Here is a 230686-nt window from a genome sequence, read left to right as displayed (position 1 = left end):
AAGAATAAGAAGAAGTCCGTAGTAAAGTCCCCAAAGTACAAAGTTGTATGCCGCACCGTGCCAAAGTCCTGTAAGTCCCCACACGATGAGAAGGTTGAGAATCTGCCTTTTAACGCCCTTTCTGTTGCCGCCGAGGGGGATATAAACATACTCTTTGAACCATGTTGAAAGTGAAATGTGCCATCTTCTCCAAAAGTCTGTAATCGACTTTGCAATGTAGGGATAGTTAAAGTTTTTAAGAAACTCGAATCCCAACATATTGCCAAGACCGCAAGCCATATCGGAGTAGCCCGAAAAATCAAAGTAAATCTGGAATGTGTAGGCTATCATACCCACCCATGTTCCGACAACGCCGTTTTCATCGGTTGTTGCAAAAATGTTTGTTGTGAGCGTTCCCATGGTGTTTGCGATAATTACCTTTTTGGCAAGACCGACCATAAAGAGCTTCACGCCCCTTGTGAACATTTCAAGAGTTTCACGGCGGTTTACAAGCTGTTCGGCAACATCACGGTAGCGGACAATCGGACCTGCAATAAGCTGCGGAAAGAGTGCAACATATGTACCGAAGTTGATAAAATTCTTCGACACGGGCGCATCATCACGGTAAACATCAATAACATAACTCATTGTCTGGAATGTGTAGAAGCTGATACCGATTGGCAGGCTGATTTGAAGCTCGGGAATATTGAGAAACGGCAGCATATTGAGCGTTTCGGTTATCATTCCCGTGTACTTGAACACCGCAAGAATACCAATATCAAGCACGCAGGTCAGAATCAGAAACAGCTTTTTCTTTTTGGTGTCGGCTCTGTATTTGTCAACAAGCCAACCGCCTATGTAGTTGAAGAAAATGTTGAATACCATAAGCAGAACAAGCTTTGGTTCACCCCAGCCGTAGAATATGAGGTTTACGATAAAAAGAAAAATATTGCGTCCCTGTCTTGGCACAAGATAATAGGCAAGCAGGGTTATCGGAAGATACGCAAATAAAAACACAAGGCTTGAAAATACCACTCGTTTTTACCTCCCACAAACATAATTTCAAAATCATTTTTTAAATATCATCCTACATATTTTAACTTATTGAAGATTTGCCGTCAACATACAAATTATATGATTTTTTGCCCAAACAGAATAAAAGTAATGTTAATGATTTTGTACTATTAACGGAAGAGGTCGTTCTGTACGGTTCAGTTGACATTTCGTGACGCGTTTCGACTTAGAGGCAAAAAAACAGACTGCCGTATGACAGTCTGCGGTTTTGGTGTAAAGTGATTGGATATTATGAAAACTGCATATGATTTTGCGTCAGTCACTTTGTTAAGAATCAGTATTGCCGACAATTGCTGAAGCATCTATCCTTCTGCACCTGTTTGTAAATCATTATTAACCGAAAATTTGAATTTTCTTGTAAATTCCTTTGTTTCGTTATTGCGCACTGCTTCGCTCTGATTTTGCCCGACAACGCTTGTTATCGCTCCCACATCAATCCATATTTCGTTATTGCTCTCTTTTTGGCTCTCATCAAACACAAGCTCAAGCCCCAGATGCAAATGACTTTCGGTTATTCCGTTTGTATTTTCGGTATCGCTGTAACCCGTTCTTCCCACATAACCGATTACATCGCCTGCACAAACCTTGTCGCCCTCTTTAAGATTTTCGGCAAAGGGACGGTTCTGTCTTAGGTGGGCATAGTACCAATAGCGTTTTTTGTCGGCAGAACGGATTCCGATTCGCCAGCCGCCGTATCTGTTCCAGCCCATAATTTCAACCGTTCCCGACTCAACCGCAGTGACAGGTGTGCCGACCGCCGCCATAAGGTCGTGACCGAGGTGCGGTCTTGTGTAGCCATAGGTTCTGACAGCCCCGAAATCATCATAGCAGGAATACGGAAAAGTTTTGGCAATCGGCGAAAACCAACACAAGCCGTAGCCTTTTTCAGTACCTTTTGAGGTTTCTTTTTCGTAATTGCCTACAATTCCGGAAAGTGCCGCACCGTATGCCTGAGAGTAGTAGCTGAAATATTTCATATCCTTTGTCAGGTTTTCAACGGTTTCGCCGTTTTTGATTTTGTCGGCAAAAGCGGTCATATCGCTGTATTTGTACTTTGTAAAATCACCGCCGTATTTTGCGCCGAGATACGCAAGCACAGTTACGCAGTCGGTGTGCCTGTCGTCATCGTGAGTTTGTATATCGAGGTCAACGGCATTTTGCAGAGCGTCCTTCGTAACATTAAATTCAACATATTTTATGTAGCCTGACGGGGTTTCTTTTCCGCCCAAAAATATCACTGCCGACAATGCCGCAAGCATTACGCACAAGAACGCACAGAACAATTTTTTCATATCAATCACCGATAATATGTATGAAAAGACGGTGCGGATTATGACGGTGTAAAATCGGCAGCGGCAACCTGCCGTTAATTCTTTTCGCTGTAATTCTTCAGCTCCGCAGGGGTTCTGCCGTATTCGGACTTACAGGATAAAATAAGAGAATTAACATTCGGAAAACCGTTTTCAATCGCCGCCTGTCTGACAGTGATTTTTTTATTTCTCAAATCATCAATTGCATGCTCAAGGCGAACCCTGCGAAGATACCTTGAAAAGGTTTCCTCTGTTTTTTCCTTGAAATATTTTGAAAAATGTGCCGGCGTCATTCCCACATAATTGGCAATTTCACCGAGCGTTATTTCGTGCTTATAGTTGTCGTGCATATATCGGATGGCACTTTTTGCACAGTCAAAATCATCGGCCTGTGAGCCGTGAACATACTCAATGTTATTATCAATGCAGTCGCGGATAAGGTAGTACGCAACGCTGTACATTACTGCTCTGACCTTCATACTGATGAGCTTGCTTTTGTATTCCTCAAAACCGTATAATGTGTTCATTGTTTCCCTGATAAATTCCAACGCTTCGCCTTGGGGCTGTTTAAATTTCGGTACAATATGCGGGTCATCAACATACGGTGCAATGGCTTTGGGGATTATATTGAGCATAATAACTTGAGTATCGTCACCGATATCTTCGTAGGAATGAACCTCCTGACTGTTCAGCACATAAACATCGCCCTCGTTAAGAATTATTTCGCAGTCGAGCTTATTAAGCCTTACCTTTCCTTTTTTTACATAGGCAATTTCATACGACACATGCCAGCGAAGACCTGCCTCAAAAGGCACCTTCCTGTCGGGGTATCTTGTAACCCGTCCGCTGTAATACGGTTCGGGCGGTAACAACGCCTTTTTGTACTTCATAGTTTCACCTTCACTGTCAGTTATTTATTACATAGTCTGCGCAAAAATAAATATATTTAAGATCCGCAATTACCGCAGAATGGTCTGTTTTTACAACAACTGTTCTGCGTTCTTTTTTGCTGATTTCCTCAACACAGCGTGCAACATTGCATTTTGAAGGCTCGTAGCCGTATTTTTCAAAAAACTCCTCGGTTGTCATAACAAGTGAGCCGTAGCCCTCAAACATATGCAGGAGAGAATAATCAATCAGCTTGTACTCTTCTTCAATAAGATTGATTCCTATATCGCAATTCGTCATTGACCCGATATAGTACGGTGCGTCATTCAAAAACATTCCTGTCTTAAATGAACCGATTGAAACGGTAAGGTCTGAATTTACCGCCGTACCGCACACACCGGTATCGCCGTTGATTCCGCTGTTTATATCGGCGCTTATAACATAGGCATTTGTCATATTTATCTGCTCAACGGCATCAAGCATTTCGCCCGTTAATTCACCCGAAAACCCTGTTCCGAGCAAGCAGTCTGTGACAATGTCAAAGCCTGTAAAGGCAGCCGCCTGTGACATCGGTAATTCTTCCGCACCAAGTGACATTGCTTTTTTATAATAGTAAAGACCGTCCTTTGAAAAGCCGTCGCCTACTCTGAAAATTGTCGGAGTAAAGCCGTTTTGGCACAAAATGCAGGCGAGCGCATAACCGTCGCCGCCGTTATTCCCCTTTCCGCAAACCACGGCAACCTTACCGACAAATTTTGCCGATTCAAAAATCCCCTTTGCGGCTCTGTACATAAGCTCTGCCGAGGGGGTATGCTCCGCAATTGTTTTTGCGTCGCTCTTTCTCATATTTTCAACTGAAACAACCTGAGCAAATTCCATAATATATCTCCGTTCTCCGAAAAATCCGATAACTCTATTTATCCTTGCCGTTTGCGGCATTATAAGCCGTGATGACGGCACTGTCTTCCATATTACAGCCGAGCAGAAACAATGGCGTTACACTGAAACACCCGTCGAACAATTCAAGCAGTCTTTCCATTCTGCTCCGTTCAACATCAATAACAGCTGCTTCAAACAACTGCCTTAAAACTTGTGACGGCAAAACCCTTGCCGCCCTGTTTTCCTTTGCTCTTTCAAGTATATATACAGCCTTAAGCGGAGCCTTTGTGTTTGTTCCTATGTTAGCCTTTCCCATCCAGGGTGTTCCGTAAACATAAAACCTTCCGCCACACCTTCGTATAATCGGCTTGTCGTCGTTAATCATCGTCACCCTGTCGCCAAAATGCTTCTGCCAAAGTGCCGTGTGGGTTGACTTGCCTGTTCCGCTGACAGCCGAAAAAGCATAGCCCTCACCGTCAAGCTCTAAACACGATGAATGAAAAAAGAAACCGTCAAACCCGTCAAGCACCGCATTGCAAAATTTTGTGAGTATCAGAACATCCTCCGCTTCCTGCCTGTCGATATTGTTGCCAAGCATACAACGCTGAGTAATTTCACCGTCGGTAACAGACACAGTTATATCAACCTTATCCGATTTATCCGACTGAATGATATACGGCTCAAGACGCTGTCCTGCAAGTTTATATTTTGGGTTTATTTCAACATTTAAGTCTGCAATTCTGTATATCGGCATAAGCTCTCCGTTAATCACATAATATCATTAAAAAATGACATCATAATTGTAACACAAATTAACAATTATTGCTACGGCGAAATGTATAAATATAAATTTAGCTTTTAGTGCAAATTGTTCAGGCAGGCAGTATTGCGGCTGAATTATGCACAATTTTTGCCATATTATTTTGTCACAATAAACATATTGAAAATTTTTATTATTGATTGTGCCTGTATAAAACCGCATAATTTTATATATTCGTATTTACCCGTATTTTTTGTTGCAGGATTAACTTTGACACAAAATAGGTTGACAGATATAAGTTCCACAGCAGGAGTAGGAAAGAGGCAAACTTTACTATGGGAATTAACTAAAAAGAAAAAATTTTAAAAAACTATTGACATAATCCATGCACAGTGCTATAATAAAAAAGCTGTAAAAAACAGCAAGCATCCATATCGCGGGATAGAGCAGCTAGGTAGCTCGTCGGGCTCATAACCCGAAGGTCGTCGGTTCAAATCCGGCTCCCGCAACCACTAAGAAACGGCTTAACCACTAAGGTTTTGCCGTTTTTCTTTTTATATTCCGAACGCCTGTTTTTACGAGTTGGTGTTTATTTTTGGGGGTATGCCCTCTAAAAATGCTAAAATTGAACAGAACCGATTATAAAAAACAGTCGGGCAACAGAAATTTTGCATTTTGCAAACCTGCTGCCCGACTGTGAGTTTCTATTTTCAATTTGCTGACAATTTGCTGACTGCTTGCCGTTATATAAGTCCTACAATGTAACTCTGAATTGTGGTTGCGTCAATGACGGTGATATCGGAATCAAAGTTCACATCGGAGTTTATACTCTCAATTTCGCTCTGATTGACAAGACCCACAATTGCCTTCTGAATTGCGGTTGCATCGGCAATATTTATTTCGCCGTCACCGTTTACATCACCGTAATATGCTTTTTCAATTGAATTTGTGCTTGAAATCATAATATAGTTTGTCATACCGATTGCAAGACTGTCTTTGTCAACCCTTTTTATATACTTCAAAGTCGCTTTGTTGTTCGGAGAATCCGACACGGCGGCATACATTGCGTCACCCTTGAGAACCATACCGTAGCAAAGCTTGCCTGATGATGCGGACACACCGCTGATATCAGATGCGACAACTGCCTGTCTGCCTGTTTTAACATCGTATGAATACACGGTGTCGGAGGTGTTGAAATACAGGACACCGTTGTATTTTTCAAGGCTCATAAATGTATTTATCCAGTAGGAATTACCGCCGGCACTCCATTTTTCGTCTACTGTCAGCTTTTTCTCATATGTATTGCTGTCAAGCTTGTATTTTAACAATGCACCCTTGTTAGCTGAAGAATTGTTGTTGACAAAGCCGTAAAATTCGCCGTTGATCTCACAAAGCCTTGTGTCGAAATTATGGATTTCGTAATTATCGTATTTTGTCGAATTTGCGCTGTTGCTTATTGTGTAATCATAGTGCTTTGACGGAAGATTCTGAATGGCTTTGTCGCTTAAAAGAAAGTATGTATGCTGAGCGTGTCCCGGTCGGTCATTAATAGGATCATCCCATGTAACATCAACATTATACCAAGCGTTGCCGATATGAACCTTGTTCCACATATGGTTCATTGAGTTTGACTCAACAAGTTCGGAGTCTATTCCGGCAAGCGAAAGAATGTAGGAATACGCAAGTGCATAGCCCTGACATACGGAAGTCTTTTCAACAAGTGAATTGTATATATCGGCCTTGCTGTAATCTGATGTGCTGTACTCGCTCATAATGGCAAGCTCATCGTGGATTACAAGAGCCTTTTCGGAATCGGTCATATCCTCTTTCACAAGTGAAAGTATTCTCTCGGTTTCTTTATCAAGCAACTTTTTCTGTGTTGCATACTCGCTCTTGCTGATTGTGTACTCGGGATGGATTGATGCAATCGTGTCCTCTGACGGATAGTAGGAGTACGAAAATCCCTGATTCACATAATAAAGCTCAGGATGAGTCAATGTCAGCACCCTAAAAATTTCCGAAATATCACTTCTCGGCACATTTAGACTGCTGATATCAATTTTCTCGTCAAAATTTTTAAGGCTGTCAAGAATCGTATTCTCGACCTTGCTGTATTTATTGTGTATTGCTTTGTTGTAAACAATTTTGCCTTTTTTCGGCGCTGTGTATGCCGAGGCTGTGAAAATGCCCGTTGACACCACACAGGATACTGCAACCGATACCGTGAGAATCATTGCAAATAATTTACCTGTTAATTTTTTCATGTATATTTCCCCTTCTTGAGTCAAAGAAGCAAAATGCACAAAAAATTTTGATTTTCTCTGACTGTTATGATTAAATTATACCATTGGTAACCGTGATAATTCAATCCGCATAAATACCGAAATTATAAGCATTTATTTGTCTGTTTATACAAAAATTTAGTTTAATTACAGATAAAACGCAATAAAACGGCAGCAAAACGCAATAAAACATACTAAGCTATACCGTCATACAATCTGCTGTCTGCACATACAATCTATTACAGATGTCCCCCTAAGGAGGACAGACAGGAGGGCTGTATGTGAAAGGTATCGTAGAAGAAAGAGCGGCAATGCTCGGCGAATACATAATCGAAAGCAAGGCAACCGTCAGAAGTACGGCGAAAAAATTCGGTGTGAGCAAAAGCACCGTACATAAGGATGTCAGCCAACGGCTAAAGGTGCTTAACCCTGCGCTTTACCGACAGGTGAGGAAAATTCTTGACACCAACAAAAGCGAAAGGCATATAAGAGGCGGTCTTGCAACAAAAAATAAATATCTGCAAAAGAAAGCCTCCGAAAGCGAAAAAAGCTGAAAATCAACTGCAATACGGCTCATATACCATACGAAATCGCCTTTTTAAAGCATATTTTGGATATTTTGAAACTTTACTTTTTATGACTTGCGTTGTATAATGGAGTGTAAATATTTTCAGATTTGTCTATAGTTTGTGTACGGCAGTGGTTAATGCACGGCTGTACCTGAGGAGAAATTAAAAATGAGAAAAATTCCGTTTTCACCGCCTGACCTTTCTCAGGCAGAAATTGACGAAGTTATAAAGGTTCTGAAATCGGGCTGGATTACAACAGGTCCCGAAACAAAGCTTTTTGAAAGCCGTATTGCAGAAAGATGTCACACAGAAAAGGCTGTCTGCCTTTCATCGCAGACCTCTTGTGCCGAGCTTACTCTGCGTATTCTCGGCATCGGTCCCGGAGATGAGGTCATAGTTCCTGCGTACACCTACACGGCAACTGCATCAATTATCTACCATGTGGGCGCAAAGCCTGTTATGATTGACTGCAAAAGCGGCAGCTTCGAGATGGACTACGATAAAATGGAGGCGGCAATCAACCACAACACAAAGGTTATCATTCCTGTTGACCTTGCAGGCGTTGTGTGCGATTATGACCGTATTTTTGAGGCTGTTGAAAGAAAGAAAAGCGTTTTCAATCCGCGCAACGAGCTTCAGGAAAAGTTCGGCAGAGTTATTGTTATGGCTGACGGCGCTCACGCATTCGGTGCGCAATGGCACGGTAAAATGTGCGGTGAAATTGCCGACTTCACAAACTTCAGCTTTCACGCTGTAAAGAATATGACAACCGCCGAGGGCGGTGCGGCTGTTCACCGTTCACATGACGGAATTGATGAGGAAGATATGTACAAGCAGTATATGCTTCTTTCGCTTCACGGTCAGACCAAGGACGCATATCAGAAAAATAAGGTCGCATCGTGGGAATATGATGTTGTTGACACTCAGTATAAGTGTAATATGACCGATGTGCTTGCCGCAATCGGTGTGGCTCAGCTTGAACGCTACGATAAAATTCTCGACCGCAGACATCAGCTTATAAAGCTTTACAACGAAGAATTTAAGGATTTGCCCGTTCAGGTGCTTAATCACTGCGATGAAAACCACCGCAGCAGCGGTCACCTTTACTTTGTAAGATTTATCGGCAAAGACGCAGAATACCGTAATAAGTTCTATAATATGATGGCTGACCACGGAGTGATGTGCAATGTCCACTTCAAGCCGTTGCCGTTGCTTTCGGCATACAGCAAGCGTGGCTTCAAAATTACCGATTACCCGAATGCGTACAATATGCACAAAAACCAGCTCACCCTCCCGATGAACTCAACCCTCACCGATGATGAGGCATGGTATGTTATCGAAACATTCAAGCAATGTATGAAAACTCTTAAATAATGCACGGCGCACCGCCGGCAGCGTGTCGCTGCGCCCTGTTCGTGTAGACAGTTTGCGATAGTTCAAACATTATCGCCCGAGCGTTATTTTTTAATTGAAAGTTGAAAATGGAAAACGGCGAGTCGCTGCGCCCTGTTCGTGAAGACAGTTTGCGATAGTTCAAACATTATCGCCCGAGCGTTATTTTCAAATTGAAAGTTGAAAATGGAAAATGAAAAATTGTAGGGGTGTTCATCGGACACCCGCTCGTGTGCAACGTACACAATTGCGCGCATTGCGTACAAATTTGAATACACATTTTTCATCACATAAAAAAATATGTGTTTAAACAAATTCTATCATTAAGGCGAGCGCCCAATGAGCGCCCCTACAATTAAACAGTTAAATTCATATAAAATAAAAATTGCATCAATGCCGTTTCGGGCATCAATGCAATTCATTTATCTCAACTATCTTCTCGAAAGGTCTGCGGTGGCACACCGCCGACCATAATTTTCCATTTTCAATTTTCCATTTTACATTAACTACTAAATCCGCTCATCATACCGGTAAGCATAACAACTAAGGGCATTGCTGCAAGCGAAAATACTGTTGTTGCGGCAACAATACTGACTGACAATTCAACATCCTTGTTAAATTTTGTTGCAAACATAGTTGTTGTTGCGGCAGTAGGCGCTGATGTAGCGATTACGCAAGCCATGGTAATAATCGGAGTGACACGGCACAATGACATTACAACCGCTGTAAGCATCGGCAAAACAATCAAACGAACCGCCGATGAAAAATATACGCCCTTGTCGGTGAATGCCTTTTTAAAGTCAGCCTGTGAAAGGTAAAAACCGATAATAAGCATCGGGAGCGGAGTGTTCAGAACTGCAAGATATTCAACCGGCTGACTGATTATGTACGGAAGCTTAAAACCTGTAATAAACAGGATAATTGCAAGAAGAACACCGATAAGACCGGGGTTGAGAACAAGCTTTTTGAACGAAAGCTGTTTTTTGTCACCGCTCATCGAAACAAGTCCGTGCGTCCAGACAAAGATATTGAATACGGCAACAAAAATTGAGCCGTAGAACCAACCGTCATCACCGAGAATTGCTTTTTGAAGCGGCAGGGACATAAACGCGCAGTTTGAATAAATTGTTGCAAAGCGGATAACCGCCTTACGGCTTTCATCTTTATCATGAAAAATCAGGTTACAGATAAGTATTGACACAGCGAAAATAAGTGCAGAGCAGGTAACGCAAATTATAAGTCCGCTTAAAAGCTCAAACGAGAACTCCCGCTGAAAAGCAGAAATCATAACGCAGGGCGTCACAACATACAACACTATATCGGTCATGTGACGGGCGGAAAAATCGGTGATAATTTTCTTCTTACCGCAAATAAAACCAACTGCAATCAAAATGAACAGTACAAGCACCTGTTGTGCAATAATAATGAAATTCTCTCCCATAAATCATTCTTCTCTCTTACATTAATTGGCTACTATTTTAGCACAGTTGCAAGGGGTTTTCAAATGATGATGTGCTTTTTTTCGTTTTTTTGACAAGAAAAAACGACATAGTTCACAAATATGAGGCAATAACATTGTGCATTTCAACTAACAGGAATTTTATTTTTTCGCAAATATGTATTAACCGCCGAATTTTTGTACAGTTTATTGACATTTTTTACTCTGAAATGTATAATATTTACAAAAGATAAAACTTTTATTCCTGCAATATTTTATTACTTTGAAAGAAGGATTTGTTATGGCAACAACTAAGAAAACAACTGCAAAAGCAACTGCTGCAAAGGCTGCGGATGTTAAAGAAGAGCCTGCAAAAAAGGCTGTTGAAGTAAAGGCTGAGCCTGCTAAGACTGTTGCTGCAGCTGCAAAGAAGGCTGAACCCGCAAAGACAGAAACCGTAAAGGTTGAAACTGTTAAGAAAGCAGAGCCCGTTAAAAAGGCTCCTGTTAAGAAAGCAGCTCCAAAGAAGGTTGCTCCAAAGAAGCCCGTTCCGGTTGAAACAAAGGTTAATTTCTTCGTAGAATATGCAGGCGCACAGGTTCCTGTTGAAGAAGTAATCAAAAATGTTAAGGCTACATACGGCAAGGAAGCAAAGGAAATTTCAATTTATCTCAAGCCGGAGGAGAGCAAGGCTTACTTTGTTGCCGACGGCAACGCAGAAGAAATGGATGTATTCTTCTGCTGATTGCAATAAATTTTAATAAAACCGATTAACACACAGCATTTTATGCTGTAAGAAGGCACATAACCGAAAACAATGACGGTTATGTGCCTTTTGCGGTTTTGTATTCATATATAAATAATGTTGCAAGGTTTCTGTAGTACCCCGACACAATAACGCACGGCTTTTATTGTGTCGGGGTACTTGAGCATAAACATAAAATTTCATCAAGCGGGCGGATAATATCCGCCACTACAGAATTGTGTGAACGGTTGCAATGTCATGCTCGGGCATAGTATGTTTTTTGACATCTCAAACTATCTACACGAATTGGGTACGGCGGCTCGCCGTGCGGGCGGATAATATCCGCCACTACAGAATTGTGCGAACGGTTGCAAAACGGCTGATTTGTTTTGAAAATTTATACAGCTATGCAATATGCACAAAAGAATGTTAAAAATTTCACAATTATTTAGTTAAAAGTTTAACAAAAAATTATGCACTTCATATAAAATATTTTGCTCTTTTTGTAGGAAATGTAAAAAACTCTTTATTTGTATTTGCTAAATGCACAAAGAAAATTCCGATTATTTTGTTATTTTTACACTATACTAACCCCTTAATTTGTTGTATAATATAACCGAAGCAATGAAAGATTGCTCAATAAAAAATAAATATTTTAAAGCGAAAGGGGCTTTATTATGAAATTAGATACAGTTCTTGCAAAAAGAGAGAACAAGGTAGTTTATAAAGACGGCGCGCTTGCAGCAAAAGTTTTTGACGAGTGCTATCCGAAATCAGATATTCTTAACGAGGCTCTTAATCAGGCGAGAGTTGAAGAAACAGGCCTTAATATTCCGAAAATCGAAGAAGTTACAAAGATTGACGGCAAGTGGGCTATTATTTCAACCTTTATTGAAGGCAAGACTCTTGCTGAGCTTATGGCAGAGCATCCTGAAAAGGAGGATGAATATCTTAATCTCTTTGTTGACATTCAGGTTAAAATCCTCAGTCAGAAAGCACCGTTGCTTAACAAGCTGAAAGATAAGATGAAACGCAAAATCAGCGAAACAGACCTTGATGCAACAACAAGATATGAGCTTGAAACACGCCTTAACGGTATGCCGAACCACACAAAGGTTTGTCACGGCGATTTCAACCCGAGCAATATTATTATTGACGAGTCGGGCACACCGTATGTAATCGACTGGTCGCACGCAACACAGGGTAACGGTTCAGCCGATGCAGCGAGAACATATCTGCTGTTCCGTTTGAATCATCAGGAAGAGCTTGCTGAAAAGTATATGAAGCTTTATTGCACAAAGACGGACACAGCCCGTCAGTATGTTGACCGTTGGCTCCCAATCGTAGCCGCATCGCAGTCTGTTAAGGGCAAACCCGAAGAAAGAGAATTTCTCCTAAAATGGGCAAGTGTTTGTGAATATCAGTAATGCGACGCTTTTTAAAGGTATTTTAACATTACTGACCGTTGATTGATTTCCAAATTTCATATTGAAATTTTCTCTCCTCTATTTTTTCATATTTTCATAATTGTATTACGGAAACCGAATAAAAGCGCTCCCACTCCACACGCTTGGAGTGGGAGTGCTTTTTTGTACACTGTGTTTGTTACTCCGTTTTTATATAGAGCCAATTTTTGTTACACCGAAGCAACTTAAATATTACAAAATATTACAAATTTTGTAATATTTGCTCTATTTGAGTGTGTGAAATAAAGATTTTGTGAGTGAAACTGCATCGAAATTTCCGAATTAGCAAAAAATACAGGCTTTGGGGTTGATTTTTTAAAAATATGATGCTATAATAGTTACAAATTTGTTATCAAGGTGTAACCTTAATTGTAATTAACAGTCAGATTTGGTAACAATTAAGATGGAGGTAATTAACGATGCAGAGAATAAAAAAGATTACTGCAATCATACTGAGTGTTCTCACACTTTCAAGTGTATGCGTGTTCAGTTCTTCTTTTTCTGCCGGTGCAAAAGGCACGGGTGCCGGTCTTGCAGAGTGGGCGCTTAATGCCTATAACAGCGGATGGTCATATGTTTACGGCGGTTCAACCCCCGGTGCGGTAGACTGTTCAGGTCTTATCTATTCATATGCCGGCGGTGAAAGATGCGGTAATCCTCAGCTTGAAACAGCTACCGAAACAGGTTCGGTAAGCGCAGGTATCCCAAATGTTCACGGTCTTGGACTTTGGCGTCCCGGTCATGTGGGCGTTTATGTCGGCAACGGTATGGAGGTTGACGCAAGAGGCGATGAATACGGTGTTTGCTACGAGGCAATCGGCGGTTACAACAATTGGACATACTGGTTCAAGCTTGCCGCAGTTTCCTATGTAACAAACGGTTGGGAAAGCTTTAACGGCAGCTATTACTATTATGAAAACGGCGAGTACATTGTAAATACTTCAAGAACAATTGACGGTACTACATATTACTTTGATTCACAGGGTCGATCGAGCAAGACTCCTTCCGATACTTCATCAAGCAGTTCTTCAAGCAGTTCGTCAGGTTCGGATAATTCATCAGGTTCAAGCTCATCAAGCGCTTCTGATTCATCCGGCAATCAGTCATCTTCAAGCAACGCACCGAGCGTGTACAAGAACGGTTCATCGGGTGCAGAGGTAAAGAAGATTCAGCAAAGACTGGCTGACCTCGGTTACTATAACGGTGCGATTGACGGAAACTTCGGCGATGCAACAGAAGAGGCTTACAAGGCATTCCAGAAGGCTGCGGGTCTTACGGTTGACGGTATCGCAGGCGACTCAAGAAATACGCTTTATTCAGAGGACGCTCCTGAAGCCCCAAAGGCAGATACAACTGCAAAGGTTGAGGAGGACAAGCCCGAAGAAGAAACAACTGCTCCCACAGAGCCTGCGACAGAGCCTACAACAGAAGCAGTTCAGTATCAGAACGGTGACGAAGGTGAGAAAATAACTGCAATTCAGCAGCAGCTCATCAAGCTCGGCTACTTTGCAATGGAAGCAACAGGCTATTACGGCGAGTACACAGCACAGACTGTTGCGAACTTCCAGAATCAGAACTCACTCGATTCAACAGGTATCGTTGACGAGAAGACATACAACGCACTCTTCAGCGATAAAGCAGTTGCAAATCCTGATACAGAGGTTGTAAGCGGTGAGGTTTCACCGGCAGTTTCAGCCGCTCCGATTGAAATGCCCTCGTCAACAGGTGCATCGCAGTTCATTCTTTCAAACGAAAAGAATCAGAACTATTCAGACACAGCGTCAAGCGTTGCGGTTCAGTCTGTAAAATCAGCTGACAGGGCTCTTGCAAAATCAAAAGCCGCAACTACTCCGACACTTGTTGCCGCAGTTCAGAGATCGGCAAATGTGGGTCTTTGGTTTGCGCTTGTTGCAGTTATCCTCGGTGCAATCGCTTTCGTATTTTTCCTTCGTGACAGAAAGCTTTCAAGATATTCAAGATATGTCGCAAGAAAGAAGAAGAGAGCCACAAAGGACGAGCTTAACACAAGATGGTAATCAATACATAATCTAATTTATTAAACAGCCGATTGAAAGATATCGGCTGTTTTTGTTTAATTGAAAATTAAAAACGCATAATTGAAAATTTCGGTCGGAAATAAAGTCTTGTTAAGTGCAAAGCTTATTGTTTCCGACCATATTATTGCAACCGCTGCGACCTTTAATTTTTGCTTGACAAACTGTACGAACAAATGTACTATAGATAGAAGAGCCGAGGTTCGCAGCCTTAAAATAACGACCGGCGAGGACTAAGCCGAGGAAATCACGGAGCGATTGGAACGGATTAGACGAGTGGGAGATATTTTAAGGAAAGCGGAGAACAACGAGGCTTGACAGGAAGAAGAGCCGAGGTTCACAGCCTTAAAATAACGACCGGCGAGGACTAAGCCGAGGAAATCACGGAATGATTGGAAGGGATTAGACGAGTGGGAGATATTTTAAGGAAAGCGGAGAACAACGAGGCTTGACAGAAAGAAGAGCCGAGGTTCGCAGCCTTAAAATAACGACCGGCGAGGACTAAGCCGAGAATGATAACTTTGAAATATGCAGAAAATATGCAACTTAAAAATCACAAGGGGAAAAAACTATGAACAAACCGCTTGCGGACAGAATCCGCCCGAAAACTCTTGATGATATAGTGGGACAAAAGCATCTTATTGCACCCGAAAAGCCATTGCGGAAAATTATTGACAGCGGAGATATTCCGAATCTTATTTTTTACGGACCCTCGGGTGTGGGCAAGACTACACTTGCAACATATATTGCAAGAAAAACAAACCGTACTCTCAAAAAGCTGAACGGCACAACTGCGTCAACCGCCGATATAAAGGAAATTGTTTCGCAGCTCAACACATTTTCAGGAGTAAACGGTATTCTTCTCTATCTTGATGAGATTCAGTATTTTAACAAAAAGCAACAGCAAACCCTGCTTGAATACATCGAAAACGGAAGTATAACCCTGATTGCTTCAACAACCGAAAATCCGTACTTTTATGTATATAACGCAATACTCAGCCGTTCAACGGTTTTTGAATTTAAGCCGGTTACTCCCGACGAGGTTGAAAGGGCGGTTTACCGTGCATGTGATTTTCTTGTCGAAGAGAGCGGCATTGATATTGAAATGTCGGAGGAGTGTGCAAAAAAAATTGCAACGGGCTGTGGCGGAGATGTTCGCAAGGCTATGAATGCGGTTGAGCTTTCCGTGATTGCAACAGATGAAATTGACGGAAAAAAGGTTGTAAGACTTGAAACCGTTGAACAGCTTGTGCAGAAAAGTGCAGTAAGATATGACCGTGAGGGCGATGAGCATTACGATATTATTTCAGCATATCAAAAAAGTATGCGCGGCAGTGACCCCGATGCGGCGCTTCATTATCTTGCAAGACTTCTTGAGGCAGGCGATTTGCCCAGTGCATGCCGCAGACTTATGGTGTGTGCGTGTGAGGATGTGGGGCTTGCGTATCCGCAGCTTTTGCCGATTGTAAAGTCGTGCGTGGATATGGCGCAGGCTGTAGGGCTTCCCGAGGCGAGAATACCCCTTGCAGACGCGGTGGTGATGGTGTGCAATGCTCCAAAATCCAATTCGGCATATATGGGAATAAACAGAGCCTTGGCAGATATTCACACAGGTAATTCGGGACCGGTGCCCAGACAACTGCAGAATAAGCACTGCGACGGAGAAGACAACCCGAATAAGGGTCAGTTTTATCTGTATCCCCACGATTTTCCGAACCACTATGTTGAACAGCAATATCTGCCCGACGCATTAAAGGATAAAAAGTATTATGAGTACGGCAAAAACAAGAACGAACAGGCGTTCAAAGCCTACTGGGACAAAATCAAGGGGAAGTAATCCGATTTAATGAATTTTGATTTTAAAAAAACAAGTTAATATAAAAGTCGTTTATGAGTCGGTCAAAAAAGCTCGAAAATTATAAGTACACATCTGATTTGTTGCGTTTTATATTTTCATTTCTTGCTATTTATTTTCTTATTGTTTAATATGCACAATTTGAATGTGAATATTTTGTGACACAAGATATTTTATTATTCTAAAAAAGAAAATAAAAACCGATTCGATAATGTAAAATTAAGGAGTAATTGTGGAGTAGTGTTGAGTAGCTTCACACATGCAACAAAAAATAATTTTGGAGGAAATCAAAATGGTAAAAAGACAACACAAAATCATTTGCCTTGTGCTTTGCCTTATGCTGGCGGTTTCAACCGTATTCGTCGGTGCAGTAAGCGCTTCTGCTGCAACAGGCGATACTGTTTACGTTAAGGTAAACAACGGCTGGTCAAATGTTAACTGCTATATGTGGACTGACGGTCTCGGCAGCAACGCATCTTGGCCGGGTAAAGCAATGACAAAGGTTGAAGACGGTGTATATTCCTACACTCTTGACAAGGATTATACAATGGTAATCTTCAACAACGGCTCAGATCAGACAGGCGACCTTGCATACCCGGGTCACGGCAAAATCTATGACCTTTCAAAGAAAACATGGTCGGATTATGCAGGTGCTCCTTCACAGGGTCCAACTGTTCAGACACCTACAAGCGCAACAACAGCAACAACAGCAACAACTCCCACACAGGGCAGTGAAGGCACAACTATTTTCCTCAATAACGAGGCAGGTTGGGCAACACCTGTTGCTTATATGTGGAACAGCAATTCTGACAGCAACGGCGCATGGCCGGGCGTAAAGATGACAAACATCGGCGGCAATGTCTATCAGTATACTGCATCAAAGACATTTACAAGCTGCATCTTCAGCAACAGCGGTCAGTCACAGACAGGAGACCTTACTGCAAAGGACGGCTATATATACAACAACAAGACTAATCAGTGGTCTGTTTATGATACAAGCCCTCTCCAGGTTAAGGAATTTACTGCTGATCCTGCATCAAACATCTACACAGGTACAGATGTACAGCTTTCTGCAACTGCTGCCAATAAGAGCGGTGCAGCAGTAAGCTACAAGTTCTCTGTTACTAACGCACAGGGCGGAACATCAACACTTTCCGACTTCTCTTCAGCAAAATCAGTAACATGGACTCCTACAGTTGCAGGTGAATACACAATTACATTTGACTTTAAGGATACAGACGGCAACACAAACAGCCGTACAATGACTCTTGAAGTTAAGGACGACTCAGCACTTGTTAAGCCAATCATCAAGAGTGTTACTCCTGCAAACCTTAACCTCATTAAGGTTAACTCAACTGCTACTGTAACAGTTAAGGCAGGCGGCGGTAAGACAGGTACAAACCTTCTTTTCTACAAGTATGTTGTAACTGATCCTAACGGCGCTCAGAACACTCCTTACTACACACTCAACAACATTTACACATTCGTTCCTACAATGAAGGGTGAATACAAGGTTAATGTTTATGTTCAGGGCTCTGACAACAGCACAATAAACAAGACTTATACTTACACAGCAGCAGATGATGTTACTGAGCCGACAACAGTTGTTGTTCCTACAACAGCTCCTCAGCCAACTACTGTTCCGCAGCCTACAACAGCTCCACAGCCTGCAACAAAGCCACAGCCAACTACTTCACCGGTTCAGCCGACTACAGCAGTTCAGCCTACAACTGCTCCCGAAAGACTCCGCGGTGATGTTAACGGTGACGGTACTGTAACTGTTGTTGACACAACATATCTCCAGAAGTCACTTGTTCATATCGCAGGTGTTCCTTCGCTCGATCAGCTTGATCTTGCAATATGTGATCTTGACGGTGACGGCATAATCAGTATTAAAGACGCAACTATTATCCAGACAATTGTTCTAAATCTTAAATAATCTAAATTAAATAATAAAGATTGGAGATATACTTATGACAGGAATCAAGAAGCTGTGTGCGCTTGTTCTTGCTGTAATGATGGTTGTAACCGTAGGCGTGATTTCTGTAAATGCAGCTCAGAGTTCCGACTCTGATGCTGTTGCTGCGGATACAACAAATACAGGCATTACAATTCATGTAAGAATGAAGGACAGCACTCAGCCATATGTATATTTGTGGAACTCGCTTCCTACAAATAGCGCTATGTCAAAGTCTTACCCCGGTGAGAAGATGACAAAGGGCGACAAATGGTACAACTACCATGTAGCTGATGTTACAAAAGTAAACGCAATTATCACAGACGCAGACGGCAAGCAGTACTCTACAGAGAAAAAGCTTGAGTCAGGAGCAAGCTCAGACTGGTACTTTGAGAACGGTAAGTGGTCAAAATACAACCCTGACGAGCCGGATCCGATTGGCAGCGTTGATATGCGTGAAGAAACAATCTACTTCGTTATGACAACCCGTTTCTATGACGGAGATACAGGCAACGATGTTCACTGCTGGGATGACGGCACAGCCGGCAACGGTGATGACGACCCTGCATGGCGTGGTGACTTCAAGGGTCTTGGCGAAAAGCTCGACTACATCAAGGCTCTCGGCTTCAGCGCAATCTGGGTAACACCTGTTGTTACAAACGGATCAGGCTATGACTACCACGGCTATCATGCTATGGATTTGTCAACAGTTGATGCTCGTTATGAAAGCTCAGACTACACATACGAGGATCTTATTCACGATGCTCACCAGAAGGGCATGAAGATTATTCAGGACGTAGTTCTTCAGCACACAGGTAACTTTGGTGAAGCACACTTCTGTGATCTTTTCACAAAGGATACAACTAAAGACCTTGGCAACCTTCAGGAGTCATTGATTCCTACACAGTATCTTCTTGATACATACGGCCTTAAGTCACCTGAGGAATACTGGGCTCAGAAGCCGGGTGTTCAGTATCAGCAGAGACTTAATCTTATGAAGAATGTTACTTACTCAGGCGACAACGGTAACTCAACAGGACCTCAGCCCGCAGCTAAGGACTTCTCTATGGATAAGATTTCACAGAGTGATACTTACAACCCGAACAACTACTATCATACAGGCTATTTCCAGAGTCCTAACTATGATGACTGGACAACAAAGTTCAGCCAGATTGCAGGCGACTGCGTTGACCTTAACACAGAGAACCCTGCAGTTGCAGAATATGTTGTAGATTCATATTCAAAGTATATGGATATGGGCGTTGACGGCTTCCGTGTTGATACTGTTCGTCACATTCCGAGAGTATCTCTCAACATTATGTTCAATGATCAGCTTATGGACGCTGCTAAGGCAGCAGGCAAGCCTAACTTCTATATGTTCGGCGAAATCTGCACAAGATACACATCAGTTTGGTATCGTGGCCATGCCGAGGAGTCAACTCCTTACTACACATGGAAAGAGTCTAACTCTAAGTGGGCAGACAGCTGGAACTGGGGCACATCAGCTTCAGAAATCAACGACAACATGAACCTCGTTCTTCAGCATTATCTTGAAGAAGATAATTACAACGGTGATATGGATTCTACACAGCCAAAGAGCGACAACGCTTACCTTGACGGTATTACATATCACGGTTCCGACCGTTCTATGGCATCAGGCATGGATGCAATTGACTTCCAGATGCACAGAATGTTCGGTAGCGCTAAGAACGCTTATAACTTCGCTGTTAACAACGACCAGTATTACAATGATGCAACATACAGCGTAATGTATGTTGATTCACACGACTATGCTCCTGAACAGCCGGATGAAACAACTCGTTTCACAGGCGGTACACAGACATGGGCAGAGAATATGGATCTTATGTTCACATTCCGTGGTATTCCTTGCGTATACTATGGTTCAGAAGTTGAGTTCAAGAAGGGTGAGCTTATTGATAAGGGTACACTTATTTCTCTTGAAAACTCAGGTCGTGCATACTTCGGTGATTATCTTGAGGGTACTGTAAACGCTACTGACTTCAGTGAGTACACAGCATCAGGCACTGTTGCTGACACTCTTGCAAGCCCGCTCAGTAAGCACCTTTCAAAGGTTAATGCTATTCGTCGTGCTATCCCCGCTCTCCAGAAGGGTCAGTACACAGCATCAAACACATATGTAACAGGTGGAGATATGTCTTATGTTCGCCGTTATACTGACGACAACACAGACAGCCTTGCACTCGTTTCAATTTCTTCAGGTGCAACATTTAAGAACATTCCTAACGGCAAGTATGTTGACGCTGTTACAGGTGATGTTAAGTATGTTACAGACGGTACACTTACAGTTCCGGAACTTGCTAAGGCTAACATGAGAGTTTATGTATGCTGCGCAAGCGGATTTACAGGTATCGACGGTCAGATCGGCGGAGATTCAGCTTACGCTAAATAATTCCGACTCGGTTTATTCCTGAATCTGTAATTAAACAAAATAATTACGGCACTCCGATATTTTTCGGAGTGTCGTTTTTTTGCGCTTGTTTTGAGAATGCATTTTGTATATTTGAGCGTAGTTGAGGATAATATTATATTTTGTGTATTTGAAGGCTTTGTAACATTTTGTATGTTAAAAGTGAGTTTTACGGCAACAATTTACTGATACATAATAAAAAGCTCTAAGAGAATAAAACATAAAAAATTTCACATTGCAAAAATTATCGCGGTATATCATATTAAAGTGATAAATTGTAAAAACTATTTATTATAGTTCTTTGAAATTGCAGACTTCTTATGCAATTTGCTAAAAAACAGCGTATGATATTCGTGAAATTTACTTATGGAAATGGTTTTTGCAAAGTGCTATAATCTTGTAAATATATATAAGAAGGGCGGTGCTTTTATGCAGGAAATATTCGAACAGAGAATAAACAGACAGCTTGCAGCAAAGCAGAGAATAATTGCGGTTGCGGCAGGCAGGGAAAAGGCAGACCTTGTTTTGAAAAACGCAAAGTATCTTAATGTGTTTTCAAATGAATTTTTGTGCGGTGACATAGCCGTTGCAAACGGACTGATTGCCGGCGTCGGAAAATATGACGGTAAAACAGAGATTGATGTCAGCGGAAAACTCGTTCTCCCGGGTTTTATTGACGCACATATTCACCTTGAAAGTTCAATGGTGACTCCTGCTGAATTTGCAAAGGCAGTTGTTGCCCACGGTACAACCACAGTCATAACCGACCCTCACGAAATCACAAATGTAATGGGCATTGACGGAGTTGAATATATGATTCAGGCATCGCAAAATTTGCCGATTGATGTTCATTTTATGATGCCGTCATGTGTGCCTGCCACAGAAATTGACGAGAGCGGTGCGGAGCTTGACCGCAAGGATATTGACTTGTACTTGGATAATAATAAAAAGGTACTCGGACTTGCAGAGATGATGAACTATGTCGGTGTTATCAACGGCGATAAAAATGTGCTTTCAAAAATTGTCACCTCGCAGGCTCATCACAAGAAGATTGACGGCCACGCTCCTGAGCTTTCGGGCAATGACCTCAACGCATACATTGCCGCAGGTGTCTATTCCGACCACGAGTGTTCCACCTTTGAAAATGCCCTTGAAAAGCTGAGAAAAGGTCAGTTTATTATGATAAGAGAGGGTACTGCCGCTCATAATCTCAAGGCGCTTATGCCGCTTTTGACTCAGCAGTATTACTCAAGGTGTATGTTTGCAACAGATGATAAGCATCCAAGCGATTTGCTTTACGGCGGTCATATTGACTACATCGTAAAACAGGCGCTGAAAAACGGTGCAGATCCGATTGTTGCTCTCAAAACAGCAACCCACCATGCCGCAAGATACTTTTTGCTCAATAACAAAGGTGCGATTGCTTCGGGTTATCTTGCCGATATTGTTGTTGTCGATAATCTTGAAGATTTCAATGTTGAAACTGTTTTCAAGCGTGGCAAGCTTGTTTTTGACGGCGAAGTTAAGGACTTTTCTGCTCCCACAGTTGATGAAAAGCTTGCCGAAGAATGCTTTGACACTTTCCACCTTGACAGCGTAACTCCGAGCAGTTTCAAGGTTGACGGAAAACTCGGGCTTATCGGTCTTGTCGGCGGTGAATTGCTCACACGCAATCTCGGCACAGCAGATAAAATTGATGTGGAAAACGATATTCTGAAAATTGCCTGCATTGAGCGTCACAAAGGCACAAATCATATCGGTGTCGGCTATGTTAAAGGATATTCGCTGAAATCGGGTGCAGTCGCAACCTCTGTTGCCCACGATTCGCACAACATTATCGCAGTCGGCTGTAATGATGATGATATTGCCGTTGCCGTGAACGCAATCAAGGACAGCAAGGGCGGTATCGCAGTTGTTGAAAACGGCAAAATCAAGGCTCTGCTCGAACTCCCGATTGCAGGCTTGATGTCTGATGAACCGCTTACAACCGTAAACGAAAAGCTCGAAAATGCAAAGTTATCTGCATATGAACTTGGTGCGGACAAAAGCATTGATCCGTTTATGACTCTCTCGTTTCTAAGCCTGCCCGTTATTCCAAGCTTGAGAATAACCACCAAAGGTGTGTTTGATGCAGAAAATTGGAAAATGCTCTGATGTACGGAAGCTATTAACAATACAATAAAATATCAAATAAATAAAACAGGAAAACAAAATGCGTATTTGTCGCTTTGTTTTCCTGTTTTATTTTGTAAAAAGGTTATAGTCATTTTACAGTCACTTTGCATTTGTATAATTTGAATATAAAAGGAATCGGTTGATTAAAACAAATAGCAAATAAATTAACAAATCGGCATATTCATTGTAATTGTTCAAATCAAAAAATGTGTTTAGTAAAAATTGAGGTGAAAATTATGTCATATTATATTACCCGAATATTTAATAACAAACTTAAATTAGGCGTTATACTGTATATTTTTATTGCTCCTATACTTGATATACTGTTGACTCTGATTGATCTAAGTAAAGGAGCTTCTGTTCCTGCACCGTATTTGGCGACCTTTTTAGGAGGTTTCTCAATTGGAGGGTTAAGAAAATTACTAAAGTGGTATTTACCACTGCTTTTAGCAATCGTTGTTGCGGATGATTGCATTGAGGATTACAGAATAGGATACAAAAATATTCTTATCACAAAAAGAGGTAAGAATAAATATTTTGCATTAAATATGCTTAAAAGTTTTGTTATTTCTTTTTTGATTATTATAATTCCTCTTTTGCTTAATCTCCTTATGGTGTATATTGTTTTTGCAGGAGGTACATATTTATTTATGGATCCGGAATCTATAAAAGCAATTCCAAGTATGGCGGAGTATTATAGCCACCCAATGTTTTATAACCTGCTTTGTATTCTTCTGCTTTCGCTCACCGGTGGCGTTGTGGGAAGCGGTGCAACGGCACTTGCAATGGCATTTCCAAACAGATTTATCCTTTATCCGTTAATATTTATATTGTGGTATATACCGTCAATTGCTAAACAGTCTATTATGATGGCTTTTCAGCCTTTTACCGAATATCCATTGTCATATGCACTTCCTTCAGTTATTTTCGTATTAGCTACAAATGTGGTTGCTGTTTTGTTTTCGTTCTTTAAGGTGACTAAGTATGATCAGGTGTAAATTAAGAAAATATGCAATCGTACTTCCGCTTTGCGCAGTGTTTTTTATTTCGCTTTGCACATACACATATTTACGATTTTATAATTATTTGAATTCGGATTATTCTGAGAAGTTAAGCCAAAAAAATATTTTTTATAATGTTGCGGGCGGTGATGGTGACTTTATCACATCTGGCAATGTTATCGGTTTTTATATAATATTGTTCGTTTTGTTTTTGTTTTACATATTTACCGATGAGAATGAAAGCTACATTGTAAGACTGAAATCGAGAGCCTCTTTTGTGACAGGAAGAATTGCTGATTGTGCGGTATTTGCTTTTTTGTTTTCATTTTTGATAGAAGCAGTCAACGTAGTTGCGGCACTCATCTGCTTTGACATTAACCTGATTTTAGAATTGAATTTTCTGCAATATTCGGCACTTGAACTTTTGACTTTGTTTTTGTTTTATTTCAGAGCAGGACTCGTTATGCTCTCATTCGGAATAATAATTTCTCCCAAAGTTGCTCCGTTCATTACTATTGCATTATATCTTATAGAGTTATTTGCGACTATTATTTTCATGATAAGTAAAGTATGGTTGCCGTTCAGAGATTCCGTAGTGGTGTCAAAACTTATGCACGGCGAAATGGTTCTGTCGGATATGTGGGGCATTATATTAAGAGCATTGCTTATGATGTTTTTGCTTATCTTCTCTTCCTACTTTTTGTATCAGAAAAAGGATGTTTTGAGTAATGTTAAAAAGTAAGCTTGTTTTGTCGATAATACTGATTGTTGCGTGCTTTGCTCAATTGTTCAGTTGTGTATTTCAGGGAGATTTTCAAAATGCCTTTATGATTGGTTTAGCCCCAAGCGATTACGGCTTTGAAATTACAAAATTTCTGCCGCTTTTGCTGCCTGTGTGTTTTATTCTCTTCTTTACGAGCGGATCAATTGAGAACCTTAAACAAGGCTACGGCAAGATGTTGATTGTACGCAATTATTCAAAAACAGTGCTGATTTTAAAGCGTTGTCTTAACAATTTTATAGCATTGATTTGCATTGTTTTGTTCCAGTTCATAATCTTTTTTGTTGCAAGAGAAAGTATGACTCCCGTTGAAAGCGGAACTCTTAAATCTTTGATTATGTACTTTTTGACAATTTTTTCGCTGATAGTTATTCAGTCTTTGCTTGAAATCAGTATTCCTGCACACATTGTGAACATAGGAATTTTCACCTATTGCTTTATTGCGTACTATTTGGTTCAGAATTTCGTTGACGCACCGATTTGGAAAATGATTCTCTTCCCGAGTTTGATGTTCGGAATGCAGAACGGTGCTGTGTCGGGCGAGAGCATTTACTACGGATACCTGTTATTCATAGTTGCGTTAAATGCTTTGTGCATTTTCATTCTGAATTTGAGATTTAAGAAAACCGATATTTTTTGAGGTGATATTATGGTAGAAATAAAAAATTATTGTAAAAGTATCAAATCAAGACCGATTTTAAATAATGTAAGTTACAATTTTGAGTACGGCAAAATCTACGGAATTTACGGACACAACGGTTCGGGCAAAACTATGCTTTTGAGAGCAATTGCAGGCTTGCTTGTTCCCGACAGCGGCTCTGTTGTGATTGACGGAAAGGTTTTGCACAAGGATATGTCGTTTCCTCCGAGCATAGGCATCGTGATTGAAAATATGAACCTGTTGCCCCAGTACAATGCTTTTGACAATCTGAAAATCCTCGGCAAAATCAAGAAAACCGCCACCGATGAGGATATAAAAACAGCGCTTGAGCGTGTTGGATTAAAGTCTGATTTAAAGGTGAAAAAGTTTTCGCTTGGTATGAAACAGAGGCTGAACATTGCTCAGGCTGTGTTTGAAAAGCAGAAAATCATCCTGCTTGATGAACCGACAAATGCACTTGATAATGACGGTGTACAGCTGATTTACAAGCTTCTTAAAGAAGAAAAAGAAAGAGGTGCGCTCGTAGTTATCACAACTCATCACAAAGAGGATTTGGAAGAAGTTTGTGATGTTGTTTTGGAAATGACAGAAGGTGAGCTGCATGAAAAGTAAACTGTTTATTCATAAATTTTTCGTTGTTCTTTGCATCTCGGTTGCCGCTTTGCTCGGATTGTCTTTCCTTGCCAGAGCGACAATCGTAAATAACAGATTTGAACAAATGGCTGTTGATGAAAAATATCGCCTAAAGTTTTCTGCCGACGGTCAGTTTGTAATTCAGTTTCAAGACGATGAAAACGGAAATTTTTATGCCACTGTCGGCTTGTTTCAGGGCGGATATTACGGCTTGGACGATGCGTATATTCCTACTTCATATGATGAAAATACAAAAATAACCGCTATTGAAAAGGAAGCTTTCAGCGAATTTGATTGTCTTAAAAAAGTTGTTATCCCCAACGGCATTTGTGAAATCAAGGATGACGCATTTAAGGATTCAAAAAATATAACGGAAATTTATATTGCGCCCTCCGTAAATAAGATTGCAAAAACCGCTTTTGACGGCATTGACAACCTTACGATATATGCCGAAAAGGGTTCTTATGCTGAAAAATTTGCGGTTGAAAATAAAATCAATTATAAAAACTATACGACCGAGCCTGAAAATCCGGAGGCTAAAAATACCGATTATTCAAAAATCAGAAACGGTGCGTATTACGGCGAATATTATAATTATGATGTTATCTATGATGACGGCAAGCCCGTGTGCGTAATAACTAACTATAACACAATGTCGTCAGAGGAAAAGCTTGAAATTCCTGCACATATTGACGGCTTGGATGTGATTTCAATTGCAGATGATGCAATAAATTACGGCGGTGCAAAGGAAACAGTCGTTCCCGACACAGTAAGATTCATCGCCGATAATGCGTTCAAAGAATCCTACTCCCTTGAGGATATCTACCTGACCAAAAATGTGTCCTACATAGGAAAATCTGCCTTCAAAGATTCAGAAGACCTAACAATCCACGCTCCGACGGATTCCTATGCACACACCTTTGCGACCGAAAATAAAATAAATTTCAAAGCCACAGACGATTAAATCCGATAAGCAATGAATAAATCTTTAAATTTACAGCCTCCTATGGCAGAACTAAAAACTGCCATAGGAGATTTTATTATATCGCGGTTTGTAAAATTCGTTACACAAAAGCCGCTGATTTTAATTTCTTGATTGGAACTATTGACAAATTCTCAAAACAATAGTATAATAACATATTCCACAACAGAAGGGAGGATGTGCGGTGGCAAATATGAAAACAATTGCTCAGAACAAAAAGGCAAGACACGACTATTTTGTCGAGGAAACCTATGAAGCAGGAATTGAGCTTTGCGGTACGGAAGTAAAATCCTTGCGTGCAGGCAGAGTGAATCTCAAGGACAGCTGGTGTTCGATTGTTGACGGCGAAATTTTTGTCAACGGAATGCACATTTCTCCTTATGAGCAGGGAAACATCTTTAACCGTGACCCTATGCGTGTGAGAAAACTTCTTATGCACAAAAAAGAGATTTTAAAGCTCTACGGCACGGTTAAGCAGACGGGATATTCACTTATCCCAATCAGCCTTTATTTTAAAGACAGCAAGGTCAAACTTCAGGTCGGACTCTGTAAAGGCAAAAAGCTCTATGACAAGCGTGCAGATATGGCAGAACGCTCCGCAAAGCGTGATATGGAACGCGCCGTTAAAGAACAGAGAAGATAGTTTGGTGTTATTATGAGTTTGCGTAGCCTGTACGAAAAGATTTCGGAATACAGCGATTTTGCTTTAATCGGACGGGACTTTTCCGCCTTTGATACCGATTATTCTGTACTCGGTTTTGCAAATTCATCCGATAAAACCGAACTTGTTCTGCTGAATTTCAATTGTGCCGAAGAGGATATTTGCTGTGAAGATTTGACTTTCAGAGAAAATATTATGCTTGAAAAGAAAAATCAATCTGATTTATCCGATGATTTTTCCGCAATTGTAATTGACGGACAGCGTTTTGACTTTGACTCAGTATGCGGTGAAACGCTTGAATGTTGCGAATTAACAAAGTCATATATCATCTCAGAGTTTATGAAACTCGGTTGGAAGAGCGACAGGCTTTTGGACGCTCCTCTTGATTCTCTGTTCATAAGCTTTATTGAACTTGAGAATAAAATTGATGATTTGTCTTCGCTTGATTTGACAAAGAATGTTGAAATAATATTTTCAAAATATCAAAAGACAGATTATCCGTTAGCAAAACTCAGTCTTGAAGTTGGCAAGGAAGTAAATATTCCGATTGGAATTTTTGACGGTGAAAATCAGATTGTGATTAAAAATCTTAAACTTTTGTATTCAGCCGATAATTCCGAAATGAAAGAATTTGTTGAAAATGATATTGTGCTTCCGTATGTTGAGTATTCGTGTGATGATGAAATCTCAGTGATATTCTGCCTTTTTGATGAGCTTGACAAACCTTTCAAGGGTATGGGCGGATTGGCAACCGATGACGGAGTTGTTGCTTTAGCAGTAGATGATTCAAGCGAAAGCAATTTGAAATCGGCTGTGATATATTCACCGATTGAGCCGAATACAAAGCACATTGAATGTTGTCTTGTCTGCTGTGAAAAATGCTTGATAAGCCTGCCGCTGAATACAGGTTTTCAATATAAAATTTTTAAATTGAATATGGGGATGTAAAGGTTTCGACGGGGATTTCAAACCTTGGTAAGCGAGCGGCGGTGCGGAACCGCCATAAAATCCGCAACTTTAAAATTAACTGACAACAAAACAGTTGCTTTAGCAGCCTGAGTGCTGCTCGTTCCTGCACAGAGTACCTCGGCTGTGTAAGGGGCGTCGATTAGAGGTAAATGTGAACAGGGGAGCGCTCCGAACCCTGTCACAGCTTAGGAGCTGCCAAAGTGCATAGCCTGTTGATGGGCGATGCACCGAGGGAGATTTAAAACACCAACTGCGCTCGGAGAAAACCTTGGCAAGATTTTTTCGGACAGGGGTTCGATTCCCCTCATCTCCACCATAACAAAAAGCCGTCAAACAACCGATAAACACTGAACAAGGCTCGTTTGACGGCTTTTGAAAAATGTTTTAACAGCAAGTTTAAACTGTTTTTTAATATCATATCCATTGAAACTATAGCTATAGTTGTAACACCCCGACACAATATGGTATAATCTGAGGAGAAATGCGGCGTGTTACAGATGAACCGATATTATGAATCGGGATTTAAGAGGATTGTCCGCCTATACGGAATAACAATATTGTAAAAGACGGATATTGCAGTCGGAACGCAGCTTGTCTGCCCGACCGAAAAAAGAAAAACAAAAGGGAGAATTACCATGGCATTTGACAGACTTATCGAAAACATTGTAAAAATGCAGAATCCTACGGTTGCAGGTCTTGACCCTAAGCTTGACTATGTTCCCGAATCAATCAAAACAAAATGCTTTGAAAAGTACGGCAAGACGCTTGAGGGTGCGGCTGCTGCACTTTTTGAGTTCAACAAGGCGCTTATTGACGCACTTTATGATATTGTTCCTGCCGTAAAGCCACAGGCTGCATATTATGAAATGTACGGCTGGCAGGGCGTTAAGGCTCTTTGCGACACAATCGCTTATGCAAAGTCAAAGGGTATGTTTGTTATCACAGACGGCAAGCGTAACGATATCGGCACAACTATGGAGGCATATGCTACGGCACATCTCGGTCATACAGATGTTGCAGGCGAAAGCATTGACGCATTCGGTGCAGACGCACTCACGGTAAACGGCTACCTCGGAACAGACGGTATCAAGCCGCTTGCAAAAATTTGCGATTCGGACGACAAGGGCATTTTTGTTCTTGTAAAAACTTCAAACCCAAGCTCGGGCGAACTTCAGGATATGAAGCTTGAAACAAATGAGAGCGTTTATGAGCATATGGGCAAGATGTGCGAAGGCTGGGGCGAAGACCTTATGGGTAAGCATGGCTATTCGGCAGTAGGTGCAGTTGTGGGTGCAACATATCCCGAACAGCTTGGTGAAATGAGAGCAAAACTTCCGCACACATTCTTCCTTGTTCCCGGTTACGGCGCTCAGGGCGGCGGTGCCGATGATGTTAAAAACGCATTTGACGAAAACGGTCTTGGTGCAATCATCAACTCAAGCCGCGGCATTATGTGTGCTTGGAAAAAGCAGGGACTTACAGAAGAAGATTTTGCCGTTGCCGCTCGCAAAGAAGCAGAGCGTATGAGAGATGAAATCGTTGGTTGCATCGGCAAAATTAAGCTTGGCTGATTCATTTGCACAACAGAATCACGAAATTTTTCGTTTTTTTATGCTTTATCGCTTTGAATTTATTGACTTTAGCGTGCTAAAAGCGTATAATTTAAATGTATTTATTTTTACAACTATATTTTTAAATTTTCTTTAAAAAGGGAGATATCAGAAATGGCAAGAGTATATAATTTTTCGGCAGGTCCTTCAATGCTGCCTGAGTCTGTGCTTAAAAAAGCTGCGGCAGAAATGCTCGATTATGAGGGCAGCGGTCAGAGCGTTATGGAAATGTCACACCGTTCAAAAATTTACGGTACAATCATCGAGGGTGCCGAGGCTCTTCTCAGGGAGGTTATGAACATTCCCGACAACTACAAGGTTCTTTTCCTTCAGGGCGGTGCGTCAACACAGTTTGCGGCTATCCCTATGAACCTTATGACAAAGAGCGGTAAGGCTGATTATGTTATTACAGGTCAGTGGGCTAAAAAGGCTCATGCAGAGGCTGCCCGTTACGGTCAGGCTAATGTTGTTGCTTCATCGGCTGACAAGACCTTCACATACATTCCAAAGCTTGATCCTTCAACATTCACAAAGGACGCTGACTATTTCTACATCTGTATGAACAACACAATTTACGGTACTGTTTATCACGAGCTTCCCGACACAGGCGATGTTCCGCTCGTTGCAGATATTTCTTCCTGTATTCTTTCAAGACCGATTGATGTTTCAAAGTTCGGCGTTCTCTACGCAGGCGCACAGAAGAACATGGCTCCGGCAGGTCTTACGGTTGTTATCGTTCGTGAGGATCTTATCGGCAACGCTATGGATATCACTCCTACAATGCTTAACTGGAAAACTCACGCTGACAACGGTTCAATGTTCAACACACCGCCTTGCTACACAATCTACATTGCAAAGCTTGTTCTTGAGTGGATTAAGAACGAGGTTGGCGGTCTTGATAAGATGTATGAAATCAACAAGAAGAAGGCTGACCTTCTCTACGGTTTCCTCGATTCTTCAGAGCTTTTCAAGGGTACTGTTGTTCCCGAGGATCGTTCGCTTATGAATGTTCCGTTCGTTACAGGTGACGCTGACCTTGACGCTAAATTCGTTAAAGAGGCTACTGAAAACGGTCTTGTTAATATCAAGGGCCATCGCACAGTCGGCGGTATGAGAGCTTCAATTTACAACGCTATGCCTTATGAGGGCGTTGAAAAACTCGTTGAGTTTATGAAGAAGTTTGAGGCTGAAAACAAGTAATTATTGAATATTATGATATAACGGGCGAACGCTGTTCGCCTGTTATTGTAAATTCTTAAAATAAAAAATTAAAAAGGATTGATTTTGATGTATAACATTCTTACATTAAACAAAATCGCCGCTATCGGCACAAGCCGTCTCGGTGATAACTATAAATACGGTGACGATGTTCAGAACCCTGACGCAGTTCTTGTAAGAAGTGCCGCAATGCACGATATGGAATTTGCCGACAACCTTCTTGCAATTGCAAGAGCAGGCGCAGGCACAAACAATATTCCAAAGGATAAGTGCAGCGAGCAGGGCATTGTTGTTTTCAATACACCGGGTGCTAACGCAAATGCTGTTAAGGAGCTTGTTATCGCAGGACTTCTTATTTCAAATCGTAAGGTTATTGAGGGTTATGAATGGGCAAAGACTCTCAAGGGCAACGGTGCAGCTGTCGGTAAGATGGTTGAAAAGGGCAAGAGTCAGTTCGTCGGCCCCGAAATCAAGGGTAAGACTCTCGGTGTTATCGGTCTTGGAGCAATCGGTATTCTTGTTGCAAATGCTGCTGTTGCTCTCGGTATGAATGTAATCGGCTTTGACCCGTTTATGTCTGTGGGCAACGCTCTCAAGCTTGCTCCTACAGTTAAGCTCCAAAAGAGCGCAGAAGATGTTATGGTAAATTGCGACTACCTCACAATCCATGTTCCGCTTACTGACGACACAAGAGATATGGTTGACGCCGATATGATTGCCAAGATGAAAGACGGCGTTCGTATCCTCAACTTCAGCCGTGACGGTCTTGTTAATTCAACAGCAGTTCTTGAGGCTGTTAAGAGCGGCAAGGTTGCTAAGTATGTTACAGACTTCGGAACAGACGATATCCTCGGTGAAGAGAATATTATCTGCCTCCCGCACCTCGGTGCATCAACTCCCGAAAGTGAAGAAAACTGTGCTGTTATGGCTTGTGATCAGGTTAAGGAGTATCTCGAGAACGGTAACATCATCAACTCCGTAAACTATCCTGCAATTTCACTTGCAAGAACAAACGCTGACGATACCCGTTTCTGCGTTGCTCACAAGAATGTTCCTGAGCTTCTTAAGAAGGTTCTTTCTCAGATAAGCGGCAATGTTGAAAATATGCTTTCAAAGAGCCGCGGCGACTATGCTTACACAATTATTGATGTTGCAGGCGCCGGTGCAGATGACCTTGCAAAAATCGCAGCAGTTGACGGCGTAATCAGAGTTCGTGCAATCTGATTTTGATTTTTAATTAAAAATTGAAAATTTAATTGTTGTAAAAAATTATCCGAACATCGTTTTTTGATGTTCGGATTTTTTGTGTGTGAATATAATTTTATGTTGTGATACTGTATTGCACAAACAATAGCAATTTTACGCTCGGGCATAATATGGTTTGCATTGCGGAAACTATGTATATAAATATGGTGCGAGGCACACCGCCATACATAGGGCAATATTAGCACAAAGCAAATCTCGGGAGTCATAGTTTTGATTATATCAAACTATCTACACGAATAGGGTGCGAGGCACTCGCTATACATAGGGGAATATTAGCACAAAGCAAATCTCGGGAGTCGTAACTTTGGTTATATTAAACTGTCTACACGAATAGGGTGCGAGGCACTCGCTATGCATAGGGCAATATTAGCACAAAGTTAATCTCGGGAGTCATAGTTTTGATTATATCAAACTATCTACACGAACGGGGTGCGGTGACACACCGCCGCTTGACAAGATTGAGATTTGAATATATAGTATAGGCAAGGGAAGAGATTAACGGCAAACGCCGAAAAATTGTGGGGTGAGCAGATGAAAATAACACTTAATCCCGACAAAGAAGTAGTAAAAACAGTTAAAGAGGGCTTAAAGAGGACAGGCGGTTACTGCCCGTGCAGAATTCAGCGTACAGAGGAATACAAGTGTATGTGCAAGGAATTCAAAGAGCAAATTGCCGATCCCGATTTTGAAGGCTTTTGTCATTGTATGCTTTACTACAAATCTAAAGATTAAAATAACCGAACAGGAGGATTGTTATGGAAATAGAGCTTTACAAAGAAACTTTTGAGCAGGAGGTTTTGCAGTCGGATATTCCCGTGCTTGTAGACTTTTGGGCAACATGGTGCGGTCCGTGCAAGATGATTGCACCGATTGTGAAAGAAATCGCTGACGAATATGACGGCAAAATTCTTGTCGGCAAGGTTAATGTTGACGAAGAACCCGACCTTACAATGCAGTATAATGTGTCGAGTATCCCGACTCTTATGGTGTTCAAAAACGGTCAGCTTGTCAATAAGGCAGTAGGCTATCGTGAAAAGGACGAAATTCTTAAAATGCTCAAGTAAATATACCGACTAAAACACAAAACCGTGTGTACAGAAAAGTACACACGGTTTTTTTATTACCTGATTCGGAAAAGACGGCTTGCTGTTAGGGGAGCAGGTGAAGGTCTTTGCTGAATGATTTTAGGAGAAGAATTATCTTTTGAAAAATATTTTTGAAAATTGCATTAAAGTATGCATTTTTTTGAGATTTCACGGGTATAAGTGAGGGGCGTTGATAAAGCCTCTCGAAAAACGGAGGTGACGAGATATCAGAAAATTGACAGGTAGGGAAAAAAAGTTTTGCAGTTTATTTCTCAGTTCGGGAAATTCCGAGCTTGCCGCAGAAAAGGCAGGCTACACGGGGGATTGTGAGCAGAAGGGGGAAGAGCTTATCTGCCGTCCCGAAATTTCAGCCGAGCTTGAACGGCTGTCACGGCTAAGAGAAAAATCCCTTGCCAACATGGCGGCTGCAGGGTATCAGCGGTTGGCTTTCGGGAGCATTTGCGATGCAATTTCTTTGCTTTACAAAAGTGATCCGAGCAAGGAGGACCTTGAAGGAATGGATTTGTTCCTTGTGTCGGAGATTAAAAGACCGAAGGACGGTTCAATGGAAATCAAGTTTTTTGACAGGCTAAAGGCACTTGAAAAACTCGGTGCAGGCGGTGAGCATGAAACAGGCGCAAAACAGCTTTTTGACGCCATTTCAAACAGTGCAAGGGCGGTGAATGACAAGGAAAATGGAAATTAAAACTTTTTCTAAAAAACAGCTTACCGTGCTTTCGTGGTGGAACAGGGAGTCGGCTTTTCGTGACAGGGACGCAATCATCTGTGACGGTGCTGTGCGTAGCGGAAAGACTTTTTGTATGTCGCTGTCGTTCATTCTGTGGAGCTTTTACGATTTTGCAAATTCGGACTTTGCACTTTGCGGAAAGACAATCCGTTCTTTAAGGCGAAATATGATTACGCCCGTGATTCCGATTTTGAAATCACTCGGTTTTAAGTGTGAAGAAAAGCTGTCGCAGAATATTCTGACCGTGAGCGTTAACGGAGTTATGAACAGGTTTTATCTTTTCGGAGGCAAGGACGAGTCATCCGCTTCGCTCATTCAGGGCATGACGCTTTCGGGTGTGCTTTTTGACGAGGTTGCGTTGATGCCGAGGTCGTTCGTTGAACAGGCATTGGCGAGATGTTCCGTGTCGGGTTCAAGATTTTGGTTTAACTGCAATCCCGAATTTCCTGAGCATTGGTTCTACCGTGAGTGGATTAAAAAGTGCGGCGACAAAAATGCGTTGTATCTGCACTTTACAATGCAGGACAATCCGTCTTTGAAGCCTGAGGTTATCAAGCGGTATGAAAGTCTGTATTCGGGTGTGTTTTACGAGAGGTTCGTAAAGGGCAGATGGGTAGCCGTTTTCGGTGCGGTTTATCCGTTTATGGACGATGAAAAGATGTACTGCGATATTCCGTCAGATATTGAAAGCTGGGCGGTATCGTGCGATTACGGTACTGTGAATCCCGCATCATTCGGTTTGTGGGGCAGAAAAAACGGTGTGTGGTACAGGGTTGACGAATACTACTTCAACTCACGCACTCAGGGCTTTCAAAAGACCGACGAGGAGCATTATGACGGACTTGAAAAGCTGATTGACGGGCGGAAAATCGAATGTGTGATTGTCGATCCGTCTGCCGCAAGCTTTATTGAGGTTATAAGGAGACACGGAAAATACACGGTTGTGTCGGCTGAAAACAATGTTATCAACGGCATAAGACAGACTTCGCAGGCTTTGAAGGACAGAAAAATCAGAATCTGCAAAAATTGCAGAGCCGCAAGAAGGGAGTTTTCGCTTTACCGTTGGGACGGTTCGGGGCGTAGTGACGCACCTGTTAAGGAAAACGACCATGCAATGGACGACATAAGATATTTTGTCGCTACGAAAATTTACGGTTGTGACGGATTTTTTGCCGTTGCAGCCAAAAGACAGGAGGAAACAGCTTGAGGCTTGGCAGAAAAAATAAAAAGACCGAGAGCATAAAGACGGTGCAGACCGTTTTGAGAGAAACGAGAAATAATTCGCCGATTTTCTCACGATTTGCCGTTCAGACGAGAACGGAAAGGCAGTTGTACACAACTTTGCGTGAGTCTGTGCCGATTATTGACGCGGCACTCTGCAAAATTATCAGACTTATCGGCGGATTCAAAATTGTGACTTCATCGGCTGAAAGTCAGAAGATTGCCGACAGCTTTGTTAAAAATGTCCGCACAAACGGTGAAATGATGGGACTTGAAAGCTTTGTGCTTTGCTATCTTGATTCGCTTCTCACCTACGGACAGGCGGTCGGTGAGATTGTTCCCGATAGTGATGGTGAAGGGATTTGCGCATTGTACAATGCAAGCCTTGACGATGTTGAAATCAGAGCGGATTCTTCTCCGCTGAAGCTTGCGGTTTACACACTCGGCAACGGTACAGCCGAAGAACCGAAGCATCCGGAAAGGATTTTTGCAACCCTGCTTAATCCAAAGCCGGGTACTGTGTGCGGTACTTCCATACTCAGCGGTCTGCCGTTTGTCAGCTCAATACTTTTGAGGATTTTTGAGTCGGTAAAAACAAACTGGGAGAGGGTTGGTGATATCCGTTTTGCGGTTACTCTCAATCCCGATTCAAACGGTTCGGCTGTGAGCAGAGAAAATGCACAGGCGGTTGCCGATGAGTGGAAAAAGGCGATGAGAAGCGACAGTGTGTGTGATTTTGTGTCGGTCGGCGATGTCAGCATTAAGGTTATCGGCGCTGAAAGCGATATGCCCGACTGTGACATTCCAGTAAGGCATATTCTTGAGCAGATTATTGCAAAGCTTGGTATTCCGCCGTTTTTGCTCGGCATTTCGTGGTCGAGTACGGAGAGAATGAGCGAACAGCAGGCGGATATCCTCACAAGCGAGCTTGCCTACTACCGCACAGTGCTTGAACCCGTGATTACAAAAATTGTGTCGGCTCATCTTAAAATGTGCGGTTATAACGACAGCTTTAAGATTGAGTGGGATAAGATCAATCTTCAGGATGCGGTTGAGCTTTCTCAGGCAAGACTTAACAATGCAAATGCGATGAACATTGAAAGACAGATTGGAGCGGAGGTGCAGAATGAAGGATAACAAACTTATTAAAAGCGGTGTTTCGGGTGTTGTTGACGGTGAAAATCAGACTGTCGGTGATGATGAACTCGAACTGATTAACCGCTTTACAAGGCGAAATCTTGCAAAAAATGAGGTGTATGCGTTTTCGGTTGTGCTGTGTGACAACGATGTTGACCGTGACGGCGAACGCTTTACAACAGATTCGCTTTATGAGCTTGAAAAGCTTTTTGTCGGCAAGACAGGAATTATTGACCACAATCCGAGTGCCAAAAATCAGACGGCGAGAATTTTCAGCTGTAAGGTTGAGAAAATTGACGGTCAGAAAACGACCTTGGGTGACGATTACTACAGGCTCAAGGCAAGGGCATATCTTCCCGTTTGTGAGAGCAACAGGGATATTATCCTTGCGATTGACAGCGGAATTATCAAGGAAGTAAGCGTTGGCTGTGCCGTTGGCAGAGTTGTGTGCAATGTGTGCGGTGAGGACATCTCGATGTGTACTCACAAAAAGGGCGAGGTTTATGGCTCAAAGCTTTGTTGCGGTGAACTTGTGAACCCGTATGACGCATACGAATGGAGCTTTGTTGCCGTGCCGTCACAAAAGAGGGCAGGCATTACGAAAGGTCACAAAATTTTTGGAAAGGAAAATGATATGGAGAAAATTCTTAAAGCCATTGAAAACAAAAAGGCTTTTACACTTGATGAGAGCGACAGCAGAAAGCTGTGCGAATATATTGACGGGCTTAAAAAGTCGGCTAAGGACGGTGTGCTGTACCGTGAAAGCCTTACCCGTGATGTTGTGGGACTTGCCGCTTTTGTTCAGCCTGACATTTCGGGCGAAACTATGGAGAGCGTTGCAAAGAGCATGACAATTGAACAGCTCAGAGAATTTAAGTCAGCATTTGAAAAGAAAAAGAAAGCAGCTTTTGAGCCTGTTCCGCAGCTTTACTGCAAGCAGGACAAGAGAAATAACACCGTGGAAAACGGTCAGTTCAGTATTTAACGGAGGTATTATTATGAATGTAAATTTTAACGGTTATGGCGAAAATGCCGCAACATTTATTGCAGACGAAACACTTACAGAGGCAGGCGTGCCTGTTAAGATGAAGGACAACGGCACTGTTGCGAAATGTGACGCAAGCGAGAACTTTTGCGGTGTGTGCGTAAGCGTGAGAGGCGGTTATGCGGTTGTTCAGCTTTCGGGCTATGTAAAGGTTAAGAGCGACAAGAAAATCGCCGTCGGCTACAAAAAGCTTTCTGCAACGGCAGCCGGCGGCGTGTCGGTTACAACAACCGGCAGAGAGTACCTTGTGCTTGACTCAACAGACACTTCGGTAGGATTTATTCTTTGATAAGGGGAGGAAGATATTATGGCAAATTTTGAAAATATTACAATTGAAAAGGGTATGTATCAGACAAAGGGCGGAATTTCGGGCGCACTTGAAAAGCTTGATCCGTCAGAAAATTACAGAGGTACTGCACTTGAGGGACTTGACGCATTTTCTCGTCAGCTCAAACGCTTTGACATTAAGGTTAAGGGCAGAAACAGCGACTGTGTTGAAAAGTTTTTTCAGAGTTCAAACTCTGCGGCACTTTTCCCCGAATATGTGAGCAGAGCCGTTATGCAGGGCATGGAGAGAGCGGATATTCTCCCGAATCTTGTGGCAACCGTGACAGACATTGAGGGTATGGATTACCGCAGTATTGCATCTGTTCCGAGTGAAGATGACAAGAGTCTTAAACTCGTCGGCGAGGGTGCAAAGATTCCGCAGACTGAGGTTAAGACAAGAGAAAATCTTGTTAAGCTTCACAAGCGTGGCAGAATGCTTGTTGCATCATATGAGGCACTTCGCTTTCAGCGTCTTGATCTCTTTACCGTAACACTCAATCAGATTGGCGCATATATTGCAAGAGCACAGCTTAAAGATGCGATTGATGTGCTTGTGAACGGTGACGGCAATGAAAATCCCGCCGGCACACTTAATGTTGCAACAGGCGGCAAGGTTACATATGAGGACCTTTTAAAGCTTTGGACAGAGCTTGCCCCGTATGAACTCAACACAATTCTTGCGTCAACTCCCGAAATGCAGAAGATTCTTTCGCTCTCTCAGCTTCAGGATTCAAACGCAGGTCTTGATTTTCAGGCTACGGGCAGAATGATTACACCTCTCGGTGCAAGCCTTCTTCACACTCCTGAGCTTGAGGGTGGTAAGATTATCGGTCTTGACAAAAACTGTGCGCTTGAAATGGTTCAGGCAGGCGGTGTTGTTACAGATTACGACAAGCTTATTGACCGTCAGCTTGAAAGAGCCGCAGTTACCTGTACCGCCGGTTTTTCAAAAATCTTTACAGAGGCGTCAAAGGTGATGAGCTGTTAAGGAGGGATTGCCTTGAACATTGCAAACATTACAAAGCGTTTTGCATTATACAGCGGTATTGACGGTGCTGAAGCATACAAATGGAAGAGCATTATTGACGATGCCGTGGTGTATGTTAATTCAATTGTTACGAAGGAAAATCTTTCGGAGGATGACGAATTAAGACTTGAAAACCTGTGTGCCGTTTACGCTTTTAAGTTGTATTCCCTTTGCAATGATGACAGCATTTCTTCTTTTTCCGCAGGTGATTTGAAAATTTCATCATCTGCGGACGGTGAAAGCCGAGCCGAAAAGCTGTGGAGGGAATATGCCGACAAGTCGCAGGATCTTATAGGCAGAGAAAAATTTTTGCTTGGGGTGATATGATGAATATTTCACCGTCTATCGGGAAAATATTAAACAGATACGGCTGTGATGTTACCGTTAAAAACGGAGATGAAACGGTTAAGACAAAGGCTTTTATTTCACCTTTGAGATACAACTTCAATCAGAATTATGAAAGTGTGCGGCATAAGTTAGGTATGAGAAAAACGAAGCTGTTTTTGTTTATTGCACCGCCCGATGTTTTGCTTAATTCGGAAAAAAGCGTAATAGAAAGTGAAAACGGTAAATATACTGTTAAAAGGTGCGAAAAATATTATGTGCAGGATAATCCGATTTATGTCAGGGCTGTTCTGTGTGCGTACAGAGAAGAAACGAGGGATGATTTTGAATAGAATTGAGAAACAGGTTGACCGTATTATTGCAGGCTTAAAGGTAAATGAGGCTTTGAAAAATGTCAGGTTTATAAGAGAGTACGGTTCTGATGAAGCACCGTCGCCGGTGAACGGAATGACTGCCGTTGTGTCGGTGAGAGATATGTCAACGGAGAAGAGCTATATCGGCGGATACCTTTCACCGTCTATCAAGGGCGAAAGCTACAGCGCAGATGTTGAAATCAGGGTGTATGCTCCTGCAACCGAGAACGGAAGCGGTCTTTCGGAGGTTGTCAGTGAAATTCTTCTCGGACTTAAAACTGCCGACGCTGAAAAGACGATTACCCACAGTGAGGCGGCTTCAATTGAATTTGACCCCGATATGAACGCAATTTACAGAACGGTGAGTTTTAATATGGAATTCTGTCTTTGCGAGGAGGTTTAAATGGACGGCTTTGAATTTGAAAATTGCGGAAATGCCATGTTGAAATGTGAGGGGAAAATTCTCGGCGGCGTTGAAAAGGCAACCTGTACAAGAAAGAACTCCTTCACGGAAATCAAGGAATTTCTCAATGACAAGCCCGTTGAGAGGATTGTTTCAAATGAATGGGAACTTACCTTTGTGATGAAGATTACGGATGAAACTCCGTTTTTGGAGCGTGACAGCTTTAAAAACCTTGAGCTTGACCTTGCAAAGAAGAAAATTATTTACACGGATTGCAAAGTGCTTGAATTTTCAAGCGTTACTCAGGGCAGCGGAAGTATTCTTGCAACCGTGAAAATCAGTGCCGACGAGAGGAAAATTATATGAATGATAAAAATTCAGACGAACTTTACAGGCTTGCGGAGTCTGAGAACGGCGGTAAAGATACCGAGATGTTGGGTGAATTTCTTGAAAGAGAAAGCCGCCGTTACAGCCGCAGACTTGACGAAGAAGAGGAGGCGAAAAGCCGATGAAACCGGTGCCGATGAAATTCGGTGAATATGTGTGGCATCATAATCCGCAGAATATCAGCTTTGAATGTGACAAGAGCGTTGCAGAAATGAAAAGTCCGTTCGGCGAATCCGCTGTTCAGGATATGGGGCGGAAGAATATGAAAATCAGCGGTTCGGGACAGCTGTACGGCGAGGATTGTGCCGAACAGTTTGAAAGGCTGTTTGAGGTGTTCAGAAACAGCGGAAAGGAAGTGCTTTCCGTGCCGAGCCTGCCGAGCATTTATGCTGTGTTTGAAAAGCTTGAAATAAAGGGAGAGCCAAAGCCGAATGTGCTTGAATACAGCTTTGTGTTCCGTGAGGTTATGGAGAAAAAGCAGAAAACGGAAACTACATATTTTGACTGTGAAAGCGGACAAACCCTGTGGGATGTTGCATACAAAACAGAGGTGAAAATTGACGAGCTTGTGCGACTGAATCCCGATGTTAAGTTCCCCGATGAAAACCTTGGAACAAGGAGGGTGAGGCTGTGCTGAGTTACTTTTTTACGGACAAAAACGGCAAAAGGTGTGAATTTAAAAATGTCCTTACTGTTGAAATTTCGGCAGATGTCGATGTGCCTGCCGATGAGCTTGTGCTGACTGTGCCGTATGACAGAAAATACAGGAATGTTGATATGCTTGAGGCTTATGACGGCAAGTCGCTTGTATTTGTTGGGCAGGCGGACGAGATTGTCAGCATTGTGAGAACCGACGGTGCGATTGTAAGGCTGAGTGCAAGGAGTCTTGCCGGAAGGCTTCTCGACAATGAGGCGGAGCCTGTTACATATATAAATCCTGCGGCAAAGTTCATTTTTGAAAGGCATTTAAAGCCGTTCGGAATTGTCGGTTATGACGGTGACGAACATCCGTTTATGGGCACAATCAAAATTGAAAAGGGTATGACCGAGTGGCAGGTGCTTGAAAAATTCTGCAACGGCAGATACGGCAAAGGTCCGAGAATTACGGGTGCGGGATTTGCCTTGATGTGCGGCACTTACGGCGGTGCAGAGCCGATTGTGTTCGGCAGAAACGGAGTAGGCTACACATCTCTGCGTGAGTACATAAAGCCGTGCAAGGTGATTTCGCAGGTCAAACTACGCACCGAGGAATACGGCGGTTACAAGAGTGTTGTCGGCAACGGCAGTGCTGCCGACAGAATTAAGAGAGTTAGATATGTAAACGCTTTTCTCGACAACAACGCGGTTAAAACAGCCGACAGAATGATTGAAAACGGCAACAGGCAGAGCTTTGAAATAATGCTTGAATGTGCAGAATGTCTGTGCGGAGTTGTCGGCAGAAGGGCTGTGATTGATGACTCTCTCCTTGGAAAAAGAGAGGGCTTGGTTGTGAAAAGCATTAAATATTCACTTGGGAAAAACGGTGAAAGCACAACGGTTGTGCTTGGAAAGGAGAACGGCGATGTGGCTGATGAATTACATAACTAAAAATTCGATTACCGCTCCTAAGGCGGAAAGAGGCGGTGTGAAAAGTTCGGGAAACACCGTTTCGGTTGACTCTTCGGAAGAACACAGGGGGATAAAATGTTGCGTGCCATACGGCTTTGCAAGCGTTGTTCCCGTGGGAGAGTCGGCGGTTGTATTGCCGCTTGCCAACGGTGAAGTGAGCCTTGGTGTGCTTGCGAAAAATGTTGAGCTTGATGAGGGCGAGGTTATGCTCTCGTCAAAGGGCGGAGCGAGTATTGTGCTGAAAAATGACGGCAGGGTTCTTATCAACGGCAAGGCGGTGTAGAATGAGGGATATAATGATAAAAAACGGTGACACAGTTATCAATTCTTCGGGCAGTACGGTGCTGCTTGAGGGGCTTGACGCAAAATTTCAGCAGGCTGTGATTTGTATTTCGGCAAAGCTCGGCGGATTTGTTTATGACCGAGAACTCGGTTCGACTGTTGCTTTACAGAGCAAAACGCTTTCGGCAAAACAACTTGAACTGCTTGCCAATGAATCACTTGCCGAAATGGAAAACGTCTTTGCAAGCATTAAGGATGTCGGCAGAAAAATTACAATTGACCTTACGGTTGACGGAATTACAAGGGAGGTACAGATAAATGGATACATATGACGAAATTTACGGCAGAATGAAGAATGTATATGAGCAGGAAACAGGCGACAGTTTTAATGAAAAAAGCGATATTGCAATCAGGCTCAAGGTGCTTGCGGGCGAGATTTTCAAGGTGCAGACAAACCTTGAGTGGTGGAAAAGACAGATGTTTGCAGTGAGCGCAAGCGGTGAATGCCTTGATAAACTCGCATCGCAGAGAGGTATTGAACGCAAAAAGGCGATGAAGTCAACGGGCGAAATTACATTCTATATTTCTCAGCCGTGCAGTCACGATATTATAATTCCAAAGGGCTGTGTTGTGGCAACGGCAGACCCTGTGCCTGTGAGATATGTTACAACGGAAGATGAAGAAATCAGCGCAGGCAACACGCTTGTGAGTGTTTATGCCGAGGCTGAACAGGCGGGGAGCAACGGTAATATCGGGCTTGGTTGTGCGGTTGTTCCCGTGAGTGTGCCGACAGAGATTGAAACGGTTACAAACCGTGAGAAATTTACGGGTGGTTGTGACGCAGAAACGGATGACGAACTTCGCAAACGCATAAGGGATACATATGTCAACACCTCTAACGGTACAAATGCGGCATATTACGAACAGCTTGCACTCTCGGTTGACGGTGTGGCTAAGGTCTGTGCCGTCGGTAAGGTGAGAGGCTTTGGCACGGTAAATATTTATGTTACAGGTTCGGATGCCGCTGTCAGTACTGATGTTGTTGCAAAAGTTCAGGAAATTGTTGCAAAGCAGAGAGAGCTGAATGTGGATGTTCTTGTTGTCAATGCTCAGCGTACTGCTTGTAATATGAGTGTGACGGTTTATGCCGAGGACGGCTATTCTTCATCGGAGGTGAAAGCTCTGCTTTCAAAGGCTTTTGCGGATTATGTTAATTCAATTCCGATTGGCGGAACTTTTCATCTTGCGGAGCTGGGAGCAAAGCTCGTTGCAACGGGATGCATAAATAACTACACTTGGAATACCGATATGCAGGATGTGACAGCGGCAAAATCGCAGTGCTTCACAGTTGGTACGGTTACGATTGGGGTGCAATAATGAACAGCTTTGAGTCGATGAAAACAAAATTAGAAGGCACGGGGCTTTATGATATTACGGCAAAATCAAATATCGGCGCGGAGCTTTTGGCATATGCAGAGGGACTGGATTCGGTGTTTAATATGCTTGAAATGATGGAACGGGAGCTGTTTATTGATACGGCAGAGGATTTCGGAATTGCAGAAAGAGAAAGGTTTGTCGGCAAGGTGCGTGATGGGTATTCTATTGAAAAACGCAGAGATATGCTCAAAATTGCGGAGCAGAAAGTCGGCGGAAGGTGTACTCTCAATGATTTTAAACAGTTTGTCAGGGGCTACGGTGTGGAAAACTTTACAATAAAGGAAATTGCACTCAAAAACCGTGTAAATTTGAAAATTTTTGACACAAAAACAGACGCAGAGAAAAAATATATTGAAAAATGTGTAAATGCAGATTTTCCTTTACATCTCAATGTTGTAGTTTCATATGAAAAACCGTAAAAATATAATCATGCTTTGTCCGCACGGTTTTAATAAATTTTGCAATTTAATAAAACCCATTAAGATAACTAAATAACGGTTATCAAAAATGAAAATGACAGGTTGAAAATTTCAGCCTGTTATTTTTTGCGTTACAACCGTTGCTTTCTCAACCTAAGCGGTTGTTTGTTTTGCTTTTCTTGCGTAAATATCAATATCGTGGTACAATGTAGATTATACTTGTGTGAATGATGGGGATGGGAATTTACTGCAAAGGATGATGACAATGAAAAATCTCTTACAAAGAGCGGGAAAGGCAATCAAAATCAAAAATATGCTTTTTCTCACAATTGCCGGAATTATCAATGCGTTCGGAATTACAATATTTCTTAACCCCGTAAACCTTTATGACAGCGGAATTTCAGGTACGGCTATGCTTGCCGCACAGCTTACCCCCGAGAGCCTGTCGCTTTCACTTTTTCTTATAATTTTTAACCTGCCGCTGTTTTTGTTCGGACTTAAAAAGCAGGGAAAGAAGTTTACATTTTACGCAATTTATACGGTTGCGGTTTATTCGTTTGTTTCGTGGCTGATAACCGATGTTCTGCCCGTTGATGTCAGTATGGCATCTCCGCTTGCAGGAACCGATTTGCTCCTTTGTGCCGTATTCGGCGGTGTGATTTCGGGTATAGGCAGCGGTCTTGCAATCAAATTCGGCGGTGCAATGGACGGCATCGAGGTTATGGCGGTAATCTTTGCGAAAAAAATCGGTGTATCGGTTGGCTCGTTCGTTATGGCGTACAACATTGTTCTTTATGTTGTATGCGGCTTCATTCTTCAAAGCTGGATTCTTCCGCTTTATTCGATTGTTACATATTTTGCCGCACTTAAAACGATTGACTTTATTGTTGAAGGTTTTGACAGGGCAAAGGCGGCAACGATTATTGCGTCTGTAAGCCGTTGCGATGAAATTTGTAACGCACTTTCGGAGGAATTTCAAAGCGGCGTTACCGTAATGCAGGCTCAGGGCGGATATTCAGGCAAGGACAAGGTGATGATTTACTTTGTTGTCAACCGTTTCCAGATTGGCAAGCTGAAGGAAATTGTGCGTGAAATTGACAAGAAAGCGTACATTTCAATTACAGAGGTTGCCGATGTTTTCAGCCGAAACGATTCGCTGTAAATAAATTTTAGTTGGTGTTTTATTTGACAAAATTACTTGTAAAGCTGTTCGTTAAAGACAGCGACAACTGTGATAATCCAAAGGTTAGAACTGCCTATGGCAACCTTTCGGGTATTTGCGGAATAATTCTTAATCTGGTACTGTTCGGAGGAAAATTGTTTGCCGGAATTGTTTCGGCATCGGTTTCCGTCATTGCCGACGCACTTAACAACCTTTCGGACGCAGGCAGTTCGGTTGTTACATTCCTCGGATTTAAGCTTGCAAGCCGTCCTGCCGACAGAGAGCATCCGTTCGGTCACGGCCGATATGAGTATGTGGCGGGAATGGGTATTTCCGTTGTGATTCTTTTAATGGGCATTGAACTTATCAAAAGCTCAGTCGAAAAGATAATCTGTCCCGAGAGCGGTACGGCATTTTCAACGCTTTCGCTTGCAATAATGATTGCGTCAATTTTCGTAAAATTATGGATGTACTTTTTTAATTCGGGATTGTCGAGAAAAATAAATTCAACCGCACTCAAGGCGGCGGCACTCGATTCGTTGACCGACTGCATTGCAACCTCGGTTGTAATAATAGGACTGCTTATTTCAGCCTCAACAGGAGTTCAGATTGACGGATGGCTCGGCGTGTGTGTTTCGCTGTTCATACTTTTTACGGGTGTCAGCACATTCAGAGAGAGCCTCTCTCCGCTCCTCGGCAAAGCGCCCGACCCTGAATTTGTTGATGAAATCAAGGAAACAGTGTTGAAAAATGATATGATTGTGGGTATCCACGATTTGATTATTCACGATTACGGTCCGGGCAGATGCTTTATTTCACTCCACGCAGAGGTACCGTGTGACGAGGATATCCTTGAAGCTCACGACGCAATTGACCTGACGGAAAAACAGCTTGAAAACAGGTACAACTGTTTTGCAACCATACATATGGATCCGATTGCGTCAAACGACGCGTTCACAAATGAGCTGAAAATGAAAATTTCCGAGGGCTTGTGTGAGCTTAATCCCGAATATTCAATCCACGATTTCAGGATTGTAAAGGGCAGTACGCATACAAATGTTGTTTTCGATATGGTTATTCCGTATGGACTTGACCTTACAGAAAGACAGATAAAACAGAGTGCAATCGAGAAAATCAAGTCGATTAACAATAAGCTCTATCCTATAATAAATGTTGAGAAATCTCTTTCGGATTAAATTGCCGGCAATAAAAAACAGAGACCATCGCTTTTGGCTGATGGCCTCTGTTTGCATATATCGGATATTTTGTATTTTTGCCTGCACACGGATTATATGCCGCTTGTTAGATAACTTAAAAATTATATTTTTTCGGGAAATTCAGGTTAAATTATTATCTGCCGAACTGCCGAAAATTTGCAAAACTACTGTGTGAATTAAAATTCTACGCCGATTCTGCCTGTGATGCCTCGGTCGTAGGGGTGCTTGATTTTCTTGAACTCGGTCACATAATCGCAAAGGTCAATCATCTTTTGCGACGGGTTGTGACCTGTCATAACAATTTCCATACTTGACGGAGCGTTGGTGATAAATTCAACAACCTCGGATTCTGTGAGCATTTCAGCATTGATTGCGTCAATGATTTCGTCAAATACGACCATATCATACTTTTCTGTTAATGCAAGTGTGACGCTGCGGTCAAAAATACCCTTAAAAATTTTTGCCGCCTGAGCCTTCTCCTTTTCGTTCATCTGAAATGTAAACTTGAGGTCGGCGGGGCAGAAGGTGAGCGTTACATTCTCGGTGTGGCTGAGAACATGGCGTTCTCCCGAAAATTCCGTCTTTAAAAATTGCACAAACAGCACCTTGAGGTTACTGCCTGCCGCCCTGACGGCAATTCCTATGGCGGCTGTGGTTTTGCCCTTACCGTCACCAAAATACAAATGCTTCATTGTCTGTCATTCCTTTTCATAAAACTGCACAATTGACAAAATGGAATCCCTTATATACAATAGTATAGAAAAAACATTTTCGTCTGCATAATTATAACATAAAATCGGCAAACGGGAGTATGTACAAATTAAACAAAATTAATTAAAAATATTTCAAAAACTTCTATACCGCTTATTTTGCCGAAAAGGTTGAAATAATGCGGTATTTCGTTTATAATAATGCTTGTGTGACTGCACAAGATATGCGATGAAGCGGGAGGTTGCGGCATTAAGCCGGTTTTTCCGTGGAGTATGTCCGATTTTAAACCGGGCGATTAAATTGAAACACAGAGCGATTGAGTGGCAATGGGGTTGCTTTGCCATAACTGCGCTCAAACGCTTTCAGAACTTCCCGGTTAACTGAATAGTTAAACGGGTTTTTTAATGCGGGGTGAGGAAACACCCGGCAGAGTTTCAAAAAAGTTTTGAAAAGCAACGCCCGCCAACTAACATTTTTAAGGAGGCGACGATAATGGCAGTCAAGGAAAAGATTAGAATAAGATTAAAGGGTTATGATCATCAGCTCGTTGATCAGTCTGCAGAGAGAATCGTGGCAACAGCTAAGCGCACAGGCGCAAGAGTTTCAGGTCCCGTTCCGCTCCCGACTGAGAAGCAGGTTGTAACAATTCTCCGTGCTGTTCATAAGTACAAGGACAGCCGTGAGCAGTTTGAAATCAGAACTCACAAGCGTCTTATCGACATCTTAAGACCGTCAAACAAGACAGTCGAGGCTCTTATGAGCTTAGAGCTCCCTGCCGGCGTTGATATCGAGATTAAGTTATAATCGGATACCAACCTACAAGCAGACAGGGTCATGTTGGGAAACCAACCAATAACCTATAAGGAGGATACAATTTATGCAGAAAGCAATCATCGGTAAGAAAATCGGTATGACACAGATTTTCGATGAAAAGGGAATCATGATTCCCGTAACTGTTGTTGAGGCAGGCCCTTGCGTGGTAACAGCCAAGAAAACAGTTGAAAACGACGGCTACGCTTCGGTACAGCTCGGCTACGGCGATGTTAAACCTCACAAGGTAAACAAGCCAATGAAGGGCTTCTTTGATAAGGCCGGTGTAGCACCAAAGAAAACTCTCAAAGAGTTCCGCTTTACAGACACAGACGCTTACAGCATCGGTGATCTCGTTAAAGCAGACGTATTCACCCCCGGCGACAAGATTGACGTAACAGGCAAGAGCAAAGGTAAGGGTACAGCAGGTGTTATTAAGAGATGGAACTTCCACCGTCTTAAGGAATCACACGGTACAGGTCCTTGCGTACGCCACGGCGGTTCAATCGGTGCCTGCTCATCACCTTCAAGAGTTTGGAAGGGTAAGAGAATGGCAGGTCACCTCGGCGCAGAACAGGTAACGGTTCAGAACCTCACAGTTGTTAAGGTTGACGCAGAAAACAACCTCATCGCTGTTAAGGGTGCTATTCCGGGTCCTAACAAGGGAATCGTTGTAATCAAAGATTCCGTAAAGGCTTAAGGAAGGGGGATTATAAATGCCAAATTTAGCAGTAGTAGATATGGAAGGCAAGAGCGTTGGCACAATCGAGCTTGCTGAGTCCGTATTCGGTATCGAACCAAATGCAGCTGTTATGCATCAGATGGTAGTTAGCTACCTTGCAGCACAGCGTCAGGGCACACAGTCCGCTCTTACAAGATCAGAGGTTTCAGGCGGCGGTAAAAAGCCGTGGAGACAGAAGGGTACAGGCCGTGCAAGACAGGGTTCAACAAGAGCTCCGCAGTGGACACACGGCGGCGTTGTATTCGCTCCGAAGCCAAGAGATTACAGATTTTCTGTAAACAAGAAGGTAAGAAGACTTGCTATGAAGTCAGCTTTCTCTTCAAAGGTTATGGAGAACGAGCTCATCGTTGTTGATTCAATCAGCATGGACGAGTACAAGACAAAGAAGATTGTTGCAATGCTCAGCGCAATCGGAGCTGAAAAGAAGGCTCTCATTGTTCTTCCTGAGGTTGACAGCAAGGTTATTAAATCAGCTAACAACATCCCCGGTGTTAAGACAGCTCAGGTAAACACTCTTAATGTTTATGACATTTTGAATGCTGACAAGCTTATCATCGTTAAGGATGCAGTAAGCAAGATTGAGGAGGTATATGCATGATAGCTCATGATATTGTAATCCGCCCTGTTATTACTGAAAAAAGTATGCTCGGCGCAGTTAACAAAATTTATACCTTTGAAGTTGCTAAGTCAGCAAACAAGATTGAAATTGCAAAAGCTTGTGAAGAAATCTTCAAGGTTAAGGTTGCTAAGGTAAACACAGTAAGCGTAAGAGGAAAGTTCCGTCGTCAGGGCAGAAACAACGGCGGCTACTCAAAAAGCTGGAAGAAAGCAATCGTAAAACTTACAGAAGACAGCAAGCCTATCGAATTTTTTGAAGGCATGATGTAATACTGACTCAGGTTCAGTATTGAGTCTGAAAACAATAATTCAGGCAGAATGTATGGGAAATGCCATATTCCCGCAAAGCCATCATGAGGAGAGTGAAACCAAATGGCCATTAAAGTATATAAGCCGACCATTAACTCAAGAAGAAATATGTCGGTTACAGATTATTCAGGTCTTTCAAAGGTTGAGCCGGAAAAAAGCTTGCTTGCTTCTTTAAATAAAAAGGCAGGTCGTAACAGCTACGGCAGAATCACCGTTCGTCACAGAGGCGGCGGCAACCGCAGAAAGTACCGTATTATTGACTTCAAGCGTCAGAAATTTGATGTTGAAGGTACAGTTAAAACATTAGAGTACGATCCAAACCGTTCTGCATTCATCGCTCTTGTAGAGTACACAGACGGCGAGAAGGCTTACATTATTGCTCCGGAAGGACTTAAGGTAGGCGACAAGGTAACAGCAGGTGCAAACGCTGATATTAAGCCCGGTAACGCACTTCCGCTTACAGCAATCCCTGTTGGTACATTTATCCACAATGTAGAGCTTTATCCCGGCAGAGGCGCTCAGCTCGCTCGTTCAGCCGGCAACATGGCTCAGCTCATGGCTAAGGAAAACGGTCTTGCACTTTTAAGACTTCCTTCAGGCGAGCTCAGAAACGTTCCTGAAAACTGCATGGCTACAATCGGTCAGGTAGGTAACACCGATCACGAAAATGTTAAGATCGGTAAAGCAGGTCGTAAGAGAAACATGGGTTGGCGTCCTACTGTTCGTGGTTCTGTAATGAACCCTAACGACCATCCGCACGGCGGTGGTGAGGGTAAGTCACCTGTTGGTCGTCCGGGCCCTGTAACCCCATGGGGTAAGCCCGCACTCGGCTACAAGACTCGTAAGAACAACAAGAGCAGCGACAAGCTTATCGTAAGAAGAAGAAACGGTAAGTAAGGCGGAAAGGAGCTAAAACATGAGTAGAAGTACTAAAAAGGGCCCTTATGTTCAGCCTGTACTGCTCAAAAGGGTTATCGAAATGAACGAAGCAGGCGAAAAGAGAATTCTCAAGACTTGGTCAAGAAGTTCAACAATTTTCCCTGAGTTCGTTGGTCACACATTTGCCGTTCATGACGGCAGAAAACATGTTCCTGTATATGTAACCGAAGATATGGTTGGTCACAAGCTCGGCGAGTTTGCTCCGACAAGAACATTCAAGGGTCACGCAGGATCAAAGACAAGCAAATAAGCGGAAGGAGAGTATTGCAGATGGAAGCAAAGGCAAATGCAAAATTTGTTCGTATTTCACCCCGCAAGGTTAATGTTGTTCTTGACCTCGTAAGAGGCAAAGATGTTAAGTATGCGGAAGCTGTTCTTAAGCACACTCCCAAGGCCGCTTGCGAGCCGCTTTTAAAGCTGCTCAATTCAGCTATGGCAAATGCTGAGAACAACCATGACATGGATGTATCCAAGCTTTACATTGCTCAGTGCAATGCAACAGCAGGCCCCATCCTTAAAAGAATTCGTCCGAGAGCACAGGGCAGAGCGTTCAGAATCAACAAGAGAACTTCTCACATTTCCCTCGTACTCAAGGAAAGAGAAGACGACTAAGGGGAGGTTAGATTATGGGTCAGAAAGTTAATCCGCACGGTCTCCGTGTCGGCGTTATTAAAGATTGGGATTCCCGTTGGTTTGCAAATAAGAAGGACTTCGGTGCTACACTCGTTGAGGACTATAACCTCCGTAAGACTCTGAAGGCTCAGCTTTACAACTTCGGTATCTCAAAAATTGAAATTGAGCGTGACGGCAAAAAGGTTAAAATCAGCATCCACTGCGCTAAGCCCGGTCTTGTAATCGGTAAGGGCGGTTCTGAGATTGAAAAGCTCAGAGCACAGTGCGAAAAGATGCTCTCAAAGCCCGTTGCAATCAATATTGTAGAAGTTAAGGCTCCTGAACTTGATGCACAGCTCGTTGCAGAAAGCATCGCTCAGCAGCTTGAAAAGAGAATCTCTTTCCGCCGTGCAATGAAGATGTCAATCGGCAACGCAATGCGTCGCGGCGCTAAGGGTATCAAGATTATGTGTTCAGGCCGTCTTGGCGGTGCTGAAATTGCTCGTTCAGAGCAGTACCACGAAGGTACTATTCCGCTTCAGACACTTCGTGCCGACATCGACTACGGCTTTGCAGAAGCTAACACAACCTACGGTAAAGTAGGCGTTAAGGTTTGGCTTTACAAGGGCGAGGTTCTTAACGAAGTTAAGTCAAGAAAGCCCCGCAGAGAAGGAGGCAGAAAGTAATGTTATTACCTAAGAGAGTAAAATACAGAAGAGTTCACAGAGGTCGTATGACAGGTAAGGCTCTTCGTGGTAACAAGGTTACTTACGGCGATTTCGGTCTTCAGGCTACAGAGCCTGCATGGATTACCTCAAACCAGATTGAGGCTGCCCGTGTCGCTATGACTCGTTACTGCAAAAGATTCGGTAAAGTATGGATCAAAATTTTCCCTGACAAGCCTGTTACAGCAAAGCCTGCTGAAACACGAATGGGTTCAGGTAAAGGTTCACCCGAGTATTGGGTAGCCGTAGTAAAGCCCGGCAGAGTTATGTTTGAACTCGGCGGCGTAGATGAAGCTACTGCAAGAGAGGCTCTTCGCCTTGCTGCAAATAAGCTTCCTATCAAGTGCAAGTTTGTTAAGAAAGAGGAGGGTGAGCAGTAATGAAAGCATCAGAACTCAGAGATATGTCAGTAGAAGAGCTTCAGACAAAGCTCACTGAACTCAAAGAAGAATTATTCAATCTTCGTTTCCAGCTTGCTGTTAATCAGCTCGAAAACTCATCCAGAATCGGTGCTGTTAAAAAGGACATCGCAAGAATTTCAACAGTTCTTCGTCAGATGGAACTTAACGGCGCTGAAGCTTAAGAGAGGAGGACTTAACAGTGAGTGAAAGAAATATGAGAAAAACTGTTGTCGGAAAAGTTGTAAGCGACAAGATGGACAAGACAATTGTCGTTGCAGTTGAAGACAGCGTAAAGCACAAGCTTTACAACAAAATTGTTAAGCGTACAGTTCGTTTCAAGGTACACGACGAAAACAACGAGTGTGGCATTGGCGACCGTGTAAAGATTATGGAGACCCGTCCTCTTTCTAAAGACAAAAGATGGAGACTCGTCGAGATTATAGAGAAAGCTAAATAAGTTTATTTTAGCGGCTTTGAGTAAAGGAGGAATTACACTGTGATTCAGCAGCAAACTATCCTCAAGGTTGCCGACAACACCGGCGCAAAGGAACTTATGTGCATTCGTGTACTCGGCGGTACCAGAAGGAGATATGCCAACATTGGCGATGTAATCGTAGCCTCGGTTAAAAAGGCAGCACCCGGCGGTGTTGTTAAAAAAGGCGACGTTGTAAAGGCTGTAGTTGTTCGTTCTGCAAAGGGCGTCAGAAGAGAAGACGGCACTTATATCCGTTTTGATGAAAATGCAGCTGTTATTATTAAGGAAGATAAGAACCCGAAGGGTACTCGTATCTTCGGACCGGTAGCAAGAGAGCTTCGTGATAAAGATTATATGAAGATTCTTTCTCTCGCTCCCGAAGTACTTTAATTGGAGGTGTCACAATGAGTAAAGTTCATGTTAAAACAGGCGACACCGTTATCGTATTAAGCGGTAAGGACAAGGGCAAGACAGGTCAGGTTATGGCTGTAAGCCCTAAAGAAGGCAAAGTTATCGTAGAAAAGGTAAATATGGTTTCAAAGCATGTTAAACCCAAGAAGATGGGCGAGCAGGGCGGTATCATTAAGGCTGAGGGTGCTATGTACGCATCTAAGGTTCAGATCGTTTGCCCAAGATGCAAAAAGCCTACAAGAGTTGCTCATAAGTTCTATGAGGACGGCTCTAAGGGCAGAGTTTGCGCTAAATGCGGCGAAGCACTTTAAGGAGGAAATAAGATATGGCAAGACTTAAAGAATACTATTCAAAAGAAGTTGCACCTGCTCTTATGTCAAAGTTCTCCTACAAGAGCACAATGCAGATTCCTAAGCTTGATAAAATCGTTATCAATGTAGGCGCAGGCGAAGCTAAAGATAACTCAAAAGTAATTGACGCTATCTGTACAGACCTTTCTGCTATTACAGGTCAGAAGCCTCTCATCTGTAGGGCAAGAAAGTCAGTTGCTAACTTCAAAATCAGAGAAGGCATGGCAATCGGCTGCAAGGTTACATTAAGAGGCGAGAGAATGTATGAATTTCTCGACAGATTCTTCAATGTAGCACTTCCCCGTGTTCGTGACTTCAGAGGTATCAACCCTGATTCATTTGACGGCCGCGGCAACTACAACATGGGTCTTAAGGAACAGCTTATTTTCCCTGAGATTGACTATGACAAGATTGACAAGGTTCGTGGTATGGACATTTGCTTCGTTACCACTGCAGCAACAGACGAAGAAGCTCGCGAGCTTTTAAAGCTTATGGGCGCACCGTTTTCAAAGTAAGGAGGGATTGTTGTGGCTAAAACTTCGATGAAAGTAAAGCAGCAGAGAAAGCAGAAATTCTCTACAAGAGAGTACACAAGATGTAACATCTGTGGTAGACCACACGCCTACCTCCGTAAGTATGGCATTTGTCGTATTTGCTTCCGTGAACTCGCTTACAAGGGCGAAATTCCGGGTGTAAAGAAAGCAAGCTGGTAAGCAAGGGAGGTAAAGCATAATGCAGATTACAGATACAATTGCTGATTTACTTACAAGAATCCGTAACGCAAATTCAGCAAAGCATGATTCTGTTGAAATTCCCGCTTCAAACCTCAAGAAGTCAATTTGTCAGATTCTTGTTGACGAGGGTTATGTAAAGAATTTCACAGTTATTGAAGACGGCAAGCAGGGCGTTATTAAGGTAACACTCAAGTATACAGACGGCAAGACTCCTGTTATCACAGGTCTTCGCCGTGTATCAAAGCCCGGTCTTAGAATTTACAGTAATGCAGAAGATATGCCAAAGGTAATGAAGGGTCTTGGTATCGCCATCATTTCAACCTCAAAGGGTGTTATGACAGACCGTGAGGCAAGAAAGCAGCACATTGGCGGCGAGGTTCTCGCTTACATTTGGTAAGAGGAGGTGCGATAAATGTCTCGAATTGGAAGAAAACCTATAAATATTCCCGCCGGCGTTACAGCTTCAATTGACAACGGCGTTATCACAGTTAAAGGTCCTAAGGGTACACTTGATTTCAAGTTCAATCCTGCAATGACTGTTGAGATTAAGGGCGATGTAATTGAGGTTACCCGTCCAAACGACGCAAAAGAAAACCGTTCACTTCACGGTCTTACAAGAACACTTATCCACAATATGATTATAGGTGTTACAGAGGGTTATTCAAAGACTCTCGAAGTAAACGGCGTTGGCTACCGTGTTCAGAAGCAGGGCAGCAAGTGCGTTATGAACCTTGGTTATTCACACCAGGTTATCGTTGAGGATACAGAGGACATCAAGATTGAAGTTCCCGATCCGAACAAAATCATCATCACCGGCATTGATAAGCAAAAGGTTGGTCAGTTTGCTGCCGAAGTTAGAGAAAAGCGTCCTCCGGAGCCATATAAGGGCAAGGGAATTAAGTACGCTGATGAAGTTATCCGCCGCAAGGAAGGCAAGGCCGGTAAGGGCAAATAATTAAGGAGTGAATAACAAATGGTAAGCAGACCAGATACAAAAAAGGCACGCGCAAAACGCCATAAGAGAGTCCGCAGCAAAATCAGCGGTACAGCTTCTTGTCCCCGTCTTTGCGTATTCCGCTCCACAAGCAACATCTATGCTCAGATTATTGACGATGTAGCAGGTGTTACACTTGCTCAGGCTTCAAGCCTTGATAAAGAAATCACAGGCAATGGCGGAAACAAAGAGGCAGCTAAGGCTGTTGGCAAGCTCGTTGCAGAGCGTGCAAAAGAAAAGAATATCGTTGATGTTGTATTTGACAGAGGCGGTAATATATATCACGGCCGTGTTAAGGAATTGGCCGAAGGCGCCCGTGAGGGCGGCCTCAATTTCTAAGGATTGGAGGAATAACTTTGGCTAAAACAGTAGAAGTAACAGGCGAATTAAAAGAAAGAGTAGTTACTATTAACCGTGTTTCTAAAACAGTTAAGGGCGGTCGTATTTTCAAGTTTGCAGCTCTCGTAGTTGTAGGCGACGGTAACGGAACAGTTGGTTTCGGTATCGGCAAAGCAGGCGAAGTACCTGATGCTATCCGTAAGGGTATTGAGGACGCTAAGAAGAACCTTATGAAGGTTTCTCTCAGAGGCACAACAATTCCACACGAAGTAATCGGCGAGTTCGGTGCGGGCAGAGTTCTTATGAAACCGGCTGCACCCGGTACAGGTGTTATCGCAGGCGGTCCCGTTCGTGCCGTTGTTGAGGCAGTCGGCATTAAGGACATCAGAACTAAGGCTCTTCGTTCCAATAATCCGTGCAATGTAGTTAGAGCTACTCTTGCAGGTCTTGGCGCATTGAGAAATGCTGAAGAAGTTGCTGCAATCCGCGGTAAATCCGTTAAGGAAATTCTTTAATAGGGAGGTTGTAAATTATGACAATTAAGTTAGTTAAGAGCCTTATCGGCTCTAAGAAAAATCAGATTGCAACCGCCCATGCTCTCGGTCTTAAGAAAATCGGTGATGTTACTACACAGCCCGATAACGCTCAGACTAAGGGTAAGGTAGCGAAAATCATTCACCTCGTAGAGGTTAGTGAAGCATAAGCAAGGAGGTGCGAACTAATGAAGTTACATGAACTTTCTCCTGTTGAGGGTTCTAAAAAGGACTCAAAAAGAATCGGCAGAGGCCACGGCTCAGGCTGGGGCAAAACTTCCGGTAAAGGTCATAAGGGCCAGAAGGCTCGTTCAGGCGGCAGCATCCGTCCCGGATTTGAGGGCGGTCAGATGCCTTTACAGCGTCGTATCCCTAAAAGAGGTTTCAACAACATTTTTGCAAAGAGCTGTAGTAGCAGTAAACCTCAGCACTTTGAACAGAAAGTTTGAAGACGGTGCGACAGTAGATATTGAGGCTCTTGTTAATGCAGGCGTTGTTAAGAACGGCTTTGATGCTGTTAAGGTTCTTGGCAACGGTAAGCTTGACAAAAAACTTACAGTAAAGGTTTCTGCTTTTTCCGAATCAGCTAAAGCTGCAATTGAGGCTGCGGGCGGAAAGGCAGAGGTGATCTAAGTGTTTAAAACAATTAAAAATGCTTGGTCACTCCCCGATTTAAGAAAGAAAATTTTATTTACTCTCTTAATCATTGTTGTATTCAGAATCGGCTCGGTTATTCAGGTTCCGTTCCTGGATACTGCGGCTCTCAGAAGTGTTATGAATCCGGATGACTGGTCAAACACAATGCTTTCTTATATGAATACGCTCTCAGGCGGTGCATTCTCAAACGCAACATTGTTTGCAATGGGTATCACCCCTTACATCAACAGCTCAATCATTGTCCAGCTCCTCTGTGTTGCTATTCCTCCGCTTGAGAGATTAGCAAGAGAAGGCGAAGCCGGCAGACGCAAAATCAGTGCAATCACTCGTTATGTAACTGTCGGTCTCGGTATTATTCAGGGTACTGCATATTACTTCTATCTTCTCAACAGCAAGGTAACTCTTTACAACAGCGGTTTTGAACTTTGGTTCTCAGCTATTGTAATTATCCTTGTTTTCACGGCAGGTACAGCCGTAATGATGTGGCTCGGTGAACAGATCAACAGCCACGGCATAGGAAACGGTATTTCCATTCTCCTTTTTGCAGGTATCGTTGCTCAGTTCCCACAGATTATCAACACACTCGGTCAGTATTGGGGTCTTGCTTTAAACGGCAGCACACAGTACTTCTTCCTTGTACCGCTTTGGGTTATTCTCTTTGTTGCAGTTGTATGGGTTATCACATTCATGCAGGACAGTGAAAGAAGAATCCCGATTCAGTACGCAAAGCGTGTTGTGGGCAGAAAGATGTACGGCGGTCAGTCAAGCCACCTTCCTATCAAGGTAGCACTCGGCGGCGTACTTCCAATCATCTTTGCAAGCTCAATTCTTTCAATTCCAAGTACAATCAACCTCTTCCTCAAGATTCCGGCAGGAGATGGTTTCTGGGGTGCATTCTTTGCAGCATTCAGCACTTCAGGCTGGCTGTACATGGTACTTTATTTCTTGTTCATTATAATGTTCGCTTATTTCTATACATCAATTCAGTACAACCCTGTTGAGATGGCTAACAATCTTAAGGCAAATAACGGTACGGTTCCCGGTATCCGTCCGGGTGCTCCGACAGCCGATTACATCAGAAAGATTTTGTCAAGAATCACTTTAATCGGTGCAATGTTCCTTGCTGTTATTGCTATGATTCCGCTTATCTACGGCGCTGCTTCAGGAATGGGTCAGATGTCAATCGGTGGTACATCAATCATCATCGTAGTTGGTGTTGCTCTTGAAACTGTTAAACAGCTCGAGTCACAAATGATGATGCGTCATTACAAAGGTTTTCTTGACTAATTGAGAAAAAAGGAGTATAATAGATGAACATTATCATGTTAGGTGCTCCGGGTGCAGGTAAAGGCACACAGGCTGCTGTACTTTGTGAACACTTTGGTATTCCCACAATTTCAACCGGAAACATGATCCGTGAAGCGCTGAAAAACGGCACTGAGATGGGCTTGAAGGCTAAATCCTTTATGGATGAAGGCAAGCTTGTTCCCGACGAAGTAGTAATTGGTATTGTAAAGGAAAGACTTTCTGCCGATGACTGCAAGAAGGGTTTCATTCTTGACGGTTTTCCAAGAACTATTCCTCAGGCTGAGGCTCTGGATAACATGGGTGTTGAGATTCAGCATGTCATCAACATCGACATTTCTGATGAAAAAATCATCAACCGTATGTCCGGACGCCGTGTTTGCGAAAATTGTGGCAGACCTTTCCACATTGTGACTTTAAAGCCCAAGAAGGAAGGCATCTGCGACGATTGCGGCGGCACCCTTGTTCAGCGCAAGGACGACCACCCCGATACCGTGCTTGCTCGTCTCGAAACATATCACAAAGAGACTGAGCCCCTCGTTTCTTACTATGAGAAGCAGGGTAAGCTTGTTACTGTAAAAGGACAGGATGATGTAGAAGCTACTACAAAGGCTATCCTTGAAGGTATAGAGGCTTAATTCATGGTTGTAGTTAAGACAGCACGGGAACTTTCAAAAATGAAAGACGCCTGCAGAATTTCTGCCGAGGCGTTGCGTGTTGCGGGAGAGGCTGTAAAGCCCGGCGTTACTACTTATGAAATAGATAACATTGTCCGCTCATACATCGAGAAACAGGGAGCAGTTCCCTCGTTTCTCGGTTACGGCGGCTTTCCTGCGAGTGCGTGCATTTCCGTTAACAATGTGGTTATCCATGGCATACCCAGCAAAGAACTCGTTTTAAAAGAGGGCGACATAGTAAGCGTTGATGTTGGCGCTTTCTACGGGGGATTTCACGGCGACAACGCCTTCACTTTCCCCTGCGGCAAAATCAGTGCTGAGGCACAGGCTTTGCTTGACGCCACAAAAGAGAGTCTGTATGAGGGAATTAAACAGGCTCTTGCCTTCAACCGTGTCGGTGACATAGGCAGCGCAGTTCAAAAGTATGTCGAAGCTCGCAGTTACTCGGTGGTACGAGATTTTGTCGGCCACGGCGTAGGTGCGAAACTGCACGAAGACCCAAGCGTACCCAATTACGGCACTCCGCACAGAGGAGTAAGGCTTATTCCGGGTATGACTATTGCCATTGAACCCATGGTAAACCAGGGCAGGTGCAATGTGCGTGTTCTTGATGACAAGTGGACTACCGTCACTGCTGACGGAAAGCTCTCTGCTCATTTTGAACATACTGTTGCAATAACTCCTGACGGGCCTAAAATTATGACTTTGTGCGATTAAAGGTGATTTTATGAACACAGTAAAAGGTAGTATTGTAAAGGCTGTGGCAGGAAGGGAAAAGAACGGCTTTTTTGTTGTTCTCAGCTGTGACTCCGTGTTTGCTTACATTGCAGACGGAAAGCGAAGAAAGGTTGAGAAACCAAAAAAGAAAAAGCTGATTCATATTTCTCCTACAAGAACCGTGATAGAGGGTTCAATCAAGACCAATCCGCAGATAAGAAAAATTTTAAACGATTTTAGAAAAAGCGAGGGTTGACAATATGTCAAAACAGGATGTAATTGAAATTGAAGGTATTGTTAAGGAAGCTTTACCGAACGCACAGTTCAAGGTAGAGCTGCCGAACGGTCACGTGATATTAGCTGTTATTTCAGGCAAGCTGAGAATGAACTTCATTCGCATTTTGCCGGGCGATAAGGTAAAGGTGGAAATGTCCCCCTATGACCTGACAAGAGGCAGAATTACTTGGAGAACTAAATAATCCAAAGTAAAAACACGACTTTTTAGAAAGGAATGATTATACATGAAAGTCAGACCTTCAGTAAAGAAAATGTGCGATAAGTGCAAAGTTATCAAAAGAAAAGGTAAGATTTTAGTTATTTGCGAAAACCCCAAGCACAAGCAGCGTCAGGGTTAATTTACCTAAGAAAAACAAAACTATATTTTAGAATTTATATGGAGGTGCAACTATATGGCTCGTATAGCAGGTGTTGACTTACCGAGAGATAAAAGAGTTGAGATTGGTTTAACCTATATCTACGGTATCGGCCGTAAGACTGCAGACGACATTATTGCTGCAACAGGTGTTAATCCCGACACTCGTGTCAGAGATTTGACAGAAGAAGATATTGCAAAGCTCAGAGAATACATCGAGCATCACTGCCGCGTTGAAGGTGACCTTCGCCGTGACATCGCTTATGATATTAAAAGACTTATTGATATTGGTTGTTACCGTGGCGTTCGCCACAGAAAAGGACTTCCTGTAAGAGGTCAGCGTTCTAAGACTAACGCTCGTACTCGTAAGGGTCCCCGTAAGACCATGGCTAATAAGAAGAAGTAAGGAGGGCAAAGGACTATGGCAGCACCAAAGGGTGGTAAGAAGGTTATTCGCCGTCGCCGTGAACGCAAGCACATTGAAAAAGGCGCAGCGCATATCCAGTCAACATTTAACAACACAATTGTTACTATTTCCGATACACAGGGCAACGCTGTTTCATGGGCAAGCGCAGGCGAGCTCGGTTTCAGAGGTTCAAAGAAGTCAACTCCGTTTGCCGCTCAGTCAGCAGCCGAGACAGCTGCAAAGGCAGCAATGGAACACGGCATGAAATATGTTGAAGTTTATGTAAAGGGCCCCGGTCAGGGTCGTGAAGCTGCAATCCGTGCATTGCAGACTGCAGGTCTTGAAGTAACTATGATTAAGGATGTTACTCCGATTCCGCACAACGGATGCCGTCCTCCAAAGAGAAGACGTGTATAGTATTTTAAAAGGAGGAAAATTCTACTATGGCTAAAAATATGCAGCCTATCGCTAAGCGTTGCAGAGCTCTTGGTATTTCACCTGCAGTTATGGGTTATTCCAAGAAGACTTCCAACAGAAATCCCGGCGGTAAGATGAGAAGAAAAAAGAGCGAGTACAGCATGCAGCTCACTGAGAAGCAGAAGGTAAAATTTATCTACGGCATCATGGAGAAGCAGTTCAGAGCTTACTACGAAAAAGCTGAACAGGCTGAGGGTAAGACAGGTGCTGTATTGCTCACACTTATTGAAAGAAGACTTGACAATGTTATCTTCAGACTCGGTCTTGCAGCAACAAGAAGAGAAGCAAGACAGCTTGTCAGTCACAGCCACTTTACCGTAAACGGCAAGAAGGTAAACATTCCTTCATACCTTGTTAAGGTTGGCGATGTAATCGAAGTTAAGGAGAAGAGCCGTTCAACTGCAAGATTCAAGGCAATCGCAGATGGCGAAACATCTTCAATTGTAACACCAAAGTGGCTTGAGAAGAACGAAAACCTTCTTGGCGGCAAGGTTGTTGCAGCTCCTCAGAGAGAAGACATCGACTTTCCTGTTGAAGAACACCTCATCGTTGAGTTGTACTCCAAGTAATCTTATATTTCACACGCAGATTACACACAGATGGGCTGCTTTTGCAGTCGCATAATGTTTAGGAGGATTCGCGAATGATAGAAATTGAAAAGCCAAGAATTGAAACCGAGGAATTAACCGAGGATGGAAAGTACGGCAAGTTTGTTGTTGAACCGCTCGAGCGCGGCTTCGGCAACACACTCGGCAACAGTTTGCGCCGTGTGCTGCTTTCCTCTCTTGAAGGCTGTGCTGTTACATCAATCAAGATTGACGGCGTTCTTCACGAATTTTCAACTATTCCCGGCGTAAAGGAAGACGTTACGGAAATTGTTCTTAATATGAAAAGTCTTGTTGCAAAGCTCCATGAAACAAGCCCAAAGGTTATCGAAATTGCAGCCGAGGGTCCCTGTGAGGTAAAGGCTGCCGACATCAAATGTGATGATGAGGTTGAAATTCTCAACCCTGAACTCCATATTGCTACACTCGGTGAGGGTGCTAAGCTCAATATGGAAATCACAGTTGACAAGGGCAGAGGATATATTCCTTCAGAGCGCAACAAGCAGTTAAGCGGCAACAATGTTATTGGCGTTTTGCCGATTGATTCAATTTATACTCCCGTGTTAAAGGTAAACTATACAGTTGATAACACTCGTGTAGGTCAGATTACCGACTATGACAAGCTCACTTTGGATGTTTGGACAAACGGAGTTATCAATGCTCAGGAGGCTGTTTCTCTTGCAGCAAAGGTTCTTACCGAGCACCTTAACCTTTTTGTAAACCTCTCCGACAAGGCTTCAAGTGCCGAGGTTATGGTTGAGAAGGATGACAAGGGCAAGGAAAAGATTCTTGAAATGACAATTGAAGATCTTGATCTTTCAGTTCGTTCTTTCAACTGTCTCAAGCGTGCAGGCATTAACACGGTAGAGGATTTGATCAACAAGTCCGAAGAGGATATGATGAAAGTGCGTAACCTCGGTAGAAAATCTCTCGAGGAAGTAGTACAGAAGCTCAATTCTCTCGGTTTTAGTCTTCAGAAGGAAGACGAATAAACTTCCCAAGTCTTTGACAGTTGTTCTGTCAAATTCTTACCAATAAACTCAACGGTAAAGGAGTGAAAGAAATGCCAGGTACAAGAAAATTAGGAAGAACTACTGCACAGAGAACTGCAATGCTTCGTGCTATGGTTACTTTCCTTTTGGAAAACGGCAAAATTGAAACAACTCTTACTCGTGCCAAGGAAGTTCAGGCTATGGCAGAGAAGATGATTACTACAGCTAAAGAAGATACTCTTCACAACAGACGCCTTGTTTTGGCTTTTGTTACCAAGGAAGATGTTACAAGCAAGCTCTTTAAGGAAATTGCTCCAAAATACAGCGACAGAAACGGTGGCTATACAAGAGTTACTAAAATCGGTCCCCGTCGCGGTGACGCAGCTGAAATGGCAATTATCGAGCTCGTTTAATTCTTTTTAAGTTTATACAAGTTCAATTTCAGGGACTGTGAAGAGATGAAGTCCAAGGCTTCGTTCTTCGCAGTTCCTTTTAATTTTTGCGTAAAAGTACGGGCGGATATTATATAATGATATATAAAACCCAAAAAAGGCACATAACCGTCATCATTTTCGGTTATGTGCCTTTTTTTGTTAGACTGTGCTTTCACACTTCGGGAGGATAAAACAGATTGCCGCTGAGTTACTGCTTTGCAAACTGACTGTTATAGAGTTTGTTATAGAATCCGCCTTTGGCAAGCAACTCCTCGTGTGTGCCTTGTTCAATGATGTTGCCGTCCTTCATAACAAGGATAACATCGCTTTCCTTGATTGTTGAAAGTCTGTGGGCAACAACAAAGCTCGTCTTGCCCTTCATCATCTTGGCAAAAGCCTTTTGAACACGGATTTCGGTAAGGGTATCAATTGATGAAGTTGCCTCGTCAAGAATAAGAATTGATGGGTTTGTAAGCATCGCCCTTGCAATACACAAAAGCTGTTTCTGTCCCTGACTGAGATTACCGCCGTCCTCGCTGATTACGGTGTTGTAGCCGTCAGACATACGGCGGATGAATGAGTGCGCATATGCTGCCTTTGCGGCGGCAATAACTTCTTCTTCGGTTGCGTTTTCGTTGCCGTAACGCAGATTTTCCATAATCGTTCCGTTGAACAGCCAGCTGTCCTGAAGAACCATTCCGTAGCATTTTCTGAGGTTGTCACGGGTGATGTCCATAATGTCAACACCGTCAATGCTGATTTTGCCGCTGTCCGTGTCATAAAATCTCATAAGAAGATTGATGAATGTTGTCTTGCCACAACCTGTCGGACCGACAATGGCAATGTGACTGCCGCTCTTGACATCAAGCGAAAAGTTTGTGATGAGCGGTTTTTCTTTTGTGTAGGAGAAGTTTACATTCTGAATCTTGACATTGCCTTTGCAATGCTCAAGCTCTTTTGTACTGTTGTCGGGAATTTCGTTATCTGCCTCAAGAACCTCAAAAACTCGTCCTGCCGCCGCAATGCCTGTCTGCAACTGCGTGAGTACGCCTGTAACCTCGTTAAACGGCTTTGTGTACTGATTTGCGTAGGTGAGAAAGCATGATAACTGTCCGACCGAAAGTGTGCCTGCAACGGCAAACAGAGCACCCATAATGCCTACTGCGGCATAAACCAATGCGTTTACGAATCTTGTTGACGGGTTGGCAAGTGCGCCTGCAAACTGCGCCTTGAATCCCACTTCAAGAAGTTCATCGTTGTACTTTTCAAATTCTTCAAAGGCTCTGTCCTCATATGAAAAAGCCTTTACAATTCTCTGATTGCCGATATGCTCTTCGACATATGACGAGATGTCACCGTTGAGTGCCTGTTGACGGGTAAAGCGGTTGTGCGTCATCTTGCCGATAAATGCCGCAACAAAGAGCGAAAGCGGTGTGAGAACAACAACCACAAGGGCGATTTTCCAGTTGATTGTCAGCATAAATACAAGCGTGCCGACAATGGTAACAATGCCCGAAAAAAGCTGTAGGAACATCTGTGTAAGACCGTCACCAACTGCGTCAACATCGTTGATTACTCGGCTGATAAGGTCGCCGTGAGGTGTTGTGTCAATGTAGGAGAGGGGAACTGTGTTGAATTTTTCAAAAACCTCTCTTCTGAGGTCACGAACAGTGCGGTAGCTGACAATGTTGGTAAAGTAGGTCATAATCCACTGGAAAAGTGCCACACCGCCGATGCCTGCACCGATGTACACAAGAATCTGAATAACGCTTGCAAAGTCAACATTGCCCTTGTCAATGATGTTGTCGATTGCGTTACCTGTGAGAACAGGAATATAGAGCGTGAGCGAAACGCTGATGATTGCGCTCACAAGAGCTAAAATCAGATAAAACGAATACGGCTTTATTTTTTTGAGTACCTTTTTTACAGAGGAGGGTTTTTTTGCTGAATTTTTCATCTTTTTGCCTCCTCTTCACTAAGCTGTGAAAGACAGATTTCACGGTAGGTTTCGCAGCTTTCAAACAGTTCATCGTGCTGACCTTTGCCTACAATTCTGCCGTCATCAAGCACAAGAATAAGGTCTGCGTTCTTGATTGTTGAGCAACGCTGTGTAACGATTATTACGGTCATATCCTTTGTGTTTTCACGCAAAGCCTTTCTGAGTGCCGCATCTGTTGCAAAGTCAAGAGCCGAAAAGCTGTCGTCAAGAATGAGAAGCTTCGGTGAGCCTGTGAGTGCTCTGGCAATGCAAAGTCGCTGACGCTGACCTCCGCTGAAGTTCTTACCGCCCTGTTCAACAAAGCTGTCAAGCCCTTTGTTCAGCTTGCTTACAAACTCGTATGCCTGTGCAATTTTGAGAGCCTTTATAATATCCTCGTCAGTTGCATTTTCGTTTTGCCATTTCATATTGTCACGGATTGTTCCCTTGAAAAGAATTGACTGCTGAGGAACAATACCAATCTGTGAACGGAGCTGTAAGAACGGATAGTCCTTGACATTTCTGCCGTCAACGCTTACAGTACCCTGTGTTGCATCGTAAAAACGGGGGATAAGGTTGACAAGCGTACTTTTACCGCAACCCGTACCGCCGATAAGACCGACCGTCTGACCACGCTTGATTTTAAAGCTGATGTCCTCAAGCTCATCATCACCCGTGCCGTATGTGAAGTTTACATTGTCAAATTCGATTTTCGGAGTGCTTTCGCTCTCTGAAATTTCAATGTTCTCGGTAGTGCTTTCACACACACTCGGCTGAGTTTCAAACACTTCGTTAAGTCTTGCCGCACTTGCACTTGCCTTCGTGAGAAGTACAACAAGGTTTGCAACAACAATCATTGCAAGCAAAATCTGCGTCATATAGTTTACAAGGGCAATGATATCACCCGAAAGCATTCCGCTGCCTGCGTTGACATTCTGAGCACCAAACCAAATGATGAGAATAATTGCAGCATTGGTGATGATGTAGGTGACAGGGCTTAAAAGTGCCGAAAGAATGCTTACTCTGATCGAAGTTTTAGCCAAATCCTCGGTTGAATCGTCAATACGCTTTTTCTCATTTTTCTGCTTTGAAAAGGCTCTGATAACCCTGTTGCCCGAAAGATTTTCACGGCAGATAAGGCTGATTTTGTCGAGCTTTTTCTGCATTTTTTCAAAAATAGGAATACTCTTTGTCATAATGAGGTAAAGAGTAACGGCAATCAATATAGCCGCAATGAAGAAAATAATTGACATTTCAAGGTTGATTGTCATTGCCATAACCATTGAACCGATAACAATAAACGGTGCTCTTGTCAGCAGGCGGATAGCCATTGCAACAGATTGCTGAACCTGATTGGTGTCATATGTGATTCGTGTTATAAGTGACGGAGTGCCGAGCTTGTCCAACTCTGCGTGAGAGAGTTTGTTGATGTGCAAAAACAAATCTCGGCGCAGTCTTGTTCCCACACCCTGAGATGCCTTTGATGCAAGATACTGACACACGAGCGCACTGCAAAGTCCTACAGTTGCAAGAATAACGAGCAGACCGCCCATTCTCCAAATGTATGCCGTGTCGCCGTTTCGCACACCGTTGTCGATGATTCCTGCCATAACAAGCGGAACGAGCAACTCCAAAATTGCCTCAAACAGCTTGCAAAGCGGACCGATGATACATTCCTTTTTGTAGTATGCAAGATATCTTCGTAGCTTAATCAAATTTTCCCCTTCTCTGCCATATAATTAACAATACATAAGTAATATTATTTTACACCGATTAACGATATTTTACAACTTAAATTTTGCGTTGCGGGAATTTGCGGCGGTCGCAAGGCTACCCCTACAGTTTTGTGCTAACACAAAAAAGCCACCGATAAAACATCGGTGGCTCTGTATATAAGCTCTGTATATAATTAGTAAAATAAATTACTTAATAAGGCTTGTGCCGTCCATTTCTTCGGGCTGCTCGAGTCCCATAATTTGGAGCATTGTCGGAGCAATATCGGCAAGTCTGCCGCCCTCACGAAGCTCGCAGTCGTAGTTTACTACGCAGAAAGGAACAGGGTTTGTTGTGTGAGCAGTAAACGGTGAACCGTCCTCTGCAACCATCTTATCTGCATTGCCGTGGTCGGCTGTGATAAGAGCAACACCGCCCATTTCTTTGATTGCGTCAACAACCTTGCCAACGCAGGTGTCAACAGCCTCAACAGCCTTTACGGCTGCCTCGAATACGCCTGTGTGACCAACCATATCGCAGTTAGCGTAGTTGAGAATAATCATATCGTACTTACCGCTCTTGATTGCCGGAACAAGCTTGTCTGTAACCTCGTAAGCACTCATTTCAGGCTGAAGGTCATATGTTGCAACAGCAGGTGACTTAACAAGGATTCTGTCTTCGCCGGGATACTGCTTTTCAACACCGCCGTTGAAGAAGAATGTTACATGAGCATACTTTTCTGTTTCTGCAATTCTGAGCTGTGTCATGCCCTTGTCGGATACATACTCGCCGAGTGTGTTCTTGAGAACCTCTGGCTTGAATGCAACTTCAACATTAGGCATTGTTGCATCATACTGAGTCATGCAAACAAAGTTTACGGGGAAGAAACCGTTCTTTCTCTCAAAGCCCTTAAAATCAGGGTCAACAAATGTTCTTGTAATCTCTCTTGCTCTGTCAGGACGGAAGTTGAAGAAGATGATGCTGTCGTTAGGCTTAACTTGAGCACCGCCCTCAATAACACAAGGAACAACAAATTCGTCTGTTACGCCGTCATTGTAAGAGTTCTTAATTGCGCAAACAGGGCACTCTGCCTTGTTGCCCTCACCATATACCATAGCGGCATATGCCTTTTCAACTCTGTCCCAGTTGTTATCTCTGTCCATTGCGTAGTATCTGCCCTCAACTGTGGCAACCTTGCCTATGCCGATTTCTTTGAGCTTGTTAAGAAGCTTGTCAGCATATTCAGCGGCACTTGAAGGCGGAACATCACGGCCGTCAAGGAATGCGTGAATGTAAACATCCTTAAGACCCTTTTTCTTAGCAAGTTCAAGAATACCGTAGAGATGCTCAATGTGGCTGTGAACACCGCCGTCTGAGAGAAGTCCCATAAGGTGAAGTGCCGTGCCGTTCTTGAGAGCCTTGTCCATTGCATCAACAATAGCCTCGTTATCTTTGAGCTTGTCCTCGTTGATAGTCTTTGTAATTCTTGTGAGTTCCTGATAAACGATTCTGCCGGCACCCATATTTGTGTGACCGACCTCAGAGTTACCCATCTGACCGTCAGGAAGACCTACATCCATACCCGACGCACCAATCTGTGTGAGCGGATTAGATGCAAAAAGCTTGTCAATGTTTGGCTTTTTAGCAGCCTTGATAGCGTTGCCTTTTTCTGGAGCAATACCAAAGCCGTCAAGAATCATTAAAATTACCGGTTTTTTCATTTTGCGTGTCCTTTCCATAAAGCATACACAATCTTGTTATGCAAAAAACAAAATCCAAAAGCCGATTACAGACTTTTGTGCCGTGCCCAAAAGGACACGGCATTGTGTTTGAATATACTGTTTAAATTACTTGCTTGCAGCCTTTACGATTGCGGCAAACTTCTCGGCAACGAGTGATGCACCGCCGATAAGACCACCGTCAACATTTGTCTTTGAGAGAAGCTCGTCAGCATTGCCGTCATTCATTGAACCGCCGTACTGAATTGTAACAGCGTCGGCAGCAGCCTGATTGTAAAGCTTAGCGATTGTAGCACGGATGAAAGAGCAAACTTCTTCAGCCTGATCAGCTGTTGCAGTTTTGCCTGTGCCGATAGCCCATACAGGCTCATAAGCGATAACAACATTTTTGAGTTCTTCTTCTGTTACATTGAAGAGGTCAAGCTTAATCTGTCTTGCGATAACTTCTTCTGTGATGTCGCACTCACGCTCCCAGAGGAGTTCGCCGACGCAAACGATTGGCTTAAGACCTGCGGCAAGAGCAGCCTTTGTTCTCTTGTTTACAGTTTCGTCTGTTTCGCCGAAATACTGTCTTCTCTCGCTGTGACCGAGAACTACATATTCAACGCCCATTTCCTTGAGCATACCTGTTGAGATTTCGCCAGTGAAAGCACCGCTTTCAGCCCAGTGACAGTTTTCTGCACCGATTTTAACATTTGTGCCTTCTGTAGCCTCAAGTGCTGTTGCAAGGTCAACATAAGGAACACAAGCGATTACTTCACAACCTGCATCTTTTACGAGGGGAGTAATAGCGTTGAGGAGCTCTTTAGCTTCCTTTGGAGTTTTGTTCATTTTCCAGTTGCCTGCAATAATTGCCTTTCTCTTTGACTTATCCATGATAATTTTCCTTTCAGAATATGTTTTTAATATAATAAAATAACAGGGTTAAATCAGTAAGGGCGGAAAAATCCGCCCTTTTATTTGATTAAATTATTTGTCAGCGATTGCTGCGATACCCGGAAGAACCTTGCCCTCAAGATATTCAAGAGATGCACCGCCGCCTGTTGAGATGTGGCTCATCTTATCAGCAAAACCAAGCTGAATAACAGCAGCTGCGCTGTCGCCGCCGCCGATGATTGTTGTTGCGTCTGTGTCGGCAAGAGCCTTAGCAACAGCAATTGTACCCTTTGCAAGAGTCGGGTTCTCAAATACGCCCATAGGACCGTTCCAAACAACAGTCTTTGCGCTCTTTACAGCGTCGGCAAAGAGTTCCTGTGTCTTTGTGCCGATGTCAAGACCTTCCATATCAGCAGGAATCTTGTCTGAATCAACAACCTTAACTTCGATTTCAGCGTCGATAGGATCAGGGAAGCCTGCAGCGATTGTTGTGTCGATTGGGAGAAGGAGCTTCTTGCCGAGCTTTTCAGCCTTAGCCATCATTTCCTTACAGTAGTCAATCTTTGTATCGTCAACGAGTGAAAGACCGACTTCCTTGCCCTGAGCCTTGAGGAATGTGTAAGCCATACCGCCGCCGATGATGAGTGTGTCGCACTTTTCGAGGAGGTTTGAAATAACATTGAGCTTGTCAGCAACCTTAGCACCGCCGAGGATTGCAACGAACGGACGAACAGGAGTTTCAACGGCATTGCCGAGGTAGTTAATTTCCTTCTGCATGAGGTAACCTACTGCTGTGTCCTTGATGTGGTCTGTAACACCTACTGTTGAGCAGTGTGCACGGTGAGCCGAACCGAATGCATCCATTACGAATACATCAGCGAGTGAAGCAAGTTCTGATGAGAACGGCTCAAGATTCTTTGTTTCTTCTTTTCTGAAACGAGTGTTCTGGAGAAGAACAACATCGCCGTCTTTCATTTCTGCAACAGCCTTTTTAGCATTTTCGCCTACAACCTCGTCATCGTTAGCGAAAACAACATCCTGACCGAGGAGTTCCGAAAGTCTTACTGCTACGGGAGCAAGTGAGAACTTCTCTTCGGGACCGTTCTTCGGCTTGCCGAGATGTGAGCAAAGGATAACCTTGCCGCCGTCAGCGATGAGCTTCTTGATTGTAGGAAGAGCTGCTGTAATTCTGTTGTCGTTTGTGATTACGCCGTCCTTGAGCGGTACATTGAAGTCACAACGAACAAGTACTTTTTTACCTTTTACATTGATGTCATCAACAGATACTTTGTTGAGCTGCATAATATACATTCCTTTCGTGTAAGAAGAAATTTGTAAAAATTTAGTATTTTTACAGTCACCATTATTATATATCAAAAACCCCTTTTTATCAATAGAAAACTTTAAAAATTTCGCCTGTCGGGGTATTTTTTGCACTGTCTTTACAAATACTGATTTTAAGGAAGTTTATGAATATTATTTTTGTTCTTATGTCATATTGTTGAGGTCGCTCCACTTGTGATTGTGAAGCTCGCCCTTGTTCTGCAAAGCAGGATAATCCCATTGTCTTAAAACTTCATAAGCTGCAATTGCAACCGAGTTCGAAAGATTAAGACTTCTTGCCTCGTCAATCATAGGCAGTCTTAAAGTGTCATCGGGATGCTGCATTAAAAGCTCCTCGGGCAAGCCTTTTGTTTCTTTGCCAAAGAGAAGATAGCAGTTGTCGGGATATTCAACATCGCTGTGGCGGTGAGTTCCTTTTGTTGAAAAGAAAAAGTATTTTCCGCCCTTTGTTTTTTCAAAAAAATCGTCAATGTTTTCATAATATGTGATGTCAAGCAAGTGCCAGTAGTCAAGTCCCGCTCTTTTGAGTTTTTTATCGTCGGGTTCAAAGCCCATAGGCTTGACAAGATGAAGTCTTGTTCCCGTTGCAGCACAGGTTCGTGCCACATTGCCCGTGTTCTGCGGAATTTCGGGTTCAACAAGCACAAGGTTGAGAGTTGCCAAAAGTTATCACTCCAATTTTTATTATTCCATTCTTTTTCTGTTTAAATACATTTTAAATCGTAAACAATAATAATGCAAGTTTTTTTGACAAAGCCGTGTGACAAAGATGAAAAAACACACATTTTGTCAATGAATTTGCAGGATGGGGAGGTGTGATTATGAATACAAGTCCAATGATGAATGTGATGAAAGGCGTTGCAATAGGAATGACGGCAGGCGTCTGCATGGGTATTGTCGGCAAAAATATGGTAGACAGCAACCCAAAACTCAAGAAAAAGGCAAACAAAGCCTTTAAGACAATGGAGTCAGTCCTCGACACCGCACAGTATATGTTCAGATAAAATCATATTCATCATAAACAAAACCCCGATTCAAACGAATCGGGGTGTAATTTTATACTCTCTTGTATGTGCTTTTCCTGAAAATCAATGTGTCGCCCGAAATATAATATTTGTGATAATCATTCAGGGCTTCCTCTTCGCTTTGAGCAAGGTCAAATGATGATGTGCCGTCCCATTCCATTGTGAATACAAGTTTTCCATCACTCATGACCTTGTATGACACAGGGTCAGCACTTGTCGGACCATGATAATCAATATCATTGCAAGAACCGTCATCATTAAAATACATTTTTGAATTTTCGCTAATTTGCCCATCGTCGTCAACAAATGCCCATATTCCGGTTATGCTGTTGTTACTGCAACCGCTTAATGACATAACCGCAAACAACATCGTAATTATACATAACACCATTGATATTTTTCTTAATTTTATCATATTGTTACCTCTGTTTACAGACTTGCCTTAATCTGTTCAATGACCTTCATAACAGATTTTTTTGGTACAGCGGCAACAATACCGTTAAGTGCCATTTCGTTTCCGCCAACACTACCGACACCTGCTTGTACCCAACCAGATACAATGAGCGTTGTATCTGTAAATTCAATTTTTATGTATTGCATAGCAGTCAAAAGTCCTGTACCTTTTTTCCATACAGTTTCGCCGTTGTAGGAAACTTCTTTAAAACCGTTTGCCTGCAAAATGTTTACAGCAGTGTTGTATGATTCATCAACACTGTTTCGCAGTGGCAGGTTAATAATTGTTCTTGCCATTATAAAAACCTCCGTCAATATTATTAAGTTTTTGGTGGCATCGTGGACATTCGTTAATACCTGCGGTAACATTAAGACCGCAATTTGGACATTTATTGTTATTTCCTAAATTTTTAAGTGAATTAAGCTTATCCTCATTTTTCTTTTTAACAAAAGAAAATATAACCATAATAATTCCTACAAGCAGAATAATAAATGAAATTATAGCAACTGCAATAATTGTTTTTTCAAATGAAGAAAATGGAGATGTCCACGAATATCTTTTGTTTGTATTCACAGTAAATAACGAATATGCAAGTCCGCCAAAGCCGAGAGTTGTCAGAATATACCCAATAACAGTAATCACTTATTGCCTCCTTATTAAATTTTTTAGATATGAAGCTTCATTGATTCAATTATAACATTGCGTAATACAAAATGCAAGACAAAAGTAATACGCAATTTTTGTGTAAATTGCATACAATAGTAATATATAATGTAATACAGGAGCGGTTCACGCAATGAAAAAGTTTAAAATTCCGCAAATTCCCCAAACAACAAGCAAAAGTATACGATTTCCAAACGATGTGATTGATGAAGTGGAATCTGTCCTTGTCGGTACGGATTGCACATTTTCTGCCTTTGTTGTGGAAGCAGTAAGAGTAGCTCTTGAAAATTTAAAAGAAGAATCAGCCGAAGATGAGTAAACAAAACCCCCTATTCAAGTGAATAGGGGGTTATAATTTTGCATTTTATATTTAATTAAATCAGCTTGTGTAGCCGAGGGGATCCATTTTTTCACCGTTGAGGCGGATTTCAAAATGGAGGTGAGGACCTGTTGAGTTGCCTGTTGAACCGACATAACCGATGAGGTCGCCCTGATTTACATACTGACCTGTTACTGCAACAAGTGAACTGCAATGGCCGTAAAGTGTTGTGTAGCCACTGCCGTGGTCAATGATAACATAGTTGCCGTAGCCGCTGTTGTCACCGCCAGAGAATGTTACGGTACCGCTTGCGGATGCATAAATAGGCTGTCCGTAAACACCGCCGGCTGAAATGTCAAGTCCGCCGTGAAGTCTGCCCCAGCGTGTGCCGAAGGTACTTGTCAATGTATGTGTGTAGGGGAGTGGCCATGCAAACATACCCGATGAACCTGTTGTGTAGCTTGAAGATGAATCTGAACTTGATGAAGAACTGCTGTCTGATGAGGTTGATGATGAACCTGAGCTTGATGAAGTATCCTCAGCCTTGCCTTTTACGACAACTTCGTCAACTGCCTCTTTAATAGTTTTTGCGTCAGTCTGAACCGCATCGGTCTGAACACCGTCAACAAATGTAGTTCTTACCGTTACTTCTTCTTCGCCCTTAACGCCTTCGGTAGTTACCTTTTTGTATGAAGAAGACTTGTCCTCGTCATACTTAACCTTTGTGTCATAAGCTACATCTCTTGTGTAAACAATGTCTGTTGAAAGTGAGATTGAAAACTTGCCGTCTGCAAGTGCCATAACATCTTCTGCCGACACAAGGTCTGTACCGCTTGGGTTGCCTGTTACAACCTCCACCGAATTTGCAAATTCGGTTGTTGTTTCGTTATCGTAATCCTTGCGGTAATCAACAAGAACCTGATCAAGGTCTGCCTTAAGCTCGTCAATCTCTTCTGTCGCACCGATAAAGTTGCCGTCAATATAAAGACTTGCACATGACGGTGAAATTGTGTTGAGGTCAGCATATTCACCGCTGATTTCTGTGTAATCGGGAACTGCTTCATCACTTGTAGCTGCAGCAACAACTGCAGCAGCTTCTGTTCCGGTTCCGTTAGTATTTGTTTCTTGCACATCAAGAGCACTTGCAACAGTAACGCACGAAAGTGTGATTGCGCTGAAACACGCAACAACCGCAAGCACAGCCTTCTTTTTAATCAATTTCTGTGAACGGACTGTTGACGGTGCAAGGTGCGCGTACTGCTTTTCACTCTTGAACGAAAGTCCGGATACAATTTCTCTTGCACTTTTGGTTGTGCCGCTTCTTGATTCTCTGAAGGCTCTGTCAATTGCCAACGCTTGTGTTTTTGCCGTTTTTGTCTTTTTCGGCACATTAACTGATTTGACTGTTGCAGACTTAAAGGAACCCTTCCTGTTCTTTATCGTCTGAGCAAGCTTTGCAGCGGAATTTTTTGAAACTCTTACAACCGATTTTGCACAAAATGTTGTTGCTCTTTTTACAAAGCGAACGGTTTTCTGTGCGGTTGTAAGCTCACGCTTGCAGGCTTTGCGTTTTTTTGTCGGAAGACTCTCGATTTCATTGAAACCTTCCAAACCAATGAACTTTGTCTCCAAAATAATTTCTCCTATCTCATTAACCGTTACATTTCTGTAACAAACACGATACCTTTATTATACCAAATAGTTACGAAATTGCAATATGAGAATTAAAAAATGTCACAATCAATAATATAATAGGGGAGAAGGTTACAAAAAACAGGGAAAAATCAACAATAATTCTCTATGTTAATTATACTTTAAGTTATCAACAGTGTAATTTCTTAACAGAGAGTAATATTTATTCAACTCTTTCAGAGCGCCGTCAAGGTCATGTTCAAGGTAGTTTCCACATTCAATTGCTGTTGTTCCGGGTATTTCTCCCTTGTGCTCCGCACACTGCTTTATTGTGTCTTTTATAAGCTGTAATGCGTCCTCTTCCGACATATCACGAACAAGAAAATAAAAACCCGTTCTGCATCCCATAGGTCCAAAGTAGATTACATTGTCGGCAAATTTGCTGTTGCGGGCATATGTTGCAAAAAGGTGTTCAATTGTGTGCATAACGGGATTTGGAAGATACGGCGGTGTGTTCGGCTTTACAAAACGCATATCATATGTTGTAATGTCGCCGTCAATTCTTGAAATGTAAACACCCGGCATAAGTGTGTTGTGGTTGATTGTAAAGCTTGCTATCTTTTTCATATATATTATCCTTTCTTAATCGTAATCGGCTATGTTTGTGAAACAGATGTTCATATCAACATCGCCCTCAATTCCGTCAACCTTGCCCGATGAGGAATATTGCCACATAGAAAACTGATAATAGAATGTCGGAACATTTGCGTATTCGCAGTACCAGATGTCAAAATCCGCAAGCTGGGTGAGGTCATATTTAAAGTAAAGCTCTTTGCTCGGAGAATAGATAATCGGTGTGTAGCCAAGCTCCTTTACACGGTTGCAGAATGCCTTTGCACAGGCTGTTGCCTGAGCAGCCGAAACGCCGTCGGTTCTTGCGTCATCATCTTTTATGATTTCCCAGTCATATGCAACGGGGAAGTCGATTGTTTCATCGCCGAGAAGTGACTTTATATAGTCAGCCTCTTCAATTGCCTCATCGTTATTGACCGCCTGCGAGAAGAAATACACGCCGACTTTAATACCTGCCGCTTTGGCACCCTTTATATATGAAAGGGCAGAGTCATCCGAGTACATTTTTCCGTCAGAACCGTAACCTCTTCCGCCGATGCGAACCATAGCAAAATCCACGCCGGACTTTTTAACCTTGTCCCAGTCGATTGTTCCGCTGTATGATGAAATGTCAATTCCCTCCATTGACGCAGGCTTGCCGTTTTCGCTGTAGTATTTGAATGTGTCGTCAGAGGAGAAGCTGTCATTGTTGAGTGTGTTTTTCGGCACACCGTCAAGCTCGGTAATCCAAATTTCTCCGAGAGTGCTGTCGTTTATATGTATTTTTTCGCCTGTTGTCTTGACCGTTGTGTCTGTGGCAACAGTTGCCGAGGTCGTACTGCCCGACTGCGAACTGCTTTCAGCGTTGTTTGAACAACCGCACAAAACCGAGGTAAGTGCAAGCATGGCAGCCGTTACGGCACAAATAGTTTTTTTCATTATTCTGCTCCTGTTAAAAGATTTTTAACGCTGAAAAATGTCGATTATACGGGCATTTTGCGTATCTGTTAGTCAGCATATCATAAAAAAGAGTTGATGTAAACAAAGAAACCGAAAATAAATGTTGAAAATTTTGTGAAAATTAAGTATAATCTAAGGTATAAGTGTCACTCGCTCAAAAGGCGATGGCAGTCATTTGAGAATTTAATGATTACAGTGTTTTGCAGGAGCGATAAAGGGCGGTGAGCGAAATTGAAGGAAACAAAGGTGCATGGGTACCGTCACAAAACAACGGAAGAACTCGTCAAGGCAATTGACGAATGTACCTCTCTAAGTCAGCTTTTCGCTCTCATTCAGCACGAGCATATTACGATTCAGATGCTTACCCGTCCCGGTGCTTCAAACCTTGCACCCAAAATTTTAAGCCCGAAAGAGATAACAGGCAACCGTGACACCCCTTTTGAAAGACTGCAAAGGCAGGTTCGTGAGTCTGTTCTTGAGGACGAAAGACGGCTTAAACAAAGTAAGCTGATTGCCGAGTGTGAACGCATTTCAAAACTGAATAAAAATGACAAGATAAAGTAAGAGTAATTAGTGGAAGATTTTTGAATTTTTTTACTAAATACTCTTTATTTTTTCCAAAAAAACATATATAATCTAATTATCAAATACGATTGGAGATGGAATATATGACATTCAAATTTAAACACGCTTTGGCTGTAATGCTCGCAGCAATCACCGTAGCTTGTTCCATTGTCGGAACAATAGCTGTTTCTGCCGCAGAAACAGGCACTCGGTATTCAACAGAAAACACCGTTTCATCTGATGTAGCGGATATGGATACTGAATCCACCAAGGCAACGGAAACTACCAAGCCCTCACAGCCGTCAACAAAACCCACTTCAAAGCCTTCCGTAGTTCCTCCGACTAAGCCTATCAAGCCGAGCGTCGGTGCAATTAAGAACCTCACAAGAACGAAATCTACAACAAACTCACTTTCGTTCAAGTGGAATAAGGTAAAAGGTGCAACGGGCTATGTAATCTATTACCGCAACAATGACGCACACAAGAATTTTTCAAGACTTACATATATAAAGTCAAATGCCTGTACAGTCAAAAAGCTTAAGTCAGGCACATGGTATGATGTTAAAATTGCCGCTTATGTTAAACAGGGCGGCGTAAAGTATGAGGGCAAGAGCCAAACATACAGAACAGCAACATTGCCGAACTCCGTAAGCGTTTCGCTCAAAGAATCAGGCTCTGCCATCAAGCTTTCGTGGAATAAGATTCCGCAGGCAACAGGCTACAAGATTTACCGTATGAGCAGGAACACAAACGGAAAATATGTTCTTTATAAGACAATCACTTCAAACTCAAAAACATCATACAGGGATACCGGCGTCAAGCAGGGCAAGGCTTATTATTATCAGATTAAGGCTTACCGTGCAATCAAAAAGAACACTTACTATTCGTCACCGTCAACAATAAGATGTATGGCAGGCCTCAGCGCCCCTTCCATTTCAATCGGTTCAAAGCTTTCAAGGGCAAATCTCACATGGAAAAAGACGCCTGTTACTCCTACAGCCTATGAGATTTTCTATTCAACCTCAAAGAACGGCAAATATAAGAAACTCGGTGAAACAAAGAATGCATTTTATAACACAAAAAAGCTCACAGCAGGCAAAACCTACTACTTCCGTGTTCGTGCTTACAGATATGTCGGTTCAGGCAGCAATCCAAAGAAATACAAGATACTCGGAACATATCAAACAAAGGGTGTAAAAATCAGTAAGAATGCCTACGGTGTTTCAGTCGGCGGTACATATGTTGAAATCAGCATCAATCAGCAGCATATGTGGTACTACAAGAACGGTAAGCTCGTTGTTGAAACAGATGTTGTAACCGGCAACTACGGTACAAACGATACGCCAAAGGGTGCATATTCAATCATCTACAAGGCATCGCCTGCAACTTTGATGAATAACTCTCATGTAACATTCTGGCTACCGTTCACATCTGACGGTTGCGGAATCCATGACGCATCATGGCGTTCAAGCTGGGAATACGGCGGAACAAGGTACAAGGGTCACGGCTCACACGGCTGTGTAAACACACCGTACAACGCAGTTAAGAAAATCTATAACAACATTTCCTCAGGAACCCGTGTTGTTGTTTATTGATTTTAATCCGTAGTGAAAACTTGATAAAATAATTAAGGCTGACAGATTTTTAATAACCTGTCAGCCTTATTTTATGATGTAGCGGTTTAATAATAAATTATGATTTTGATATAAATTAATATAATTTCTGCACCGAAAAAGTTGTTCTTTGTTTGTATTAGAGAATAATATTTTAACTTATTGACAAAATTTTGTTTTAATAATATAATAGCCTTGCTGTATTAAGTGGTGATATAAAGCAAACATGACGAGAGTAAAAATGAAAAGAATATTTATAGTTGCACTTTTGGCTTTGACGGTTGCGCTTGGTGCGGTTGCAACGGGTTGTTCGGGCGGTAACAATTCATCTTCAACCGACAAATCTTCAAGCAAGGTTGAGTCCGTGAACGATTCATCGGCTGATGATTCAAGTACTGCTGAAGTCGGAAATACAGTTATCGGCGACTTCGTGTGGGATGAAAACAGTTGCATTGTCAATCTTACAAAAGATGCAGCAAAGAAGAGGGAAATTGTAATTCCTGAAAATTGTATTGATTTAAGAATTGATGATTGGGCAAACGATGAGGATAACTATTTTTTAGAAAACGATAACCTTGAAAGCGTAGTGGCAAAGCTTGCTTACGAATCCGCTAAACATTCAGCTAACTCGACCTGCCATATGGTAGTGCAAAAATATATCATTAACAGGAGTTATTATTAAAATGACTCGTAAAATGAATAGTAAATTTATAAAAACAATATTTGCTTTATATTGTCTCGCTCTTGCATACATTTTGTTTTTCTACAGAATGGGATCGGACATCGGCTGCACATATATCGAGTGGATAACAAATATGATCAGCCCGATACCCTTTTGGAGTTTTTATGATTTTTTCACCACTCCCATAATTACCGCAGAATATACATTGTCATTCATCAAAAACATCATAGGAAATCTCATGCTGTTTATGCCAATGGGATTTTTCCTGCCGCACCTACTGAAAAAAACAAGGCAATTTAAGTATTACATTATTTTGATTTGTATTATTGTGCTTTCAGTTGAAATCATACAGTTGTTTACAACCTTGGGAATGTTTGACATTGATGATGTTATTATTAATGTCGCAGGTGCGGCACTGGGGTTTTGCTTGTCAAAAAGAATAGAATCCGCAGTAAAAAGGCATCGTGTGAATAAGTGAACGACTTAATAAGGCGGTAATTTGAAAAAACTTCGGTATTTATAAAATTTGTTTTAACATATAGTTTGCACTATTACTTGCGGGCGAACGAGGTTCGCCCTACAGATTACACATTGCTTTCATCATACCAAAACATAAAATTTTTGAGTTATTACGGTTAAATATGCCTTACTCACGAACTCGGTTGTGTGGCGGTTTTACTGCACATTTTGCCGTCAACATCTGTGTAGTATTCGCCTTTGAGCAGAATTTGCGAAATCGGAACGATTTCGTAGCCCTCGGACTTGATTGCCTCGATTACCGTCGGCAATGCTTCGGGGGTATTTTTTGCACCGTTATGCATCAATATAATACTGCCGTTTTTGATTTTTTTCATAATATTCTGCTTTATCTGCTCGGGAGTAGGATCTTTCCAGTCGAGCGAATCGACATCCCATTGCACGCAATACATATTACATCCGTTGACCGACTTTACAACATCATTGTTGTAATCGCCGTAGGGGGCTCGGAACAGGGTGGGAGTTTTGCCCGTAAGCTCCTTGATTTTTTCGTTGCAGGACTGAATCTGACCGACCATATCGGACGACGACATCTGCGTCATATGCGGATGGGTGTTGCTGTGATTGCCAACATCGTGACCGTGCTTTGCAATATCCCTTACGCTGTCGGGATAATTCTTAACCCAGTCGCCCACAAGGAAAAATGTTGATTTCACCTTGTATTTGTCGAGAATTTCAAGCAGTTGTTCTGTCTGTTCATTGCCCCATGCCGCATCAAACGACAGGGCAACCTGCTTTTTGTCCGTGTCAACATAGTAAATGGGAATTTCACGCTGAGCAGCCGCACTTTGAACGGCTCGAACGGTTGATGTGACTGCAATTGCCCCTGCAAGAACTCCGATTAAAAGACAGAATCCGATTGATATTAGATTTCGTTTTGTTATGATATACAAACGCATAAAATCCCCTCCATACCAAATTTATATGAAGGGGATTTTTATTTATTCATATTTTGTTTTAATTAGGTGCGTTCATTGGGCGATAGCAGTCAAGTTAACCCTCAACATGCCATTCAATGCCGTCTTTTGTGTCCTTGACAACAACCTTCATCTCTTTAAGCTTGTCACGGATAGCGTCGGCTGTCGCCCAATCCTTTTCGGCACGGGCTTTTGTACGCTGTGCAATAAGCTCTTCAACTTCCTTGGCAAAGTCATCGTCAGCGTCCGCTTTGTTGCTTTCGGGAACTTTTGTAAGGTCGAGTGAAAGCACCTTGTCAAATTCGCCGATTACATAAAGCTTTGTCGCATCGTCTGCGTCAGCCTTGAGAACATCATAAACGCAGGTGAGAGCAAGAGAAGTGTTGAGGTCGTTGTCGAGTGCCTCGCAAAATCCCTTTGTAAGCTCCTCAGCCTTTGCCATATCAGGCTCACCGTCCCTTGAAAGAGCGGAAATTCTCTTTACAAGTTTGTTGTAGGCTGTAGCTGTGTTGTCGAGGTTGTCATATGAGAATGTGAGCGGCTTGCGGTAGTGGCTCTGGAGGCAGAACATTCTGTAAACAAGCGGATTGTACCCCTTTTCTTCAAGAAGTGAAACTGTAAGGAAACCGCCCTTTGACTTGCTCATTTTGCCCCTTGCATCATTGAGATGAAGTACATGGAACCAGTACGGACACCACTTGTGACCGAGAAAAGCCTCGCTCTGTGCAATTTCGTTTGTGTGATGGGGGAAAGCGTTGTCAATGCCGCCGCAGTGAATGTCAAGATATTCACCGCAGTGCTTGTAGCTGATGCATGAGCATTCAATGTGCCAGCCCGGATAACCTACACCCCACGGACTCTCCCACTTGAGCTCCTGTGAATCAAATTTTGACTTTGTGAACCAGAGAACAAAGTCAGCCTTGTTACGCTTGTTTTCGTCCTCTTCAACGCTGTCACGAACGCCGACAGCAAGGTCATCCTCGTTCATATTGCCGAACACATAGTAGTTGTCGAGCTTTGAAGTGTCAAAGTAAACATTGCCGCCTGCAATGTAGGCATAGCCCTTTTCAAGCAGAACGGAAATCATATTGATAAAATCGTCAATGCAGTTTGTTGCAGGCTCTACAACATCGGGACGCTTGATGTTGAGCTTTTCGCAGTCGGCAAAAAATGCGTCTGTGTAGAACTTTGCAATCTCCATAACAGTCTTATGCTCACGCTTTGCGCCTGAAAGCATCTTATCCTCGCCTGTGTCGGCATCGCTTGAAAGATGACCTACATCTGTGATGTTCATTACACGGTTTACATCATAACCCGAAAAACGAAGATACTTTTCAAGAACATCTTCCATAATATAGGTGCGAAGATTGCCGATGTGGGCATAGTGATAAACAGTAGGACCGCAGGTGTACATATTAACCTTGCCGGGTGTGTGCGGTACAAATTCCTGCTTTGTCTGTCCGAGAGAATTATATAAAATCATTTGCTATTCCTCACTTTTTACATTTTCCTTTTTCAGCTCATCAAGCTGTTTTTGAAGTTCAAAAATTTTATGTTCAAGGTTGCACAATGCAAGCGCAACCGGATCCGATACATGAATCTGGTCAAGGGTTTCACTGCGGACACCGTTGACTTTTACTACTCTTGCCGGAACTCCGACAGCCGTTGCATTCGGCGGAACTTCGCTTAAAACAACCGCACCTGCGGCAATTCTTGCGTTGTCACCGACCTTGAACGGACCGAGAACCTTTGCCCCCGAGCCGACAAGCACATTATTGCCGAGTGTGGGGTGTCTTTTTCCCGTTTCTTTGCCTGTTCCTCCGAGAGTAACATTCTGATAGATGGTGCAGTTGTCACCGATTACTGTAGTTTCGCCTATGACAACGCCCATTCCGTGATCTATAAAAAGTCCCTTACCGATTGTTGCGCCGGGATGAATCTCAATTCCCGTCTTGTGACGACTGCGTTGAGAAATCCACCTTGCAAGAAACTTGAGGTTGTGCCGCAAACACCAGTTGGCTTTTCGGTGAGAACGCACCGCCTTGAAACCCGAGTAGAGAAAAAACACCTCTGCTCTGCTCCTTGCGGCAGGGTCACGCTCCATAACCGCATCAATATCCGCTTTCAGGTTTTTAAACACGCAATCACCCTCCTGTCAAGACCGTGAGAGTATGTTCTCAGGTCTGAGAAATAAACTGTCTGTTCTGAACTATATATACAACGCCCGAAATGATTGTGAATACAACCGAAATCCAGATGAGAATTTCTCCCACCACAAAGAAAATCGGTTCAAATGTTGCCGTGTTTATAAAATTAAGTCCGACTTCGGGCAGTTCAAGCACGATTTGCATTGCAATTACTGCAATTATAGCAATCATCTGTGAAACCGTCTTTGCTTTGCCCCACATATTAGCGGCGACAACCTTGCCTTTTGAGGCGGCAATCAGCCGTATTGAGGTGACGGAAAATTCACGGAAAAGCACGATTATGACCGCAACACAGTCACATATTCCAAGCTGTACAAAGCACAGAAAGGCGGCAAGTACAAGAATTTTGTCTGCAAGCGGATCGGCAAATTTTCCGAAGTCGGTTACAAGACCGTTTTTTCTTGCAATTTTTCCGTCAAACATATCTGTGAGTGATGCCATTACAAAAATAATCATAGCAACTGCATTGTTGAGCGGAAAATCCGCAAGAAGTGCCGCCACAAAGAACGGAACAAGAATTATTCGTCCTACTGTCAGTTTATTTGGTAAGTTCATTTTATGTGCCTTTCAAAGTTTAATATTATGAAATTGCTGAGTCTTTTAGCCACTTAGGCGATTTTGCCGACAAATTCACCGATAGGATCGCAGCCTGTGTAATCGGTTACACGCACCTTGACAAAATCTCCTGCCTTTGGCTTTTCACCGTCACAGGTGAAGAATACACAGCCGTCAACCTCGGGGGCGTCGGCATAACTTCTGCCGAAGAAACATTCGGCAAGCTTGTCAAAGCCTTCAACAAGAACTTCAATCTCTTTGCCAACAAGGCTTTCGCAGTATTCAGCCATAACCTGCTGTTGATGCTCCATAATAATATCGGCACGCTTTTGCTTGATTTCATCGTCAATCTGGTCGGGCATTTCAGCCGCCTTTGTGTCTTCCTCGGCAGAGTAGGCAAAACAGCCGAGTCGCTGAAACTTCATCTCAGCGGCAAACTCTGCAAGCTCATTGAACTGCTCCTCGGTTTCACCGGGGAAACCTGTAATAAAGGTTGAGCGGAAGATTACATTCGGAATTTTATCCTTAATCTTGTTCATGAGTGCAGTAAGGCTTTCTCTGTCACCGTGACGGTTCATTCTGCGAAGAACATCCCCGTCACAATGCTGGAGCGGAATATCCATATATTTCACAATCTTATCTTCACTTGCAATTGTGTCAATAAGTTCGTCTGTAATTCTGTCGGGATAGCAGTAGAGAACCCTTATCCATTTAAAGCCGTCAATTTTACAAAGTCTTCTGAGAAGCTCTGCAAGCATCGGTTTGCCGTATTTATCCTCACCGAAACGGGTTGTGTCCTGAGCAATTACATTGAGTTCCCTGACTCCGCGCTCAGCAAGACCTTCCGCCTCTTTTACAACATCTTCAATATCTCTGCTGCGGAATCTGCCTCTGATCATCGGGATTGCACAGTAGGAACAACGGTTGTCACAACCCTCGGCAATTTTGAGATAAGCGGTGTAGGGGGGAGTTGAAAGGATTCTTCCGCCCTCAAGCGGCAGACAAACCTTGTCGGGGAAGCTTTCGCACTTCTGTCCGTCAAGTGTTTTCAAAACGATGTCTGCGATAGTTTCGTTGGCACCTATTCCGATAACCGAGTCAACCTCGTAAAGCTGTTCGGAAATCTCCGATTTATATCTTTGAGCAAGACAGCCTGTTACGATGATTGCCTTGATTTTGCCCTCGTCCTTGAGCTTGCCGAGTTCAATAATTTCGTTAATGCTTTCCTGCTTTGCACTTTCGATAAATCCGCAGGTGTTTACAATTACTGCGTCCGCATCTGCCGGATCGTTCACAATAATAAATCCTCTGTTCTTGAGTGTGTACAAAAGCATCTCGGCGTCAACCTGATTTTTTGCACAACCGAGTGATACAATGCCTACTTTATAATTCATAATCAGTCTTCCTCTGTGTATTCTCTGAGGACGGTCTTAATGTCATCCCATCCGTATCCGAGCCTTTGCAGAGCGGCAACGGCTCTTCGCCTTATTTTTTCATCATTTATGTTTTTATATTTTCTGTCGATAACCGCCCTTATTCCGTCACATGGATCAAAGTCGATTTCTTCGATAATCTCTTCTGCAAGTTCACGGTCAATTCCTTTTTGAACAAGCTGTCTTACCGCACTTCTCGGAGCATTATGTTTTGAAAACAAAAGCTGTTCGGCATATCGTCTTGCAAAGTTTTCGTCATTTACAAGACCGAGTTCTTCCATTCGCTCAACAGCCTTTTCCGCCGATTCTTCATCACAGGTGCGTTTGATTTTGTCGGTGAGTTCTTTTTTTGAGTGGTCACGATAGGAAATAAGCCACAAAGCCTTTTCCTTTGCACGGCGCTCATTGCTTAGCCTGATAATCTCGTGCAGCTCCTCGTCATCAATCTCTCTGCCGACATCAAATCTGTTTTCAATAACTGTGCGTGCGTCAAGATTCATAACATATTCGCCGTCAATGTAGAGCGCACACATCGCCTTTCTTCGTGGTTCAACTGCGGTTATAAGCATCAGTCGTCAACCAGAACATCAATTTTTGCACCGCTCTTTTTGTCTGTCTTATCCGCAGAATCAGGCTTGATTTCTTGGTTTGCAGACGGAACTTCGGTAATTTTTACCTTTGGAGCAGGCTTTTTGCGTTCATAAAGCTTGTCAATATTTTCCCAGAGTTTCTTCTCAATTTCAGCAGCAAGCTCCTTGTCGGTTTTGAGAAGCTCCTTGACCTTGTCGCGTCCCTGTCCGAGTCGTCTGCCGTCATAGCTGAACCATGCTCCTGCTTTTTGAACAATCTCAGCCTTTACGGCAAGGTCAAGAAGCTCGCCCTCACGGGAAATGCCTTCACCGTACATAATATCAAATTCAGCTTCGCGGAACGGAGGAGCAATCTTGTTTTTTACAACCTTTGCTCTTGTATGTGAACCGACCATTTCACCGCCTGATTTAAGGGTTTCAACCCTTCTTATATCAATACGAACGGAGCTGTAGAACTTGAGCGCACGACCGCCGGTTGTAACCTCGGGGTTACCGTAGGTTACACCTACTTTTTCACGCAACTGGTTAATGAAGATTGCAACGCAGTTTGACTTTGAAATTGCACCTGCGAGTTTACGCAGTGCCTGTGACATAAGTCTTGCGTGCAGACCTACATGGCTGTCACCCATTTCGCCCTCAATTTCAGCCTTTGGAACAAGAGCGGCAACGGAGTCGATTACGATAACATCAATCGCACCGCTTCGGATAAGCGCCTCTGCAATTTCAAGAGCGTCTTCACCTGTGTCCGGCTGTGAAACGAGGAGTGAATCAACATCAACACCGAGAGCTGCCGCATATGTCGGATCGAGTGCATGCTCAACATCAATAAATGCAACATTGCCGCCGTTTTTCTGTCCCTCTGCAATGCAGTGGAGAGAAAGTGTTGTTTTACCCGAAGATTCAGGTCCGTAAATTTCAACAATTCTTCCGCGGGGAAGTCCGCCGATTCCGAGTGCAATATCAAGCGAAAGCGAACCTGTTGAGATGTGTTCAATGTTCATATGTTTATTTTCGCCAAGACGCATTACAGCACCCTTGCCGAACTGTTTTTCAATTTGTGTGAGCGCAGTTTCAAGCGCTTTGTTTTTATCTACTGCCATTTCATATACCTCCGTACTCCGCAAAGGGAGCTGATGTTTTTCAGTCTGTAACATAACCGTTACTTCAACGGCGGTTATGTTCGCACTAAGATTATAAAATATGTGAGGGAAAAATGCAATAATTTGGCGGTAATTTCATCGAACAAATTTTCTAAAATCAGAGCAAAGTCCCAATAATCGCCCTCTGCACACCGCCAAAGTCGAGCGAAATTTTAAAATCCGAAAAGCCTTTGTCAGTCATAAGTGCCTTTACTGCGTCAGCCTGACCTTCTCCGAGTTCAAATGCAAGCGCACCGCCCTTTTTGAGTTTTCTGCTCCAACGGTTCACTATTTCACGGTAAAAATCACAGCCGTCCTCGCCGCCGTCAAGTGCAAGTCTTGGTTCAAGCTGAACCTCTTTTTGAAGTGTTTCTATGTCGGCTGATTTTATATAAGGCGGATTTGAAACGATGAGGTCAAGCTCACCGTCTGCAAATGTATCGCAGATTTTGAGAGCGTCAGCCATAACAGGCTTTACTGACGAATTGTTTTCTTTTACATTTGTTTCAAGATATGAAAAAGCGGTTTCGTCAATTTCAACTGCCGTAACCTTTGCACCCGAAATTTTATCAAGTGCAACGGCAATTGCACCGCTGCCCGAACAGAGGTCAACCGTTTTTTTATCGGCTCTGTTTTTGAGAAAATCAATGCAGAGATTGACAACCACTTCCGTGTCATCACGGGGTATAAGCACGCCTCTGCCCACCTTAAAATCGAATCCCATAAAGCTCCATTCGCCGAGAATATACTGCAACGGCTCGCCTGAAATTCGTCTTTCTATAAAATTTAAAAAGTTATGCGAACAGTTTTCATCGGCTTTATCAGTTTTGTGAATGATAAAGCCGACTCTGTCAAGCGAAAAAGCCTTTTGTAAAAGACTTTGCGCCTCAAATTTTGAATTTTCAATATTATTATTTTCAAGCAGTTTAAGTCCGCTTTGATAAATTTCGTTTACAGTCATTACTTGCTTACAATGTCCGAGCCGTCCTCGGGGATAACAGCCTTGATAGCCTCAATTGCAACTTCAATCATAGTGTCGTCAGGCTCTTTTGTTGTGATTCTCTGCGCCCAAAGTCCGGGAGCGGCAATGATTCTTGTTGCGGCATTGTCGTGCTTACCGCAGATTTTGATAAGCTCGTAACCGATTCCGCATGAAACGGGGAGAAGAAGAATCTTGAATACAGGTCTTAAAAATCCGATGCCGAAGGGTGCAACAGGAACGAAAAGACCGACAAGAATGCCGACAATCAGCATAAGAACCATAAAGCTTGTTCCGCATCTCGGGTGAAAACGGCTCTGCTTTTTAACATTTTCAACTGTGAGTTCTTCTTCGTTTTCGTAGCAGAAAATTGTCTTGTGCTCGGCACCGTGGTACATAAACACCCTTTTCATTTCTGTCATTTGTGAACATACTATAATATAAAGTAAGAAAAGAATAATCTTGAGAACACCCTCAAAAACAGACTTCCAGAAAACAGCGTTTCCGCCGTCACCCTTGAAAGCCGGCACAACATTTGCACTGAGGTCAAACAGGAAAGAGGGGACAAAGAAGAAAAGTCCCACGGCAAGCGCAACACCGAGGATTGACGCAATTACCATCATAACCTTAACAAGCTTGTCGCCGAATTTATCATCAAGCCATTTTTCAAACTTTGACGGTTCTTCTTCAATTTCGGTTGATTCAATTGCCTTATCGGCAGAGAGCATAAGCGCTTTGTAGGAAAGTCGCATTGAGTCAATAAGACCTGCAATTCCTCTGAGAAACGGAAGCTTGAAAAGCTTACATTTTGAGGGAATTGTGTTTATGCTTATATCCTCGCTGTAAATCTTGTCGGGTGCGGTACGAACACACACGGTTGTGCGTTTCGGACCTCTCATCATAATGCCCTCAATCAAAGCACTGCCGCCGATTGAGGTGATTTTTTTAGTAGTATTTTTAGCCATTAGCTGTTCCTTTCTGTATTAGGCTGCACAGAGAAATAAGATTAAAGCTTAATATTTTCGGGAAGTGAGTTTTCACTGCCCTCTTTATATACAGGGAAGGTTAGTGTTACGGTTGTGCCAACGCCCTCTCCGCTTTCGATATTAAGCGAACCGTTGTGGAGGTTCATAATCTCATCGGCAACCGCAAGTCCGATTCCCGAACCGCCGACAGTCTGGTTTGCTTTGTAGAATTTTTCCTTAACCTTTGGAAGGTCTTCGGCAGAAATTCCGCAGCCTGTGTCGGTTATTACAATCTTGATAATATCGGGTTCATCTTTGCTGTAGATTACCTGAGCGGCAACAACACCGCCCTTTGGTGTGTATTTTAACGCATTGTCAAGCACATTGAGGAAAACCTGCTTGAGCCTGTTTTTATCGCCGTAAACGGCAGGATAAACAGCCTCGGGTTCATCATAGAGAAGATGCTTGCCCTCTGTAACGGCTCTTTCCTTTAAGAAGTAAACCGCATCGTCAAATTCTGCAAGAATGTCAAGCTTTTCCTTGATGAGCTTCATTCTTCCGCTCTGAATACGGCTGAAGTCAAGAAGCTCTTCTACAATGCTTGTAAGGCGTGAACTTTCATTGATAATAACTCCCATACCGCGGTCAAAGGTTTTGCGGTCAAGCTTTCCTCTTTCGGAAAGCTGCATTGTTTCAGCCCAGCCCTTAATCGCCGTAAGCGGAGTACGCAGTTCGTGTGATACTCGTGAAATAAAATCGTTTTTCATCTGATCGGCTGTTTGAAGATCCAGCGCCATATCGCTGATTGCGTCACAGAGGTCGCCGATTTCATCGTCATATTTGTACTCGATTTTTTTAGCCTGCGAAAAGTCGCCGTGGGCAATCTTGCTTGAAATCTCCGAAAGCTTTCTTATCGGGGTAACGATTGAACGGATAAACATAAGTCCCGACAAAATTACAAGTGCAATTATAACAATACCGCTTATGATAATCCCTGCAGATACAAGCACGATTGCAGTATTTACCTGTTCCATAGAAACAATATATCTTACCGCACCGACGCAGGTTCCGTTTTCGTTGGTGATAATTCTCGTCTGGCTCATAGCACTTTCGCCCGATGAAAGCTTGCCGTTCCAGTAGGCATATCCGCTTTCATCAGAGAGAGCCTCGTTAAAGTCGGGAATCTGTTCGTTTTCATCGGGAGTGAATCCTGTTGAAGTCATAACAACTCTGCCGGAAGAATTGATTACGATAACTTCCATTTCTTCCTTTTTGTCAAAGTTTTCAACATAGTCACGGGCAGACGCCACAAATGAGGTTGAACTGTCGCTTTGAAATCCCGAGAAAACAAGAGAAAGCTCACTGCTTGTTGTATTTAAATTTTGTTCAACGCTGTTTTGAAAAATATATGTAACAATAAAAATAAGGCTGACAACAATAAGTATTATGATTGTCAGTACGACGCTCAATGTGTTGAGCATCCATCTTTTTGAAATGCCCTTAAAAATTGTTGCCGTCCTCCTTTGTATAGATTATGTGCGGAATTTTGTCGGAATTATTCGCCTGAATCCCACTTGTAGCCGAGTCCCCAAACGGTGATGATGTGCTTGGGATTTGACGGCTCGTCCTCAACCTTCATTCTGAGCCTGCGGATATTAACATCGACAATTTTATCCTCACCGACATAAGCGTCACCCCATACATGATTGAGAATGTCGATTCTGTCAAGAGCAACACCCGGATTCGAGAAGAAGTACTCCATAATCTGAAATTCAACCTGTGTCAGTTCAATCATCTTGCCGCTTTTCATAAGAGCACGGTTGCGAAGATTAAGTGTAAATTCACCTGATTTAAGTTCTTCCTTAAAGTTGTTTTCTGAATGTGACTGTGCAAGCGCAACCCTTCTGTAGAGTGAGTCAACTCTCGCAAGAAGCTCACTCGGTGAGAATGGCTTTGTAACATAGTCGTCTGCACCGAGCATAAGACCTGTTACCTTGTCCATTTCCTGTGTTTTTGCGGAAAGCATAATAATTCCGATTCCGCCGTTGCGGTTTCTCAGCTCCTTACAAACCTGAAAACCGTCAATGCCCGGCATCATAACATCAAGAATTGCAACATCAAAGTCACCGTTATTATCTTCATATTTTTGCAAAGCCGCTTCGCCGCAGTCTGCCTCAACTACTTCGTAGCCTGCTCTTGTAAGATTGATAACGACAAAGTCACGAATTGCCGCCTCGTCCTCACAAACAAGAATTTTTTTCATACCAAAACCTCCGTTACTATGGTTAGATTCCCGATTGAACAAGTGTCATAAAACCGGTTTTAATTTCGTCATCACTGAGCGAAATCTGTGTGTCGGGATTTATATTATTAAATGTGTATGCATATTTATCGTCTTTTGTAATAAGTGTAAAATTGTTTGATTTTCCGGATTCCCATTCGTTTATCGGCAGCACCTTTATTTCAAAAAGCTCCGTGTCAAGCTTTGAGCCGTTCCATGCGAAAAATGAGGTAGTTCCTTTTTTTAGGTCTGTAATTGCCGTAACCTTGTTTTCGTCCCACTTATCGGGATAGCTCATCATAAACATAAAATCATAGTTTATAACGGCTGTCTGCTTTTTTATAAGATTTTCTTTTACGGTATCAAAGCTGTTCCAGATAATTTTGTCTGCATAGATGTTTTTGGTGTCGCCCTTTTGTTTTGGAAGAGCAAGTGTAACCGGAATCTCAAGACTGCCGTCTTTGTCAATGTCGGAACAAATAACAGACGAGGTGCGTTCGGAAAGGTTCTTTGTCTTTTCCTTAAACATAGGATTACGCAGAATTGCAAGGTCACGGCTGTAAAAGATAACCTGTGTGTTCGTAATCTCACTTGCCGAGGTTCCGTCAACGACAATTCCCGTAATATCGTTATCAAGCTTTGTAACGGCAATGTTCTTGTACTTTACAACATTCGGATCCATGTTTGCCATTGCTTTGGCATACAGGCTTTTGCTGTCCTCGTTGTAATCAAGCATTGACGCAAGAGCCTCGTTCTCGGTTGTGTAGAGAACAAGTGATATAATTTCGTTTGTTCCGTCACCGTCAAAATCTCCGGTAACAAAGCTTGAACAGCTCTGTCCGGACCCGATGTCGCTTGTTTTTCCGTCTGAGTAGGAATAGCAGGAAAGCTTGCCGACATTCGGAGTGTAGGTTGTTGAGTTGACAATGATTTCAGCCTTTCCGTTGCCGGTTAAATCCGCAAAATCGACGCTGTCAATATCCGTTGTTTCAAAGATGTTGTCGGATGCAATCTTCCACGAATTATCCTTTGAATACATAACGAGCATATGTACCGAAGAGGTTTCGGCACTGTTGCGGAAAAAAGCAACAGCCTCGTTGCTTTCGTTGCCGTCAAGGTCAGTCATAATTATCGCACTGCGGAATTTTCCGTTTTTCGGATACTTAAGCGTATAACCGCTGTCGGCGGTTTTTGCAATCAGCTGTTCAATTTCAGCCTCATCGCCGACTGCCTTGGGAGGTCGGAGAAGATTGTCGGCACTGAAATCGGAAATATTGCAGCCGCTCATGCATAAAAGCATTGAGCCGAAAAGCACAGCCGAAATCAGTTTTTTAATCTTCACAAAAAATCCCCCTGCCATTTATTTTGATTCTTTAAGTCTTTTGCCTTGCAATAAGATACTTGATTTTTATGCCCTCCTCGGAGAACATTTTTTCATGCTCCGTTTCAATATTGTCCGTAACATTGCTTGCGTGCAAATCACGGGTAAGGTACAAAATCTCATATCCGCTCTGCTCAAAATATTCAAGACTTTCGTCAAACAGCTCGTCATCGTCCGTTTTAAAACGGATTTCGCTGTCAGGCTTCAAAAATGTTTTGTACATTTCAAGCTTTTTGTAGTATGTAAGTCTGCGCTTTTTGTGCTTTGCTCTCGGCCACGGATTACAGAAGTTGATGAAAAGTCTGTCAATCTTATCGTCAGCCGTAATAATTTTGTCAAGCATTTCAACATTGTACTTTACAAGTAAAAGATTTGTAATATCATCCTGCGTTTTGCCTGCGTCCTCAAAAAGCTTTACAATTGTTCTTCTGCCGACGCCGAGCATATCAACCTTGATGTCAAGTGCGATAATGTTTTTGTCGGGATTTTTAAGTGCAAGCTGTCCCGCAAAGCCACCCTTGCCGCAGCCGATTTCAAGATACAACGGCTGTTCTTTTTTGAAAGCCTGCATCCATTTTCCTGCGTATTCCTCAGGATTTTTTACATAAAAGTCGCAAACGGAAAGCTCCGGTTCTGCCCATTTCTTTTTTCTGATTCTCATAATACCTCATTTTGCGGTGCGTACAGACGGCGCACTACCACATATAGTAATTTACCGTATCATTATATCAAATTGTAACAAATTATGCAACAAATATTTTGATAATGATGCTTACAGGTTAAATAAATTTAATCATATCGTCACAGGATTGCGATTTTGTAAAAATAATGTCGGAAAATTTCTCTGAAAGCCTGTTTACAAGCGGCAAAATTACAACATCTTCACTTTTGAAGTGACCTGCATCAATAATGTCAATTCCGAGTGAATTTGCGGCGATAATCTCATGGTGCTTGATTTCTCCCGTGACAAGCACATCAACACCCGCCAAAGCTGCATCAAACACATTTGAACCGCCTGCACCCGACGATACGGCAACCTTTTTAACCCTGTCTTTAATGTCGGTGTAGCGAAGTCCTTTGCAGTCAAGATTTTTCTTTGCAAGCTTTGCAAAATCGTGAATATCGGTTTCGCTTTCAAGCTCGCCCGTGAACATACACTCTCCAAACTCCGACAGCACGGGCTTTTTGACTCCGAGTGCGTCTGCAAGGCAGATGTTCACTCCGAACTTTTCTCCGAGATCAAGGTTGGTGTGCATACAAACGGCGGAAATTCCCTTTTGTGCAAGCATATAGGGAACGGAAGAAGGCGAAAGCCTTTTTATAGGGGCAAAAATTACGGGATGATGACTGATAATCAGCTCACATCCCAGACTTTCCGCCTCATTCACAACATCCTCCGTAATGTCAAGAGCGACAAGCACACGGCTTACGGCTGTGCATTTGTCGCCCACAATAAGCCCTGCGTTGTCAAAACTCATCTGAGTTGCACAGGGCGCAAATTCTTCAAAAAAATTAAGTATATCGTTTATGGTTTTCACTTAAAGCTCTCCTCAAGAATGCGTGCGGTTTCGGCACAGACAGGGTTGCCCTTAGCCTGTTTTAAAAGTCTGCGCACACAGCCTTCAATAAATCTGCGGTGCATGGGGTTGTTTTTCGGATCAAGTCCGTAAAGGAAAAGGTCGCTTTCGGATACCGTGCGAACCTTACCGCTGTATTCGGCAAGAATTACCGTGTAGCACTTGTTTGCGGCAGTACAGCAGTCACGCTTGATAACGCTGAAACCGTTTGCAAACAGCCAACGCATAAGCTCTTCACTTTTGGTCATAGGCTGAAGAATAAAGTGCTTTGACCTGTCCTTTGAAAACTCCCAGTTTTCGATAATCTGCGAAATGAGTTCTCCGCCCATTCCTGCAATTACTATGTCATCAGCCTCATCGCCCGAAATTTTTTCAAGACCGTTTGAAAGCCTTGCTTCAATTCGATTGTTAAGACCGCTGTTGTTAATTGTTTCAATTCCCCGTTCAAGGGGCAGGGGGTTGATGTCTGCGGCAATCGCTGTGTCGCATCTGCCAATACGGCACAGCCACACCGGAAGATAGGCATGGTCTGTGCCGATATCGGCAACCTTTGCTCCGTCACGCACAAAGTCTGCACAAAGCGCAAGACGGTTATCAAGCGAAAAATCAGATGCGCCGTTCATTATGCAATTGCTTTGTTAAGGTCTGCAACGAGTGCGTCTGCGTCTGCACCGTGTACCATACAAGCTTCTTCAATCGTTTCGCCTCGTGATGCAGGACAGCCAAGGCAGTGCATACCGATGCTGAAGAAAAGCTCTGCTGTGTCGGGGTACTGATCAAGAACATCACCGATTATTGAATTCTTTGTAATTTCCATTATAAAAACCTCCTGTGTCATGAAACTGCAACATCGCTTTGATGTCACACTATAATAGTATAGCATAAAGCCGTGATTTTTAAAAGTAATATTTTTAAATTCTTGTGTAGTGCATTAAGTTCTATTTTGCCCAATATTTGCGGTCAAGACTGCGGTATTGAACCGCCTCAAGAACATGCTCGGAGCGGATTATTTCCGACTCGTCCAAATCGGCAATGGTTCTTGCAACTTTCAAAACCCTGTCATACGCTCTTGCGGTAAGTCCAAGACTTTCAAAAGCGTCTTTGAGCGTCTTTTCAGCCTCTTTATCAATTATGCAGACCTTTTCAAACTGCTCTGCGTTAATTTTTGCGTTGCAGGTTGTTTTACTGCCCTTAAATCTTTCACGCTGAATTTCTCTTGCTCTGTCGGCTCTCTTTTTGATGTCGGCTGAACATTCGGCAGATGAAGCGTCACGCAGTTCTTCAAATTTCACGGCAGGCACTTCTACATGGATATCAAAACGGTCGAGAAGCGGTCCCGAAATGCGGTTGAGGTAGCGTTTTATCTTCTGTTCCGAACAGGTGCATTTTCTTGTCGGATCACCGTAATATCCGCACGGACAGGGGTTCATTGCGGCAACCACCATAATCGAACACGGATAGGTGCATTTCTGACCTGCTCTTGAAATTGTGATAGAGCCGTCCTCAATCGGCTGACGGAGTACCTCAAGCGCCGTCCTTGAAAATTCGGGCAGCTCGTCAAGGAACAGCACACCGTTGTTTGCAAGTGAAACCTCACCCGGTCTGATAGTTCCCGTACCTCCTCCGCCGAGTCCTACGGGCGTTACCGTGTGGTGAGGCGAACGGAACGGCCGTGTTGTGATAAGTCCGTCATGCTTTAGCGTTCCTGCAATTGAGTGGATTTTTGTCGTTTCAATCATTTCGTCAAAGCTCATATCGGGCAGAATTGACGGAACCCGTTTTGCAAGCATACTTTTGCCCGAACCCGGAGGGCCTATGAGCAGAATATTGTGACCGCCGGCAGCGGCAATTTCAAGCGCACGCTTCACCTCAAGCTGACCTTTAACCTGTGAAAAATCCGGAATGTAGTCCTGCTCCTCCTTCGGTGAGTGTGTATTCGGCTTTGCGGGTGCGGGTTCAAGAATGCTGTTGAGATAATCTTTCAGTTGAAGAATGTTGTCAACACCGTACACTTCAATTCCGTCAACAACAGCGCCCTCGCTTGCGTTGGCTTTCGGAACATAAATTTTCTTTATACCGCATTCCTTCGCCTTGATAACCATGGGCAGAACTCCGTTGATTCCTCTGACTTCTCCCGAAAGCGAAAGCTCGCCGATGAATGCGCAGTCGGAGATGTTGCTCTTAATCTGATTGAGCAGTACAAGAATTGCAACCGCAATAGGCAAATCGTAAATCGGTCCCTCTTTTTTTATGTCGGCAGGAGCAAGGTTTACTGTTGTGTGTGCGGCAGGATATTTAAAACCGCAGTTTTTTAATGCACTCAAAACCCTGTCCTTGCTCTCACGCACGGCGGTGTCGGGCAGACCTACCATATCAAATTCCCGTGTGCCGTAATACATTGACGCTTCAAGCTCAACCTTGTAGCCGTCCATACCGCTCACACCAAAGCTGTTGCAGGTAACAACCATCAAAATTCCTCCAGACCGTTAATTTGAAATTAAGTAAAACATATTTTATTATACCATTTTCCTTTTCTCTTAACAAGTTTCATAATGTATGTAATTTCGACTTTATTTCAGCTATTTTGCACAATTATTTTCAATATCATAATGCAATATTACAGAAATTGCTTTTAAGTTGTTGACATTTATGCGATTTTGTTATATTATTAAGCGTATAAGAATAAGTATTAGGGGCAGGTTATGACCGAATTGCAAAAATCCTACGGTGTTTTATCCGACGCACAGCTTGCGCATTTTGTGAGCCTCGGTGATGACCGTGCTTTTGATGAACTTGCGGTGAGGTATCTTGACACAATCAGCATAATTGCACGAAAGTTTTCGGCAGAGGGCTATGAACACAATGACTTTGTTCAGGAAGGTCTTGTGGGACTGCTTTGTTCCTGCAAAGCCTTTGACCAAAACGGCGGTGCAAGCTTTAAAAGCTATATGTCGGTTGTTGTTGAGAGAAGATTTATTTCGATAATCAGACGGGGAGAACAGAAAAAAGCCATTCCCTCATCAAGCATTGTTCCGATGGACGATGTGGGCGAGTCAATTGAAGATTCCGCCAAAACTCCCGAGGAGCTTTTGATGTGCAGGGAACAGCTTAATCAGCTGTTGTCACGCCTTCAAGGCATTTTGTCAAAATCCGAGTACGATGTTCTTATGCTTTACGGCAACGGCTTGAGCTATAAAGAGATTGCCGAAAGGCTTTCCGTAACCGAAAAGGCGGTTGATAATGCACTCCAAAGAGCAAGAAAAAAGGTTCGTGTCGGATTGCAAAAATAGCATATGTCCTTAAACAGTATTGCGGTGCAACTCCGCACAGGGCAACAAACTAACCTCCGAGAGGTAGAAAAAGAGAGGTAAATACCAATGTACGAAGATAAAACACTTGTCTGCAAAGAATGCGGAAACGAATTTGTTTTTACTGCAGGAGAGCAGGAATTTTACGCTGAAAAGGGTTTCACAAACGAACCACAGCGTTGCAAGGCTTGCAGACAGGCTCGTAAAAATGCTGCCAAGACAGAGAGAGAATTCTTTGAAACCGTTTGCGCTGAATGCGGCGGAATTGCAAAGATTCCTTTCAAGCCTGTTGAAGGCAAAAGCTACTATTGCAGCGAATGTTTTGCAAAAAGAAAAGCAGCTGAATAATTAATTAAATTTTTATTGTTTTAGTTTAATTTCTCGTAACTGAGGTTAAATATTTTAATTTTAAAAGCTTGATTATCTTCAGACTAATTTCAAATTTAAAAAGCTAAACACAAAAAACGGTGGGCATCTGCTCACCGTTTTTTTATATTTTTAAGATAGTATTGCAATTTATGCAATTATTTGATATTATTATCAAATGAGAATAAATGTATGAACCATGAGTAGTTAAAGTACATATATTTTATGGAGGCTAAGATGATTAAACAATTTTTAAAACATAAGTGCAATTCAAAAATAAAGCTTTTTATTGCTGTTATTTGTATGTTTGCTCTTGTGATGTCCGTGTCGGGTTGCGGCAACGGCAATTCGGGAAGTGACAATGCAAATGCCACACAGGACACCGTTGCAACCTATAAGGTCAACAGGGGTGAATTTGACTGGAGTGGCAATGAATATACATCTGTTTTGCCAAATCAGAAAGAGTGGAATGTCAGCCAATATCTGGTTGATGACAGTCGAAAATGCTATTCGGTTATTATTGATAATTCTGATTTGAAAAGCACAAAGCAGTATGTTAAATCATTGGAAAAAACAGGTGTTTCTACCGTAAAATCTCAAGTTACTGACGATAAGAAAAATCCAACTCTTAACTACCTTGGTGAATCAGACAGTTACGATATATCAATTTCATATACCGGCGGCATTACAACTATATCAATTACCAAAACTAAATAATTCCAAAAACGGTGGGCATCTGCTCACCGTTTTTTATGTTTTTCATAATATCACTTCGTTACAATCAGCAGGGGTCGAGTGTGAAAGCAATTGGGTATAAAAATAACGGTGCATTGACAATAAAAATATAGTACGGTGCGCAAATGCAAATAAAGGATAAAGCTCGTTTATTCTTTTCTTTTTTATCAAACGAAAACTTTTTGAATACTACGGTTCTTGCAATGAAATATTCAACCAAAGCGGATAAAACTGTAAAAATCAAACAAACAGGTATGTATGTAAAATAATAAGTAGCATACATAGCCATAAATGAGGCAAATGAAGCAATACAGTTTATAACTGAAAAAATCAGAACTACTGTTATGTAATTTTTCCCTGTTATAAGTGTTATGTTTTCCATACAGGCTTTTCTTTTTGCATAATTCATAGCAATGAAAACTGTAACAGATGTAAAAAGTACAGATGCAATTATGTTAATAAACAGGATAACAAAAGTATATTGCGGATCAAAGGTTGTGTTGAACATAAATGTCGAGTTAAACATAAACCAAACCTCCTTAACATTAAATCATAAAATCGAACTCTTGAAAATCATTGCTCTAAACTGACCGTAGGGTATTAATAATTCATACGGTGCATTCGCAAGTGCTGTGAAAAATGAAAGTTTCATTCTTTTACTTTTAGAAACTTCAAAATCTTTATAAACAAATTTGTAATTGACGAAAAACAGAATGAGAATGTTTGCAATAATCAGAAAAGTATAGGGTATTGCAAAGAGTAACCACAAACCGAAATCACATTCTGTACCAAGAACAACGATTGCAAATACGGTAACAGCTGTCGAGAAAAATTCAGGCAACAGTTCATCAAAAAATGCATTTGTGTAAATTGTATTTATGGTGCATAAACTGATGAAAAGTGCAATTATTGCTATCGAAACATATTCAACACCAAGTGAAATAAATGTTGTTTTTACTGTTTTAAAATTGCCGCTATATGACTTTTTAGCAAGATATTTTGAAATGCCGTGATTTATGGCAAACAGTTTTCCTGTGCTTATTCCGGTGGCACCGATGCAGAGTATAGCATATAAAACTGTTCTTAATGCAAAGTCGCTGTACATAAAATCACGCTCCTTATCAAGCAATTGAACTAATTCATTAGTACAATTATATAATACAGCATCTTTGTACAATTGTCAATCGGAAAGCACAAAATTTTTGTTTAATTTCAAATGCTTTTTTGCGAAAATTGTATTAAACCGCCCGAATAACATACTTGTTGTCAAATTTGCACATATAATGTATAATAATAAAAGTAACGATACCGAGAAGGTGATTGCCGTGACGATTGAAAAAATTAAGAGAATTTATGCATCTACCGCAATTTACAAGTTTTCGCAGGGACTAAAGAACGCTGAAACCGATGACTTTGATTCAGCGTTTGACAATGTGCTTGATTTTTTCGGAAACAAAATCGAGGAAGACGCTCTTAAAATTGAATGTTCGGGCGATGAGGTTAATATGATGTTCCTTGACTTTGTAAGAATGTTATCGTCAACCCGTCACCTTGCAATGTGTGTGTTTGTAAACGGCAATGCCGATGTTGATACAGTCAAAAGACTTGAACGCTTTTCGGGTTGGTCGGAGTGCTTTAAGGTTGTTCGTGATATGAATAAACATGATGACAAAATCTGCATCTACATAGGTTTTATAAATTGGTTTGACGGTGAAATTTACGATGTTGATTACACGGTTAATGTGATTATGTAAGGTCAAATTGCTTGAAAAGTCAGACTTTATCGGATAAAATTCGAAAGTCAGAAAAAGTCAAAAATATTTTAAAATATTAGGAAACGAGAGCATAAGCGAGGATTCGTGAGAATTTCAAAGCTTATGCTTTAATTTTTGACTTTAATTGACTTTGACTTTCTCTGACCTTGATATTATAATGTAGTCAAACAAATGAAAAGAGGCGACCAAAATGAGAATGAGCGATTTGGTGGCACAGTACATTATAGAGATGCTTGACCGTGAAAACGGCAGTGCGGAGATTCAGCGAAACGAACTCGCCGGCAACCTCGGTTGTGTACCGAGCCAAATCAATTATGTTATAACCTCCCGATTCACTCCCGAAAAAGGCTACATTGTAGAGAGCCGTAGGGGCGGCGGCGGATTTATCCGAATAAGCCGTGTGAAGATGGATAGAGGTACGGCGCTTATGCATATAATAAATTCGATTGGAACAACACTTGACAAGGCAAGTGCAGAGGCAATGCTCAAAAATATGTTGCAAAGAGATATGATTGAGCTTACATCGGCAAAGCTGATAGCCTCGGCGTTGTCCGACAGAACGCTTACAAATGTTGAACAGAGTAAACGAGATGCCGTGCGAGCGGACTTGTTCAAGAATATGTTGCTCACATTAAGTTGATTTTGAACGGAGGCAGTTATTATGAAATGTCAAAAATGCGGTGCTAACAATGCAAATACTCATGTAAAGACCGTTATCAACGGTGAAATTAAGGAATATGATTTGTGCAGTGAATGTGCAAAGAAAATGGGATACACAAACATCTTCGGTAACTTTGAGGACGAATTTTCTGGACTTCTCGGAAGTTTCTTCGGCAACAGCCTTCCCGCAAGAACTCAGGCAACACGCTGTGACTTCTGCGGAAGCTCATATTCCGATATCGCAAAGTCGGGTCATGTAGGCTGTGCAAAATGTTACGAAATTTTCGGCGACCAGCTTCTTCCTTCAATCAGAAGAATCCACGGCAACACAACCCATTGCGGTAAGAACAGCCGTTTTGGTACAAAGAAAGCCGAAAAGAGTGCCGAGATGACAAAGAAAGATAAAATCAAGGCACTTAAAAAGGAACTCGACAAGGCAATTTCGGAACAGAATTTTGAACATGCCGCAGAGTTAAGAGATCAGATTAAGGAAATGGAGGCTTAATTATGAGTAACGAAGTAATTTCCACCAGAGTAAGACTTGCAAGAAACCTGAAAGATTACCCGTTTCCGTGCCGACTGTCCGAACAGGGCAGAAAAAAGGTTATTGAAAAGGTTACAAGTGCAATCAGGGACAGCAACAGCTCAATTGCCTCGGATTTCAATCTGATTAAGCTTGATGATTTGACAGAGGCACAGGGTGTGTCGCTTGTTGAAAGACATCTTGTAAGTCCCGAATTCATCAGCGAAACAGAGGGCAGAGCATTGCTGTTGAGCAAGGATGAAAGCATGAGCATTATGATTAACGAGGAAGATCACATAAGACTTCAGGTTATCACAGACGGCTTGTCGCTTGAACAGGCATATGATACAGCCGATAAGCTTGATACCCTGCTTGATGAAAACCTTGAATTTGCTTTTGATGACAAGCTCGGTTATCTTACACAATGCCCTACAAATCTCGGCACAGGCATGAGAGCCTCTGTTATGCTCCATCTGCCGGCACTTGAAAAGAGCCGTACAATCGGCAGAATTGCAGGCAACCTTTCAAAGCTCGGACTTACAATCCGCGGTGCTTACGGTGAAGGCTCAGAACCCAGCGGTTCGCTTTATCAGCTTTCAAATCAGGTAACGCTCGGTATCTCAGAAAAAGCCGCAATTGAAAATCTTGAGAACATCACAAAACAGCTTGTTTCTCAGGAACAACAGGCAAGAGAAAGACTTGCAAAGAGTATTGATATTCAGGACAGCGTGAGCAGAAGCTTAGGCTTGTTGAAATCGGCAATGGTTATGACTCATGACGAGGCTTTAAAGCTGTTGTCAAATGTTCGTTTCGGCATTTTGTCGGGACAGATAAAAGATGTTACCGCAGAGGTTGTTGACTCTCTTATGGAAAAAATTGAGCCTGCAACGCTTATGGTAAACTCAGGAAAAAATCTTTCTGCACAGGAAAGAGATATTGAAAGGGCAAAAATTTTAAGAGAGGCTCTTTCATAGAAAATAAGCAGTTAATACATTATCCACAAGGAAGGGTGATGATTTTATGTATCAGTTCAAAGGTTTTACAGAAAAAGCAAACAAGGCGCTTAATCTTGCGATTGAAAGTGCAGAGGAGATGCGCCACAACTATGTCGGTACAGAACACATTCTCTACGGACTCGTAAAAGAGGGCAGCGGTGTTGCCGCAACCGCTCTTAATGAGTGCGGAGTAACGGAAGATGCTCTCCGTGAAAAGCTTGAATCCATTAACGGTACAATGTCGCTCGTTGAGCTTACTCCCGATGATTTTACTCCCCGTACAAAGAGAGTTCTGAGAGCCGCAGTTATCATTTCTTCAAAAACAGGCTACACCTATGTAGGCACAGAGCATTTGCTCCTTGCAATCCTTTCGGAGAGCGACAGCTACGCAGTTGCTTTTCTTGAAGAACTCGGTGTATCTGTTGAAAGACTTGCACAGGCTGTGTCAAAAGGTATGCAGGGCGGTGCAGATGACGGTTTCGGCGGTTTTGAAAACGAATCCGCTCCGAACGGTTCACAGAAAGGCGGTTCTGCTCTTGATAAATTCGGCAGAGATCTTACTCAAGCCGCAAAGAACGGCGAAATTGATCCTGTAATCGGCAGAGAAAAGGAAATCCAGAGGGTTATCCAGATTCTTTCCCGCCGTACAAAGAACAATCCTGTTCTTATCGGTGAACCAGGTGTAGGTAAAACTGCGGTTGCAGAGGGACTTGCACTTGAAATTGCAAAGGGCAATGTGCCTGAAATTCTTAAAGACAAGCGAGTTGTCAGCCTTGACCTCACAGGTATGGTAGCAGGTGCGAAGTACAGAGGTGACTTTGAGGAGAGAATTAAGGCGGCTATTGACGAGGTTAAAAAGTCAAAGAACACTATCCTCTTCATTGATGAACTTCATACTATCGTTGGTGCAGGTGCCGCAGAGGGCAGTGCAGACGCCGCAAATATCCTTAAACCGTCACTTGCAAGAGGCGATTTTCAGGTTATCGGTGCAACAACTCTTAACGAGTACAGAAAATATATTGAAAAAGATGCCGCTTTGGAGCGTCGTTTCCAGCCCGTAAAGGTTGGCGAGCCTACTCCCGAACAGGCTGTACAGATTCTTAAAGGCTTGCGTGACAGCTACGAGGCACACCATAAGGTTAAGATTACCGATGAGGCAATCAATGCCGCAGTAACATTGTCATCAAGATATATCGCAGACCGTTACCTCCCCGATAAGGCAATTGACCTTATTGATGAGGGTGCGTCAAAGGTAAGGCTTGCATCTCTTACTTCTCCTGATAATGTAAAGGAGCTTGAAGATGAAATTGCAGACTATGAAAAAGAAAAGGCAAGCGCAATTAACGAGCAGGACTTTGAAAGGGCTGCACGACTTCGTGATGAGCAGAAGGAACTTCAGACAAAGCTTGACGATGCAAAGAAGAAGTGGCAGGAACAGCAGAAGGGCAACAGCGGTGAGGTAACTGCCGAGGATATCGCAAAGATTGTTTCCGAATGGACAGGTATCCCTGTTGTTCAGCTTACTAAGGAAGAAAGCGAAAGACTTCTTAACATGGAGAATGTTCTCCACGAAAGAGTTATCGGTCAGAGCGAGGCTGTAACTGCAATCGCAAAGGCTATCAGACGAGGCAGAGTAGGTCTTAAAGACCCGAAAAGACCTGTAGGTTCGTTTATCTTCCTCGGTCCGACGGGTGTCGGCAAAACAGAACTTTGCAAGGCTCTTGCAGAGGCAATGTTCGGCGATGAAAATGCAATGCTCCGTCTTGATATGAGTGAATATATGGAGAAACACACCGTGTCAAAGCTTATCGGTTCACCGCCCGGATATGTAGGCTTTGAGGAGGGCGGTCAGCTCACCGAAAAGGTAAGAAGAAAACCGTATTCGGTTGTACTTTTTGATGAGATTGAAAAGGCTCACCCCGATGTATTCAATATGCTCCTCCAGATTCTTGAGGACGGCAGACTTACCGACTCACAGGGCAGAACGGTTGACTTTAAGAATACCATTATCATAATGACCTCTAATGTCGGCGCAAGACTTATCACCGAAAAGCAGAGCTCACTCGGTTTTAATTCCGAAAATGAGAATGCCGAAGAGAGCGAGAAAAAGGACATCAAGGAGCTTGTAACAGGCGAACTCCGCAAGGTATTCCGTCCTGAATTCTTGAACCGTGTTGACGATATTATCGTGTTCAACAAGCTCAACAAGGACGAAATTAAGCAGATTGCCGTTAAGATGCTCAAAACTCTTGAAAACCGTCTTGATAAGATGAATATTAAAATCAGCTTTACAGACAACGCAATCAGCGAGATTGCCGACAAGGGCTTTGACGAAAACTACGGTGCAAGACCTCTCCGCCGTGCAATACAGAACGAGATTGAAGACCCGCTTTCAGAGCAGATGCTTGAGGGCAAGGTCAAGGACGGCGCAGTAGTTACCTGCGATTTCGCAGACGGTCAGTTTACCTTTACAACAGCAAACGCCAATTAAGCGTAATCCTTAATAAAAATAAAATCAACCGCAGAGCGAAAAACTTTGCGGTTGATTTTTTTGCTTTGAATATCTTGACAAAATAAATTTAAGGTGTATAATTAAGCCTACAAAAACACAAGAGGGTGTTAATTATGAAAAAAATTATCTCGATTATGTTATTAGCAGTTGTTATTTCAACTTCAATTTTGTTTACAGGTTGTGGTGGTGAAGTTGCGTCAAATAACGCTCAAACTTCTGATGAAGCCGATACAACTGCTTTATCAGATACTACTCCGACCGCAGATCCAAACCAATTTTCAGTTGAATTTTATGACTACAAAACTAATGAACTCATTTCAAAATCAAACAAAAACAACCTTAACGAAAAGTTGAAGGCATCTGACGATTTGATATATATGACATCTGATAATAAGGTGGATTCGATAGATGTTGAACCGAGTTATGTACTTCTTTTATCATACCTGAAAGATACCAGTCGAGATATTTGGGCTTTGATATATGTCAAGGGTGATGATGTCTATGTTCAGGCTGACAAAAGACACGCAAACATAAACCTTGACACGGCAGGCTATGACATCTATAAGAGTAAATATAATAAGTCACAGCTTGAAGAACTGATAAAATAATCACAGCATAGAGCTGCCTACATTTAAACAATTTTACAAAACACGGTGTAACCCAAATGCATAAGGTTGCACCGTGTTTTTTATATCAAATTTCTGTTCATAATTTGAAAAGTGTAGCTTTTGCCCCTCAATTTGCATTGAAAAGTGTATTTTTTAGCTGTTCCTATTGAGGTGAAATCGGGCAAGGATTACACGGTTCACAGCGCCTTGAACACATTTGTAAGCAACGAAGATTATCACATTAAAAAAGCCTTTGTCCTTTCAAACGAGAGAACAGTAACTTCCGACGGAAAGACTAACTATAAAAATCAATGCCAAAACAGAAATAACCCTTTGAGAAAAGGATTTCTCCTCTCTCAAAGGGCAAGTTCGATAAACTGGAAGTTAACTAATTGATGCCATTTTATCAGTCGGCCATGATCTCCTGAGAGCCACATAGGAGATTAAAAAGTTTGCAAGCCAACCAGCCGGTACAGCAAGCCAGACAAAGGCAATGCCGAAACGCGGTGCACAGATCAGGGCAACGGACAGACGAATCGCAAGGTTCACCATGTTTGCAACGAGGAACGGACGCATAATTCCGAGGCCGCGAAGAACTCCATCGGTTGCCATCTTGATACCCATGAAGATGAAAAAGTAACCAATCCACCTCATATAATCACCGGACACCTGATAGGCAAACGCCGTTCCGTCTTTTCCTAAGAACAGCGAGGAGATCTGCGTGTGTAGCGTTTCAATGACGAGAAAGGCAAGAACGGCAAAGCACACATCCAGCACCAGTGCAGCATGGTAGCCTTTTTTGATACGATCAATTTTCTTTGCGCCAAGATTCTGGGAAACAAACGGCGAAACCGCATTGCCGATGGATACAAAGATCAATGAAAAAACATTTTCCACCCTCATCGTTGCTGTATACCCGGCGAGTGCCTGTGTACCGAAAGGATTTACCACTGCCTGCACAATCATCATACCGATGGACACTGTGGACTGCTGTAAAACCGACGGCACCGCAATGCGAAGCATGGAATACAGCTCCTGCCGTTCAAACCTGTTAAAGGGGCTTTTATATTGCTGCATCCGTGCAAAGAAAATCAAAAACGAAAATACTGCGGAAATTCCCTGAGCAATCAGGGTTGCAATAGCCGCACCGAACACACCGAGACCTAGCCCGGCTACCATCCAAAGATCCATTAAAATATTCAGGATGGACGAAAAAATCAGCAGTCCCAGCGGAATTTTGGATTCGCCGATTGAGGTGAACATGGTAGAAAGAATGTTATACATAAACAGAAACGGAAAGCCCACAAAATAGACCCGCAGATACAGTACTGCATCATCCAGTATGTCGGCAGGGGTTTGCAGTCCACTCATCATCGAGCCGGCGAAGAAAAAGCCAAAAACACCAAGGACTATACTTAGAAGCAAAAAGCTAATCAAGGAGGTTGACACGATTGTTTTCATTTTGCCATACTCCCTGGCTCCGAAATAACGGCTCACAAGCACACCGGCTCCGACACCGGCTCCCAGTGCCACACAAATGAACACATTGGTCAATGCTGCACATGCACCGACAGCTGCAAGTGCGGAAGGACCAACAAACTGGCCGACAATAATAGAGTCGGCCATATTGTATATTTGCTGAAAAAAACTTCCAAGAATCATTGGCATTGCAAAAACCGTCAACGCTTTGAGGGGCGTATCGGTTATCAAATACTCATCTTTCGACATTATCATATTCCTCCATGGTATCCCATTCACTTACCTTCTCAAATTCCGATTTGTCTTTTTCTTTCTGAAAATGGGCAATCCCGATTGGAATTGCCCACTCATTGCACTAATTATGCGATTTTTCCTTGCTTGCACCGATTTCTGCATCAATCTATTTTGTAAACGGTACATTTTTACATCATATTTTAATAAAGCTTTGCACCTGCGGGAATATGGTTATCGACCATGAGGAGGTGGAGCTTTTCTTCGCCTTCTTCCTCGTGAACTGCACTGAGGAGCATACCGCAGGAGTCAATGCCCATCATTGCTCTCGGCGGAAGATTTGTGATAGCGATAAGAGTCTTTCCAACCAGCTCTTCAGGCTCATAATAAGCGTGGATACCGCTTAAAATTGTGCGGTCTGTGCCTGTGCCGTCATCAAGAGTGAACTGTAAAAGCTTCTTCGACTTCTTAACAGCCTCGCAAGCCTTAACCTTTACTGCACGGAAATCTGACTTTGAAAATGTTTCAAAATCAACATATTCTTCAAACAAAGGCTCAACTTTTACCTTTGAGAAGTCAATCTTTTCTTCAACAACAGCATCCTTTGTTTTCGGAATACCCGACGGCTTTTTGTCGGAATCCAAGCTCTTCATTGTCGGGAAGAGGAGAACATCACGGATTGCGGCTGAATCTGTGAGGAGCATACACATTCTGTCGATACCAAAGCCGATACCGCCTGTCGGAGGCATACCGATTTCAAGTGCGTTGAGGAAATCCTCATCGGTTGTGTTAGCCTCATCATCGCCCTGTGCGAGAAGTGCCTCCTGAGCCTTAAAACGCTCTCTCTGGTCAATCGGATCGTTAAGCTCTGAATACGCATTAGCCATTTCCCAGCCGTTCATAAAGAACTCGAATCTCTCAACATAATCGGGATTTTCGGGTTTCTTCTTTGTAAGCGGAGAAATCTCAATCGGATGATCCATAACGAAAGTAGGCTGAATCATATGCTCTTCTGCAAATTCTTCAAAGAAAAGGTTGAGGATGTCGCCCTTCTTGTGGCGTTCTTCAAACTCAACACCCTTTTCCTTAGCAATTGCCTTAGCCTCTTCGTCAGAATGAATTTCGTTGAAATCAACACCTGAATACTTTTTAACAGCGTCAAGCATTGTAATTCTCTCAAACGGCTTGCCAAGATCCATTTCAATGCCGTTGTATGTGATTGTTGTTGTGCCGAGAACCTCCTGTGCAACATGGCGATAGAGGTTTTCGGTAAGATCCATCATACCGTTGTAGTCTGTATATGCCTGATAAAGCTCCATAAGAGTAAACTCAGGGTTGTGACGGGTGTCAACACCCTCGTTACGGAATACTCTGCCGATTTCGTAAACCTTTTCAAGTCCGCCTACGATAAGTCTTTTGAGGTAAAGTTCAAGAGAAATTCTGAGCTTTAAATCCTCGTCAAGAGCGTTGAAGTGAGTAAGGAACGGACGAGCCGACGCACCGCCGGCATTGGCAACGAGCATAGGAGTTTCAACCTCCATAAAGCCCTGATTGTCAAGGTAACGGCGGATACTGCCGATAATTTTTGAACGCTTTACAAAGGTATCCTTTACCTCGGGATTCATAATAAGGTCAACATAACGCTGACGGTAACGAAGGTCTGTATTTGTAAGACCGTGATACTTTTCGGGGAGGGGTTTGAGTGATTTGGAAAGGAGCTTAACCTCTTTTGCATGAACAGAAATTTCGCCCATTTGCGTTTTGAAAACAAAGCCCTTTACTTCAACGATATCGCCGATATCCCACTTTTTAAGGAAACCGTATTCTTCTTCACCGAGATCGTCAAACTTTGCAAAAATCTGGATTTTGCCCGAACGATCCCAAAGGTCCATAAACGAAACCTTGCCCTTGCCTCTTTTTGAAAGCAAACGGCCTGCAACGCATACATCTTTGTTTTCGTACTCTTCAAAATTGTTTTTAATTGTTTCCGTGAGAACATCACGGGCACTTGTTGTAATTACAAACGGATCTCTGCCTGCTTCTTTGAGGGCGGCAAGCTTTTCGTATCTGACCTTGATAACATCGCTTGTGCCGGTCTGCTGTGGCTTCTGACTCATTTCCAATCATTCCTCTCTTTTCAACATCAATAAATCTGACGGATTGCAAAAGCAGAATCCGTCAGCTAAAATTCAATAGATAAACAAATTACTTTGAGATTTCAAGAATCTTAAATGCCTTTACGCCGCCGGGAGTTTCAACCTCAACAACATCACCGACACATCTGTCCATAAGAGCCTTGCCGACAGGTGATTCGTCTGAAATTTTGCCCTGTGCGGGATTTGTTTCGTTAGAACCCGAACCAACAATTTTGTATGTCATCTGTCTGTCTGTGCCAACCATTTCGATTGTAACAACAGAAGTGAGGTGTACCTTATCGTTAGATGTTTCGGACTCATCAATAATCTGAGCAGTTTTGAGGATAGACTCGATAGTAGCGATTCTTGCCTCCATAATAGCCTGCTCGTTCTTTGCATCATCATATTCACTGTTCTCGGACAAGTCGCCGTAGGAACGGGCTACCTTGATTTTCTCTGCAATTTCTTTACGCTTGACATTTTTTAATTCTGCAAGTTCCTCTTCAAGATTTTTAAGACCTTCCGCAGTAAGCATTGTTGGTTTAGCTGCCATTTTATATCGTTCCTTTCAGTTAATACCGCACCTGCACAAGCGTGCATACGGTATAAAATTCTTTCATATCAGCAAAAAACTGCATATAGATTTATTATAATTTTTTTCGCACCGATTGTCAAGCAAAACGGGCAAGATAACTGCAAAGAGATTTCACTGTCTGCGCCTCATTGTCATTACGGCACAAATCGGGAACAATTGAGCCGAGTTCGTACTGTGAACCGAGTGTGTAGAGTGCTGAGCAGAAGTATTCCTCCGACAATCCCTCAGGCCGCAAAAGTGCGAATCCGTTCGGCATTTTAAAGCAATAGCGAAAATACACAAAGCCCTTTATATTTTCCTTTGGTCTGCCGTTTGTGAGGATGACCGCGTCATTTCTTACAGGCAGATTTTCTTCAATTTCAAACGGTGCAATGACAAGGTCACAATTTGAAAGCTGTTCACGGTGATGGGTAACAACGGCACACGCACCCGTTTCTTCGGCAATGGTATTCAGTTCATCATAGAACACATCTTCGTTGTCTGTGATAATACAGGCATTGCCCGTATATTTCAACACAAATGAAACAAGGTCGGTGCATTGAGCGTCGGGGTCATAAATTCCGACCGTCAGCCTTTCGGGAGTATCAAATTTGCTGAGGGCATAAAGCGCCATATTTGTACAAAGTCTTGCCGAAAAAAACGGCGAGTAAAAACGCTTGTAACCGCTGTCATTTGGGAAAGTCATTTCTTCGCAACACAAAAGTCTTGTGCGCTGATTGCCGATTGCCCTGTCAATTTTATTGAGATTGACCTTTTGTCTGCGACAGATGTATGTAAGCTGTTTTACGCTTACGCCCCTTGCCCTTTTGATTTCAACGCACACCTTGTCCCCTCTCAGCCTGTTAAAAAATCCCCTTATTTTCCCGCACTTTTCGGGAAACACAACATTCAATGAAGTAATCAAAACAAAAACCTCCGCATATTTACTTATTTAAGTATATGCGAAGGCTTTTAAATTAATTATCAAATTGTGTATGTATCAAAGAAATTATCACATGTACGGATACTCAGACATCGGGTTGTATCTTACACCGTTAAGACGGCATTCGTAGTGGAGGTGAGGTCCTGTTGAGTTACCTGTTGAACCGACATAGCCGATAATCTGTCCTCTTGAAACAGACTGACCTGTACTTACTGTAAGACTTGTAAGGTGACCGTAAACTGTCATCTTACCGCCCGCGTGGCTGATCATTACATAGTTACCATAACCGCCGCCACAGCCGCAGCTGTAGCTCTTGCCCCAGTTGTGTGTACAACTGCTGTTGGTTGCGATAACAGTACCGTCGGCAGCCGCAACAACAGGAGTTCCCATAATGCCTGCGCCGGCAATATCAATTCCGCCGTGGTTATAAACTTCTCTGTCCTCAAACCATTCTGATGAAAGGCTTACAAAGCCCGGTGTAGGCCATGCAAAGCCCGAACCCGACGGAACAATTACAGATGATGAACCTGAGCTTGATGAACCCGAACCGCTTGAGCCGCTTGATGAACTGCTTGAAGAGCTGCTTGATGAACTGCTTGAGCTTGAACTCTGTGAAGCCTGAGCAGCCTGTTCCGCAGCCGCCTTCTGAGCGGCATAGTACTCGCTGATTTTGGATTCAATCTCATCACTCTTCAAAGCCGCACTTTCAAGAGAATTTTGCGCCTTGGAATTTGATGCGTACAGATTTTTAAGAATCTCGTCATTATCTGAAATGAGTTTATTAAACTCGTCCTGATCCGACTTCAATGACGACTGCTGAGTTTCAAGGTCTTTCTTGTCGGCCTCAAGGGATTCCTTCTGGGTGCTGAGCTCGTCCAGCTTTGTCTGGATTTCGCTGATAAGCTCCTTGTCGCTGTTTGCAAGGCTCTTTACAAGCTCCATCTTATCAATAAGGTCAGAAAAATCCTTTGCACCGAAAATGATTTCAAGGTCTGTTGCGTTGCCCGACATATAGAGAATTCTGAGTCTGTTTGCAAGTGCGTCAAACTGATCCTCAACTTCCGAAAGTCCCTTGTCATAAGCGTCCTGCTTTTCCTTAATATCATCGTTAAGGCTTGAAATTTTCTCACGGGTTACTGCAATTTTTTCATCAAGAACCTGAACCTTGCTTACAAGGGCGCTCTTGTATTCTTCCTTTTCTGCGATGTCAGACTTTGTATCATCAAGAATCTTCTGATACTTCTGATTTTCCTGTTCAAGCTGCTGAAGCTGTTGTTCAAGGTCTGAGATGCTGTCCTCAGCAGAAACAACAGTCGGAATTGCCATAGGAATTGAAATCATACATACGCAGAGCATTGCACATAAAATTCTTTTTAATTTGTTCATTGTAATCTCCTCCTTTAAGATTTCTGTCGGGATTACCAACCGAGTATTTCGTTACCTTCCATTTTAAGGTATTTTCTTATTGAGATAAAGCTGCCGAAGAAGCCGATAACAACACCCGCAACTGCAAACAAGCCGCCTGTAATCCAGATGACATTGTTAATCGGAATGAAATCAATCGGAACAATCTGATAAACAAGAGCCTGTGCAGTTTCATAGAGAATTGCAATTGCACCTGTTGAAAGAATTGCGGAAATAAGTCCGATTATCATACCTTCAATAAGGAAAGGCCAGCGGACAAACGAATTCGTTGCGCCAACCGATTTCATAATGCTGATTTCAAATCTTCGTGAGTACATTGTCGCACGAATTGTGTTGGCAATGATGAAGATTGAAATGATTGTCAGCGCACAAACAACCGCAATACAAATCATATTGACAAGATTGCTGATGTCCGTAAGCTTTTTGGCAAGTTCACGGTGACTGCTGAAACTGTCAACACCGTCAATTTTCTTGATTTGTGCAATAGTTTCATCGTACTTTGACAAATCCTTCATCACTACAATAAATGAATCAGGAAGTTTGTTTCTGCCTTTCATCTCGGCAAAAAGGTCGTCGCCAAGGGTTGATTTATACTGCTTTATCGCATCTTCCTTTGAAAGGAAGGTTGCAGACTCAACATTGTCAAGCTTTTCAATTGCTTTTCCTACATAAACAGCCTCAAGCTGTGAATATCCGTCTTTAATGTATACAGAGGTTTCATTTGACTTGCCGACAGATTCAACAACCTTGTCAACATTCAATGAAAAAAGTGCCGCCGCACCTGTGAGAACAAGACAGCTTATAAGTACGCAGACGGAAGCGATACTCATAATACGGTTGTTCCACACATTTTTGAAACCTTCTTTTGCCAAATAACCAAATCCGGTCATATCAAAAATCCTTTCAAAATCCTATTTGCGCAAACGCATTATTCCGGAACAACCACTGCATTATCGGGATAATCCGGTGTATTTTCTTCTTCACCGCTGTCATCACCGTAATCGTCAGTATAGTCATCTTTAACAAACAAATCCTTGGTGTCGCTCTTAATTTTTCCGTGGTCAAGAACAACAACTCGTCTGTCAAACTCACGAACAAGGTCATGTTCATGCGTTACAACAATAACGGTTGTGCCTGTTGCGTTAATTTCATTGAGAAGCTCAATGATTTCGTGTGACATCTCGGGGTCAACATTACCTGTCGGCTCATCGGCAATAATAATTTCGGGATTATTCACAAGTGCTCTTGCAAGGCTTACACGCTGTTGCTCACCGCCCGAGAGTTCACTCGGTCTGTTTTTCATCTTATCTTTAAGACCGACAAGCTCAAGCACATACGGAACACGCTTTTTAATTACTGCCGAAGGTTTTCCGACAGCACGCATCGCAAACGCAACATTGTCGAAAACATTCATCTTGTCAATAAGTCTGAAATCCTGAAAAACAATGCCCATATGACGGCGCATATAAGGAACCTTGCTCCTTCTCAGCTTTGTAACATCAGTGTCGTTGATAACGATTTTGCCCGATGTCGGAGTCTCCTCATGCATAATGAGTTTAAGAAATGTACTCTTGCCTGCGCCCGATGCACCGACAATAAATACAAACTCGCCCTTATCAATACTCAGCGTAATACCGTAGAGAGCATGAGTGCCGTTAGGGTATGTTTTAGACACATTTATAAAATCAATCATAAAGTCACCTTTGTTTTGTAGTTATTGTACAAATACTCATAAAAAGTCAAAACGCCCAGAGCACAGCGAACGCACTATGCTCGGGCACACTTTAACTAAATCAGTATTTTGTAGGACTTGCGTTGAGGTATTTCTTAACCATAAGAGCTACCTTGAACACAATTGCATCCTCAAACTCACGAAGGTCAAGACCTGTGAGCTTTTTAATTTTTTCAAGTCTGTACACAAGAGTATTTCTGTGTACGAAGAGCTTTCTTGATGTTTCGGAAACATTGAGGTTGTTTTCAAAAAATCTCTGAATTGTAAAGAGAGTTTCCTGATCAAGGCTTTCAATTGAACCTCTCTTGAAAACTTCCTTGAGGAACATCTCGCATAAGGTTGTGGGAAGCTGATAGATAAGACGGGCAATGCCGAGGTTATCATAGCTTACGATTGTACGGTCAGTGTCAAATACCTTTGCAACCTCAAGCGCCGACTGAGCCTCCTTAAAGCTTCTTGCAAGATCCTTGATGCCTGTAACCGTTGTACCGATACCGACAACGCAATGCGTGTAGAACTCGCTCGAAAGTGTGTCTGAAATCGAGCTTGCCAACTTTTCAAGGTCACGGCTCTCTGTGTCAGGCTTGATTTCCTTAACAAGTGCAATTTCAACCTCGTTAATGTTGATAACAAAGTCCTTTGACTTGTCCGGAAAAAGGTTCTGAATTATATCATAAGCGGAAACATCTGTTTTAGAAACAATTTTAATAAGCAGGCAAACACGGGAAACCTCGCTGTTAAAGTGAAGCTCTCTTGCTTTAAGGTAAATGTCACCCGGAAGAATGTTATCAAGAATAACATTCTTAATAAAGTTTGAACGATCATACTTTTCGTCATAATACTGCTTGATGCTTGCAAAGGAAACCGACAAAAGCTGAGCATACTTCTGAGCATACTCATCGGTACCCTGAACAAACACTGCATAATCATACTTTGCATTGCTGCCGAAAGATCTGTATGTATAGCCGTTCACAACAAACGGTGCTGTCGAGCTGAGTGTTTCGGAATTAACGCTCTCGTTTACCTCGCCGATTTTTCCAAGCTCGGAGCAGGCAATAACAACCGAAGTCTCGTCAATTACGCCAATCGTTCTGTCGATTGCGTCTTTCATCTGGTGTACAATACCTTGAAATAATCTGTTTGACATAAATTTTTACCTCGTTTTCTCCGCAGTTATATATTGTGATTGTAAAAGAGTTCAATAAAATACAATCTGTCTCATATACATATTACACAAAAACGAGAAAAAAATCAACCTCTATTTACAATTTTTCTTGAATTTTTTTAGAGAATTTGCATAATCAGCAACAAGTTACAGTTTTGAAAGCAAAATTAAACAATTGTTACATAACTTTATTACTTTTTTAATATATCACAACATTGTGTTGATTTTGTGACAAAATACGAAAAATTGTTCATTCGTCACAGTAAAACGAATTTAAAAAGGCTATACAATAAGGCTCTATAATAAAAGTTGGAGCAGAAAAAGAGCCTGTAAATAAAAAGTAAAAAAGCAGAGCATATTTTGCCAAAATCCGTTAAAATAGAATTGCCTAAAAAGCCGAAACGGCGGAGCATAACGCTCCGCCGTGAAATACAAATTAAATTATAATCAGTTTGTGATTGTCTTCTCAGTGTCCTTATCAAAGATATGGAGTTTGCTGAGGTCGAAAGCAATCTCAATGTCGTCGCCCGGCTTAGCTGTTGAAGTCGGTTCAACACGAGCTGTAATAGGTGTACCGTTGATGTTTACATAGAGATAAATCTCAGCGCCCATAAGCTCGGTAACATCAACATTGGCTTTGAGAAGGCACTCAGCCTTAGCAATTTCTTCAGGCTCATCGTGAACATGCTCAGGACGGATACCGAAAACAACTTCCTTGCCAACATAGTTGTCGAGGTCAGCATTGACCTTTGACTCGGGAACAGGAACGTGATACTTGTCAAAATCAAGAGTGTACTTGCCGCCGTTCTTAGAGAGAACAGCGTTGATGAAGTTCATCTGAGGTGAACCGATAAATCCGGCAACAAACATATTGCAAGGCATATCATAAAGATGCTGAGGAGTATCAACCTGCTGAATGAAACCGTCTTTCATAACAACAATTCTTGTACCCATTGTCATAGCCTCTGTCTGGTCATGGGTTACATAGATAAATGTTGTGCCGAGACGCTGATAAATTTTTGAAATCTCTGTTCTCATCTGAGCACGGAGCTTAGCGTCAAGGTTTGAAAGCGGTTCGTCAAGAAGGAATACCTTCGGGTTACGAACGATAGCACGGCCGAGAGCAACACGCTGTCTCTGACCGCCTGAAAGAGCCTTTGGCTTTCTGTCAAGATACTGCTCGATACCGAGGATTCTTGCAGCCTCTTCAACTCTTCTCTTAATATCTTCCTTAGGGAACTTACGGAGTTTAAGACCGAATGCCATATTATCATATACTGTCATATGAGGATAAAGAGCATAGTTCTGGAATACCATCGCAATATCTCTGTCCTTAGGTGCAACATCGTTTGCGAGTGTATCGCCGATATAAAGCTCACCCTTTGAAATATCCTCAAGTCCTGCAATCATTCTGAGAGTTGTTGATTTACCGCAGCCTGAAGGACCAACGAGAATGATAAATTCTTTGTCGGCAATCTCAAGGTTGAAGTCTGTAACAGCAGTTACACCGCCGTCATAAATCTTGTAAACATGTCTTAATGAAACATTTGCCATTGTGTATAAACCTCCAATTAGTCGATAACTATAAAGTCCTTAGCTTTATTACTACAATAATATACCACTTTTCGCACAATTTGACCATACCGAAATTGACCAAAGATATATGCATTATTTTATTTAAAACTGACACAGGATAAAATTCAGATGCATTTTTTAGTGTATATTGCCGATAAAGACCGACTTTTTATCCAAATCCGTCAACAATTTACACTCACCTATGTGCAAATTGCTATCAAGATACAAACCGCCTATTGAAATTCGTTGAAGATGCACAACTTTTAATCCACAACACAAAAACATTTTTTTAACCTGATGATATTTACCCTCACAAATTGTGACAATTCCTGTTTTTTTATCATTTTCGTCACATTCAAGCACGGCACTGCGGCACTTCGTACCGTCAGAGAACTCAATTCCGTCAGAAAAAGCCTTTACGGTATCTTCTGTGATTTCTCCGTCAAGCTTTGCAATATATTTCTTGTCCACATGCTTTTTAGGCGAGGTTATGCTGTGCGCAAAGTCACCGTCATCTGTAATAAGAAGCAGTCCCTCCGTATCACGGTCAAGTCTGCCGACGGGGAAAAGTCCCTTTCGTTTCATATCCTCGGGGATAATGTCAATAACAGTTTTAAACTGCCTGTCCTCGGTTGCCGAAACAACTCCCGCAGGTTTGTTCATCATTATATATGTGTATTTGCTGTAATTCAAAGCCTGTCCGTCCACAACAATTTCATCCTTGTCGGGGTCAACCTTTGTATCAGGCTTTTTGCAGATTTTTCCGTTCACAAGAACCGCACCGCTTTTAATCAGCTTTTGAACCTCTTTTCTGCCGTCGGCTCTTTGTGACGAAATAAGCTTATCAAGTCTTTCCATCTTATTCAACAAGCGGCAGATTTTTACTGCCGTATTCTCCGTTTGTAATGTGTCCGCCGATTACCCTGTTTTTGTAAACAAGCAAAACGGCATTGTTATCCTTTGGCTTTTCCAGGGGAACGGTAATCTCCGTAACCTCTTTGCCCTTGAATTTTCCGAGGTCAAGTCCGAATTTCTTCTGAAGTTCGTTGTATTCCTCGTAATATTCATTAAAATCCGACGGAATTACAACCGAGCGTTTCTCAGGCTTTGCATCGGCGGTTTCAATTCCGAACTGTTCAAGGAATTTTTTCTCCTCACCGTCATTAAGCACAAGAGAATACTCCCCTGTTTTATCACTCACGGCTGTATCGGGCAACCGTGAATTTATTGCAACCGTGACGGCTGTACATATTATTGCCGCTGTTACGGACAGCACCGCCGCCAAAATTACTGTTTTTTTAGCCTTAATTTTTAAATTAAAAACGAACATTATAAATCCTCCGCACATTTTATTCTCTGATAAAATGTATGCGAAAAATCTTCGGATAATTCCGTTTGTCCGATTTCAAATTATTTACTTTGTAAGAACATCCAAGAGTTCAGCCGTTGTTTTCACAAACACCCTGCCGCCCTCTTTTTTCATACTTTCAAGGTCGCCGTAGCCGTATTCAACACCGACAAAATCAACACCGCAAAGTCTTGCACCCTTTGTGTCAAACCAAGTGTCGCCAATCATAACGGTATCTTTTCTGTCATTTTCAAGACTGCCGCCTAATCTTTCAACTGCATACGGAATGAGGTCTTTTTTATCTTTTCTGCTGCCGTCAAGTGTTGAACCGCAGATCGCGTCAAACATATCATGCACACCGAGAAGTTCTGTAATTTCTTCGGCAAACTTTTCATACTTTGACGAACACACGGCAAGCTTTGCACCGCTGTTTTTAAGCTCTGCAAGAACCCTGTCAATGCCGTCATAAAGCTTGTTCACAAGCTTGCCCTTGGTGTTGTAGTATTCACGATAAATTTCAACGCCTCTTGCCGATTCTTCCTCATTGAAACGGCAGATATTGCGGAATGTATCGAGCAGCGGCGGTCCGATATACAATGTGTAATCGTCAAGATTCGGCAACGGCTTGCCCATACTTTTAATTGCGTTTTCAAGTGACTCTCTTATGCCCAATGCGCTCTCGCTGATTGTGCCGTCAAGGTCAAACAGATAATATTTGTACTTATTCATCAAACTTGCTGTCCGCCTTCATCTGAAATTTTTCTGATTTTACGCTTACTCTTGTGTGAGTGCCTCTTGCAATTTCACCCTTTTTATCTTCGGCAAAAACTTCAAAATTAAACATTCTGCCGTCAACGCTTTTGAGAACGGCTGTTGCCGTAACCTCAGCACCGAGAGGAGTGGGGCTTGTGTGCTCAATTGAAATCATCGTGCCGACAGTTGTAAGTTCTTCGTTGTCAAGAACCTTGTCTGCAAGAGCTGCGGCGGCATTTTCCATAAGAGCCACAACGCAAGGAGTTGCAAGCACACAAAGACTGCCGCTGCCCATTGAAACGGCAAGATTTTCTTCTTCAACCTTAATTGTTACAGAATATGTATTTATTTCGCTCATAAAAATTTCCTTTCTTATTGTTTAAAGCAATTTTATGTGATATACTTAACAAAGTGTGCATTACTCGTCTGTGAATTGACAGAGTAAGTATCCATACGATATAATAATACAATATTCAGTGAAAATAGGCAAGCATTGCCCGAATATTATTTGAGGTGAAAATAAATGAAACTCGGAATCGTCGGACTTCCAAATGTCGGCAAAAGTACTCTTTTTAACGCAATTACAGACGCAGGTGCTCAGAGTGCAAACTATCCTTTCTGCACAATTGAACCGAATATCGGTGTTGTTGCAGTTCCGGACAAAAGACTTGATAAACTTGCGGAAATGTATGATCCTGACAAATATACTCCTGCGTCAATTGAATTTGTAGATATCGCAGGTCTTGTAAAGGGTGCGTCAAAGGGCGAGGGACTCGGCAACAAGTTCCTTTCAAACATCCGTGAATGTGACGCTATCGTTCATGTTGTTCGTTGCTTTGAAAACGACGACATTATCCATGTTGAAGGCAACATCAACCCTGCCCGTGACATTGAAACAATCAATCTTGAGCTTATTCTCTCCGATGTTGAAATGCTCGAACGCAGAATTGACAAGACAAAGAAAATGCTCAAGGGCGATAAAAAGTATCAGAAAGACATCGACCTTTTTGAAAGAGTTCTTGACGCACTCAACGAGGGCAAACCCGCGAGAAGTGTTGAATGTGACGATGACGAAAAAGCAATTCTTTCAGAGGTTGCGCTTCTCACAAACAAGCCTGTTATCTATGCCGCAAATATGAGTGACGAGGATTTCTCAAACGGCATCGACTCAAACGAGGGCTACAAGGCTGTTCAGAAGATTGCCGCCGAGGAGCACGCCGGCGTTCTTCCAATCTGCGCTCAGATTGAGGAAGAAATCGTTGAGATGGACAAGGAAGAAAAGGAAATGTTCCTTGCCGATATGGGACTTGAAGAAAGCGGTCTTGACAGACTTATCAAGGAATGTTATGCACTTCTCGGACTTATCTCCTACCTTACGGCAGGCAAACAGGAGGTTCGTGCATGGACAATCAAAAAAGGAACAAAAGCACCTCAGGCAGCGGGCAAAATTCACTCGGATTTTGAGCGTGGATTTATCAGAGCCGAGGTTATCGCATATGACGACCTTATCGCCTGCGGAAGTATGACAGCCGCAAAAGAAAAAGGTCTTGTCCGCAGTGAGGGCAAGGACTATGTTATGAAAGACGGCGATGTCGTTCTTTTCAGGTTCAATGTTTAATTAAATCATTACAGTTGATGACGGTTACGAAGATTTTCGCAGCCGTCATTTTTTGATGTCACACATTTCTCCTTTTGCAATAATATGTAGTGTAAACGAAAGGAGGTAAGCGTATGTGTAACTTTGGTAACGGCAACGGCTGCTGCTCATGGATTATTCTTCTTATCATCGTTCTCTGCTGCTGCGGCGGAAATAACGGCGGCTGCGGTTGTGACAACAACAGCTGTGGTTGCGGCTGCTGATAAAGCACGCTGACTAAGACCCCATTCGGCTTATTGCTGAGGATGTTTTAATATAGAAAAGGGCGGATACCGTATTTTGCGATATCCGCCCTTTGTTAATGCGGCTCAATTTCAATATTTGGGATACCCCCAAAAAACGGAAAGGTAACGGAAGAAGGTTAAAAATGCATTACAACAATAATTAAACACACATAAGTTTGATTTGTAAGCACTAAAAAATTTATTATAAAACCTAAATACATACTAATAGTATTCAAAAATAACCGTAAATACTATTGAAAATAACCAAATAAGTGATATAATAGTGTTATAATTATCTTTGGGAGTGATGCTTTTGCGATATTTGGCACATAAACGAAATGATACGGACGGAAAAGAAGAATTGTTGATTGATCATCTGAATCAAACTGCCGAAATGGCGGCTGAATTTGCAAAAAGTTTTGGTTATGAAAAAATTGCTTATGAAATGGGTAAACTTCACGATATAGGCAAATACAGCGAAAAATTTCAAAGGCGTATCAACGGCGAAAATATTACCGTAAATCATTCAACGGCAGGTGCAATAACCGCATGTAAACATAAATTGGTTATGACAGCGTTTTGCATTTCGGGTCATCACGGAGGATTGCCTGATTTTGGAAGCAGTTGTGATATGCCTGACTCCGGTACATTTCTCGGAAAAGTAAATGACAAAAGCATTGAAAATTATTCTGCGTGGGAAACCGAACAGCCTGATTTTGAAAAGCAAATTGTTCCCGAAGTCTTAAAAACCGATGAATTTAAAAATGCGTTTTTGATACATATGCTGTTTTCCTGCCTTGTTGACTCGGATTTTATATGCACTGAGCGTTTTATGCTTGACGATACGGTTAGCCGTGGAGGATATGATGATATCCCTGTTTTGCTTGAAAGACTTAACGCTTATACTGCCAAATGGGGAACACCTACAAAAGAACTGAATATACTTCGTTCTGAAATTCAAAAGCAATGTATAGCCGCCAAAGACAGCGACGAAAATCTTTTGTCACTTACAGTCCCTACAGGCGGCGGAAAGACGATATCTTCGCTTGCTTTTGCACTGAATTATGCGGTTCAGGACAAGCACAAGCGAAAGCGTGTGATTTATGTAATTCCTTACACGAGCATTATTGAGCAAAATGCCGCCGTTTTTAAGGACGCACTCGGCGCAGAAAATGTTGTTGAACACCATTCCAATGTTACTTTTGATCCTAAAAAAACTTCGTCAGAAACGGTTCAAAGACAACAACTTGCCTGCGAAAACTGGGACGCTCCGGTTATAGTGACGACTGCGGTTCAGTTTTTTGAATCCTTATTCAGCAACAAGCCCTCAAAAAGCAGAAAATTGCATAATATTTCCGACAGCGTAATTATTTTTGACGAGGCGCAGATGTTGCCGATACAGTATCTTGTGCCGTGTGTAAAAGTTTATTAAGGTGTGGATTGAAATGTGATAGTAGCGTCTACTTTATAGCCAAGTTTATGTCACCTTCCGCGAGGAAGGTGACTGTGTGGAGCTGCGAAGAATGAAGTCTTAAACTTTATTTTTTCACAGCCCCCTTTCCTGAAATTATCTACATAGTATGTAGACAATCAGATGTGCTGCTTTCGCGCTCGCATTATAGAACATTATTACAAGTCAAAGACCCTGAAGCCCGTAACCGGCATGATAAAAAAGCCGCAGAAAAGAAAATAAATCAAAAACTTATTTTTATATTACATATTAAACCACAATCTGACCGTTATAACACTCATGATTGCAGCGGTTAGGTCGGCGGTTATGGCGGCAAAGAGGGTGTGGCGAATTTTTTTGACACGGATACAGCCAAAGTACATTGCGATTGCGTAGAAGGTTGTTTCGCTTGAACCTGCGAGTACGGATGCGGTTCTTCCTGCAAAGCTGTCGGGTCCGCAGGTTTTGTAAAGGGCTGTGAGGAGTGCGGTTGAACCGCTTCCCGAAACAGGGCGGAGGAGTACGAGCGGAACGATTTCTTTCGGAAACCCCAAAAATTCCGCTGTCGGCTGAATCAGTGCGCATATTGCGTCAATTGCTCCGCTTGACTGCAAAAGGTCAACGGCAAACACAAGTCCCATAATTGTAGGGGCAATGTTGTACAGAAGTTTTACTCCCTCTTTTGCACCCGAGATGAATACATCGAATACGGGAACTTTTTTTATCAGCCCGAATACCACAACAATACACGCAAATGCCGGCATTACAAATTCCATTTGCTCACCACATTTCTCAAATTTTACCTTGCCTGATATTCAGCGTACAGGCAATCAGCAATGCCACCGTCAACGCACACGCAGAGCTTATCCAGACGGGAACGATAATTTCAAAAGGCGCAGAGCTTCCGTAGGATTGGCGGAGTGCGGCAAGCGTTGTTGGTAACAGCTGGAGTGACGCTGTGTTCATAACTACAAAAACAACCATTTCGTTGCTCGCAATGTCACGGCGGTCATTGAGCGTGTGCAGCTGTTCCATTGCTTTTAGCCCGAAAGGTGTCGCGGCATTGCCGAGTCCGAGCAGATTTGCACTGATATTCATGGTGATGCTTTGAAAGGCGTCACTTTTTTTATCAAGCCTCGGAAAAAGCGGACGGAGCAACGGTGCAAAGATTTTTGCAAAAATGTTTGTCAAACCGCTTTCGACTGCGATTTTCATAATTCCCGACCAAAGGCAGATTATGCCTGCCATTGTGAGAATAAGCTGTATTGATGACGCTCCGCTTTCGATGAGTGCGTTTGAAATGTCGGCGGTGTTGCCCATAAACAACGCACACAATACGCTCACGGCAATGAGTCCGCTCCAGATATAATTCAGCATTTTTACTCCTTTTGCTGCAATTAACGACAAAATGTACAATATTGTCATTTTTGTAATCAAATTATTTAATAAAATCGTTGACAAAAATCCCGAAAAATGGTAGTATAGGTAAAAATAGGGATTATGGTGAATTAAAAAATAGGGATTATGGTGAATTAAAATGATTTATACAAACTTTAGGGAAATTGATAAAGCAGGCAGAATTGTAATATCAAAGGATATCCGCAACCACCTCAACATTAAGCCGGGTGACATTCTTCACATTGAGGCTGACGATGAGTGCGTTACGATAAAAAAGGCAGAGAGCAAGTGCGTTTTTTGCAATACTCTTGATAATCTGATTGCATTCGGCGGAAAATATGTATGCAGAGATTGTGTTGAAAAGCTCAAAGGCTGATACTGCTTTCGACTACTCTAAAATATACTTGACCGAATTTGAAATTATGATAACGGACGGTGTTTTTATATGGACAGAATTGACAAAATTAATTATTATCTTGACATTGCCGAAACTGTGCTTGAAAGGGGAACTTGCCTGCGCAGAAATTTTGGTGCGATTATCGTGAACAACGACCAGATTGTTTCAACAGGCTATACAGGCGCTCCGAGAGGCAGAAAAAATTGCTGTGATTTGGGATTTTGTATCCGTCAGGAACGCAACATTCCCCGTGGTGAGCGTTACGAACTTTGCAGAAGCGTTCATGCCGAGGCAAACGCTATTATCCACGCTTCAAGAGAACAGATGATTGGCGCAACGCTTTATCTTGTCGGCAAGGAGATGCCAAACGGCGAGTATGTTCAGAACACATCTTCGTGTGCAATGTGCAAGCGTATGGTTATCAACGCAGGTATTGACAAGGTTATTGTCAGAAATGATAAAACCGATTTTACGGAAATTGATGTGAACGATTGGATTATGTCCGATGATTCGCTTGACGCACTTCGTGGCTATTGATATGAAAACACGGCTTTTTATAACCGATATCCGCAAAATTTCTTTTGACAGAGTCGGTGAGCTTTCTCCCGAAAGAGCGGAGCGTGTTCAAAGATGCCGCAGAGCTGACGATAAACTGCGTTGCATTGCAGGCGGCTTGTTTATGAACAAATTTCTTGGCGGTGCAAAAATCACCGTGAATGAATTCGGCAAACCCGAATGTGACAACGGGCTTTGTTTCAATATTTCGCACAGCGGAAGTTATGTGCTTTTTGCGTTGTCGGATTCCGAAGTCGGTTGTGATATTGAAGAAATTCGATTTCTCAAGGGTATAAGGCTCGGCAAAATTGTTTTCTGCGACAACGAGATGAAATTGCTCGACAACGCTTTTGACAGGCTCGGCACATTTTTTGAATTGTGGACAAAAAAAGAGGCGCTCCTAAAATGTATGGGTGACGGATTTCACCGTGGCGCCAAAAGTGTTGATGTCAGCAGCGGAAAATTCTCTGAAAATCAAACTGAATATTATATGAAACAATATAAATTTTCGGACTATGAAATCAGCCTTTGCAGTGTGCAAAATGATTTCCCGAAAGATATTGAATTTATCACTTTATAACTATAAAGCCACGATTTTGAATCAACCTCCAAAATTATTAGATTTTTGGTCTGACTTTTTTGGGGTAACATCAATTTCGGGGCTTTTTTACATAGGAAATACAAAACAAACCCCTGATTTTGTTAATATGCTTGTTATTGCTATTTTTAAATAATTGTGATACAATTTACTTTAATTAGTGCAGCAATCGGCTGCATATATTGTGTATGAAAAAATTCGGAACGGAAATATCCGTCTGCACACGGATGTTTTGCAATTTTCAGGGGGGACACTATGCCGACATTTACAAAGGCGGCTATCAAGGCGACATTTATTTCGCTCTTGAATAAAAAGCCGTTGAATAAAATTACAGTCAAGGAAATTGTTGAAGAATGCGGAATTAACCGTAATTCTTTCTACTACCATTTTGACGACATTCCGTCGCTTCTTGAGGAAATTCTCGTTGAAGAGGCTGACAGATTTGTTGCGACCGAAACCGACAACAATACTTCTGTTTATGAAAGCCTGATTTCTGTAATTGACTATGCTTTTTCAAACAAGTCGGTGATTCAGCACATTTACAATTCTGCGAACAGAACTACATTTGATGTGTATCTCAACAGGATTTGTACTCACGCTATAAAAAGCTATTTTGACAAGCTTGAAATTACAAAAAATATTGCCGAAGATGACCTTGACGCAATGATTATGTATTACAAGTGTCAGCTTGTCGGTTTTATTATCGACTGGCTCGGCGGAGGTATGAAATATGACCTCAGAATTAAGATGAAACGCATTTGTGAGCTGTTTGAGGGTTCAATGGAGTCTGCATTGGACAGATGTGCCAAAATCAACGCCTGATTGCTGTTTTATTGGTTAAAAGTGAATATTTGCGTTTATTTGCGTGTCTGAAATGCAGACGAATTTAACAAAATGTCTGATTTCCGTACAAATTTATTGCCGTGTCTAAATTCCTGACACGGCATTTTTTGTGTCTGTTTAAATTTTAACAAAGTCGTAATAGAATATATTACGGACAAAGGAAATACGGTTCACCTCTCGGATCGTTCCTTTGAATGCAGAGTGCAGTCTGCAAATCATATATGAAGGAGTATGAAATATGAAGTTAGGGAAAGCGGTTGTTAAAAGCCGTTTCGTAATCCTTATACTTGCCGTTGCGCTGATGATTCCGTCAGCCTTGGGAATGGCATTTACAAGGGTTAATTACGACATTCTTAGTTATCTTCCCGATAACCTCGACACAATCAAGGGTCAGGATTATCTGCTTGATGACTTTGGAAAGGGTGCTTTTTCATTCCTCATCTTTGAGAATATGGATGATAAGGATGTTGCGGCAACAGAGGAAAAAATCAAAGAAATCGACCATGTTGATACGGTTCTTTGGTATGACGATTTTGCCGACATCTCAATTCCAAAGGAAATGTTGCCCGACAAAATTTATGATGCGTTCAATTCGGGAAATGCAACAATGATGGCGGTATTCTTCGATACCTCAACATCAGCTGATGAAACAATGAACGCTATCGAAGAAATCCGTTCGGTTGCTGGTAAGCAATGCTTTGTTTCGGGTATGTCGGCAATGATTACGGATATGAAGGATATGTTTGAGGAACAGGAAATGACTTATGTTGCAATCGCTGTTGTCCTTGCGGTAATTGCAATGATGATCTTTATGGATAACTGGATTATCCCGTTTGTGTTCCTTGCAAGTATAGCGGTTGCTATCCTCGTAAATATGGGCAGTAACTACTTTATGGGTGAGGTTTCATTCATTACCAAAGCGTTGGCGGCAGTTCTTCAGCTTGCGGTAACAATGGACTACTCAATCTTCCTGTGGCACAGCTACGAAGAGCAAAAGGGCATTTGTGAAAACCACAAGCAGGCAATGGCCGTTGCAATTCACGAAACCGTCCGTTCCGTAATCGGAAGTTCAATCACAACGGTTGCAGGCTTTATCGCACTTTGCTTTATGACATTCACACTCGGTCTTGACCTCGGTATTGTAATGGCAAAGGGTGTTATCCTCGGTGTTATCTCCTGTGTAACGGTTCTTCCGTCACTCATTCTTGTTCTTGACAAGCCTCTTGAAAAGACAATGCACAAGTCACTTATTCCGTCAACAAAGAAGCTTGCAACAGGACTTGTTAAAATTTTCCCCGTATTTCTCGTGATGTTTGCGGCTCTAATTTATCCGTTCTATTCGGCATACAGCCAGACAAACAATGAGATTTACTACGATTTGTCGGAAAGTCTTCCCGAAGATATGGCAAATGTAATTGCCAACACTAAGCTTAAAGATGAATTCGGTGTCGGTACAACACATATGGTTCTTGTTGATTCTTCGCTTTCTGCAAAGGATGCAAGAAATATGACAAACGAGCTTGAAAAGGTTGACGGCGTAAAATATGTTCTCGGTCTTGAAAGCGTTGTAGGTTCGCTTGTTCCGGAAGAAGTTCTTCCCGATTCAATCACAAGCGTTCTCAAAAATGATAAATGGGAGCTTATGCTTATCAACTCTGAGTACAAAACAGCCACAGATCCTATGGCAAAGCAGATTGACGAGTTGAATAAAATCATTACAAAGTATGATAAGGACGGACTTCTCATCGGTGAAGCCGCTTGTACAAACGACCTTGTAAATATCACGACAGTTGACTTTCAGGTTGTAAATGCAATTTCTATTGTTGCAATCTTTATTATCATTGCGATTGTTGAAAAGAGTATCACACTTCCGATTATTCTTGTTGCGGTTATTGAGCTTGCTATCTTTATCAACCTCGGTATTCCGCATCTTATGGGCGAGTCGCTCCCGTTCATCACACCTATCTGTATAAGTACAATTCAGCTTGGTGCAACGGTTGACTACGCAATTTTGATGACGACACGATATAAGAAGGAAAGGTATCTCGGAAACGATAAACGCACCTCGGTTATTACGGCTCTTGAAACTTCAATTCCGTCAATTATCGTTAGTGCAATGGGACTCTTTGCCGCTACAATCGGCGTCGCATTTTACTCGGATGTTGACCTTATTTCATCAATCTGTAAGCTCCTTGCAAGAGGTGCTGTCATCAGTATGTTCTGCGTAACGCTTATTTTGCCGGCAATGTTTATGCTGTTCGACAAGGTAATTGCAAAGACAACTCTCGGTTTTAAGCCGAAAAAAACATCAATTTCGGAGGCTGCTGTATAATGAAAAAGACTAACAAAAATAATAATCACAAAATTTTAAATAAAAACTACATTAAGGGCGCTCTTTCAGGTGCACTTGCACTCACAATTCTTTGCAGCGGAGTAGGCGTTGCCGCTTATTCCGCCGGTGCAGACAATACTGCACAGGCTCTCGGTGTTCAGACAGAAAGTACGGTTGAGGCTGTTAAGAAGGCAAGCACAACTAAAGAGGCTCTCAAAAAGCTCAGCAAAAATGAAACCGTTTATGTTATTGCCGACGCAAGCGGTGCGGCTAAGAAAATCATTGTAAGCGACTGGCTCAAGGGTGTAGATACAAAAGGCAAGGTTAAGGATGTTTCAAAGCTCAAGGATGTTAAAAATGTTAAGGGTGACGAAACATACACGGTAAACGAAGACAACGCTTATGAGTGGGCTGCAAATGGCGATGACATCTACTATCAGGGAACAGGCACAACCGAACTTCCCGTAAAGCTCAAATTAAGCTACAAGCTCAACGGCAAAACTGTTTCTGCCGATGAAATTGCAGGCAAGAGCGGCAAGGTTACAATCCGCATTGACTACGAAAACACACAGAAGGAAAAGGTTAAGATTAACGGTAAGACAGAAGAAGTTAATGTTCCGTTCCTTATGCTTTCGGGTATGATTCTTGACGATGACAAATTCAAAAATGTTGAGGTTTCAAACGGCAAGGCTATCAATGACGGTACAAGAACAATCGTTGCCGGTTTTGCTCTTCCGGGTATGCAGGACAGCCTTGACATTGACAAGGATGAAATGGAAATCCCTGATTATGTTGAAATCACAGCAGATACAACCGATTTTGAACTTTCAACAACAATGACAGTTGCAATGAATGATATTTTCAACGATGTTGATTTTTCAAAGGTTGACGATAAGGTTGACGAGCTTAAGGATTCTCTTGATGAACTCGAAGACGCCGCTGAACAGCTTGTTGACGGTTCTTCGCAGCTTTATGACGGTATCGGCACACTTCTTGACAAGTCAGGCACACTCATTGAAGGTATCGACAAGCTTTATGACGGTGCAGAACAGGTAAACAGCGGTGCAAAAAAACTTGACAGCGGTGCAGACGGTCTTTCGAGCGGTGCAAAAACGCTTGATGACGGTGCGTCAAAGCTCAAAAACGGTGCGTCACAGCTTGATGGCGGTGCATCACAGCTTGACAGCGGTCTTGCAACACTTGCAGGCGGTGCGTCACAGGTTGACAACGGTGCGGCAAGTCTCAGCAGTTATGTTGCAACACTTGCGGGCGGTCTCGGCAAGCTTTCATCCAACAGTGCAACTCTAAACGGCGGTGCAGAACAGGTGTTTAACACACTTCTTTCAACTGCCGACACTCAGATTGCCGCCGCAGGTCTTACAGCCGACAAGCTTACAATTAAAAACTATGACAGCGTTCTTGAAGGACTTATTTCATCACTCAGCGATGAAAATGCTCAGAAGCTCGCTTACAATACAGCACTCGAAACAGTAACGGCAACTGTAAACAGCCAGAAGGATGTTATCAGAACTGCCGTTGAGGCAACGGTAAGAAAGTCTGTTACAGAACAGGTTCTCGCAGCCGCAGGTCTTGGTATGACGGCAGATCAGTATGATGCCGCTGTTGCTGCAGGTCAGGTCAGCGAAGAAGTTCAGGCTCAGGTTTCTACTGCAGTTTCTACACAGATGAGTACATCTGCGGTTCAGGCTACAATTGACAGCAATACAGAGGCACAGATTCAGAGCCTTATCGAAACAAATATGAACAGCGAAGAGGTTCAGAGTCAGATTCAGGCAGGTGTTGCAAAAGCTCAGGCAGGCAGAAAGTCACTTCAGGCTCTCAAAACTCAGCTTGACAGCTACAACACATTCTATAAGGGTGTGCTTTCATACACAGCGGGTGTTGATCAGGCTAACGAGGGCGCTCAGCAGATTCTTGCCGGCACATACACACTCAAGGACGGCACAGGTTCACTTGTAAGCGGTGCCGGTCAGCTCAAGAACGGTTCTTCAAGTCTTAAGAGCGGTACAAGCGAACTCAAGAGCGGTACTTCAACCCTCAAGGACGGTACATCAAGCCTTAAGAGCGGTGTAAAGACTCTCAAAAACGGTACAGGCTCACTTTCAAACGGTACAACAACACTTCTTGACGGCATTGCAACGCTTAAGAACGGCGGCAAAACACTTGTTGACGGTGTACAACAGCTCAATGACGGTGCAATGACATTGTCCAAGGGTATGAAGAAGTTCAAAGAAGAGGGCATTGACAGCATTGTTGATGCCGCAAACGGTGATGTCAAGGATATCATCGACCGTTTCAAGGCTGTTCAGAAAGCATCAAAGAAGTACAACAACTACAGCGGTATTTCCGATGATATGGACGGTAAGGTTGACTTCATCTACAAGACCGATTCAATTGAGAAAAAGTAACTCAATATATTTAACAGCAAGACGAAAGGCTTATTTCCCTAACCCTTTCATACACAATATAAAAAGCAGTTATGTCGTTTGGCATAGCTGCTTTTTGCTTTGTATGATGTTTTTTGTGAATTTCAAAACTTGAAAAAATTACAAATAATAAAACGAATTTCATCGCTAACAATACTATTGCGGCGATGAAAACGGGATGCCGAAACGCCGCTTTATTGATAAATTTAACGAGATTTAAAAGTTTTGAAAAGGAGAAAACAAATTATGTCAAGCAATAACAATCAGATTAATGTACCTCAGGCAAAGGAAGCCATGGAACGCTTTAAGATGGAATGTGCCAACGAAGTAGGCGTAAACCTCAAACAGGGATATAACGGCGACATTTCCGCAAGAGAAGCAGGTTCTGTAGGCGGTCAGATGGTTAAAAAGATGATCGAGTCTTACGAAAACAGTATGAAATAAGCTTTAAAACCGATTTTCAGGGGCATATAGCTGTGTGTTAGCTGTATGTCCCTATTTTTCGCTCACAGGCTTATTATGGACGATTCAGAGCATAAAAAACAGGACTGCACATAAGCACAGTCCTGCAATTGCAGATTATCAAATATTTACAATATCAACATTAACTTTCAGATGTTCGGGAAGTGTTTCCTGTTTGAAAAACATTGACATATACCATGGATAATATGTTATGCCGTTTTCAATTTCCAAATTGCCCTTGCAGAACACAATACCGCTGTTTATGTTCCAACTCTGCTTTGCAATCAAGTTATCCAATGCCTTGTGTTTTGTGTAGTCATTGCCCGACTTAATTTCAATCGGTACGGCTGACTTACCTTTTTGAACGATAAAATCAATTTCACCGATATTCTTCTTATTGAAATATCTTAAAAGAAAACCGTTTGAAACAAGCTCCTGAGCAAATACATTTTCGAGAATGCTTCCCATATTAACGGACAAATCTCCCGACAGTATGTCAAACTGAATGTTTCCCATTGATGCGGCACAAAGCAGTCCCGTATCACACAAGAACAGTTTAAAAAGATTGTTCTGTAGGTTGAGCTCAAGCGGCAGTACGGGTTCGGTTATGTTGTAACAGGGGAGAGCAACTCCTGCGTCTGCAAGCCAGTTGAAACTTGTTTCGTATCTCAACATTCGTGCAGAATTTTTAATATCGGAAAGTGTAAATCTTCTGTTCCTGTCATTAAGCTGAGCGGGAATTAAATCAAAAATGCTCTTTATCTTCTCTTTGTTGTTGTCGGAATATTTTGAAATATCCTGTCTGTACAAGTCGAGAATATCTTTTTGAATTTTCAAGACCTCGCTGATGTCTTTTGTATCAACAAATTTCTGTACAACCGCAGGCATTCCGCCGACAATAATATAGTATTGAAAAAGCTTCAACATTGATTGATGAACTGCTTCCGTAACCATTTCTTTATTGTCGTAACATTTCTTTAAATATTCTATCGTTTGTGGCTGAATACCGTTTGCAGTTGCAAATTCTTCAAAATCAAGCGGATACATACGGTAGTTTTCTTCGTAACCGACGGGATAGGACTTTACTTCTTTATATCTTACTCCAAGCAGTGAACCCGATTCAATGTAATCAAACTGCCCGTCATCTACAAGAAATTTAATTGCCGTTCTTGCAGACGGACATTCCTGTATCTCGTCAAAGAAAATCAAAGTATCTCCCTTTACCAAGGGCTTTTGTGTGTATGCGGTTAGATTAATCAGTATCGTTTCAGCATTCAAATCTCCGTTGAAAATCTTTGCGGCATCGGGATTTGTGATGAAATTTATCTCGATAAAGTTTGAATAATTTTCTTCTGCAAATTTTCTTATAATATATGTTTTGCCGATTTGCCTTGCTCCTGTAATGAGCAGAGCTTTTTTATCGGGTGTATTTTTCCATTTTACTAAATGTTCATAGGCTTTTCTTTGAAGCATAAAATCACCTCTTAATTGTAGTGTAACATTATTCTTGAAAATATTCAATCATTTGTAACGAAATTCTTGATTTTTAAAGGTGATTTGTAACATTTTTCTAAACAGAGTGATTTAGAGCATAAAAAACAGGACTGCACATTCGCACAGCCCTGAAAATTGAATTGTTAAATTGATTAAGCCTCGGCTCTGTTGATTGCGTTGAGAACACCGAGTACCGATGCAACATTGACATTTGAATCAATGCCGATGCCGAAGATATTCTTTCCGTCAGGCTTTTTGAGTTCGATATATGAAACAGCCTTTGAGTCAGAACCCTGAGAAATTGCGTGCTGACTGTATGAGATGAACTCATACTTGTCAAGACCGACCTTTTTGATTGCATTGAAGAATGCGTCAATAGGACCGTTGCCGACACCACTGAGAGAAACCTCTTCGTTGCCGTTAATCTTCATCTTGCCCTTGAAGTGAACATAATCATTGCCGTTTTCGCTCTCTTCGTAAATCTTTCTGCTTGAGAGAACATATTTCTGCTTATGCTCAAGATAATTCTTCTCGAATACCTCAAACAACTCTTTCGGAATAAGCTCTCTGCCAAGCTCCTCGCATTTTGCCTGAACAAGCTTTGAAAATTCGGGATGCATTCTCTTCGGAAGGTCATAACCGAAGTTGTTGTTCATAACAAAGGCCGCACCGCCCTTACCGGACTGTGAGTTGATTCTGATAATCGGCTCATACTCTCTGCCGACATCGGCAGGGTCAATCGGAAGATACGGAATTTCCCAGTAATCTGTTCCGCTCTCTTTCATATACTTCATACCCTTGTTGATAGCGTCCTGATGTGAGCCCGAGAATGCAGTAAATACAAGCTCGCCGATATATGGCTGACGAGGATCAATCTTCATGTTTGTGCAACGCTCATAGATTTCACGGAGCTTTGGAAGATTTGAGAAGTCAAGCTTAGGATCAACGCCCTGTGTGAACATATTAAGTCCCATTGTAACGATATCCATATTACCTGTACGCTCACCGTTGCCGAAGAGTGTACCCTCAACTCTCTCAGCGCCTGCAAGCAATGCAAGTTCGCCTGCGGCAACACCGCATCCACGGTCATTGTGTGGGTGAATACTGATGATAGCGGCGTCACGATGTTTAAGATTTCTTACAAAGTATTCAATCTGATCTGCATATGTGTTCGGTGTACACATCTCAACAGTATTAGGAAGATTGACAATCAACTTGTTTTCGGCAGTCGAACCGAGTGCCTCGATAACCCTGTCGCAGATTTCAACAGCGTTTTCAGGCTCAGTACCGCTGAAGCTTTCGGGAGAATATTCAAATCTGAAGTTTGTATCTCCGTCATATTCATCCGTAAGCTGTTTAATAAGCTTTGCACCGTCAACGGCAATTTTGATTACGCCGTCCATATCTGTTTTGAAAACAACTTTTCTTTGGAGAGTTGAAGTTGAGTTGTAGAAATGAACGATAACATTCTTAGCACCCTTAACAGCCTCAAAAGTTTTTCTGATAAGATGCTCTCTTGCCTGAACAAGAACCTGAATTGTTACATCATCGGGAATGTGGTTGTTTTCGATAAGCTCACGGCAGATTTCGTATTCTGTTTCTGACGCACTCGGAAAACCGATTTCGATTTCCTTAAAGCCCATATCGCAAAGTGCATGGAAAAATTCGAGCTTTTCTTCAAGGTTCATAGGATCGACAAGTGCCTGATTACCGTCACGAAGGTCAACACTGCACCAGATAGGTGCTTTTGTTATAGTATTGTTTGGCCACTGTCTGTCCGGCAGATTGATCTGCTTAAAGGGAATGTACTTTTCAAATGATGGTTTCATATAATAACCTCCTGTTAAATAGCACAAAAAAATCGCCCCCCTAAACAAAGGGACGAATAAAATCCGTGGTACCACCCGTATTCAAGAACACATCACTGTGTTCTCCTTAAAGACTTCTGACAAAGTCCCGACCGATAACGCAGTCTTGCGTTTCGCATTACATATATATAGTATATACACTTCACACGAAAAACTCGGGGATGAGCTATCCATACAATGTTCCATGCTGACTCACACCAACCGTCAGCTCTCTTTGCCGGTTCATTTGCATCTTGTTCCCGTCAATGTTTTTAAGGGGATTCATTTGTTAATACTATTATATATATATATCCATTCTTTGTCAAGAAAATTGTTTTGAAAATCTGTCGAATAAAGTATTTAAAAAAAAGGGTGTATATAGTGAATTTTGGGATAAAATAAACAACAAGTGAGTTTAAAATGTAGAATTTGCTGATAATGTAAAAAAGATAAAAAAATTGTAAAAAAGGGGTTTACAAAAGAGGGAAGTGCTGATATAATATCAACTGTTGCGCTGAGAGGCGAGGCAGACAAGAGAAAACACAGACGGTGAAAGAGTGTGGAACGCACGGAAGTGGATAGTCAACATTCAGAAAGTAATCGAAAGTGTTGCTCGGTTTTGATTTTAAAAGCTGAAAAACTTTTTAAAAAACTTTTAAAAAGTGCTTGACAAAATCAAAACAGCGTAGTATAATAGCTCTTGCACTGCTGAGGTGTGCGACTTCAAATGAAGAAAGCAAACAAGCCTTGAAAGTGCGTAGGACCTTGAAAATTGAACAACGAGAAAATAGTAAAGAAACCCGTAATGACTTTGAGGAAAGCTCAAAGAATTACAGTGAGATGTACACTAAAAAGCATCAGGAATTACGGATATAGTCAGTGACATATTCGTCAATGAGCGATTAAAGCTCTGAAATTGATTTGAACAGTCGAAAGGCTGTTGAGATACAAATTTTAGAGAGTTTGATCCTGGCTCAGGACGAACGCTGGCGGCGTGCCTAACACATGCAAGTCGAACGGAACTGTTTTGAAAGATTTCTTCGGAATGAATTTGATTTAGTTTAGTGGCGGACGGGTGAGTAACGCGTGAGTAACCTGCCTTCAAGAGGGGGATAACATTCTGAAAAGAATGCTAATACCGCATGACATATCGGAATCACATGGTTTTGATATCAAAGATTTTATCGCTTGAAGATGGACTCGCGTCCGATTAGTTAGTTGGTGAGGTAACGGCTCACCAAGACCGCGATCGGTAGCCGGACTGAGAGGTTGAACGGCCACATTGGGACTGAGACACGGCCCAGACTCCTACGGGAGGCAGCAGTGGGGGATATTGCGCAATGGGGGCAACCCTGACGCAGCAACGCCGCGTGAAGGATGAAGGTTTTCGGATTGTAAACTTCTTTTATTAAGGACGAAAAATGACGGTACTTAATGAATAAGCTCCGGCTAACTACGTGCCAGCAGCCGCGGTAATACGTAGGGAGCAAGCGTTGTCCGGATTTACTGGGTGTAAAGGGTGCGTAGGCGGCTTTGCAAGTCAGATGTGAAATCTATGGGCTCAACCCATAAACTGCATTTGAAACTGTAGAGCTTGAGTGAAGTAGAGGCAGGCGGAATTCCCCGTGTAGCGGTGAAATGCGTAGAGATGGGGAGGAACACCAGTGGCGAAGGCGGCCTGCTGGGCTTTAACTGACGCTGAGGCACGAAAGCGTGGGTAGCAAACAGGATTAGATACCCTGGTAGTCCACGCTGTAAACGATGATTACTAGGTGTGGGGGGTCTGACCCCTTCCGTGCCGGAGTTAACACAATAAGTAATCCACCTGGGGAGTACGGCCGCAAGGTTGAAACTCAAAGGAATTGACGGGGGCCCGCACAAGCAGTGGAGTATGTGGTTTAATTCGAAGCAACGCGAAGAACCTTACCAGGTCTTGACATCCAACTAACGAAGTAGAGATACATTAGGTGCCCTTCGGGGAAAGTTGAGACAGGTGGTGCATGGTTGTCGTCAGCTCGTGTCGTGAGATGTTGGGTTAAGTCCCGCAACGAGCGCAACCCTTGCTATTAGTTGCTACGCAAGAGCACTCTAATAGGACTGCCGTTGACAAAACGGAGGAAGGTGGGGACGACGTCAAATCATCATGCCCCTTATGACCTGGGCTACACACGTACTACAATGGATGTTAACAGAGGGAAGCAAGACAGTGATGTGGAGCAAACCCCTAAAAACATTCTCAGTTCAGATTGCAGGCTGCAACCCGCCTGCATGAAGATGGAATTGCTAGTAATCGCGGATCAGAATGCCGCGGTGAATACGTTCCCGGGCCTTGTACACACCGCCCGTCACACCATGGGAGCCGGTAATACCCGAAGTCAGTAGTCCAACCTCGTGAGGACGCTGCCGAAGGTAGGATTGGCGACTGGGGTGAAGTCGTAACAAGGTAGCCGTATCGGAAGGTGCGGCTGGATCACCTCCTTTCTATGGAGACCAAACCAGATGAAACAAGCTGGTTTAAATTCCAAGGTCAGCATTACGAAAGATTTCTTTCAAAACTCGTTGTTTAATTTTCAGGGTCCTGCCCGAGATATACGGGGGTATAGCTCAGCTGGGAGAGCACCTGCTTTGCAAGCAGGGGGTCAGCGGTTCGATCCCGCTTATCTCCACCATGAAAAGCAACAGCTTTTCAACAACGGCTTAAGAAATAACGAGCCAAACCAATATGGGCTTATAGCTCAGCCGGTTAGAGCGCACGCCTGATAAGCGTGAGGTCGGTGGTTCGAGTCCACTTAAGCCCACCATATAGAAGAGCCGAGGTTCGGAGCCCGAAAATAACGACCGGCGAGGACTAAGATGTGAAAATCACGCAAGTGATTGAAACATATTAGACGAGTGGGAGTTATTTGAGGAGAAGCGAAGAACAACGAGGCTTGACATCATCAAGTCTAAAATCTCTTCTAAAAAGCACCTTGAAAACTGAATAAAGAAGCAGATAAAGCGAGAAAAGTATTAGTTATACAGGTAAACAAACTCAAATGATAATTTGAATGCGTAAACCATAGGTAAAAAATACTACAATTAAGCTTAAGGGTAATAAGAAGATTAGTTATAAATAAACTAAAGGCTTATTAAACTGCGAAAAGAGTAATTAACATTACAAGAAAAAGAAGAACCAAAGATATCTCATAATGGTCAAGCTACAAAGAGCACAAGGGGAATGCCTTGGCACCGAGAGCCGAAGAAGGACGTGACTAACTGCGATAAGCTGCGGGGAGCCGTAAGTGGGCTTTGATCCGCAGATTTCCGAATGGAGCAATCCGGCAAGAGGAAAGTCTTGTCATCATATACTGAATACATAGGTATATGAGGGGAACCGCCTGAACTGAAACATCTAAGTAGGGCGAGGAAGAGAAATCAACTGAGATTCCGTAAGTAGTGGCGAGCGAACGCGGAAGAGGCCAAACCGAGAGTAGTAATACTTTCGGGGTTCGGACAGAATACGGTATTGTAAAGGTTTAGTGGAATGGAATGGGAAGTCCAACCGAAGAAGGTGAGAGTCCTGTACACGAAAAGCCTGAACAGCCATCTGTATCCAGAGTACCGCCGGACACGTGAAACCCGGTGGGAATACGGGGGGACCATCCTCCAAGCCTAAATACTACTCGGTGACCGATAGTGAAGAAGTACTGTGAAGGAAAGGTGAAAAGTACCCCTGACGGGGAGTGAAAAAGAACCTGAAACCTTGTGTTTACAAGCACCGAAAGCTCATCAAAGAGCGATCGGGTACCTTTTGTAGAATGGTCCGGCGAGTGAATGTAACCGGCGAGGTTAAGCACTTAAGGTGTGAAGCCGCAGCGAGAGCAAGTCTGAAAAGGGCGTATGAAGTCGGTTGTATTCGACCCGAAACCGGGTGACCTACCCATGGTCAGGTTGAAGTAAAGGTAAAACTTTATGGAGGACCGAACCGACTCCCGTTGAAATGGTAGCGGATGAACTGTGGGTAGCGGAGAAATTCCAATCGAACCCGGAGATAGCTGGTTCTCTCCGAAATAGCTTTAGGGCTAGCCTTGAAATAGATTACCGGAGGTAAAGCACTGAATTGGCTAGGGGCCGAGAGGTTACTGAACCTTATCAAACTAAGAATGCCGGATAATCGTTTTTCAGGAGTCAGACAGTGGGAGATAAGTTTCATTGTCAAAAGGGAAACAGCCCAGACCCACAGCTAAGGTCCCCAAGTATAGTTAAGTGGAAAAGGATGTGGAATTGCACAGACAACCAGGATGTTGGCTTAGAAGCAGCCACTCATTAAAAGAGTGCGTAATAGCTCACTGGTCGAGTGACTCTGCGCCGAAAATTTAACGGGGCTAAACTATACACCGAAGCTTGGGATACATCTAATGTATGGTAGGAGAGCGTTCTGTATGGGGAGAAGTCGTAGCGAAAGCGGCGGTGGACTATACAGAAGTGAGAATGCCGGAATAAGTAGCGAGAATTAAGTGAGAATCTTAATGGCCGAAAGTCTAAGGTTTTTGGAGGAAGGTTCGTCCGCTCCAAGTAAGTCGGGAGCTAAGGTCAGGCCGAAAGGCGTAGCCGATGCACATACGGTTGATATTCCGTAACCATCTGTAATTTAAGCAAAGGGACACTTCAAAAGGGTGTGACCCGGGCGTTGGTTGACCCGGGCGTAAGGGACCGAAATTAGAGTAGGGAAGCACACTTAGCTGAAGGCGAGAAAAGCTTTGCGTATAGAAACAGATGCCCGTACCGCAAACCGACACAGGTGGACAGGAAGAGAATTCTAAGGCCAGCGGGAGAAGGGTAGTTAAGGAACTCGGCAAATTGACTCCGTAACTTCGGAATAAGGAGTGCTCGAAAGAGCCGCAGAGAATAGGCCCAGGCGACTGTTTAGCAAAAACACAGGTCTCTGCCAAATCGAAAGATGAAGTATAGGGGCTGACACCTGCCCGGTGCCGGAAGGTTAAGAGGAGGAGTGAGAGCTCCGAATTGAAGCCCCGGTAAACGGCGGCCGTAACTATAACGGTCCTAAGGTAGCGAAATTCCTTGTCGGGTAAGTTCCGACCCGCACGAATGGTGTAACGATCTGGGCACTGTCTCAACTACCCACCCGGCGAAATTGTAGTACCGGTGAAGATGCCGGTTACCTGCGGCAAGACGGAAAGACCCCATGGAGCTTTACTGTAGCCTGATATTGGGTTTCGGAAATCTATGTACAGGATAGGCGGGAGACTGGGAAACATGAGCGTCAGCTTGTGTGGAGTCGATGTTGGGATACCGCCCTTAGGTTTCTGGAATTCTAACCTGCGGCCGTGAAACCGGTCGGGGGACATTGTCAGGTGGGCAGTTTGACTGGGGCGGTCGCCTCCGAAAAGGTAACGGAGGCGCTCAAAGGTTAGCTCAGCACGGACGGAAACCGTGCCTCTGAGTGTAAACGCAAAAGCTAGCCTAACTGCGAGGGTGACGGCCCGAGCAGTAACGAAAGTTGGAGTTAGTGATCCGGCGGTATGTGAATGGAAATGCCGTCGCTCAACGGATAAAAGCTACCCTGGGGATAACAGGCTGATCTCCCCCAAGAGTCCACATCGACGGGGAGGTTTGGCACCTCGATGTCGGCTCATCACATCCTGGGGCTGTATTCGGTCCCAAGGGTTCGGCTGTTCGCCGATTAAAGTGGTACGCGAGCTGGGTTCAGAACGTCGCGAGACAGTTCGGTCCCTATCTGTCGTGGGCGCAGGATATTTGAGGAGCTCTGTCCTTAGTACGAGAGGACCGGGATGGACGTACCTCTGGTGCACCAGTTGTCATGCCAATGGCACAGCTGGGCAGCTATGTACGGAACGGATAAACGCTGAAAGCATCTAAGCGTGAAGCCGACTCCAAGATTAGATATCCCATCGTATAACGAGTAAGACCCCTTGAAGACTACGAGGTTGATAGGCTGCGTGTGTAAGTGCCGTGAGGCATTCAGCTTGGCAGTACTAATAGGTCGAGGGCTTGACCACAAGATTTCTTTGGTCAGCTGTGTAGTATATACTTTAACCCGATTGGTCATTCCAATATGAATTTAACTAATATCTCCTTAATCCTCTTCCTTTATTCAGTTTTCAGGGTGTTTGAAAGAACACAGAGATGCACCATTAGCTCAGTTGGTAGAGCACCTGACTCTTAATCAGGGTGTCCCGGGTTCGAGCCCCTGATGGTGCACCAAGAGAAGTTGCAGGGGCTAATGAGAGCAAAGACCATTAGCCTTTGTGACGAAAGACAAGGCTCGTTGGTCAAGCGGTTAAGACTCCGGCCTCTCACGCCGGCAACGCGGGTTCGATTCCCGCACGAGTCACCAAAAGGGTAAAAAGCTGAAAAGCTTTTATATACAAGAGAATAGTTGGTGTTGATGACGCTGAGGGTCCACCTGTTCCCATACCGAACACAGAAGTTAAGCTCAGTGGTGCCGAAAATACTTGGCTGGTGACGGCCCGGAAAGATAGGGAGATGCCAACACAAAGCATACACCCAAAAGGGTGTATTGCTCTATATTCCTCCATAGCTCAGTCGGTAGAGCGCATGACTGTTAATCATGATGTCACTGGTTCGAGCCCAGTTGGGGGAGCCACAACAGAGTAGTCTTTTGACTACTCTGTTTTCTTTTTTATCTAAATTTACTGTTAAATCGGGCGATAAGGTGAGCGTTAAGAAAACAGTCATGTGTACTGTTTTGGCTTAATGTCAATAGTTTGGCTAACTCGAAAAAACGGAATATATGAGAATTACAAGCGGCGGCGAATTAAGCTGTCGCTTGTTTTGTTGTAGAACTGATATGTTTGTTGGAAAACATATGTAAGATGCGGTTACGAAAACGCTTGAAATTTCTGCAGCCGTAAGCATTTCTTTTGAGAATGTAACCGTCAAAACAGCCACCGTGTAAATTCACGGTGGCTGAAATACTAATCAGGCACCCCATAAAATTCTGTGTAAATAATAATCCTTCAAGCAATAACAAAACAGCGGATTGGAGCTTGTAAAATAAAGTGTGTAAGTTAGGAAAATAACTTACACACTTTTCTTGACAAAGCCTCATATCTATTATTATAATGATGATGACCATAAACTCCCATTCCCAGGAGAGAAAATGTCGCCGGATGGAGGTAATAATTGGTATACCTACACAATATATGGTTTGGAGAATCCAAGGGTTATTTTTAATAACAACACTACCGATCCTGACACAAGGCAACAGCGTCCCGGTATTAATCAACCAGGAATAGAAATAATAGAAGATGAAATGTGGGTAGTAAATGAAACTGCATATAGCAAAAAACCACAGGGAATTACTGTTCATTTTTATCGTCCGGCTGATTGGGAGTATTGGGACACAAGAATTTACTTCTATGAAGATAATAATATTCTGATGTCATGGCCTGGTGCATTAATGAATAGTCAAATGTATGATAATTGGTTAACTTATACTATCTATGGTGTAGATAATCCTAAAGTAATATTCAATGATTCGAAGAATAAACAGATACCTGGTGTATTGCAACCTGGGCATTTGGTTACACAAGATGTGTGGTTTAAGGATAATATTTGGACAACATATGAACCAGATTAACTGATTCATTATAAATTTCTAAAGATGAATGAGCAATTATGTTTGCTCATTCATCTTTGAAATTAGTGCTACAAACTTTTGAAAGGTTTTATATATGAAAACAACTAGATTAATACGAGTAAATATAGTATTTGCAATATCTTTTTGTACAGTTTTTATTTTAATGTTTTCAAGTTGTAAAGAGCTATACCCTATAACAAAAACTGCTGAAGGATATACATTTGAAATTGATGAAAATCAAAACGCTACATTGATAAAAACCGATATATTGGCTGAAACCATTGAAATTCCTTCGGAAATTTCTTCATATAAAGTCAAAAAGCTAAGTTGTGTAGAAGAAGCTGCATTAGTTGGGGTGTCTCTTACAGGTGTATTTGAGGGAAATAATGTTGTAAAAGAAATTATAATACCTGAAGGAGTAGTGGAAACTTATGGCCCGGCTATAGCTAATTGCTATAATCTTGAAAAAATTACTATACCAGGCACAATGACGACATTTGACGTAGTGCGGTGTGATAATTTAAAGGAAGTGAACATTGTTGACGGAGATACTATTACCGAATCCTTTAGTTTCAGCGATTGTTCCGGGCTTGAAGAAATATACTTACCGAAGCAAATTAACAAAATCAGCACTAATGCTTTTGCTCGTTGCTATTCATTAAAAAATGTGAAGTTTTCAAAAAATGTTTATTGTATAGAGAGTGTGGCTTTCCAAGGATGTACTTCACTTACAAATATTGATTTACCCGACAAGCTATCAGAAATAGGTTCAAACGCTTTTCAATGGTGTACTTCTCTGCAAACTATTGATGTTCCGTCAAAGGTCAGGATTATTGAGAGCTGGACATTTGATGGTTGCAAATCTCTTGAAATAGTGAATTTGCCTGAGGACTTAATAAAAATAGGTGACGGAGCTTTTCGGGATTGCGTTTCTTTAGAGAGAATTAATGTCTATGATGAATGTGATTACATTGCGGACAACGCTTTTGATGGATGTGATAAACTTACAATCTGCGGAATAAAGGGTAGTTATGCAGAACAGTATGCAAAAAAACATAACATACCATTTGAAAAATTGGATACAACAATTCAGTCTGTAAATTAATAATTATCGGTTTGTTGATAATTAAAACTATATTTTTTACGAGAGAATTTTAATATGATGAAAAAAATAAAAAAATATAAACTACCTATCGGGATATTGTGCGTAGTGTTAGTGATATTTATATTGTTGCAAATCTTTTCAAGTGAACATTGGTGGTTTGGGTACACATATGAAACCGATGGATATACAAATAAATCGGCAACAATTGTAAAGATAAACTACCCGTCAGAGAAAGTTGTAATTCCTTCAACAATATTTTTCCATAAAGTAAATGCTTTAGGCGGATATGTTACAGGATACAATTTGTGGGGAGCAGAAAGGAAAGGAATGTTTGAGGATAACGATATAGTAAAAGAGATTGTTGTTTCTGAAGGGATAGAGTATATATTTAACAGATGTTTTGACCATTGTATTTCATTAGAAAGCATACAACTCCCAAGTACTATAAAACAATTCTCTTTTACGAATTGTGAAAGTCTGAAAAATGTTAATTTTAATGGTGATGTAAAAGAAATTGAAAGTTTATCATTTTCAGGCTGTTCTTCATTAGAAACGCTTGTAATTCCGGATAATATTGCTGATCGTGGAATAGCATACGGTGCTTTTTCCGGTTGCACATCACTAAAAAGTATAAATATTCCCGATAATATTACTGCAATACAACAATATACATTTAGTAATTGCATATCCTTAAAACAGTTAGTTTTGTCTAAAAATATTAAGAGCATTGAATGGGGTGCTTTTGAAAACTGCACCTTGCTGGAGAAAATTATCATTTACGATAAGGCAGAAGATATTGCGGATAATGCCTTTGAAGGTTGTGATAAGCTCACAATCTATGGAATAAAAGGCTCATATGCAGAACAATATGCAAATGAACACAATATACCTTTTGAAGAATTAAATAACATAGTTGACTGATTATATTTGTGGAGATTAAATAAAGTCAAATTTTAGAATTTAAATGCTGACAAGTTATAGCTTTTAATGCTATTAACTGTCGGCATTATTTTTTGCCCTTTTGCGTTGAAAGCAGAAAGGGCAATTATGATTTGTAGAAACAGGCTCAATGTCAATAGTTGGGGTAACCCGAAAAAACAGAATATATGAGAATTACAAGCGGCAGCGAATTAAGCTGTCGCTTGTTTTGTTGCAGAACTGATATGTTTGTTGGAAAACATATGTAAGATGCGGTTACGGAAACGCTTGAAATTTCTGTAGCCGTAAGCATTTCTTTTGAGAACTTTGATTTTGTTGTTGCGGCTCTATAATAAAAGTTGGGGTAGAAAAAGAGCTTACAAATAAAAAGCAAAAAAAGTAGAGCATATTTTACCAAAATCCGTTAAAATAGAATTGCTTAAAAACCTGAAACGGAGGAAAAAATATGCTCTACAGATATTTTACAGAAAAACTCTTAGAATTGTAAGACCGGATAGCAAGACATTTTAATTGAAAACATCAAGAAAATATCATTCAAACTGTCTGCTCAAAGAAGGTGAAGCGACACGCTGCTTACATACTTTCGGGGCAGGAGATGCTGAACATTGTAAGAACATTCTTAATAACGGCTCTTACACAGTTGCAAAGTGCAAGTCTTGCCTGCATAAGACCTTCTTCTTCGCCCTTAACACGGCAAGCGTTGTAGAATTTGTGGAAAAGTGTTGCAAGCTGTGTTACATAGCGTGTAACCTTGGTCGGATCGTAATCCTTTGCCGCACTGATGATTTCGTTGGTGTATGACGCAAGATGATTGATGAGCTCCTTTTCTTCGGGAGCTGTGAGGAGCGCAAGCTCTGCGTCTGTACATTCTCTCGGAGAAATGCCCTCTTTTGCAAGTGACTTGAAGATACTGCAAATTCTTGCGTGTGCGTATTGAACATAATAAACAGGGTTCTGATTGTCCTGACTTACTGCAAGGTCAAGGTCAAAGTCCATCTGTGTGTTAGCCTCTTTGGTGTTAAAGAGGAACCTTGCGCTGTCAACAGGCACTTCGTCAAGCAAATCGCCAAGCTGAATAGCCTTGCCGGTACGCTTGCTCATTTTTACAAGCTCGCCGTCCTTAACAAGCTTTACAAGCTGCATAAGAACAACATTGAGCTTGTCACCGTCATAGCCTATGGCGTCCATTGCGCCTTTCATTCTCATAACATGACCGTGATGGTCTGCACCCCAAACATCAATAAGAGTTGTGAATCCACGGTCAAATTTGTTCTTGTGGTATGCAATGTCGGCTGTAAAATATGTCGGGTTGCCGTTCTGACGAATGAGAACATCGTCCTTTAATTCAAGGTTGTCAATGTATTTCTGTGACTTGCCCTCTTTGAGAAGCTTCTGTGTGAGCACCTCTTTGTTCTTGTACCAAACGGCACCCTCTTTTTCGTAGGTAAGTCCTTTTTTCGTGAGAAGGTCAACAACAGCCTTAACAGCACCACTCTTGTGAAGCTCGCTTTCAAAGAACCATTTGTCATAGAAAATCTTGTATTTTTCCATATCAGCCTGCATCTTGCTGATGTTCTTCGGAAGTGCAAAATCAACAAGAGCCTTTTTGCGTTCTTCTGCGCTTACATTAACAAGGCTGTCGCCGTTTAGGTCAGCATATTCTTTTGCAAGGTCTTTGATGTCCTCACCCTGATAGCCGTCCTCGGGGAACTCTATCTCATTGCCCTTGAAAATCTGAAGATATCTTGCTTCAAGTGAACAGCCGAACTTTTCAATCTGATTGCCGGCGTCGTTTACATAAAACTCACGCCATGCGTTGTAGCCTGCTTTGTCAAGAACAGCGGCAAGACAGTCGCCGAGAGCACCGCCTCTTGCGTTGCCCATGTGCATAGGACCTGTCGGGTTGGCGGATACGAACTCAACCATAACCTTTTCATCTCTGCCGTATTCACTTCTGCCGTATGCTTCGGGATTGGCAAGGATTTCTCTGATTACAGCCGAATAAAATTCAGTGCCGAGGAAGAAGTTGATGAATCCCGGACCTGCTGTTTCAAAGCGGTCAAACATTGTACCCTCAAGGTCAAGGTTTGATGTGATAGCCTGTGCAATTTTGAAAGGCGGCATACGGAATGCCTTTGCGCCTGCCATTGCCGCGTTGGTTGCAAAGTCACCGTGACTTCTGTCGGCAGGTGTTTCAATGATGAACGGAGCGGCTTCTGCCTGCGGAAGCTCTCCGTTTGCAATCGCCTTTTCAATAGCGTTTTCAATTGCCTTTTTAAGCTGTTGTACAGCAAGTGCGTATGTATCCATATCAATCTACCTCATTTTCAAACTTTTCTTTTTCTTCAACCGTAATTTTAAACTTGTTTTCGCTCACAAGGTCATTGTTGAAATCAAGCGTGTAGCTGACCTCAAGCGTACCGCCTTTTTTTGAAAGAGAGTTGTTCATTGTTTTTGTGAAAACTCCTATCATAAGGTCGCCTGCCGGCGTCTGATACAGGCATTGATGCCTTTTGCCTTTTTCAAGCATAAGCTGTGAGCGCATAGCCCCCTTGCGTGTGATTGTAACCACATCGCCCTGAACCTTGATGAGATTGTCATAAAAGCTCTGCGGCGCGTCCTCGTCATATTCCTTATACCCTATGTAACAATGATCTTTTTTCATCAGAAAATTTCCCTCTGTGAGAACCTCAATTCTGTCGCTGTCATCGTCAAGAATCTGTTCTCCCAGAATGGAAATCATATATTTGCCTTTATTCTTTTCCTTATCTGTCATAGCTTTCCTCATCAATACTGTTCAATGTCAATCTGTGTAACAGTATGCTCCATATCTCTTCCCAAAAACAGACCTGCAACGCTTTTAAATCCGTCAGGAGTGTCGCTGACATAAAATTCAGGCGTATAATGTTCACCGCTTGTATTGAGCAGTTTATTTTCTCTGAGAATTTTTGCACAATATATTGCAGTTTCGTATCCGGAGTCAACAAGAGTAACGCCGTCACCCATAAAGTCAGCAATTGCGTCACGCAAAAGCGGATAGTGAGTGCAGCCGAGAATGAGGGTGTCAACGCCTGTTTCCTTGAGTTCGGAAAGATATCTTCTGATGACAAGCCTTACAATCTGGTCGTCACGACAGATGAAGCCGTTTTCAACAAGCGGAACAAAAAGCGGACAAGCCTGCTCATAAACCTTGTATTTTGGGTTTAGCTTTTCAAGGCGGAGTTTGTAGCTGTGGCTCGAAATTGTTGCGGCAGTGCCGATAATTCCTATTTTACCGTTCTTTGTTTTTTGGTCGGCAATGAATGCGGTTGGATTTACAACGCCTGTGTAGGGAACAGGGAGCCTTTCTTCAAGCATATCGCCTGCAACAGAGCTTACCGTGCCGCAGGCTGCAACGATTGTCTTAACATTGTGTTTCAACAAAAAGCTTGCGTCCTGAAAGGCATACTTTGAAATTGTTTCACGGCTTCTGTTGCCGTATGGCACTCTTCCCGTATCTCCAAAGTATATTATTTTCTCGTTTGGCAGCACATGTAAAAACTCTTTCACAGCGCTGAGTCCGCCTAATCCGGAGTCGAAAACTCCGATAGCATCTTGACAAGACATAATAAAACCTTCTTTTACATTAGTATACAGCTTAAATAATAACACAATAATGTGCGTCTTGCAAGTCAAAACCTTTGACAAATCTGTTATTTGATTGTATAATGAATTTTAACAGACTAATCCGAGAGGAAGATTAAGTTGGAATTTAAAAAAGCGTTTGATTACATCGTTGGCAAGGTGGAAGAAGAACTTGTAAAGCAGGGCTATACAAAGCAGAAGGTAGTTGCCGAAAATGACAACGAGCTTGTATCTCTGTTTATAAGCACAACTCTTGCCTATTCGGTAATATATTATAAAGATAAAGAACAGATGGTGCTTCGTTCATGTACAATGACAGATGAAGGACCTGATAACGAATGGAAAACACTTGCAACATGGCTCTATGATGAAACAGTAGGCACACAGAAGGATGCAGACAGCATTGCAAACGATTTTGTTGAGGCGGTGTCGGGTACACTTGCAATCAAAAGAGCAAAGCAGGTTAAGCAGAAAAAGAAAAAAGACGATGACGGCAATGCAGACCCAAAGTTTCTTGCAAAGCGTTTTGTAACATATTTTCCGGAGCTTCGTGAGGAAATTAAGAATGAAGAGGATTGTTATTTCCCGTTCAGGGGAGCAACATTTGCAAAAGAGCATATTGCTCCAAAGCTTCCGACATATATAAAGCGTGCAAATAAGAATGAGATGGAAAAGTTTGCAGGCGTGTTCAATCTTCAGTATAACAACGGCGATGTTGACACACGGGCAATTATTACAATTGTTCTTCTCAATTCACTTGATGATGACGATTACAACGCTCTTTATGACCATTTCAGCGATGACCTTAAGGTTGCCGCAACAAATGCAAGAGCCTTTAAGGGCAAGACAGTAAAGCCTGAAAAGGTTAAAAAGGTTAAGGCTAAGGCAAACACATTGTCCGACAAATGATTTATCTGTGATTACCGTAAGTTCCGTCAAATAAGGCGGAATTTACGGAATGCTGCAATAAATGCGTAATTTATGCAGAAAAATTCAAAAAAAGGCTTGACTAAAGCCTTGATATATGGTAGAATATCCTTACCTCTGAAAGGGGCTTATTTTTTTGTGCCCTATTGAGGGAGGCTAAAATATTCCGAAAAAACCGGGAGGTGCCGTTATGAGAGTAAAAATCACATTGGCCTGCACAGAGTGCAAACAGCGTAATTACAACACAATGAAGAACAAGAAAAACAGTCCTGACAGACTTGAAATGAACAAGTACTGCCGTTTCTGTAAGAAACACACTCTTCACAAGGAAACAAAATAATGGAGGTACAAAATGGCTGAGAAAAAGTCTGAAACCGCAAAGGCAACTGCTAAGAAGCCTGCTAAGAAGCCTAATGTTTTTAAAAGGCTTGCAAAGTACCTCGGCTCCTGTAAGGGTGAAATCAAAAAGATCACATGGCCGACTCCAAAGCAGACAACAAAGAACTTCGGTATTGTTATCGCTATGGTAGCCATCGTAGGCGTATTTATATTTGCTCTTGATCAGGGCTTGTACGCACTTGTGGGTCTTTTTATGAACACAACCGCCTGATTCCTACCTGACATTACTTGATTTACGAAAGGGAGAAAGCTGTTATGGCAGAATCAGAAGCAAAATGGTATGTTGTTCATACTTATTCAGGTTACGAAAACAAGGTCGCAACAGATCTTAAGACCACAGCCGAAAACAGAAATCTTCAGGATATGATTATTGATGTCAAGGTTCCTGTTGAGATTGTAACCGAAACAGTCGGTGACAAAACCAAAGAGGTTGAAAACAAGCTGTTTCCCGGCTATGTTTTTGTTAAGATGGTCTATACTGATGAAACCTGGTATGTTGTTCGCAACATCAGAGGTTGCACAGGATTTGTCGGACCGGGTTCAAAGCCTGTTCCGCTCACAGACGCGGAGGTTTACAGAATGGGTGTTGAAACACGAAGCGTTAAGCTTAACTATTCTGTCGGCGATTCAGTTCGCATTATAGACGGTCCGCTTGAGGATTTTGTCGGTGTCGTTGAAGAAATTGACGCCGATAAAGATTATGTCCGCGTAGTTGTTTCTATGTTCGGACGCGAAACGCCGGTTGAACTTGAGCTTGCTCAGGCTGAACCGATAGAAGATTAATCAAATAATAATCAGCCGATTGGCTTTTTATTGGGAGTGTAACGCTCCCTGTGGGAGGGACCCTACACAGTGGTGTCCCGCAATTTACCACGAATTTTGGAGGTGCAAACACAATGGCTCAGAAGGTTGTAGGCTTAATTAAGCTGCAGATTCCCGCCGGAAAGGCTACTCCGGCACCACCTGTTGGTCCGGCTCTCGGTCAGCACGGTGTAAACATTGTTGCGTTCACAAAGGATTTTAATGAGCGTACAAAGAATGATATCGGTCTTATCATTCCGGTAGTAATTACTGTATATGCAGACCGTTCATTCACTTTCATTACAAAGACTCCGCCTGCTGCGGTTCTTCTTAAGAAGGCTTGCGGTATCGACAGCGGTTCAGGCGTACCTAATAAGACAAAGGTAGCTCAGATCACTCGTGAGCAGATCACAAAGATTGCAGAGCAGAAGATGCCTGACCTCAACGCAGGTTCACTTGATGCTGCTATCAGCATGATTTCCGGTACAGCAAGAAGCATGGGTATTACAGTAGTTGACTAATTATTTCCGGGTGGGAGGATAATTCCGATTGACCACCTAACAATGGAGGAAGACTGATGAAACACGGTAAGAAATATGTTGACGCTGCTAAGCTCGTTGACAGAACTAAATTATATGATACAAACGAGGCACTTGACACAGTTATCAAGACTGCAGTTGCTAAGTTTGACGAAACAGTTGAGCTTCATGTAAAGCTCGGCGTTGACAGCCGTCATGCTGACCAGCAGGTTAGAGGTGCGGTTGTTCTTCCTAACGGTACAGGTAAAAAGGTTAGAGTTCTTGCAATTTGTAAGGGCGCTAACGAAGAGCTTGCCAAGGAAGCAGGTGCTGACTTTGTCGGTGCTGAGGATATGACTCAGAAGATTCAGCAGGAGAACTGGATGGACTTTGATGTTCTTATTACAACTCCCGATTGCATGGGTCTTGTAGGTCGTCTCGGTAGAATCCTCGGTCCCCGCGGTCTTATGCCAAACCCAAAGGCAGGTACTGTAACTCCTGACATTGCCAAGGCTGTTAAAGAAGCTAAGGCAGGTAAGATTGAGTACCGTCTTGACAAAACAAACATCATTCACTGCCCAATCGGTAAGGCAAGCTTTGGTGCCGAGAAGCTCGGCGAAAACCTTGACACTCTCATGGGTGCTATCGTAAAGGCTAAGCCTGCTGCTTCAAAGGGTCAGTATATCCGCTCAGTTGCCATTACTTCAACAATGGGTCCGAGCGTTCGCATCAACCCTGCAAAGTTTGGTGCTTAATTAAAGGTATTTACACGGTAGTGTGAATATATAAATTCGCTGTTCTAAAGACAGCAGGTGCGTAAGCGTAAAGGATTATCCTGCCTGCCGAGGAAGATGCAAATTATACTTTTGTATTTTTGCAGCCGTCCGAGGTAAAACGGACGGCTGTTTTTTATGAACTGCGTTACAAATATTTTGGAGGTGAATTTATCTTGCCAAGTCAAAGTGTTTTAGAGCAGAAGAAAGCAATTGTTGCAGAGCTTTCAGAAAGACTCAAAAGCTCAATTACAGGTGTGGTTGTAAGCTACGAGGGTATCAACACAGAGGACGATACAAAGCTCAGAAAAGAGCTTCGTGAGAACGATGTTAAGTACACAGTAGTAAAGAACACACTTCTTTCCCGTGCTTGTGAGGAAGCAGGTCTTGAAGACATTAAGCCTGTTCTCGAGGGTACAACAGCTATTGCTACAAGTGACAGCGAGTACGCTGCTGCTGCAAGAATCCTTTGCAACTATGCTAAGGATCATGACAACTTTAAGGTTAAGTCAGCTTATCTTGACGGTGCCGTAATTGATATGGACACAATCGTTGCCCTTTCAAAGCTCCCGACAAGAGAAGTACTTCTCGCAAATGTTCTTGGTGCATTCCAGGCACCTATCGCATCCTTTGCGCGTGCCGTACAGGCTATCGTTGACAAGGGCGGCGTTGAAGCTTGTGCTGCTGAGGCAGCAGAAGAGGCTCCTGCAGAGGCAGAAGCTCCCGCAGCAGAATAATCGGCTGCAATCAATTAAAATTTTACTAATTATCATATTGGAGGTAAATTACAATGGCATCAGAGAAAATTACTGCTATTATTGAAGAATTAAAAGGCCTCACAGTTCTTGAGCTTTCAGAGCTCGTTCACGCTGTAGAGGATGAGTTTGGTGTATCAGCTGCTGCTGCAGTTGCAGTTGCTGGTCCTGCTGCTGACGGTGGCGCTGCTGCTGCTGAGCAGACAGAGTTCGATGTAGTTCTTAAGGCTGCAGGCGGCAACAAGATTGCTGTTATCAAGGCTGTTCGTGAAATAACAGGTCTTGGTCTTAAGGAAGCAAAGGCACTCGTTGACGGTGCTCCTAAGGCTCTCAAGGAAGGCGTTTCTAAGGAAGACGCTGAAGCTATGAAGGCTAAGCTCGAAGAGGCCGGCGCTGAAGTAGAACTTAAGTAATTTTACTTATAGCTTGCATTTTAAGTCCGACAGATTTCTGTCGGACTTTTTTGCGTTTATTGTTAAAATTTGTCATTTTTGATTTAGCATAAATTTGATTTTTCATCTTACAATAAATGAGTATGGACAATATAATCACAATGTCTGTTTTAACTGCTTTTGATTGCTGTTTTGCTTGACGAGCCGATTCTTTTGTGATAAACTATTAACGAACATAGGGTGTTGGATATTAACGCTGACAAGGGGTATTTGTCGCAATTCCACTATCTATGTGAATTCAGAAAACATAGAAAGGTTGATACTGAAATGGCAAAGATTGATTTAACAAAGTACGGTATTACAGGTACCACCGAAATCGTTCACAATCCTTCTTATGAAGAGCTTTTCAAAGAAGAAACAAGACCCGAACTCGAGGGTTATGAAGTTGGTCAGGAAACTGAGCTTGGCGCAGTTAATGTTAAGACCGGCGTTTACACAGGTCGTTCACCTAAGGACAAGTTCATCGTTATGGACGAGAACTCAAAGGACACTGTTTGGTGGACTTCTGATGAGTACAAGAACGACAACCATCCTGCATCTGAGGAAACTTGGAAGGCAGTTAAGGAAATCGCAAAGAAAGAGCTTTCTAACAAGAAGCTTTATGTTGTAGATGCTTTCTGCGGTGCTAACAAAGACACAAGAATGGCTGTTCGTTTCATCGTTGAGGTTGCTTGGCAGGCTCACTTTGTAACAAATATGTTCATCACTCCTTCAGCTGAAGAGCTTGAAAACTTTGAGCCTGATTTCGTTGTTTACAACGCATCAAAGGCTAAGGTTGAAAACTACAAGGAGCTTGGTCTTAACTCAGAAACAGCTGTTGTATTCAACATCACAAGCCGTGAGCAGGTTATCATCAACACATGGTACGGCGGTGAGATGAAGAAGGGTATGTTCTCAATGATGAACTACTACCTCCCGCTCAAGGGCATCGCATCAATGCACTGCTCAGCCAACACAGATAAGAACGGCGAGAACACAGCTATCTTCTTCGGTCTTTCAGGTACAGGTAAGACTACACTTTCAACAGATCCTAAGAGACTCCTCATCGGTGATGACGAGCACGGCTGGGACGACAACGGCGTATTCAACTTTGAAGGCGGCTGCTATGCTAAGGTTATCAACCTTGACAAAGAGTCAGAGCCTGACATCTACAACGCTATCAGAAGAGACGCTCTTCTTGAAAATGTTACTGTTGACAAGGAAGGCAAGATTGACTTTAACGACAAGACTGTAACAGAGAACACTCGTGTATCATATCCGATTGATCACATCGACAACATTGTTCGCCCTGTTTCTTCAGCTCCTGCTGCTAAGAATGTAATCTTCCTTTCAGCTGATGCTTTCGGCGTACTTCCGCCTGTTTCAATCCTCACACCTGAGCAGACAAAGTACTACTTCCTCTCAGGCTTCACAGCTAAGCTTGCAGGTACAGAGCGTGGCATCACAGAGCCAACTCCAACATTCTCAGCTTGCTTCGGTCAGGCATTCCTCGAGCTTCATCCTACAAAGTATGCTGAAGAGCTTGTTAAGAAGATGGAAATGAGCGGTGCTAAGGCATACCTCGTAAACACAGGTTGGAACGGCTCAGGCAAGCGTATCTCTATTAAGGATACTCGTGGTATCATCGACGCTATTCTCGACGGTTCTATCACAAAGGCTCCTACAAAGACAATTCCACACTTCAACTTTGAAGTTCCTACAGAGCTCCCCGGCGTTGATTCAGGCATCCTCGATCCTCGTGACACATATGCAAATGTTGCTGATTGGGAAGAGAAGGCTAAGGATCTTGCAAGCCGTTTTGTTAAGAACTTTGCTAAGTACGAAGGCAACGAAGCCGGTAAGGCTCTCGTTGAAGCAGGTCCTAAGGCTTAATTTGACCGACTGTGCTTAACGCATCATAATTGGTGCAACCTTTATCTAAATAAAAATTTCACCCGAAAGGTTTTTGAAAAATTCCTTTCGGGTGTTTTTTATTGAGATTATACTTACAAAAATGCGGACATTTCTTTTATGTTTTCTTCTTCGGTTTCTAACATTCTTTTGGCGAGGAGGCTGACATGGGGATCATTGCCGTTGTATTCTCGGATTTTGCGTGACATTTTATTCACTCCCATTGTGTTACCTTTTATCATCATTTCGGCAATGTGCGAAGATGACGAGTCACGCTTTAAATCCCTTTGTGCGGCATAGCGTGTCATTGTTTTTGTCATATTACTCACTCTGTGTGGCTCTGCACCACGATTTTGCAACATTTTATTTGCACAATGATACAGTTTTCCGTATTTAATAAGATGTTCGCACAAAACACCGTCAACCTTGCTGTCCTTCAAACTTTTCCTCACGCTCGTAATTCCCTGACAGCCCATTTCGGCATTCTGCAAAACGCAGTTGAGCATTTCAATATCGTTAGTCATAACAAATCACCTCTGTAGATATTATTTACGGGAATTTTTGTGTTTATGCAACCGTAAAAAATTAGGTTGCAACACAGCCGTTTTTATGGTTTAATATCTATTAGATAATTAAAAAATAGGTGATTTTATGGCTGACGCAAAGTTACATACAATAAAACTTCCGTATCCCGACAAGGGCGACAGAACCGTCCGGATTTATGTTCCGTCACATTCCGACGGTGAAAAACTGCCCGTAGTCTATATGACAGACGGACAGAATCTTTTTGACGATAATTCAACTCCGCACGGTTCGTGGGAGGTTGTAAAAGCTGTTGAAAATGAGCAGAAAAGCGGTGTAGGCAACGCTGTAATCGTAGGTATTGACAACGGTAATGCTTGGCGTGACAGCGAACTTACTCCGAAATCAATCGGTGTGGTTCAGCACCTTGAAATGTTCTGTGAGGATTTCAAACCCGAGGGCGAAATCTTTGATAATTTTCTTATGAATACCGTCATTCCGTATGTTGAAAATAATTTCCCAGTATGCACCGACAGACAGAATGTTGCCGTCTGCGGAAGCTCATCTGGCGGACTTATGTCATTTTTTTCGGCTGTTGAACACCACGAAAAATTTGGCTACGCAGGTGTATTTTCTCCTGCATTTCTCTGTTACACAAGAGAGGATTGGGCGAAATATCTTTCGACAAAAATTGTTGAAAATATGCCGTACCTCTACATCTATACAGGTAACGGTGACGAGCTTGAAGAGATGATTTTTGAAAGCACCGAAATGCTCTATGAACTTTTGGAAGAATGCTTCTACCCGTATGACAGAATGAACGAGGTCATTCTTTTTGAAAACGCACACAATGAAAAATCGTGGCGAGAAATTTTCCCCGATTTTCTCCACACATTTTTAAGCAGACTTTGATGATAAATATCTGTCGGTATTAAAAATTTGGCAAAACAAAAAGGACAGCCTTTAAGACTGTCCAAAAAATGTGATTTGGTTTAAATCGAAATTATGCGATGATTTCGCCGTCAACCGTACCGCCAAGACCTGCGGCATTTGATTCGTCTGTATCAATGTGCATTGCAGGAGCGTAGTTTGCGTTTACTCTGATTACAACATCACCGAATGTTGTTGCTCTGCCTGTATTTTCGCCAACCTTAACCGAAACGAGCTGTTTGTCTTTAAGACCAAACTCCTCGGCAGTTTTCGGATCAAGGTGAATGTGTCTTTTAGCGGCAATTACACCGCATTCGATTTCAACTTCGCCCTCAGGACCGACAAGCTTGCAGCCCGGTGTGCCTGCAATATCGCCAGATTCTCTGACAGGAGCGGCAATGCCGAGCTTACGAGCGTCTGTAAGAGAGATTTCAACCTGATCTGCACTTCTTTCGGGACCGAGAATTGACATTTTCATTTCACTTTTCGGACCTACAACAGTTACCTTTTCAACACAGGCAAACTGTCCGGGCTGTGAAAGATTCTTTTTGTTTGTAAGAGTAGCGCCCTTGCCAAAGAGAGCCTCAAGAGTTTCTTTGGTAACATGAACATGATGCGCTGATGTTTCAACCATTACTTTCATTTTGTGTACCACCATTCAATTAGAATTTGCCGTACGGCTTCGTGTTTATTTTACTACTTTATTCTTGGAATTTCAACATTTTTGATAAATTTAAATCTTTATTTTGGGAGAGAAAATTATGTATAATACCTGGGAAGAATTAAAATCGGCTTGTGAAAACTGTCACAGGTGTGAACTCTGCGAAACTCGCACAAATGTTGTTGTGGGCATCGGCAACGAAAATGCAGAGGTTATGTTCATTGGTGAAGGTCCTGGCGAAAACGAGGATCTTCAAGGCGAACCGTTTGTCGGCAGAGCAGGCAAACTGCTTGACAAAATGCTTGCGGCTGTTGACCTTGACAGAAACAAGAATATTTACATTGCCAATATGGTAAAGTGCCGTCCGCCGAAAAACCGTGACCCAAAGCCCGAAGAACAGGAAATGTGTATTGAGTGGCTCAGAACACAGGTGAGAATGATCAAGCCGAAAATTATTGTCTGTCTCGGCAGAATTGCGGCGGCAAGGCTTATTAAATCGGATATCAAAATCACAAAGGAACACGGTCAGTGGATTGAGAAAAACGGTGTGCTTATGATGGCAATGCTTCACCCTGCGGCAATTTTGCGTGATCCGCGCAGAAAGCCCGACGCTTTTGACGATTTCTTAAAGCTTCGTGACAAAATCAACGAGGTCTGTGACCGTACTTATGAATAATTTTTTCAGCGGAGGTTTAGTGTGACCTCTGCTGCTTTTATATGTATAATTTCAAAATATTGTACATACAGATGACGAATACGGTAAGATTTCTGTTGATATTGCGGTGTTAATTTGGTATAATTAATATGCAAAGCACAGTGATTTTTTCTGTAAGAAACATATGAAAAGGGTGATTTTATGAGCCTTGTAGAATTTAATAATGTTTACAAAAGATACAAAATGGGTGAGGTTGTTATCAATGCGGTTGACGGCATTTCGTTCAAGGTTGAGGAGGGCGAGTTTGCAATTGTAGTCGGTGCGTCCGGTGCAGGCAAAACAACCGTTCTGAATATTCTCGGCGGAATGGACAGCTGTTCCGAGGGCGAAATCATTGTCGGCGGAAAGGATATAAGCAAATTTAAGGACAAACAGCTTATCGAGTACAGACGGCACGACATAGGCTTTGTGTTCCAGTTTTACAACCTTGTTCATAACCTTACGGCAAAGGAAAATGTTGAGCTTGCCGCTCAGATTTGCAGTAATCCTCTTGACAGCGAAACTGCTCTTGACAGCGTGGGCTTGCTTGAAAGGGCAAACAACTTCCCCGCACAGCTTTCGGGCGGTGAACAGCAGAGAGTTTCAATCGCAAGAGCACTTGCCAAAAGGCCGAAGCTTTTGCTTTGTGACGAACCGACAGGTGCGCTTGACTACAACACAGGCAGACAGATTCTGAAATTGTTGCAGGAAACCTGCCGTAAAGACAAAATGACCGTTGTTCTCATCACTCACAACGGAGCAATAACGCCGATGGCGGATCACATTTTAAGAATGAAAAGCGGAAAAATTGTTGAAGATATTTACAATGAAAATCCGAAAAATGTTGAGGAAATTGAGTGGTAAAAAAATGAAAAGGAGGTGTCACAATGACTAAATCCTTGATAAAAAACACATTCAGAGAAATTAAAAATACAAAGGCAAGATTTATCTCAATTATGGCGATTATCGCCCTCGGAGTGGGATTTTTTGCCGGAATAAAGGCAACTGTTCCGTCAATGTACAATCTTGCAAGAACCTACACGGACGAGCAGGAGCTTATGGATTACCGCCTTGTGTCAACGGTCGGATTTGATGAGGACGACATAAAGGCGGTAAAAAATACGGACGGAGTAACCTCTGTTATGCCGTCATATTTCTGCGATGTTCAGACCGATGCCGACAGCGGCGGCAGGACTATGAGAGTCATTGCGCTTCCCGAAAAATACGGTGATAATTCCGTTCAGAACAAGCTTGTTTTGACGGAAGGCAGACTTCCCGAAAAGTCGGGTGAAATTGCAGCCGATTCAACCTCGTTCACGGCAGAGGGTTATAAAATCGGTGACAAAATCAGATTTGCAAAACAGACGGGCGATACAGATACTTCAACCGAACTTAAAACCCTTGAATACACGGTGGTAGGTCTTGTGCAGTCACCTCTTTACATAGCATATCAGCGAGGAACTACGACGGTCGGCAACGGAAAAATCTCGGATTATTTCTACATTTGCCCCGAAGATTTCGCCTTTGAACGCTACACGGAGCTTTATGTAAAAACCGATATTTCGGATAAATTCTTGGCATACACGGACGATTATGATAATGCCATAGAGAATAAAGCCACCGATTTTGAAAAGGTGGGAGAGGACAGGAGCAACAGCTTTACGGTTGAGGTTATCGACAAGGCTAAGAGCGACCTTGCAGATGCAAAACAGGAGTATTCGAACAATAAAGAAAAAACCGAAAAGAAGCTTGCCGATGCAAAGACGGCGATTGATGACGGCAAAAAAGAACTGAAAACCAAGACCGATGACGCACAGAAAAAACTTGATTCGGCAAAGCAGCAGATTGAGGACGGCAGGACACAGCTTGAAAACTCACGCAACGAATATAACACAAAAATTGCCGACGCACAGGCTCAGATTGCCGAAAAGGAAAGTCAGCTTAATTCTGCCGAAAAGCAATATAATTCTTCAAAAGCAGAATTTGACAAAGAAATTTCAAAATCACAGGCTGAAATAGAAAATGCGGAATATCAGCTGCAGTCGGCAAAGGATACATTTCAAACCGAACAGGAACCGCAGCTTTTGGCAGGAATAAGTCAGGCTGAGGACGCTGTTTCGGCTTTGCAGAATCAAATCAGTCAGACGACCGATGAAGAAACGCTCACCGCTTTGAACGCACAGCTTGAACAGGCTCAGCAGAAGCTTGACGAACTCAACGCAGCATACGATTCCGCAAAGGCACAGCTTGAAAAAAGCGAAAATCAGCTTGCCGAAAACAAGGCTCTTTTTGAACAGAAAAAAAGTGAGGGACAGGCTCAGCTTGACTACGCATATTCACAGATTTCAAGCGGAAGGACACAACTTGATGCCGCAAAAGCAGAACTTGCACAACAGTCGGCAGACGGTCAGGCACAGCTTGATTCGGCAGAAATCAAGCTGAATGACGCTCAGAGCGAGTATGACAGCGGTGTTGCAAAGCTTGCCGAGGAAAAGAAAAACGGCGAGAAAAAACTTTCCGATGCACAGACAGAATACGATGACGGCGTTAAAAAAGCCGATGAAGAATTCAAAAAGGCAGAGGATAAAATCAAAGACGCAGAGGAAGAAATCAATTCTCTTACAGAACCAAAGTGGTATGTCTTCGACAGAAGCGACAACCCGGGTTACTCAACATTTTCTTCAAATGCTGACAGACTCGGCGCTGTTGCAACGGTATTTCCCGTATTCTTCCTGCTCGTAGCGGTGCTTGTCTGCGTAACCACAATGACAAGACTTATTGAAGAAAAGCGTACCGAAATCGGAACGCTGAAAGCACTCGGCTACAGCAACATAAGCATTGTAATGAAGTTTGTAATCTACTCGTTGCTTGCGGCTGTTATCGGAAGTGTAATCGGTATTTTAATCGGCATTTTAACCTTGCCGTTTGTAATTTATGATGCTTACAAAATTATGTACTACATCGGCGATATAACGCTGATACCAGACTATACAAGCATAATTTTCGGAATTGTTGCCGCAGTTGTCTGCACGGTTGTTGTGTCGGTTGTAGTGTGTGCAAAATCTCTGCACGAAAAGCCTGCGGCTGCTATGCGGCCGAAAGCACCAAAGGCGGGCAAGAGAATTTTGCTTGAACGCATAAAACCGTTGTGGTCACATATGAGCTTTAACTCAAAGCTGACCGCAAGAAATCTGTTCAGATACAAGGTAAGACTTTGTATGACTGTTATCGGTGTTGCCGGCTGTACGGCTCTGATTGTTGCAGCATTCGGTTTGCTCAACAGCTTTGAACCGATGACACACGATCAGTTTGAAACAATTTATAAATACGATGCCGTTGTTGTTCCTAAAGACAGCGGAAGTGCCGACAATCTTTCGTTTTTGACAGATACACTTGATAAAAACAGCAATGTCAAACACTCAATGCTTGTTTCACAGCAGGAATGTACGGTAACTCACGGCAGTAAGGTTAAGGACAGCGACACAAATCTTGTTGTACCGCAGAATCCCGAAAAGTTTGACGAAATTGTTTCTCTGCATACAAGAAAAGGCAAAGAAGAACTCAAGCTTTCGGACAGCGGAGTAATGCTCAGTGAAAAAATGTGCAGTGAGCTTGGAATAAAAACGGGCGACAAAATCACACTGAATGTTGACGGCAAAAAGGCGGAGGTTAAGGTCAGCGGAATTTTTGAACAGTACATTTACAATTTTGTTTATATGACGCCAACCGCCTATAAGAGCTTGTTCGGCAGTGACTGCACCTATAATATGGCTGATGTCGCACTCAAAGACACCTCGGATTCCGCCTGTGACGAATTCGGCTCACAGGTTTTATCCGATGATAAAATTGCGGCGGTAAGCTACATTGCGTCAAGCTTGAACGAATTTAGAAATATGCTCAACTCGCTTGATATGGTTGTTACGGTTATGATAATCTGCGCAGCGGCACTTGCCTTTGTTGTACTCTACAACCTTACAAATATCAACATTGCCGAGCGTGTCCGTGAAATTGCAACCTTTAAGGTTCTCGGATTCTACAACCGTGAAACTTCATCATTCATTTACAAAGAGAACATAATTTTGACTATCCTCGGAATTATCGTAGGTCTGTTTCTCGGAAATCTTTTGACGGGCTTTATCATTCAGACGGTTGAGGTTGACAACGTTATGTTCGGAAGAGATATTTATTTCACTTCATACCTCTATGCGGCAGGGCTGACATTCCTGTTCTCGCTTCTTGTAAATGCGGTTATGAGCTTTAAGATTAAAGCCGTTAATATGGTTGAAAGCCTTAAAAGCGTTGAATAACGGAATATTTTGCCGTATGCTTAAAAAATCTTTTGTAAAATATTGATTGAATACAGCAATTGTGTTATAATACAGAAGAATAGGCTAAATAAATAGGCTGACAGGCAAAATATCTGTGAAAGGATAGTTACAGTAATGATAAAAGCTAATGAATACCGCACAGTCACCTGCGGTGAGTTAAGAGAAGAAAATATCGGACAGCAGGTCAGAGTTGCGGGCTGGGTTGAAAATATCCGTGACCACGGCGGTGTAATGTTCCTCGATATCCGTGATCAGTACGGTGTGCTTCAGGTTGTTGTTCACAACGATGAACTCCTTAAAGATATCAACAAGGAATGTACAGTAACTCTCAGCGGTACTGTTGTTAAGCGTGACGAAGAAACAATCAACAAGAAGATTGCAACAGGTTTCGTTGAAGTTCACACGGAGGACATCAAGGTTCTCGGCAAGTGTAAGAATGTTCTTCCGTTTGAGGTTGCAACCTCTACAAATACCAACGAAGAAGTAAGACTTAAATATCGTTTTCTTGACCTCCGTAACCCGAAGGTTCACAATAATATTATGATTCGTTCGCAGATTATCACATTTCTGCGCAACAAGATGAACGAAATGGGCTTTACGGAGATTCAGACTCCTATCCTTTCAACTTCATCTCCGGAGGGCGCTCGTGACTACCTTATCCCGAGCAGAAAGCACAAGGGCAGATTCTATGCTCTCCCACAGGCTCCTCAGATTTTTAAACAGCTCCTTATGGTGTCAGGTTTTGACAGGTATTTCCAGATTGCACCTTGCTTCCGTGATGAGGACGCCCGTGCAGACCGTTCACCGGGTGAGTTCTATCAGCTTGATTTTGAAATGGCTTTTGCAACACAGGAAGATGTATTTGCTGTTGCTGAAGAGGTTCTTTACGAAACATTCAAGAAGTTTTCAAATAAAGAGGTTTCAAAGCCTCCGTTTGCCCGTATTCCGTATGCCGAGAGTATGCTCAAGTACGGTACAGACAAGCCTGACCTCCGCAATCCGCTCGTAATTGTTGAAATCAGCGATATGTTTGAGGAAACAGACTTTGCTCCGTTCCGCAAAAAGACAGTTCGTTCAATCAATGTTCCGAACGCCGCAGGTCAGTCAAAGAAATGGTTCAAGAAGATGGAGGAGTTCGCTCTTTCAATCGGCATGAAGGGTCTTGGCTATGTTAAGGTTAGAGATGACCTCACATTTGACGGTCCGATTGACAAGTTCCTTAAAGAGGGCGACCGTGAAGAGCTTATCAGCCGTAACGGTTCAAAAGCAGGTGATGTAATCTACTTTATCGCCGATACTGCTCAGGAAGCTCCAAAGCTTGCGGGTCAGATCAGAACAGAGGTTGCAAAGCGTCTTGACCTTATCGATACAAGCCGTTTTGAAATGTGCTTTATCGTTGACTTCCCGATGTTTGAGAGAGATGAAGAAACAAATCAAATTATCTTCACACACAATCCTTTCTCAATGCCGCAGGGCGGTCTTGACAGCCTTCTTAACAAGGATCCCGAAGAGGTTCTTGCTTATCAGTACGATATCGTTTGCAACGGTGTTGAGCTTTCATCAGGCGCTGTTCGTAACCACGATATTGAAATTATGAAGAAAGCGTTCGAGCTTGCAGGCTACAGCGAGGATGACCTCAAGGCTAAATTCTCTGCACTCTACAATGCGTTCCAGTACGGTGCTCCGCCGCACGCAGGTATGGCTCCGGGTGTTGACCGTATGATTATGCTCCTTACAGAGGAAGAGAACATCAGAGAAGTTATTGCATTCCCGATGAACTCCAATGCTCAGGATCTTCTCCTCGGTTCACCGGGTGAGGTAACAGAACAGCAGCTCCGTGAGGTTCATATTAAATTAAGATAAAAACTGCATTTGCAGTCATATATTCAAACTCAAAGGGCGAGTTATATATTATATGACTTGCCCTATTTTCTTTAAAAAGGACGGTTTTTATGGTAACAAGAGAAGATGTTGAAAACATTGCGTTGCTTTCAAAGCTTTTTGTTCCCGAAGAGGAGCTTGACGGCCTTACAAAGTCAATGCAGGAAATCATAGATTTTGCCGACACAATCAATAACGCTCCGACAGACGGCGAGGAGTTTGACGATATTAACAATCTGTCAAATGTTTTTCGTGAGGATGAGGTTGTTGAGTCCTACGATACAAAGGAGATCCTTTCAAATGCTCCCGAGCAGGCAGAGGATCACTTCCTTGTAAGAAACAGAGAGTAAGGCGGTGTAAAAATGGGTTCTATTGAAAAAATTCATGAAATGCTTGTGTCAAAAGAGTGTTCATGTACCGAGCTTACAAAAAGCTATCTTGACGAAATCGAAAAGGCTGACGGCGAGCTTAACGCATATGTTAATGTAACAGGCGAGGAGGCTCTCAAAACTGCCGAGGCTGTTGACAGAAAAATTGCCTCCGGCGAGGAAATCGGTATGCTCGAGGGTGTTCCGATGACGCTCAAGGACAATATTTCAACAAAGGGAATTGAAACAACCTGTTGTTCAAAAATTCTCACAGGCTATAAGCCAATTTATAACGCAACCGTTTGGGAAACTCTTGCAGGCGAAAACGCAGTTATGCTCGGCAAGACAAATATGGACGAGTTCGCAATGGGCTCTTCATGCGAAACATCATACTTTGGCGGTGCAATGAATCCGTTTGATTCAAACTATGTTTCAGGCGGTTCATCAGGCGGTGTTGCAAGTGCGGTAGGCGCAAACATTGCAGCTTACGGTCTTGGTTCCGATACAGGCGGATCAATCCGTCAGCCGGCATCATTCTGCGGTATTGTAGGTCTTAAACCTACTTACGGTGCGGTTTCCCGTTACGGACTTATCGCATACGCAAGTTCACTTGACCAGATTGGACCGATTACAAAGTCTGTTGAGGACGCTGCAATTGTTTTTGACGCAATTTCAAAGAGAGATGAAAAAGATTCAACCTCAAAGGGCTTTGTCGGTGACACTTATTCAAAACTCAACAATGACATCAAGGGTATGAAAATCGGTATTGCAAAGGAATATCTTGAGGGTGTCCGTGACGATGTAAAAGAGGCTGTCTTAAAGGCTGCCGATATCTACAAGTCAATGGGCGCAGAGATTGTTTACTTTGACCTGCCGGAACTCAAATTTGCCCTTCCTGTTTACTATATCATCGCCTGTGCCGAGGCATCTTCAAACCTCGGCAGATATGACGGTATCCGTTTCGGTTACAAAACCGAGCATTACAACGGCACTCACGATATGGTCTGCCGTACCCGTTCGGAGGGATTCGGCGAAGAGGTTAAACGCAGAATCCTCCTCGGTACTTATGTTCTTTCCGCAGGTTACTATGACGCTTATTACAAAAAGGCTCAGAATCTTCGCGGCACTATAGTTAAGGCATTCAACAACGCATTTGAAAAGTGCGATGTAATCCTTGCTCCGACAGTTCCTATGACAGCATTTGAAAAGGGACATGCTGTAAGCGATCCGATTGAAACCTATCTTACGGATATTTGCACTGTACCTGTCAATATTGCAGGTCTGCCGGGCGTTTCGGTTCCGTGCGGATTCAACGCAAAGGGTATGCCGATTGGTATGCAGCTTATCGGCAAGAGCTTCGGCGAGGCTGAAATTCTTAATGCGGCATACAAATATCAGCAGGCTGCTGCTGAAAACTTTAAGGATACAAAGTGGGGTGTTAAGCTGTGAGTTACGAATTAGTTGCGGGTTTTGAAACCCATATTGAGCTTGCCACAAAGACAAAAATCTTCTGCGGCTGTACTACAAAATTCGGCGGTGCGCCAAACAGCCATTGCTGTCCCGTGTGTATCGGTCTGCCGGGAACACTTCCAAAGCTTAACCGTGAGGTAGTTCGCTATGCAATCCGTGCAGGTCTTGCAGTTCACGGTGAAATCGCAGAGATTTCAAAAATGGACAGAAAGAACTACTGCTATCCCGACCTTTCAAAGGCTTATCAGATCAGCCAGCTTTATGCTCCGCTCATTATAGGCGGTTATGTTGAGCTTTCAAACGGCAGAAAAATCCGTCTGCACCACATTCACATCGAAGAGGACGCAGGAAAGCTCATTCATCAGCACGGCGACACATATGTTGACTATAACCGTGGCGGTGTTCCTCTTATCGAAATCGTTTCAGAGCCTGACATTCGTTCAATTGACGAGGCAAGAGAGTATGTTGAAAAGCTTCAGCAGGTTATGCGTTACATCGGAATTTCCGACTGTAAGATGCAGGAAGGCTCAATGCGTTGCGATGTAAATATTTCGGTTCGTCCAAAGGGCAGCGAAAAGCTTGGTACAAGAACCGAAATTAAAAATATGAACTCAATCAACAACATAGCAAAGGCTATGGAGTATGAGTTTGAAAGACAGGTTGACCTCATTGAAAACGGCGGAAGTGTTGTTCAGGAAACTCTCCGTTATGACGACGCAACCAACACAACATCTTCAATGAGAAGTAAAGAGGACGCTCACGATTACCGTTATTTCCGTGATCCCGACCTTGTTACTATTCATGTTCCGAAAGATGTTGTTGAAGAAATCAAGGCTGCAATGCCTGAGCTTCCTGCCGATAAGTGCAGAAGATATATTGACGAACTTGCAATTCCCGAAAAGGATGCACAGCTTCTTACAAAGTACCGCAAAATCAGCGAGTATTTTGACAAGGCTTGCGAGGGCGTTAAGTCACCAAAGACAGTTTCAAACTTCATTATCGGTCAGATTTTCCGCAGAACGGAAACCGAGGCTGACAAGGAAATCTTTGATGTTGCGGTTACTCCGGAACAGCTTAACGAGCTTGTAAAACTTCTTGACAGCGGTAAAATCCGCAACAACCTTGCGAAGGCAACACTTGAAAAAATGCTTGACAGCGGCAAGGGTGCTCTTGAATTTATCAGCGAAAGCGATATGGGCGGTCTTGACGAAAACGCACTCAACGATTTGTGCAAGCAGGCTGTTGAGGGCAATCCAAAGGCTGTTGAGGACTATAAGAACGGCAAGGAAAAGGCGATTAAGTCGCTTGTCGGAAATGTTATGAAGAACAGCAGAGGTAAGGCTGATCCTGCTCTTGCAGAGTCAAAAATCAAGGAGCTTATCGGCTGATAACTTAAACCTTCACGTGGGTGTGTCTTATGAAAGAAAAAATCAAAGTAACGGCAGTTGTAATGTTTCTCGGAGTTATATTTTCGGGAATTTTGGTTGCATACAAGCTGGTTAATACGATTATCCCGTCATTTGACGGCGGATCGGCATCGGTATTCGACTATCTGCTAATCGTGACTGTCACCGTTTCAATGGTGCTGAAGCTCGCAGTAGGTTCAATGGGACTGAGAGCCGTTTCAAAAAAGACATCACCGCCGGATATGCAAAAAATGTTGAAAACTTCGGGCAAACTCGCAGTAGTGCTTGTGCTTATCGGAGTGCTGAACATCATATTTAATGTTGTCAACGGACAGGTTGTTTTTGTGATTGAAGTGTTCGACATAGCAACCGATATTCTCCTCGGTTTTGTGTATATACTTGCCTCCGCAAGCGTTCGTGCCGGCAGAGAATAAGTTCGGACTTTAGATTACCAAATAAAAAATTAACGGTTGGATTTACGAAAAAAAGTAATCCAACCGTTTTTGTTTGGTTTTATGAATATTGTAAGTAAATACAGTTTTGTAGGGGCGTTCATCGGACGCCCGCACGGCGAGTCGCCGTTCCCGATTCGTGTAGACAGTTTTAATTAAATGTAAAATTGAAAATTGAAAATGGAAAATTAATGTCGGGAAGACAGTTTGTAATGTAAAAAAACATATTATGCCCGAGCGTAGTATTGTAATTGTTCGCACAATTCAGTAGGGGCGTTCATTGGACGCCCGCTAAGTAATGGCAGAAAATTCATGATGAAAATAAACTGTATAAATGAGATACAGTTACCGAAATAATGTAGGGGAGAACAGTGTTTGCCAATCGTTTTGGTTGCAAAACCAAAACGAATAAAACACACTGACTTGTTATTTAAATGAAGAAAACTGTGCATCAAATATTGCACTCATTGCGTATAATAGTTAAAAGTTTAAAATGTAGGTTCGTGCCTTTTTAGTTGTGCCGTCAAAGTTTGTTACGGTAGTATATCCGGTAGGTACAAATCCATTTTTAATCATAACTTTTCCCGAGTTTACATTCTCAACAGCGTGGCAACCGTAAATCTTTGTTTGCTTTAAAGCGTTCTTTGCAAAATTAAGAATTACTGCGGCTATTTCAGTTGTAAAGCCTTTGTGCCAATAATCAAACATACAGTTGTAACCGATTTCGTACATCTGTTCATCATCATTCCATACAAGACCGCCACTGCCGAAAAGAGTACCCGCTTTTTTGTCAATAAATCCCCAATCGTATTGCTTGTCAGAATTTTCTGCATATTCAACCATTTTAAGCCATTCAATTGTATCATCAAGGCTTGTGTGAGAATTATACCGCATATACTTTGTAACTCGATTATCACTTGTCCAGTTGTTAAATGCCGTTTTAGCATCGTTAACGGTTAATGGGCGTAAAATGACTCGTTCACTTTCAAGAACAGGTGTTTTCAAAAAATCATCTCCTATAACAAAGAGGTCAGCGATTACTGACCTCTTTTCTTTTTTTATATTCCGATAAATATTAATATAGTGTTAGTTCGTAAATTGACAACCAAGCTACGCTCGGGTGACAAAAGTTTGAATATAACAAACTGTCTTCACGAACCGGGTGCGAGACACTCGCATTAGTCAACCTTTGGCAAACCGTCAAAGCCCTGCTGGAGGTCGGCGTCTGTCGGAATGTAGTCACTCATTTCGCCGTCATTATACTTCTGATAAGCAACCATATCAAAGTAGCCTGTACCTGTAAGACCGAAGAGAATTGTCTTTTCTTCGCCTGTTTCCTTGCACTTGAGAGCCTCGTCAATTGCAACTCTGATTGCGTGACTGCTTTCGGGAGCAGGAAGAATACCTTCAACTCTTGCAAACTGCTCTGCTGCTGCAAATACGCTTGTCTGCTCAACTGCTCTTGCTTCCATAAGACCGTCATGATACAGCTGAGAAAGTGTTGAACTCATACCGTGGAAACGAAGTCCGCCTGCGTGGTTGGCTGACGGAATAAATCCGCTGCCGAGTGTGTACATCTTTGCGAGAGGACAAATCATACCTGTGTCGCAGAAGTCATATGCAAACTTACCTCTTGTAAGGCTTGGGCATGATGCCGGTTCAACAGCGATAAATTTGTAGTCATTTTCGCCACGGAGCTTTTCACCCATAAACGGAGAGATAAGACCGCCGAGGTTTGAACCGCCGCCTGCACAGCCGACGATAATGTCAGGCTTTACATTGTATTTGTCAAGCGCCGCCTTTGCCTCAAGACCGATAACGGACTGATGAAGAAGTACCTGATTAAGCACACTTCCGAGTACATAACGGTAGCCGTCTGTATGAGTTGCAACCTCAACAGCCTCAGAAATAGCACAGCCAAGGCTTCCTGTTGTACCGGGGTGAGCCTCAAGAATCTTTCTGCCGACTTCCGTTGTTGTTGACGGTGACGGAGTAACGCTTGCACCGTAGGTTCTCATAACCTCTCTTCTGAAAGGCTTTTGCTCGTACGAAACCTTTACCATAAATACCTTGCAGTCAAGGCCGAAATATGAACAAGCCATTGAAAGAGCAGTACCCCACTGACCTGCGCCTGTTTCGGTTGTAACACCTTTAAGTCCCTGCTTTTTAGCGTAGTAAGCCTGAGCAATTGCGCTGTTGAGCTTGTGGCTTCCGCTTGTGTTGTTGCCCTCGAATTTGTAGTAAATCTTTGCCGGAGTGTCAAGAGCCTTTTCAAGAAAATATGCTCTTATAAGCGGAGATGGACGGTACATTTTATAGAAGTTCTGAATTTCTTCCGGAATGTCAATGTATGCGTCTGTATCGTCAAGCTCCTGGTCAATAAGCTCATCACAGAACACGGGAGCAAGGTCTGCGTGTGTCATAGGCTTGAGTGTTGCAGGGTTTAAAAGCGGTGCAGGCTTGTTTTTCATATCTGCACGAACATTGTACCATTGTGTCGGGATTTCGCTTTCGTCAAGGTATATTTTGTATGGGATTTTGTTTTCAGCCACTAAAATGACCTCCTTGGAATAATATTTCTCTGTAAATCTTATGTAAGTTGATTTTGAAATTTTGCAGGAATTATTTTACATCCTGCACACTTCTGTAATATTGTACCACAAATAAAAGGCTTTGTCACGCAAATTTGTAAAAATTTATTTTGGCATACAAAACCTATATTTTTATTTACACTCTTTTTACAATTGACAAACAGCGTATTTTACAAAACAGTCATAGACTGATGTTGTACGAAAGAGGTACACAAATGATATGAATTTAAGGAGAAAATTCAAATGAAATCTATGACTAAAAAAATTACGGCAACAGCATTATTCGGTGTTCTTGCAGTTTCTGCATTTGCAGGCTGCGGCGGTGCAGGCTCTTCATCAAACGGTTCATCCGACGCAGGTTCGGATGCTGCAAAGTTTGACGCATCAAAAACAATCTCTGTTGTAACAAGAGAAGAAGGCTCGGGCACAAGAGACGCATTCACAGAGCTTACAGGCGTTCTTGTTAAGGACGGCGACAACAAGACAGACAACACAACTACTTCGGCTGTAACAATCAACAGCACAGAGGCTGTTATCACAAATGTTAAGGATAACGATGCGGCAATCGGTTACATTTCACTCGGTTCACTCAACGATACGGTAAAGGCTCTTAAAATCGGCGGTGTTGAGGCAACAGCCGATAATGTAAAGTCAGGCGACTATGCAGTAAGCCGTCCGTTCAACATTGCTTACAAGGGCGAACTCAGCGATGTTGCTCAGGATTTTGTCGATTACATAATGAGCTCAGACGGTCAGAAGATTGTTTCGGACAACGGTTATGTAACAGTTTCGGAAAATGCCGCATACAGCGGTAAGAAGCCGTCAGGCAAAATCAGCGTAGCAGGTTCTTCTTCGGTATCACCTGTAATGGAAAAGCTTGCCGAGGCTTATCAGAAGGTAAACACAAACGCTAAGGTTGAAATCCAGACATCCGACTCATCGGCAGGTATGCAGTCAGCTATGGGCGGTACATGTGATATCGGTATGGCGTCACGTGAACTTAAGGATGAGGAAAAGAGCGCACTCAAGGTTGAAACAATCGCAAAAGACGGTATCGCAGTAATCGTAAACAATGCAAATACATGTGATGACCTCACACTTGATCAGGTAAAATCAATTTACACAGGTGAAACAACTGTTTGGAGTGACATAATTAAATGAGATTAAACAGATTTCGTGAAAAGGCAATGCAGGGAGTTTTCTTCCTCACAGCTGTAACAAGTATAGCGGCGGTTGTCATAATCTGTATATTCTTATTCTGTAACGGTGTTCCTGCAATGGCAGAAATAGGCTTCTTTGATTTCGTAGGCGGACAGAAATGGGCGCCTACGAATGTGCCTGCATCATATGGAATTTTTGATATGATTATCGCAAGCATATATGTTACTGCGGGAGCAATCATAATCGGCGTCCCGATAGGAATTCTCACAGCAGTATTTCTTGCAAGATTTTGTCCTGCACCGCTTTACAAGGTGCTTAAACCGGCAACAGAGCTTTTGGCAGGCATCCCGTCAATTGTTTACGGCTTCTTCGGACTTGTGGTAGTTGTACCGTTCATCCGTGATAACTTCGGCGGTGACGGTTCAAGCTGGCTTGCGGCGTCAATCGTACTCGGAGTTATGATTCTTCCGACAATCATCGGTGTGTCGGAGTCGGCAATCAAGGCAGTTCCCGAAAGCTACTACGAAGGTGCTCTGGCACTTGGTGCTACAAAGGAAAGAAGTGTGTTCAAGACAATTCTTCCGGCATCAAAATCAGGCGTTCTTGCAGGAGTTGTTCTCGGCATAGGCAGAGCGTTGGGCGAAACAATGGCAGTTGTACTCATTGCAGGCAATCAGGTTCAGATTCCGCACAGCGTTACGGACGGACTTCGTACCCTGACCGCAAACATTGTTCTTGAAATGGGTTATTCAACAGGCTTGCACCGTCAGGCACTTATTGCAACGGGTGTTGTTCTGTTCGTATTTGTTCTGCTCATCACACTTTCAATGCAGGCTATAAAGAGTAGGAGTGAAAAGCGTGGCTAACAGCGATAACATAAAAAACGATGCCGCTGCGGTTGATGTGTCACAGATTAAGGCAATCAACAAAGTATCGTTTAAACAGAGAATGAAGGCCTACAAAAGAAAGCCCCTTTCACTTGTACTGCTCATTCTTGTAGGTCTTGCGGCGGCACTTTCAGCGGCGGCTCTCATATTTATCATTGTCTATGTTCTTGTGCGGGGTGTTCCGAACCTTACCCCCGAGCTGTTCTCACTTGAGTACAACAGCGACAATGTATCGTGTATGCCGTCAATTATCAACACAATTGTTCTTACGCTTGTAACCCTTATAATTTCCGTACCGTTCGGTGTGGGAGCGGCAATCTATCTTGCAGAGTATGCAAAGCGTGGCAATAAGCTTGTTAAGGTAATCAGAACAATGGCAGAAACCCTTGCCGGTATTCCGTCAATTGTTTACGGTCTTTTCGGTATGCTTTTCTTTGTGTATGCCCTTAACTGGGGTTATTCACTTCTTGCCGGTGCATTTACGCTTGCAATTATGGTACTTCCCACAATTATGCGTACAACCGAGGAGGCACTTCTCACAGTTCCCGATTCATACCGTGAGGGCAGTTACGGACTCGGTTCGGGCAAACTCAGAACAATTATGAGAATTATTCTTCCGAGTGCGATGCCCGGTATTCTTGCCGGAATCATTCTTGCTGTCGGCAGAATAGTTGGCGAAACAGCCGCACTTATTTATACTTACGGTTCGGCAACAGGCTATGCGGCAGGCCCTCTCAATTCGGGACGGTCACTTGCCGTTCATATGTATGTACTTACCAACGAAGGACTTCATACAGATCAGGCGTGGGGTACCGCAGTTGTACTTCTTGTACTTGTTTTTGCAATCAATACACTCTCGGCATTTGTTGCAAAGAAACTTGGAAACAACAAGAAGTAACAGGAAAGGATAATTATTTTACAATGGATAAATTTACCATAGAAAACATGAATCTTTACTACGGAAAATTTCATGCGTTAAAGGATGTAAATATTCGTATGAAGAAAAACAGAATCACAGCCTTCATCGGTCCGTCAGGCTGCGGTAAGTCAACTCTTTTAAAGTCGCTCAACCGAATGAACGACCTTGTTGAGGGTTGTAAGATAACAGGCGACATTCGCCTTGACAACGAGGATATTTACGGAGATATGGATGTAAATATCCTCCGCAAAAGGGTTGGTATGGTGTTCCAGAAAGCCAATCCGTTCCCGATGAGCATTTACGATAACATCGCTTTCGGTCCTCGCACACACGGAATCAAAAGCAAGAAAGAACTTGACAGGATTGTTGAAGAATCCTTGCGTGACGCCGCAATCTGGGATGAGCTTAAAGACAGGCTTAAAAAGAGCGCTCTCGGTCTTTCAGGTGGTCAGCAACAAAGACTTTGTATTGCAAGAGCACTTGCCGTAAAACCCGAAGTTCTGCTTATGGACGAGGCAACTTCTGCACTTGATCCTATTTCAACGGGTAAAATTGAGGAGCTTTGCCTTAAACTGAAAAACGATTATACAATCGTTATGGTAACACATAATATGCAGCAGGCTTTGCGTATTTCAGATGAAACAGCATTCTTTTTACTCGGTGAAATGGTTGAATGTAATTCAACCGACGCAATTTTCTCAAATCCGCAGGATAAGCGTACAGAAGAATACATTACGGGAAGGTTTGGCTAATGAGAGAATATTTTGATAAAGAGCTTACACAGCTTAACGACAGCCTTATTGAAATGGGCGGTCTTGTTGAACAGGCAATCAAAAATACAATGAAGATGATTGTTGACGGCGAAGATTTGCTTGATATCGCAAGAGAACACGAAAATCGTATTAACGAGGCGGAAAAATCCATTCAAAGCAGATGCTTGCACCTTCTTCTTCATCAGGCACCGGTTGCACACGACCTCAGATATGTTTCCGCCGCACTCAAAATGATTACCGACCTTGAGAGAATCGGCGATCAGGCAGTTGATATTGCGGAAGTGTCTGTTTACATCAAGGACAAAAAGCAGGTGTTCAATCTTACTCACATTTTGGAAATGGCAGACAATGCCTCAAAAATGGTAACGGAGGCTATTGACGCTTTTGTTAAGAGCGATATTGAGGTTGCCAAAAAGGTAGCCCGTCAGGATGATATCGTTGACGAACTTTTTAACCGTTCAAAGAATGAAACGGTTGAACTCATTCATAAGAATAAGGAACTCGGCTCAGAGGCTCTCGATATCGTTATGATTGCAAAGTATCTTGAAAGAATTGCAGACCATGCGGTTAATGTTGCAGAGTGGGTCGCTTTTTCAATTACAGGCAGCTGCGATTTGTCCGACTGATATATTTTGCTTAACAAACGGGAGCATAGCTGTATGCTCCTGATTTTTGTTTTATTAAACTTTACATTTTTGCAAAAAAAGTCTATAATTATGGCGGATGTTCCGATTTTAATTTAAGTGCAGGCGCTCCTTTGCGGTGCATTTAAATACACATTTGTTGAGGGAGAGTATTAGATGTTAATTTACATTGTTGAAGATGATACCGATATCAGAGAGCTTGAATCTTATGCTATGAAAAGCAGCGGATATGAGGTTCAGAGCTTTGGTGAAAGCAAGAGCTTTTTTAAGGCTTGTACAGCCGAAATTCCTCAGCTTGTAATTCTTGATGTTATGTTACCCGATTTTGACGGACTTTCCGTGCTTGAAAAAATGCGCAGGGACGCCGTGACAAAAAATGTTCCCGTTATCCTTGTTACCGCTAAGGGCAGTGAAATGGATAAGGTCAAAGGCCTTGACATGGGTGCCGATGACTATATTACAAAACCTTTTTCAGTCCTTGAGCTTATTTCAAGAGTCCGTGCAATCCTTCGCAGATGTTCTGTTGATGACAGACAGGATGTAATAAAGCTCGGTCAGATTGTTTTTGACGATTCCAAGCACATTGTAACAAGCTGCGGTGAGGAATGTAACCTCACCTTCAAAGAATACGAACTTTTAAAGTATCTTCTCAAAAATAAAGGTATGGCGCTTACCCGTGAAAATATCATTCTCAATGTGTGGGGATATGATTTTGAGGGCGAGAGCAGAACGGTTGATATGCACATTACAACCCTCAGGCAAAAACTCGGCAGCTGCGGAAACCTTATCAAAACCGTGAGAAATGTCGGATATAAGGCGGGGGAATAAAGTGAAACTGAGTAAAAAGCTTTTAAAAAACTTTTCGGTCATCGCTGTGGTGTCCATTCTTCTGACGGCTGTTTTTTCAACAGCCGCTTTCTGGTTTGTGTTTTCCGATGAACAGGAGGCTGAGGTTCGGCAATATACCGATAAAATCATCAGCGTTTATAATTCCGACAGCGAAATCGACCTCTCAAAATATTACGGGATAGGCGATTTTCGTGTTACTCTCATAAAAAGTGACGGTTCGGTTGTATCCGACAGCGTTGACACAGATGTTAGTTCTATGCCGAATCACAGCGACCGTCCCGAATTTGAACAGGCAATCAAGGACGGCAACGGTTCAAGCCACAGAATGTCGGAAACTTTGAACAAAATAACATACTACTATGCAGAAAAAACCGCAGACGGTTCTGTAATCCGTGTTGCAAAGACAATTGACAGCATTTACGGAATTTTTCTTTTTGTTATTCCGTCAATTCTTATAATTATGATAGGTGTATTTGTCGTATGCACAGTTCTGGCAAAGCGCTCCACGAAGAAAATCATTGAACCGATTAAGGAAATGGCGGACAACGGCAACGGCTCGCCGTATGATGAGCTTTTGCCGCTCGCACAGAAAATTGCAAGCCAGCAAAGACAAATCAAGCGTCAGATGCGCAGACTGCAGTTTGAAAAGGATAAAATTTCAACGCTTATCGAAAATATGGCGGAGGGCTTTATTCTTATTGATGTTGACAAAAAGGTGCTTATGAGCAACTATTCGGCATCGAAGCTTCTCGGCGCTGATGATGACGGTGTTACCGACAAAACTTTGATTGCGTTTTCACGCAATGAGGTTCTCAACGATTGCGTTGACAAGGCTCTTTCGGGCGAGAGTAAAAACGGCGACACAACCGTAAAAGGAAGAGCATTGCAGATTATCACCAATCCTGTTTATTCAAACGGCGAAAAAAACGGTGCAATCTGTCTTATAATTGATGTTTCGGCTAAGAAAAAGGCTGAAAAAATGCGCCGTGAATTTACGGCAAATGTAACGCATGAGCTGAAAACTCCGCTGACTTCAATTTCGGGCTATGCGGAAATCATTGCAAGCGGTCTTGTAAAGCCCGATGATATTCCGAATTTTGCAAATAAAATTCACAAGGAATCGGGCAGACTTCTCTCCCTTATAAGCGATATTATGGAGCTTTCACAGCTTGATGAAAAATTCAGCGATGAAGAATTTGCCCCTGTTGACCTTGCAGGGGTTGCGGTCGAGGTTGCTGAGGATCTCCGTTCAAATGCCGAAAAGCACGGAATTACAATCACTGTTGATACAAAAACTGCCGTCATAAACGGCAACCGTAATCAGATTTACGAACTTATCTACAATCTTTGTGACAATGCAATCCGTTACAACCGTGAAAACGGTTCGGTAAAAATCATAACGGGCGATGATAATGAACATCCGTTTGTTAAAGTTGCCGACACGGGAATCGGTATCCCCGAAAAGCACCACAAGCGTGTGTTTGAACGCTTTTACCGTGTTGACAAGAGCCGTTCGAAGGAAACAGGCGGCACTGGTCTTGGACTTGCAATTGTCAAGCACATTACCGAAAGACACGGCGGAGAGATTTCTCTTGAAAGCAGTGAACAGGGAACAACATTTACCGCAAGGTTCTGATGTGAAGTCTGTTTACATTATTTTACAAACAAAACAAATTTTAAGCGATACTGCGCACACTGTGTTGTGCAGTGTCGTTTTTTTATTGCCCAAGCAATGTGCTTTTACAAATCTCACATAAAAAATACTCCGTTTTGACAAATTTCAAAGATAATCGCCAAGCTTTCAGACTTTACAAATTCTTTACAATTCATTGACAATCCTATGACTTTAGTTTAATATTATTGATGATAAAGGAGAGTATGTATTTATGGATTTGTTTATGGTTTTACAACTGCTCTGCGGTCTGGCACTCTTTTTGTTCGGTATGAATTCAATGGGCGACGGTCTTGAGAGTCTTTCCGGCGGTAAGCTTGAAAAAACTCTGGAAAAAATGACTAACAGCACCATGAAAGGATTCATTCTCGGTGCGGCGGTTACTGCGGTGATTCAGTCCTCTTCGGCAACAACCGTTATGGTTGTCGGCTTTGTAAACTCGGGAATTATGAAGCTCCGCCAGGCAATCGGTATTATTATGGGTGCCAATGTCGGCACAACAATCACTTCTTGGATTCTCAGCCTTTCGGGTATCGAGGGCGACAGCTTGGTTATGCAGCTTTTAAAGCCTTCGTCTTTCTCTGCTGTATTTGCCTTTGTCGGAATTGTTCTTCTTATGTTCTGCAATTCGGAAAAGAAGAAGCATCTCGGCACAATTTTCCTTGGATTCGGTATTCTTATGGTTGGTATGGATCAGATGAGTGCGGCTGTTGAACCGCTTTCGAATGATCCGACATTCACAGGCTTCCTCACACTCTTTAACAACCCTGTATTCGGTATTCTTGCCGGCGCATTGCTGACCGCAATTATACAAAGCTCAAGCGCCTCTGTCGGTATTTTGCAGGCATTGTCCAAAACAGGCGCAATCAGCTATTCAATGGCAATCCCGATTGTTATGGGACAGAATATAGGCACTTGCGTAACCGCACTTATTTCCTGTATCGGTGCAAAGAAAAACGCAAAGCGTGCCGCATTTGTACATCTTTACTTCAATATTATCGGCACACTCGTAATTTGTGCATTGTTCTACGGTTCTAACCTCTTTATCAACTACGGTTTCCTTAATGATATCGTAGGTCCCGAGAACATTGCGGTTATCCACACAGCATTCAATCTGCTTGCAACTGCAATTCTTCTTCCGTTCAACAAGTATCTTGAAAAGCTTGCCTGTCTTACAATCAGGGATAAGGAAGAGGATTCGGATGTTCCGTTCCTCGATGAGCGTTTTCTCAACACTCCCTCTGTTGCAACAGAGCGTGCAAAGTCACTTGCTGAAAAAATGGCTCGTCTTTCTGAGGGTACGCTACTCGGCGCACTTGAACTTGTTGACCATTATGACGAAAAGGTTGCGGAAACAATTCACGAAAACGAGGATATGATTGATTCCTACGAGGATGTTATTTCAACATATCTTGTAAAGCTCAGTTCCAAACAGCCTTCGGCTGACGACAATAAAACTATTCAGCTCATTCTTCACACAATCGGTGATTTTGAGCGTATCAGCGATCATGCGGTAAGCATTGTAAAGGTTGCTCAGGAAATTCACGAAAAGAACATTTCGTTCTCAAAAGAGGCGAAAGCAGGTCTTGCCGTTATGGTTGACGCACTTCGTGAAATTATCAACAACGCTACTGTTGCTTTTGTTGATAATGACCTTGCACTTGCCTCAAAGGTTGAACCGCTTGAACAGGTTATCGACCGTCTGCGTGACAAGCTTAAAGACGCCCATGTTAAGCGTCTTACTAACGGTACCTGTACAATCGAACTCGGTTTTGTATTCTCTGACCTTATCACAAATATTGAGAGAGTTTCCGACCATTGCTCAAACATTGCAATCGGTGTTATTGAAATCAACCGCAACGGCTACGACGCACACGAATATCTTCACGAACTCAAAAATTCAGATGATATTCAGTACAACGCAGATTACAAGGCTTACAAGCAGAAGTACACACTTCCAAAGGAAGCTCTGTCTGTACGAGAGGTTTCCGTAGGCGTTCCCGCTAACTAAACAAATCTTTTTATAAAATTTAGGGTTGCAGAAAAACGAAAGGTTTTTCTGCAACCCATTTTTTTTGCGTGTGAAAGATTTACTTGCGGATTTTTATGCGGTCAGCTTTCGCTTTCGTTAAATACGGAAAAATCCGAGAAGAATTGCAAAGTAGTGAAACACACTTCCTGCAACCGTGAACAAGTGCCATATCGAGTGAAAATATTTTACCTTTTTAATTGCGTAAAATATAATTCCCACCGTGTAGAATATTCCGCCTATGATGAGGAAGATTCCCGAAATTGACGGCATATGTTCCATAAGTGGTTTTATTGCAAAGATTATTACCCAACCCATTCCTATGTAGCAGAATATTGACGGAATCCTTGCTTTTTCAAGGTTGATTGAGTTCATAACTATTCCGAAAATTGCCGATGCCCACACAATTCCGAACAGAATCCAACCGGTCACACCATTGAGGTAGTAAAGAGTAATCGGCGTGTATGTTCCCGCAATCAGCAGAAAAATTGTGTTGTGATCCATTATCCGAAAAAACGCTTTCACCTTTTCGTTTGTGAAAGAATGATACAGAGTTGACATTGTGTAGAGTATGATGAGCGACGCTCCGTAAATGCAAGAGCTGACAACACCCCACGCATTTGTGTGGATTGCCGCCGTAACGATAAGCACAACCGTCCCTGCAATCGACAGACCTGCACCGATTCCGTGTGATACAGAGTTGAAAATTTCTTCCCCGAGTGTATATTTTCTTTTGAACTTTGCCAAGATGAACCTCCAAAAAATAATCTGTAATAATATTATAAATCATTCCTGCATATATTCAAGATGATTCGTAATGCAAAATATTCCAACGGACTTTATATTTCGTCAAAAATGGTTTCTGTTATCCAAAATTCGCAGATTTATTGGTTTGTAATTCAAACTTGTTGGATTTTTATAATATATTGACACAATAATATTTCGTGTAGTATAATTTGCTTAATTTATTTGGCTATAGGAGGAGCGCTCATGCTCAGAATAGAACATTTAACTAAAAAATACGGTGACAAAAAGGCTGTTGACGATTTATCACTTCATATTCAAAAAGGCGAGATTTACGGCTTTATCGGACACAACGGTGCAGGAAAGACAACAACAATCAAATCCTGCTGTGGAATTCTCAACTTTGACGAGGGCGAAATCTATGTTGACGGTGTGTCGGTAAAAGAAAAACCTCTCGAATGTAAGCGCAAAATTGCTTACATTCCCGACAATCCCGATTTGTATGAGTTTATGACAGGTATTAAGTACCTCAATTTTATTGCCGATATTTTCGGAATCAGCCAGGCTGACCGTCAGGCAAGAATCAGTAAATATGCTGAAATGTTTGAAATTAAAAATGCACTTGCTCAGACAATTGACGGCTATTCTCACGGTATGAAACAAAAACTTGCAATTGTTTCCGCACTCATACATAACCCAAAGCTTATCATTATGGATGAACCTTTTGTAGGTCTTGACCCAAAATCATCCCACCTTCTCAAAGCTTTGATGAGAGAGATGTGCGATAAAGGCGGTGCGATTTTCTTCTCAACCCATGTGCTTGAAGTTGCCGAAAAGCTTTGCGACAAGGTTGCTATCATCAAAAGCGGCAAACTTATCAAGTCGGGTACAATGGATGAGGTCAAGGGCGATGATTCGCTTGAAGATGTATTCCTTGAACTGGAGGAGAAAGATGCTTAAAACCTTAATTAAACTCCAATTTCAAAAGGCACTTGCACGGTACACCGCAAATTCGTCAAACAAGAAAAAGAACGGCAAAAAAAGTTCGTTTAACTCACCGGCTGTTTATCTTGCTCTTCTCGCTTTTGTCGGTGTTGTATTTGCATTTATGTTCTACAATATATTCAGAATGATGGCATCTATGCTTGCAACATCGGGATTCAGTTGGTTGTATTTTCTCTATGTTATGGGTGCGTCGTTTGTAATCAGCACAATAGGCTGTATTTTCCTTTCGCTCTCACAGCTTTATGAGGCAAAGGATAATGAACTTTTGCTTTCAATGCCTATTCCGCCTCGCAGTATTCTCTTTTGCAGAATGTTGCCACTGTATGCACAAAACCTTCTCTTTTGTGCACTTGTACAGGTCCCTGCTTTTGCGGCCTATGCAACAAATGCGTCTGTTTCGGTTTCGCTTGTAGTAAGTCAGATTGTGATTCTGCTTTTAGTTCCGCTTTTAAGCCTGAGCGTTTCGTGCATTCTCGGCTGGCTGATTGCATTTGTAACATCAAGGACAAGACATAAAAATGTTGTGACAATCGTATTTTCACTTGTTTTCTTTGCACTGTATTTTTACCTTTATTATCAGGCAGAGGACCTTGTAAAAACACTTGCTGCAAATTCAATTGGTATCGGTGCAAATATAATGGACAGTGCATATCCGCTTTATCTCACAGGACTTGGCGCATCGGGCGAATTGTTGCCGCTTTTTGGTGTTGCTGTCGTAATTATTGCGTTCTTTGCAGTTGTTTATGCGGTGCTTTCTCACAGCTTCATAAAGCTTGCAACAGCGAAAAAGGGTGCGAAGAAAGCCGTGTATAAGGAGAAAACCCTGAAAGTAAGTTCTGCATCAAAGGCGCTTTTACGCAAAGAAAGAATGATGTTCACAGGCAACGCAACCTATATGCTTAACAGCGGACTCAGTGCGTTAATTATGGTAGGCGGAACAGTTTATGCGGTGTTCCAGTTCAATATGGTGAATACACTTCCGAGTGAATTTACCGACATTATTTCGGTATATCTTCCGCTGATAATTTCATTCGTTATTGCAGTTGGACCGATTTCTGCGGCATCAATTTCAATGGAGGCAAAGAACCTCTGGCTTATGCAGTCGCTTCCTGTATCACCGTTGCAGGTGCTTACACAAAAGCTGAAACTTCACTTTATTGTAAACGGTGTTGTTTCACTTGTACCCTCGGTTGTTCTCTCAATAATGCTCGGAATGAAACCGGTTAATATTATTATCACAATTCTTATTCCGATAATTTTCTCGTTGTTCTCGGGACTCCTCGGACTTATGTTTGACCTGAAAAAGCCAAAGCTTGACTGGAATACAACCGCTGAGGCAGTAAAACAGAGTGCAAGCGTTATGCTTTCATTGTTGATTTCAGTCCTTGCCGTGTGTGTGCCTGTTATTGTGTATTCGGTTCTTCTCAGCTTTGAAATCAAAATTTCGACAGAAATTTTCCTCGCCTGCACAGCATTTTATTTTATCCTCATCAGCCTTCCGGTTTGGTTTTGGATTAAGAATAAAGGCACAAAGGTTTTCGCAAATCTTTAAAATAAAAATCTAATACATTTTTTTAGAACAGCCTTTTGGCTGTTCTTTTTTTACACAGTTATGTTCTAAAAAATAACAATTATTGATTATTTGCACAAAAAGCTCTTTACAAATAAAACAAATTGTACTATTATTAAATAAAATAATTGTATGAGGTGACAATAGATGAGAAAATTTAGAACATTAGCTGTTGCGGTAACACTGGGATTGCTCCTTACATTTTCGGGATGTTCCCAAGCATCAGAGTCAAGCAATACTGTTGATGACATTGTTTCGTCTGTTTTTGAAGACGAAACAACTGCCGAAGTGACTACGGAAGAGCCGACAACCGAAGAACCTACAACGGAAGAGCTGACCACCGAGAAACCGACTGAAAAGCCTACAGAAAAACCTACTCAGAAACCCACTAAAAAACCTGTAAAAAAGGTTGTAGAAAAGCATGAGGATAAGTCGTCACAGGCTGAAACAACGCTCGAATTTACAAATGTTACATCAAGCGTAAGTGCAGGTTCGTTTGCGAGCGTTAGTATTCACGGCGCTCCAAACACAACATATTCAATCACAGTTGTGTATAACAGCGGAATATCAACGGCAAGCGGACTTGAAGATGTTACTTCCGACAGCAATGGCAACGCATCGTGGTCTTGGAAAGTCGGCACAAGAACAAAATCGGGAACTTATCCGATAACCGTTTCAGGCGGCGGTCAGAGTGAGAGCACTTCATTCAGTGTTTATTAAAAATCCAAATTAAGAATAAACCTCCGAAAATTTGCAGATAATATTTGCAGAATGTTTCGGAGGTAATTTTTATGAGTAATAATATGGACTTGGGTTATGAGATGTTTTGCTATCAGTGTGAGCAGACGGCGAACGGAAAGGGTTGCACACGGCTCGGTGTTTGCGGAAAAACTCCCGAAATTGCAAATCTTCAGGATTTACTTATCTTTCAGCTGAAGGGCATAAGCTGTTACGGCAAGGTGCTTATTGAAAAAGGTCAGCACATTGACAAGGACATTGTTCGCTTTGTGGAAAACTGCCTTTTTACAACGCTGACGAATGTAAACTTTGATGCCGATGTGCATGTGTCGCTTTTGCGTGAATCTCAGCAAATCAAGGAAAAACTTCGTGAAGTTGTGGGCGAAATCAAAAATCATACTCTGCACGCAACCTACAATCTTCCCGAAACAAAGTCGGAAATGCTCAAAGACGCACCGCTTGCGGGAATTATGTACGAAAAGTCGCTTGACCCCGACATCCGCTCTTTAAGACAGACAATTGTTTACGGCCTCAAAGGCATAAGCGCCTACGGTCATCAGGCTCGTGAACTCGGCTATTTCAGCGATCAGGTTGACGATTTTTACATCACTGCACTTGAGGCGACAACGGATGATTCGCTCACGGTTGAGGAGCTTATCAGAATGACGATGAGAACGGGTGAAAATGCTCTTGAAGTTATGAAAAAACTTGATGAAGCAAACACTGAAACCTACGGCAATCCGTCACCACACAAGGTTGATGTTCACATCAAAAAAGGTCCGTTTATTATTGTGTCGGGTCACGATTTGAAAGACCTTGAAATGCTCCTTGAACAGTCAAAGGGCAAGGGCATAAATGTTTATACTCACGGCGAAATGCTGCCGTGTCACGGCTATGACGGTTTAAAAAAATATCCGCATCTTATCGGCAATTTCGGCGGTGCATGGCAAGATCAGCAAAAGCAGTTTGATAATATCCCCGGTTGTATTCTTATGACGACAAACTGCCTTATGCGGCCGAGAGATTCGTACAAAGACAGAATTTACAGTACAAATGTTGTCGGCTGGGAGGGCGTTAAGCACATCGGCAAAAAGGAAAACGGCGACAAAGATTTCAGCGAAATTATTCAGCAGGCAATTGAACTCGGAGGTTTTAAGGAAGATGTTGAACCGCACGAAATTCTTGTTGGATTCGGTCATCACGCTACGCTTTCATATGCCGATAAAATTGTCGAGGCCGTCAAAAGCGGAAAAGTCAGACACTTTTTCCTTATCGGCGGTTGTGACGGTGCAAGACCGGGCAGAAATTACTACACGGAGTTTGCTGAAAATGTGCCGAAAGACTGCATAATTATGACGCTTGCCTGCGGAAAATACCGCTTTAACAAGCTCGAATTCGGTGACATCGACGGCTTGCCGAGATTACTCGACATCGGTCAGTGCAACGATGTTTACTCCGCAATCTGTATTGCCGTAGCACTTGCCGATGCGTTTGATACAGATGTAAACGGCTTGCCGTTGTCGCTGATTGTTTCGTGGTATGAGCAAAAGGCGGTTGCAGATTTGCTGGCACTTTTAAGCCTCGGAATAAAGAATATCTACCTCGGCCCGACACTCCCTGCATTTTTAAGCCCGAATGTGTTGCAGTATTTGTCAGAAACATTCGGCTTGCGTCCAATCAGCAACGCAGAAGATGACCTGAAAACCTGCCTTAAACAGAATGTTTGATGATATACTGTAGCGGCGAACCTCGTTCGCCACTACAAATTGTTTCCAACAATTGACCGTAAAAAATGGCTAACGGTTTGTCATACAACAAAAAACGGAGCAGACTGAATTGTGTCTGCTCCGCTTTTTGAAAGAGATATTTATGAAAATACTACTGAGTTAATTTTTCTTCCGATTTTTTATTTTTCATTTCCGATTCAAGTTCTTCTTCAATTTGTTTTATTTCATCGTCACGCCGTTTGCCCTTTGTAAAGTAGGAGAACGGGGCAGAAATCAGGATTGCTCCGTAGTATGTAATGAATCTCCACATAAGGATTGCCGGCTTGATTTTGCTTATTGCACCGATTTTGAAGAACGAACCGAAGTACATTGTGAATGCAAGCTCCGCACCGCCCGATGCACCGGGGAGTGGGATAAGGTTTGCTGTAAACAGTACGAATGACTGAATGCAGATTGAATCGTAAAATGACAGTGTCGGCTGACCTGCCGCTCTTGCAATCGGAGCCATTCCAAATGAAATATAGATGAGATACGGGATTGAAAGAATTAAAAGCACCTGTATAAATACAAGCACATAAATCACAACAAGCCGTTTTACGCTTGAAAAAAGCTGTTTGTTTGTGTCGTGAAACATATCAACTTCTTTTTGAAGTCTTTCAACCTTCTTTTCGGGATTTTTAATGAACTTGAACTTTTTCATAATCTTATAAATAAGATTGATGAGCTTGTTTGTAACCTTACGGCTGAACGAAACAAGCAGGAACAAAGCCGTCATTGCAAGCTGAACGGTAAATCCGAAAGCGATGAAAAGCGTTGACCAGATGTTTGTAAAAGCATCGCTGAAATAGTTGAACCTTGTGATAACGGCAATAACGCTGACAGCGGTCATTACTATCTGATACACAATGAACTTTTGCGTCATACAAGCCGAACCGAAACCTACGCTTATGTTCTTTTTTGACATAAGGTAAAGCTGCATAGGCTGTCCGCCTGTACTTGACGGTGTAATCGCACTGAAGAATACTCCGACAAATGCGACCTTCAAAGCCTCAATAAAGCTGAAATCCTTATATTTTGACCGCACATATATCAGCGTGACAACAGCGTCAACAAGGATGTTCAAATCATAAATCAGCAAAGCCGCAAGGATAATCAGCATATTGCAGCCGTCAGGCTTTTTGAGCAAGTCGATCAGACCGTCCTCCGAAACAAAGAAGTAGATGATCAGATAAATCGAGATTGCCACAACAGCGAGATTAAATATCAGCTTTCCACTGATTCTGAATTTTTTCTTTTCCAAATAAATCTTCTCCTGTGTGTTAAAAGTTGTTATTCAATTGTAGCGGGCATCAAATGTCACATCTGTGGCATTTGCGCAGAATTATATATCCTAATCATACTTTTTTTTAATAAGAAAATCAACAACAAATTTGTAATAAATTGCCGCATGGGAAAATAAATTTATAAATCCACGCTTTTTTATTTTATCGAATGTACTTATTTTAGCATTTGTTCATTACACATAAAGAATTTAAAACTTGCACCCAAACTTTAGCTGTGATAAAATAATACGGTAATATGTGCGGAGGTGTTCTTGTGGATACTATGAGTGTGAACGGAAAAGCTTTTGCCGTCATTAAGCTTCTCGGAAAAGGCAAGGGCGGTTATTCCTACCTTGTGTCAGACGGAGAACACAATTATGTTTTAAAGCAGATTCACCACGAGCCGTGTTCATACTATACCTTCGGTAACAAAATTCAAAGTGAGCTTAACGATTACGAACGGCTGAAAAATGCCGGGCTAAGACTGCCGAAGCTTATTGACTGCGATGTGGAAAACGAGAGGATTCTTAAAGATTACATTGACGGCAAAACCGCATATGAACTTGTTCTGCAGAATGAGATGAAACCCGAATACATTGAGCAGGTTCGTGAAATGTGCAGACTGTTGAATCCAAAAGGAATTAACATAGATTATTTCCCGACAAATTTCATTTTAAACAACGGACTTTTGTGGTACATCGACTACGAATGTAACGATTATATGGAGGAGTGGAATTTTGAAAACTGGGGAATAAAGTATTGGAGCAAAACGAAGGAATTTTGTGAATACCACGAAAACAATAAATAACGGAGTGAACTTATGGACTTTTTCAGTACAAATCTTTTTAACTGGTACGGACTTGCTTTTGCAATTGCTTTGCTTGTACCCGACATCGTCTATATAAAAAGCAACAGAATAGACAGAACAATTTTTGATAACAGGGCTATGCTTTACATAGAAAGAATCGGAAAATATTGCAGTATTTTCCTTATGGGAATTAACATTGGCGTGCTTGAGGGCGGTTTTACAAAGCCGATTATGGAAACCTTTTGGATAATCTCAACCTGTGTTCTGACGGTCGTTGCACTTATTTTGTGGTTTTTATGCTTTAACAGATTTTCAAAATTATGGGCATATCTTCTTACAGCCGTAACCGCAGTAATTTTTATGATGAGCGGACTTTTGCAGGTTAAAACGCTTTTGCTCACGGCAGGCGTGGTGTACCTTATCGGACAGCTTTATGTTACAAACAAGTATGTAAAATCAAAAATGCAATAATTGTGTAAAATATTGTAAAAAGATATTGCAATATTGTTTGTTTGGTACTATAATGACCTTTGGCTGACAAATACTTGTTTTTTGACTGGAGGTGAAAAGATGAATGTTATTATGCTTTTAAAGCATAAAGATTCTTTAAAATATATTTATGAGGACAATACCCTAAGACAGGGACTTGAAAAAATGCGTGCTCACAGCTACACCGCTATCCCTGTTATAACCCGTGACGGAAAATATGTCGGCACGGTGAGCGAGGGTGACTTCTTGTGGCATATAATTGACAAAAAGACTTCGGGCGATATTGAAGAACAGGAAGAATTTCGTATCCGTGACATACTCCGTCCCGACTTTAATCCGGCAGTTAAAATTTCGGTAGGTATGGACGAGCTTCTTGCACGGGCAATGAATCAGAACTTTATCCCCGTAACCGATGACCTCGGTACTTTTATCGGTATCGTAACCCGTCAGGATATCATCAGATATTTTGTCAATAAATAAGATACATAAAACAAGGCGGATGCTGAAAATTGCATCCGCCGTTTTAGTTATGGCAGAAACTGAATTTTTAATATACAGAAATCTACATATCAACTTCAGATTGATGTATTACAATCAAAGTACGGTGAGGAAAATGTACAACATTCTTTTGGTTGAGGACGATAAAAATATTCGTGAAATGCTTGTCGAATATTTTTCAAAAAGAGATAAAGATAAATTTAATATCACCCTTGCGGAAAACGGCTTAAAGGGACTTGATAAGGCATATGAGAACAGCTATGACCTTTTGCTCCTTGATGTAATGCTCCCCGAAATGGACGGTTTTACGCTTTGCAAAGAAATCCGCAGATACAGCGATGTGCCGATTATGTTCATCACGGCAAGAACAAGCGAGGCTGATATGCTCAACGGCTACGCTCTCGGCTGTGACGATTACATTGTGAAGCCGATTGCTCTGCCCGTATTTTATGAAAAGGTGAAAGCCCTCATCAAGCGTTCAAAAGGACTTGTGCGGCACAATTTGCTTACGGTGGGGAATGTTTCGCTCAATCCGAACAACGGTGTTGTTGTGTCCGACGGTGAAGAAGTAACCCTTACCGCAAAGGAATATGCTATTCTTAAAATTCTGTTAGAGAATAAAAACAGCGTTGTGTCCCGTGAAAAAATCATCACAGCCGTTTGGCACTATGACACGATGATTGATGAAAGAGTGCTTGACACGCATATCAAAAATATCCGAAAAGCATTGGGCGAAAATGCGTCTGTTTTGAAAACGGTAATACGGCGAGGGTATAAGGCGGAGGATAAAAAATGAAATCAAGATATATCAAACGTCGAAAAAAGTTTCATTACATTATAATTTCCGTAACAATAATTGTGTGTCTGCTGGGAACGGTTTTTACCTCTCTTGCAATACTGAACAGCTCCAAAGACTTGTTAGTTGCCAATGCCGAAAATGAGCTTAAAATGAAGATGATTGATCTAGAGCATAACCTTGGCATAAATTTAACAGATTCTCAAGATGATAAGGTGAATGGAGCTTATCCATACAATGACAAAGTAGGATTGCTGAACGAAAATGTTGATAAAAGCAATACATACTATCAGGTTACTGATAAGAAAAATTTGACGATAACTACGGATAATGTTCTTACGGTGTATTATATATCGAGTAACAGAAATTATATAAGTTTTGATGTGATTAAAAATTTGCTCAGTGATAATGAGTATAAAGAGATTTGCGGATATCTCAACACTCCGACTGATAATGACGGAAATTACTATGTCTTGATTTGCAAAAAGTTTTATGAAAGCGAAAAATACGGCTATGTCCCTTGTCAGCTTGAGGTTGTAAAGACCAACAAAGTGAATGATTGGTATGTTCAGGATGAAGTTGTTAAAACATATAGCTTTGACCTTAGCAAATATGATTATTTGACCATAGAAGAATTAGAGGCTACTCCGTTTGAAAATGACGAAATGCACCGTAATATAATTGATAAAGATTTTTTTCTTGGAAAGGACAAACCTAAATATTCTCAAAAGAATGTAGAACAAATTCTTAAAGATAACGCCTTATCTTATATTGATATTTACGAATCACCTGCTGTTGTAAATGACGGGATTTTTAAATGTTATTTGTTGAGCAGTGATTACTATTACAACAAAGAAAATCGCTTGATAAGTGATCTCGATGATAGTGACTATGTATATAAAGTTGTACAGGGGTCTTATTTGATTGTTTCTTTAAAAGAAATAGATTTACTCAATGATTGCCTATGGAAGTTTATAACGGTATTTGCTGTTGCGTTTACGATAATGGCGGTGGTGATTACGGTTGAAATTTTCTCGTGGAAAGATTTTAAAAGGCGAACCGCACAGGAGGAAACCCGTCTTGAAATGACAAATGCAATTGCGCACAATCTCAAAACCCCATTGTTTGTCATAGGCGGTTTTGCGGAAAATCTTAAAAATGAGGAAGATACCGAAAAGAAACTTCACAACATAGAAATCATTCAGCAACAGACCGAGGAAATGGACATTCTTATTCACAGAATGCTCGATTTGTCACGATTCGATTCGCCCGCATTAAAGCTGAATTGCGAAGTATTTGACTTTAAACCGTTTATTGAGAAAATTCTTGAAAATTATTATGTTCACACAGAACACGAAATTATTTTCATTTACAACTCAAAGGCAAAAATAAAGGCTGACTCTGCCATGCTTAAAACGGTGCTTGAAAATCTTATTGACAATGCCGAAAAATATTCCGATTACGGTTCGGATATCACAATTAATGTTTCGGATGATGTATTATCAATCAGCAATCAATGCTCGTCATTTGACAGGGAAAATCTCTCAAAATTGTGGCAGCCTTATTTCAGAGCCGCAAAGGGAGATAATAAGAGTGGCAGCGGAATAGGACTTTCAATAGTAAAATCCGCCCTTGAAATGCATGGATTCAAATATAAAGCCGAATTTGAAAACGGGATTATAACATTTAAGTTCAGATTTACTTCACTCGATTGAGTTTTTCTGCCTAAAAAATCGGAACAGCCGTAAACCCAATCACGGCTGTTCCGATTTTTGTTATTTTGTTATGTATAAAATTCTATTTTTGTTTATAATACATCAGGCAATGGCAGTATCCCTCAAATTCGGGATCGGCAATTTTTGCCCTGAAATCCTCACACATACACAGTGTTGCAGGGCTTCTGATTAACATATACGGACAATAACCGCCCGTGCGTATAAGCTGTTTGCGAACTTCTTTTACAATTTCTTTGTCTGGATTAAGCAGAATTTTCAATTTAATCACCATATTTGTTGGGTAGATTTTATGCCGATTTTCGGGTATTCGGTAATCTTTTGATTCCGCCTACAATTATATCAGCAATGACAGAATTTTACAATAGAAAATTTGCAATAAATACAAATTTATTTGAATAATTATAATTAAATCTCAAATGCAACAATATACTATATAAAAAAATTCATAAAAAACAGCAAGTGAAGAATTTTTGCGACAATTATTTGTTGAAACAGTTGATTTTTGCAAAATAGTGTGCTACAATAGCGTTGTGATTGTATATACATTTATCATACAATGATTTTTAGTTTTCAGGAGGAAAATTCTATGAAAAAGGTAATGTCCTTTGCAATCGTTCTGATGCTTGCATTTTCATGCGTGTTCACAGCGTTTGCACAGACAGACGACACAGCGACACCCGATGAGGCAAAAAAGGTAACAGAGCTTAAAATTACAAAGCTCCCCGACAAGCTTACATACACAGCTGAGGATGTGATTGATCCTGATATTGATTTATCAAAAATCGCAGACGAAAATGCAACAGAAGAAAGTCTAATCAAGTATTTCAGTCAGTTCAATTTTGAACTCAAGCTTGACCTCACAGGTATTGAAGTTGAGGCAGTTTACAGTGACGGTACAACCGAAAAGGTTGATGCTAAAGACTGCAAAGCTGAGCTTGCTGATCCGTTTAATTACGGCGAAGCAATTAAGGCATTGCTTGAATATGAGAAAAATATGCCTGATTTTACAGAAGATATGACCGAGGATGAGTTTGAAAAAATTGTTACTGAATTAAACTCAAAGCTTTACGGTATGATTTACAGAGAGTATACTGTAAATGTATCATATCAGGATGCACAGACAAGCTATAAGATTAAATTTGAAAATATTAACGATGTGCCTCAGCTTGATGAGCGTTACGAGGTCGTTTCCGTAAAAGCACCCGAAAAGGTGAACTACACAAAGGCTGATACAGATTTCTTCTATGAGGCTGATATGCCGTATGACGGAAGCCCCGAAAGCAAGGAATACTACGATGAAACATATTTCTATCCCGAATTTAAAGGTCTTGAAGTTACTGTAAAGGATAAAATTACAGGCAAAACTTACACAAAGACTTTTGACGGTACAGAGGAAGATATTGTATATATAAGTCCTGTTGATGTTCGCCCCGATGACACAAAGACAAATCTTGAAGTTTATGTTATGGGTGATGTAAACGAATGGCTCAATCTTCCCGAAGATGAAGAGTATTCAACAGAGGTTACAGGTACATTCAAGGTTAATTACTATGCAAACGGAGTTCCTTCAAAGGGCAATTCTTCAACAAATGATACAGCAACTAAGGACACGCCGAGCAATTCACAGAACAACAGCGGTGCAGTTCAGACAGGACAGAACAGCGTTGCAATATTCCTTGCAGCTGCAATGCTTGCAGGCTGCGGTGTAATTTTTGCAAAACGCAGAACTCGTTTTGAATAATATTAAATAACATTATTCAGAAATAAATTTATAAAAATGACCGCTTTCACTTTTGTGAGCGGTCATTTTATTTTGCGTTTTGTTTAAAATGTTCCAAAAGTTAATCAAGACATATTGCTTTTTTAATTATGAAATGTTACAATTAACTTGCATAAAAAAATAAACGAATTATTTTATAATGCGTAGAATTTGAACAAAGTGAGGGATAGATATGAAAAAGTTTTTACCTATAGCTATGGCGGCGGTAATGTCGATGTCTGCGGTTGCGGTTTCGGCAGTTTCTGCAAATGCGGTTGAACCGCTTAACACACCCGTGCAGTATGCACAGGTTGCAAGGGCAAGCTTTGCAACTCCGAAAATTTCAAAGGCTGAAAGCGTTTACGGCGGTGTAAAGCTTACATGGAACAAAGTGAACGGTGCGGCTAAATACAGAGTTTACTACAAGGGCAGAAAAGGCTGGACACGAATGGTTGATACAACTTCAACCTCATATATCGACAAGGATGTTTCATCGGGCAGGAATTACACCTATACTGTAAGATGTATTTCTGCTGACGGAAAGAGCTTTACAAGCGGTTATGATTCAAAGGGCAAAAGTGTAAAATATATTGCCGCCCCCGAAATTTCAAAGCTTGAAAATGTAAACGGCGGTGTGAAAATCTCTTGGGGCAAAGTAAGCGGTGCGACTAAATACAGAGTCTATTACAAAGGCAGTAAAGGCTGGACAAAAATGGTTGATACAACTTCAACCTCATATACCGATAAGGATGTTTCATCCGGCAGAAATTACACTTATACTGTAAGATGTATTACATCAGACGCAAAGAAATTTACAAGCGGTTATAACCCGACAGGCAAGTCGGTAAAGTATGTAGCCACACCGAAAATTTCAAAACTTGAGGTCACATATGACGGAGTAAAGCTGACATGGAACAAGGTTGCAGGTGCAGAAAAATACCGTGTGTACTACAAGGACAGAAACGGTTGGACAAAGCTTGGCGACACAACGGGTACAACAATGCTTGATATGAATGTTGTTTCAAAGGAATTTGATTTAAGCGTTGATGATATTTATTACACGGTTCGTTGTATCAGCAAGGATGCCAAGAGTTTTACAAGCGGCTACGATTCAAAGGGTAAGCCCATTGGCGATCATCAGGATTGTCCCGAAATTTACAGCATTGGTGCAGTAAAAAACGGTGTTGAAATGCATTGGACGGGAGATGCGCCAAAGTTCCGTGTTTATATTAAAGAAAACGGTTCTTGGAAGAAGATAGCAGAAACTTATGACAACCATTATGTTCACAAGGGTGCAAAGTCCGGCAGTAACACTTATACGGTAAGAGGTGTTTCAAAAGACGGTAAAAAGTTTACTACGATGTTTAACCCAACCGGTGTAACATACAGATATAAGACATCCGATAAAACAAGGGACGCTTTTATCAATTATATGATGAATCATACTGATGAATGGATGCCAAGTTTGGGAAGTAATCACAATTTGTCAGGTATTATGTTTTTGGATTTCGACTTTGACGGAGTTCCGGAACTTGTTGCACAAAAGTCTGATTCCAAAGAGTATGGTTTCCATTCCGTTGTTTACAAATTTGAAGACGGTAAGTTAAAAAGAGTGGGAAATGTTAACGACGGTTTTTCGATATACTATAATAAAACTGCCAAAAAGTATGAGGTTCACGACCTAAAGATATCTTTAAATGTAGATGACGGTTACTATTGGTCGGGTAATTCAATAATCACATACGACGGAGAGAATCTTTTTGCAAATATGTATTCGTCAAGAGGCGTAGTCGAAGAATCAAATAATATTTATTATAGATATTTTGACGGTAATGACAAAAATATTTCACGGGCAAAATATAACGAAATTAACCTTAAACAGTTTAATAATTGCGTAAATGCACATATGTTTACCGAATTTATTGCGACAGGTTATGGTGATACCAGCGCATGGGGTGAGAAAACTACCGCTGAGAATAAGCAGTCTTTGCTTGACGCTTATAATTCTTTCTCCTATGAGAAGTATTGATTATTTAAAAATTGATAAGTTTTAACTGCAAAAGGGTTCAGCTGTAAAAAGCTGAACCCTTTTATTGCACAACAAAAAACGGTTCAGCCAAATTGACTGAACCGTTAATTCGTACTATGTAATGCTCGGGTGACAGAAGTTTGAATATATCAAACTGTCTTCACGAACTGTGTGCGAGACACTCGCATTAGTTGTTGATGAGCTTATCTTCGTCAGACCAGCTGTAGAGCTTTCTAACTTCCTTACCGAATACTTCGGCAGGAGCTTCGGCAGCGATCTTTCTCATAGCCTTGAAGTGAACCTGTGAACCGGCATCGCTCATGTCAAGGAGGAAGTCCTTAGCAAATGTACCGTCCTGAATGTCAGAAAGAACCTTTCTCATAGCCTTCTTAGTATCCTCTGTGATGATCTTTGGACCTGTGATGTAGTCACCGTACTCAGCTGTGTTAGAGATTGAATATCTCATGCCTGCAAAACCTGACTGATAGATAAGGTCAACGATGAGCTTCATCTCATGGATACACTCAAAGTAAGCGTTTCTTGGGTCGTAACCGGCATCGCAAAGTGTTTCAAAACCTGCCTGCATAAGTGCGCAAACACCGCCGCAAAGAACAGCCTGTTCACCGAAGAGGTCTGTTTCTGTTTCTGTTCTGAATGTTGTTTCAAGAACACCTGCTCTTGCACCGCCGATACCGAGTGCATATGCAAGTGCGAGATCCTTAGCCTGACCTGTAGCATCCTGCTCAACAGCAACGAGGCAAGGTACACCCTTACCAACCTGATACTCTGAACGAACTGTGTGACCCGGTCCCTTAGGAGCTACCATTGTAACATCAACATCCTTTGGAGGCTTGATGCAACCGAAGTGAATGTTAAAGCCGTGAGCGAACATAAGCATATTGCCTGCTTCGAGGTTTGGCTCGATGTCGTTCTTGTAAAGAGCTGCCTGCTTTTCATCGTTGATAAGAATCATGATGATGTCAGCCTGCTTTGCAGCCTCTGCCGATGTATATACCTTAAAGCCCTGTGCTTCAGCCTTTGCCCAGCTCTTGCTGCCTTTGTAAAGACCGACGATTACATCGCAACCTGAATCCCTGAGGTTGAGAGCGTGTGCATGACCCTGGCTGCCGTAACCGATAATAGCAATTTTCTTACCCTTGAGAAGGTCAAGGTTGCAATCTGACTGATAGTAGATTGGTGCTGTCATGTTTTTTGTGTAGTCTTTCATATTAAAGTCCTCCTTACCGCAAACGCGGCATATAAATTAAAATATATGCTAACTGTAAGATTAAACGGAAACCGAAGCTGTGCCTCTGTCAATGGCAACAGTACCTGTTCTTACAATCTCACGGATACCATAAGGCTTGAGTAAGTCAACAAGCGTGTTGACGCGGCTTGCACATTCGCAGTACTCAACGGTAACTGACGAAGGGGATACATCAACGATTTTCGCCTGCATAATTTCAACCGTTTTGACAATTTCGGCTCTTTTTGAGGCGGCGCAGTGAACCTTGATTAAAACAAGCTCACGGCTGATAAATTCGCCCTCGTTAAGCCTTTTTACCTTGATGACGGGAATGAGCTTGTTTAGCTGTTTTTCAAGCTGTTCAACAATGTACTCGTCACCGTTTGCAACGATTGTGATTCGGGAAACCGACGGTTCCTGAGTAACACCTACTGCAAGTGAGTCGATGTTAAAACCTCGGCGAGAGAAAAGTCCCGAAATCTTTGAAAGAACGCCCGCCTGATTTTCAACAAGTATTGATAATGTATACTGCATTTTATCACCTCATTAAATTGACGGAGTGTCGGGGTGAACATCGCAAACAAGAATGAACGGTTTTTCCGAATCAACAATACCCTTGATGATGTTTTCGGCTTCCTCGTTTGAATGAGCCTCTGCATGGTCAATGCCGTAAGCATCGGCAATCTTCAAGAAGTCGGGATCACCGTTGAGAATTGTTGCGGAGTGTCTGCCACCGTAGTGTTTGTCCTGAAGTTCACGAACCATTCCGAGTCGTGCGTTTTTCATAATGATGATTTTAATTCCGAGCTGATTGCCTGCAATAGTCGCAAGCTCATTAAGCCCCATCTGAAAACTGCCGTCACCGCAGATTACAATAACATCACGGTCGGGTCTTGCAAACTTTGCACCGATTGCGGCAGGAATTGAGTAACCCATTGTACCCATACCGCCTGTTGTGAGGAATCTGCCCTCACGAATACGGAAGTTGTTTGCACACCAGATTTGATTTTGTCCTACATCGGCAACGAGAATTGCCTTTGAGCGGAACATTGCACTGAGATGACCGACAAGTGTTCTCGGCTCAACAAAGCCGTCAAAAACGGGAGGCTCACGGTAAAGGTCTTTTTTCCAGTTCTTTACGGTTTCGCTCCACATTGTTGTAACCTTGTAATCGCCGATGCTGTCAAGCAGCATATTGATGACATTTTTCATATCGCCTACAATCGGAATTTCTGTTTTAACATTCTTACCGATTTCAGCAGGGTCAATGTCAATGTGAATTACCTTTGTGTTTTCACTCATCTGGTCGGGAGCCGCAACAGCTCTGTCACCGAGTCTTGCACCGCATACGATTACAAGGTCGGCTTCGTGGAGAGCACGGTTGGCAACAGCCTTGCCGTGAGTGCCGAGCATTCCGAGATAAAGCTCATGCTCGCTGGGCATAACACCGATGCCCATCATAGTTGAAATAACGGGGATACCCGTAGTTTCTGCAAATTTTTGAAGTTTAAGCTTGATACCCGAACTCAGCACGCCGCCGCCTGATACGATAACAGGACGCTTGCTTGCGTTGATGGCCTCAACAGCCTTTTTAACCTGAATTGCGTGTCCCTTAGTGTTCGGCTTGTAACCGATAATGTTTACGCTTTCGGGATATTCAAAACTTTCAATTTCATTTTCCTGAATATCAACGGGAATGTCGATAAGTACAGGACCGGGTCTGCCGGTTGAGGCAATATGGAAAGCCTCTTTGAAAACTCTCGGAAGGTCTTCTGTTTTGCTGACGAGATAACTGTGCTTTACAAACGGTTCACAAGCTCCCGTGATGTCAGCTTCCTGAAAGACATCTCTGCCGAGAAGGTCGGAACGAACCTGACCTGTAATGGCAACAATCGGAATAGAGTCCGTATAGGCGGTTGCAATACCTGTGATGAGGTTGGTTGCACCGGGACCGGAAGTTGCCACGCAAACACCGGGACGATTACTGCATCTTGCATAGCCGCTTGCCGCATGAGCAGCGTTCTGTTCCTGACGAACAAGAATGTGGGTAATGCTCGAATCGTAAATTTTATCGTAAAATGGGCAGATAGCCGCACCGGGATAACCAAAGACTATGTCAACGCCCTCGGCTTCCAAACATTTTACCATAATTTCAGCACCGCTGATCATTATGTTTTGTCCCTCCTATCCTTTTTATTGTGAGCAAAAGGTGTTTTGTAACATTAAATATACCCTTTTACTTTACCGCTAATTATACAATAAATACCTTAAAAAGTAAAGAGCAGTATTGCCCATAAATTAAATTTTTTGCAGGATTTTGACAGATAATTTGCAAAATGAATTTTAATTGATTTTTACCGCCTGTTTACTGAAAATTTAAGTCGCTTAATTTTGTAAAGTATATTCTTGCATTAAGGTCGCTTTTTTCATCTGCATTATCAGGGGACATCATTATCATCAAATTATCTTTTCCTATTCGTGATATACTGCCTATAGTGTACCCTTTTTCTTCAATATTGAATTTTGTTTCTTTCATTGTTTTGTTGGTTGTATCAAAAAGATATATGTAGTTATCTTCTGAACTTGATTCCGCCCTCTTATACAATAAATTTGTATCACTGTCATCTTCAGATGCGGATACTATTGAAAAAGTATCATCTACATCTTCTGATATGTCGGATTTTTTCAGTTTATCGCTGTCTATATATCCTATACATCTTGTTATACTGAAATTTTGATAGAATAGATAATTGTTTTTAAAATCAAATTCCTGTACGCCCTGAATTAACTCGTTTGAATCATCTGAAATGTTGGAAATATCATAGCTTTTTTGAAAATTCATATTATAGTCATAAGTTTCTATTTTCAAAGAAGCTTCGTTCTGTGAAATGCAATCCAAAACCAAAAGAGAGATTGTTTTTGTACTTTTGTCAATTGAAACTTTTCTTATAGTTTCCCCGATACTGTTTTTATCATCAAACTCTAAATATTTTAATTGCTTGAATTTTTGAGTTTCGGTATCATACAGTTCCAAAGAAGTACCGTTGTTTAGCACTTTTGTGATTATGACAAGATTGTCTGCTCCTGTAACAGTGTCATATGGAAATCCGCCTTTGTCAGAAAATACAGTTGTCATTTTGTTTTTATTAAGGTCGATATCAATAAATTCGAGAGTTCTGTTTTCTTCGTCTGTAATGTCACCTGTGCTTGCCGTAAAACAAAGGTGATTATTTACATAAGCTTTATCGTGAATTTGCATAGACCAGTCTTTTATTGAGCCGAGTTTTACACTGCTTTTTTTATCTAAATAATATCTGTAGTATTCCATTTCATTTGGAGAGTCTTTATTGATTTTTGAATATATGAAGCCGTTATCAATTTGTTTAAATAAGCCGTAAAGATTTAAAGTATCCACCTTTTTGCCGTTATTGTAAATTTCTAAGTTATGATTTAATTCTGTTGTTTCAATATCTGAATCAAGAGATAAATCATCTGTATCCGTTACGGTTGTTTGTTCAGTGGAATTATTGCTTGATGAAGAAGTGTTACATCCATATAATGAAAGTAAAAATAAAGCGGTTACTAATAATAAAAATATCTTTTTCAAATTAATCTCTCCGAAGTTTATTTATCAGTTACAAGCGCTGACAAAAATATTATAATTTATATAATTATAAAAGTCAATGATTTTAAAATACTATAATATAAGATTATGTTTAGAAAAATTTTGGCAAATGAAAGCACCGTGAAACTTGTGAAAGCTCACGGTGCTTTATCATGATAAATGATATGATTTGCAAAAAAATCAATATTTCTTTTTGAGGAGTCTTGCGGCAATGAGTACGCAGACTACGCTGACGCCTGTGTCGGCAATAACGGACATCCAGATTTGTGCAAGACCGAATGCGGCGAGAATGATTACAAGAGCCTTGATTGAGAGGGCAAAGATGATGTTGCCCTTGACGGTGTTGATAACACTTCTTGCAATTTTAATTGCCTTTGGAAGCTGTTTGAGTGTGCCTGATGCGAGAACTGCGTCTGACGCTTCAATAGCTGCCTCACTGCCGAATCCCATTGCGATACCGCAGTCGCTTGCCGAAATAACAGGGGCATCATTGATGCCGTCGCCCACAAAGCAAGCACCCTTGGATTTTGATTTCAAGCCCTTGAAAAGTTCAAGCTTTTGAGCAGGGAGAAGTTCTGCGTGACATTCGGAAAGTCCGAGTTCATTTTTAACATTTTCGGCAGGCTGTTGTCTGTCGCCTGTGAGCATTACCGTGTTCTTGACACCGAGCGCTTTAAGCTGTGAGATAACCTCTTTTGCCTCAGGTCTTACTGTATCGCTGACATTGAGCGAACCGATAAGCTGACCGTCATAAATTACGAAAACAGAATCGTCTTTGTTTGCAATCTTCTTCTGCTCGTCCGAAAGAATCTTTGAACCGCCGCACTGAATAGTTTTGCCGTTATAAACTGCGCTTGTTCCGTGACCGGCACTTTCGCTGTAGTCGGAAAGCTCGGGAAGTTCAAGACCGTTTGCCTTTTCTCTGATTGCGGAGGCAATCGGATGAGCGGAATATTTTTCGCTTGCAGCGGCAAGAGCAAGAACTTCGTCAGCACTGTATGAACCGACAGTATTAACCTTGTTTACGCTGAGCTTGCCGCTTGTGAGCGTTCCTGTTTTATCGAATACGAATGTATCTGCTTTTGCAAGAGCCTCAATATATTTTCCGCCCTTGATGAGTACACCGACTTCGGATGCCGCACCGATACCCGAATAGTAGGAGAGAGGTACGGAAATAACAATAGCACACGGACATGACGCTACAAGACAAACAAGCGCACGGTATAGCCATTCGCTGAATGCTCCGAGTCCGCAAAGCGGAGGAATTACTGCGATTGCAGCTGCAATGAGTACAACAACCGGTGTGTAAACAGAGGCAAATCTTGAAATAAGCTTTTCGCTGTTGCCCTTTTGAGCGGCGGCATCTTCAACAAGCTGAAGAATTCTTGTTGCGGTACTGTCGCCGAAATGTTTTGTGGTTTTGACGGTAATAAGGTTACTGCCGTTGATTGCGCCGCTGAGTACCTCACTGCCCTCGCCTGCATCAACAGGAAGGCTTTCGCCTGTGAGAGCCGATGTGTCGAGAGTCGTTTTACCTTTAATAATAATGCCGTCAAGCGGAACTCTTTCGTATGGTTTGACTTCAATGATACTTCCGATTTCAACGCTTTCGGCAGGAACAATCTGTTCCGCACCGTCAACAATAATTGTTGCTGTATCGGGACGAATGTTTGCAAGCTTTTCAATGTCACGGCGGGACGCGTCAACTGCTCGATCCTCAAAAATTTCACCGATAGAAAAGAGGATTGTTACCATTGCCGCCTCAACAAAATCTCCAAGACAGAATGCCGCAATTACCGCAACAGCCATAAGCGTTGTTTCGTCAATTCTCAGCTTTAGAATGTTTTTTGCACCCTTGATAAATACCTTGTAACCCGAAAGAAGTGTTGCAACAAAACACGCTGCGAGTACAACATAATGAACAGCCGTAACACCGTCAAGTGTAAGGTGGAGAATTTCGGACACTACAGCAAGTACAATTGAAATTGCAAGGAAGATTGTGTCACGGTTGATTTTCTTTTTTGTGATTTCGGGTTCTGCCTTTGTTGTGATATCATTTTTAGGAGTTTTGTCAACAACGGTTACACCGTCCTCAATGCTGTCGCAGATTTCCTGAATTTCGGAAACAGGATTCTGCCTTTCACTTTTGAAGTTGAGAAGTTTTGTCGCAAAATTGAAGCTTACATCCTCAAAGCCGTCTGTTTCTGCAATTTTAGCCTCAATCTTGCCTGCACAATGAGCACAATTGAGATTGTCTAAAGTGTAGGTGTATTTTTTGAGATTGGTTTTCGGAGTTTTGTCAACAACGGTTACACCGTCCTCAATGCTGTCGCAGATTGCCTGAATTTCGGAAACAGGATTCTGCTTTTCGCTTTTGAAATTGAGAAGTTTTGTCGCAAAATTGAAGTTCACATCCTCAAAGCCGTTTGTTTCTGCAATTTTAGCCTCAATTTTGCCTGCGCAATGAGCGCAATTGAGATTGTCAAGCTGATATTTATACCTCATATGTTCCCCCTTATTCAAGAACATGGTCAAGTCCCATTTCGATGATTCGTTTCACATGGTCATCGTCAAGGCTGTAATAAATCTGCTTTCCTTCACGGCGAACACGCACCAGCTTGTTCTGCCTTAACACACGCAGTTGGTGGGAAATTGTGCTTTGCTCCATGTTGAGAGCTTCAGCAATGTTGAGCACCGACATTTCATTTTCCGAAATGGTGTACATAATGCGAAGTCGGGTTGAATCACCGAAAACCTTAAAAAGGTCTGCAAGCTCAAACAGCACATCAATGTCGGGCATTTCGGGAGTGGTTGTTTTTTCTTTGTTTTCCATAGGCGTCCCCTTTTATTTTCTGTCAGATTAAAAGTTATACTTGAACATATGAAGATATGCTCATATGTTAATTATAATATAGCATTCCCATTTAAAAAAGTCAATAGACACACACGAAAAAATGTAATGTTTTTCAAGTTTTTTTACCCTAATATTTCGCTTGTTTATCGTGTTCGTTTGGAGAGTATATATAATATAGTATAGGAAGAGAAGCTTAAAATAAAAGGTAGAAAAGGAAGAATTAAAGGTGCAAAGTTATTCCGAAGCGGCAGAATGATATTTTTCTGTATTCAATTTGAATTGTAAAATGCTCAGACTCCTGATGATAACACGAAAATAACACTTGTTTCAATTTGTAACAATCTTACAAAAAAAGCCGTTGAGTTATTACTTCTTTTTAAGGAAAATCAATTCAAAAAATGACGCTTGGTTATAATAAAAACAAAAACAGCAAGAAATCAATAAATTGAGTACAACCTGCCCAAAAATAGATTACAGTTTTATTATTCCGTTGACTTTACTACAGTTTTGTAGTATCATTTTCTGTAAGAGAATTGATAGGTTACATCTGCGTAATCGAGCAGGTTTATTTTTAATAAAATGTAACAAATTAGTTCCTGCTGCGAATTTTAAATTCGTGTTATTTTTGACTTTTACTTATTTGATATATATTTCAGATATTTTTTTAATATCTTTTGCACATAATTGGGGTGTAACAATTGGAGAAGTTTGTAGTTACCGGCGGAAAGCCATTATCAGGTGAAGTGACAATCAGCGGTGCAAAAAATGCAGCCGTTGCAATTATTCCGGCAGTTATTCTTTGTGATGAACCCTGCCAGATTGAAAATATTCCTAACATCAGCGATGTATCGCTCATCAGCAGGATTCTTCAGCAGATGGGTGCTAATGTAAGGCGAATCAACCGTTCGTCTTTATATATTGATCCTACAAAAATCCGCACATGCAATGCGGTTACAGACCTTGTAAGAGGTATGAGAGCATCATACTATCTTCTCGGCGCACTTTTGGGCAAGTACGGCAGGGCTAAGGTGGCTCTTCCGGGCGGCTGTAACTTTGGTGTGCGTCCGATTGACCAGCATCTCAAGGGCTTTGAGGCTCTCGGTGCGACAACTCAGCTTGTTGACGGTGCGATTATAGAGGCAGAATGCGACAACCTTGTCGGTACACATGTGTACCTTGATGTTGTGTCCGTTGGTGCAACAATGAACATTATGCTTGCCGCATCAAAGGCAAAGGGACAGACCATTATTGAAAATGCCGCAAGAGAACCGCATATTGTTGACCTTGCAAACTTTCTTAATTCAATGGGTGCAGATGTCAGAGGTGCAGGTACTGATGTTATCAAAATCCGTGGTGTTGAATATCTTCACGGCGTTACCTATTCGATTATTCCCGACCAGATTGAGGCAGGAACATATATGTGTGCCGCCGCCGCAACAAGAGGATGTATTACGGTAAAGAACATTACACCGAAGCACCTTGAATCAATCAGCGCAAAGCTGCGTGAAATGGGTGTTAAGATTACGGAATATGATGAGGCTCTCAAGGTTGACGCGTCATCTGCTCCGCTAAAGCGCTGTAACATCAAGACTATGCCTCATCCCGGCTTTCCGACAGACTGTCAGCCGCAGTTTGCCGCATTGCTTATGAGCGTTCCCGGAACAAGCATCATCAACGAGAATGTCTGGGATAACCGCTATCAGTATGTCAGCGAGCTTATCAGAATGGGCGCGCAGATTTCCGTTGAGGGCAGACTTGCAATCATTGAGGGCGGAACTCCGCTCACTGCGGCTCCCGTTAAGGCAACCGACCTTCGTGCAGGTGCGGCTATGATTATTGCCGCTCTTGAAATTAACGGCACAACCGAGATTTCAAACATACAGTTTATTGAACGCGGTTATGAGGATGTTGTTGAAAAGTTCAGAGGACTCGGTGCAGACATTAAAAAGGTGTATTTTACAGGTGACAACGAGCAGGAGCTTGGTGCCTGATTAAAACTTAATTAGAAATCAAAGCCGTTTTCTTTGTGAGAACGGCTTTTTTTGAGATAAAATTTACAAATTATAAAATTTGTGTTATCATATTTGGCAGACTAATGATAAGGATTGATTGTTTTGGCAAGAGCAGTACCGCTGTTCAGCGGAAGTAAGGGTAACAGTTACTACATAGGTTCGGCAACCGAGGGCGTTTTGATTGACGCAGGCCGTTCATGCAAGCAGATTGAAAACGCTATGCTTGCAAACGGACTTGATATGAGCAGTATCGGGGCAGTTTTTATAACTCACGAACACACAGACCATTGCAGTGCGTTGCGTGTGCTTGCAAAGCGTTACGGCTTTAAGGTGTATTCAAGTCTTGGTACGCTCAATGCTTTGAGGGCAGGTAATAAGCTTGATCCAAACACAGATGCATATGTTATAACTGACGAGGTTGTAATCGGCAATATGCGTGTTCAGCGAATTGACACCCCCCACGATGCGGCTGAAAGCTGCTGTTATCGTGTTACTGCTCCCGACGGAAAATCCGCACTTATAGCAACCGATATGGGTGTTATGCTGCCCGATGTCAGAACTGCCGCAGAGCAGAGCGACTTTGTTGTGCTTGAATCAAATCACGATATTGATATGCTCAAAAACGGAATTTATCCTTATCCGCTAAAGCAGAGAATCCTTTCAAACAGGGGACACCTTTCAAATGAGGCGTGCGCAAAGGAGCTTGTCAACCTTGTTGAAAAGGGAACATTAAGACTTATGCTCGGTCACCTCAGCGAAGAAAATAACACTGTTCCGCTTGCAATGTCAACATCCGTAGACCTGCTCACATCAAACGGAATGAAATACAAAAGCGATTATTCGCTTGATGTTGCGCCGAGTGTCAGCACAACAAAAACTATCATCTTTTAACCTTAAATAAGCGAGAAAAATATGATTAAAATTAACATAATCTGCATCGGAAAAATCAAGGAAAAATATTTTACCGACGCAATTGCAGAGTATGCAAAACGCTTGACCGCATTTTGTAAATTCAACATTATTGAGCTTTCGGAAGAACGCATTAAGAGCAACATACCGAATAGGTCGCAGATTGATGAGGTTATTTTTTCTGAGGGAAAACGAATCATGCAAAAAATTTCGCCTTCGGATTATGTTGTTGCAATGTGTATTGAGGGAAAGCCTATGTCGAGTGAGGAGCTTTCAACTTTGATTGACAATGCGTCCGTAAGCGGAAAAAGCACCGTTGATTTTATTATCGGCGGCAGCTACGGGCTTGACGAATCGGTTAAAAAACGGGCGGATGTCCGTCTTTCCATGAGCAGAATGACCTTTCCTCACCAAATGGCAAGAATGATTTTAAGCGAACAGATTTACCGTGCGTTTGAGATTTCATCAAACGGTAAATATCACAAATAATTTACGGAGTTACTATGGCGCTTGACGGAATTTTTTTAAGACATATTAAAACTGAAATAGAAAAAGAGGCTCTCGGTGCAAGGGTGTCGCAGATTTATCAGCCGAACAGAGAGGAGCTTGTGTTCGGGCTGAGAACATTTTCCGGCAACAAAAAGCTGTTGCTTTCTGCACGAGCAAATTCACCGAGAGTGAACTTTTGTTCCTCAACACCCGAAAATCCTGCACAACCTCCGATGTTCTGTATGCTTTTGCGAAAAAGAATCGGCGGCGGAAAGCTTGTGGGACTTCGCCAGAACGGTTGCGACCGTGTTCTTATGCTTGATTTCGAGTGCGTGAACGAACTCGGCGATACTGTGATGATAACTGTTGTATGCGAAATTATGGGTATGTACAGCAACATAATTATTGTCGATTCAAACGGTGTTATCATCGACTCGCTCAAGCGTGTAGATCTTACAATGAGCAGTAAAAGACTTGTACTGCCGAATATAAAATACGAACTTCCCGAATCGCAGAACAAGCTGAATCTGCTTGAATGTACTGCACTTGATGTGTGTACGGCGGTAAAAAATCTTGACACGGAAATGCCGCTTAACAAGGCGCTGTTAAGGACAATTGAGGGTGTTTCTCCGATTGTATGCCGTGAGATTGAATACAAGGTTATGGAGGGCGCAACCAACAAAATTGAGGGTGTGCTTTTTGACCGACTCGCAGTTGAAATCGAAAGGCTGAAAAGCGTTTGCAGCGATTGTTCGGGCAAGCCTGTTGTGGTTTATCGTGAGGACGGCAAGCCTATGGACTTCTGCTTTATGAATGTTGAGCAGTACGGCGATTTTGCAAAGGTTGAGAGTAAGGAAAGCTTCTCCGATTTGCTTGACGGATTCTATGAGGCTCGTGACAGTCGTGACAGAATGAGGGTGAAATCACAAAGTCTTACAAAGCTTTTGAACAACACCCTTGAAAGGCTTGCACGAAAAATTGCAAAACAGAAGAGCGAGCTTGAACGCTGTGCAGACCGTGAGCATCTTCGCATATGCGGTGACCTTTTACAGGCAAATATCTATCGCATTGAGCGTGGTGCGGAGTATGTTGATGTTGAAAACTTTTACGATGAGAACAACGCAATTTTACGCATAAAGCTTAATCCGGCAATCTCACCTTCGGCAAATGCTCAGAAGTATTACAAGGATTACCGCAAGGCTAAAAATGCCGAAATTATGCTCAAAGAACAGCTTGAAAAGGGCAGAGAAGAGCTTGATTATATAGACTCCGTTCTTGATACGGTTGACCGTGCGGAGAATGAAAAAGACCTTGCGCAAATTCGTGAGGAACTTACCGAGCAGGGCTATCTCAAGGTTCAAAAAGGCAAAAAGCCCCGTCAGACAACTTTGCCGCCACTCGAATTTGAATCAAGCGACGGTTTTAAAATTCTTGTCGGAAGAAACAACCGTCAAAATGATAAGCTGACTTTGAAAACATCGTCAAAGAACGATATGTGGCTGCACACAAAGGACATTCACGGTTCGCATGTAATTGTTGTTTCGGACGGCAAAGAGATTTCCGACACGGCAATCTGTGAGGCGGCACAGCTTGCGGCATATCACAGCAAGGCGAGAAACAGCAGTCAGGTTCCCGTTGACTACACACTCGTTCGTTATGTATCAAAGCCAAACGGTTCAAAACCCGGTATGGTGATTTATGTCAATAACAAGACGCTGTATGTTAAGCCGTCACAGTCCAAAATAAAAACGGAGTGATTTGTATGAAGAAAACTTTGATTGTAATAGATATGCAGAATGATTTTATTGACGGCAGTCTTGGCACTGCCGAGGCTGTGAAAATTGTGCCTAATGTACGCAAAAAGATTGAAGAATACCGTTCAAACGGTGATGAAATTATTTTTACAAGGGATACTCACGGTGAAGATTACCTAAGCACTCCAGAGGGCAAAAAACTGCCCGTTGTGCATTGCGTAAAAAATACTCACGGCTGGCAGATTGCAGACGGACTTGATGTTCCCGATGCAATTCATATTGACAAGCCGTCATTCGGCTATACTCATTGGGATAAATTCTGCTTTGAAAAAATTGAGCTTGCAGGACTTTGCACCGATATCTGCGTTGTGTCAAATGCGTTGATTCTAAAGGCACTTTTCCCGAACGCTGAAATCAGCGTTGATTCGGCTTGCTGTGCCGGCGTAACTCCCGAAACCCACAATTCCGCCCTCGCAACAATGAAAATGTGCCAGATTGATGTGGTGTGATAATGGTTTGAAAATTCAAACTTTATAAAAAACAGCAGTGGCAAACCGTGTTCTCTGCTACAAGTAAATGCATAATTATACAAATACGGTCGGGAAAATTCGGTGTATTGTTTTACACCTGTCTTCCCGACCGCATTTTTTATTATCACCTATTTTTAAAAATCATTCTTCCATTTGCTTGCCGAGGAACGCGGCGGCTGTTTGTGCAAGCTTAATTTCGGCATTTGTCGGGATTTTGGTCTGTTCGCCTGTGAGCATAACTACCGCACCCGAAACATCTCCGGCGGCAATAATCGGATAGATTACCGATGCATAATGTTCAATGCCCTCAATCGGCTGAATATCGCCGAGCGTCTGCTGTGTTGCCGAATAAGTTTTGCGGTTTTCCATATATCCCTCAAGCACAGCTGTTACCCTGCGCTCAAGAAATTCACGCTTTGAAACTCCTGCGGCTGCGATTACATGGTCACGGTCTGTTATGATTGTCGGCATTGAGCTGATTTTTGCAAGCACATCTGCGTATTGTGACGCAAACTCCGCAAGCTCTCCGACAGGCGAATATTTTTTGAAAATAACCTCGCCGTCCGTTGCGGTATAAATTTCGAGCGGATCGCCGCCACATAAAACGTTGACACCGAAAGCCTTGTCCCTTTGGTTACGCACCTTTTGGACTATTGTGGCTTCTAAGCTACTCTCGATGTCCCACTTAAAATTTACGACTTTTCCTCTGTAACCGGCTTTTTCAAGCTCGTCCTCCGTTAATGTTCCCGATTCAAGCAGCATTTGAATATCGGACTTTAACTGAATGTCAATTTTCGATTCGTCGCCGTCGTGAATGATTATTTTATCAATAATAATTGACAAATCGCCTTTGTCAAGCTTTTTCTTATTGACAATATCTCTGAAAATCTCAATAGCGTTTTTGGCAATTCGATTAACCTCAATTGTTTGATTTCGGCGTTCAACCATTAAAGCCGTCTGCTTTTCCAAGCCTTCAATTTTTGATATGAGTTCGTTTTCCATATCCTCATAAGCTTCCTCAATCATATCTCGCTGCTCTTCGTCGGCTTTCATAATATCTCTGATTTTTTGCTTTTGCGTTGCCTTGTATTCCTCTTTTGCCCTTGCCAAATCTACCTGCAAATCCGCAACGCTGTCTGCATTTGATTTCAAATCGTCCGCTTCGTTTGCGATATTCTTTTCGAGCTCGGCAATCATCTTGTCGGAGGTTTTCATAATTCGCTCAACATATTTTTTCAAAACGGTATCAAGCACATCAACTCTGATATGATGAGAGGTACAACCTTTAAGCCCACGCTTATGATAAGTTCCGCAGGTATATGCCGGCGCCAAATCGGGTCGGCTCATTGAAAACATCGGACTTCCGCACTCGCCGCAAAACAAGAATCCGGAATAGTCGTTATCGTATTTTTTCGTTCCACGGTAATTGTTTTTTGTCCTTGTTTTAAGCTGCTGCTGTGCTTTCATAAATTCTCTTGTGGAAACTATCGGTGTATGATGATTTTCAAAAACTATGTTTTCCTCAGCGTTGAGCCTTTTATCGGGTCCGTTAATTCGCTTGCGTGTATATTTTCGCTGGCGAAGTGTGCCGATATAAAAATCGTTTTGCAAAATTCCGCTGACGGTCGGTATAGCCCAAACAGGCGAAGCCTTAAGCTTAATATCAACCTTTTTCTTATTTAATTCCGCCATCTTACGCTTGCGTTCGATTTCAACCATTCGAGGGGTTGGAATTTTTTCGTCTGTCAAGGTGTTTGCTATTTTCTTGTATCCCATTCCGCCGTTATACATTTCAAAAATCCTGCGAACAACCTCTGCACAGGCTTCGTCAACCTCGTAGGTCATATTTTTGCTGTCAATCATATAGTAGCCGTACGGAACGGCACAAATCCAATCGGCGTTATTCTGACGCATTTCAACAACCTTTTTAACCTTTTTGGAAGCGTCGGTAACAGGCATTTCGTTTAGTAAAAATCGCACCTGAATATTATTCCAATCGTCATATGTCGGATAATCTATTCCGTCTCCGATTGATATAATACGCACTCCTGCATCACGCAAATCCTCAAGTTCAACAAGTCCCTTGCTGTTCCTACGGGAAAAACGGGACAAGTCCTTAATCAAAAGAATATCGTAATCACCACTCATAAGCAACGGGCGCATTTTCATATAGGATTCACGCTGCTCAAAGGTATAACCCGAACGGTCTCGGTCAACATAATAATCAACTTCTGCGTCGGGAAATCTTTGCTTTAAGTACGCTTTTATAATTCTTCTTTGGTTTTCAATAGAGGTATTATCTCTGTCTTTTTCGGTATCAACCGAAATACGCATATATGCCGCTATCTTCTTACCCAAAACATCACCACCAATATTATATTTGATTTATGTTCTGCTTTATGAACAACATTGTAACATACTTGTATATAGAAATCAATAAAATTTGAAGAATGTTTATGAAAGTTAATATTATGTACGGCAGAAATAATTCTGCCATTTGAACGAGCTTATCGTTCCAAGTCTTTACTTCGTTTGCGAGCTCGTTCTCTTGCCATAACATCTCTGTTATGAAGCAATAATTCCGTTGTATTTTGGATAAGGTCTTCCGTTCCGGACAAAAAGTTTACTACCTTATATCCTTTTTGGTTCCACTGCCTATATTCCGGTCTCAAAGACTCTCGAAGCTCCTTGTCGTCTTTTTCTTCCTTTGAAAACCAATAATAGGCTATCTTTACCTTGTCATCTACTTCCATAAACATAAGTTAAACCTCCGTTTATTCCATATTTTTCCTCAAATTTATTGTTTCTATTCAGTCATTGTTTTTTACCTGCTGGAGAAGAAAGCTATTTCCACAGCAAACTGCTCTTTTCGGGATACAGGTATTTCTTTTCAATTTCAAGCTGAAATTTGTTTAATTTATCAATTTTGTCTTTCAACAGTCTTGTGTCAACAAAACCGAGTGAATTTGCTTTGATTGCTATTTGATTTAGGTTGTTGCTCATTGCGTAAAACTGACGCATTAAGTCGTAAAATCTGTCATCGGGTTTTTCTCTCGGCTCATAACCCTTAATCAGTATTCTTAACACGGCACTCTGAGACAGTCCGCTAAGTTCAACCTTTTTCATAAAATCGGCATTTTCTTTTTCTGAAAGCCAAAACTGTTTTTTTATTCTTTTCATAGAACTCCTTTCTAATCTTAGAGACAGCTATATTTAGGAGATAGATATATTTTTTGCGGCAGGTAAATATCTTGCTCCTTTAGTATTACTTCACTCTGTTTTATCGACTTTTGAAAATCCGAAAAGCCGATTTCAAAACTTTTTGAGATAAATAATATTTGCTTTTCCCTGTCCCTGCCTGTTTCGCTGTATCAAATCCGCTTTTTCAAGCTCGCCGAACAGTCTTATTATTTTGTCGTGACCGAAATGCAGCAGCTCCTGACCTTGTTTTATTGTGAAGAATTGATACACTCTGCCGTACCTATCAACCCAGCCGTTTCTTGCGGATAAATACATTCGGTCAAGCAGCAATGCGTACAGCATTTTTGCGTCGGTAGAAACCGAACAGTATTTTTGGTCGGTAAACAATGCTTTCGGGATTTTATAGAAAACATATTTTTCCGCTTCGTTTTTCTTAAAGTATTTGTTCAAATTAAGCCTCCTTCTTTCTGTTTTGAAAAGGTGCATTTTTACGCTGTTTTTAGTTTGCTTTCATCTTTCTTATGGCGGGTAATATATTTCCCTGTCTTTTGTTTTTAGCCTTGTTATTCGTGCCATAATAAAAACTCCTTTCACTCATTTGTACAAAAGGGTGCATTTTGGACACCCAAAATTGCCGATTTAACGAATAATTTTTTGAAAAATATTTTTTACCCCTCTACTTGTTTGAACCGGGAGTGCCTTTTTGCACCCCCCCATAAGTCGGAAATTTTTTCAAAAACCCTTCACTTGTTTGAAATGGGAGCAGCATTTTTTGGGGGTGTTTTTTAAAAAGTTCATAATCTTTTAACATTTAGTCCCTTCACTCATTTGGACAAAGGGTGCCGAAATGCACACCCAAAATCGTCGATTTAATAAAAAATTTGCAAAAAAATAAGAAGCCTTTTTCTCAAGCAAGAAAGAAACTTCTAATTATTAAAGAATTTATACCCTAAGAGGTATAGTTTTCTTTTTAAGTAAACAATATACCCGATAGGGTTTATTATAACAAATATCTTATTGACATTGCACCCTAAAGGGTGTAGAATAAGCATAGATAATAACTACAAGGAGCAGTAATATGAACCCGATTGCTGAATTTGTAAAAGAAAACAGAAAAGCGGCAGGACTTACGCAGGAGCAATTTGCATTGCGTTCGGGTCTTGGGCTTCGCTTTGTGCGTGAGCTTGAGCAGGGCAAGGAAACCGTGCGTATGGATAAGGTAAATGTTGCCCTTGCAATGTTCAACGCACAGGCTGTTGCCGGAAAGAAGGAAGATAAATGAGCGTATTCAGAACTGCCTATGTTTATGTGAGAAACACCTTTGCCGGCGTCCTCAAGGAAACGGACAACGGCTATTCTTTCAAATATGATGCCGATTATTTACAGAGCGAAAATGCGTCTGCCGTTTCACTCACCCTGCCTTTGCAAGCGGAAGAATACACATCAAAAACTTTGTTTTCGTTTTTTGACGGCCTTATTCCCGAAGGCTGGCTTTTGAAAATTGTAACCGATAATTGGAAAATTGACAGCCACGACCGCTTCGGCGTTTTGCTCGTAGCCTGCAAGGACGGAATCGGCAATGTTTCAATAAGGGAGGAAAAAGAATGAACTGTTTATGCTGCGGCAAACCTTTGCGCACACCCGATGAAACAGGTTGGCACAAGGCTTGCATTAAACGCTTTTTCGGCACAACCAAGCTCCCCGAAATTGAAATTGACGACAAAACGCTTAATCTTTTGGCAACAGAAACGACAAATAAAGGCTTTACCGTTCCGGGAGTGCAAAAGAAATTATCATTGCACCTTGTCAGCGACAGCCGCAAGCCGAGATTAACACTTGTAAACTATCCGACCGGCTATATTCTCAAGCCGCAGGTTGCAGAGTTTGAAGCATTACCCGAATCAGAGCAACTCATAATGACAATGGCGGATATGGCGGGGATTTCGACCGTTCCGCACGCACTCATTAAAGGCAATGCAGGGCTTGCATACATCACAAAGCGAGTTGACCGCAATTTAACAAGCGACAAGGTAGAAATGCTCGCTATGGAAGATTTTTGCCAGCTTGATTTAAGGCTTACCGAGGATAAATACAGAGGCTCATACGAGCGTTGCGCGAAAATAATCAAGCAGTATTCATCGAGGGTCGGCATTGATATGTCAGAGTTTTACATTAGGCTTGTATTTTGCTTTATTGTCGGCAATTCCGATATGCACCTAAAGAATTTTTCACTTATTGAAACAGCCGAGGGTTCGGGCGAATATGTGCTGTCCCCTGCTTACGATTTACTGCCGGTCAATGCAAATATGCCTGCCGATAAAGAAGAATTCGCACTTGCAATGAACGGTAAAAAAATGAATATACGCAAAGGCGATTTTCTTAAATATGCCGACACCTGCGGCATATCTCGCCAAACTGCCGAAAAGCTTATTGAAAATCTTGTTAAGCTTACGCCAAAGTGGCTTAAAATGTGCGATAAATCATTGCTCCCGGATGACTTAAAAGAGAGACTGACAAAGATTATTACTGAAAGAACAGGCTGTTTGATTAGTAAATAACAGTGAATATCACAACTATCAAACATTATTCGGCGTAAAAAAGTGTAGTCGTCTAACACTTTTTCGTTGTAATTTTTGTAAAGCGGTGTATTTAGTATCATATATATATTGAATGCTATAGAGCAGTCCGATTAGTGAGCAAACAGAAATATTAAAATAAATGGAGAAATGATTATGGCAAGAACAACTAAACCAAAGAAAGAAATATCAATGGAAGAAGCACTTTGGAAGAGTGCGGATAAACTGAGAGGTTCTGTTGAGCCAGCTGAGTATAAGCACGTTGTTCTTAGTTTATTCTTCCTTAAATTTGCCAGTGACAAGTTTGAGGAATGCCGTAATAAGATTATTTCTACACACGGCGAAAAGTATGTGGATATGAAGCCGTTTTATACTCAGGAAAATGTATTCTATCTTCCTGAAGAAAGCCGTTGGAAGTACATTATTGAAAATGCAAAGCAGGACGATATTGCCCTGAAGATAGATACAGCACTTTATACGATTGAAAAGAACAACCCGGCACTGAAAGGTGCTTTGCCGGATAACTATTACTCCCGCTTACATATTGATACGGCAAAGTTGGCTTCTTTGCTTGATGAAATCAATCGTATCAATACAGATGATAAAGAGAACGACATTATAGGTCGTGTATATGAGTATTTCCTTAGTAAGTTTGCTCTTGCAGAAGGAAAAGGTAAAGGAGAGTTCTACACACCAAAGTGTATTGTAAATCTGATTGCCGAAATGCTTGAGCCTTACGATGGAATACTTTATGACCCTTGTTGCGGTTCGGGCGGCATGTTTGTGCAGTCCATCAAGTTCGTAGAAGCACATAGCGGTAATAAAAAGAAAGTGTCTATTTACGGTCAGGAATACACAAATACCACTTTCAAACTGGCAAAAATGAACTTAGCTATCCGTGGTATTTCTGCAAATCTTGGAGAGATGGCAGCCAATACATTTACCAACGACCAACACAAAGACCTTAAAGCAGATTTCATTATGGCAAACCCACCTTTCAATCAGAAGCAGTGGAGAGCCGAGAATGAGCTTGTAGACGACCCTCGTTGGAATGGATATGAAGTTCCACCAACAAGCAACGCAAACTATGGTTGGATACTGAATATTGTTTCTAAACTTTCACGAAACGGTGTGGCAGGTTTCCTGCTTGCCAATGGTGCATTATCTGATGATGGTACAGAGCTGAAAATCAGGCAGCAGCTTATAGAAAATCACTTGGTAGAAGCGATTATTATTCTTCCAAGAAACCTTTTCTACACCACTGACATCAGCGTTACCCTTTGGGTACTCAATAAGAATAAAAAGGCTCGTGTTGTGGAGCAGAACGGAAAGCTCAAACGCTATCGTGACCGAGAAGATGAAATACTCTTTATGGATTTACGACAGATGGGCAGTCCTTATGAGAAGAAGTACATTGAATTGACAGAGGAAGATAGAGCCAAAGTTACAAGTGTATATCATAACTGGCAGCAGGAAGGCTATGAGGAAACTTATGAGAATGTGCCGGAGTTTTGCTATTCTGCTTCTTTTGAAGAAGTAAAAGAAAAAGGATTTACTCTTGTACCAAGCAGATATATTGAGTTTGTCAACCGTGATGAGAACATTGACTTTGATACAAAAATGAAGTCATTGCAGGGAGAACTCAAAGAACTTCTTGTTCAAGAGGAAAAATCCAAATCAGATTTGCTTGCTGTATTTAAGGAGTTGGGATATGAAATCGAATTATAAAGCCTTGAGCGAATTAATTGAAAAAGTAGATGAAAGAAATGCTGATGGTGCGATTACTGAGCTTATAGGTGTCAGCATAGATAAATGTTTTATTAAATCAGTTGCTAATACCAATGGAACTGATTTGAGTAAATACAAAATTATAAGGAAAAATGAGTTTGCTGTAAGTTTAATGCAGGTTAGTCGTGATTCAAAAATACCAATTGCACGATTAGAGGATTATGATGTTGCGATAATGTCTCCGGCATATCCAATTTTCAGAGTTAAGGATACATCAGTTGTTTTACCGGAATACTTGGAAATGTGGTTCAAACGACCTGAATTTGACAGAGAAGCAGCTTTTATTGCGGTTGGCGGAGTTAGAGGCAGTATGCCTTGGGAAGAATTTGCAAAGATGAAATTGCCTGTGCCACCTATGGATAAGCAGAAGAACATTGTAAAAGCGTATAAAACGATTACAGACAGAATAGCCCTAAAGCAGAAGATAAATGATAATTTAGAAGCAACTGCTCAAGCGTACTTCGATAATTTATTCTTTTCTTGTGATGATACGGATTGTACGTTGGCTGATATTGCACTGGTTAATCCCTCTCGACCTCTTTCTAAGGGTGTTGAAGCCCGTTGCTTCGATATGTCAACATTACCGACAAGTGGCTGCATACCTAATGGAGATACAACTAAGCCATATAACGGTGGTGTCCGTTTTATAAATGGAGATACTTTAATCGCACGTATTACACCGTGTCTTGAAAATGGTAAAGCTGCATATATAAATATTCTTAATGAGGGAGAAGTTGCTTTTGGTTCAACTGAATATATTGTTTTTGCTTCTAAAGATGATATTCCATCTTGCTTTTACTATTTTCTCATTAGAAACTCAAAATTTGTAACCTTTGCATTGCAATTTATGAATGGTTCAAGTGGTCGTCAAAGAGTTTCAGGAGAAGAATTAGCTTCTTTTCCGTTAATGATTCCCTCAAAAGAAAAACTGGCGGCATTCAATAAGGTTGGCAAATTAGTTCTTGAGCAAATGAAAGAAGCAACAGAGGAAATTCAGTTCCTAAAACAATTTCAAGAAACGATTACTGCAACATTGTCAAGCAACTAAATTATCATTTATTTGAAAGGATAAAAATGAAAAGAGAATTATTAGCACTTATCAAAGAAATACCTACTATAGAGGGAAAGTTTAGAATTTTTGAGCCATCAGCAGGTATGTGTATTCCATCAGGGGAGTTCATATATGACAATCCTGATTTTATAGAATGGAAAGAAGCAGTTGAATATGAACTGCAACAAATATACGATAGAACAATGGATACCTATATATGGAATATTATAAATGCTACGGGAGTAATACATAAATTTAACGGAAAAAATTATGATGAGAGAAAAAATTTTAATAGGTTAAAAAGTTCTCTTAAAGTGATAGAGAAAAACATTGATAAATATTTCCCTGATGAAAAGTCGATAGAAAGCAAGATTACAAAAGCTATGAAACCAAAGATTTTTATAAGCCATTCATCTAAAGATGTTAAGTATGTAGAACCCATTGTGGAATTGTTGGCAGATATTGGGATGACAAATGACAATCTGTTTTGTTCGTCTATACCTGATTATGGAATTCCTTTAAATCAAGACATATACGAATATTTATCCTCGCTGTTTAGTGAAAATGAGCTTTATGTTATTTTTGTTCTTTCAAGCAATTATTATGGCAGTCCTGCTTGCCTAAATGAAATGGGTGCAGCGTGGGTTTTAAAAAATGAGTACACATCAATTTTACTTCCTAAGTTTGAATACCAAGAAATTGATGGGGCTGTAAACCCTAATAAAATTGGAATGAAATTAGATGACGATGATGAACTGCTCAAAAAAAGGCTTGGAGAATTGAAGAATATCATTTCAGAAAAATTTGGTATAAGTGTACCGGATATGCGATGGGAAAAGAAACGCAATGATTTTATTAGCAAAATAAAGAGCCTTTAATTGATGGCGGAGGAGTGAACGCAATGGCAAATTTTAATGAACACGCATTGGAAATGTCAATAATGGAGTTGTTCAAAGACGAGGGGTATACCTATGTCAGTGGCGACCAGATACACAGAGAAAGGACAGAGGTTCTGCTTACGGACGACCTGAAGCAATACCTCTATAATCGCTATGCGAAAGACGGTATCACACCGAGTGAGGTGGATAGTGTCATTCTAATGCTGCGTAATATTTCCGGTACGATTTATGAAGCAAACAAAGCTGTATTTAAGTTGCTCTGCGATGGATTTATTCTTAACCGTGAGGACAGAACGCAGAAAGACCTCTATATTGAACTTATTGATTTCGACACTCCCGAAAACAATATTTTCAAAGCGGTTAATCAGTTTGAAATTGAGGGCGTAAACAACCAATTGCGTATTCCTGATGGCATTGTGTTCGTAAATGGTATTCCTGTTGTTGTTCTTGAATTTAAGAGTGCTGTAAAAGAAAACACAACGATTATGGACGCATATAAGCAGCTTACAATCCGTTACCGTAGAGATATTCCGGAGATTTTCAAATACAATGCGTTTGTTGTTATCAGTGACGGAGCAAATAATAAATATGGTTCTTTCTTCAGTCCGTATGATTTCTTCTATGCGTGGAGAAAGATAAACTCAGACGATAAAGAACTGGACGGTATCAATTCCCTTGTGACAATGGTAAAAGGACTTTTCCGAAAAGACCGTTTACTTGAAGTTGTCAAAGATTTTATTTATTTTCCAGATAACTCAGATAAGGATTTGAAAATAGTGTGTCGTTATCCACAGTTCTTTGCGGCAAATAAATTGTATGAGAATATCAAGACTCATCTTCGCCCTGAAGGAGATGGTAAAGGTGGTACATACTTTGGAGCGACAGGGTGCGGCAAGAGTTATACAATGCTTTTTCTTACCCGTATGCTGATGAAAAGCAAATACTTTTCTTCTCCGACTATTCTCATTATTACGGACCGAACAGACCTTGACGACCAGCTTTCCAAACAGTTTGTGGGTTCAAAGAAATATATCGGGGATGAAACTGTTGTAAGTATTGAGTCACGTGAGAAACTTCGTGAGGAGCTTCAAGGACGAGAGAGTGGCGGTGTTTATTTGACTACCATTCAGAAATTTACAGAGGATTTGCAGCTTCTTACAGACAGAACGAACGTTATTTGTATTTCTGATGAAGCACACAGAAGCCAAATCAATCTCGACCAAAAGGTTAAGATTACAGAGTCAGGTGTTCAGAAAACCTATGGCTTTGCCAAATATCTGCACGACTCTTTACCAAATGCAACTTATGTTGGATTTACCGGAACTCCGGTTGATGGAACAATCGAAGTCTTTGGTGGTGTTGTAGACGCATATACAATGACGGAAGCTGTTAAGGACGGTATTACAGTTAATCTTGTTTACGATGGTCGTGCAGCTAAGGTTATGCTTAATCAGGACAAGGTAAGACAGATTGAAGAATACTATGCTCAGTGTGAACTTGAGGGAGCAAATGAACATCAAATAGAAGAAAGCCAGAAAGCAGTTGCCAAAATGGAAGTTATTATTGGCGACCCTGACAGACTTCGTGCTGTTGCGGAGGACTTTATCAAGCATTATGAAACCCGTGTGGCAGAAGGTGCAACCGTAGCAGGCAAAGCAATGTTTGTTTGTTCCAACCGAAATATAGCATACGATTTCTATAAGATAGTAAAGGAACTCAGACCGGAATGGACAGAAAAGAAGATTTGTGATGATGGTGTTGTTCTGAGTGAGAAAGACAAAAAAGAGTTGAAGCCAATGGAAAAAATCAAGTTGGTTATGACTCGTAATAAAGATGATGAAAAAGACCTCTTTGATATGCTTGGCACAAAAGAGGATAGGAAAGAATTTGACCGTCAGTTTAAAAATCCGAAGTCAAACTTTAAGATTGCCATTGTTGTAGATATGTGGTTGACTGGTTTTGATGTGCCGGAGCTTGATACTATTTACATTGATAAGCCTATTCAGCAGCATACCCTTATTCAGACGATTTCTCGTGTAAATCGTGTATGTGAGGGTAAGGATAAAGGTTTGATTGTTGACTACATAGGTATCAAGAAAAATATGAATACCGCCCTCAAGAAATATACGAATTTTGAGAGCGAAGAATTTGAAGGTGTGGAGCAGTCTATTACAATTGTAAAAGACCAGTTAGATGTTCTTGGTCAGATGTTCCATAACTTTAACAGCAGTGATTTCTTCAATGGTTCACCTACCGAACAGCTTGCCTGCCTGAACCGTGCGGTTGAGTATGTGCAGTTGTCTGAAGAACTGGAAAGAAGATTTATGGCAGCAGTCAAGAGAATGAAACAGGCATTTAACCTTTGTAGTTCAAGTGAGAAATTCTCTGATGAAGATAAAGATTATATCCATTTTTATTGTGCTGTCCGTTCTATCCTTTTCAAGCTGACAAAAGGCGATGCACCTGATATGGCACAAATGAATGCTCGTGTTCGTGAAATGCTTGAAGGCGCAATTCAGTCTGATGGAATTGAAGAATTATTTGAAACCGGAAAGCATATATCGGTGGATATTTTCAGCGATGAATATATGGATAAGATAAATGCTATTCAGTTGCCGAATACGAAAATCAAGATACTTCAAAGACTTCTTTCTCAGGCGATTGACGAGTATAAGAAAGTCAATAAGATTATGGGTGTGGAATTTGCTGACAGACTCAAGAAAGTTGTTGATGAGTATAATAACCGACGTCGTGATGAAGCGTATGCCAACGAAGTCCTTGATGATGTTGCGGAGCAGCTTGCACAGTTGTTGTCTGAGCTGAAAACAGAAAAGAATTCATTCAAGAATATGGGCATAGATTATGAAGAGAAGGCTTTCTATGATATTTTGAAAGCAGTTGCCAAGAAGTTTGAGTTTGAATATCCGGACGATAAAATGATTGAATTATCCAAGAGGATAAAACTGATTGTTGATGACAAGTCACGTTATACCGATTGGTCTGCCCGTGATGATATCAAGGCAAACTTACAAGTGGATTTGATATTGCTGCTTGATGAGTTCGACTATCCACCAGTAACCATTGATGATGTTTACAAGGAAGTACTTGAACAGGCGGAGAATTTCAAAAAGTATGCTAAGTAAGGAGTAACACAATGCAAACAAATGATAGACCAATTTCAGAGTTAATGATATCTATAAATAAAGGTGCAATACAGTTACCAGATTTTCAACGAGGCTGGGTGTGGGAAGATGGGCGTATAAAAGCACTTATTGCAAGCATTACAAATAATTATCCAGTTGGTGCTGCAATGTTTTTGGAATATGGCAATGATAATATTAGGTTTAAATATAGAGTAATTGAGGGTGTCACCGCTACTGATGTAATCCCAACAGAATTGATACTTGACGGACAGCAAAGATTAACATCAATTTATTCATCTCTTTACAGTAGAAACGCTGTACATACAAGAACTGACAAAGGTAAGAAAATATTCCGCTATTACTATATAGATATTAAAAAGGCATGTGATCCTAATTGTGATAGAGTAGATGCAATATTTTCAGTTCCAGAAACAAGAATTATCACTTCAAATTTCGGCAGGAATATTGAATTAGATTTGTCAGATAGGACAAAAGAATTTGAGAATAAAATGTTTCCTCTTAACTTAATTCTTGATTTTCCGGAAGAACAAAATTGGCAAAATGAATATTATGCTTTTTACAACTACAATCAGGAAATCATTAAAGAATTTACGGAATTCAATAAGAAAATCATTATGCAAACATTACAGTATAAAATTCCTGTGATAAGTTTGGGCAAAGATACACCCAAAGAAGCGGTATGCCAAGTTTTTGAAAATGTAAACACCGGTGGCGTTTCTCTTACTGTTTTTGAATTAGTTACTGCAATTTTTGCAATGGACGATTTTGAACTAAGAAAAGATTGGGAAGAAAGAAAAGCAAAATATTTTGATGGAGATTTGTTATCTTGTATAACAGCAACAGACTTTTTAACAGCTTGTACTTTGCTTTCAACATATAAGAAAGGCGGTACAGTTAGTTGTAAAAAGAAAGATGTATTAAATCTATCTTTGAAAGATTATAATAATTTTGCAGATGCGTTATCTGAGGGGTTTGTTGAAGCAGAAAAAATATTGCAGGAAGAAAGAGTTTTTTCAAATAAAGACCTGCCTTATTCAACACAACTAATTCCGCTTGCTGCTCTATGTACATTATTGTCTAATGGGAATCGCATAAAAGTCACCAATATTAAAAATAAAATTAGGCAATGGTACTGGTGTGGTGTTTTTGGCGAACTTTATGGTGGAGCAAACGAAACGAGGTATGTTAATGATGTAGTTGGTGTTATGAATTGGATTGAAAATAATGGAAATGTACCTAAGACAATTCAGGAATCTTATTTCAATCCTACAAGATTACTCACTTTACAATCGAGGCAATCGGCTGCCTATAAAGGTATAATGGCATTAATACTTAAGAACCATTGCAAAGACTTCATTAGTGGTCGAGAAATGGATTTTACAGTATACAAATCTGAAAACATTGACATTCATCATATTTTTCCAAGAAGTTATTGCGAAAAGAATAATCTATCTAAAGAAAAATGGAATTCAGTTGTAAACAAAACACCTATTTCTTACTCTACTAATAGAGAGATTGGTGGAGTAGCACCGAGTGAATATCTAAAAAAGATTGAAGAAAAAGGACAAGTTGATTATAATTCTTTGAACGATTATTTACAAACTCATCTTATAGATGTTAGTGCAGCAAGGTCAAACGACTTTGAAAAGCACATTGTTTTAAGAGCAAAGTTATTACTTGATGCTATCGAAAAGGCGACAGGTAAAATTATCTCAGGAAAAGATAGTGATGAAGTTATATCTAAATTTGGGGAAAGACTTATATTTTAAACATAATTTTCTAAAACACTCAGGTCTTAGGGTGTCCCTAACGAGGTATTTGGCGACGGTGGGAGTACAAATACACTGCTCGCTAAGTTTACACGGGCGAGGCAGTTTTACCGTTTTACGACTATGGGAGTATAAATGGTCTGCTCGCTAAGATTACACACGCATTTTAAATTCTACATTACACAACAAAGGCGAGGGCATTTCTGCTCTCGCCTTTAAACTTTTATATAGCTATATAGTAAATTTAAAACTGAAATTTTTTAGTTTTTTCTAAGACAGTTGTTTAAGTTTTTCGGTCAAGATTTCTTTCTCTCGGCTTCCGTTTGTAGCAAAACGGACATAAGGAATTTTATACAAATCTAAAATGTGATTCTTCAATAAATCTCGCTCTGCTTGTTTTGTTCCAGCCTTATGATAATGATAACCATCAACTTCAACAGCTAAAACGGGCTTCTTACTAATCCTGCTGTATATCAGAAAATCCAAGTGTGTAGCACTATTCATTGCATACTTGCACTCTTCATCATTTAACAACTGTGGGTCACGGATTAACATATTTAACGGTTGATGACATATCACACTTAAACCAATTAAATCTTGTTCTTCGAGTACATTTTCGATAAGAGCAAACATTAAATTTTCAGAATCGTATTCTGAAATTCGTTTGTGCTTTTGCAAAAACTCAAATCGACTCTTGGTATAATCAGTATAAAGAAAATCAAAAACTGAATAAATTTTGCTTTCCGTAACTGTGAAATTGTTGTATTCAATGTATGAAACCAAATCACCGATATTGCTATCATTCGGTTGTTTGTTGCCTGAAACAACAAGACAAAGCTCTTTTTTTGCACGGGAAACTGCAACATTAAGCATAAAAGGATCATCAGAAAATTCAGTCACTTCATCATCAACAGTTGTAATAATTATTGCATCCTTTTCTCTGCCCTGAAATTTGTGTATGGTTGCAATATCAATTTGTTGATTATCAATTTCACTTTTCAGTTTATTAACTTGATTATTGTATGGTGCAATAATACCGATTTCTTTTGATTCAAAATTTAGTTTCGGAAGCACTTCATCTTTAACAACTTCAATCTGTCGCAGATTCATCCGCTCTCTTGTGTGTTTTCCTTCAACTGTTTTTATAACAGAAAGAACATCGTTTTCACCGTTATCTTTTGTCATTATAACAAGATTGCCACCATAAAATTTTTCATTACAAAAGTTAATAATTTTAGGATGGCAACGGTAATGTTCACGAAGAAGTGTATTAGAGACATTAGGAATAGCTCTGCAAATTGATTGAAGAAAGCTATTTTCAGTATAATTGTATGAACTTGAAATATTAAAAGATTCGAATATAGAATTCGCTCGATTTTTGATGTCTTCTGTGATAACATTCGGCAACTGTTTTGTATCACCCACTATTACCGCATTCTTTGCACACGATAGAGCTAATGCTCCGGTTGTGACATCAACCTGAGACGCTTCGTCCATTATTATATAATCAAATTTTGCGTTTTTGCCAAGTGAACTCCTTGAAGAAAATGTTGTGCTTAATACTATAGGATATTCATTAAGAAATTCCTGTGGATTTTTCCAAAGATCATCGATTGAAAATTTCTTTCTTCTTTTTGAATTTCCGTATTTTAAAAATAATTTGTTTTTGAGAAAACTCATTGACATATCAGTCAATTTAGTCATTAAGTCATATGCCTTTTTTACTTTCAATTCGTTTTCAAGGGAAGATATTTCATTGGTTAATTCTTGGCCTTTACAAGTGTAGTACATTTTTTGAAAGGCAGTTATAATTTTTGAGATGTCTTGGTCATAAAACTTCCAATCAAAAATTCTGTATTTTAGAAGTCCTTTTAGCTTAAACCAAAAAGAAATTTTGCTTTCTTTTTCAGCTATATATAAGCACTCTTGCCATAAAGTCATTAAGTCAAAAGATTTAATATTTTTCTTTATACGAACTTCATTTTCGGTAGTTGTTTCAGAAATATAAACATCAAAATGTTCTTTTTCGACTGTAAGGTTTTGAAGTTCAATTCGGGCATTTGCCAATCTTTCTTGTTTTTCAAATATATCCTTAAGCTCATTTGAACATTCCTGTACTTGCTGCAAAGAAATATTTTCGTCACTCTTCCAAGATGAAATGTTTGGATATTCATACATTTGGGATTTAATAAATTCGTTTTTATTTTTAGAACTGCCCAAAGGAGCAACAAGAAAACCAAGGTTATACTTATCCGAATTTAGCTTTTCAAATACATTAAGTGTTGCGGAATTGTTATTTGATACAATCTGAACAGATTTTCCGTCAACAAGTAGGTTAGCAATGATATTTAGAATTGTCTGTGTTTTTCCTGTACCCGGTGGTCCCTCAATTACACTAACTTGATTTTCTAAAGCATTTTTTACAGCTTTATACTGACTTGCATTACAACCAAAAGGAAAAATAGGGATTATATTTTTATTAAAGCTATTCAAACTGAAATCGTTTGGAGATAAGTATGAAGCTAATGCCGAGTCAGTTGATAAATAGTCAATTTTCTCATATTGTTTTGAAAGTAGTTTAGTTCCGTCATCAGCCTTTAACTCAGCTAAATCAGCTATTTGTTTGAAATATTCAAGAACACTTTTAACGGTGCTATTATCTAAACAAGAATGGTCAATTTGTAAATCAGAACCTAAGTAATCACTTTCCTTACCATTGTCAAAACAAATATGATAATAATTTCTGTATGAATTTTCAAATAAGTAGATTGCTTCAATGTTAAATAATTCATTTTCACCGTGAGTTATTTTAACGGTATTAGGATTAATAGCGATAGGTTTTTTTAACCAAGTAACATTATTATAGTTGTAACTGTACACTTTACCGTTATTAAAAATTATATCGTACTTATGAGTTGTGTTGTTATAATTACAAAACTTTATATCAGGAGTAACTATTCTTCCGTTTGCAATTATCATATTACTCTTTGTATTCAAACTATCACCCTTTAGATGTTGAATCAATATTTTTATTATACTACATTTTAGATTTAACAGCAAATGAAAAAAGAAGAATATCAAAACGATACTCTTCTTTAAGTAATTTAGATGTGGTATATCACTTCACCATTCACAATTTCCGCTGCTCGGTTGCGGATATTATTCATCTTTTGCACCCACAACATCATATCGGTTTCTTTGAGTTTTTCGGTAACATTTTCCTTTTTGGCAAGTGATTTTACTGTTTCGTCGAATAGCAATTTTGCTCTTTGGTCGATTTCGGCAAGATATGAATTAAGTATGCCTGCCGTCAAAAGATTGTAATAAATCACTTTGTGACGTTGTTTCAAGTATCGCTTGTGCCTCATTCCCCACACGCCTATTTGGGCGTTTTGCTCTGTGTTGAGTTTGAGATTTGGCAAGCGATAATCTCCCACCTTGCGATATGTACCGCCTTGTTTTTCGTAAATTGTCATTGTCTTTTCCTCCGTTTGATTTATTTGTAAATGCAGCGTTCGGCGAAGCGAAGCATTGCAATACAGTACTTTTCAAACGGTGTCAACGTTTTATGATGGGGGTCTCCCTCACGAATACGAAGCGTCCGCCTGATTTCTTTCGGTATAACCACTCTGCCGAGATCGTCAATTCTTCTGACGATTCCTGTTGCTTTCATATTTAAAACTCCCTTCGGACAGTTATGTCCCTTGTCTGATACATATTCAGCAAATTATTTGCAGTAATATTGTTTGATTCATACAGTTTTTTATACCGAAATTTTCTTTGGTGACATATTTTTACAGCATATAAAAAATATAACTTTATCACGATTTAGTTAATCGTAACCACCTAAATTGCAAAATAATCTTGACTTAGCAAAAACAGTGGTTTATAATTTAGTTAATCGTAAATAACTAAATCGTAGATGAGTAATTTGCAAACGGTCAGAGGTGAGAATTTTGTTTATAGGCAGAAAGAATGAGCTTTTACAGCTTAACAGATTGTATAACAGCGGAAAATTTGAATTTGCCGTCATATACGGTCGCCGCCGTGTAGGAAAAACGGCTATCATAAACGAGTTTGTCAAGGATAAAAACGCAATTTGTTTCACAGGAGTTGAAACAAATGCAAAGCAAAATCTTGAAAATTTGAGCGAGTGCATTCTTGAATTTTCAACAGGAATGAAAACGGATACTGCTTTTTCAAACTTTCAGTCGGCACTTGAATATGTTTTTAAATTGTCAGAGAACAAAAGAATCGTCCTTTGCCTTGACGAATATCCGTATGTAGCAAGAGCGTCAAGAAGTCTTGCATCAACACTGCAAATGTTAATTGACAAATATAAAGACAGTTCAAAGTTGTTTCTTATTCTCTGCGGTTCATCAATGTCGTATATTGAGGACCATGTGCTTGCATACAAAGCACCCTTGTATGGCAGAAGAACGGCTCAATTTAAGATTTTGCCGTTTGAATTTTGCGAGGCTTGTGAGTATTTTAACGGAATGTCACCTGAAGATAAGGCGCTTGCCTACGGGCTTGTGGGAGGTACACCGCAATATCTTTTGCAGATTAACAACAAAATTTCAATAGAGGATAATATAAAAAATATTTTTCTGAATCCTGTATCGGCTCTGTATGAAGAGCCTAACAATCTTTTGAAACAAGAGGTAAGAGAGCCGGCTATTTATAATGCCGTGATTACGGCAATTGCTACGGGTGCATCAAAAATATCGGAGATTTCAACAAAGGTTGGAGAAACCTCAAGCACTTGTGTTGCTTATGTCAAGAATCTTGTTGCTCTCGGAATTGTGAGAAAAGAAGTGCCGTACGGTGAAAAATCCACAAAGAAAACAATTTATTCTATTGAGGATAATATGTTCAGATTTTGGTATCGTTTTGTGCCGGAAAATTCTTCGATAATTTCAAGAGGTGCGGTTGAACTTGCGTACAGTCGAATTGCACCGTATTTGTCGGATTATATGGGTGCTGTGTTTGAAGAAATCTGCAAGCAGTATTTGTGGAAAAGGTTGCTGAACGGTGATTCCGAAATTGATTTTACGGATATCGGCAGATGGTGGGGAACAAATCCAAAAACAAGACAACAGGAGGAAATTGATATAATCGGCTCGGCAGATAAAAATACGGCTCTTTTTGGTGAATGTAAGTGGCGTAATGAAAGTGTTGACCTCGGTATTCTTGAAACACTTGTTGAACGCAGTAAGCTTTTTAATTTCGACAAAAAGCATTTTTATATTTTTTCAAAGTCCGGTTTTACAAAGGGTTGCATTGATAAGGCAAATGAACTCGGAAATGTCAGCCTGATTGCTTATGATGATATTTTAAAATATAATAACGAAAATTAAATGTAAAAATCCCCGTCGGAGAATGCTGAGGTTTTATAAGGCAGTATGATAAAACTTAATAAAACTAAGGCATTGCAATGGCAGATGAGGCTTTGACTGTAAAAGGTCAGAGCCTTTTTCTATTTCTTAAATCCACACATTTGTCTTTTCGTTTTGTATTCAGCATAATGAAGTTACCAAATCCAAGGAGGCTTCAATATGAAAACAAATTTTGAAAATATAGGCGGTAGTTATTCGCAACAAGGCGATTATCTTTTGCCAACTCTTACGCTACCTGATGAAAACCAAAGGCAAATCAGTGTGTGGGCAATGAGGCACAGACGCTATTTGAAATCAAGTCATCGAGTGCTTTATTACAATCTTCTTACATCGGGTAAGCTTTACAATTACCTTGCCGATGTTGAGCTTCAGGCAGAGAATTTGTTTGAACAGACAATAAAATCACTTGCTGAGCAGGAACAAGTTACGGAAAAACTCAAAGCCGAAAATATGATGTTGTGGGTGCAAAAGATGAATAATATTCGCAACAGAGCAACAGAAATCGTTAATGAACAAGTAATTTATAAATGAGAAAAAGGCACAACTTGCGGAGAAAATTTTCGTATGTTGTGCCTTAATTTTTTTGTGAAATTGAATGTACAAACTTAGCGAGCAGACCATTTGGTTATCCAAACGGTAATTTTCTCGTTAGGGACACCCTAAGACCCGCTTTTTGTATTCGACTTTAATATTGAAAAAACGAAGTGGCTCAATGTTGCAAAGGAAAACATTATTGACATATAGTCAAAGAGATAAAGCAGTAGGTGTTCGTTATCTCCAAGGAGGAAAAACTGATTTTTCAGAAACAGGTAAGATGCTATATCCCGTTTGAAAAATGCGTAAATTCCGTATGCGAAAATGAGTATGAATATTATTTTGAAAACAGTCCTCACTTTTGGTGAGAGTTGCTTTTTCTTTTTTATCATTAGCAAAATCATATTGAAATGAAGTCCAAGGTGGAGCGACATAAATATAAATCCCCAATATGCAGAAAGCATATGGATTCTGTTCGCTGCATAGGTTGATTTTATATTCAAAAATGTAAACAGATGCCTTGAAACAATTACCCCGCTGACGATTGAGCCGACAAATGATATAAGCACAAGCAAAACAAGAATATTTTGAAAAATTCTTATAGGTGTTTGCCTGCCTTTTGTTAAATGCTTTGCCCAATTTATATTGAGTGCGTGATGAACAACAAAAAGCACAAACATAGCAACGCCGACTACCTCGTGTGCAGTTGAGCCTAAAAGTTCGTAGGACATCAAAAGAAGCAGAGCAAATGTCATTAAAATATCAATTGGCGGCTTTAGTTTTAATTTTGTTTTTGAATTCATACGGTTTTGTTTAAGTCTTCAGCCTCTTTGGCGTTCGTTGCCATTCCCATATATTTCATACCGTAAAGTCCGGCAAAGCGTTTCATTGTGTATTCGCCTGTGTCAAGCATCCAATTTTCAGGTGCTGCACCTTGAAATACAAAATATAACTTTCTGCCTAAGAGCTCGCTCTCGTCAACCTTGCCGTAAAAACGGTCTAAAACATTACGAACAGAGCCGCAAATATTGTGCCAATAAAGCGGAGAACCGATAACGATTGTGTCAGCCTCTTTCATTTTTTCAATCACTCTGTCAAGTCCGTCATGAGGTAAAGTTTGACCGTATGAGCCGATTGTGAAGTCAGTTAAATTAAGTGTTTCGTATTCCTTGCCGTTCAAAAGAATTGAGGCAAGATTAGCAGTATTTCCGTTTTTGTTCGGACTGCCGTTAATAAAAAGAATTTTCATAATATTACCTCTCTTAATAATTTAATGTTCGCCGAAAAGCCAAGACATAATGGTATCACCGTAACAGTAACCGCCAAAAGCACAACTGTAAATTTACGGATTTTATTTAAGCTCAAGACCGTTCACCCAAGATTCAACCTTGCTTGATGAGGCATCTGAAGAAAATCTTTCGCCATCCTGCCAATTGCCTGTGCCTGCCATATCGGCTAAAAGGTCACCACTCTGACCTAAGCCTGATGATGTTGATGTGCAAAACGGAATAACGGTTTTGCCGCTGAAATCATTGCCCTTAACAAAATTGTTTACAGGCCAAGCAGCAATGCCCCACCAAATCGGATAGCCGATAAATACTGTATCATAATCTGCCCAATTATCAGGCGTAGTCTTTGTAAGTGGTACATCACGCTTGCTTTCGTCGTTGTGCTCAACACTTACGCGGCTATTGTCATCAGTCCAGTTAAGGTCATCGCTTGTGTAAGGGTCAACAGGTGTAATCTCAAACAAATCTGCTCCGGAAGTGTCGGCTATAGTTTCTGCAACAGCTTTTGTGCTACCTGTTGCAGAATAATAAACAACTAATATTTTTGAATGTGTATTAGAATTTTGGGTATTTTCATCGGTAGATTTTGAAGTATCTGCCGTTTGTGAAGTGCTTGGGGTTGTATTTGAATTGTCGCTCGAATTATTAGAGCAAGCTGCGAACGAAAACACAAGCACGAATGCCAAAAGAATTGAGGTTAATTTTTTCATAATCTTAATCTCCTTTAATTTAATTATTTTTGTTCGTCAACAGGCGGTATCATCTCGGCATACTTTTTAAGCATTTCCGGTGTTGAGGTATAATATCTTACACCCTTATCAAGTAATGATATTTTTGCCATTTCTTCATTAGTAAGTGAAAAATCAAAAATATCAAAATTTGCCTTGATATGGTCGCTGTTCTTTGAACCCGGGATAATAATGTTGCCCTCCTGAATATGCCAACGAAGAATGATTTGAGCTGTCGACTTACCGTATTTTTCAGCAAGGCTCTTAAAGAGTGGCTCGTTAAGAAGTGCACTGTCACCGTGACCCAGCGGATACCAAGCCTGAATTTTAATATCCTCGTGAGAAAGGAATTTTTTAAGTTCCTTTTCCTGATAATAGGGGTGCACTTCGGTTTGAAGAACGGACGGCTTAACCTCGCAGATATTTAGGATTTCGCAAATC

The 230686-nt window shown here is 41.8% G+C and carries 233 protein-coding genes, 6 tRNA genes, 3 rRNA genes, 1 other RNA gene, 3 pseudogenes and 2 other annotated features (2 of these 248 cut by a window edge); of the genes and pseudogenes, 162 read left to right on the top strand and 84 right to left on the bottom strand.

All coding sequences use genetic code 11. The features are described from left to right. The 5 genes from QDI94_RS07090 to QDI94_RS07070 form a co-directional block, all read right to left on the bottom strand. A protein-coding gene (locus tag QDI94_RS07090; protein WP_278868065.1) for an MBOAT family O-acyltransferase crosses the window boundary here: on the bottom strand, positions 1 to 1014 show its 5' portion. The gene continues 381 nt to the left of window position 1, outside the view; the window shows 1014 of its 1395 coding nt (coding positions 1-1014); it begins with the start codon at positions 1012 to 1014; the stop codon falls past the left edge of the window. A gap of 341 nt (positions 1015 to 1355) precedes the next feature. Then, positions 1356 to 2345, bottom strand: a complete 990-nt coding sequence (locus QDI94_RS07085; protein ID WP_278868064.1) for a M23 family metallopeptidase — start codon at positions 2343 to 2345, stop codon at positions 1356 to 1358. Between the two features lie 74 nt (positions 2346 to 2419). Next, positions 2420 to 3253 carry a helix-turn-helix domain-containing protein gene (locus QDI94_RS07080; RefSeq protein WP_278868062.1) on the bottom strand — a complete coding sequence of 278 codons (834 nt, stop codon included), beginning with the start codon at positions 3251 to 3253 and terminating at the stop codon, positions 2420 to 2422. Positions 3254 to 3269: 16 nt separating this feature from the next. Further along, positions 3270 to 4130, bottom strand: a complete 861-nt coding sequence (locus QDI94_RS07075) for an NAD(P)H-hydrate epimerase (RefSeq protein WP_278868060.1) — start codon at positions 4128 to 4130, stop codon at positions 3270 to 3272. Between the two features lie 34 nt (positions 4131 to 4164). Beyond that, positions 4165 to 4884, bottom strand: a complete 720-nt coding sequence (locus QDI94_RS07070) for a hypothetical protein (protein ID WP_278868058.1) — start codon at positions 4882 to 4884, stop codon at positions 4165 to 4167. A 441-nt stretch (positions 4885 to 5325) separates the two neighbouring features. On the opposite strand from QDI94_RS07070, the gene QDI94_RS07065 reads away from it, so the two are divergent. Then, positions 5326 to 5402 (top strand) — tRNA-Met (locus QDI94_RS07065). Between the two features lie 231 nt (positions 5403 to 5633). On the opposite strand, the gene QDI94_RS07060 is transcribed toward QDI94_RS07065, so the two are convergent. Then, positions 5634 to 7154: a dockerin type I domain-containing protein gene (locus tag QDI94_RS07060; RefSeq protein WP_278868056.1), complete on the bottom strand. Its 1521-nt coding sequence runs from the start codon at positions 7152 to 7154 to the stop codon at positions 5634 to 5636. Between the two features lie 299 nt (positions 7155 to 7453). Here QDI94_RS07060 and spoIIID point away from each other — a divergent pair, with 299 nt between their 5' ends. Both spoIIID and QDI94_RS07050 read left to right on the top strand, forming a co-directional pair. Continuing rightward, on the top strand, positions 7454 to 7726 hold the full coding sequence (gene spoIIID, locus QDI94_RS07055) for a sporulation transcriptional regulator SpoIIID (protein ID WP_101028209.1): 273 nt from the start codon (positions 7454 to 7456) through the stop codon (positions 7724 to 7726). Between the two features lie 183 nt (positions 7727 to 7909). Continuing rightward, positions 7910 to 9115 carry a DegT/DnrJ/EryC1/StrS family aminotransferase gene (locus QDI94_RS07050; RefSeq protein ID WP_101028208.1) on the top strand — a complete coding sequence of 402 codons (1206 nt, stop codon included), beginning with the start codon at positions 7910 to 7912 and terminating at the stop codon, positions 9113 to 9115. Between the two features lie 166 nt (positions 9116 to 9281). Here the strand turns inward: QDI94_RS07050 and QDI94_RS09910 are convergent, their stop codons facing one another. Both QDI94_RS09910 and QDI94_RS07045 read right to left on the bottom strand, forming a co-directional pair. Next, on the bottom strand, positions 9282 to 9413 hold the full coding sequence (locus tag QDI94_RS09910; protein WP_423816691.1) for a hypothetical protein: 132 nt from the start codon (positions 9411 to 9413) through the stop codon (positions 9282 to 9284). Between the two features lie 222 nt (positions 9414 to 9635). Then, entirely contained in the window at positions 9636 to 10574 is a 939-nt protein-coding gene (locus QDI94_RS07045; RefSeq protein WP_278868053.1) for an AEC family transporter, read from the bottom strand. A 298-nt stretch (positions 10575 to 10872) separates the two neighbouring features. On the opposite strand from QDI94_RS07045, the gene QDI94_RS07040 reads away from it, so the two are divergent. The 39 genes from QDI94_RS07040 (at position 10873) to QDI94_RS06850 (ending at position 47236) form a co-directional block, all read left to right on the top strand. After that, positions 10873 to 11316 (top strand): DUF6465 family protein, encoded by a 444-nt coding sequence (locus QDI94_RS07040; protein WP_278868051.1) that lies wholly within the window; start codon positions 10873 to 10875, stop codon positions 11314 to 11316. Between the two features lie 677 nt (positions 11317 to 11993). Then, positions 11994 to 12743 (top strand): phosphotransferase, encoded by a 750-nt coding sequence (locus QDI94_RS07035; protein ID WP_101028205.1) that lies wholly within the window; start codon positions 11994 to 11996, stop codon positions 12741 to 12743. Positions 12744 to 13201: 458 nt separating this feature from the next. Continuing rightward, on the top strand, positions 13202 to 14818 hold the full coding sequence (locus tag QDI94_RS07030) for a peptidoglycan-binding protein (RefSeq protein ID WP_278868049.1): 1617 nt from the start codon (positions 13202 to 13204) through the stop codon (positions 14816 to 14818). Positions 14819 to 15407: 589 nt separating this feature from the next. Next, positions 15408 to 16673 (top strand): replication-associated recombination protein A, encoded by a 1266-nt coding sequence (locus tag QDI94_RS07025; RefSeq protein ID WP_278868047.1) that lies wholly within the window; start codon positions 15408 to 15410, stop codon positions 16671 to 16673. Between the two features lie 310 nt (positions 16674 to 16983). Beyond that, positions 16984 to 18630 carry a starch-binding protein gene (locus QDI94_RS07020; RefSeq protein WP_278868046.1) on the top strand — a complete coding sequence of 549 codons (1647 nt, stop codon included), beginning with the start codon at positions 16984 to 16986 and terminating at the stop codon, positions 18628 to 18630. A gap of 34 nt (positions 18631 to 18664) precedes the next feature. After that, positions 18665 to 21079 carry an alpha-amylase family glycosyl hydrolase gene (locus QDI94_RS07015; protein ID WP_101028221.1) on the top strand — a complete coding sequence of 805 codons (2415 nt, stop codon included), beginning with the start codon at positions 18665 to 18667 and terminating at the stop codon, positions 21077 to 21079. Between the two features lie 447 nt (positions 21080 to 21526). After that, a complete protein-coding gene (ade, locus tag QDI94_RS07010; RefSeq protein ID WP_278868044.1) occupies positions 21527 to 23251 on the top strand; it encodes an adenine deaminase in 1725 nt (574 codons plus the stop codon). Positions 23252 to 23508: 257 nt separating this feature from the next. Then, positions 23509 to 24270, top strand: a complete 762-nt coding sequence (locus QDI94_RS07005) for a hypothetical protein (protein ID WP_176789739.1) — start codon at positions 23509 to 23511, stop codon at positions 24268 to 24270. Next, positions 24257 to 25015, top strand: coding sequence for a WxPxxD family membrane protein (locus tag QDI94_RS07000; protein ID WP_278868041.1), 759 nt, complete (start codon positions 24257 to 24259; stop codon positions 25013 to 25015). Before QDI94_RS07005 ends, QDI94_RS07000 begins: the two co-directional genes overlap by 14 nt. Beyond that, entirely contained in the window at positions 25002 to 25694 is a 693-nt protein-coding gene (locus QDI94_RS06995; RefSeq protein WP_278868039.1) for a DUF2705 family protein, read from the top strand. The genes QDI94_RS07000 and QDI94_RS06995 overlap by 14 nt, the downstream gene beginning before the upstream one ends. A gap of 9 nt (positions 25695 to 25703) precedes the next feature. Next, complete coding sequence (locus QDI94_RS06990; RefSeq protein ID WP_101070484.1) at positions 25704 to 26327, top strand: ABC transporter ATP-binding protein; 624 nt, start codon at positions 25704 to 25706, stop codon at positions 26325 to 26327. Continuing rightward, positions 26317 to 27312 carry a leucine-rich repeat protein gene (locus QDI94_RS06985; RefSeq protein ID WP_278868038.1) on the top strand — a complete coding sequence of 332 codons (996 nt, stop codon included), beginning with the start codon at positions 26317 to 26319 and terminating at the stop codon, positions 27310 to 27312. Before QDI94_RS06990 ends, QDI94_RS06985 begins: the two co-directional genes overlap by 11 nt. Before the next feature lie 211 nt (positions 27313 to 27523). After that, a complete protein-coding gene (gene smpB, locus QDI94_RS06980) occupies positions 27524 to 27973 on the top strand; it encodes an SsrA-binding protein SmpB (RefSeq protein WP_101028276.1) in 450 nt (149 codons plus the stop codon). Between the two features lie 12 nt (positions 27974 to 27985). Further along, positions 27986 to 28939, top strand: a complete 954-nt coding sequence (locus QDI94_RS06975) for a hypothetical protein (protein WP_278868037.1) — start codon at positions 27986 to 27988, stop codon at positions 28937 to 28939. Then, positions 28930 to 29276, top strand: a transfer-messenger RNA (tmRNA) gene (gene ssrA / locus QDI94_RS06970). Before QDI94_RS06975 ends, ssrA begins: the two co-directional genes overlap by 10 nt. Positions 29277 to 29595: 319 nt before the next feature. After that, a complete protein-coding gene (gene pyrF, locus QDI94_RS06965; RefSeq protein WP_101028230.1) occupies positions 29596 to 30531 on the top strand; it encodes an orotidine-5'-phosphate decarboxylase in 936 nt (311 codons plus the stop codon). Positions 30532 to 30684: 153 nt separating this feature from the next. Continuing rightward, positions 30685 to 31770: a 3-phosphoserine/phosphohydroxythreonine transaminase gene (gene serC / locus QDI94_RS06960; RefSeq protein ID WP_015522906.1), complete on the top strand. Its 1086-nt coding sequence runs from the start codon at positions 30685 to 30687 to the stop codon at positions 31768 to 31770. Between the two features lie 87 nt (positions 31771 to 31857). Next, positions 31858 to 33012, top strand: a complete 1155-nt coding sequence (locus QDI94_RS06955) for a 3-phosphoglycerate dehydrogenase family protein (protein ID WP_101028232.1) — start codon at positions 31858 to 31860, stop codon at positions 33010 to 33012. A 573-nt stretch (positions 33013 to 33585) separates the two neighbouring features. After that, positions 33586 to 33786 (top strand): ferredoxin-thioredoxin reductase catalytic domain-containing protein, encoded by a 201-nt coding sequence (locus QDI94_RS06950; protein ID WP_046433028.1) that lies wholly within the window; start codon positions 33586 to 33588, stop codon positions 33784 to 33786. A 23-nt stretch (positions 33787 to 33809) separates the two neighbouring features. Further along, positions 33810 to 34118 (top strand): thioredoxin, encoded by a 309-nt coding sequence (gene trxA, locus QDI94_RS06945; protein WP_015522872.1) that lies wholly within the window; start codon positions 33810 to 33812, stop codon positions 34116 to 34118. A 256-nt stretch (positions 34119 to 34374) separates the two neighbouring features. Further along, the gene (locus QDI94_RS06940) at positions 34375 to 34845 is read left to right on the top strand and encodes a terminase small subunit (protein ID WP_278418866.1); all 471 of its coding nucleotides are present in this window, start codon (positions 34375 to 34377) and stop codon (positions 34843 to 34845) included. After that, entirely contained in the window at positions 34835 to 36094 is a 1260-nt protein-coding gene (locus tag QDI94_RS06935; protein ID WP_278418864.1) for a PBSX family phage terminase large subunit, read from the top strand. Before QDI94_RS06940 ends, QDI94_RS06935 begins: the two co-directional genes overlap by 11 nt. Further along, entirely contained in the window at positions 36091 to 37245 is a 1155-nt protein-coding gene (locus QDI94_RS06930; RefSeq protein WP_118102215.1) for a phage portal family protein, read from the top strand. Before QDI94_RS06935 ends, QDI94_RS06930 begins: the two co-directional genes overlap by 4 nt. Further along, positions 37235 to 38230 carry a hypothetical protein gene (locus QDI94_RS06925; protein ID WP_278418862.1) on the top strand — a complete coding sequence of 332 codons (996 nt, stop codon included), beginning with the start codon at positions 37235 to 37237 and terminating at the stop codon, positions 38228 to 38230. Before QDI94_RS06930 ends, QDI94_RS06925 begins: the two co-directional genes overlap by 11 nt. A gap of 13 nt (positions 38231 to 38243) precedes the next feature. Then, positions 38244 to 38579 carry a hypothetical protein gene (locus tag QDI94_RS06920; protein ID WP_278418860.1) on the top strand — a complete coding sequence of 112 codons (336 nt, stop codon included), beginning with the start codon at positions 38244 to 38246 and terminating at the stop codon, positions 38577 to 38579. Between the two features lie 18 nt (positions 38580 to 38597). Then, entirely contained in the window at positions 38598 to 39605 is a 1008-nt protein-coding gene (locus QDI94_RS06915; protein WP_015522868.1) for a phage major capsid protein, read from the top strand. Between the two features lie 12 nt (positions 39606 to 39617). Next, complete coding sequence (locus tag QDI94_RS06910) at positions 39618 to 39971, top strand: hypothetical protein (protein WP_046433696.1); 354 nt, start codon at positions 39618 to 39620, stop codon at positions 39969 to 39971. Beyond that, positions 39968 to 40321: a hypothetical protein gene (locus tag QDI94_RS06905; protein WP_147639937.1), complete on the top strand. Its 354-nt coding sequence runs from the start codon at positions 39968 to 39970 to the stop codon at positions 40319 to 40321. Before QDI94_RS06910 ends, QDI94_RS06905 begins: the two co-directional genes overlap by 4 nt. Then, complete coding sequence (locus QDI94_RS06900; RefSeq protein ID WP_278868034.1) at positions 40314 to 40745, top strand: hypothetical protein; 432 nt, start codon at positions 40314 to 40316, stop codon at positions 40743 to 40745. The genes QDI94_RS06905 and QDI94_RS06900 overlap by 8 nt, the downstream gene beginning before the upstream one ends. Beyond that, entirely contained in the window at positions 40746 to 41111 is a 366-nt protein-coding gene (locus tag QDI94_RS06895; protein WP_278868032.1) for a hypothetical protein, read from the top strand. Further along, a complete protein-coding gene (locus QDI94_RS06890) occupies positions 41108 to 41257 on the top strand; it encodes a hypothetical protein (RefSeq protein WP_176791029.1) in 150 nt (49 codons plus the stop codon). The genes QDI94_RS06895 and QDI94_RS06890 overlap by 4 nt, the downstream gene beginning before the upstream one ends. Continuing rightward, the gene (locus QDI94_RS06885) at positions 41254 to 41769 is read left to right on the top strand and encodes a DNA circularization N-terminal domain-containing protein (protein WP_278868030.1); all 516 of its coding nucleotides are present in this window, start codon (positions 41254 to 41256) and stop codon (positions 41767 to 41769) included. Before QDI94_RS06890 ends, QDI94_RS06885 begins: the two co-directional genes overlap by 4 nt. Then, positions 41763 to 42719 (top strand): hypothetical protein, encoded by a 957-nt coding sequence (locus QDI94_RS06880; RefSeq protein WP_278868028.1) that lies wholly within the window; start codon positions 41763 to 41765, stop codon positions 42717 to 42719. Before QDI94_RS06885 ends, QDI94_RS06880 begins: the two co-directional genes overlap by 7 nt. Beyond that, positions 42703 to 43023 carry a phage baseplate assembly protein gene (locus QDI94_RS06875; RefSeq protein ID WP_278868026.1) on the top strand — a complete coding sequence of 107 codons (321 nt, stop codon included), beginning with the start codon at positions 42703 to 42705 and terminating at the stop codon, positions 43021 to 43023. The genes QDI94_RS06880 and QDI94_RS06875 overlap by 17 nt, the downstream gene beginning before the upstream one ends. A gap of 1 nt (position 43024) precedes the next feature. Continuing rightward, positions 43025 to 43354 carry a hypothetical protein gene (locus QDI94_RS06870; RefSeq protein WP_278474516.1) on the top strand — a complete coding sequence of 110 codons (330 nt, stop codon included), beginning with the start codon at positions 43025 to 43027 and terminating at the stop codon, positions 43352 to 43354. After that, the gene (locus QDI94_RS06865; RefSeq protein ID WP_278868024.1) at positions 43341 to 44399 is read left to right on the top strand and encodes a baseplate J/gp47 family protein; all 1059 of its coding nucleotides are present in this window, start codon (positions 43341 to 43343) and stop codon (positions 44397 to 44399) included. Before QDI94_RS06870 ends, QDI94_RS06865 begins: the two co-directional genes overlap by 14 nt. Next, entirely contained in the window at positions 44399 to 44878 is a 480-nt protein-coding gene (locus QDI94_RS06860) for a hypothetical protein (RefSeq protein ID WP_278868022.1), read from the top strand. Before QDI94_RS06865 ends, QDI94_RS06860 begins: the two co-directional genes overlap by 1 nt. 265 nt (positions 44879 to 45143) lie before the next feature. Further along, entirely contained in the window at positions 45144 to 46040 is an 897-nt protein-coding gene (locus QDI94_RS06855; protein WP_101028247.1) for a YitT family protein, read from the top strand. A gap of 23 nt (positions 46041 to 46063) precedes the next feature. Further along, positions 46064 to 47236, top strand: coding sequence for a cation diffusion facilitator family transporter (locus QDI94_RS06850; protein ID WP_278868019.1), 1173 nt, complete (start codon positions 46064 to 46066; stop codon positions 47234 to 47236). A 197-nt stretch (positions 47237 to 47433) separates the two neighbouring features. Here the strand turns inward: QDI94_RS06850 and QDI94_RS06845 are convergent, their stop codons facing one another. After that, on the bottom strand, positions 47434 to 47949 hold the full coding sequence (locus QDI94_RS06845) for a cob(I)yrinic acid a,c-diamide adenosyltransferase (protein ID WP_101028249.1): 516 nt from the start codon (positions 47947 to 47949) through the stop codon (positions 47434 to 47436). Between the two features lie 511 nt (positions 47950 to 48460). Here QDI94_RS06845 and rpsJ point away from each other — a divergent pair. From rpsJ to rplQ, 32 genes and pseudogenes are all read left to right on the top strand, one after another. Further along, positions 48461 to 48772, top strand: a complete 312-nt coding sequence (gene rpsJ / locus QDI94_RS06840) for a 30S ribosomal protein S10 (RefSeq protein ID WP_015523187.1) — start codon at positions 48461 to 48463, stop codon at positions 48770 to 48772. A 73-nt stretch (positions 48773 to 48845) separates the two neighbouring features. Beyond that, complete coding sequence (rplC, locus tag QDI94_RS06835; protein ID WP_015523188.1) at positions 48846 to 49478, top strand: 50S ribosomal protein L3; 633 nt, start codon at positions 48846 to 48848, stop codon at positions 49476 to 49478. Positions 49479 to 49494: 16 nt separating this feature from the next. After that, positions 49495 to 50118, top strand: coding sequence for a 50S ribosomal protein L4 (gene rplD, locus QDI94_RS06830; protein WP_101028250.1), 624 nt, complete (start codon positions 49495 to 49497; stop codon positions 50116 to 50118). Beyond that, positions 50115 to 50408 (top strand): 50S ribosomal protein L23, encoded by a 294-nt coding sequence (rplW, locus tag QDI94_RS06825; RefSeq protein ID WP_101028251.1) that lies wholly within the window; start codon positions 50115 to 50117, stop codon positions 50406 to 50408. Before rplD ends, rplW begins: the two co-directional genes overlap by 4 nt. 102 nt (positions 50409 to 50510) lie before the next feature. After that, a complete protein-coding gene (gene rplB / locus QDI94_RS06820; RefSeq protein WP_101028252.1) occupies positions 50511 to 51344 on the top strand; it encodes a 50S ribosomal protein L2 in 834 nt (277 codons plus the stop codon). A gap of 19 nt (positions 51345 to 51363) precedes the next feature. Further along, positions 51364 to 51636 (top strand): 30S ribosomal protein S19, encoded by a 273-nt coding sequence (gene rpsS / locus QDI94_RS06815; protein WP_015523192.1) that lies wholly within the window; start codon positions 51364 to 51366, stop codon positions 51634 to 51636. 20 nt (positions 51637 to 51656) lie between these two features. Continuing rightward, complete coding sequence (rplV, locus tag QDI94_RS06810; protein ID WP_015523193.1) at positions 51657 to 51998, top strand: 50S ribosomal protein L22; 342 nt, start codon at positions 51657 to 51659, stop codon at positions 51996 to 51998. Positions 51999 to 52012: 14 nt separating this feature from the next. After that, positions 52013 to 52684: a 30S ribosomal protein S3 gene (gene rpsC / locus QDI94_RS06805; RefSeq protein ID WP_021883489.1), complete on the top strand. Its 672-nt coding sequence runs from the start codon at positions 52013 to 52015 to the stop codon at positions 52682 to 52684. Continuing rightward, positions 52684 to 53103, top strand: coding sequence for a 50S ribosomal protein L16 (gene rplP, locus QDI94_RS06800; RefSeq protein ID WP_015523195.1), 420 nt, complete (start codon positions 52684 to 52686; stop codon positions 53101 to 53103). Before rpsC ends, rplP begins: the two co-directional genes overlap by 1 nt. Continuing rightward, complete coding sequence (gene rpmC / locus QDI94_RS06795; protein ID WP_015523196.1) at positions 53103 to 53306, top strand: 50S ribosomal protein L29; 204 nt, start codon at positions 53103 to 53105, stop codon at positions 53304 to 53306. The genes rplP and rpmC overlap by 1 nt, the downstream gene beginning before the upstream one ends. Positions 53307 to 53323: 17 nt before the next feature. After that, positions 53324 to 53581, top strand: coding sequence for a 30S ribosomal protein S17 (gene rpsQ, locus QDI94_RS06790; protein ID WP_278868015.1), 258 nt, complete (start codon positions 53324 to 53326; stop codon positions 53579 to 53581). A gap of 39 nt (positions 53582 to 53620) precedes the next feature. Next, on the top strand, positions 53621 to 53989 hold the full coding sequence (gene rplN, locus QDI94_RS06785; RefSeq protein WP_021883487.1) for a 50S ribosomal protein L14: 369 nt from the start codon (positions 53621 to 53623) through the stop codon (positions 53987 to 53989). 14 nt (positions 53990 to 54003) lie between these two features. Beyond that, positions 54004 to 54321 carry a 50S ribosomal protein L24 gene (gene rplX / locus QDI94_RS06780; RefSeq protein ID WP_015523197.1) on the top strand — a complete coding sequence of 106 codons (318 nt, stop codon included), beginning with the start codon at positions 54004 to 54006 and terminating at the stop codon, positions 54319 to 54321. Positions 54322 to 54335: 14 nt separating this feature from the next. Then, positions 54336 to 54875, top strand: a complete 540-nt coding sequence (rplE, locus tag QDI94_RS06775; protein ID WP_101028253.1) for a 50S ribosomal protein L5 — start codon at positions 54336 to 54338, stop codon at positions 54873 to 54875. Between the two features lie 12 nt (positions 54876 to 54887). Further along, entirely contained in the window at positions 54888 to 55073 is a 186-nt protein-coding gene (locus tag QDI94_RS06770) for a type Z 30S ribosomal protein S14 (RefSeq protein WP_021883486.1), read from the top strand. A gap of 19 nt (positions 55074 to 55092) precedes the next feature. After that, positions 55093 to 55491 (top strand): 30S ribosomal protein S8, encoded by a 399-nt coding sequence (gene rpsH / locus QDI94_RS06765; protein ID WP_015523199.1) that lies wholly within the window; start codon positions 55093 to 55095, stop codon positions 55489 to 55491. A gap of 15 nt (positions 55492 to 55506) precedes the next feature. After that, positions 55507 to 56049: a 50S ribosomal protein L6 gene (gene rplF / locus QDI94_RS06760; RefSeq protein WP_278418838.1), complete on the top strand. Its 543-nt coding sequence runs from the start codon at positions 55507 to 55509 to the stop codon at positions 56047 to 56049. Positions 56050 to 56067: 18 nt separating this feature from the next. After that, complete coding sequence (gene rplR / locus QDI94_RS06755; RefSeq protein WP_015523201.1) at positions 56068 to 56427, top strand: 50S ribosomal protein L18; 360 nt, start codon at positions 56068 to 56070, stop codon at positions 56425 to 56427. A 17-nt stretch (positions 56428 to 56444) separates the two neighbouring features. Further along, the gene (gene rpsE / locus QDI94_RS06750; RefSeq protein WP_021883485.1) at positions 56445 to 56942 is read left to right on the top strand and encodes a 30S ribosomal protein S5; all 498 of its coding nucleotides are present in this window, start codon (positions 56445 to 56447) and stop codon (positions 56940 to 56942) included. A 17-nt stretch (positions 56943 to 56959) separates the two neighbouring features. Beyond that, positions 56960 to 57130, top strand: a complete 171-nt coding sequence (gene rpmD, locus QDI94_RS06745) for a 50S ribosomal protein L30 (protein WP_101028255.1) — start codon at positions 56960 to 56962, stop codon at positions 57128 to 57130. 18 nt (positions 57131 to 57148) lie between these two features. Further along, positions 57149 to 57593, top strand: a pseudogene (rplO, locus tag QDI94_RS06740) (50S ribosomal protein L15). Beyond that, positions 57594 to 58904: a preprotein translocase subunit SecY gene (gene secY, locus QDI94_RS06735; protein ID WP_101028257.1), complete on the top strand. Its 1311-nt coding sequence runs from the start codon at positions 57594 to 57596 to the stop codon at positions 58902 to 58904. A gap of 23 nt (positions 58905 to 58927) precedes the next feature. Next, positions 58928 to 59560 (top strand): adenylate kinase, encoded by a 633-nt coding sequence (locus QDI94_RS06730; RefSeq protein WP_176789767.1) that lies wholly within the window; start codon positions 58928 to 58930, stop codon positions 59558 to 59560. 3 nt (positions 59561 to 59563) lie between these two features. Beyond that, a complete protein-coding gene (gene map, locus QDI94_RS06725; RefSeq protein ID WP_176789768.1) occupies positions 59564 to 60316 on the top strand; it encodes a type I methionyl aminopeptidase in 753 nt (250 codons plus the stop codon). Between the two features lie 10 nt (positions 60317 to 60326). Beyond that, positions 60327 to 60572 carry a KOW domain-containing RNA-binding protein gene (locus QDI94_RS06720; protein ID WP_278868010.1) on the top strand — a complete coding sequence of 82 codons (246 nt, stop codon included), beginning with the start codon at positions 60327 to 60329 and terminating at the stop codon, positions 60570 to 60572. A gap of 4 nt (positions 60573 to 60576) precedes the next feature. Beyond that, the gene (gene infA / locus QDI94_RS06715) at positions 60577 to 60795 is read left to right on the top strand and encodes a translation initiation factor IF-1 (protein WP_015523207.1); all 219 of its coding nucleotides are present in this window, start codon (positions 60577 to 60579) and stop codon (positions 60793 to 60795) included. A 42-nt stretch (positions 60796 to 60837) separates the two neighbouring features. After that, the gene (gene rpmJ / locus QDI94_RS06710; RefSeq protein WP_015523208.1) at positions 60838 to 60951 is read left to right on the top strand and encodes a 50S ribosomal protein L36; all 114 of its coding nucleotides are present in this window, start codon (positions 60838 to 60840) and stop codon (positions 60949 to 60951) included. A 54-nt stretch (positions 60952 to 61005) separates the two neighbouring features. Further along, the gene (gene rpsM, locus QDI94_RS06705; protein ID WP_015523209.1) at positions 61006 to 61374 is read left to right on the top strand and encodes a 30S ribosomal protein S13; all 369 of its coding nucleotides are present in this window, start codon (positions 61006 to 61008) and stop codon (positions 61372 to 61374) included. A gap of 15 nt (positions 61375 to 61389) precedes the next feature. Further along, on the top strand, positions 61390 to 61791 hold the full coding sequence (gene rpsK / locus QDI94_RS06700) for a 30S ribosomal protein S11 (RefSeq protein WP_015523210.1): 402 nt from the start codon (positions 61390 to 61392) through the stop codon (positions 61789 to 61791). A 26-nt stretch (positions 61792 to 61817) separates the two neighbouring features. After that, positions 61818 to 62420 carry a 30S ribosomal protein S4 gene (gene rpsD / locus QDI94_RS06695; protein WP_101028261.1) on the top strand — a complete coding sequence of 201 codons (603 nt, stop codon included), beginning with the start codon at positions 61818 to 61820 and terminating at the stop codon, positions 62418 to 62420. A gap of 74 nt (positions 62421 to 62494) precedes the next feature. Beyond that, positions 62495 to 63448, top strand: a complete 954-nt coding sequence (locus QDI94_RS06690) for a DNA-directed RNA polymerase subunit alpha (RefSeq protein ID WP_015523212.1) — start codon at positions 62495 to 62497, stop codon at positions 63446 to 63448. Between the two features lie 71 nt (positions 63449 to 63519). Further along, the gene (gene rplQ / locus QDI94_RS06685; protein WP_015523213.1) at positions 63520 to 63861 is read left to right on the top strand and encodes a 50S ribosomal protein L17; all 342 of its coding nucleotides are present in this window, start codon (positions 63520 to 63522) and stop codon (positions 63859 to 63861) included. Positions 63862 to 64090: 229 nt separating this feature from the next. Here the strand turns inward: rplQ and QDI94_RS06680 are convergent, their stop codons facing one another. The 6 genes from QDI94_RS06680 to trmL form a co-directional block, all read right to left on the bottom strand. Next, on the bottom strand, positions 64091 to 65839 hold the full coding sequence (locus QDI94_RS06680) for an ABC transporter ATP-binding protein (protein ID WP_278868006.1): 1749 nt from the start codon (positions 65837 to 65839) through the stop codon (positions 64091 to 64093). Further along, positions 65836 to 67575 (bottom strand): ABC transporter ATP-binding protein, encoded by a 1740-nt coding sequence (locus tag QDI94_RS06675; protein WP_278868004.1) that lies wholly within the window; start codon positions 67573 to 67575, stop codon positions 65836 to 65838. Before QDI94_RS06675 ends, QDI94_RS06680 begins: the two co-directional genes overlap by 4 nt. Before the next feature lie 207 nt (positions 67576 to 67782). After that, positions 67783 to 69294 (bottom strand): 2,3-bisphosphoglycerate-independent phosphoglycerate mutase, encoded by a 1512-nt coding sequence (gpmI, locus tag QDI94_RS06670; protein ID WP_278868002.1) that lies wholly within the window; start codon positions 69292 to 69294, stop codon positions 67783 to 67785. A gap of 126 nt (positions 69295 to 69420) precedes the next feature. Next, entirely contained in the window at positions 69421 to 70188 is a 768-nt protein-coding gene (tpiA, locus tag QDI94_RS06665; RefSeq protein ID WP_101028264.1) for a triose-phosphate isomerase, read from the bottom strand. A gap of 93 nt (positions 70189 to 70281) precedes the next feature. Further along, positions 70282 to 71490, bottom strand: coding sequence for a phosphoglycerate kinase (locus QDI94_RS06660; protein WP_187128343.1), 1209 nt, complete (start codon positions 71488 to 71490; stop codon positions 70282 to 70284). 186 nt (positions 71491 to 71676) lie between these two features. Continuing rightward, positions 71677 to 72195 (bottom strand): tRNA (uridine(34)/cytosine(34)/5-carboxymethylaminomethyluridine(34)-2'-O)-methyltransferase TrmL, encoded by a 519-nt coding sequence (trmL, locus tag QDI94_RS06655; protein ID WP_101028266.1) that lies wholly within the window; start codon positions 72193 to 72195, stop codon positions 71677 to 71679. A gap of 158 nt (positions 72196 to 72353) precedes the next feature. Between trmL and QDI94_RS06650 the strand changes: the two genes are divergently transcribed. Next, positions 72354 to 72536 carry a hypothetical protein gene (locus tag QDI94_RS06650; protein WP_015523309.1) on the top strand — a complete coding sequence of 61 codons (183 nt, stop codon included), beginning with the start codon at positions 72354 to 72356 and terminating at the stop codon, positions 72534 to 72536. A 52-nt stretch (positions 72537 to 72588) separates the two neighbouring features. On the opposite strand, the gene QDI94_RS06645 is transcribed toward QDI94_RS06650, so the two are convergent. From QDI94_RS06645 to QDI94_RS06635, 3 genes are read right to left on the bottom strand one after another with little or no spacing between them, the layout of a single operon-like run. After that, on the bottom strand, positions 72589 to 72972 hold the full coding sequence (locus QDI94_RS06645; RefSeq protein WP_101028267.1) for a hypothetical protein: 384 nt from the start codon (positions 72970 to 72972) through the stop codon (positions 72589 to 72591). A gap of 14 nt (positions 72973 to 72986) precedes the next feature. Then, a complete protein-coding gene (locus tag QDI94_RS06640; protein WP_101028268.1) occupies positions 72987 to 73307 on the bottom strand; it encodes a hypothetical protein in 321 nt (106 codons plus the stop codon). Continuing rightward, positions 73288 to 73653 carry an Asp23/Gls24 family envelope stress response protein gene (locus tag QDI94_RS06635; RefSeq protein WP_101028269.1) on the bottom strand — a complete coding sequence of 122 codons (366 nt, stop codon included), beginning with the start codon at positions 73651 to 73653 and terminating at the stop codon, positions 73288 to 73290. Before QDI94_RS06635 ends, QDI94_RS06640 begins: the two co-directional genes overlap by 20 nt. Positions 73654 to 73807: 154 nt before the next feature. Between QDI94_RS06635 and QDI94_RS06630 the strand changes: the two genes are divergently transcribed. After that, positions 73808 to 73993, top strand: coding sequence for a YlcI/YnfO family protein (locus QDI94_RS06630; RefSeq protein ID WP_015523312.1), 186 nt, complete (start codon positions 73808 to 73810; stop codon positions 73991 to 73993). Positions 73994 to 74053: 60 nt separating this feature from the next. Here QDI94_RS06630 and QDI94_RS06625 read toward each other — a convergent pair whose 3' ends face one another. The 3 genes from QDI94_RS06625 to QDI94_RS06615 all read right to left on the bottom strand — a co-directional run bounded on the left by QDI94_RS06625 (position 74054) and on the right by QDI94_RS06615 (position 77176). Beyond that, positions 74054 to 75625 carry a peptidoglycan DD-metalloendopeptidase family protein gene (locus QDI94_RS06625; RefSeq protein WP_278867998.1) on the bottom strand — a complete coding sequence of 524 codons (1572 nt, stop codon included), beginning with the start codon at positions 75623 to 75625 and terminating at the stop codon, positions 74054 to 74056. 171 nt (positions 75626 to 75796) lie between these two features. Beyond that, on the bottom strand, positions 75797 to 76252 hold the full coding sequence (locus tag QDI94_RS06620) for an S-ribosylhomocysteine lyase (protein WP_101028271.1): 456 nt from the start codon (positions 76250 to 76252) through the stop codon (positions 75797 to 75799). Between the two features lie 15 nt (positions 76253 to 76267). Continuing rightward, positions 76268 to 77176 (bottom strand): glycoside hydrolase family 25 protein, encoded by a 909-nt coding sequence (locus QDI94_RS06615; protein ID WP_278867996.1) that lies wholly within the window; start codon positions 77174 to 77176, stop codon positions 76268 to 76270. 252 nt (positions 77177 to 77428) lie between these two features. Between QDI94_RS06615 and QDI94_RS06610 the strand changes: the two genes are divergently transcribed. The 4 genes from QDI94_RS06610 to QDI94_RS06595 all read left to right on the top strand — a co-directional run bounded on the left by QDI94_RS06610 (position 77429) and on the right by QDI94_RS06595 (position 80534). Next, entirely contained in the window at positions 77429 to 77761 is a 333-nt protein-coding gene (locus QDI94_RS06610) for a hypothetical protein (RefSeq protein WP_278418816.1), read from the top strand. A 104-nt stretch (positions 77762 to 77865) separates the two neighbouring features. Next, positions 77866 to 79356 (top strand): L,D-transpeptidase family protein, encoded by a 1491-nt coding sequence (locus tag QDI94_RS06605; protein WP_278867993.1) that lies wholly within the window; start codon positions 77866 to 77868, stop codon positions 79354 to 79356. A 259-nt stretch (positions 79357 to 79615) separates the two neighbouring features. Then, positions 79616 to 80056: a hypothetical protein gene (locus QDI94_RS06600; RefSeq protein ID WP_278867992.1), complete on the top strand. Its 441-nt coding sequence runs from the start codon at positions 79616 to 79618 to the stop codon at positions 80054 to 80056. Between the two features lies 1 nt (position 80057). Then, on the top strand, positions 80058 to 80534 hold the full coding sequence (locus QDI94_RS06595; protein ID WP_278867991.1) for a VanZ family protein: 477 nt from the start codon (positions 80058 to 80060) through the stop codon (positions 80532 to 80534). Between the two features lie 172 nt (positions 80535 to 80706). On the opposite strand, the gene QDI94_RS06590 is transcribed toward QDI94_RS06595, so the two are convergent. The 17 genes from QDI94_RS06590 to QDI94_RS06510 all read right to left on the bottom strand — a co-directional run bounded on the left by QDI94_RS06590 (position 80707) and on the right by QDI94_RS06510 (position 97085). After that, positions 80707 to 81492 (bottom strand): polysaccharide deacetylase family protein, encoded by a 786-nt coding sequence (locus QDI94_RS06590; RefSeq protein WP_278867989.1) that lies wholly within the window; start codon positions 81490 to 81492, stop codon positions 80707 to 80709. Positions 81493 to 81586: 94 nt separating this feature from the next. Then, positions 81587 to 82993: a cysteine--tRNA ligase gene (cysS, locus tag QDI94_RS06585; protein WP_278419800.1), complete on the bottom strand. Its 1407-nt coding sequence runs from the start codon at positions 82991 to 82993 to the stop codon at positions 81587 to 81589. Between the two features lie 3 nt (positions 82994 to 82996). Continuing rightward, complete coding sequence (epsC, locus tag QDI94_RS06580) at positions 82997 to 83650, bottom strand: serine O-acetyltransferase EpsC (protein WP_101028997.1); 654 nt, start codon at positions 83648 to 83650, stop codon at positions 82997 to 82999. Positions 83651 to 83687: 37 nt separating this feature from the next. Continuing rightward, positions 83688 to 84272 carry a CDP-diacylglycerol--glycerol-3-phosphate 3-phosphatidyltransferase gene (gene pgsA / locus QDI94_RS06575; protein ID WP_278419802.1) on the bottom strand — a complete coding sequence of 195 codons (585 nt, stop codon included), beginning with the start codon at positions 84270 to 84272 and terminating at the stop codon, positions 83688 to 83690. A gap of 53 nt (positions 84273 to 84325) precedes the next feature. After that, positions 84326 to 85666: a 30S ribosomal protein S12 methylthiotransferase RimO gene (gene rimO, locus QDI94_RS06570; RefSeq protein ID WP_278419803.1), complete on the bottom strand. Its 1341-nt coding sequence runs from the start codon at positions 85664 to 85666 to the stop codon at positions 84326 to 84328. Between the two features lie 2 nt (positions 85667 to 85668). Then, positions 85669 to 86274, bottom strand: a complete 606-nt coding sequence (locus QDI94_RS06565; protein WP_278419804.1) for a regulatory protein RecX — start codon at positions 86272 to 86274, stop codon at positions 85669 to 85671. Continuing rightward, positions 86274 to 87395, bottom strand: a complete 1122-nt coding sequence (gene recA, locus QDI94_RS06560) for a recombinase RecA (protein WP_101028994.1) — start codon at positions 87393 to 87395, stop codon at positions 86274 to 86276. Before recA ends, QDI94_RS06565 begins: the two co-directional genes overlap by 1 nt. 157 nt (positions 87396 to 87552) lie before the next feature. After that, a complete protein-coding gene (gene prmC, locus QDI94_RS06555) occupies positions 87553 to 88395 on the bottom strand; it encodes a peptide chain release factor N(5)-glutamine methyltransferase (protein WP_278867986.1) in 843 nt (280 codons plus the stop codon). After that, positions 88395 to 89378, bottom strand: a complete 984-nt coding sequence (locus tag QDI94_RS06550) for a DUF1385 domain-containing protein (RefSeq protein WP_021882907.1) — start codon at positions 89376 to 89378, stop codon at positions 88395 to 88397. Before QDI94_RS06550 ends, prmC begins: the two co-directional genes overlap by 1 nt. Positions 89379 to 89419: 41 nt before the next feature. Further along, positions 89420 to 90847, bottom strand: coding sequence for a sensor histidine kinase (locus QDI94_RS06545; protein ID WP_278867984.1), 1428 nt, complete (start codon positions 90845 to 90847; stop codon positions 89420 to 89422). A gap of 86 nt (positions 90848 to 90933) precedes the next feature. Continuing rightward, entirely contained in the window at positions 90934 to 91641 is a 708-nt protein-coding gene (locus QDI94_RS06540) for a response regulator transcription factor (protein ID WP_278419811.1), read from the bottom strand. A gap of 22 nt (positions 91642 to 91663) precedes the next feature. After that, positions 91664 to 93001 carry an FG-GAP repeat domain-containing protein gene (locus QDI94_RS06535; protein ID WP_278419812.1) on the bottom strand — a complete coding sequence of 446 codons (1338 nt, stop codon included), beginning with the start codon at positions 92999 to 93001 and terminating at the stop codon, positions 91664 to 91666. 31 nt (positions 93002 to 93032) lie between these two features. Continuing rightward, on the bottom strand, positions 93033 to 93701 hold the full coding sequence (trmB, locus tag QDI94_RS06530; RefSeq protein ID WP_101028989.1) for a tRNA (guanosine(46)-N7)-methyltransferase TrmB: 669 nt from the start codon (positions 93699 to 93701) through the stop codon (positions 93033 to 93035). Between the two features lie 118 nt (positions 93702 to 93819). Next, positions 93820 to 94578, bottom strand: coding sequence for a Nif3-like dinuclear metal center hexameric protein (locus QDI94_RS06525; RefSeq protein WP_278867982.1), 759 nt, complete (start codon positions 94576 to 94578; stop codon positions 93820 to 93822). Next, a complete protein-coding gene (locus QDI94_RS06520) occupies positions 94575 to 95240 on the bottom strand; it encodes a class I SAM-dependent methyltransferase (protein WP_278867979.1) in 666 nt (221 codons plus the stop codon). The genes QDI94_RS06525 and QDI94_RS06520 overlap by 4 nt, the downstream gene beginning before the upstream one ends. Then, positions 95240 to 95434, bottom strand: a complete 195-nt coding sequence (locus QDI94_RS06515) for a DUF1858 domain-containing protein (RefSeq protein ID WP_015523330.1) — start codon at positions 95432 to 95434, stop codon at positions 95240 to 95242. Before QDI94_RS06515 ends, QDI94_RS06520 begins: the two co-directional genes overlap by 1 nt. A 121-nt stretch (positions 95435 to 95555) precedes the next feature. Beyond that, positions 95556 to 97085 carry a YifB family Mg chelatase-like AAA ATPase gene (locus QDI94_RS06510; RefSeq protein ID WP_278867977.1) on the bottom strand — a complete coding sequence of 510 codons (1530 nt, stop codon included), beginning with the start codon at positions 97083 to 97085 and terminating at the stop codon, positions 95556 to 95558. Positions 97086 to 97319: 234 nt separating this feature from the next. Here QDI94_RS06510 and QDI94_RS06505 point away from each other — a divergent pair, with 234 nt between their 5' ends. The 3 genes from QDI94_RS06505 to QDI94_RS06495 all read left to right on the top strand — a co-directional run bounded on the left by QDI94_RS06505 (position 97320) and on the right by QDI94_RS06495 (position 99008). Further along, positions 97320 to 97907, top strand: coding sequence for a sigma-70 family RNA polymerase sigma factor (locus tag QDI94_RS06505; protein ID WP_278867976.1), 588 nt, complete (start codon positions 97320 to 97322; stop codon positions 97905 to 97907). A gap of 87 nt (positions 97908 to 97994) precedes the next feature. Further along, positions 97995 to 98273, top strand: a complete 279-nt coding sequence (locus tag QDI94_RS06500) for a zinc-ribbon domain containing protein (protein WP_021882914.1) — start codon at positions 97995 to 97997, stop codon at positions 98271 to 98273. Positions 98274 to 98528: 255 nt separating this feature from the next. Continuing rightward, positions 98529 to 99008: a hypothetical protein gene (locus QDI94_RS06495; RefSeq protein WP_278867975.1), complete on the top strand. Its 480-nt coding sequence runs from the start codon at positions 98529 to 98531 to the stop codon at positions 99006 to 99008. 568 nt (positions 99009 to 99576) lie between these two features. Here the strand turns inward: QDI94_RS06495 and QDI94_RS06490 are convergent. After that, positions 99577 to 100131 carry a hypothetical protein gene (locus tag QDI94_RS06490; RefSeq protein ID WP_278867974.1) on the bottom strand — a complete coding sequence of 185 codons (555 nt, stop codon included), beginning with the start codon at positions 100129 to 100131 and terminating at the stop codon, positions 99577 to 99579. A 220-nt stretch (positions 100132 to 100351) separates the two neighbouring features. Between QDI94_RS06490 and QDI94_RS06485 the strand changes: the two genes are divergently transcribed. The 6 genes from QDI94_RS06485 (at position 100352) to QDI94_RS06460 (ending at position 106099) form a co-directional block, all read left to right on the top strand. Continuing rightward, a complete protein-coding gene (locus tag QDI94_RS06485) occupies positions 100352 to 100780 on the top strand; it encodes a hypothetical protein (protein ID WP_101070379.1) in 429 nt (142 codons plus the stop codon). Between the two features lie 211 nt (positions 100781 to 100991). After that, a complete protein-coding gene (locus QDI94_RS06480; protein WP_046431992.1) occupies positions 100992 to 101441 on the top strand; it encodes a CtsR family transcriptional regulator in 450 nt (149 codons plus the stop codon). Between the two features lie 21 nt (positions 101442 to 101462). Beyond that, positions 101463 to 101966: a UvrB/UvrC motif-containing protein gene (locus tag QDI94_RS06475; protein WP_021882921.1), complete on the top strand. Its 504-nt coding sequence runs from the start codon at positions 101463 to 101465 to the stop codon at positions 101964 to 101966. A 2-nt stretch (positions 101967 to 101968) separates the two neighbouring features. Next, positions 101969 to 102958 (top strand): protein arginine kinase, encoded by a 990-nt coding sequence (locus QDI94_RS06470; protein ID WP_015523343.1) that lies wholly within the window; start codon positions 101969 to 101971, stop codon positions 102956 to 102958. Positions 102959 to 103004: 46 nt separating this feature from the next. After that, a complete protein-coding gene (locus QDI94_RS06465) occupies positions 103005 to 105470 on the top strand; it encodes an ATP-dependent Clp protease ATP-binding subunit (protein ID WP_117881629.1) in 2466 nt (821 codons plus the stop codon). Between the two features lie 134 nt (positions 105471 to 105604). Next, positions 105605 to 106099: a hypothetical protein gene (locus tag QDI94_RS06460; RefSeq protein ID WP_278866324.1), complete on the top strand. Its 495-nt coding sequence runs from the start codon at positions 105605 to 105607 to the stop codon at positions 106097 to 106099. Between the two features lie 384 nt (positions 106100 to 106483). On the opposite strand, the gene QDI94_RS06455 is transcribed toward QDI94_RS06460, so the two are convergent. The 13 genes from QDI94_RS06455 to QDI94_RS06395 all read right to left on the bottom strand — a co-directional run bounded on the left by QDI94_RS06455 (position 106484) and on the right by QDI94_RS06395 (position 119817). After that, the gene (locus QDI94_RS06455; protein ID WP_278866327.1) at positions 106484 to 107827 is read right to left on the bottom strand and encodes an MATE family efflux transporter; all 1344 of its coding nucleotides are present in this window, start codon (positions 107825 to 107827) and stop codon (positions 106484 to 106486) included. Between the two features lie 185 nt (positions 107828 to 108012). Beyond that, positions 108013 to 109926 carry a lysine--tRNA ligase gene (lysS, locus tag QDI94_RS06450; protein ID WP_117979658.1) on the bottom strand — a complete coding sequence of 638 codons (1914 nt, stop codon included), beginning with the start codon at positions 109924 to 109926 and terminating at the stop codon, positions 108013 to 108015. Positions 109927 to 110014: 88 nt separating this feature from the next. Further along, a complete protein-coding gene (greA, locus tag QDI94_RS06445) occupies positions 110015 to 110497 on the bottom strand; it encodes a transcription elongation factor GreA (RefSeq protein ID WP_015522791.1) in 483 nt (160 codons plus the stop codon). Between the two features lie 118 nt (positions 110498 to 110615). Continuing rightward, a complete protein-coding gene (locus QDI94_RS06440; RefSeq protein ID WP_101028972.1) occupies positions 110616 to 111443 on the bottom strand; it encodes a hypothetical protein in 828 nt (275 codons plus the stop codon). 87 nt (positions 111444 to 111530) lie between these two features. After that, positions 111531 to 112847, bottom strand: coding sequence for a murein hydrolase activator EnvC family protein (locus QDI94_RS06435; RefSeq protein ID WP_278866330.1), 1317 nt, complete (start codon positions 112845 to 112847; stop codon positions 111531 to 111533). Positions 112848 to 112879: 32 nt separating this feature from the next. Continuing rightward, the gene (ftsX, locus tag QDI94_RS06430; RefSeq protein WP_278866332.1) at positions 112880 to 113758 is read right to left on the bottom strand and encodes a permease-like cell division protein FtsX; all 879 of its coding nucleotides are present in this window, start codon (positions 113756 to 113758) and stop codon (positions 112880 to 112882) included. 56 nt (positions 113759 to 113814) lie between these two features. Beyond that, complete coding sequence (gene ftsE / locus QDI94_RS06425) at positions 113815 to 114579, bottom strand: cell division ATP-binding protein FtsE (protein WP_101069779.1); 765 nt, start codon at positions 114577 to 114579, stop codon at positions 113815 to 113817. A gap of 100 nt (positions 114580 to 114679) precedes the next feature. Continuing rightward, entirely contained in the window at positions 114680 to 115765 is a 1086-nt protein-coding gene (locus QDI94_RS06420) for a PucR family transcriptional regulator (RefSeq protein ID WP_101028968.1), read from the bottom strand. Positions 115766 to 116230: 465 nt separating this feature from the next. Continuing rightward, positions 116231 to 117337 (bottom strand): ABC transporter ATP-binding protein, encoded by a 1107-nt coding sequence (locus QDI94_RS06415; RefSeq protein WP_278419716.1) that lies wholly within the window; start codon positions 117335 to 117337, stop codon positions 116231 to 116233. 159 nt (positions 117338 to 117496) lie between these two features. After that, complete coding sequence (locus tag QDI94_RS06410; RefSeq protein ID WP_278866335.1) at positions 117497 to 118216, bottom strand: pseudouridine synthase; 720 nt, start codon at positions 118214 to 118216, stop codon at positions 117497 to 117499. Position 118217: 1 nt separating this feature from the next. Continuing rightward, entirely contained in the window at positions 118218 to 118688 is a 471-nt protein-coding gene (locus QDI94_RS06405) for a DUF4830 domain-containing protein (RefSeq protein WP_278866337.1), read from the bottom strand. 84 nt (positions 118689 to 118772) lie between these two features. After that, on the bottom strand, positions 118773 to 119435 hold the full coding sequence (locus tag QDI94_RS06400) for an HAD hydrolase-like protein (RefSeq protein ID WP_278866338.1): 663 nt from the start codon (positions 119433 to 119435) through the stop codon (positions 118773 to 118775). Beyond that, positions 119428 to 119817 carry a thioesterase family protein gene (locus QDI94_RS06395; protein WP_117524045.1) on the bottom strand — a complete coding sequence of 130 codons (390 nt, stop codon included), beginning with the start codon at positions 119815 to 119817 and terminating at the stop codon, positions 119428 to 119430. Before QDI94_RS06395 ends, QDI94_RS06400 begins: the two co-directional genes overlap by 8 nt. A 165-nt stretch (positions 119818 to 119982) precedes the next feature. On the opposite strand from QDI94_RS06395, the gene ychF reads away from it, so the two are divergent. The 3 genes from ychF (at position 119983) to QDI94_RS06380 (ending at position 122772) form a co-directional block, all read left to right on the top strand. Then, the gene (ychF, locus tag QDI94_RS06390) at positions 119983 to 121077 is read left to right on the top strand and encodes a redox-regulated ATPase YchF (protein ID WP_117847126.1); all 1095 of its coding nucleotides are present in this window, start codon (positions 119983 to 119985) and stop codon (positions 121075 to 121077) included. Between the two features lie 113 nt (positions 121078 to 121190). Beyond that, positions 121191 to 121319 carry a hypothetical protein gene (locus QDI94_RS06385; protein WP_015522801.1) on the top strand — a complete coding sequence of 43 codons (129 nt, stop codon included), beginning with the start codon at positions 121191 to 121193 and terminating at the stop codon, positions 121317 to 121319. A gap of 334 nt (positions 121320 to 121653) precedes the next feature. Continuing rightward, complete coding sequence (locus QDI94_RS06380) at positions 121654 to 122772, top strand: CRISPR-associated endonuclease Cas3'' (RefSeq protein WP_278867969.1); 1119 nt, start codon at positions 121654 to 121656, stop codon at positions 122770 to 122772. Between the two features lie 281 nt (positions 122773 to 123053). Here the strand turns inward: QDI94_RS06380 and QDI94_RS06375 are convergent, their stop codons facing one another. Next, complete coding sequence (locus tag QDI94_RS06375; protein WP_015522783.1) at positions 123054 to 123566, bottom strand: spore maturation protein; 513 nt, start codon at positions 123564 to 123566, stop codon at positions 123054 to 123056. A gap of 16 nt (positions 123567 to 123582) precedes the next feature. Next, complete coding sequence (locus QDI94_RS06370; protein WP_015522782.1) at positions 123583 to 124167, bottom strand: nucleoside recognition domain-containing protein; 585 nt, start codon at positions 124165 to 124167, stop codon at positions 123583 to 123585. Between the two features lie 160 nt (positions 124168 to 124327). Here QDI94_RS06370 and QDI94_RS06365 point away from each other — a divergent pair, with 160 nt between their 5' ends. From QDI94_RS06365 to QDI94_RS06335, 7 genes are all read left to right on the top strand, one after another. Then, the gene (locus QDI94_RS06365) at positions 124328 to 124564 is read left to right on the top strand and encodes an AbrB/MazE/SpoVT family DNA-binding domain-containing protein (RefSeq protein WP_015522781.1); all 237 of its coding nucleotides are present in this window, start codon (positions 124328 to 124330) and stop codon (positions 124562 to 124564) included. 69 nt (positions 124565 to 124633) lie between these two features. Beyond that, on the top strand, positions 124634 to 125122 hold the full coding sequence (locus tag QDI94_RS06360; RefSeq protein WP_278867967.1) for a deoxycytidylate deaminase: 489 nt from the start codon (positions 124634 to 124636) through the stop codon (positions 125120 to 125122). A gap of 1 nt (position 125123) precedes the next feature. Then, positions 125124 to 125720, top strand: a complete 597-nt coding sequence (locus QDI94_RS06355) for a 4'-phosphopantetheinyl transferase family protein (protein ID WP_278867966.1) — start codon at positions 125124 to 125126, stop codon at positions 125718 to 125720. Positions 125721 to 125993: 273 nt separating this feature from the next. Further along, positions 125994 to 126560, top strand: a complete 567-nt coding sequence (locus QDI94_RS06350) for a TetR/AcrR family transcriptional regulator (protein WP_015522778.1) — start codon at positions 125994 to 125996, stop codon at positions 126558 to 126560. Positions 126561 to 126819: 259 nt separating this feature from the next. Further along, on the top strand, positions 126820 to 128913 hold the full coding sequence (locus QDI94_RS06345) for an efflux RND transporter permease subunit (protein ID WP_117949944.1): 2094 nt from the start codon (positions 126820 to 126822) through the stop codon (positions 128911 to 128913). Next, positions 128913 to 131342, top strand: coding sequence for a hypothetical protein (locus QDI94_RS06340; protein ID WP_278867965.1), 2430 nt, complete (start codon positions 128913 to 128915; stop codon positions 131340 to 131342). Before QDI94_RS06345 ends, QDI94_RS06340 begins: the two co-directional genes overlap by 1 nt. Positions 131343 to 131606: 264 nt before the next feature. Further along, a complete protein-coding gene (locus QDI94_RS06335) occupies positions 131607 to 131804 on the top strand; it encodes an alpha/beta-type small acid-soluble spore protein (RefSeq protein WP_015522775.1) in 198 nt (65 codons plus the stop codon). Positions 131805 to 131942: 138 nt separating this feature from the next. Here QDI94_RS06335 and QDI94_RS06330 read toward each other — a convergent pair whose 3' ends face one another. Together QDI94_RS06330 and leuA are read right to left on the bottom strand one after the other, a co-directional pair. Next, positions 131943 to 133295, bottom strand: a complete 1353-nt coding sequence (locus tag QDI94_RS06330; RefSeq protein ID WP_278867962.1) for an ATP-binding protein — start codon at positions 133293 to 133295, stop codon at positions 131943 to 131945. A gap of 173 nt (positions 133296 to 133468) precedes the next feature. Further along, complete coding sequence (gene leuA / locus QDI94_RS06325; protein ID WP_101029103.1) at positions 133469 to 135145, bottom strand: 2-isopropylmalate synthase; 1677 nt, start codon at positions 135143 to 135145, stop codon at positions 133469 to 133471. A gap of 45 nt (positions 135146 to 135190) precedes the next feature. After that, positions 135191 to 135439: a binding site (T-box leader), on the bottom strand. A 675-nt stretch (positions 135440 to 136114) separates the two neighbouring features. Here leuA and QDI94_RS06320 point away from each other — a divergent pair. The 11 genes from QDI94_RS06320 (at position 136115) to QDI94_RS06270 (ending at position 144813) form a co-directional block, all read left to right on the top strand. Then, a 16S ribosomal RNA gene (locus QDI94_RS06320) occupies positions 136115 to 137644 on the top strand. Between the two features lie 112 nt (positions 137645 to 137756). Then, positions 137757 to 137832, top strand: a tRNA-Ala gene (locus tag QDI94_RS06315). Positions 137833 to 137887: 55 nt separating this feature from the next. Continuing rightward, a tRNA-Ile gene (locus QDI94_RS06310) sits at positions 137888 to 137964 on the top strand. Between the two features lie 389 nt (positions 137965 to 138353). Then, positions 138354 to 141183 (top strand): 23S ribosomal RNA (locus QDI94_RS06305). A gap of 129 nt (positions 141184 to 141312) precedes the next feature. Next, positions 141313 to 141388, top strand: a tRNA-Lys gene (locus QDI94_RS06300). 58 nt (positions 141389 to 141446) lie between these two features. After that, a tRNA-Glu gene (locus tag QDI94_RS06295) sits at positions 141447 to 141521 on the top strand. Between the two features lie 41 nt (positions 141522 to 141562). Further along, a 5S ribosomal RNA gene (gene rrf / locus QDI94_RS06290) occupies positions 141563 to 141679 on the top strand. Together the 16S, 23S and 5S rRNA genes with 5 tRNA genes alongside form the textbook arrangement of a ribosomal RNA operon. A gap of 36 nt (positions 141680 to 141715) precedes the next feature. Continuing rightward, positions 141716 to 141791, top strand: a tRNA-Asn gene (locus tag QDI94_RS06285). A 450-nt stretch (positions 141792 to 142241) separates the two neighbouring features. Beyond that, positions 142242 to 142787, top strand: a complete 546-nt coding sequence (locus QDI94_RS06280) for a starch-binding protein (RefSeq protein WP_278867959.1) — start codon at positions 142242 to 142244, stop codon at positions 142785 to 142787. Between the two features lie 94 nt (positions 142788 to 142881). Next, positions 142882 to 143892 carry a leucine-rich repeat domain-containing protein gene (locus tag QDI94_RS06275; protein ID WP_278419308.1) on the top strand — a complete coding sequence of 337 codons (1011 nt, stop codon included), beginning with the start codon at positions 142882 to 142884 and terminating at the stop codon, positions 143890 to 143892. Positions 143893 to 143946: 54 nt separating this feature from the next. Next, positions 143947 to 144813 carry a leucine-rich repeat domain-containing protein gene (locus tag QDI94_RS06270; protein ID WP_278867957.1) on the top strand — a complete coding sequence of 289 codons (867 nt, stop codon included), beginning with the start codon at positions 143947 to 143949 and terminating at the stop codon, positions 144811 to 144813. Positions 144814 to 145022: 209 nt separating this feature from the next. Here the strand turns inward: QDI94_RS06270 and QDI94_RS09905 are convergent. The 4 genes and pseudogenes from QDI94_RS09905 to murI form a co-directional block, all read right to left on the bottom strand. Then, a pseudogene (locus tag QDI94_RS09905) lies at positions 145023 to 145151 on the bottom strand (transposase); the annotation flags it as partial. 253 nt (positions 145152 to 145404) lie between these two features. Continuing rightward, the gene (gene argS / locus QDI94_RS06260; RefSeq protein WP_278867954.1) at positions 145405 to 147141 is read right to left on the bottom strand and encodes an arginine--tRNA ligase; all 1737 of its coding nucleotides are present in this window, start codon (positions 147139 to 147141) and stop codon (positions 145405 to 145407) included. A 1-nt stretch (position 147142) separates the two neighbouring features. After that, positions 147143 to 147607, bottom strand: coding sequence for a DUF1934 domain-containing protein (locus tag QDI94_RS06255; RefSeq protein ID WP_278867953.1), 465 nt, complete (start codon positions 147605 to 147607; stop codon positions 147143 to 147145). An 11-nt stretch (positions 147608 to 147618) separates the two neighbouring features. Further along, positions 147619 to 148437, bottom strand: coding sequence for a glutamate racemase (murI, locus tag QDI94_RS06250; RefSeq protein ID WP_278867951.1), 819 nt, complete (start codon positions 148435 to 148437; stop codon positions 147619 to 147621). A gap of 138 nt (positions 148438 to 148575) precedes the next feature. Between murI and QDI94_RS06245 the strand changes: the two genes are divergently transcribed. The 9 genes from QDI94_RS06245 (at position 148576) to pckA (ending at position 154952) form a co-directional block, all read left to right on the top strand. After that, positions 148576 to 149364, top strand: coding sequence for a DUF7674 family protein (locus QDI94_RS06245; protein ID WP_278867948.1), 789 nt, complete (start codon positions 148576 to 148578; stop codon positions 149362 to 149364). Positions 149365 to 149572: 208 nt separating this feature from the next. Further along, positions 149573 to 149722, top strand: a complete 150-nt coding sequence (gene rpmG, locus QDI94_RS06240) for a 50S ribosomal protein L33 (RefSeq protein WP_015522667.1) — start codon at positions 149573 to 149575, stop codon at positions 149720 to 149722. A 12-nt stretch (positions 149723 to 149734) separates the two neighbouring features. Next, complete coding sequence (gene secE / locus QDI94_RS06235; protein WP_101028824.1) at positions 149735 to 149992, top strand: preprotein translocase subunit SecE; 258 nt, start codon at positions 149735 to 149737, stop codon at positions 149990 to 149992. 44 nt (positions 149993 to 150036) lie between these two features. Continuing rightward, positions 150037 to 150564 carry a transcription termination/antitermination protein NusG gene (gene nusG, locus QDI94_RS06230; protein WP_101028823.1) on the top strand — a complete coding sequence of 176 codons (528 nt, stop codon included), beginning with the start codon at positions 150037 to 150039 and terminating at the stop codon, positions 150562 to 150564. A 113-nt stretch (positions 150565 to 150677) separates the two neighbouring features. Next, positions 150678 to 151103 (top strand): 50S ribosomal protein L11, encoded by a 426-nt coding sequence (rplK, locus tag QDI94_RS06225; RefSeq protein ID WP_015522670.1) that lies wholly within the window; start codon positions 150678 to 150680, stop codon positions 151101 to 151103. 56 nt (positions 151104 to 151159) lie between these two features. Beyond that, positions 151160 to 151855 carry a 50S ribosomal protein L1 gene (gene rplA / locus QDI94_RS06220; protein WP_101028822.1) on the top strand — a complete coding sequence of 232 codons (696 nt, stop codon included), beginning with the start codon at positions 151160 to 151162 and terminating at the stop codon, positions 151853 to 151855. A gap of 26 nt (positions 151856 to 151881) precedes the next feature. Next, positions 151882 to 152020, top strand: a sequence feature (ribosomal protein L10 leader region). A 29-nt stretch (positions 152021 to 152049) separates the two neighbouring features. Next, positions 152050 to 152610, top strand: a complete 561-nt coding sequence (gene rplJ / locus QDI94_RS06215; RefSeq protein WP_101028833.1) for a 50S ribosomal protein L10 — start codon at positions 152050 to 152052, stop codon at positions 152608 to 152610. 53 nt (positions 152611 to 152663) lie between these two features. Beyond that, the gene (gene rplL / locus QDI94_RS06210) at positions 152664 to 153041 is read left to right on the top strand and encodes a 50S ribosomal protein L7/L12 (protein WP_101028821.1); all 378 of its coding nucleotides are present in this window, start codon (positions 152664 to 152666) and stop codon (positions 153039 to 153041) included. 306 nt (positions 153042 to 153347) lie between these two features. Then, positions 153348 to 154952, top strand: coding sequence for a phosphoenolpyruvate carboxykinase (ATP) (pckA, locus tag QDI94_RS06205; protein WP_015522673.1), 1605 nt, complete (start codon positions 153348 to 153350; stop codon positions 154950 to 154952). A gap of 113 nt (positions 154953 to 155065) precedes the next feature. Here the strand turns inward: pckA and QDI94_RS06200 are convergent, their stop codons facing one another. Next, positions 155066 to 155494 (bottom strand): DUF305 domain-containing protein, encoded by a 429-nt coding sequence (locus QDI94_RS06200; protein WP_101028819.1) that lies wholly within the window; start codon positions 155492 to 155494, stop codon positions 155066 to 155068. A 127-nt stretch (positions 155495 to 155621) separates the two neighbouring features. Here QDI94_RS06200 and QDI94_RS06195 point away from each other — a divergent pair, with 127 nt between their 5' ends. Next, the gene (locus QDI94_RS06195; RefSeq protein ID WP_278867943.1) at positions 155622 to 156404 is read left to right on the top strand and encodes an alpha/beta hydrolase; all 783 of its coding nucleotides are present in this window, start codon (positions 155622 to 155624) and stop codon (positions 156402 to 156404) included. A gap of 91 nt (positions 156405 to 156495) precedes the next feature. Here the strand turns inward: QDI94_RS06195 and QDI94_RS06190 are convergent, their stop codons facing one another. Next, positions 156496 to 157065, bottom strand: coding sequence for a PduL/EutD family phosphate acyltransferase (locus tag QDI94_RS06190; RefSeq protein WP_015522677.1), 570 nt, complete (start codon positions 157063 to 157065; stop codon positions 156496 to 156498). A gap of 118 nt (positions 157066 to 157183) precedes the next feature. Between QDI94_RS06190 and QDI94_RS06185 the strand changes: the two genes are divergently transcribed. The 8 genes from QDI94_RS06185 to QDI94_RS06150 all read left to right on the top strand — a co-directional run bounded on the left by QDI94_RS06185 (position 157184) and on the right by QDI94_RS06150 (position 167664). Continuing rightward, positions 157184 to 157759, top strand: a complete 576-nt coding sequence (locus tag QDI94_RS06185; protein WP_101028817.1) for a uracil-DNA glycosylase — start codon at positions 157184 to 157186, stop codon at positions 157757 to 157759. A 180-nt stretch (positions 157760 to 157939) separates the two neighbouring features. Continuing rightward, positions 157940 to 158641, top strand: coding sequence for an ABC transporter ATP-binding protein (locus tag QDI94_RS06180; RefSeq protein ID WP_278867940.1), 702 nt, complete (start codon positions 157940 to 157942; stop codon positions 158639 to 158641). A 23-nt stretch (positions 158642 to 158664) separates the two neighbouring features. After that, positions 158665 to 162084: an FtsX-like permease family protein gene (locus tag QDI94_RS06175; RefSeq protein ID WP_278867939.1), complete on the top strand. Its 3420-nt coding sequence runs from the start codon at positions 158665 to 158667 to the stop codon at positions 162082 to 162084. A 135-nt stretch (positions 162085 to 162219) separates the two neighbouring features. Further along, a complete protein-coding gene (aspS, locus tag QDI94_RS06170) occupies positions 162220 to 163968 on the top strand; it encodes an aspartate--tRNA ligase (protein WP_101028814.1) in 1749 nt (582 codons plus the stop codon). A gap of 89 nt (positions 163969 to 164057) precedes the next feature. After that, a complete protein-coding gene (gatC, locus tag QDI94_RS06165; RefSeq protein ID WP_015522682.1) occupies positions 164058 to 164336 on the top strand; it encodes an Asp-tRNA(Asn)/Glu-tRNA(Gln) amidotransferase subunit GatC in 279 nt (92 codons plus the stop codon). A gap of 12 nt (positions 164337 to 164348) precedes the next feature. Then, complete coding sequence (gene gatA, locus QDI94_RS06160) at positions 164349 to 165803, top strand: Asp-tRNA(Asn)/Glu-tRNA(Gln) amidotransferase subunit GatA (protein ID WP_015522683.1); 1455 nt, start codon at positions 164349 to 164351, stop codon at positions 165801 to 165803. Beyond that, positions 165800 to 167212 (top strand): Asp-tRNA(Asn)/Glu-tRNA(Gln) amidotransferase subunit GatB, encoded by a 1413-nt coding sequence (gatB, locus tag QDI94_RS06155; RefSeq protein WP_117839064.1) that lies wholly within the window; start codon positions 165800 to 165802, stop codon positions 167210 to 167212. The genes gatA and gatB overlap by 4 nt, the downstream gene beginning before the upstream one ends. Positions 167213 to 167241: 29 nt before the next feature. Next, a complete protein-coding gene (locus QDI94_RS06150; protein WP_021883562.1) occupies positions 167242 to 167664 on the top strand; it encodes a hypothetical protein in 423 nt (140 codons plus the stop codon). Between the two features lie 498 nt (positions 167665 to 168162). Here QDI94_RS06150 and QDI94_RS06145 read toward each other — a convergent pair whose 3' ends face one another. Both QDI94_RS06145 and QDI94_RS06140 read right to left on the bottom strand, forming a co-directional pair. Then, positions 168163 to 168687 carry a GNAT family N-acetyltransferase gene (locus QDI94_RS06145; protein ID WP_021883563.1) on the bottom strand — a complete coding sequence of 175 codons (525 nt, stop codon included), beginning with the start codon at positions 168685 to 168687 and terminating at the stop codon, positions 168163 to 168165. A 173-nt stretch (positions 168688 to 168860) separates the two neighbouring features. Further along, positions 168861 to 170234 (bottom strand): TrpB-like pyridoxal phosphate-dependent enzyme, encoded by a 1374-nt coding sequence (locus tag QDI94_RS06140; RefSeq protein WP_278867936.1) that lies wholly within the window; start codon positions 170232 to 170234, stop codon positions 168861 to 168863. A gap of 282 nt (positions 170235 to 170516) precedes the next feature. On the opposite strand from QDI94_RS06140, the gene QDI94_RS06135 reads away from it, so the two are divergent. The 8 genes from QDI94_RS06135 to QDI94_RS06100 all read left to right on the top strand — a co-directional run bounded on the left by QDI94_RS06135 (position 170517) and on the right by QDI94_RS06100 (position 179189). After that, complete coding sequence (locus QDI94_RS06135) at positions 170517 to 171434, top strand: substrate-binding domain-containing protein (protein WP_101070741.1); 918 nt, start codon at positions 170517 to 170519, stop codon at positions 171432 to 171434. Beyond that, on the top strand, positions 171431 to 172300 hold the full coding sequence (pstC, locus tag QDI94_RS06130; protein ID WP_046431877.1) for a phosphate ABC transporter permease subunit PstC: 870 nt from the start codon (positions 171431 to 171433) through the stop codon (positions 172298 to 172300). Before QDI94_RS06135 ends, pstC begins: the two co-directional genes overlap by 4 nt. Before the next feature lie 82 nt (positions 172301 to 172382). After that, on the top strand, positions 172383 to 173219 hold the full coding sequence (gene pstA / locus QDI94_RS06125; RefSeq protein ID WP_101106077.1) for a phosphate ABC transporter permease PstA: 837 nt from the start codon (positions 172383 to 172385) through the stop codon (positions 173217 to 173219). Positions 173220 to 173242: 23 nt separating this feature from the next. Beyond that, a complete protein-coding gene (gene pstB, locus QDI94_RS06120) occupies positions 173243 to 173992 on the top strand; it encodes a phosphate ABC transporter ATP-binding protein PstB (RefSeq protein WP_015522687.1) in 750 nt (249 codons plus the stop codon). Then, positions 173992 to 174639, top strand: a complete 648-nt coding sequence (phoU, locus tag QDI94_RS06115; RefSeq protein ID WP_101028808.1) for a phosphate signaling complex protein PhoU — start codon at positions 173992 to 173994, stop codon at positions 174637 to 174639. The genes pstB and phoU overlap by 1 nt, the downstream gene beginning before the upstream one ends. Positions 174640 to 174813: 174 nt before the next feature. Next, complete coding sequence (locus QDI94_RS06110; protein ID WP_015522689.1) at positions 174814 to 175485, top strand: response regulator transcription factor; 672 nt, start codon at positions 174814 to 174816, stop codon at positions 175483 to 175485. A gap of 1 nt (position 175486) precedes the next feature. Further along, the gene (locus QDI94_RS06105) at positions 175487 to 177142 is read left to right on the top strand and encodes a sensor histidine kinase (RefSeq protein ID WP_278867933.1); all 1656 of its coding nucleotides are present in this window, start codon (positions 175487 to 175489) and stop codon (positions 177140 to 177142) included. Positions 177143 to 177392: 250 nt separating this feature from the next. After that, complete coding sequence (locus QDI94_RS06100; RefSeq protein ID WP_278867930.1) at positions 177393 to 179189, top strand: Na/Pi cotransporter family protein; 1797 nt, start codon at positions 177393 to 177395, stop codon at positions 179187 to 179189. Positions 179190 to 179306: 117 nt separating this feature from the next. Here QDI94_RS06100 and trhA read toward each other — a convergent pair whose 3' ends face one another. Beyond that, entirely contained in the window at positions 179307 to 179954 is a 648-nt protein-coding gene (trhA, locus tag QDI94_RS06095; protein WP_278867927.1) for a PAQR family membrane homeostasis protein TrhA, read from the bottom strand. Between the two features lie 243 nt (positions 179955 to 180197). Here trhA and QDI94_RS06090 point away from each other — a divergent pair, with 243 nt between their 5' ends. From QDI94_RS06090 to hcp, 4 genes are all read left to right on the top strand, one after another. After that, the gene (locus QDI94_RS06090; protein WP_101028803.1) at positions 180198 to 180911 is read left to right on the top strand and encodes an ABC transporter ATP-binding protein; all 714 of its coding nucleotides are present in this window, start codon (positions 180198 to 180200) and stop codon (positions 180909 to 180911) included. Beyond that, positions 180904 to 182508 carry a hypothetical protein gene (locus QDI94_RS06085; RefSeq protein WP_278867925.1) on the top strand — a complete coding sequence of 535 codons (1605 nt, stop codon included), beginning with the start codon at positions 180904 to 180906 and terminating at the stop codon, positions 182506 to 182508. Before QDI94_RS06090 ends, QDI94_RS06085 begins: the two co-directional genes overlap by 8 nt. Positions 182509 to 182673: 165 nt before the next feature. Beyond that, entirely contained in the window at positions 182674 to 183246 is a 573-nt protein-coding gene (locus QDI94_RS06080) for a hypothetical protein (protein WP_278475962.1), read from the top strand. A 71-nt stretch (positions 183247 to 183317) separates the two neighbouring features. Beyond that, positions 183318 to 184991 (top strand): hydroxylamine reductase, encoded by a 1674-nt coding sequence (gene hcp, locus QDI94_RS06075; RefSeq protein ID WP_015522693.1) that lies wholly within the window; start codon positions 183318 to 183320, stop codon positions 184989 to 184991. Positions 184992 to 185142: 151 nt separating this feature from the next. On the opposite strand, the gene QDI94_RS06070 is transcribed toward hcp, so the two are convergent. Next, on the bottom strand, positions 185143 to 186291 hold the full coding sequence (locus QDI94_RS06070) for a lysylphosphatidylglycerol synthase transmembrane domain-containing protein (protein ID WP_278867921.1): 1149 nt from the start codon (positions 186289 to 186291) through the stop codon (positions 185143 to 185145). A gap of 305 nt (positions 186292 to 186596) precedes the next feature. On the opposite strand from QDI94_RS06070, the gene QDI94_RS06065 reads away from it, so the two are divergent. From QDI94_RS06065 to QDI94_RS06045, 5 genes are all read left to right on the top strand, one after another. Next, complete coding sequence (locus QDI94_RS06065) at positions 186597 to 187121, top strand: BUD32 family EKC/KEOPS complex subunit (protein WP_278868716.1); 525 nt, start codon at positions 186597 to 186599, stop codon at positions 187119 to 187121. Between the two features lie 12 nt (positions 187122 to 187133). Then, positions 187134 to 187592 carry a hypothetical protein gene (locus tag QDI94_RS06060; protein ID WP_117913185.1) on the top strand — a complete coding sequence of 153 codons (459 nt, stop codon included), beginning with the start codon at positions 187134 to 187136 and terminating at the stop codon, positions 187590 to 187592. 99 nt (positions 187593 to 187691) lie between these two features. Beyond that, positions 187692 to 188090: a CBS domain-containing protein gene (locus tag QDI94_RS06055; RefSeq protein WP_015522696.1), complete on the top strand. Its 399-nt coding sequence runs from the start codon at positions 187692 to 187694 to the stop codon at positions 188088 to 188090. Positions 188091 to 188223: 133 nt separating this feature from the next. After that, positions 188224 to 188904 carry a response regulator transcription factor gene (locus tag QDI94_RS06050; RefSeq protein ID WP_278475879.1) on the top strand — a complete coding sequence of 227 codons (681 nt, stop codon included), beginning with the start codon at positions 188224 to 188226 and terminating at the stop codon, positions 188902 to 188904. Beyond that, complete coding sequence (locus QDI94_RS06045) at positions 188901 to 190619, top strand: sensor histidine kinase (RefSeq protein ID WP_278475880.1); 1719 nt, start codon at positions 188901 to 188903, stop codon at positions 190617 to 190619. The genes QDI94_RS06050 and QDI94_RS06045 overlap by 4 nt, the downstream gene beginning before the upstream one ends. Positions 190620 to 190701: 82 nt before the next feature. Here the strand turns inward: QDI94_RS06045 and QDI94_RS06040 are convergent, their stop codons facing one another. After that, positions 190702 to 190899 (bottom strand): hypothetical protein, encoded by a 198-nt coding sequence (locus tag QDI94_RS06040; protein WP_046433500.1) that lies wholly within the window; start codon positions 190897 to 190899, stop codon positions 190702 to 190704. 327 nt (positions 190900 to 191226) lie between these two features. On the opposite strand from QDI94_RS06040, the gene QDI94_RS06035 reads away from it, so the two are divergent. Further along, complete coding sequence (locus QDI94_RS06035) at positions 191227 to 192381, top strand: hypothetical protein (protein WP_278867916.1); 1155 nt, start codon at positions 191227 to 191229, stop codon at positions 192379 to 192381. Between the two features lie 211 nt (positions 192382 to 192592). After that, on the top strand, positions 192593 to 194428 hold the full coding sequence (locus tag QDI94_RS06030) for a fibronectin type III domain-containing protein (protein WP_278867914.1): 1836 nt from the start codon (positions 192593 to 192595) through the stop codon (positions 194426 to 194428). Between the two features lie 187 nt (positions 194429 to 194615). Here the strand turns inward: QDI94_RS06030 and ilvC are convergent, their stop codons facing one another. The 6 genes from ilvC to QDI94_RS06000 all read right to left on the bottom strand — a co-directional run bounded on the left by ilvC (position 194616) and on the right by QDI94_RS06000 (position 202132). Next, positions 194616 to 195635 carry a ketol-acid reductoisomerase gene (gene ilvC / locus QDI94_RS06025; RefSeq protein WP_178586012.1) on the bottom strand — a complete coding sequence of 340 codons (1020 nt, stop codon included), beginning with the start codon at positions 195633 to 195635 and terminating at the stop codon, positions 194616 to 194618. Positions 195636 to 195716: 81 nt separating this feature from the next. Beyond that, positions 195717 to 196208 (bottom strand): acetolactate synthase small subunit, encoded by a 492-nt coding sequence (gene ilvN / locus QDI94_RS06020; RefSeq protein ID WP_101028793.1) that lies wholly within the window; start codon positions 196206 to 196208, stop codon positions 195717 to 195719. Between the two features lie 12 nt (positions 196209 to 196220). Then, complete coding sequence (gene ilvB / locus QDI94_RS06015; protein ID WP_178586008.1) at positions 196221 to 197843, bottom strand: biosynthetic-type acetolactate synthase large subunit; 1623 nt, start codon at positions 197841 to 197843, stop codon at positions 196221 to 196223. A gap of 196 nt (positions 197844 to 198039) precedes the next feature. Further along, on the bottom strand, positions 198040 to 199281 hold the full coding sequence (locus QDI94_RS06010; RefSeq protein WP_278867910.1) for a hypothetical protein: 1242 nt from the start codon (positions 199279 to 199281) through the stop codon (positions 198040 to 198042). A gap of 198 nt (positions 199282 to 199479) precedes the next feature. Then, positions 199480 to 201804, bottom strand: a complete 2325-nt coding sequence (locus QDI94_RS06005; protein WP_278867907.1) for a heavy metal translocating P-type ATPase — start codon at positions 201802 to 201804, stop codon at positions 199480 to 199482. Between the two features lie 10 nt (positions 201805 to 201814). Continuing rightward, complete coding sequence (locus QDI94_RS06000; RefSeq protein ID WP_117521098.1) at positions 201815 to 202132, bottom strand: ArsR/SmtB family transcription factor; 318 nt, start codon at positions 202130 to 202132, stop codon at positions 201815 to 201817. Positions 202133 to 202851: 719 nt separating this feature from the next. Between QDI94_RS06000 and QDI94_RS05995 the strand changes: the two genes are divergently transcribed. From QDI94_RS05995 to QDI94_RS05975, 5 genes are all read left to right on the top strand, one after another. Continuing rightward, complete coding sequence (locus QDI94_RS05995; protein WP_278867906.1) at positions 202852 to 204144, top strand: UDP-N-acetylglucosamine 1-carboxyvinyltransferase; 1293 nt, start codon at positions 202852 to 202854, stop codon at positions 204142 to 204144. A 123-nt stretch (positions 204145 to 204267) separates the two neighbouring features. Continuing rightward, positions 204268 to 205056 carry an MBL fold metallo-hydrolase gene (locus QDI94_RS05990; RefSeq protein ID WP_278867904.1) on the top strand — a complete coding sequence of 263 codons (789 nt, stop codon included), beginning with the start codon at positions 204268 to 204270 and terminating at the stop codon, positions 205054 to 205056. Positions 205057 to 205077: 21 nt separating this feature from the next. Beyond that, positions 205078 to 205563 (top strand): 23S rRNA (pseudouridine(1915)-N(3))-methyltransferase RlmH, encoded by a 486-nt coding sequence (gene rlmH, locus QDI94_RS05985; protein ID WP_278475641.1) that lies wholly within the window; start codon positions 205078 to 205080, stop codon positions 205561 to 205563. Between the two features lie 14 nt (positions 205564 to 205577). Further along, positions 205578 to 207320 (top strand): Rqc2 family fibronectin-binding protein, encoded by a 1743-nt coding sequence (locus tag QDI94_RS05980; protein WP_278867901.1) that lies wholly within the window; start codon positions 205578 to 205580, stop codon positions 207318 to 207320. Positions 207321 to 207325: 5 nt separating this feature from the next. After that, positions 207326 to 207826 carry a cysteine hydrolase family protein gene (locus QDI94_RS05975; RefSeq protein ID WP_278419173.1) on the top strand — a complete coding sequence of 167 codons (501 nt, stop codon included), beginning with the start codon at positions 207326 to 207328 and terminating at the stop codon, positions 207824 to 207826. Between the two features lie 162 nt (positions 207827 to 207988). Here QDI94_RS05975 and QDI94_RS05970 read toward each other — a convergent pair whose 3' ends face one another. The 4 genes from QDI94_RS05970 to QDI94_RS05955 all read right to left on the bottom strand — a co-directional run bounded on the left by QDI94_RS05970 (position 207989) and on the right by QDI94_RS05955 (position 211498). Then, positions 207989 to 210205: a stage V sporulation T C-terminal domain-containing protein gene (locus tag QDI94_RS05970; RefSeq protein ID WP_278867899.1), complete on the bottom strand. Its 2217-nt coding sequence runs from the start codon at positions 210203 to 210205 to the stop codon at positions 207989 to 207991. A 149-nt stretch (positions 210206 to 210354) separates the two neighbouring features. Further along, positions 210355 to 210606, bottom strand: a complete 252-nt coding sequence (locus QDI94_RS05965; protein WP_101069513.1) for a hypothetical protein — start codon at positions 210604 to 210606, stop codon at positions 210355 to 210357. Between the two features lie 85 nt (positions 210607 to 210691). Beyond that, entirely contained in the window at positions 210692 to 211027 is a 336-nt protein-coding gene (locus QDI94_RS05960; RefSeq protein WP_101069512.1) for a plasmid mobilization protein, read from the bottom strand. A 132-nt stretch (positions 211028 to 211159) separates the two neighbouring features. After that, positions 211160 to 211498 (bottom strand): replication initiator protein A, encoded by a 339-nt coding sequence (locus QDI94_RS05955; RefSeq protein WP_278867896.1) that lies wholly within the window; start codon positions 211496 to 211498, stop codon positions 211160 to 211162. A gap of 628 nt (positions 211499 to 212126) precedes the next feature. On the opposite strand from QDI94_RS05955, the gene QDI94_RS05950 reads away from it, so the two are divergent. From QDI94_RS05950 to QDI94_RS05915, 8 genes are all read left to right on the top strand, one after another. Then, on the top strand, positions 212127 to 212330 hold the full coding sequence (locus QDI94_RS05950; RefSeq protein WP_078767572.1) for a helix-turn-helix domain-containing protein: 204 nt from the start codon (positions 212127 to 212129) through the stop codon (positions 212328 to 212330). Continuing rightward, the gene (locus QDI94_RS05945) at positions 212327 to 212656 is read left to right on the top strand and encodes a HipA N-terminal domain-containing protein (RefSeq protein ID WP_101069511.1); all 330 of its coding nucleotides are present in this window, start codon (positions 212327 to 212329) and stop codon (positions 212654 to 212656) included. Before QDI94_RS05950 ends, QDI94_RS05945 begins: the two co-directional genes overlap by 4 nt. After that, the gene (locus QDI94_RS05940; protein ID WP_278867893.1) at positions 212653 to 213606 is read left to right on the top strand and encodes a HipA domain-containing protein; all 954 of its coding nucleotides are present in this window, start codon (positions 212653 to 212655) and stop codon (positions 213604 to 213606) included. Before QDI94_RS05945 ends, QDI94_RS05940 begins: the two co-directional genes overlap by 4 nt. 174 nt (positions 213607 to 213780) lie before the next feature. Further along, complete coding sequence (locus tag QDI94_RS05935) at positions 213781 to 215352, top strand: type I restriction-modification system subunit M (RefSeq protein WP_278867890.1); 1572 nt, start codon at positions 213781 to 213783, stop codon at positions 215350 to 215352. Continuing rightward, positions 215336 to 216460: a restriction endonuclease subunit S gene (locus tag QDI94_RS05930; protein ID WP_101069508.1), complete on the top strand. Its 1125-nt coding sequence runs from the start codon at positions 215336 to 215338 to the stop codon at positions 216458 to 216460. Before QDI94_RS05935 ends, QDI94_RS05930 begins: the two co-directional genes overlap by 17 nt. 26 nt (positions 216461 to 216486) lie before the next feature. Then, the gene (locus tag QDI94_RS05925; RefSeq protein ID WP_101069507.1) at positions 216487 to 217341 is read left to right on the top strand and encodes a toll/interleukin-1 receptor domain-containing protein; all 855 of its coding nucleotides are present in this window, start codon (positions 216487 to 216489) and stop codon (positions 217339 to 217341) included. Between the two features lie 23 nt (positions 217342 to 217364). Further along, a complete protein-coding gene (locus tag QDI94_RS05920; RefSeq protein ID WP_278867886.1) occupies positions 217365 to 220505 on the top strand; it encodes a type I restriction endonuclease subunit R in 3141 nt (1046 codons plus the stop codon). Positions 220506 to 220516: 11 nt separating this feature from the next. Beyond that, the gene (locus tag QDI94_RS05915; RefSeq protein ID WP_278867884.1) at positions 220517 to 222295 is read left to right on the top strand and encodes a DUF262 domain-containing protein; all 1779 of its coding nucleotides are present in this window, start codon (positions 220517 to 220519) and stop codon (positions 222293 to 222295) included. A gap of 270 nt (positions 222296 to 222565) precedes the next feature. Here QDI94_RS05915 and QDI94_RS05910 read toward each other — a convergent pair whose 3' ends face one another. The 3 genes and pseudogenes from QDI94_RS05910 to QDI94_RS05900 all read right to left on the bottom strand — a co-directional run. Further along, entirely contained in the window at positions 222566 to 225292 is a 2727-nt protein-coding gene (locus QDI94_RS05910; RefSeq protein ID WP_153044448.1) for an AAA domain-containing protein, read from the bottom strand. A gap of 107 nt (positions 225293 to 225399) precedes the next feature. Next, entirely contained in the window at positions 225400 to 225771 is a 372-nt protein-coding gene (locus tag QDI94_RS05905; RefSeq protein ID WP_101069504.1) for a TnpV protein, read from the bottom strand. Between the two features lie 98 nt (positions 225772 to 225869). Beyond that, positions 225870 to 225968: pseudogene (locus QDI94_RS05900) on the bottom strand (AbrB/MazE/SpoVT family DNA-binding domain-containing protein); the annotation flags it as partial. Between the two features lie 283 nt (positions 225969 to 226251). On the opposite strand from QDI94_RS05900, the gene QDI94_RS05895 reads away from it, so the two are divergent. Together QDI94_RS05895 and QDI94_RS05890 are read left to right on the top strand one after the other, a co-directional pair. Beyond that, positions 226252 to 227655 carry an ATP-binding protein gene (locus tag QDI94_RS05895; RefSeq protein ID WP_278867882.1) on the top strand — a complete coding sequence of 468 codons (1404 nt, stop codon included), beginning with the start codon at positions 226252 to 226254 and terminating at the stop codon, positions 227653 to 227655. Between the two features lie 198 nt (positions 227656 to 227853). Next, positions 227854 to 228225 carry a TnpV protein gene (locus tag QDI94_RS05890; protein WP_278867880.1) on the top strand — a complete coding sequence of 124 codons (372 nt, stop codon included), beginning with the start codon at positions 227854 to 227856 and terminating at the stop codon, positions 228223 to 228225. Positions 228226 to 228353: 128 nt separating this feature from the next. Here QDI94_RS05890 and QDI94_RS09900 read toward each other — a convergent pair whose 3' ends face one another. The 4 genes from QDI94_RS09900 to QDI94_RS05875 form a co-directional block, all read right to left on the bottom strand. Continuing rightward, positions 228354 to 228908 carry a DUF4405 domain-containing protein gene (locus tag QDI94_RS09900; protein WP_423816694.1) on the bottom strand — a complete coding sequence of 185 codons (555 nt, stop codon included), beginning with the start codon at positions 228906 to 228908 and terminating at the stop codon, positions 228354 to 228356. A 119-nt stretch (positions 228909 to 229027) separates the two neighbouring features. Then, positions 229028 to 229477, bottom strand: coding sequence for a flavodoxin family protein (locus tag QDI94_RS05885; RefSeq protein WP_278867878.1), 450 nt, complete (start codon positions 229475 to 229477; stop codon positions 229028 to 229030). A gap of 102 nt (positions 229478 to 229579) precedes the next feature. Then, a complete protein-coding gene (locus tag QDI94_RS05880; RefSeq protein WP_278867875.1) occupies positions 229580 to 230227 on the bottom strand; it encodes a flavodoxin in 648 nt (215 codons plus the stop codon). Between the two features lie 23 nt (positions 230228 to 230250). Beyond that, positions 230251 to 230686, bottom strand: partial view of an aldo/keto reductase gene (locus QDI94_RS05875; protein ID WP_278867872.1) — the 3' portion only. It continues 410 nt past the right edge of the window; 436 of the gene's 846 nt are visible here — the last part of the coding sequence; its start codon lies beyond the right edge, outside the window; its stop codon occupies positions 230251 to 230253.

This window comes from Ruminococcus bromii, from assembly GCF_928721825.1.
Taxonomy (GTDB): domain Bacteria; phylum Bacillota; class Clostridia; order Oscillospirales; family Acutalibacteraceae; genus Ruminococcoides; species Ruminococcoides bromii.
Note: the sequence above shows the minus strand (reverse complement) of the source record. Positions and strands in the feature narration are given on the sequence as shown.

Bases quoted from the DNA above. Each gene is read 5' to 3' on its own strand.
- QDI94_RS07085 (WP_278868064.1), bottom strand. From the start codon at position 2,345: ATGAAAAAATTGTTCTGTGCGTTCTTGTGCGTAATGCTTGCGGCATTG.
- QDI94_RS07080 (WP_278868062.1), bottom strand. From the start codon at position 3,253: ATGAAGTACAAAAAGGCGTTGTTACCGCCCGAACCGTATTACAGCGGA.
- QDI94_RS07075 (WP_278868060.1), bottom strand. From the start codon at position 4,130: ATGGAATTTGCTCAGGTTGTTTCAGTTGAAAATATGAGAAAGAGCGAC.
- QDI94_RS07070 (WP_278868058.1), bottom strand. From the start codon at position 4,884: ATGCCGATATACAGAATTGCAGACTTAAATGTTGAAATAAACCCAAAA.
- QDI94_RS07060 (WP_278868056.1), bottom strand. From the start codon at position 7,154: ATGAAAAAATTAACAGGTAAATTATTTGCAATGATTCTCACGGTATCG.
- QDI94_RS07050 (WP_101028208.1), top strand. From the start codon at position 7,910: ATGAGAAAAATTCCGTTTTCACCGCCTGACCTTTCTCAGGCAGAAATT.
- QDI94_RS09910 (WP_423816691.1), bottom strand. From the start codon at position 9,413: ATGTGTATTCAAATTTGTACGCAATGCGCGCAATTGTGTACGTTGCAC.
- QDI94_RS07045 (WP_278868053.1), bottom strand. From the start codon at position 10,574: ATGGGAGAGAATTTCATTATTATTGCACAACAGGTGCTTGTACTGTTC.
- QDI94_RS07040 (WP_278868051.1), top strand. From the start codon at position 10,873: ATGGCAACAACTAAGAAAACAACTGCAAAAGCAACTGCTGCAAAGGCT.
- QDI94_RS07035 (WP_101028205.1), top strand. From the start codon at position 11,994: ATGAAATTAGATACAGTTCTTGCAAAAAGAGAGAACAAGGTAGTTTAT.
- QDI94_RS07030 (WP_278868049.1), top strand. From the start codon at position 13,202: ATGCAGAGAATAAAAAAGATTACTGCAATCATACTGAGTGTTCTCACA.
- QDI94_RS07025 (WP_278868047.1), top strand. From the start codon at position 15,408: ATGAACAAACCGCTTGCGGACAGAATCCGCCCGAAAACTCTTGATGAT.
- QDI94_RS07020 (WP_278868046.1), top strand. From the start codon at position 16,984: ATGGTAAAAAGACAACACAAAATCATTTGCCTTGTGCTTTGCCTTATG.
- QDI94_RS07015 (WP_101028221.1), top strand. From the start codon at position 18,665: ATGACAGGAATCAAGAAGCTGTGTGCGCTTGTTCTTGCTGTAATGATG.
- ade (WP_278868044.1), top strand. From the start codon at position 21,527: ATGCAGGAAATATTCGAACAGAGAATAAACAGACAGCTTGCAGCAAAG.
- QDI94_RS07005 (WP_176789739.1), top strand. From the start codon at position 23,509: ATGTCATATTATATTACCCGAATATTTAATAACAAACTTAAATTAGGC.
- QDI94_RS07000 (WP_278868041.1), top strand. From the start codon at position 24,257: ATGATCAGGTGTAAATTAAGAAAATATGCAATCGTACTTCCGCTTTGC.
- QDI94_RS06995 (WP_278868039.1), top strand. From the start codon at position 25,002: ATGTTAAAAAGTAAGCTTGTTTTGTCGATAATACTGATTGTTGCGTGC.
- QDI94_RS06990 (WP_101070484.1), top strand. From the start codon at position 25,704: ATGGTAGAAATAAAAAATTATTGTAAAAGTATCAAATCAAGACCGATT.
- QDI94_RS06985 (WP_278868038.1), top strand. From the start codon at position 26,317: ATGAAAAGTAAACTGTTTATTCATAAATTTTTCGTTGTTCTTTGCATC.
- smpB (WP_101028276.1), top strand. From the start codon at position 27,524: ATGAAAACAATTGCTCAGAACAAAAAGGCAAGACACGACTATTTTGTC.
- QDI94_RS06975 (WP_278868037.1), top strand. From the start codon at position 27,986: ATGAGTTTGCGTAGCCTGTACGAAAAGATTTCGGAATACAGCGATTTT.
- pyrF (WP_101028230.1), top strand. From the start codon at position 29,596: ATGGCATTTGACAGACTTATCGAAAACATTGTAAAAATGCAGAATCCT.
- serC (WP_015522906.1), top strand. From the start codon at position 30,685: ATGGCAAGAGTATATAATTTTTCGGCAGGTCCTTCAATGCTGCCTGAG.
- QDI94_RS06955 (WP_101028232.1), top strand. From the start codon at position 31,858: ATGTATAACATTCTTACATTAAACAAAATCGCCGCTATCGGCACAAGC.
- QDI94_RS06950 (WP_046433028.1), top strand. From the start codon at position 33,586: ATGAAAATAACACTTAATCCCGACAAAGAAGTAGTAAAAACAGTTAAA.
- trxA (WP_015522872.1), top strand. From the start codon at position 33,810: ATGGAAATAGAGCTTTACAAAGAAACTTTTGAGCAGGAGGTTTTGCAG.
- QDI94_RS06935 (WP_278418864.1), top strand. From the start codon at position 34,835: ATGGAAATTAAAACTTTTTCTAAAAAACAGCTTACCGTGCTTTCGTGG.
- QDI94_RS06925 (WP_278418862.1), top strand. From the start codon at position 37,235: ATGAAGGATAACAAACTTATTAAAAGCGGTGTTTCGGGTGTTGTTGAC.
- QDI94_RS06920 (WP_278418860.1), top strand. From the start codon at position 38,244: ATGAATGTAAATTTTAACGGTTATGGCGAAAATGCCGCAACATTTATT.
- QDI94_RS06915 (WP_015522868.1), top strand. From the start codon at position 38,598: ATGGCAAATTTTGAAAATATTACAATTGAAAAGGGTATGTATCAGACA.
- QDI94_RS06905 (WP_147639937.1), top strand. From the start codon at position 39,968: ATGATGAATATTTCACCGTCTATCGGGAAAATATTAAACAGATACGGC.
- QDI94_RS06895 (WP_278868032.1), top strand. From the start codon at position 40,746: ATGGACGGCTTTGAATTTGAAAATTGCGGAAATGCCATGTTGAAATGT.
- QDI94_RS06890 (WP_176791029.1), top strand. From the start codon at position 41,108: ATGAATGATAAAAATTCAGACGAACTTTACAGGCTTGCGGAGTCTGAG.
- QDI94_RS06885 (WP_278868030.1), top strand. From the start codon at position 41,254: ATGAAACCGGTGCCGATGAAATTCGGTGAATATGTGTGGCATCATAAT.
- QDI94_RS06875 (WP_278868026.1), top strand. From the start codon at position 42,703: ATGAATTACATAACTAAAAATTCGATTACCGCTCCTAAGGCGGAAAGA.
- QDI94_RS06870 (WP_278474516.1), top strand. From the start codon at position 43,025: ATGAGGGATATAATGATAAAAAACGGTGACACAGTTATCAATTCTTCG.
- QDI94_RS06865 (WP_278868024.1), top strand. From the start codon at position 43,341: ATGGATACATATGACGAAATTTACGGCAGAATGAAGAATGTATATGAG.
- QDI94_RS06860 (WP_278868022.1), top strand. From the start codon at position 44,399: ATGAACAGCTTTGAGTCGATGAAAACAAAATTAGAAGGCACGGGGCTT.
- QDI94_RS06855 (WP_101028247.1), top strand. From the start codon at position 45,144: ATGAAAAATCTCTTACAAAGAGCGGGAAAGGCAATCAAAATCAAAAAT.
- QDI94_RS06845 (WP_101028249.1), bottom strand. From the start codon at position 47,949: ATGAAGCATTTGTATTTTGGTGACGGTAAGGGCAAAACCACAGCCGCC.
- rpsJ (WP_015523187.1), top strand. From the start codon at position 48,461: ATGGCAGTCAAGGAAAAGATTAGAATAAGATTAAAGGGTTATGATCAT.
- rplC (WP_015523188.1), top strand. From the start codon at position 48,846: ATGCAGAAAGCAATCATCGGTAAGAAAATCGGTATGACACAGATTTTC.
- rplD (WP_101028250.1), top strand. From the start codon at position 49,495: ATGCCAAATTTAGCAGTAGTAGATATGGAAGGCAAGAGCGTTGGCACA.
- rplW (WP_101028251.1), top strand. From the start codon at position 50,115: ATGATAGCTCATGATATTGTAATCCGCCCTGTTATTACTGAAAAAAGT.
- rplB (WP_101028252.1), top strand. From the start codon at position 50,511: ATGGCCATTAAAGTATATAAGCCGACCATTAACTCAAGAAGAAATATG.
- rpsS (WP_015523192.1), top strand. From the start codon at position 51,364: ATGAGTAGAAGTACTAAAAAGGGCCCTTATGTTCAGCCTGTACTGCTC.
- rplV (WP_015523193.1), top strand. From the start codon at position 51,657: ATGGAAGCAAAGGCAAATGCAAAATTTGTTCGTATTTCACCCCGCAAG.
- rpsC (WP_021883489.1), top strand. From the start codon at position 52,013: ATGGGTCAGAAAGTTAATCCGCACGGTCTCCGTGTCGGCGTTATTAAA.
- rplP (WP_015523195.1), top strand. From the start codon at position 52,684: ATGTTATTACCTAAGAGAGTAAAATACAGAAGAGTTCACAGAGGTCGT.
- rpmC (WP_015523196.1), top strand. From the start codon at position 53,103: ATGAAAGCATCAGAACTCAGAGATATGTCAGTAGAAGAGCTTCAGACA.
- rplX (WP_015523197.1), top strand. From the start codon at position 54,004: ATGAGTAAAGTTCATGTTAAAACAGGCGACACCGTTATCGTATTAAGC.
- rplE (WP_101028253.1), top strand. From the start codon at position 54,336: ATGGCAAGACTTAAAGAATACTATTCAAAAGAAGTTGCACCTGCTCTT.
- rpsH (WP_015523199.1), top strand. From the start codon at position 55,093: ATGCAGATTACAGATACAATTGCTGATTTACTTACAAGAATCCGTAAC.
- rplF (WP_278418838.1), top strand. From the start codon at position 55,507: ATGTCTCGAATTGGAAGAAAACCTATAAATATTCCCGCCGGCGTTACA.
- rplR (WP_015523201.1), top strand. From the start codon at position 56,068: ATGGTAAGCAGACCAGATACAAAAAAGGCACGCGCAAAACGCCATAAG.
- rpmD (WP_101028255.1), top strand. From the start codon at position 56,960: ATGACAATTAAGTTAGTTAAGAGCCTTATCGGCTCTAAGAAAAATCAG.
- QDI94_RS06730 (WP_176789767.1), top strand. From the start codon at position 58,928: ATGAACATTATCATGTTAGGTGCTCCGGGTGCAGGTAAAGGCACACAG.
- map (WP_176789768.1), top strand. From the start codon at position 59,564: ATGGTTGTAGTTAAGACAGCACGGGAACTTTCAAAAATGAAAGACGCC.
- QDI94_RS06720 (WP_278868010.1), top strand. From the start codon at position 60,327: ATGAACACAGTAAAAGGTAGTATTGTAAAGGCTGTGGCAGGAAGGGAA.
- infA (WP_015523207.1), top strand. From the start codon at position 60,577: ATGTCAAAACAGGATGTAATTGAAATTGAAGGTATTGTTAAGGAAGCT.
- rpmJ (WP_015523208.1), top strand. From the start codon at position 60,838: ATGAAAGTCAGACCTTCAGTAAAGAAAATGTGCGATAAGTGCAAAGTT.
- rpsM (WP_015523209.1), top strand. From the start codon at position 61,006: ATGGCTCGTATAGCAGGTGTTGACTTACCGAGAGATAAAAGAGTTGAG.
- rpsK (WP_015523210.1), top strand. From the start codon at position 61,390: ATGGCAGCACCAAAGGGTGGTAAGAAGGTTATTCGCCGTCGCCGTGAA.
- rpsD (WP_101028261.1), top strand. From the start codon at position 61,818: ATGGCTAAAAATATGCAGCCTATCGCTAAGCGTTGCAGAGCTCTTGGT.
- QDI94_RS06690 (WP_015523212.1), top strand. From the start codon at position 62,495: ATGATAGAAATTGAAAAGCCAAGAATTGAAACCGAGGAATTAACCGAG.
- rplQ (WP_015523213.1), top strand. From the start codon at position 63,520: ATGCCAGGTACAAGAAAATTAGGAAGAACTACTGCACAGAGAACTGCA.
- QDI94_RS06680 (WP_278868006.1), bottom strand. From the start codon at position 65,839: ATGAAAAATTCAGCAAAAAAACCCTCCTCTGTAAAAAAGGTACTCAAA.
- gpmI (WP_278868002.1), bottom strand. From the start codon at position 69,294: ATGAAAAAACCGGTAATTTTAATGATTCTTGACGGCTTTGGTATTGCT.
- tpiA (WP_101028264.1), bottom strand. From the start codon at position 70,188: ATGGATAAGTCAAAGAGAAAGGCAATTATTGCAGGCAACTGGAAAATG.
- QDI94_RS06660 (WP_187128343.1), bottom strand. From the start codon at position 71,490: ATGCAGCTCAACAAAGTATCTGTTGATGACATCAATGTAAAAGGTAAA.
- QDI94_RS06650 (WP_015523309.1), top strand. From the start codon at position 72,354: ATGAATACAAGTCCAATGATGAATGTGATGAAAGGCGTTGCAATAGGA.
- QDI94_RS06645 (WP_101028267.1), bottom strand. From the start codon at position 72,972: ATGATAAAATTAAGAAAAATATCAATGGTGTTATGTATAATTACGATG.
- QDI94_RS06640 (WP_101028268.1), bottom strand. From the start codon at position 73,307: ATGGCAAGAACAATTATTAACCTGCCACTGCGAAACAGTGTTGATGAA.
- QDI94_RS06630 (WP_015523312.1), top strand. From the start codon at position 73,808: ATGAAAAAGTTTAAAATTCCGCAAATTCCCCAAACAACAAGCAAAAGT.
- QDI94_RS06620 (WP_101028271.1), bottom strand. From the start codon at position 76,252: ATGAAAAAGATAGCAAGCTTTACAATCAACCACAACACACTTATGCCG.
- QDI94_RS06615 (WP_278867996.1), bottom strand. From the start codon at position 77,176: ATGAAAAAAACTATTTGTGCCGTAACGGCTGCCATGCTTGCACTTACC.
- QDI94_RS06605 (WP_278867993.1), top strand. From the start codon at position 77,866: ATGACATTCAAATTTAAACACGCTTTGGCTGTAATGCTCGCAGCAATC.
- QDI94_RS06600 (WP_278867992.1), top strand. From the start codon at position 79,616: ATGAAAAGAATATTTATAGTTGCACTTTTGGCTTTGACGGTTGCGCTT.
- QDI94_RS06595 (WP_278867991.1), top strand. From the start codon at position 80,058: ATGACTCGTAAAATGAATAGTAAATTTATAAAAACAATATTTGCTTTA.
- QDI94_RS06590 (WP_278867989.1), bottom strand. From the start codon at position 81,492: ATGCGTTTGTATATCATAACAAAACGAAATCTAATATCAATCGGATTC.
- cysS (WP_278419800.1), bottom strand. From the start codon at position 82,993: ATGATTTTATATAATTCTCTCGGACAGACAAAGCAGGAATTTGTACCG.
- pgsA (WP_278419802.1), bottom strand. From the start codon at position 84,272: ATGAACTTACCAAATAAACTGACAGTAGGACGAATAATTCTTGTTCCG.
- rimO (WP_278419803.1), bottom strand. From the start codon at position 85,666: ATGAATTATAAAGTAGGCATTGTATCACTCGGTTGTGCAAAAAATCAG.
- QDI94_RS06565 (WP_278419804.1), bottom strand. From the start codon at position 86,274: ATGCTTATAACCGCAGTTGAACCACGAAGAAAGGCGATGTGTGCGCTC.
- recA (WP_101028994.1), bottom strand. From the start codon at position 87,395: ATGGCAGTAGATAAAAACAAAGCGCTTGAAACTGCGCTCACACAAATT.
- prmC (WP_278867986.1), bottom strand. From the start codon at position 88,395: ATGACTGTAAACGAAATTTATCAAAGCGGACTTAAACTGCTTGAAAAT.
- QDI94_RS06550 (WP_021882907.1), bottom strand. From the start codon at position 89,378: ATGGCTAAAAATACTACTAAAAAAATCACCTCAATCGGCGGCAGTGCT.
- QDI94_RS06540 (WP_278419811.1), bottom strand. From the start codon at position 91,641: ATGAAAAAAATTCTTGTTTGTGAGGACGAGGCGGCAATTCGTGACTTT.
- trmB (WP_101028989.1), bottom strand. From the start codon at position 93,701: ATGAGAATCAGAAAAAAGAAATGGGCAGAACCGGAGCTTTCCGTTTGC.
- QDI94_RS06520 (WP_278867979.1), bottom strand. From the start codon at position 95,240: ATGAACGGCGCATCTGATTTTTCGCTTGATAACCGTCTTGCGCTTTGT.
- QDI94_RS06515 (WP_015523330.1), bottom strand. From the start codon at position 95,434: ATGGAAATTACAAAGAATTCAATAATCGGTGATGTTCTTGATCAGTAC.
- QDI94_RS06510 (WP_278867977.1), bottom strand. From the start codon at position 97,085: ATGGTTGTTACCTGCAACAGCTTTGGTGTGAGCGGTATGGACGGCTAC.
- QDI94_RS06505 (WP_278867976.1), top strand. From the start codon at position 97,320: ATGACCGAATTGCAAAAATCCTACGGTGTTTTATCCGACGCACAGCTT.
- QDI94_RS06500 (WP_021882914.1), top strand. From the start codon at position 97,995: ATGTACGAAGATAAAACACTTGTCTGCAAAGAATGCGGAAACGAATTT.
- QDI94_RS06495 (WP_278867975.1), top strand. From the start codon at position 98,529: ATGATTAAACAATTTTTAAAACATAAGTGCAATTCAAAAATAAAGCTT.
- QDI94_RS06490 (WP_278867974.1), bottom strand. From the start codon at position 100,131: ATGTACAGCGACTTTGCATTAAGAACAGTTTTATATGCTATACTCTGC.
- QDI94_RS06480 (WP_046431992.1), top strand. From the start codon at position 100,992: ATGAGAATGAGCGATTTGGTGGCACAGTACATTATAGAGATGCTTGAC.
- QDI94_RS06475 (WP_021882921.1), top strand. From the start codon at position 101,463: ATGAAATGTCAAAAATGCGGTGCTAACAATGCAAATACTCATGTAAAG.
- QDI94_RS06470 (WP_015523343.1), top strand. From the start codon at position 101,969: ATGAGTAACGAAGTAATTTCCACCAGAGTAAGACTTGCAAGAAACCTG.
- QDI94_RS06465 (WP_117881629.1), top strand. From the start codon at position 103,005: ATGTATCAGTTCAAAGGTTTTACAGAAAAAGCAAACAAGGCGCTTAAT.
- QDI94_RS06460 (WP_278866324.1), top strand. From the start codon at position 105,605: ATGAAAAAAATTATCTCGATTATGTTATTAGCAGTTGTTATTTCAACT.
- QDI94_RS06455 (WP_278866327.1), bottom strand. From the start codon at position 107,827: ATGTCGAAAGATGAGTATTTGATAACCGATACGCCCCTCAAAGCGTTG.
- lysS (WP_117979658.1), bottom strand. From the start codon at position 109,926: ATGAGTCAGAAGCCACAGCAGACCGGCACAAGCGATGTTATCAAGGTC.
- greA (WP_015522791.1), bottom strand. From the start codon at position 110,497: ATGGCAGCTAAACCAACAATGCTTACTGCGGAAGGTCTTAAAAATCTT.
- QDI94_RS06435 (WP_278866330.1), bottom strand. From the start codon at position 112,847: ATGAACAAATTAAAAAGAATTTTATGTGCAATGCTCTGCGTATGTATG.
- ftsE (WP_101069779.1), bottom strand. From the start codon at position 114,579: ATGATTGATTTTATAAATGTGTCTAAAACATACCCTAACGGCACTCAT.
- QDI94_RS06420 (WP_101028968.1), bottom strand. From the start codon at position 115,765: ATGTCAAACAGATTATTTCAAGGTATTGTACACCAGATGAAAGACGCA.
- QDI94_RS06415 (WP_278419716.1), bottom strand. From the start codon at position 117,337: ATGGCAAATGTTTCATTAAGACATGTTTACAAGATTTATGACGGCGGT.
- QDI94_RS06410 (WP_278866335.1), bottom strand. From the start codon at position 118,216: ATGGAAAGACTTGATAAGCTTATTTCGTCACAAAGAGCCGACGGCAGA.
- QDI94_RS06405 (WP_278866337.1), bottom strand. From the start codon at position 118,688: ATGTTCGTTTTTAATTTAAAAATTAAGGCTAAAAAAACAGTAATTTTG.
- QDI94_RS06400 (WP_278866338.1), bottom strand. From the start codon at position 119,435: ATGAATAAGTACAAATATTATCTGTTTGACCTTGACGGCACAATCAGC.
- QDI94_RS06395 (WP_117524045.1), bottom strand. From the start codon at position 119,817: ATGAGCGAAATAAATACATATTCTGTAACAATTAAGGTTGAAGAAGAA.
- ychF (WP_117847126.1), top strand. From the start codon at position 119,983: ATGAAACTCGGAATCGTCGGACTTCCAAATGTCGGCAAAAGTACTCTT.
- QDI94_RS06385 (WP_015522801.1), top strand. From the start codon at position 121,191: ATGTGTAACTTTGGTAACGGCAACGGCTGCTGCTCATGGATTATTCTT.
- QDI94_RS06375 (WP_015522783.1), bottom strand. From the start codon at position 123,566: ATGGAATTTGTAATGCCGGCATTTGCGTGTATTGTTGTGGTATTCGGG.
- QDI94_RS06370 (WP_015522782.1), bottom strand. From the start codon at position 124,167: ATGCTGAATTATATCTGGAGCGGACTCATTGCCGTGAGCGTATTGTGT.
- QDI94_RS06365 (WP_015522781.1), top strand. From the start codon at position 124,328: ATGATTTATACAAACTTTAGGGAAATTGATAAAGCAGGCAGAATTGTA.
- QDI94_RS06360 (WP_278867967.1), top strand. From the start codon at position 124,634: ATGGACAGAATTGACAAAATTAATTATTATCTTGACATTGCCGAAACT.
- QDI94_RS06355 (WP_278867966.1), top strand. From the start codon at position 125,124: ATGAAAACACGGCTTTTTATAACCGATATCCGCAAAATTTCTTTTGAC.
- QDI94_RS06350 (WP_015522778.1), top strand. From the start codon at position 125,994: ATGCCGACATTTACAAAGGCGGCTATCAAGGCGACATTTATTTCGCTC.
- QDI94_RS06345 (WP_117949944.1), top strand. From the start codon at position 126,820: ATGAAGTTAGGGAAAGCGGTTGTTAAAAGCCGTTTCGTAATCCTTATA.
- QDI94_RS06340 (WP_278867965.1), top strand. From the start codon at position 128,913: ATGAAAAAGACTAACAAAAATAATAATCACAAAATTTTAAATAAAAAC.
- QDI94_RS06335 (WP_015522775.1), top strand. From the start codon at position 131,607: ATGTCAAGCAATAACAATCAGATTAATGTACCTCAGGCAAAGGAAGCC.
- QDI94_RS06330 (WP_278867962.1), bottom strand. From the start codon at position 133,295: ATGCTTCAAAGAAAAGCCTATGAACATTTAGTAAAATGGAAAAATACA.
- leuA (WP_101029103.1), bottom strand. From the start codon at position 135,145: ATGAAACCATCATTTGAAAAGTACATTCCCTTTAAGCAGATCAATCTG.
- QDI94_RS06275 (WP_278419308.1), top strand. From the start codon at position 142,882: ATGAAAACAACTAGATTAATACGAGTAAATATAGTATTTGCAATATCT.
- QDI94_RS06270 (WP_278867957.1), top strand. From the start codon at position 143,947: ATGATGAAAAAAATAAAAAAATATAAACTACCTATCGGGATATTGTGC.
- argS (WP_278867954.1), bottom strand. From the start codon at position 147,141: ATGGATACATACGCACTTGCTGTACAACAGCTTAAAAAGGCAATTGAA.
- QDI94_RS06255 (WP_278867953.1), bottom strand. From the start codon at position 147,607: ATGACAGATAAGGAAAAGAATAAAGGCAAATATATGATTTCCATTCTG.
- murI (WP_278867951.1), bottom strand. From the start codon at position 148,437: ATGTCTTGTCAAGATGCTATCGGAGTTTTCGACTCCGGATTAGGCGGA.
- rpmG (WP_015522667.1), top strand. From the start codon at position 149,573: ATGAGAGTAAAAATCACATTGGCCTGCACAGAGTGCAAACAGCGTAAT.
- secE (WP_101028824.1), top strand. From the start codon at position 149,735: ATGGCTGAGAAAAAGTCTGAAACCGCAAAGGCAACTGCTAAGAAGCCT.
- nusG (WP_101028823.1), top strand. From the start codon at position 150,037: ATGGCAGAATCAGAAGCAAAATGGTATGTTGTTCATACTTATTCAGGT.
- rplK (WP_015522670.1), top strand. From the start codon at position 150,678: ATGGCTCAGAAGGTTGTAGGCTTAATTAAGCTGCAGATTCCCGCCGGA.
- rplA (WP_101028822.1), top strand. From the start codon at position 151,160: ATGAAACACGGTAAGAAATATGTTGACGCTGCTAAGCTCGTTGACAGA.
- rplL (WP_101028821.1), top strand. From the start codon at position 152,664: ATGGCATCAGAGAAAATTACTGCTATTATTGAAGAATTAAAAGGCCTC.
- pckA (WP_015522673.1), top strand. From the start codon at position 153,348: ATGGCAAAGATTGATTTAACAAAGTACGGTATTACAGGTACCACCGAA.
- QDI94_RS06200 (WP_101028819.1), bottom strand. From the start codon at position 155,494: ATGACTAACGATATTGAAATGCTCAACTGCGTTTTGCAGAATGCCGAA.
- QDI94_RS06195 (WP_278867943.1), top strand. From the start codon at position 155,622: ATGGCTGACGCAAAGTTACATACAATAAAACTTCCGTATCCCGACAAG.
- QDI94_RS06190 (WP_015522677.1), bottom strand. From the start codon at position 157,065: ATGAAAGTAATGGTTGAAACATCAGCGCATCATGTTCATGTTACCAAA.
- QDI94_RS06185 (WP_101028817.1), top strand. From the start codon at position 157,184: ATGTATAATACCTGGGAAGAATTAAAATCGGCTTGTGAAAACTGTCAC.
- QDI94_RS06180 (WP_278867940.1), top strand. From the start codon at position 157,940: ATGAGCCTTGTAGAATTTAATAATGTTTACAAAAGATACAAAATGGGT.
- QDI94_RS06175 (WP_278867939.1), top strand. From the start codon at position 158,665: ATGACTAAATCCTTGATAAAAAACACATTCAGAGAAATTAAAAATACA.
- aspS (WP_101028814.1), top strand. From the start codon at position 162,220: ATGATAAAAGCTAATGAATACCGCACAGTCACCTGCGGTGAGTTAAGA.
- gatC (WP_015522682.1), top strand. From the start codon at position 164,058: ATGGTAACAAGAGAAGATGTTGAAAACATTGCGTTGCTTTCAAAGCTT.
- gatA (WP_015522683.1), top strand. From the start codon at position 164,349: ATGGGTTCTATTGAAAAAATTCATGAAATGCTTGTGTCAAAAGAGTGT.
- QDI94_RS06150 (WP_021883562.1), top strand. From the start codon at position 167,242: ATGAAAGAAAAAATCAAAGTAACGGCAGTTGTAATGTTTCTCGGAGTT.
- QDI94_RS06135 (WP_101070741.1), top strand. From the start codon at position 170,517: ATGAAATCTATGACTAAAAAAATTACGGCAACAGCATTATTCGGTGTT.
- pstC (WP_046431877.1), top strand. From the start codon at position 171,431: ATGAGATTAAACAGATTTCGTGAAAAGGCAATGCAGGGAGTTTTCTTC.
- pstA (WP_101106077.1), top strand. From the start codon at position 172,383: ATGAAGGCCTACAAAAGAAAGCCCCTTTCACTTGTACTGCTCATTCTT.
- pstB (WP_015522687.1), top strand. From the start codon at position 173,243: ATGGATAAATTTACCATAGAAAACATGAATCTTTACTACGGAAAATTT.
- phoU (WP_101028808.1), top strand. From the start codon at position 173,992: ATGAGAGAATATTTTGATAAAGAGCTTACACAGCTTAACGACAGCCTT.
- QDI94_RS06110 (WP_015522689.1), top strand. From the start codon at position 174,814: ATGTTAATTTACATTGTTGAAGATGATACCGATATCAGAGAGCTTGAA.
- QDI94_RS06100 (WP_278867930.1), top strand. From the start codon at position 177,393: ATGGATTTGTTTATGGTTTTACAACTGCTCTGCGGTCTGGCACTCTTT.
- QDI94_RS06090 (WP_101028803.1), top strand. From the start codon at position 180,198: ATGCTCAGAATAGAACATTTAACTAAAAAATACGGTGACAAAAAGGCT.
- QDI94_RS06085 (WP_278867925.1), top strand. From the start codon at position 180,904: ATGCTTAAAACCTTAATTAAACTCCAATTTCAAAAGGCACTTGCACGG.
- QDI94_RS06080 (WP_278475962.1), top strand. From the start codon at position 182,674: ATGAGAAAATTTAGAACATTAGCTGTTGCGGTAACACTGGGATTGCTC.
- hcp (WP_015522693.1), top strand. From the start codon at position 183,318: ATGAGTAATAATATGGACTTGGGTTATGAGATGTTTTGCTATCAGTGT.
- QDI94_RS06065 (WP_278868716.1), top strand. From the start codon at position 186,597: ATGAGTGTGAACGGAAAAGCTTTTGCCGTCATTAAGCTTCTCGGAAAA.
- QDI94_RS06060 (WP_117913185.1), top strand. From the start codon at position 187,134: ATGGACTTTTTCAGTACAAATCTTTTTAACTGGTACGGACTTGCTTTT.
- QDI94_RS06055 (WP_015522696.1), top strand. From the start codon at position 187,692: ATGAATGTTATTATGCTTTTAAAGCATAAAGATTCTTTAAAATATATT.
- QDI94_RS06050 (WP_278475879.1), top strand. From the start codon at position 188,224: ATGTACAACATTCTTTTGGTTGAGGACGATAAAAATATTCGTGAAATG.
- QDI94_RS06045 (WP_278475880.1), top strand. From the start codon at position 188,901: ATGAAATCAAGATATATCAAACGTCGAAAAAAGTTTCATTACATTATA.
- QDI94_RS06035 (WP_278867916.1), top strand. From the start codon at position 191,227: ATGAAAAAGGTAATGTCCTTTGCAATCGTTCTGATGCTTGCATTTTCA.
- QDI94_RS06030 (WP_278867914.1), top strand. From the start codon at position 192,593: ATGAAAAAGTTTTTACCTATAGCTATGGCGGCGGTAATGTCGATGTCT.
- ilvC (WP_178586012.1), bottom strand. From the start codon at position 195,635: ATGACAGCACCAATCTACTATCAGTCAGATTGCAACCTTGACCTTCTC.
- ilvN (WP_101028793.1), bottom strand. From the start codon at position 196,208: ATGCAGTATACATTATCAATACTTGTTGAAAATCAGGCGGGCGTTCTT.
- ilvB (WP_178586008.1), bottom strand. From the start codon at position 197,843: ATGATCAGCGGTGCTGAAATTATGGTAAAATGTTTGGAAGCCGAGGGC.
- QDI94_RS06005 (WP_278867907.1), bottom strand. From the start codon at position 201,804: ATGAGGTATAAATATCAGCTTGACAATCTCAATTGCGCTCATTGCGCA.
- QDI94_RS06000 (WP_117521098.1), bottom strand. From the start codon at position 202,132: ATGGAAAACAAAGAAAAAACAACCACTCCCGAAATGCCCGACATTGAT.
- rlmH (WP_278475641.1), top strand. From the start codon at position 205,078: ATGATTAAAATTAACATAATCTGCATCGGAAAAATCAAGGAAAAATAT.
- QDI94_RS05980 (WP_278867901.1), top strand. From the start codon at position 205,578: ATGGCGCTTGACGGAATTTTTTTAAGACATATTAAAACTGAAATAGAA.
- QDI94_RS05975 (WP_278419173.1), top strand. From the start codon at position 207,326: ATGAAGAAAACTTTGATTGTAATAGATATGCAGAATGATTTTATTGAC.
- QDI94_RS05965 (WP_101069513.1), bottom strand. From the start codon at position 210,606: ATGTTTATGGAAGTAGATGACAAGGTAAAGATAGCCTATTATTGGTTT.
- QDI94_RS05960 (WP_101069512.1), bottom strand. From the start codon at position 211,027: ATGAAAAGAATAAAAAAACAGTTTTGGCTTTCAGAAAAAGAAAATGCC.
- QDI94_RS05950 (WP_078767572.1), top strand. From the start codon at position 212,127: ATGAACCCGATTGCTGAATTTGTAAAAGAAAACAGAAAAGCGGCAGGA.
- QDI94_RS05945 (WP_101069511.1), top strand. From the start codon at position 212,327: ATGAGCGTATTCAGAACTGCCTATGTTTATGTGAGAAACACCTTTGCC.
- QDI94_RS05940 (WP_278867893.1), top strand. From the start codon at position 212,653: ATGAACTGTTTATGCTGCGGCAAACCTTTGCGCACACCCGATGAAACA.
- QDI94_RS05935 (WP_278867890.1), top strand. From the start codon at position 213,781: ATGGCAAGAACAACTAAACCAAAGAAAGAAATATCAATGGAAGAAGCA.
- QDI94_RS05930 (WP_101069508.1), top strand. From the start codon at position 215,336: ATGAAATCGAATTATAAAGCCTTGAGCGAATTAATTGAAAAAGTAGAT.
- QDI94_RS05925 (WP_101069507.1), top strand. From the start codon at position 216,487: ATGAAAAGAGAATTATTAGCACTTATCAAAGAAATACCTACTATAGAG.
- QDI94_RS05920 (WP_278867886.1), top strand. From the start codon at position 217,365: ATGGCAAATTTTAATGAACACGCATTGGAAATGTCAATAATGGAGTTG.
- QDI94_RS05915 (WP_278867884.1), top strand. From the start codon at position 220,517: ATGCAAACAAATGATAGACCAATTTCAGAGTTAATGATATCTATAAAT.
- QDI94_RS05905 (WP_101069504.1), bottom strand. From the start codon at position 225,771: ATGACAATTTACGAAAAACAAGGCGGTACATATCGCAAGGTGGGAGAT.
- QDI94_RS05890 (WP_278867880.1), top strand. From the start codon at position 227,854: ATGAAAACAAATTTTGAAAATATAGGCGGTAGTTATTCGCAACAAGGC.
- QDI94_RS09900 (WP_423816694.1), bottom strand. From the start codon at position 228,908: ATGTTTGTGCTTTTTGTTGTTCATCACGCACTCAATATAAATTGGGCA.
- QDI94_RS05885 (WP_278867878.1), bottom strand. From the start codon at position 229,477: ATGAAAATTCTTTTTATTAACGGCAGTCCGAACAAAAACGGAAATACT.
- QDI94_RS05880 (WP_278867875.1), bottom strand. From the start codon at position 230,227: ATGAAAAAATTAACCTCAATTCTTTTGGCATTCGTGCTTGTGTTTTCG.